General features: G+C 70.7%; 214 protein-coding genes, 3 pseudogenes and 3 riboswitches (1 of these 220 only partly in view). Of the genes and pseudogenes, 83 read left to right on the forward strand and 134 right to left on the reverse strand.

Annotated elements, in window-relative coordinates; translation table 11 throughout:
• A partial coding sequence (locus P3G67_RS05520) for a CBS domain-containing protein (RefSeq protein ID WP_276092453.1) occupies nucleotides 1-598 on the reverse strand: 598 nt, incomplete at its 3' end.
• Between the two features lie 220 nt (nucleotides 599-818).
• Between P3G67_RS05520 and P3G67_RS05525 the strand changes: the two genes are divergently transcribed.
• Genes P3G67_RS05525 through P3G67_RS05550 form a run of 6 tightly spaced genes read left to right on the forward strand, consistent with a single transcriptional unit; the run spans nucleotide 819 to nucleotide 8135 of the window.
• On the forward strand, nucleotides 819-1964 hold the full coding sequence (locus tag P3G67_RS05525; protein ID WP_276092454.1) for a 4Fe-4S dicluster domain-containing protein: 1146 nt from the start codon (nucleotides 819-821) through the stop codon (nucleotides 1962-1964).
• On the forward strand, nucleotides 1961-2419 hold the full coding sequence (locus P3G67_RS05530) for a Crp/Fnr family transcriptional regulator (RefSeq protein ID WP_276092455.1): 459 nt from the start codon (nucleotides 1961-1963) through the stop codon (nucleotides 2417-2419). Before P3G67_RS05525 ends, P3G67_RS05530 begins: the two co-directional genes overlap by 4 nt.
• A 23-nt stretch (nucleotides 2420-2442) precedes the next feature.
• On the forward strand, nucleotides 2443-3249 hold the full coding sequence (locus P3G67_RS05535) for an FAD/NAD(P)-binding protein (protein WP_276092456.1): 807 nt from the start codon (nucleotides 2443-2445) through the stop codon (nucleotides 3247-3249).
• Between the two features lies 1 nt (nucleotide 3250).
• A complete protein-coding gene (locus P3G67_RS05540; protein ID WP_276092457.1) occupies nucleotides 3251-4039 on the forward strand; it encodes an NADH-quinone oxidoreductase subunit B family protein in 789 nt (262 codons plus the stop codon).
• A complete protein-coding gene (locus P3G67_RS05545) occupies nucleotides 4036-5397 on the forward strand; it encodes a Ni/Fe hydrogenase subunit alpha (protein WP_276092458.1) in 1362 nt (453 codons plus the stop codon). Before P3G67_RS05540 ends, P3G67_RS05545 begins: the two co-directional genes overlap by 4 nt.
• Nucleotides 5398-5435: 38 nt before the next feature.
• Nucleotides 5436-8135, forward strand: coding sequence for a cation-translocating P-type ATPase (locus tag P3G67_RS05550; protein WP_276092459.1), 2700 nt, complete (start codon nucleotides 5436-5438; stop codon nucleotides 8133-8135).
• 3 nt (nucleotides 8136-8138) lie between these two features.
• Here P3G67_RS05550 and P3G67_RS05555 read toward each other — a convergent pair whose 3' ends face one another.
• The 4 genes from P3G67_RS05555 to P3G67_RS05570 all read right to left on the reverse strand — a co-directional run bounded on the left by P3G67_RS05555 (nucleotide 8139) and on the right by P3G67_RS05570 (nucleotide 14199).
• On the reverse strand, nucleotides 8139-10832 hold the full coding sequence (locus tag P3G67_RS05555) for a bifunctional acetate--CoA ligase family protein/GNAT family N-acetyltransferase (protein WP_276092460.1): 2694 nt from the start codon (nucleotides 10830-10832) through the stop codon (nucleotides 8139-8141).
• A 20-nt stretch (nucleotides 10833-10852) separates the two neighbouring features.
• Nucleotides 10853-10990: an Hsp20 family protein gene (locus P3G67_RS05560; protein WP_276092461.1), complete on the reverse strand. Its 138-nt coding sequence runs from the start codon at nucleotides 10988-10990 to the stop codon at nucleotides 10853-10855.
• An 80-nt stretch (nucleotides 10991-11070) separates the two neighbouring features.
• Nucleotides 11071-13470, reverse strand: a complete 2400-nt coding sequence (locus P3G67_RS05565; RefSeq protein ID WP_276092462.1) for a glycoside hydrolase family 65 protein — start codon at nucleotides 13468-13470, stop codon at nucleotides 11071-11073.
• Between the two features lie 45 nt (nucleotides 13471-13515).
• Nucleotides 13516-14199: a helix-turn-helix domain-containing protein gene (locus tag P3G67_RS05570; protein ID WP_276092463.1), complete on the reverse strand. Its 684-nt coding sequence runs from the start codon at nucleotides 14197-14199 to the stop codon at nucleotides 13516-13518.
• A gap of 413 nt (nucleotides 14200-14612) precedes the next feature.
• Here P3G67_RS05570 and P3G67_RS05575 point away from each other — a divergent pair, with 413 nt between their 5' ends.
• The 5 genes from P3G67_RS05575 to P3G67_RS05595 all read left to right on the forward strand — a co-directional run bounded on the left by P3G67_RS05575 (nucleotide 14613) and on the right by P3G67_RS05595 (nucleotide 19831).
• Nucleotides 14613-15296: a pyridoxamine 5'-phosphate oxidase family protein gene (locus tag P3G67_RS05575; protein ID WP_276092464.1), complete on the forward strand. Its 684-nt coding sequence runs from the start codon at nucleotides 14613-14615 to the stop codon at nucleotides 15294-15296.
• Between the two features lie 819 nt (nucleotides 15297-16115).
• Nucleotides 16116-16799 (forward strand): hypothetical protein, encoded by a 684-nt coding sequence (locus tag P3G67_RS05580; protein ID WP_276092465.1) that lies wholly within the window; start codon nucleotides 16116-16118, stop codon nucleotides 16797-16799.
• 285 nt (nucleotides 16800-17084) lie between these two features.
• Nucleotides 17085-17828 (forward strand): IPT/TIG domain-containing protein, encoded by a 744-nt coding sequence (locus P3G67_RS05585; protein WP_276092466.1) that lies wholly within the window; start codon nucleotides 17085-17087, stop codon nucleotides 17826-17828.
• 564 nt (nucleotides 17829-18392) lie between these two features.
• Nucleotides 18393-18860, forward strand: coding sequence for a peptidase inhibitor family I36 protein (locus P3G67_RS05590; protein ID WP_276092467.1), 468 nt, complete (start codon nucleotides 18393-18395; stop codon nucleotides 18858-18860).
• Nucleotides 18845-19831, forward strand: a complete 987-nt coding sequence (locus tag P3G67_RS05595; RefSeq protein ID WP_276092468.1) for a hypothetical protein — start codon at nucleotides 18845-18847, stop codon at nucleotides 19829-19831. Before P3G67_RS05590 ends, P3G67_RS05595 begins: the two co-directional genes overlap by 16 nt.
• 44 nt (nucleotides 19832-19875) lie before the next feature.
• On the opposite strand, the gene P3G67_RS05600 is transcribed toward P3G67_RS05595, so the two are convergent.
• Nucleotides 19876-20181, reverse strand: a complete 306-nt coding sequence (locus P3G67_RS05600) for a hypothetical protein (protein ID WP_276092469.1) — start codon at nucleotides 20179-20181, stop codon at nucleotides 19876-19878.
• A 471-nt stretch (nucleotides 20182-20652) separates the two neighbouring features.
• On the opposite strand from P3G67_RS05600, the gene P3G67_RS05605 reads away from it, so the two are divergent.
• From P3G67_RS05605 to P3G67_RS05630, 6 genes are all read left to right on the forward strand, one after another.
• The gene (locus P3G67_RS05605; RefSeq protein ID WP_276092470.1) at nucleotides 20653-21519 is read left to right on the forward strand and encodes an IPT/TIG domain-containing protein; all 867 of its coding nucleotides are present in this window, start codon (nucleotides 20653-20655) and stop codon (nucleotides 21517-21519) included.
• A gap of 784 nt (nucleotides 21520-22303) precedes the next feature.
• Nucleotides 22304-22513, forward strand: a complete 210-nt coding sequence (locus P3G67_RS05610; protein ID WP_269854730.1) for a DUF5988 family protein — start codon at nucleotides 22304-22306, stop codon at nucleotides 22511-22513.
• A gap of 84 nt (nucleotides 22514-22597) precedes the next feature.
• A complete protein-coding gene (locus tag P3G67_RS05615) occupies nucleotides 22598-23941 on the forward strand; it encodes a beta-ketoacyl synthase N-terminal-like domain-containing protein (RefSeq protein ID WP_269854731.1) in 1344 nt (447 codons plus the stop codon).
• Nucleotides 23942-24056: 115 nt separating this feature from the next.
• The gene (locus P3G67_RS05620) at nucleotides 24057-30371 is read left to right on the forward strand and encodes a type I polyketide synthase (RefSeq protein ID WP_276092471.1); all 6315 of its coding nucleotides are present in this window, start codon (nucleotides 24057-24059) and stop codon (nucleotides 30369-30371) included.
• Nucleotides 30372-30701: 330 nt separating this feature from the next.
• Nucleotides 30702-31610, forward strand: a complete 909-nt coding sequence (locus P3G67_RS05625) for a hypothetical protein (protein ID WP_276092472.1) — start codon at nucleotides 30702-30704, stop codon at nucleotides 31608-31610.
• 219 nt (nucleotides 31611-31829) lie between these two features.
• Complete coding sequence (locus tag P3G67_RS05630) at nucleotides 31830-32360, forward strand: ATP-binding protein (RefSeq protein WP_276092473.1); 531 nt, start codon at nucleotides 31830-31832, stop codon at nucleotides 32358-32360.
• Nucleotides 32361-32653: 293 nt separating this feature from the next.
• Here P3G67_RS05630 and P3G67_RS05635 read toward each other — a convergent pair.
• The 4 genes and pseudogenes from P3G67_RS05635 to P3G67_RS05650 form a co-directional block, all read right to left on the reverse strand.
• Nucleotides 32654-34000 (reverse strand): annotated as a pseudogene (locus P3G67_RS05635) (transcriptional regulator); the annotation flags it as partial.
• A gap of 675 nt (nucleotides 34001-34675) precedes the next feature.
• Nucleotides 34676-34972, reverse strand: a complete 297-nt coding sequence (locus P3G67_RS05640; protein WP_276092474.1) for a hypothetical protein — start codon at nucleotides 34970-34972, stop codon at nucleotides 34676-34678.
• 334 nt (nucleotides 34973-35306) lie between these two features.
• The gene (locus P3G67_RS05645; RefSeq protein WP_276092475.1) at nucleotides 35307-36470 is read right to left on the reverse strand and encodes an acyltransferase family protein; all 1164 of its coding nucleotides are present in this window, start codon (nucleotides 36468-36470) and stop codon (nucleotides 35307-35309) included.
• 133 nt (nucleotides 36471-36603) lie between these two features.
• A complete protein-coding gene (locus tag P3G67_RS05650) occupies nucleotides 36604-37854 on the reverse strand; it encodes a glycosyltransferase (RefSeq protein WP_276092476.1) in 1251 nt (416 codons plus the stop codon).
• Between the two features lie 384 nt (nucleotides 37855-38238).
• On the opposite strand from P3G67_RS05650, the gene P3G67_RS05655 reads away from it, so the two are divergent.
• The 10 genes from P3G67_RS05655 to P3G67_RS05700 all read left to right on the forward strand — a co-directional run bounded on the left by P3G67_RS05655 (nucleotide 38239) and on the right by P3G67_RS05700 (nucleotide 46644).
• On the forward strand, nucleotides 38239-38526 hold the full coding sequence (locus P3G67_RS05655; RefSeq protein WP_276092477.1) for a hypothetical protein: 288 nt from the start codon (nucleotides 38239-38241) through the stop codon (nucleotides 38524-38526).
• A gap of 42 nt (nucleotides 38527-38568) precedes the next feature.
• Nucleotides 38569-39027: an SRPBCC family protein gene (locus P3G67_RS05660; RefSeq protein ID WP_276092478.1), complete on the forward strand. Its 459-nt coding sequence runs from the start codon at nucleotides 38569-38571 to the stop codon at nucleotides 39025-39027.
• Nucleotides 39028-39428: 401 nt separating this feature from the next.
• A complete protein-coding gene (locus P3G67_RS05665) occupies nucleotides 39429-39656 on the forward strand; it encodes a hypothetical protein (protein ID WP_269854740.1) in 228 nt (75 codons plus the stop codon).
• 101 nt (nucleotides 39657-39757) lie between these two features.
• Nucleotides 39758-40264 (forward strand): nitroreductase family deazaflavin-dependent oxidoreductase, encoded by a 507-nt coding sequence (locus P3G67_RS05670; RefSeq protein ID WP_276092479.1) that lies wholly within the window; start codon nucleotides 39758-39760, stop codon nucleotides 40262-40264.
• A gap of 464 nt (nucleotides 40265-40728) precedes the next feature.
• Nucleotides 40729-42057, forward strand: coding sequence for a molybdopterin-dependent oxidoreductase (locus tag P3G67_RS05675; RefSeq protein ID WP_276092480.1), 1329 nt, complete (start codon nucleotides 40729-40731; stop codon nucleotides 42055-42057).
• Nucleotides 42058-42059: 2 nt separating this feature from the next.
• A complete protein-coding gene (locus P3G67_RS05680; protein ID WP_269854743.1) occupies nucleotides 42060-42563 on the forward strand; it encodes a hypothetical protein in 504 nt (167 codons plus the stop codon).
• Nucleotides 42564-42673: 110 nt separating this feature from the next.
• Nucleotides 42674-43240 (forward strand): class I SAM-dependent methyltransferase, encoded by a 567-nt coding sequence (locus tag P3G67_RS05685; protein ID WP_276092481.1) that lies wholly within the window; start codon nucleotides 42674-42676, stop codon nucleotides 43238-43240.
• A 277-nt stretch (nucleotides 43241-43517) separates the two neighbouring features.
• Nucleotides 43518-45341 carry a glycoside hydrolase family 15 protein gene (locus P3G67_RS05690; RefSeq protein ID WP_276092482.1) on the forward strand — a complete coding sequence of 608 codons (1824 nt, stop codon included), beginning with the start codon at nucleotides 43518-43520 and terminating at the stop codon, nucleotides 45339-45341.
• Nucleotides 45342-46011: 670 nt separating this feature from the next.
• Complete coding sequence (locus tag P3G67_RS05695; RefSeq protein WP_276092483.1) at nucleotides 46012-46335, forward strand: putative quinol monooxygenase; 324 nt, start codon at nucleotides 46012-46014, stop codon at nucleotides 46333-46335.
• A gap of 75 nt (nucleotides 46336-46410) precedes the next feature.
• Nucleotides 46411-46644, forward strand: coding sequence for a hypothetical protein (locus tag P3G67_RS05700; protein WP_276092484.1), 234 nt, complete (start codon nucleotides 46411-46413; stop codon nucleotides 46642-46644).
• 26 nt (nucleotides 46645-46670) lie between these two features.
• Here the strand turns inward: P3G67_RS05700 and P3G67_RS05705 are convergent, their stop codons facing one another.
• Entirely contained in the window at nucleotides 46671-47042 is a 372-nt protein-coding gene (locus tag P3G67_RS05705; RefSeq protein WP_276092485.1) for a hypothetical protein, read from the reverse strand.
• A 154-nt stretch (nucleotides 47043-47196) separates the two neighbouring features.
• Between P3G67_RS05705 and P3G67_RS05710 the strand changes: the two genes are divergently transcribed.
• Together P3G67_RS05710 and P3G67_RS05715 are read left to right on the forward strand one after the other, a co-directional pair.
• Nucleotides 47197-49185, forward strand: a complete 1989-nt coding sequence (locus P3G67_RS05710; protein ID WP_276092486.1) for an aconitate hydratase — start codon at nucleotides 47197-47199, stop codon at nucleotides 49183-49185.
• The gene (locus P3G67_RS05715) at nucleotides 49175-50194 is read left to right on the forward strand and encodes a zinc-dependent alcohol dehydrogenase family protein (RefSeq protein WP_276092487.1); all 1020 of its coding nucleotides are present in this window, start codon (nucleotides 49175-49177) and stop codon (nucleotides 50192-50194) included. Before P3G67_RS05710 ends, P3G67_RS05715 begins: the two co-directional genes overlap by 11 nt.
• Before the next feature lie 3 nt (nucleotides 50195-50197).
• Here the strand turns inward: P3G67_RS05715 and thrS are convergent, their stop codons facing one another.
• Nucleotides 50198-51469 carry a threonine--tRNA ligase gene (gene thrS / locus P3G67_RS05720; protein WP_276092488.1) on the reverse strand — a complete coding sequence of 424 codons (1272 nt, stop codon included), beginning with the start codon at nucleotides 51467-51469 and terminating at the stop codon, nucleotides 50198-50200.
• A gap of 242 nt (nucleotides 51470-51711) precedes the next feature.
• Here thrS and P3G67_RS05725 point away from each other — a divergent pair, with 242 nt between their 5' ends.
• Entirely contained in the window at nucleotides 51712-52098 is a 387-nt protein-coding gene (locus tag P3G67_RS05725) for a VOC family protein (RefSeq protein ID WP_276092489.1), read from the forward strand.
• A gap of 48 nt (nucleotides 52099-52146) precedes the next feature.
• On the opposite strand, the gene P3G67_RS05730 is transcribed toward P3G67_RS05725, so the two are convergent.
• Nucleotides 52147-53013: a DUF4142 domain-containing protein gene (locus P3G67_RS05730; RefSeq protein ID WP_276092490.1), complete on the reverse strand. Its 867-nt coding sequence runs from the start codon at nucleotides 53011-53013 to the stop codon at nucleotides 52147-52149.
• Between the two features lie 241 nt (nucleotides 53014-53254).
• Here P3G67_RS05730 and P3G67_RS05735 point away from each other — a divergent pair, with 241 nt between their 5' ends.
• The gene (locus P3G67_RS05735) at nucleotides 53255-53584 is read left to right on the forward strand and encodes a DUF3040 domain-containing protein (RefSeq protein ID WP_276092491.1); all 330 of its coding nucleotides are present in this window, start codon (nucleotides 53255-53257) and stop codon (nucleotides 53582-53584) included.
• A 10-nt stretch (nucleotides 53585-53594) separates the two neighbouring features.
• Here the strand turns inward: P3G67_RS05735 and P3G67_RS05740 are convergent, their stop codons facing one another.
• From P3G67_RS05740 to P3G67_RS05760, 5 genes are all read right to left on the reverse strand, one after another.
• Nucleotides 53595-54239: a LysE family translocator gene (locus P3G67_RS05740; RefSeq protein ID WP_276092492.1), complete on the reverse strand. Its 645-nt coding sequence runs from the start codon at nucleotides 54237-54239 to the stop codon at nucleotides 53595-53597.
• A 103-nt stretch (nucleotides 54240-54342) separates the two neighbouring features.
• Nucleotides 54343-54816, reverse strand: a complete 474-nt coding sequence (locus tag P3G67_RS05745) for a group III truncated hemoglobin (RefSeq protein ID WP_276092493.1) — start codon at nucleotides 54814-54816, stop codon at nucleotides 54343-54345.
• Between the two features lie 70 nt (nucleotides 54817-54886).
• Nucleotides 54887-55207 (reverse strand): nuclear transport factor 2 family protein, encoded by a 321-nt coding sequence (locus P3G67_RS05750; RefSeq protein WP_269854756.1) that lies wholly within the window; start codon nucleotides 55205-55207, stop codon nucleotides 54887-54889.
• A 65-nt stretch (nucleotides 55208-55272) separates the two neighbouring features.
• Nucleotides 55273-55725, reverse strand: a complete 453-nt coding sequence (locus P3G67_RS05755; protein WP_269854757.1) for a Crp/Fnr family transcriptional regulator — start codon at nucleotides 55723-55725, stop codon at nucleotides 55273-55275.
• Nucleotides 55726-56177: 452 nt separating this feature from the next.
• Nucleotides 56178-56657, reverse strand: coding sequence for an RrF2 family transcriptional regulator (locus P3G67_RS05760; RefSeq protein ID WP_276092494.1), 480 nt, complete (start codon nucleotides 56655-56657; stop codon nucleotides 56178-56180).
• A 113-nt stretch (nucleotides 56658-56770) separates the two neighbouring features.
• On the opposite strand from P3G67_RS05760, the gene P3G67_RS05765 reads away from it, so the two are divergent.
• The 3 genes from P3G67_RS05765 to P3G67_RS05775 are packed head-to-tail and all read left to right on the forward strand — an operon-like array spanning nucleotide 56771 to nucleotide 58364.
• Nucleotides 56771-57505 carry a VIT1/CCC1 transporter family protein gene (locus P3G67_RS05765; RefSeq protein ID WP_276092495.1) on the forward strand — a complete coding sequence of 245 codons (735 nt, stop codon included), beginning with the start codon at nucleotides 56771-56773 and terminating at the stop codon, nucleotides 57503-57505.
• A 42-nt stretch (nucleotides 57506-57547) separates the two neighbouring features.
• A complete protein-coding gene (locus P3G67_RS05770) occupies nucleotides 57548-58216 on the forward strand; it encodes a thiaminase II/PqqC family protein (RefSeq protein ID WP_276092496.1) in 669 nt (222 codons plus the stop codon).
• Nucleotides 58206-58364, forward strand: coding sequence for a hypothetical protein (locus tag P3G67_RS05775; RefSeq protein WP_276092497.1), 159 nt, complete (start codon nucleotides 58206-58208; stop codon nucleotides 58362-58364). Before P3G67_RS05770 ends, P3G67_RS05775 begins: the two co-directional genes overlap by 11 nt.
• A gap of 30 nt (nucleotides 58365-58394) precedes the next feature.
• On the opposite strand, the gene P3G67_RS05780 is transcribed toward P3G67_RS05775, so the two are convergent.
• Nucleotides 58395-58667, reverse strand: coding sequence for a hypothetical protein (locus tag P3G67_RS05780; RefSeq protein ID WP_269854761.1), 273 nt, complete (start codon nucleotides 58665-58667; stop codon nucleotides 58395-58397).
• Between the two features lie 84 nt (nucleotides 58668-58751).
• Nucleotides 58752-59639: an alpha/beta hydrolase gene (locus P3G67_RS05785; protein ID WP_276092498.1), complete on the reverse strand. Its 888-nt coding sequence runs from the start codon at nucleotides 59637-59639 to the stop codon at nucleotides 58752-58754.
• A 147-nt stretch (nucleotides 59640-59786) separates the two neighbouring features.
• Between P3G67_RS05785 and P3G67_RS05790 the strand changes: the two genes are divergently transcribed.
• Together P3G67_RS05790 and P3G67_RS05795 are read left to right on the forward strand one after the other, a co-directional pair.
• Nucleotides 59787-60791 carry an aldo/keto reductase family protein gene (locus tag P3G67_RS05790; protein WP_276092499.1) on the forward strand — a complete coding sequence of 335 codons (1005 nt, stop codon included), beginning with the start codon at nucleotides 59787-59789 and terminating at the stop codon, nucleotides 60789-60791.
• Between the two features lie 152 nt (nucleotides 60792-60943).
• On the forward strand, nucleotides 60944-61675 hold the full coding sequence (locus P3G67_RS05795; RefSeq protein WP_276092500.1) for a VOC family protein: 732 nt from the start codon (nucleotides 60944-60946) through the stop codon (nucleotides 61673-61675).
• A gap of 5 nt (nucleotides 61676-61680) precedes the next feature.
• On the opposite strand, the gene P3G67_RS05800 is transcribed toward P3G67_RS05795, so the two are convergent.
• The 3 genes from P3G67_RS05800 to P3G67_RS05810 form a co-directional block, all read right to left on the reverse strand.
• On the reverse strand, nucleotides 61681-62445 hold the full coding sequence (locus P3G67_RS05800; RefSeq protein ID WP_276092501.1) for a bestrophin-like domain: 765 nt from the start codon (nucleotides 62443-62445) through the stop codon (nucleotides 61681-61683).
• A 67-nt stretch (nucleotides 62446-62512) separates the two neighbouring features.
• On the reverse strand, nucleotides 62513-63274 hold the full coding sequence (locus P3G67_RS05805; RefSeq protein ID WP_276092502.1) for a hypothetical protein: 762 nt from the start codon (nucleotides 63272-63274) through the stop codon (nucleotides 62513-62515).
• Nucleotides 63275-63598: 324 nt separating this feature from the next.
• Nucleotides 63599-64471: a chitosanase gene (locus P3G67_RS05810; RefSeq protein WP_276092503.1), complete on the reverse strand. Its 873-nt coding sequence runs from the start codon at nucleotides 64469-64471 to the stop codon at nucleotides 63599-63601.
• A 170-nt stretch (nucleotides 64472-64641) separates the two neighbouring features.
• Here P3G67_RS05810 and P3G67_RS05815 point away from each other — a divergent pair, with 170 nt between their 5' ends.
• A complete protein-coding gene (locus P3G67_RS05815) occupies nucleotides 64642-65154 on the forward strand; it encodes a DinB family protein (protein ID WP_276092806.1) in 513 nt (170 codons plus the stop codon).
• Nucleotides 65155-65164: 10 nt separating this feature from the next.
• On the opposite strand, the gene P3G67_RS05820 is transcribed toward P3G67_RS05815, so the two are convergent.
• Nucleotides 65165-65464 (reverse strand): hypothetical protein, encoded by a 300-nt coding sequence (locus P3G67_RS05820; protein WP_276092504.1) that lies wholly within the window; start codon nucleotides 65462-65464, stop codon nucleotides 65165-65167.
• Between the two features lie 264 nt (nucleotides 65465-65728).
• Here P3G67_RS05820 and P3G67_RS05825 point away from each other — a divergent pair, with 264 nt between their 5' ends.
• Entirely contained in the window at nucleotides 65729-66148 is a 420-nt protein-coding gene (locus P3G67_RS05825) for a hypothetical protein (RefSeq protein WP_276092505.1), read from the forward strand.
• Between the two features lie 202 nt (nucleotides 66149-66350).
• Here the strand turns inward: P3G67_RS05825 and P3G67_RS05830 are convergent, their stop codons facing one another.
• Nucleotides 66351-66725, reverse strand: a complete 375-nt coding sequence (locus P3G67_RS05830; RefSeq protein WP_269854770.1) for an RNA-binding S4 domain-containing protein — start codon at nucleotides 66723-66725, stop codon at nucleotides 66351-66353.
• Between the two features lie 48 nt (nucleotides 66726-66773).
• Here P3G67_RS05830 and P3G67_RS05835 point away from each other — a divergent pair, with 48 nt between their 5' ends.
• From P3G67_RS05835 to P3G67_RS05845, 3 genes are read left to right on the forward strand one after another with little or no spacing between them, the layout of a single operon-like run.
• A complete protein-coding gene (locus P3G67_RS05835; protein WP_276092506.1) occupies nucleotides 66774-67121 on the forward strand; it encodes a hypothetical protein in 348 nt (115 codons plus the stop codon).
• 45 nt (nucleotides 67122-67166) lie between these two features.
• Nucleotides 67167-67811: a TetR/AcrR family transcriptional regulator gene (locus P3G67_RS05840; protein ID WP_276092507.1), complete on the forward strand. Its 645-nt coding sequence runs from the start codon at nucleotides 67167-67169 to the stop codon at nucleotides 67809-67811.
• Nucleotides 67808-68704: a VC0807 family protein gene (locus P3G67_RS05845; RefSeq protein ID WP_276092508.1), complete on the forward strand. Its 897-nt coding sequence runs from the start codon at nucleotides 67808-67810 to the stop codon at nucleotides 68702-68704. The genes P3G67_RS05840 and P3G67_RS05845 overlap by 4 nt, the downstream gene beginning before the upstream one ends.
• Before the next feature lie 142 nt (nucleotides 68705-68846).
• On the opposite strand, the gene hpnH is transcribed toward P3G67_RS05845, so the two are convergent.
• A complete protein-coding gene (gene hpnH, locus P3G67_RS05850; RefSeq protein WP_276092509.1) occupies nucleotides 68847-69851 on the reverse strand; it encodes an adenosyl-hopene transferase HpnH in 1005 nt (334 codons plus the stop codon).
• Between the two features lie 112 nt (nucleotides 69852-69963).
• Here hpnH and P3G67_RS05855 point away from each other — a divergent pair, with 112 nt between their 5' ends.
• Complete coding sequence (locus P3G67_RS05855; RefSeq protein WP_269854775.1) at nucleotides 69964-70614, forward strand: TetR/AcrR family transcriptional regulator; 651 nt, start codon at nucleotides 69964-69966, stop codon at nucleotides 70612-70614.
• Here the strand turns inward: P3G67_RS05855 and P3G67_RS05860 are convergent.
• The gene (locus P3G67_RS05860) at nucleotides 70611-71360 is read right to left on the reverse strand and encodes a (2Fe-2S)-binding protein (protein ID WP_276092510.1); all 750 of its coding nucleotides are present in this window, start codon (nucleotides 71358-71360) and stop codon (nucleotides 70611-70613) included. The two genes, P3G67_RS05855 and P3G67_RS05860, sit on opposite strands and share 4 nt — an antisense overlap.
• A 339-nt stretch (nucleotides 71361-71699) precedes the next feature.
• Between P3G67_RS05860 and P3G67_RS05865 the strand changes: the two genes are divergently transcribed.
• Nucleotides 71700-72323, forward strand: coding sequence for an acetate uptake transporter (locus tag P3G67_RS05865; RefSeq protein ID WP_276092511.1), 624 nt, complete (start codon nucleotides 71700-71702; stop codon nucleotides 72321-72323).
• Here the strand turns inward: P3G67_RS05865 and P3G67_RS05870 are convergent.
• On the reverse strand, nucleotides 72271-72531 hold the full coding sequence (locus tag P3G67_RS05870; RefSeq protein ID WP_276092512.1) for a hypothetical protein: 261 nt from the start codon (nucleotides 72529-72531) through the stop codon (nucleotides 72271-72273). The two genes, P3G67_RS05865 and P3G67_RS05870, sit on opposite strands and share 53 nt — an antisense overlap.
• A gap of 477 nt (nucleotides 72532-73008) precedes the next feature.
• Between P3G67_RS05870 and P3G67_RS05875 the strand changes: the two genes are divergently transcribed.
• Entirely contained in the window at nucleotides 73009-73245 is a 237-nt protein-coding gene (locus tag P3G67_RS05875; protein WP_276092513.1) for a chaplin, read from the forward strand.
• A 112-nt stretch (nucleotides 73246-73357) separates the two neighbouring features.
• Here the strand turns inward: P3G67_RS05875 and P3G67_RS05880 are convergent, their stop codons facing one another.
• Nucleotides 73358-74806, reverse strand: coding sequence for a dihydrolipoyl dehydrogenase family protein (locus tag P3G67_RS05880; RefSeq protein WP_276092514.1), 1449 nt, complete (start codon nucleotides 74804-74806; stop codon nucleotides 73358-73360).
• A gap of 182 nt (nucleotides 74807-74988) precedes the next feature.
• Here P3G67_RS05880 and P3G67_RS05885 point away from each other — a divergent pair, with 182 nt between their 5' ends.
• Complete coding sequence (locus P3G67_RS05885) at nucleotides 74989-75594, forward strand: histidine phosphatase family protein (protein ID WP_276092515.1); 606 nt, start codon at nucleotides 74989-74991, stop codon at nucleotides 75592-75594.
• A gap of 42 nt (nucleotides 75595-75636) precedes the next feature.
• Here P3G67_RS05885 and ligD read toward each other — a convergent pair whose 3' ends face one another.
• The 3 genes from ligD to P3G67_RS05900 are packed head-to-tail and all read right to left on the reverse strand — an operon-like array spanning nucleotide 75637 to nucleotide 78696.
• The gene (gene ligD / locus P3G67_RS05890) at nucleotides 75637-76536 is read right to left on the reverse strand and encodes a non-homologous end-joining DNA ligase (RefSeq protein WP_276092516.1); all 900 of its coding nucleotides are present in this window, start codon (nucleotides 76534-76536) and stop codon (nucleotides 75637-75639) included.
• A gap of 1 nt (nucleotide 76537) precedes the next feature.
• Nucleotides 76538-77929, reverse strand: a complete 1392-nt coding sequence (locus P3G67_RS05895; protein ID WP_276092517.1) for an NADP-dependent succinic semialdehyde dehydrogenase — start codon at nucleotides 77927-77929, stop codon at nucleotides 76538-76540.
• A 53-nt stretch (nucleotides 77930-77982) separates the two neighbouring features.
• Nucleotides 77983-78696 carry a YoaK family protein gene (locus P3G67_RS05900; RefSeq protein WP_276092518.1) on the reverse strand — a complete coding sequence of 238 codons (714 nt, stop codon included), beginning with the start codon at nucleotides 78694-78696 and terminating at the stop codon, nucleotides 77983-77985.
• Between the two features lie 645 nt (nucleotides 78697-79341).
• Here P3G67_RS05900 and P3G67_RS05905 point away from each other — a divergent pair.
• Nucleotides 79342-80478 (forward strand): baeRF3 domain-containing protein, encoded by a 1137-nt coding sequence (locus P3G67_RS05905; protein ID WP_276092519.1) that lies wholly within the window; start codon nucleotides 79342-79344, stop codon nucleotides 80476-80478.
• Nucleotides 80479-80656: 178 nt separating this feature from the next.
• Nucleotides 80657-81547, forward strand: a complete 891-nt coding sequence (locus P3G67_RS05910) for a trypsin-like serine peptidase (RefSeq protein WP_276092520.1) — start codon at nucleotides 80657-80659, stop codon at nucleotides 81545-81547.
• Here P3G67_RS05910 and lysX read toward each other — a convergent pair.
• Complete coding sequence (lysX, locus tag P3G67_RS05915) at nucleotides 81544-84834, reverse strand: bifunctional lysylphosphatidylglycerol synthetase/lysine--tRNA ligase LysX (RefSeq protein ID WP_391858206.1); 3291 nt, start codon at nucleotides 84832-84834, stop codon at nucleotides 81544-81546. The two genes, P3G67_RS05910 and lysX, sit on opposite strands and share 4 nt — an antisense overlap.
• 238 nt (nucleotides 84835-85072) lie before the next feature.
• The gene (locus P3G67_RS05920; protein ID WP_276092521.1) at nucleotides 85073-86047 is read right to left on the reverse strand and encodes a TauD/TfdA family dioxygenase; all 975 of its coding nucleotides are present in this window, start codon (nucleotides 86045-86047) and stop codon (nucleotides 85073-85075) included.
• A gap of 281 nt (nucleotides 86048-86328) precedes the next feature.
• On the opposite strand from P3G67_RS05920, the gene P3G67_RS05925 reads away from it, so the two are divergent.
• Complete coding sequence (locus P3G67_RS05925) at nucleotides 86329-87720, forward strand: glutamate decarboxylase (RefSeq protein WP_276092522.1); 1392 nt, start codon at nucleotides 86329-86331, stop codon at nucleotides 87718-87720.
• Nucleotides 87721-87739: 19 nt separating this feature from the next.
• Here the strand turns inward: P3G67_RS05925 and P3G67_RS05930 are convergent, their stop codons facing one another.
• Complete coding sequence (locus tag P3G67_RS05930; RefSeq protein ID WP_276092523.1) at nucleotides 87740-89197, reverse strand: aldehyde dehydrogenase family protein; 1458 nt, start codon at nucleotides 89195-89197, stop codon at nucleotides 87740-87742.
• A gap of 98 nt (nucleotides 89198-89295) precedes the next feature.
• Complete coding sequence (locus tag P3G67_RS05935) at nucleotides 89296-90162, reverse strand: helix-turn-helix domain-containing protein (protein WP_269854790.1); 867 nt, start codon at nucleotides 90160-90162, stop codon at nucleotides 89296-89298.
• A 224-nt stretch (nucleotides 90163-90386) separates the two neighbouring features.
• Between P3G67_RS05935 and P3G67_RS05940 the strand changes: the two genes are divergently transcribed.
• Nucleotides 90387-90878: an ATP-binding protein gene (locus P3G67_RS05940; RefSeq protein ID WP_276092525.1), complete on the forward strand. Its 492-nt coding sequence runs from the start codon at nucleotides 90387-90389 to the stop codon at nucleotides 90876-90878.
• A 94-nt stretch (nucleotides 90879-90972) separates the two neighbouring features.
• Here the strand turns inward: P3G67_RS05940 and P3G67_RS05945 are convergent, their stop codons facing one another.
• Nucleotides 90973-91197, reverse strand: a complete 225-nt coding sequence (locus P3G67_RS05945) for a DUF397 domain-containing protein (protein WP_276092808.1) — start codon at nucleotides 91195-91197, stop codon at nucleotides 90973-90975.
• Between the two features lie 168 nt (nucleotides 91198-91365).
• Here P3G67_RS05945 and P3G67_RS05950 point away from each other — a divergent pair, with 168 nt between their 5' ends.
• The gene (locus P3G67_RS05950) at nucleotides 91366-91626 is read left to right on the forward strand and encodes a hypothetical protein (RefSeq protein WP_276092526.1); all 261 of its coding nucleotides are present in this window, start codon (nucleotides 91366-91368) and stop codon (nucleotides 91624-91626) included.
• On the opposite strand, the gene P3G67_RS05955 is transcribed toward P3G67_RS05950, so the two are convergent.
• Together P3G67_RS05955 and P3G67_RS05960 are read right to left on the reverse strand one after the other, a co-directional pair.
• On the reverse strand, nucleotides 91627-92628 hold the full coding sequence (locus P3G67_RS05955) for a GNAT family N-acetyltransferase (protein ID WP_276092527.1): 1002 nt from the start codon (nucleotides 92626-92628) through the stop codon (nucleotides 91627-91629). It lies immediately after the preceding gene.
• A gap of 14 nt (nucleotides 92629-92642) precedes the next feature.
• Nucleotides 92643-93164 carry a GNAT family N-acetyltransferase gene (locus P3G67_RS05960; protein ID WP_276092528.1) on the reverse strand — a complete coding sequence of 174 codons (522 nt, stop codon included), beginning with the start codon at nucleotides 93162-93164 and terminating at the stop codon, nucleotides 92643-92645.
• Nucleotides 93165-93239: 75 nt separating this feature from the next.
• Here P3G67_RS05960 and P3G67_RS05965 point away from each other — a divergent pair, with 75 nt between their 5' ends.
• Nucleotides 93240-94037, forward strand: coding sequence for an exodeoxyribonuclease III (locus tag P3G67_RS05965; RefSeq protein ID WP_276092529.1), 798 nt, complete (start codon nucleotides 93240-93242; stop codon nucleotides 94035-94037).
• Nucleotides 94038-94052: 15 nt separating this feature from the next.
• On the opposite strand, the gene P3G67_RS05970 is transcribed toward P3G67_RS05965, so the two are convergent.
• Complete coding sequence (locus P3G67_RS05970) at nucleotides 94053-94472, reverse strand: ankyrin repeat domain-containing protein (protein ID WP_276092530.1); 420 nt, start codon at nucleotides 94470-94472, stop codon at nucleotides 94053-94055.
• A 345-nt stretch (nucleotides 94473-94817) separates the two neighbouring features.
• On the opposite strand from P3G67_RS05970, the gene P3G67_RS05975 reads away from it, so the two are divergent.
• Together P3G67_RS05975 and P3G67_RS05980 are read left to right on the forward strand one after the other, a co-directional pair.
• Entirely contained in the window at nucleotides 94818-95012 is a 195-nt protein-coding gene (locus P3G67_RS05975) for a hypothetical protein (protein ID WP_269854797.1), read from the forward strand.
• Nucleotides 95013-95097: 85 nt separating this feature from the next.
• Nucleotides 95098-96633, forward strand: a complete 1536-nt coding sequence (locus P3G67_RS05980; protein ID WP_276092531.1) for a hypothetical protein — start codon at nucleotides 95098-95100, stop codon at nucleotides 96631-96633.
• A gap of 43 nt (nucleotides 96634-96676) precedes the next feature.
• Here the strand turns inward: P3G67_RS05980 and yczR are convergent, their stop codons facing one another.
• Nucleotides 96677-98176 (reverse strand): MocR-like transcription factor YczR, encoded by a 1500-nt coding sequence (gene yczR, locus P3G67_RS05985; protein ID WP_276092532.1) that lies wholly within the window; start codon nucleotides 98174-98176, stop codon nucleotides 96677-96679.
• 99 nt (nucleotides 98177-98275) lie between these two features.
• Here yczR and yczE point away from each other — a divergent pair, with 99 nt between their 5' ends.
• The 4 genes from yczE (at nucleotide 98276) to P3G67_RS06005 (ending at nucleotide 101869) form a co-directional block, all read left to right on the forward strand.
• Nucleotides 98276-98950, forward strand: a complete 675-nt coding sequence (gene yczE / locus P3G67_RS05990) for a membrane protein YczE (RefSeq protein WP_276092533.1) — start codon at nucleotides 98276-98278, stop codon at nucleotides 98948-98950.
• Nucleotides 98951-98968: 18 nt separating this feature from the next.
• The gene (locus tag P3G67_RS05995; protein ID WP_276092534.1) at nucleotides 98969-99748 is read left to right on the forward strand and encodes a glycerophosphodiester phosphodiesterase; all 780 of its coding nucleotides are present in this window, start codon (nucleotides 98969-98971) and stop codon (nucleotides 99746-99748) included.
• Nucleotides 99749-99820: 72 nt separating this feature from the next.
• Nucleotides 99821-101200, forward strand: a complete 1380-nt coding sequence (locus tag P3G67_RS06000; protein ID WP_276092535.1) for an MFS transporter — start codon at nucleotides 99821-99823, stop codon at nucleotides 101198-101200.
• A gap of 294 nt (nucleotides 101201-101494) precedes the next feature.
• Entirely contained in the window at nucleotides 101495-101869 is a 375-nt protein-coding gene (locus P3G67_RS06005; protein ID WP_255925068.1) for an RNA polymerase-binding protein RbpA, read from the forward strand.
• Between the two features lie 75 nt (nucleotides 101870-101944).
• Here the strand turns inward: P3G67_RS06005 and fxsA are convergent, their stop codons facing one another.
• The 5 genes from fxsA to P3G67_RS06030 form a co-directional block, all read right to left on the reverse strand.
• Nucleotides 101945-102520 (reverse strand): FxsA family membrane protein, encoded by a 576-nt coding sequence (fxsA, locus tag P3G67_RS06010; RefSeq protein ID WP_276092536.1) that lies wholly within the window; start codon nucleotides 102518-102520, stop codon nucleotides 101945-101947.
• Nucleotides 102521-102769: 249 nt separating this feature from the next.
• Nucleotides 102770-103555: a polyprenol monophosphomannose synthase gene (locus tag P3G67_RS06015; protein ID WP_269854804.1), complete on the reverse strand. Its 786-nt coding sequence runs from the start codon at nucleotides 103553-103555 to the stop codon at nucleotides 102770-102772.
• On the reverse strand, nucleotides 103555-105216 hold the full coding sequence (gene lnt / locus P3G67_RS06020; RefSeq protein ID WP_391858207.1) for an apolipoprotein N-acyltransferase: 1662 nt from the start codon (nucleotides 105214-105216) through the stop codon (nucleotides 103555-103557). The genes P3G67_RS06015 and lnt overlap by 1 nt, the downstream gene beginning before the upstream one ends.
• A 672-nt stretch (nucleotides 105217-105888) precedes the next feature.
• Complete coding sequence (locus P3G67_RS06025; protein WP_276092537.1) at nucleotides 105889-107523, reverse strand: amidohydrolase; 1635 nt, start codon at nucleotides 107521-107523, stop codon at nucleotides 105889-105891.
• A 47-nt stretch (nucleotides 107524-107570) separates the two neighbouring features.
• Nucleotides 107571-108011 (reverse strand): Lrp/AsnC family transcriptional regulator, encoded by a 441-nt coding sequence (locus P3G67_RS06030; RefSeq protein ID WP_255925064.1) that lies wholly within the window; start codon nucleotides 108009-108011, stop codon nucleotides 107571-107573.
• 213 nt (nucleotides 108012-108224) lie between these two features.
• Between P3G67_RS06030 and P3G67_RS06035 the strand changes: the two genes are divergently transcribed.
• Nucleotides 108225-108620 (forward strand): hypothetical protein, encoded by a 396-nt coding sequence (locus P3G67_RS06035; RefSeq protein WP_276092538.1) that lies wholly within the window; start codon nucleotides 108225-108227, stop codon nucleotides 108618-108620.
• Nucleotides 108621-108710: 90 nt separating this feature from the next.
• Here P3G67_RS06035 and P3G67_RS06040 read toward each other — a convergent pair whose 3' ends face one another.
• Nucleotides 108711-109883, reverse strand: coding sequence for an acyl-CoA dehydrogenase family protein (locus tag P3G67_RS06040; protein WP_276092539.1), 1173 nt, complete (start codon nucleotides 109881-109883; stop codon nucleotides 108711-108713).
• Between the two features lie 403 nt (nucleotides 109884-110286).
• On the opposite strand from P3G67_RS06040, the gene P3G67_RS06045 reads away from it, so the two are divergent.
• Nucleotides 110287-110967 (forward strand): hypothetical protein, encoded by a 681-nt coding sequence (locus P3G67_RS06045; protein ID WP_276092540.1) that lies wholly within the window; start codon nucleotides 110287-110289, stop codon nucleotides 110965-110967.
• A 68-nt stretch (nucleotides 110968-111035) separates the two neighbouring features.
• On the opposite strand, the gene P3G67_RS06050 is transcribed toward P3G67_RS06045, so the two are convergent.
• Together P3G67_RS06050 and P3G67_RS06055 are read right to left on the reverse strand one after the other, a co-directional pair.
• On the reverse strand, nucleotides 111036-111623 hold the full coding sequence (locus tag P3G67_RS06050; protein WP_276092541.1) for a nuclear transport factor 2 family protein: 588 nt from the start codon (nucleotides 111621-111623) through the stop codon (nucleotides 111036-111038).
• Nucleotides 111624-111681: 58 nt separating this feature from the next.
• A complete protein-coding gene (locus tag P3G67_RS06055; RefSeq protein WP_276092542.1) occupies nucleotides 111682-112056 on the reverse strand; it encodes a cupin domain-containing protein in 375 nt (124 codons plus the stop codon).
• Between the two features lie 54 nt (nucleotides 112057-112110).
• Between P3G67_RS06055 and P3G67_RS06060 the strand changes: the two genes are divergently transcribed.
• Complete coding sequence (locus tag P3G67_RS06060; protein ID WP_276092543.1) at nucleotides 112111-112521, forward strand: MarR family winged helix-turn-helix transcriptional regulator; 411 nt, start codon at nucleotides 112111-112113, stop codon at nucleotides 112519-112521.
• 227 nt (nucleotides 112522-112748) lie between these two features.
• Here P3G67_RS06060 and P3G67_RS06065 read toward each other — a convergent pair whose 3' ends face one another.
• The gene (locus tag P3G67_RS06065; RefSeq protein WP_276092544.1) at nucleotides 112749-113480 is read right to left on the reverse strand and encodes an SDR family NAD(P)-dependent oxidoreductase; all 732 of its coding nucleotides are present in this window, start codon (nucleotides 113478-113480) and stop codon (nucleotides 112749-112751) included.
• Between the two features lie 92 nt (nucleotides 113481-113572).
• Nucleotides 113573-115027: an MFS transporter gene (locus tag P3G67_RS06070; RefSeq protein ID WP_276092545.1), complete on the reverse strand. Its 1455-nt coding sequence runs from the start codon at nucleotides 115025-115027 to the stop codon at nucleotides 113573-113575.
• Between the two features lie 85 nt (nucleotides 115028-115112).
• Here P3G67_RS06070 and P3G67_RS06075 point away from each other — a divergent pair, with 85 nt between their 5' ends.
• Nucleotides 115113-115847, forward strand: a complete 735-nt coding sequence (locus P3G67_RS06075) for a TetR/AcrR family transcriptional regulator (RefSeq protein WP_276092546.1) — start codon at nucleotides 115113-115115, stop codon at nucleotides 115845-115847.
• A 49-nt stretch (nucleotides 115848-115896) separates the two neighbouring features.
• On the opposite strand, the gene P3G67_RS06080 is transcribed toward P3G67_RS06075, so the two are convergent.
• Complete coding sequence (locus P3G67_RS06080; protein WP_276092547.1) at nucleotides 115897-116136, reverse strand: hypothetical protein; 240 nt, start codon at nucleotides 116134-116136, stop codon at nucleotides 115897-115899.
• Nucleotides 116137-116488: 352 nt separating this feature from the next.
• Here P3G67_RS06080 and P3G67_RS06085 point away from each other — a divergent pair, with 352 nt between their 5' ends.
• Nucleotides 116489-116680, forward strand: a complete 192-nt coding sequence (locus P3G67_RS06085) for a DUF2795 domain-containing protein (protein WP_276092548.1) — start codon at nucleotides 116489-116491, stop codon at nucleotides 116678-116680.
• A gap of 77 nt (nucleotides 116681-116757) precedes the next feature.
• Nucleotides 116758-116961: pseudogene (locus tag P3G67_RS06090) on the forward strand (glycosyltransferase family 2 protein); the annotation flags it as partial.
• Between the two features lie 111 nt (nucleotides 116962-117072).
• On the opposite strand, the gene P3G67_RS06095 reads toward P3G67_RS06090, so the two are convergent.
• Entirely contained in the window at nucleotides 117073-118200 is a 1128-nt protein-coding gene (locus tag P3G67_RS06095; RefSeq protein ID WP_276092549.1) for a HoxN/HupN/NixA family nickel/cobalt transporter, read from the reverse strand.
• Between the two features lie 33 nt (nucleotides 118201-118233).
• A riboswitch (cobalamin riboswitch) is annotated at nucleotides 118234-118443 on the reverse strand.
• Nucleotides 118444-118923: 480 nt separating this feature from the next.
• A riboswitch (cobalamin riboswitch) is annotated at nucleotides 118924-119142 on the forward strand.
• Between P3G67_RS06095 and P3G67_RS06100 the strand changes: the two are divergent.
• The 6 genes and pseudogenes from P3G67_RS06100 to meaB all read left to right on the forward strand — a co-directional run.
• Nucleotides 119135-119785 (forward strand): annotated as a pseudogene (locus tag P3G67_RS06100) (5-methyltetrahydropteroyltriglutamate--homocysteine S-methyltransferase); the annotation flags it as partial. (Overlaps the previous riboswitch by 8 nt.)
• 41 nt (nucleotides 119786-119826) lie before the next feature.
• On the forward strand, nucleotides 119827-120009 hold the full coding sequence (locus tag P3G67_RS06105; protein WP_276092550.1) for a hypothetical protein: 183 nt from the start codon (nucleotides 119827-119829) through the stop codon (nucleotides 120007-120009).
• Between the two features lie 230 nt (nucleotides 120010-120239).
• Nucleotides 120240-120806: a GNAT family N-acetyltransferase gene (locus P3G67_RS06110; protein ID WP_276092551.1), complete on the forward strand. Its 567-nt coding sequence runs from the start codon at nucleotides 120240-120242 to the stop codon at nucleotides 120804-120806.
• 114 nt (nucleotides 120807-120920) lie between these two features.
• On the forward strand, nucleotides 120921-122732 hold the full coding sequence (locus tag P3G67_RS06115; RefSeq protein WP_276092552.1) for a methylmalonyl-CoA mutase family protein: 1812 nt from the start codon (nucleotides 120921-120923) through the stop codon (nucleotides 122730-122732).
• Entirely contained in the window at nucleotides 122732-124909 is a 2178-nt protein-coding gene (gene scpA, locus P3G67_RS06120) for a methylmalonyl-CoA mutase (protein WP_276092553.1), read from the forward strand. Before P3G67_RS06115 ends, scpA begins: the two co-directional genes overlap by 1 nt.
• A gap of 12 nt (nucleotides 124910-124921) precedes the next feature.
• On the forward strand, nucleotides 124922-125914 hold the full coding sequence (meaB, locus tag P3G67_RS06125) for a methylmalonyl Co-A mutase-associated GTPase MeaB (RefSeq protein ID WP_269854844.1): 993 nt from the start codon (nucleotides 124922-124924) through the stop codon (nucleotides 125912-125914).
• Nucleotides 125915-126062: 148 nt separating this feature from the next.
• Here the strand turns inward: meaB and P3G67_RS06130 are convergent, their stop codons facing one another.
• From P3G67_RS06130 to P3G67_RS06160, 7 genes are all read right to left on the reverse strand, one after another.
• Nucleotides 126063-126308 carry a transcriptional repressor gene (locus tag P3G67_RS06130; RefSeq protein ID WP_276092554.1) on the reverse strand — a complete coding sequence of 82 codons (246 nt, stop codon included), beginning with the start codon at nucleotides 126306-126308 and terminating at the stop codon, nucleotides 126063-126065.
• Nucleotides 126309-126378: 70 nt separating this feature from the next.
• A complete protein-coding gene (locus P3G67_RS06135; protein ID WP_276092555.1) occupies nucleotides 126379-127209 on the reverse strand; it encodes a metal ABC transporter permease in 831 nt (276 codons plus the stop codon).
• A gap of 7 nt (nucleotides 127210-127216) precedes the next feature.
• Nucleotides 127217-128143, reverse strand: a complete 927-nt coding sequence (locus P3G67_RS06140) for a metal ABC transporter permease (RefSeq protein WP_276092556.1) — start codon at nucleotides 128141-128143, stop codon at nucleotides 127217-127219.
• Between the two features lie 7 nt (nucleotides 128144-128150).
• Nucleotides 128151-129002 (reverse strand): metal ABC transporter ATP-binding protein, encoded by an 852-nt coding sequence (locus P3G67_RS06145; RefSeq protein ID WP_276092557.1) that lies wholly within the window; start codon nucleotides 129000-129002, stop codon nucleotides 128151-128153.
• Nucleotides 129002-129967 (reverse strand): metal ABC transporter solute-binding protein, Zn/Mn family, encoded by a 966-nt coding sequence (locus tag P3G67_RS06150; RefSeq protein WP_276092558.1) that lies wholly within the window; start codon nucleotides 129965-129967, stop codon nucleotides 129002-129004. Before P3G67_RS06150 ends, P3G67_RS06145 begins: the two co-directional genes overlap by 1 nt.
• Before the next feature lie 485 nt (nucleotides 129968-130452).
• Nucleotides 130453-131826 (reverse strand): C39 family peptidase, encoded by a 1374-nt coding sequence (locus tag P3G67_RS06155; RefSeq protein ID WP_276092559.1) that lies wholly within the window; start codon nucleotides 131824-131826, stop codon nucleotides 130453-130455.
• A gap of 88 nt (nucleotides 131827-131914) precedes the next feature.
• Complete coding sequence (locus P3G67_RS06160; protein WP_276092560.1) at nucleotides 131915-133054, reverse strand: M24 family metallopeptidase; 1140 nt, start codon at nucleotides 133052-133054, stop codon at nucleotides 131915-131917.
• Nucleotides 133055-133125: 71 nt separating this feature from the next.
• Between P3G67_RS06160 and P3G67_RS06165 the strand changes: the two genes are divergently transcribed.
• Both P3G67_RS06165 and P3G67_RS06170 read left to right on the forward strand, forming a co-directional pair.
• Nucleotides 133126-133728, forward strand: a complete 603-nt coding sequence (locus P3G67_RS06165; protein WP_276092561.1) for a uridine kinase family protein — start codon at nucleotides 133126-133128, stop codon at nucleotides 133726-133728.
• 494 nt (nucleotides 133729-134222) lie between these two features.
• A complete protein-coding gene (locus tag P3G67_RS06170; RefSeq protein WP_276092562.1) occupies nucleotides 134223-136106 on the forward strand; it encodes an AAA family ATPase in 1884 nt (627 codons plus the stop codon).
• A gap of 66 nt (nucleotides 136107-136172) precedes the next feature.
• On the opposite strand, the gene P3G67_RS06175 is transcribed toward P3G67_RS06170, so the two are convergent.
• From P3G67_RS06175 to P3G67_RS06225, 11 genes are all read right to left on the reverse strand, one after another.
• Nucleotides 136173-137270 (reverse strand): hemolysin family protein, encoded by a 1098-nt coding sequence (locus P3G67_RS06175; protein ID WP_276092563.1) that lies wholly within the window; start codon nucleotides 137268-137270, stop codon nucleotides 136173-136175.
• A complete protein-coding gene (locus P3G67_RS06180; protein ID WP_276092564.1) occupies nucleotides 137267-138595 on the reverse strand; it encodes a hemolysin family protein in 1329 nt (442 codons plus the stop codon). Before P3G67_RS06180 ends, P3G67_RS06175 begins: the two co-directional genes overlap by 4 nt.
• A 215-nt stretch (nucleotides 138596-138810) precedes the next feature.
• Nucleotides 138811-139272 carry a PH domain-containing protein gene (locus P3G67_RS06185; RefSeq protein ID WP_276092565.1) on the reverse strand — a complete coding sequence of 154 codons (462 nt, stop codon included), beginning with the start codon at nucleotides 139270-139272 and terminating at the stop codon, nucleotides 138811-138813.
• A gap of 35 nt (nucleotides 139273-139307) precedes the next feature.
• The gene (gene hisG, locus P3G67_RS06190) at nucleotides 139308-140156 is read right to left on the reverse strand and encodes an ATP phosphoribosyltransferase (protein ID WP_269854858.1); all 849 of its coding nucleotides are present in this window, start codon (nucleotides 140154-140156) and stop codon (nucleotides 139308-139310) included.
• Between the two features lie 50 nt (nucleotides 140157-140206).
• On the reverse strand, nucleotides 140207-140479 hold the full coding sequence (locus tag P3G67_RS06195; RefSeq protein WP_276092566.1) for a phosphoribosyl-ATP diphosphatase: 273 nt from the start codon (nucleotides 140477-140479) through the stop codon (nucleotides 140207-140209).
• 138 nt (nucleotides 140480-140617) lie between these two features.
• Nucleotides 140618-141103, reverse strand: a complete 486-nt coding sequence (gene ribH, locus P3G67_RS06200; RefSeq protein WP_269854860.1) for a 6,7-dimethyl-8-ribityllumazine synthase — start codon at nucleotides 141101-141103, stop codon at nucleotides 140618-140620.
• Between the two features lie 56 nt (nucleotides 141104-141159).
• Entirely contained in the window at nucleotides 141160-142449 is a 1290-nt protein-coding gene (locus tag P3G67_RS06205; RefSeq protein WP_276092567.1) for a bifunctional 3,4-dihydroxy-2-butanone-4-phosphate synthase/GTP cyclohydrolase II, read from the reverse strand.
• Nucleotides 142450-142540: 91 nt separating this feature from the next.
• On the reverse strand, nucleotides 142541-143191 hold the full coding sequence (locus P3G67_RS06210) for a nicotinamide mononucleotide transporter family protein (protein WP_269854862.1): 651 nt from the start codon (nucleotides 143189-143191) through the stop codon (nucleotides 142541-142543).
• Nucleotides 143188-143796 carry a riboflavin synthase gene (locus tag P3G67_RS06215; RefSeq protein ID WP_276092568.1) on the reverse strand — a complete coding sequence of 203 codons (609 nt, stop codon included), beginning with the start codon at nucleotides 143794-143796 and terminating at the stop codon, nucleotides 143188-143190. The genes P3G67_RS06210 and P3G67_RS06215 overlap by 4 nt, the downstream gene beginning before the upstream one ends.
• The gene (ribD, locus tag P3G67_RS06220; RefSeq protein ID WP_391858216.1) at nucleotides 143797-144945 is read right to left on the reverse strand and encodes a bifunctional diaminohydroxyphosphoribosylaminopyrimidine deaminase/5-amino-6-(5-phosphoribosylamino)uracil reductase RibD; all 1149 of its coding nucleotides are present in this window, start codon (nucleotides 144943-144945) and stop codon (nucleotides 143797-143799) included. It abuts the gene before it with no gap.
• A 192-nt stretch (nucleotides 144946-145137) separates the two neighbouring features.
• Nucleotides 145138-145268, reverse strand: a riboswitch (FMN riboswitch).
• A 147-nt stretch (nucleotides 145269-145415) separates the two neighbouring features.
• Entirely contained in the window at nucleotides 145416-145598 is a 183-nt protein-coding gene (locus P3G67_RS06225; protein ID WP_276092570.1) for a hypothetical protein, read from the reverse strand.
• Between the two features lie 132 nt (nucleotides 145599-145730).
• Between P3G67_RS06225 and P3G67_RS06230 the strand changes: the two genes are divergently transcribed.
• Complete coding sequence (locus P3G67_RS06230; protein ID WP_276092571.1) at nucleotides 145731-146624, forward strand: DUF2797 domain-containing protein; 894 nt, start codon at nucleotides 145731-145733, stop codon at nucleotides 146622-146624.
• Nucleotides 146625-146652: 28 nt separating this feature from the next.
• Here P3G67_RS06230 and P3G67_RS06235 read toward each other — a convergent pair whose 3' ends face one another.
• From P3G67_RS06235 to P3G67_RS06245, 3 genes are all read right to left on the reverse strand, one after another.
• The gene (locus P3G67_RS06235; RefSeq protein ID WP_276092572.1) at nucleotides 146653-148038 is read right to left on the reverse strand and encodes a uracil-xanthine permease family protein; all 1386 of its coding nucleotides are present in this window, start codon (nucleotides 148036-148038) and stop codon (nucleotides 146653-146655) included.
• A gap of 65 nt (nucleotides 148039-148103) precedes the next feature.
• A complete protein-coding gene (locus P3G67_RS06240; protein WP_276092573.1) occupies nucleotides 148104-148952 on the reverse strand; it encodes a helix-turn-helix transcriptional regulator in 849 nt (282 codons plus the stop codon).
• A gap of 80 nt (nucleotides 148953-149032) precedes the next feature.
• Nucleotides 149033-149368, reverse strand: a complete 336-nt coding sequence (locus tag P3G67_RS06245; protein ID WP_276092574.1) for an L-rhamnose mutarotase — start codon at nucleotides 149366-149368, stop codon at nucleotides 149033-149035.
• Nucleotides 149369-149489: 121 nt separating this feature from the next.
• Here P3G67_RS06245 and P3G67_RS06250 point away from each other — a divergent pair, with 121 nt between their 5' ends.
• Nucleotides 149490-150182 carry a DUF5995 family protein gene (locus P3G67_RS06250; protein ID WP_276092575.1) on the forward strand — a complete coding sequence of 231 codons (693 nt, stop codon included), beginning with the start codon at nucleotides 149490-149492 and terminating at the stop codon, nucleotides 150180-150182.
• 41 nt (nucleotides 150183-150223) lie between these two features.
• Here the strand turns inward: P3G67_RS06250 and P3G67_RS06255 are convergent, their stop codons facing one another.
• The 3 genes from P3G67_RS06255 to P3G67_RS06265 all read right to left on the reverse strand — a co-directional run bounded on the left by P3G67_RS06255 (nucleotide 150224) and on the right by P3G67_RS06265 (nucleotide 153911).
• Nucleotides 150224-151921, reverse strand: a complete 1698-nt coding sequence (locus P3G67_RS06255) for a flavin monoamine oxidase family protein (RefSeq protein WP_276092576.1) — start codon at nucleotides 151919-151921, stop codon at nucleotides 150224-150226.
• Nucleotides 151922-151980: 59 nt separating this feature from the next.
• Entirely contained in the window at nucleotides 151981-152781 is an 801-nt protein-coding gene (locus tag P3G67_RS06260; RefSeq protein WP_276092577.1) for a carbon-nitrogen hydrolase family protein, read from the reverse strand.
• A gap of 227 nt (nucleotides 152782-153008) precedes the next feature.
• Nucleotides 153009-153911 (reverse strand): LysR family transcriptional regulator, encoded by a 903-nt coding sequence (locus P3G67_RS06265; RefSeq protein WP_276092578.1) that lies wholly within the window; start codon nucleotides 153909-153911, stop codon nucleotides 153009-153011.
• A 95-nt stretch (nucleotides 153912-154006) separates the two neighbouring features.
• On the opposite strand from P3G67_RS06265, the gene P3G67_RS06270 reads away from it, so the two are divergent.
• Nucleotides 154007-155518, forward strand: a complete 1512-nt coding sequence (locus tag P3G67_RS06270) for an MFS transporter (RefSeq protein WP_276092579.1) — start codon at nucleotides 154007-154009, stop codon at nucleotides 155516-155518.
• Here the strand turns inward: P3G67_RS06270 and P3G67_RS06275 are convergent.
• The 3 genes from P3G67_RS06275 to P3G67_RS06285 all read right to left on the reverse strand — a co-directional run bounded on the left by P3G67_RS06275 (nucleotide 155494) and on the right by P3G67_RS06285 (nucleotide 159255).
• The gene (locus P3G67_RS06275) at nucleotides 155494-155949 is read right to left on the reverse strand and encodes an Lrp/AsnC family transcriptional regulator (RefSeq protein WP_269854875.1); all 456 of its coding nucleotides are present in this window, start codon (nucleotides 155947-155949) and stop codon (nucleotides 155494-155496) included. The two genes, P3G67_RS06270 and P3G67_RS06275, sit on opposite strands and share 25 nt — an antisense overlap.
• 11 nt (nucleotides 155950-155960) lie before the next feature.
• Nucleotides 155961-157367: an amino acid permease gene (locus P3G67_RS06280; protein ID WP_276092810.1), complete on the reverse strand. Its 1407-nt coding sequence runs from the start codon at nucleotides 157365-157367 to the stop codon at nucleotides 155961-155963.
• A gap of 439 nt (nucleotides 157368-157806) precedes the next feature.
• Nucleotides 157807-159255: a GuaB1 family IMP dehydrogenase-related protein gene (locus P3G67_RS06285; protein ID WP_276092580.1), complete on the reverse strand. Its 1449-nt coding sequence runs from the start codon at nucleotides 159253-159255 to the stop codon at nucleotides 157807-157809.
• A 240-nt stretch (nucleotides 159256-159495) separates the two neighbouring features.
• Here P3G67_RS06285 and htpX point away from each other — a divergent pair, with 240 nt between their 5' ends.
• Together htpX and pspAB are read left to right on the forward strand one after the other, a co-directional pair.
• A complete protein-coding gene (gene htpX, locus P3G67_RS06290) occupies nucleotides 159496-160398 on the forward strand; it encodes a zinc metalloprotease HtpX (protein WP_269854877.1) in 903 nt (300 codons plus the stop codon).
• Between the two features lie 56 nt (nucleotides 160399-160454).
• Nucleotides 160455-161036: a PspA-associated protein PspAB gene (gene pspAB, locus P3G67_RS06295; RefSeq protein WP_276092581.1), complete on the forward strand. Its 582-nt coding sequence runs from the start codon at nucleotides 160455-160457 to the stop codon at nucleotides 161034-161036.
• Here pspAB and P3G67_RS06300 read toward each other — a convergent pair.
• The 7 genes from P3G67_RS06300 to def all read right to left on the reverse strand — a co-directional run bounded on the left by P3G67_RS06300 (nucleotide 160996) and on the right by def (nucleotide 167156).
• The gene (locus P3G67_RS06300) at nucleotides 160996-161454 is read right to left on the reverse strand and encodes a barstar family protein (protein ID WP_276092582.1); all 459 of its coding nucleotides are present in this window, start codon (nucleotides 161452-161454) and stop codon (nucleotides 160996-160998) included. The genes pspAB and P3G67_RS06300 overlap by 41 nt on opposite strands.
• Nucleotides 161451-161849 (reverse strand): ribonuclease domain-containing protein, encoded by a 399-nt coding sequence (locus tag P3G67_RS06305; protein ID WP_276092583.1) that lies wholly within the window; start codon nucleotides 161847-161849, stop codon nucleotides 161451-161453. Before P3G67_RS06305 ends, P3G67_RS06300 begins: the two co-directional genes overlap by 4 nt.
• A 179-nt stretch (nucleotides 161850-162028) precedes the next feature.
• Nucleotides 162029-163066 (reverse strand): sugar-binding transcriptional regulator, encoded by a 1038-nt coding sequence (locus P3G67_RS06310; protein WP_276092584.1) that lies wholly within the window; start codon nucleotides 163064-163066, stop codon nucleotides 162029-162031.
• A gap of 174 nt (nucleotides 163067-163240) precedes the next feature.
• Nucleotides 163241-163927, reverse strand: a complete 687-nt coding sequence (rpe, locus tag P3G67_RS06315) for a ribulose-phosphate 3-epimerase (RefSeq protein WP_269854882.1) — start codon at nucleotides 163925-163927, stop codon at nucleotides 163241-163243.
• 70 nt (nucleotides 163928-163997) lie between these two features.
• Nucleotides 163998-165425, reverse strand: coding sequence for an RsmB/NOP family class I SAM-dependent RNA methyltransferase (locus P3G67_RS06320; RefSeq protein WP_276092585.1), 1428 nt, complete (start codon nucleotides 165423-165425; stop codon nucleotides 163998-164000).
• Between the two features lie 192 nt (nucleotides 165426-165617).
• On the reverse strand, nucleotides 165618-166568 hold the full coding sequence (gene fmt / locus P3G67_RS06325) for a methionyl-tRNA formyltransferase (protein ID WP_276092586.1): 951 nt from the start codon (nucleotides 166566-166568) through the stop codon (nucleotides 165618-165620).
• 42 nt (nucleotides 166569-166610) lie between these two features.
• Nucleotides 166611-167156 carry a peptide deformylase gene (gene def / locus P3G67_RS06330; protein ID WP_276092587.1) on the reverse strand — a complete coding sequence of 182 codons (546 nt, stop codon included), beginning with the start codon at nucleotides 167154-167156 and terminating at the stop codon, nucleotides 166611-166613.
• A 240-nt stretch (nucleotides 167157-167396) separates the two neighbouring features.
• On the opposite strand from def, the gene P3G67_RS06335 reads away from it, so the two are divergent.
• Nucleotides 167397-167900: a hypothetical protein gene (locus P3G67_RS06335; RefSeq protein WP_269854886.1), complete on the forward strand. Its 504-nt coding sequence runs from the start codon at nucleotides 167397-167399 to the stop codon at nucleotides 167898-167900.
• 70 nt (nucleotides 167901-167970) lie between these two features.
• Here the strand turns inward: P3G67_RS06335 and P3G67_RS06340 are convergent, their stop codons facing one another.
• The 14 genes from P3G67_RS06340 to pyrR form a co-directional block, all read right to left on the reverse strand.
• Nucleotides 167971-170106, reverse strand: a complete 2136-nt coding sequence (locus tag P3G67_RS06340) for a primosomal protein N' (RefSeq protein ID WP_276092588.1) — start codon at nucleotides 170104-170106, stop codon at nucleotides 167971-167973.
• 100 nt (nucleotides 170107-170206) lie between these two features.
• Complete coding sequence (gene metK / locus P3G67_RS06345) at nucleotides 170207-171415, reverse strand: methionine adenosyltransferase (RefSeq protein WP_269854888.1); 1209 nt, start codon at nucleotides 171413-171415, stop codon at nucleotides 170207-170209.
• Between the two features lie 285 nt (nucleotides 171416-171700).
• Nucleotides 171701-172903, reverse strand: coding sequence for a bifunctional phosphopantothenoylcysteine decarboxylase/phosphopantothenate--cysteine ligase CoaBC (gene coaBC / locus P3G67_RS06350; RefSeq protein ID WP_276092589.1), 1203 nt, complete (start codon nucleotides 172901-172903; stop codon nucleotides 171701-171703).
• A 136-nt stretch (nucleotides 172904-173039) separates the two neighbouring features.
• Entirely contained in the window at nucleotides 173040-173312 is a 273-nt protein-coding gene (gene rpoZ / locus P3G67_RS06355) for a DNA-directed RNA polymerase subunit omega (RefSeq protein ID WP_255929886.1), read from the reverse strand.
• Nucleotides 173313-173388: 76 nt separating this feature from the next.
• Nucleotides 173389-173985 (reverse strand): guanylate kinase, encoded by a 597-nt coding sequence (gmk, locus tag P3G67_RS06360; protein ID WP_269854890.1) that lies wholly within the window; start codon nucleotides 173983-173985, stop codon nucleotides 173389-173391.
• 49 nt (nucleotides 173986-174034) lie between these two features.
• On the reverse strand, nucleotides 174035-174358 hold the full coding sequence (locus tag P3G67_RS06365) for an integration host factor (protein WP_255929890.1): 324 nt from the start codon (nucleotides 174356-174358) through the stop codon (nucleotides 174035-174037).
• A gap of 262 nt (nucleotides 174359-174620) precedes the next feature.
• Entirely contained in the window at nucleotides 174621-175469 is an 849-nt protein-coding gene (pyrF, locus tag P3G67_RS06370; RefSeq protein WP_269854891.1) for an orotidine-5'-phosphate decarboxylase, read from the reverse strand.
• A 103-nt stretch (nucleotides 175470-175572) separates the two neighbouring features.
• Nucleotides 175573-176679 (reverse strand): quinone-dependent dihydroorotate dehydrogenase, encoded by a 1107-nt coding sequence (locus P3G67_RS06375; protein WP_276092590.1) that lies wholly within the window; start codon nucleotides 176677-176679, stop codon nucleotides 175573-175575.
• Between the two features lie 139 nt (nucleotides 176680-176818).
• Nucleotides 176819-180130 carry a carbamoyl-phosphate synthase large subunit gene (gene carB / locus P3G67_RS06380; protein WP_276092591.1) on the reverse strand — a complete coding sequence of 1104 codons (3312 nt, stop codon included), beginning with the start codon at nucleotides 180128-180130 and terminating at the stop codon, nucleotides 176819-176821.
• The gene (carA, locus tag P3G67_RS06385; protein WP_269854894.1) at nucleotides 180123-181262 is read right to left on the reverse strand and encodes a glutamine-hydrolyzing carbamoyl-phosphate synthase small subunit; all 1140 of its coding nucleotides are present in this window, start codon (nucleotides 181260-181262) and stop codon (nucleotides 180123-180125) included. Before carA ends, carB begins: the two co-directional genes overlap by 8 nt.
• Nucleotides 181259-181825 (reverse strand): PH-like domain-containing protein, encoded by a 567-nt coding sequence (locus P3G67_RS06390; protein ID WP_276092592.1) that lies wholly within the window; start codon nucleotides 181823-181825, stop codon nucleotides 181259-181261. Before P3G67_RS06390 ends, carA begins: the two co-directional genes overlap by 4 nt.
• Entirely contained in the window at nucleotides 181822-183123 is a 1302-nt protein-coding gene (locus tag P3G67_RS06395; protein WP_276092593.1) for a dihydroorotase, read from the reverse strand. The genes P3G67_RS06390 and P3G67_RS06395 overlap by 4 nt, the downstream gene beginning before the upstream one ends.
• Entirely contained in the window at nucleotides 183120-184136 is a 1017-nt protein-coding gene (locus P3G67_RS06400) for an aspartate carbamoyltransferase catalytic subunit (protein WP_269854897.1), read from the reverse strand. The genes P3G67_RS06395 and P3G67_RS06400 overlap by 4 nt, the downstream gene beginning before the upstream one ends.
• Before the next feature lie 84 nt (nucleotides 184137-184220).
• Nucleotides 184221-184790 (reverse strand): bifunctional pyr operon transcriptional regulator/uracil phosphoribosyltransferase PyrR, encoded by a 570-nt coding sequence (gene pyrR / locus P3G67_RS06405; protein WP_269854898.1) that lies wholly within the window; start codon nucleotides 184788-184790, stop codon nucleotides 184221-184223.
• A 187-nt stretch (nucleotides 184791-184977) separates the two neighbouring features.
• On the opposite strand from pyrR, the gene bldD reads away from it, so the two are divergent.
• Nucleotides 184978-185478 (forward strand): transcriptional regulator BldD, encoded by a 501-nt coding sequence (gene bldD / locus P3G67_RS06410; RefSeq protein WP_255929900.1) that lies wholly within the window; start codon nucleotides 184978-184980, stop codon nucleotides 185476-185478.
• Nucleotides 185479-185584: 106 nt separating this feature from the next.
• On the opposite strand, the gene nusB is transcribed toward bldD, so the two are convergent.
• The 14 genes from nusB to P3G67_RS06480 form a co-directional block, all read right to left on the reverse strand.
• The gene (nusB, locus tag P3G67_RS06415; RefSeq protein WP_269854899.1) at nucleotides 185585-186013 is read right to left on the reverse strand and encodes a transcription antitermination factor NusB; all 429 of its coding nucleotides are present in this window, start codon (nucleotides 186011-186013) and stop codon (nucleotides 185585-185587) included.
• Nucleotides 186014-186015: 2 nt separating this feature from the next.
• Complete coding sequence (gene efp, locus P3G67_RS06420; RefSeq protein WP_269854900.1) at nucleotides 186016-186582, reverse strand: elongation factor P; 567 nt, start codon at nucleotides 186580-186582, stop codon at nucleotides 186016-186018.
• Nucleotides 186583-186631: 49 nt separating this feature from the next.
• The gene (locus P3G67_RS06425; RefSeq protein ID WP_276092594.1) at nucleotides 186632-187738 is read right to left on the reverse strand and encodes an aminopeptidase P family protein; all 1107 of its coding nucleotides are present in this window, start codon (nucleotides 187736-187738) and stop codon (nucleotides 186632-186634) included.
• Between the two features lie 395 nt (nucleotides 187739-188133).
• On the reverse strand, nucleotides 188134-188910 hold the full coding sequence (locus P3G67_RS06430; protein WP_276092595.1) for an AAA family ATPase: 777 nt from the start codon (nucleotides 188908-188910) through the stop codon (nucleotides 188134-188136).
• 147 nt (nucleotides 188911-189057) lie between these two features.
• Nucleotides 189058-189498 (reverse strand): type II 3-dehydroquinate dehydratase, encoded by a 441-nt coding sequence (aroQ, locus tag P3G67_RS06435; protein ID WP_276092596.1) that lies wholly within the window; start codon nucleotides 189496-189498, stop codon nucleotides 189058-189060.
• Nucleotides 189495-190586 carry a 3-dehydroquinate synthase gene (aroB, locus tag P3G67_RS06440; protein ID WP_276092597.1) on the reverse strand — a complete coding sequence of 364 codons (1092 nt, stop codon included), beginning with the start codon at nucleotides 190584-190586 and terminating at the stop codon, nucleotides 189495-189497. Before aroB ends, aroQ begins: the two co-directional genes overlap by 4 nt.
• Entirely contained in the window at nucleotides 190583-191128 is a 546-nt protein-coding gene (locus P3G67_RS06445) for a shikimate kinase (protein WP_276092811.1), read from the reverse strand. Before P3G67_RS06445 ends, aroB begins: the two co-directional genes overlap by 4 nt.
• Nucleotides 191129-191130: 2 nt before the next feature.
• Nucleotides 191131-192315 carry a chorismate synthase gene (aroC, locus tag P3G67_RS06450; RefSeq protein ID WP_276092598.1) on the reverse strand — a complete coding sequence of 395 codons (1185 nt, stop codon included), beginning with the start codon at nucleotides 192313-192315 and terminating at the stop codon, nucleotides 191131-191133.
• A gap of 115 nt (nucleotides 192316-192430) precedes the next feature.
• Entirely contained in the window at nucleotides 192431-193285 is an 855-nt protein-coding gene (locus P3G67_RS06455; RefSeq protein WP_276092599.1) for a shikimate dehydrogenase, read from the reverse strand.
• A complete protein-coding gene (gene mltG, locus P3G67_RS06460; RefSeq protein ID WP_276092600.1) occupies nucleotides 193285-194922 on the reverse strand; it encodes an endolytic transglycosylase MltG in 1638 nt (545 codons plus the stop codon). Before mltG ends, P3G67_RS06455 begins: the two co-directional genes overlap by 1 nt.
• 94 nt (nucleotides 194923-195016) lie before the next feature.
• Nucleotides 195017-195481: a Holliday junction resolvase RuvX gene (ruvX, locus tag P3G67_RS06465; RefSeq protein ID WP_269854908.1), complete on the reverse strand. Its 465-nt coding sequence runs from the start codon at nucleotides 195479-195481 to the stop codon at nucleotides 195017-195019.
• Between the two features lie 26 nt (nucleotides 195482-195507).
• Nucleotides 195508-198177, reverse strand: coding sequence for an alanine--tRNA ligase (gene alaS, locus P3G67_RS06470; protein WP_276092601.1), 2670 nt, complete (start codon nucleotides 198175-198177; stop codon nucleotides 195508-195510).
• Nucleotides 198177-198503, reverse strand: coding sequence for a DUF6167 family protein (locus P3G67_RS06475; RefSeq protein WP_269854910.1), 327 nt, complete (start codon nucleotides 198501-198503; stop codon nucleotides 198177-198179). Before P3G67_RS06475 ends, alaS begins: the two co-directional genes overlap by 1 nt.
• 6 nt (nucleotides 198504-198509) lie before the next feature.
• Nucleotides 198510-198974: a DUF948 domain-containing protein gene (locus P3G67_RS06480; RefSeq protein WP_276092602.1), complete on the reverse strand. Its 465-nt coding sequence runs from the start codon at nucleotides 198972-198974 to the stop codon at nucleotides 198510-198512.
• A gap of 281 nt (nucleotides 198975-199255) precedes the next feature.
• Between P3G67_RS06480 and P3G67_RS06485 the strand changes: the two genes are divergently transcribed.
• Complete coding sequence (locus P3G67_RS06485) at nucleotides 199256-201250, forward strand: ATP-binding protein (RefSeq protein ID WP_276092603.1); 1995 nt, start codon at nucleotides 199256-199258, stop codon at nucleotides 201248-201250.
• Nucleotides 201251-201499: 249 nt separating this feature from the next.
• Here the strand turns inward: P3G67_RS06485 and rpsD are convergent, their stop codons facing one another.
• Nucleotides 201500-202111, reverse strand: a complete 612-nt coding sequence (rpsD, locus tag P3G67_RS06490) for a 30S ribosomal protein S4 (protein WP_276092604.1) — start codon at nucleotides 202109-202111, stop codon at nucleotides 201500-201502.
• A 160-nt stretch (nucleotides 202112-202271) separates the two neighbouring features.
• On the opposite strand from rpsD, the gene P3G67_RS06495 reads away from it, so the two are divergent.
• Entirely contained in the window at nucleotides 202272-202982 is a 711-nt protein-coding gene (locus tag P3G67_RS06495; RefSeq protein ID WP_276092812.1) for a DUF2470 domain-containing protein, read from the forward strand.
• A gap of 10 nt (nucleotides 202983-202992) precedes the next feature.
• Complete coding sequence (locus P3G67_RS06500; protein WP_269854914.1) at nucleotides 202993-203292, forward strand: YciI family protein; 300 nt, start codon at nucleotides 202993-202995, stop codon at nucleotides 203290-203292.
• A gap of 10 nt (nucleotides 203293-203302) precedes the next feature.
• Here P3G67_RS06500 and P3G67_RS06505 read toward each other — a convergent pair whose 3' ends face one another.
• The 4 genes from P3G67_RS06505 to P3G67_RS06520 form a co-directional block, all read right to left on the reverse strand.
• The gene (locus P3G67_RS06505) at nucleotides 203303-204652 is read right to left on the reverse strand and encodes a replication-associated recombination protein A (RefSeq protein ID WP_276092605.1); all 1350 of its coding nucleotides are present in this window, start codon (nucleotides 204650-204652) and stop codon (nucleotides 203303-203305) included.
• Between the two features lie 46 nt (nucleotides 204653-204698).
• On the reverse strand, nucleotides 204699-205337 hold the full coding sequence (locus P3G67_RS06510; RefSeq protein ID WP_276092606.1) for a vitamin K epoxide reductase family protein: 639 nt from the start codon (nucleotides 205335-205337) through the stop codon (nucleotides 204699-204701).
• 204 nt (nucleotides 205338-205541) lie between these two features.
• Nucleotides 205542-206819 (reverse strand): histidine--tRNA ligase, encoded by a 1278-nt coding sequence (gene hisS, locus P3G67_RS06515; RefSeq protein WP_276092607.1) that lies wholly within the window; start codon nucleotides 206817-206819, stop codon nucleotides 205542-205544.
• Between the two features lie 11 nt (nucleotides 206820-206830).
• Nucleotides 206831-207541 (reverse strand): MBL fold metallo-hydrolase, encoded by a 711-nt coding sequence (locus P3G67_RS06520; protein WP_269854918.1) that lies wholly within the window; start codon nucleotides 207539-207541, stop codon nucleotides 206831-206833.
• Nucleotides 207542-207722: 181 nt separating this feature from the next.
• On the opposite strand from P3G67_RS06520, the gene P3G67_RS06525 reads away from it, so the two are divergent.
• Both P3G67_RS06525 and P3G67_RS06530 read left to right on the forward strand, forming a co-directional pair.
• Nucleotides 207723-208547, forward strand: coding sequence for a peptidylprolyl isomerase (locus tag P3G67_RS06525; protein ID WP_276092608.1), 825 nt, complete (start codon nucleotides 207723-207725; stop codon nucleotides 208545-208547).
• A gap of 262 nt (nucleotides 208548-208809) precedes the next feature.
• Nucleotides 208810-210039: a DUF349 domain-containing protein gene (locus P3G67_RS06530; RefSeq protein ID WP_276092609.1), complete on the forward strand. Its 1230-nt coding sequence runs from the start codon at nucleotides 208810-208812 to the stop codon at nucleotides 210037-210039.
• A gap of 89 nt (nucleotides 210040-210128) precedes the next feature.
• On the opposite strand, the gene P3G67_RS06535 is transcribed toward P3G67_RS06530, so the two are convergent.
• The 14 genes from P3G67_RS06535 to P3G67_RS06600 form a co-directional block, all read right to left on the reverse strand.
• On the reverse strand, nucleotides 210129-212591 hold the full coding sequence (locus P3G67_RS06535) for a RelA/SpoT family protein (protein WP_276092610.1): 2463 nt from the start codon (nucleotides 212589-212591) through the stop codon (nucleotides 210129-210131).
• 139 nt (nucleotides 212592-212730) lie between these two features.
• Nucleotides 212731-213291: an adenine phosphoribosyltransferase gene (locus tag P3G67_RS06540; protein ID WP_276092611.1), complete on the reverse strand. Its 561-nt coding sequence runs from the start codon at nucleotides 213289-213291 to the stop codon at nucleotides 212731-212733.
• A gap of 16 nt (nucleotides 213292-213307) precedes the next feature.
• The gene (gene secF / locus P3G67_RS06545; protein WP_276092612.1) at nucleotides 213308-214438 is read right to left on the reverse strand and encodes a protein translocase subunit SecF; all 1131 of its coding nucleotides are present in this window, start codon (nucleotides 214436-214438) and stop codon (nucleotides 213308-213310) included.
• Nucleotides 214438-216216: a protein translocase subunit SecD gene (gene secD / locus P3G67_RS06550; protein ID WP_276092613.1), complete on the reverse strand. Its 1779-nt coding sequence runs from the start codon at nucleotides 216214-216216 to the stop codon at nucleotides 214438-214440. Before secD ends, secF begins: the two co-directional genes overlap by 1 nt.
• A 126-nt stretch (nucleotides 216217-216342) precedes the next feature.
• Entirely contained in the window at nucleotides 216343-216831 is a 489-nt protein-coding gene (yajC, locus tag P3G67_RS06555) for a preprotein translocase subunit YajC (protein ID WP_276092614.1), read from the reverse strand.
• A gap of 173 nt (nucleotides 216832-217004) precedes the next feature.
• The gene (gene ruvB, locus P3G67_RS06560; RefSeq protein WP_269854926.1) at nucleotides 217005-218069 is read right to left on the reverse strand and encodes a Holliday junction branch migration DNA helicase RuvB; all 1065 of its coding nucleotides are present in this window, start codon (nucleotides 218067-218069) and stop codon (nucleotides 217005-217007) included.
• 47 nt (nucleotides 218070-218116) lie between these two features.
• A complete protein-coding gene (ruvA, locus tag P3G67_RS06565) occupies nucleotides 218117-218731 on the reverse strand; it encodes a Holliday junction branch migration protein RuvA (RefSeq protein WP_276092615.1) in 615 nt (204 codons plus the stop codon).
• A complete protein-coding gene (gene ruvC / locus P3G67_RS06570) occupies nucleotides 218728-219264 on the reverse strand; it encodes a crossover junction endodeoxyribonuclease RuvC (RefSeq protein WP_269854928.1) in 537 nt (178 codons plus the stop codon). The genes ruvA and ruvC overlap by 4 nt, the downstream gene beginning before the upstream one ends.
• A gap of 111 nt (nucleotides 219265-219375) precedes the next feature.
• Nucleotides 219376-220128, reverse strand: coding sequence for a YebC/PmpR family DNA-binding transcriptional regulator (locus tag P3G67_RS06575; protein ID WP_269854929.1), 753 nt, complete (start codon nucleotides 220126-220128; stop codon nucleotides 219376-219378).
• Between the two features lie 74 nt (nucleotides 220129-220202).
• Nucleotides 220203-220799 (reverse strand): pyridoxal 5'-phosphate synthase glutaminase subunit PdxT, encoded by a 597-nt coding sequence (pdxT, locus tag P3G67_RS06580; protein ID WP_269854930.1) that lies wholly within the window; start codon nucleotides 220797-220799, stop codon nucleotides 220203-220205.
• A gap of 132 nt (nucleotides 220800-220931) precedes the next feature.
• Nucleotides 220932-221846: a pyridoxal 5'-phosphate synthase lyase subunit PdxS gene (gene pdxS, locus P3G67_RS06585; RefSeq protein ID WP_269854931.1), complete on the reverse strand. Its 915-nt coding sequence runs from the start codon at nucleotides 221844-221846 to the stop codon at nucleotides 220932-220934.
• A gap of 210 nt (nucleotides 221847-222056) precedes the next feature.
• Entirely contained in the window at nucleotides 222057-222605 is a 549-nt protein-coding gene (locus P3G67_RS06590; RefSeq protein ID WP_269854932.1) for a hypothetical protein, read from the reverse strand.
• 192 nt (nucleotides 222606-222797) lie between these two features.
• The gene (locus P3G67_RS06595) at nucleotides 222798-223949 is read right to left on the reverse strand and encodes a glycosyltransferase family 4 protein (protein ID WP_276092616.1); all 1152 of its coding nucleotides are present in this window, start codon (nucleotides 223947-223949) and stop codon (nucleotides 222798-222800) included.
• On the reverse strand, nucleotides 223946-224727 hold the 3' portion of the coding sequence (locus P3G67_RS06600) for a phosphatidylinositol mannoside acyltransferase (protein WP_276092617.1). Its footprint extends 157 nt past the window's final position; only the last 782 of its 939 coding nucleotides appear in the window; the start codon falls outside the window, past its right edge — the gene reads right to left on this strand; the stop codon is at nucleotides 223946-223948. The genes P3G67_RS06595 and P3G67_RS06600 overlap by 4 nt, the downstream gene beginning before the upstream one ends.

Below are 224727 nucleotides of genomic sequence, written 5' to 3' on the forward strand. Positions count from 1 at the left end.
CACGCGTCAGGCGGACCGCGATGGGCACGAGCGAGGCGTCCGGCACCTGGCCGCGCAGGGTAGCGACGCCCTGGTCAACGGTGACGTCGACCGGAGGCGAGCCGCCAGGGAAGAGCAGCCCGACGATATCTCGACGGATCTCCTCCTCGATGTCCTCGTCACCGCGCATGAAGACCTTCAGCAGGTCACCACGGCTGACCACACCCGCCAGATGGCCTTCGGCGTCGATCACCGGCAGGCGTTTGACGTGCGCGTGCGCCATGGCCCGTGCCGCCTGCGCGAGCGTGGCGTCGGCGTGGACGGTCACCGCGGGGGTCGTCATCAACTGCTCAGCGGTCGTCGCGCCCGCCTTCGCAAGATCCCCCAGGCGCTGCAACTGCTCGATCCGGGCCGGGTCGCTGTCACGGAACTCCTCCTTGGGCAACAGATCGGCCTCCGAGACGACACCGATCACGCGCCCCTCGCCTTCGAGGACGGGCAGCGCGCTGACCTTCCACTGCTGCATGGTCTGGACGATCTCCTTGAAGGACGCGTCCCGACCCACAGCGACGACGGTATGTGTCATCACGTCACTGACAATGTGCGGGCTGTGCGGCATGGCGGCCTCTTCTCCGCGTACGACGCGACTTCCTACTGCCAGCGTCCGCCCACACCGCCCGAACCGGGATGGGCCGGAGGTCCCGGGATGCCTCCCGGCCCGCACTGACGACCGTACGAAGGAACGACAGGGCCACTCGGACCACACCCCGGAAGTCGGCCCCCGCCCGGCGGCCGCAGTCCACACATACTGGCCGAACGGGACAACCAGGAGGTCGGTGATGGCAGACGACGGCGCCGCGGTGATCGACAAGGTGGGGCTGAACACGCTGATCACCGCCCTGGCCAGGCGTGGTCGCACGGTCATCGGACCGACCGTCCGCGACGGAGCGATCGTTCTGGCCGAGCTCTCCAGCGGCGACGAACTCCCCTACGGCTGGGGCGTCGAACTGGAAGCGGGTCACTACCGGTTGCGGGAGCGAGCGGATGGCGCCGCCTTCGCGCACAGCGCGGGCCCGCAGTCCTGGAAGACCTTCCTGCACCCGCCACGGGAGCGGCAGTGGACCGCCGCTCGCACCGCCGACGGCGATTTGGAGTTCAACGAGGACCGGACACCGCCGCCCGCCTACGCCTTCCTCGGGGTGCGCCCTTGCGACCTGCGCGCCATCGCGGTGCAGGACCGGGTGCTGACCGCCGGGCCGCACGCCGACGCCCGGTACCGGGGGCGCCGCAGGCGGGCCTTCCTGGTCGCCGTGGAGTGCACGGAACCGGGCGCCACCTGCTTCTGCGTGTCCATGGGGACCGGCCCCGCCGTGGGCCCCGGCTACGACCTGGCGCTGACCGAGGTGCTCGACGACAACGGACACCGCTTCCTGATCCGCGCCGGTACCCAAGAGGGCGAGTCCGTACTGGCCGAACTGCCGCGACGCCCCGCCGACCCGGCCACCCGAACCGCGGCCCGTGAGCGGGTCGCCGAGGCGGCCGACCACATGGGCCGCACGATGCCGCCGGTCAACCTGCAAACGCTGATGCGCGACACACTGAACGCCGAGCGCTGGAACGACGTCACCGCACGATGCCTCACCTGCGGCAACTGCACGATGGTGTGCCCCACCTGCTTCTGTACCAGCACCGAGGACATCACCGACCTCACCGGTGACCACGCCGAGCGGTGGCGCCGCTGGGAGTCCTGCTACGACATTGACTTCACGCATCTGGCAGGCGCCGGCTCGGTCCGTAGCTCGCCGCGCAGCCGCTACCGGCAGTGGCTCACCCACAAGATCGGCACCTGGCACGACCAGTTCGGCAGCTCCGGATGCGTCGGCTGCGGCCGGTGCATCGTGTGGTGCCCGACCGGCATCGACATCACCGAGGAAGCGCATGCACTCAACGCGGAGCGGGCGGCGGCAACGGGGCAGCCGCGATGACGGACTTCCTCGGCTCCCTACCGCCCACCCTGCGTGGCTGGTTGCTCGGCTTCGCGCACGACGCCTCCTTCTCGGGCGACACCCGTCTGTTCGAGGAAGGCGGTGCGGCCGACCGCTTCTGGCTCGTGCGCACCGGGCTGATCGCGCTTGACGTGCACATCCCGGGGCGGGGCGCGGTCGTGGTCGAGACGATCGGTGACGGTGAACTGCTCGGCTGGTCCTGGCTGTTCGAGCCGTACCAATGGCACCTGGGCGCGCTGACCCGTACCGCCGTGGAGGCTTACGAGTTCGACGCTCCGCAGGTGCGCGCCGCGATGGACGAGGACCCGGCGGCCGGGCTGGCCCTGTTCCGCGCCATCGGCGACCAGGTGATCGGGCGGCGGCTCAAATCCGCCCGCACCCGGCTGCTCGACCTGTACGGACCACGATCCTTCGAGAGCGGCCCGGCCCGATGACGGTTCTCGCTCCGCATGCGTCCGTGGCGACGGTGCCCGTTCCGTACCGGGTGGTGGAGTGCTCGGCGGAGTCGGCGGACACCGCCACGATCGCTCTGGAGCCCGTGGGTTCGCCGCTTCCGGCCTTCGCACCGGGCCAGTACGCGATGGTCTATGCCTTCGGGGTCGGTGACATTCCGCTGTCGGTGTGTGGAATCGACGGGCACCGCCTCACCCACACCGTCCGTTCCGTCGGCGCGACCTCCGCGGCGCTGCGGTCGCTGCGGCCGGGTACCAGGGTGGGGGTGCGCGGCCCGTTCGGTACCGCATGGGACCTGGACGCCGCGTCCGGGCGGGACCTGCTGGTGGTGGCCGGCGGCATCGGTCTGGCGCCGCTGCGTCCCCTGGTACACGACGCGCTCGCCGCGCCGCAGCGCTATGGACGGCTGAACGTCCTGATCGGAGCGCGCACGCCCGGCGATCTGCTCTACACCGAGGAGTCGCGCCGATGGCGGGACGCCGCACGGACCTTGGTGACCGTCGACCGGCCCGACGCCACCTGGACCGGGGATGTGGGTGTGGTAACCGCGCTGCTCGACCGGGCGGCCTTCGATCCAGCCAACTCGGTGGCCTTCGTCTGCGGACCCGAAGTGATGATCCGGGCCACCGCCCGCGAGTTGGTCCACCGCGCGGTGGATCCGGACCGGATCCGGGTCTCCCTGGAACGCACCATGCACTGTGCGACCGGCCACTGTGGCCACTGCCAGCTCGGCCCGCTGCTGCTCTGCCGCGACGGCCCCGTCGTCACCTGGACTCACGCCCAAACACTTCTTTTCGTAAGGGAGTTGTGACATGTCGGCCGAAGGCGGTCGGCGGCCGAAGCTCGCCGTGTGGAAGTTCGCCTCCTGCGACGGCTGTCAGCTCACCCTGCTGGACTGCGAGGACGAACTGCTCGGCATCGCCGAGGAGACGGAGATCTCCTACTTCCTCGAGGCGTCCAGCGCCGCCGGTCCAGGCCCCTACGACCTGTCGCTGGTCGAGGGCTCGGTCACCACCCGGCAGGACGCCGAGCGGATCCAGCACATCCGCTCCGCCTCCCGACGACTGGTGACCATCGGCGCCTGCGCCACCGCCGGAGGCGTGCAGGCGCTGCGCAACTACGCCGATGTCGCCGAGTTCCGCACCGCCGTCTACGCCCGACCCGAGTACATCACCACGCTCGCCACCTCCACACCGATCAGCGCGCACGTCCCCGTGGACCTGGAACTGCGCGGCTGCCCCATCGACCGGGGCCAGTTGGTGGAAGTCATCACCGCGTTCCTCGCCGGGCGCAAGCCGGATGTTCCGGAACACAGCGTCTGCTTCGAGTGCAAGCTGCGCGGCACGCCCTGCGTGATCGTGGCGCACGGCACGCCCTGCCTCGGTCCTGTCACACACGCCGGATGCGGCGCGCTGTGCCCCGCGTACGGGCGGGGCTGCTACGGCTGCTTCGGCCCGTCCAACTCCACCAACTTTCCCGCGTTCATTCCGCTGTTGCGCCGTGACGGGATGGACACCCTCGACGTAGTACGGGTTTTGCGCACGTTCAACACCGCCTCCCCGGAGTTCGACGCCGCCTCGCGCGAGGAGACCCAACGGTGAAGACAAGGGAGTTGAAGCTCGGCGCCCTGGCCCGCGTCGAGGGAGAGGGCACGCTGCACCTACGCCTGCACGACGGTGAGGTCACCGAGGCCCGGCTGAGGATCTACGAACCGCCGCGCTTCTTCGAGGCGTTCCTGCGCGGCCGTGCCCACACCGAACCCCCGGACATCACTTCCAGAGTGTGCGGGATCTGCCCGGTGGCCTACCAGCTCAGCGCCTGCCGCGCCGTGGAGGACGCCTGCGGGGCCGTGGTCGACGGCCAGTTGGCGGCACTGCGGCGGCTGCTGTACTGCGGCGAGTGGATCGAGAGCCAGACCCTGCACATCCACCTGCTGCACGCGCCCGACTTCTTCGACTGCGACAGCGTCATCGAACTGGCCAGGGTCCAGCGCGCCGCCGTAGAACGCGGCCTACGGCTCAAACAGGCCGGAAACGCCATCATCGAGTTGCTGGGCGGCCGCTCGATCCACCCCATCAACATCCGCGTCGGCGGCTTCCACCGCGTCCCCGCCAAAACCGAACTCCGCCCGCTCGCCGAGCGGTTGCGCCGGGAACGGGACGCCGCGGTGGAGCTGGTGCGCTGGGTGTCGGGGTTCGACTTCCCTGACGCGGGGTGCGATCACGAACTGCTCGCCCTGGCCGAACCCGGCACCTACGCCATCGAGTCCGGCACCCCAACCGCCATGGACGCTCCGAGCGCGGCCGGGCTCCCGGCCGACACCGACCGCGCACTACCGACCCGGACCTTCGACGTCCACGACTTCGGCGACCACGTCGTCGAACGCCAGGTGCCTTACTCCACCGCACTCCATTCCGTACTGGACGGACGCCGCCACCTGACCGGCTCACTGGCCCGCTACGCCATCAGCGGCCGGTGGCTCACCCCCATCGCCCTGGAAGCCGCAAGGGACGCCGGGCTCGGTGACCCCCAACAGGGCACGGTGTGCCGCAATCCGTTCCGCAGCATCATCGTCCGAGCCGTCGAGGTGCTGTACGCCATCGACGAGGCACTGCGCATCATCGACACCTACGAGCCCCCGGCTCACCCCGCCGTGGCGGTCCCGCCACGAGCCGCCACCGGTCACGGGGCGACGGAAGCACCACGCGGTCTGCTGTACCACCGCTACACCCTGGACGCGCGGGGCACCGTCACCGACGCCAACCTCGTCCCGCCCACCGCCCAGAACCAGGGCGCGATCGAGGAGGACCTGCGCCGCACGGTACGGCACCTGTTGCGCACCGGTGAGCCCACCGACGCCGAGCTGACCGCCCTGTGCGAACGGGTCATCCGCAACCACGACCCGTGCATCTCCTGCTCGGCCCACTTCCTCGACCTCAGGGTTCGCCGGGGGGCTTGATGAGGAGTCAGCACGAGACGTGGGTACGGCCCCCTGGGGTGAACCCCGAAGAGGCGGCTGACCTCCTGCTGCGGGACCTGAGCAGTTCGTCCGCCGGGCTGTCGAGCATCGAGGCCCAGCGACGGTTGTCGCAGTATGGGCCCAACGCGTTGCGGCGACGCCGCGGGGTGCGTTGGCCGGTCGAGTTGGCGCGCCAGTTCACCCACCCCTTGGCACTGCTGCTGTGGCTGGCCGCCGCGCTGCTGGTCATCGTCGGTTCGCTGGTCGTCGCGGCGGCGGTCGTGCTGATCATCGTGCTCAACGCGGCCTTCGCGTTCATCCAGGAAGTCCACGCCGAGCGCGCGGTGGAGGCACTCGCCGAGTACATCCCGCAACGGGCCAAAGTCCTGCGAGACGGTGAGCCACGGGAGGTCGACGCGGCCGAACTGGTACCGGGTGACATCGCGATCATCGAGGAGGGGGATCGCATCGCGGCGGACATCCGCCTGCTCGCTGGTGCCATCGAAGCCGACATGTCGACGTTGACCGGGGAGTCGGTTCCCACGTTGCGTTCGGCTTCCATCCTGGACGTGGACGTCCCGGTTCTCAGGGCGCACGACCTGGTCTTCAGTGGCACGAACTGCACCGGCGGCGAAGCGCGTGGTGTCGTCTTCGCCACGGGGATGAGCACCGAACTCGGACGGATCGCGGCGCTGTCGGAGCGGGTCAAGCAGGAGCCGAGTCCGCTGGAACGCCAGGTCCGGCGGGTGGCCTGGCTGATCGCCGCAGTCTCGGTGGCGCTGGCGCTGGCGTTCATCCCCGTGGCCACCTTCGGTGTGCATCTGTCCTTGATCAACTCGCTGGTCTTCGCGGCTGGTCTGCTCGCCGGAATGGTGCCCGAGGGCCTGCTGCCGGTGATCACCTTGGCGCTGGCGGTGGCCGTCCGGGCGCTCGCCTCCCGGGGCGCGCTGGTGAAGCGGCTGAGCGCTGTGGAGACGCTCGGGTCGACCGATGTCATCTGTACGGACAAGACGGGCACGCTCACCGAGAACCGGATGCGGCCGATCGCAGTGTGGACCGCGTCCGGCGTTCACGACCTGGAAGCCGACTCGGGCACCACTGCGGCGGGTGAACTCCTGCCCACCCTGGCCCGCATCGCGTCGGCCTGCAACAACGCGCGGTTGACACCCGGTGAGGAGCCGAGTGGCGATCCGACCGAAGTGGCCGTCCTTCTCGCGGCCCGTGCGCTGGGAGCCGAGACGGACGCGGCCCATCGAGAGGGCAAGAGACGTTGGCAGTTCCATTTCGATCCCGAACTGAAGCTGATGTCCACCATCGACCGGGACGGCGATCGACTCGTGGTCCACACGAAAGGAGCGCCGGAGGCACTGCTTCCGCACTGCACGACGCTTCTTGGCCCCCAGGGGCGCCCAGTGCCGCTGGACGCCGCCCACCACGACCTGATCACCGCGCAGGTGAACGCTTTCGCCACCAACGGCCTACGAGTCCTCGCCCTGGCCGAGCGCCCGCTGCCCGCTGGAATCAGGCCGCCGCACCGGCGTGCGGACGCCGAGCACGAACTGTGCTTCGTCGGACTGATCGCCATGCTCGATCCCCCGCGTCCCGAGGTGGCCGAGGCCGTGGCGCGCTGCCGCACGGCGGGTATCCGCGTCATCGTCATCACCGGCGACCACCCGCTCACCGCCGCCGCGATCGCCCGCCGGGTGGGCATCAGCGGTGACAGTCCCACCACCGTCAGCGGCGAACAACTCGACCGCCTGACCGAGCCGGAACTGGCCCGACTACTGTCCAGCGAACCGGACATCATCTTCGCCCGCGCGTCTCCCGAGACGAAGCTGCGCATCGCCGACGCCCTGCGCGGCCAAGGACACGTGGTGGCGATGACCGGCGACGGAGTCAACGACGCCCCGGCGCTGCGCCGCGCGGACATCGGCGTCGCGATGGGACGCACCGGCACCGACGTCGCCCGGGAGGCGTCCACCATGGTGCTCACCGATGACAACTTCGCCTCGATCGTCGTAGCGGTGCGGGCCGGGCGGCGGATCTATGACAACGTCCGCAAGTTCATCATCTACATCTTCGCCCACGCGACACCCGAGGTCACACCGTTCCTGGTCTTCGCGCTCGGCGGCGGACTCGTTCCCCTGCCGTTGACGATCCTTCAGCTGCTCGCCTTCGATGTGGGCAGCGAGACCGCGCCCGCCCTCGCCCTGAGCCGGGATCCCGCCGAACCCGGCCTCATGCACCGCCCGCCACGCCCCCGCTCCGAAGGGGTGATCCGCGGTCCGATGCTGGTGCGCGCCTGGCTCTTCCTGGGGGTCATGGTCAGCGCACTGCAGATGGCCGGGTACTTCTACGTACTGTCCTCGGCCGGCTGGCACCCGGGAGCTCCCGTCGGCGAAGGCACACCCCTGCACCACGCCTATCGGCAGGCGACGACAATGACGTTCCTGGGCATGATCGCCGGTCAGATCGGTACGGCGTTCGCCGTCCGCACCCAGCGCGCCTCGCTCCGCTCGGTCGGCGTGTTGTCCAACCGCTACCTGCTGTGGGGCATCGCGGCCGAACTGTTCCTGGCGGCCGTGTTCGTCTACGCCCCACCGTTCCAGAGCCTGCTGGGCACCGCCGCCCTCCCGGTGGGCGACCTGCTCTTGCTGGTGCCCTACCCGTTCGTGGTCTGGGGCGCCGACGAGGCGCGTCGCTATCTGGTCCGTCGGCGCACCGCGCGGCACGGCTGAGGCTCAGCGCAGCCGACGCAGATACGGGTCCTGCGCGCGGCGGGGCAGCAACCGGACGCGGGCGTCGAGCGTCAGGACGCCGTCGGGACGGGCGACCACGGGGTTGAGGTCGGCCTCGGCGAGTTCGGGCAGATCGCACGCCATCCGCGACAGTCGCGACAAGAGCTGCTCCAGCCCCTCCAAGTCGACCGGCCCGCCCCCCCGTTGACCGAACAGCAACGGCGCACAGCGTGGCATACGGATCAGCGCGTGGACGTCACGGTCCGTCAGCGGCGCGAGCCTGGCCGCATGGTCAGCGAGCACATCGGTGACCGTACCGCCGAGACCGAACAGCACCAGCGGGCCGAACACCGCGTCCTGCACGATCCCTGCCACCAGTTCCACACCCCGCGGTGCCATCGGCTGCACCACCACACCGGTCATCACGTCCCCGAAGCGCGCCACGAGGCTGGCATGGGCTCGGCGTACAGCGACCTCGCCTGCCAGGTCGAGAGCGATCGCACCCTGGTCGCTCTTGTGCATCAGGCCTGGCCAGTGGGCCTTGAGCGCCACAAGTCCGTCGCGACCGGCCAGAAGCGCGGCGGCCCTGACCGCCTCCTCCTCGCTCTCCGCCCAACTCCAGGGCGACTGCCGAATGCAGTAGTACGAAAGGAGTTCAGCGCACTGGCGCGGATGCAGCCAGCCGCCCTCCGGGCGCTGCGCGAGGTAGGCGTCCACCAGCGACGTCGCACCCTCGCAATCGATGCCAGGCAGTTCCGGAATCGTCCCCGGTGGCTCGGCAAGCCACGCGGCACGGGTCACCGCGTGTGCGAGCGCTCGGGCCGCGGATGTGGCGTCGGCGTAAGCGGGCACCGCCCCGCCGCCCTCGGCACGCAGCAGGCGGACGGTTTCCGCCTGGTCGAGCAGAACCGCTGCCACCGGCCGGGAGCGGCGCCCGTTCAGGGCCAGGCGGGGATCATCACCAGTCGCTCTGACCAGCGCCGTGGGCACCAGCACGACCATCACCGCGTCGACACGGCCGTGGGTGGTGAGCCGGTCCACACAGGACCGCAGTGCGGAGGCACCCACAACCGCCGTGGCGTCGACCGGGTTCCCGGCGCAGGCTCCTTCGGGCAGATCGGCCAGGAGGCCGGCGGCCAAATTGGCGGGGAGTTCGGGGAGCGTCAACCCGGCCTCGACGCAGGCATCTGCGGCGAGCACTCCCGCACCGGCCGCGTTGGTCACCACGGCCACCGAGCCACCGGTGGGCAGCGGTTGGGAGTGCAACAGGGCCGCGGTGTCCAGGAGTTCGGCGATGGTGCGGGTAGCGGTGATCCCTGCCTGTGAGAACAGCGCACCCCGCGTCATGGTGGGCGTGGCCGCCGCGGCCGTGTGCGCGGCGGCGGCCCGGCGGCCAGCGGCGGAACGCCCGGCGTCCACGGTGAGCACCGGCATGCGCCGGGCCACCCGGCGTGCCGTACGGGAGAAGGCGCGCGGATTGCCGAAGGACTCCAGGTGCAGCAGGGCCAGTTCGGTGTGGCGGTCGCCCTCCCACCAGCACAGCAGGTCGTTGCTGGAGACGTCCAGCTTGTCGCCGAGCGAGACGAAGGAGGAGACTCCGATGCCGAGCCGCGACAGCCCGTCGAGCAGCGCCATGCCGACCCCGCCCGACTGCACGCCGACCCCGGCACTGCCCGGCAGTGGTGGGTGAGCGGCGAATGTCGCGTCCAACGCCACTGCTTCTTCTGTGTTGGCCAGGCCAAGGCAGTTCGGCCCCACCAGCCGCATGCCGTAGCGGCGGCAGACCTTCAGCAGTGCCGACGCTCCCTCGGCGTCGAACCCCGAGGCCAACACCACCAGCGCGCGGACGCCCCTACGGCCGCACTGCTCGGCGACGTCCGCCACGGCACCCGCGGGCACCGCGATCACCGCCAGGTCGGGTGGGTGTGGCAGGTCGCTCACGGACGGGTAGGCGGGCGTGCGAGCGATGGCGTGCGCATGCGGATTCACCGCGCAGACGCGCCCGTTGAACCGTCCGTGGCGGATGTTGCGCAGCACCGCCCGGCCGACCGAGGTGGTTTTGGTGCCCGCCCCGACGACGACCACGGAACGTGGTCTCAGCAGCGGTGACAGGCTCGCGCGGTCCGCGCTCGCCGCACGAAGGTCGAGGGCCGACAGATACGTCTCGTCCTCGTCCAGCCGTATGCTGCACCGCACTTCGGGCCCCTCGAAGTGCCGGGACACGCGCAGCCCAAGGTCCGCGAAGACCTTCAGCACCGCGGCGTTGTGGGCGAGCGCGTCAGCGGTGAACGTCGTGATCCCGGCCTCGCGGGCGGCGTGCACCAGGTGTTCCAGCAGCAGTGTGCCCACACCCCGGTGGTGCCAGGCGTCCGCGACCGCCACGGAGATCTCGGCGCTCGTCGAACCGGCGCGCGGATCGTCCGCCTCGTACTCCGCGATGCCCACCACCGCGTCGTCGACGACAGCGAGCAGCCCCTGATAACCGGGTTTGTCACAGTGAGCGACGCGCTCGGCCGCCTGCTCCGCCGGGCGGCGGCTCACGTCGAAGAACCGGAACCGAAGGTTCTCGTCGGACATGCACTCGTACAGCGCCCGCACGCCGTCACGGTCGCCGGTGCGTACCGGTCGGATCCGTACAGTCGTGCCATCGGCAAGCAGCGCATGTACGCCGTCTGCGGCGAGTGCCGAAGCCGTCATGTTGGTGCGCTCGATTCGTGTCAGGTTTCCGCCTTACCAGGTTGGGAGATCTCGATGTGCCGTGGCTTGGCGGCCTGAGCCTTGGGAATGGTCACCATCAGCAACCCTTCGCTCAAGGTGGCCTCGATTGCCGTATGGGCAGCGTCATCGCGGTTCACCTCCGCGAACCGATGGCGTTCGGGCGATTCCCATGCTGCTCGCCTTGCCCCCACCGGGCCAGTCGTACGGCCATACCGCCCTAGACCAGGTCCAGCCATCGGGCGTGACCAGGCGCGACGCTGACCTCCCGATGTGGGAGGACGACGCGGATCGGCTGTTCTTCGGAGGACGGGACGCTGATGCGCAGTTGTCCGGGCCGCATGTGCAGAGCCACGCCCCAGTGCCCTCGGTAGCGGATGGAGAAGCTGAACTCCGACAGTTCGGGCACCGGGGCGGGGTCCAGCCACAGCGCGTCCTCCCGGGTTTCCAGACCGGTCAGGCCGCGCTGCACGAGATCCAACGTCCCGGCCATGGCACCCAGGTGAATGCCTTCAGCCGTGGTTCCCCCCTGGAGATCGGTCACGTCTTCGGCGAGCGCGTCCTGCAGGTACTGCCACGCTCCGGCGCGCCGGGTCCGGGTGAGCACCCAGCCGTGCACGAGCTCGCTCAGCGTGGAGCCGTGGCTGGTGCGGCGCAGGTAGTAGTCGACGGTCTTCCGCCAGGTGTCGTCGTCCACGTCGTAGCCCAGCAACCGGAACAGACGCGAGAGCTCGCCAGGCGAGAACAGGTAGCCGAGCATGAGAACGTCGGCCTGTTTGGATGCCTTGTACCGGTTGGTCGTGTCGCCCTCGCCCTCCAGGATCCGGTCCAGACGCTGGATGCCGCCATAGCGGTCGCGGTACTTCTGCCAGTCCAACTCCACGAGCTCCGCGTAGCCGTCGAACTGGCTGACCACCCCTTGGTGGAAGGGCACACGCAGTTTCCGGGACACCTCCTCCCAGCGGTCCAGCTCCTCAGTGCCCAGGGCGATGCGCTCGAAGAGTTCCTGGCGGCGGGGCACCGGCAGGGTGCGCGCCAGATCGAGGGCGCGGTGCAGCACCCAGGCGGCGGTGACGTTGGTGTACGCGTTGTCGTCGAGGCCAGGCTTGGTGGCGTCCGGGTAGGCGTCGTGGTACTCGTCGGGACCGACTACGCCGCGGATCCGGTACCGCCCGCTTCCAGCGTCGAGCTCGGCGGCGCTGGCCCAGAAGCGAGCGATCTGAAGCAGTATCTCGGCCCCCTTGGTGTGCAGGAACTCGGTGTCGCCGCTGGCCTGGCAGTACTGCCACACGTTGTAGGCCACGGCCGAGCCGACGTGGTGCTGGAGCCGGGAGTGGTCGGGCAGCCAGCGACCGGAACGCGGGTTGAGGTGCAGCGTCTGCGCCTCCTCCCGGCCGTCGCTGCCGCACTGCCAGGGGAACATCGCACCGTCTCGCCCGGCCTCGCGGGCCGCGCGGCAGGCCTGGGGCAGCCTTCGGTGGCGGTACACGAGCAGTGCTCGGGAGACTTCGGGAAAGTGCAGGTTCAGGAAGGGCAGTACGAACAACTCGTCCCAGAAGACATGGCCGCGGTACGCCTCGCCGTGCAGTCCCCGTGCGGGCACGCCGACGTCGAGTTCCGCGGTGTGCGGCGAGAGCGTCTGGAGCACATGGAACAGGTGCAGGCGCAGGATCCGCCCCGCCTCCCCCCGCACCCGCAGCTCCGCCCGCTGCCAGAGGTGCTCCCACGCCGCGTGGTGTGCAGCGAGCAGCTCCGGGAACGCCATCGCGGTGCCGGCGCGGTCCAGGGCGGCGTGCAGCGGGTCGCTGATCGCCGTGTCCCGCGAGGTGTGCAGGGCGACGGTCTTGTCGACGTACACCGCTTTGGCTCGCCTGACCGGCACGACGAGCAGCTGTGTGACGCTCCGGGGCCGCAGCTCGGCGCGTGGTCGTACGGCCGAGCGCGTGCCCGTCGTGGCACGGGTACGCGCGGCCATGGCAATGGCGATGTCCGACGTGGACGTACGGCAGTGCAGCCACACCGTCTCGGGATCGACGGCACCCGTCCGCCAGTCAGTCAGGTGGTGGCCTTCGAAGTCGCGGTAGCGGGCGACGCCCGCGTTGGTGACGTCTCCGTCGATGGCGGACTCGACATCGAGTTCACCCGCCCAGTTCTGCGCGGTGAAGCGGGTGCGCAGGGCAGCCAGATGGGGGTCTGCCATGTGGACCAGGCGCTGCTGGTCGACGGCCAGGCCACGGCCTTGGTCGTCGACGAAGAGCATGTGCCGGGTGAGCACGCCGCGGCGCAGGTCGAGGCTCTGCCGGTACTCCCGCAGGTAGCCGTCGTCGGCGTGGAACCACCCACCGCTCCCGGCGTCCGTGGCGTGGATCCGGAACCGTAGCGGCAGCCAGTTGGGGAGGTTCACCAGGTCCTCGTTCTCGACCTGTCGTCCGGCGACGGTCGAGACCAGCCGGTTGTAGCAGCCCGCGGCATACGTCCCGGGGTAGTGTGCCGGTCCCATCGAGGACTCGCTGGCGGCGCCGCGAGTGGCGAAGTAGCCGTTGCCCAGGGTGCACAACGCTTCCCGCAGCCGTTCCTGGGCCGGGTCGTACCCCTCGTACTCCCAGGCCCAGTCAGACATGCCCGGCCTTCCGACCCGGCGCGTCAGGCGCGCCCGCCGATGCCATCAGCCCACCTGGATCAGGCGGCCGGTGATGTGTTCCGGTTCGACGCGGATCCAGGTGTCGCGGTCGCCGCCCGCCCAGGGCTTGCTGTGTGCTTCCGCGACCAGCCGTGCGATGGTCGCGGGGTCGGTGACCCGCTGGGCCATCCCGACGACCAGCACGCTCCATCCCTGACTCAGCGCCTCGTCGATGTGGTCCACCTCGAAGGCGACCTTGGTTCCGGACGCCGACGCGGGCGCGGTGCCCGGCGCCGTTCTGAACACCACCGCGTCATCGATGACGGAGTAGTTCACGGGGATGATGGCCGGTCCCGCCTCGGTCGTCACGGAGACCCGCCCCACGCCATGGGTGGCGAGCCGGGCACGGCACTGCGCCTCGTCCAACGCCACCAGCTCAGGGTGGTACGCGGCCTCGCCGAGCCCCGGCGGCAGGTCAGCGTCGCCACCACACAGCTCCATCACGGTGGTCTCCAACGCCCCGGCGACCCGCAGCAACAACCCGACGTCGGGCAGAGCTGGATGCTCCTCGACGTACCTGATGTACCCCGCCGCCGCACCGGCCCGAGCGGCCACCTCGTCCCGCGTCAACCCCAGCTCCTGACGCCGCGCAGCCACCCGACGCCCGAAGTCACTGCGCTCCGGCCCGCCGGTCCGGGGTTCCTTGCCGGATGGTTCCTGCTCTGACATGGCGGTTCACTTTCTCCGCTCGGGTCTCCACACACCGAGTGGGCGGCACTCCTGTCGGGACCACCGGTGACTGCGCTGCTGACGTGGCCTGACCTCAGGATGGGATGGGTCGCCCGGATGCGCCACCGCGGGCCCGGGGGGCGTTCAGCGGCGGCAGCCCATGCGGTCGCGCGGCCTCGCGCCGGCGTGAGCAGGGAAGCCGCGGGAGGATCGAATCCTTCCCTGACGTCCCGCGTTCCGGACCGTAACCCCGAAGCGCTGGCCGTGGGCCCGCGGGTCTGAGACCTCTCAGGCGGTCGTTCAGCGCTGGCGGGATGCCGCTGGCTCTGATCCCCTGGAAGGGGAGTAGCCAGGCGGCGTCGGCGACGCCTACCGGTGCGGACACCAACGGGCAGACATGCGGAGGAACGAGCGTGCACGGCGAAGGAATGCCGCCAAAGGACTCAGCCAGCGCCTCGTCCCAGGGCGACACCATGGCCACCCGCGCCTCCGTGCGTCGTCGGCAGCTCGGGATGACGCAGGAGGAGCTGGCCCGCCGGGCCGGCATGTCCGTCGCCTATCTGCGCCAGCTCGAGAGGTCCAGCGACGACTTCGACACCGCCGCCCTCATGCGGCTGGCGGCCGCCTTGGAGATGCCCTACGAGGAGCTGATGGCGGGCCGCCGCGACGCAGCGCCTGGTCAGCAACCCGCGGCGGCTCATCCCGTGCTCATACGGCTGTCCGAACGCGAGTGCTGGGAGCGACTCGGCACACACGGCATCGGCCGCCTGGGGCTCTCGTCAGACACCGGTCCCGTGGTGCTCCCGGTCAACTTCCTGGTGGACGCCCACACCATCGTCTACCGCACCGACCCGGAGGGTGCGGCCGCGGTGTCCGCCGGAGACCAACTCGCCTTCGAAACCGACCACCTTGACGAGCAGTCGAGGAACGGATGGAGCGTACTTGTGACCGGCACAGCAGACCACGTCACCGACCCCGACGTCGTGCGCACTCTGGCTGACCGGCCAGGGGCCCAGCCCTGGGCAGGGGGCCGACGCGACCTGTGGATCCGCATCACACCCAGCGAGGTGACGGGTCGGACCATCGGGACGGTGTGACGCCACGACCAGGCCGCGTGCCATCGCCGTCGGGGATGACTGCTGAGGTCGGCACACCGCGAAATGGGGACGGCGCTCGACCACGCACCCACGCCGATACCGCCGTCACCGCTCCGTCTTGCAGCAGCCCTCAGCCGTTCTTCACTCGCCTCATCAGGCACCTCCGGTTCTGGATCAACTGACCGCTGGTCGCCCGACCCTGAACCGGACACAGCTGGTCGTTCGCCGTTGTCCGCCCGCACCAGGGCCACCAGCATGGGGCGAGAGATTAGCCGGGGCGTTGCCAGTCGATCGCCTGGACCGCCGTGCTCAACCACTGCGGGCGGGGATGGTTGCGGGCCCCACAGGCCGCGTAGCCAGCTCGATGTCCTGGTGACGGTGACCGCGAGCCTCTTCGTCGAGAAACCGAGCCACAACTGGTGGATGGCGACCACCCCCCGTCAGCCTCGCCTCCCCGCGCGACTGGATGTACGGCCAGGGTGAGGGGCTCGTCGGCCCTGAGGGTGACAGGTTGAACCCTGGGTGTTCTGGCGGCCGACCCGGCCGTACGCCCCTCCATTCGGGTGACTTGGCGTCAACGTTATTGCAGGCCCGCTCACTCTGATGGATTACTGAGTATGTCTAATCCGGTGGGCTGCCCATCCTCTCCGGGGGAGTGGCAAGCGGCCTATTCGTTTACCCGGCCACGGCTCTTGTGGTGGCGGCGGCTGATGTGCCGCGTGGGCTCCCTTGGCTGAGGACGACGTGGATCGACCAGCCATTGCTGTTCGTTGGTGCTGGTTGGTGTGGTGGCTCGCAACCTCACGCAGGGAGCGTGTCATGCCAACTGCCCGCAAGCTATGGTCCGTCATGGGTGTCGGTGCCCTATCTGCGGCGCTGGCCGCGGCCCCGACCACCGCACACGCCCAGGTCCCGGTGTTGTGCAGCGAGACCGCGTTGGTGAACGCGATCAACGGGGCGAACGCGAACGGCGGAGACACCCTGCTCCTGACTCCGGGCTGCACGTACACGCTGACCAGCGCGCACGGCAGCGCGTCGGACGGGCCGGTGGGACTGCCGCCGATCACCACCCCGATCACCATGCTGGGGATGGGAACCAACATCACCCGCGACCCGTCCGCCTCCGCCTTCCGGATCCTGGAGGTCGACGGGACCGCCAATGTGCCGGGGACCAAGGGCCAGCTCAACATGACCGGGATCACCATCAGCGGCGGCAACGCCGTGGCTCCCTTCCCCGGCGGAGGCATCGCCGACCGAGGCGGTGCGGTGTCCCTGACGGCGGGCAGCGTCACCGGCAACACCGCCATCGCCGGTGGCGGCATCTACGTCGACAACGGCAGCGTCACCCTGATGACCAGCAGCGTCACCGGCAACACCGCCACCAACTCCGGCGGCGGCATCTACGTCAACTCCGGCGCGGTGAACTTGCTGGTCAGCAAAGTCAACGGCAACACCCCGGACAACTGCGCCCCATTGGGCAGTGTGCCCGGCTGCACCGGCTGACCGGCTCGATCAGAGTCCGCAACCGGCGTCGCCCCTACAGGAGGCTCTCCCCGCGGCGACGGTGCACGGCAGCCGGCGGGTAGCCACTGCCCAATGTGTCCCACTGAAGGTGAAGTTATCGGTGGGCAGGTGGGCGCGATGGGCATCGTGATGCGGCTCACCGGCGGCGGCCATACGTAACGAGGCTCGGTGCCCTGGGATCCCAGGGCCGTCTTCAGCTCGTCGCGTCTCGCTCATCCACGTCAGTCCAGCGTCACTCACGCACGTCACACGAAGGAGGCAGTCATGCCCATCTCCCCGAACCAGGGTTCCACCGGTGGCGGGACCGTGGTCACCATCACCGGCACCAATCTCAGCGGTGCCACCGCCGTGCACTTCGGATCCAAACTCGGTACCATCACCGCCAACACGGCCACCTCGATCACCGTGACCTCACCTTCCGGTACCGGCACGGTCCCGGTGACGGTCACCACCCCCGGCGGCACCAGCAACCCGGTGTCGTTCTTCTACGTCGGCGCGCCGTTCAAGTCCAGCATCACTCCCGTCTCCGGTGTCACCGCCGGCGGCAACACCGTCACCATCAACGGCACCGGCCTGTCCACGGCCACCGCGGTGCACTTCGGCACCGCCGCCGCGACCCCGACCGTGGTCAACGACAGCCAACTGACCGTCACGGTGCCCGCGGGCACGGCGGCTGGCCCGGTGGGCGTCAGCGTCACCACCGCTGGCGGCACCAACAACGGCCTGTCGTACACCTACGTCGACGTGCCCACCATCACCTCGGTGGCCCCAGCCTCCGGTCCGACGTCCGGGGGAACCGCGGTTACCATCACCGGCACGAACCTGACCACCACCCAGTCGGTCACCTTCGCGGGCGCGCCCGCGCCGTTCTCCGTCATCAGCGACACCACCCTCTCCGCGGTCACCCCGCCGGGAACCGCCGGTGCCGCGAACGTTGTCGTCACCACCAACGCGGGCAGCGTCACCGACACCGGCGGCTTCACCTACACCGCCGGGCCCGGCATCTAACCCGCCGCCCAAGCCGCTGACGGCCTGGTCCCTCGCGACCAGCCGCACGGACCGCCCACCTGGGCAGGGTGTCGTCCCACGCCCCTGCCCAGGTGGGCCCCACTGCACGCCGTGACGAGGCTCGGTCGGCCTTCCCACCGGCCAGTCGGCCGGGGCTCTCCAGGAGCGTCTTGCCGACGGTCGGGCTGGCTTGCGGCTTTCCGGTGCGTGATCTCGCGGACACCTCAACTCCTGCGCGCCCGAGGAGTAACCAGGCTGGGACGGGGCGCGTCGACAGACCCCGAGCACCGACCCGGGCACCGACTGGCAGGCCGCCACCGCAGCCGAAGCGGGATCGGTCGACTACCTGCCCGGATGGAGAAACTTCCCGGCGGTGGCCGACCCCCAGAACGGCTCCGGTGACGTGGACGTTGCAGCAGCAGCAGCCCACCGCTGGTGGGATGGCCAGTTTCCCGGTGTGCGCACCGACACGAATGAGGCAGCATCGGCGTGTCACAGCACGCGCCTGATCGCACTACCGAAAGCCCTGCGATCCCTTCGAGGTTTCCGAAAGGAACGAGCGCTATGCGAAAGAGACAAGTAGCCGGGACCGTGGCGGCCCTGGCAGCGGCCGTCTCCCTGGGCTGCGGCGCCACTGCCGAAGCCTCCGCAGCTACGGCGGCACCGCGAGGCGGCACGACGTCGCTCACTCCCCAGATCAACACCTGCCCGGTGAGCAGTGGCTACGCCTGTTTCTGGGTGGATTCGTACCGGGGCGGCGCGATGGGCAAGGTGTCCGGCAACAACTCCAACTACATGAACCTGTCGAACAGTTCCGGCTGCACCGCGTATCCGGGCACGTGGAACGACTGCATCAGCTCCATCGAGAACCAAGGCACCCAGTGCACGGTCTATTTCTGGACTGACGCGGGATACACCGGCCGCTACCACAGCCTGTCCATCGGCGACCGGGTGGATGACTTCGCCACCGGCTACAACGACCCGTCGTTCAACGACAGCATCAGCTCCAACCACTGGTGCACACCCAGTTGATCAGCAAGGCCGCCGCGGCATTCCTGACCGGATGTGCCCTGGTAGCGGGAGCGGTCGGCTGCACAGCGGCCACGCAGTCGACCGGCCCCGCTCCTGAGCCCGCCGGGGTGTCCACCACGATGACGGACCTGGCCACCAGATCAGGCCGCTGGCCGACGGGGGCGGCACAACTACAGGCGGCCTTCGACCAGTTGGACAGGGAATGCCTGAGCAGAGCGGGGTTCCGCCTTCCCTCCACCCCGAAGGTGTCGTTGCCGGTGCCCGAGAACGAGGCCGCTGCCATCGACCTCGACGGGCGTAAGCAGCACGGCTACGGAATATCGACCCCCGGCGATAGCTCCGCGGCCACCGCGAACCCGAACGCCTACGTCTCCTCGCTGCCCTCCAGGGACCAGAAGCGCTTCAACGACGTGCAGTTCGGGCCGGGGGCACCGAGAACCGCGGTCGCGCTGTACGGAACCGGCAGGGCCGCCGTGCCCACGGCCGGATGTGTCGCACGTGCCCGGCGGGCACTGGCCGGTGATGTGCAGGCGTGGGCGGCGATCTCATACGTGCCCCAGCAGCTCGACGACCAGCTCAGTCGCAAGGCCTCGCGGGACGCCAGTTACCAGGCCGCACTCGCCCGGTGGCGCGTCTGTATGGCGAAGGGGGGCTACCCGTATGCCAGTCCAGAGGCCGCCGTGACCCGTCTGCGGCGGGAGCACGAACAGGGAGCGAGCGGTTCCGGCTTCCGGCATCTGGAGATCGCGGTAGCCGTCGCCGACGGGGAGTGCGCGAGCCGCACCCACCTGCCTTCGATACTGCTGCGAGCCCGTCGGCAGCTGACAGCCCAGCTCCCTGCCGGCAATCTGTCCTTCCTCCGCTCGGTCACCGAGAGCTGGGAATCAGCCGTGGCCCGGGCCCGCTCAGTCTTGAGCGATACGGCCCTACATGACCACGCCGCTGGCTCCGCAAGTCCTCCAGCACGGTGATGGACATAGGGCTGTCGCCCCGCTGACCTGGGGATGTTTGCAGGTCAGCGGGCGGGCCCGGTCGTCGTACAGTGATGGCCAGACTTGTAACCCGATGTGGCGCCGACGACACGAAAGCGTTCCTCGGGCTTGCCGTAGCGCAGTCCCATCAACCTCTTCGGGACCGCGGCCGCCGAGCACCGGCCCCGCGGCACCGCGGCCGGTGTGTCCACGTTGTGGCCGCAGTCGGAGAACGAGCCGAGCCTCGTCGGGGTGTTGAACGCGTCCGCGAAGACGAGGTGCCAGCTGGGCGAGTACGGTCGCGCTGACGCCGTGCGCTGGGCGAGCAAGGCGGCCAGGAGCGGTCCCATCACGGCAAGTAGACGCTTTTTCAATGCAGTTCACCTCCGACAAGGGGTGGCTGCTGCTCGCATCGGGGAGTGTTCCCGAGTGGCACGAGGTGGTGTCCGGAGCACACGGTGCTGAGGTGACAAGCAGATGTGCGACCGGTAGTCAGGGCGCCGGGGGCGGACGCTCCCGCTGTTCGGGTGAACCGGCGTCGGCTTCCTTGTCCGGGATCAACTTCTTATGGGCTAATGGGATCAACCCGGCCGGTTGACCGCCCATCTCCTCCCGGCCGTTACGGGTTCGATCCGGTCCCCTCCGCATTGCGCGGGGGCCCGACGACCACTGGTTCCCCTTCGGCCACCGGCCATGTCCGCCGATGCTCCACGAAGTCAGGAGCGTCGCAGCGGCACCGGTTCACCGCCACCGCGAGCAAGCACCCGAACGGTGTGCGGCGGCCGACCGTTCCACCTTCCACCTCAACGAGGAGGACACCCATGTCCATCCCGACCCACATCCCGACATCGGTGGTGCCATACGGCATCCAGGCGCCCGGGGCGGCCTCCCTGCTTCCCGGCCTTCTGGCCGCGCCGAGTATCGGCTTGATCGTCCCGACGTCCGGGCCCACCACCGGTGGCAATCCCGTCCTGATCCTCGGTTCGGGTCTCGCCAACGCCGTGTCGGTCACCTTCGGCGGCACGCCGGCCACCATCCTCTTCCAGGACCCGATCGGGCTGGTGATCATCGCTCTCGCCCCGGCCCACGCCGCGGGGACCGTACCGGTCGTCGTCACAACCGCGTCCGGTCCGAGCGCGCCCGCCATGTACACCTACCTGGGCGCGCAGCCTCCCGTCGTGTTCTCCCTGAACCCGACAAGCGGCCCGGCCACCGGCGGCACCGGGTTCACCATCATCGGCGCCAACCTCAGCGGAGCGAAGGTCGCGTTCAACGGGAACGCCGCCACAGGTGTCACGGTCGACCCCACCGGTACCGTGCTGACCGGCGTCACCCCGGCGGGTACGGTCGGCAACGCCACCGTGACCGTCACCACCCCGGCCGGTTCCGTCAATGTGCCCGGCGGCTTCACCTACACCGCCGCGGTGGCGCCGGTAGTGACGGGTATCGTCCCGCCCAGCGGTTCGATCGCAGGCGGGACCGCGTTCGTCATCACCGGAACCAACCTGTCCGGCACGACCTCGGTCACCTTCAACGGCAACCCGGCCACCGGAATCGTTGTGAACGGTGCCGGCACCGCGGTGTTCGGGCTCACGCCCGCCGGTGTGGTCGGCAACGCCACCGTGACGGTCACCACCCCGGTCGGCTCCGCCGTGGTGCCCGGCGGCTTCACCTACACCTCCCCGTGACGCCCTGTCACCGATGACGTCAGCCCCCGCCGGTCCTCCGGCGGGGGCTGACGCCTCAGGGGACATTTCCGCGAGCAGGCGGCCTCGTGCTGCGAAATCCCTTGTATAGCATGGGAGTTGGCGATGGTAATTCCAACCTGCCGACATATGGCGGGGCTCACTACCGTGGTGCACACGGTAGTGCACGAAATCACCCCATGACATGCGCTCTTCCATTAGGGTGACTTCATCCCAAGCCCATTGCCGACGGATTCAACGCGGTGAATTAATAGTCACATCCAAACCGGTGGGCCGCCCATCCTCCCCGGGGGGCGTGGCACCCGACTCAACCGCCGACCCGACCTGGAGCCTGGCGGCGGGACAAGCCGCGGTGCCGCGATGGGCACCCTCGGTGGAGGAATTGGATCCATCAGCCGGTGCCGCTTCGTCGGCACCGGCTGATGCGCCAGACCGTGAAATCGAGCGGTCGAGGCGTCCAAGAACGAAGCGGCCCCGACGGTACTGCCGCACTTGGTGCCTTGCTCAGCACAAGCCCCTGTCCGGACGAGGCATCCCTCTCCTCGTCCGGACAGGTTCCACATACCGATCCCGCCAATCTCAGCCCAGTTGACGGTGACTGCCTCCGTCGCACCGAACTACTTTCACCACGAAGACGCCATGGGCAACCCACACCGATCCCCACGCGACCTTTCGGGTCGACCACCGGAGCGGGTAACGTTTTTAACAGCCAATTCGGAGTCGGCAAAAGAGGGGACTCGCCACCTGATCCACCGAGAGGCGCATCATGTCTCGAAACAAATACGTGGTGCTCGTCGGCGGCCCACCCGGGACTCCACGGGTGTGGACGGCCCCGGCCCCAGAGGATCAGAGCCAGGTCAAGGTGCCCCACGGCAACGGGTACGAGCACTTCGAATTCACCGAGGAATACGCGGAAGTGGCTGGCGAGCAGGTCCCGGTGTATCGATGGCGCTGCCGCACGTTCATTGCGGAGTAGCGGCAGTGCACGTGTCAACGACGACATAGGTCGAATTAGCAGAGGAACCACGAAGATGCTGCCTCTCTGCCTCAGGAGCACGACATGATTACGCCAAGCGGTTCGGCGGTTACCGCCAAGGGCGGCCCCAGAGCACGGAACGCGATGGTCACTGGCATGGGCTTCTGCCTGCCCGGCCACCTTGAACCCGTCTTCACCGCCGGACAGGTGTGGGACGTCGCCGCCCACGGACTTTCCTGCCTGGTGCGGGACGAGATCTACTACGGCTCGGTGAACCTGTCCCCCGCGATGTTCGACGAACGCCTGCCCGGAATCCCGTCGTTCTTCTCCCGCCACTACACCTCAGCGCACCGCTTCGGCCTCGTCTCCCTCGCAGAGGCGTGTGCCGACGCCGAACTCGACTTCCGCGCGGGCGACTTGAGCAACGCGGCCATCCTGGTCGGACGCGGCGGTGTGGACGCCAACATCGAAAGCTACCTCTCGGTTCAGCGGGCCGATCCGGAGAAGACCACGGCCATGGAGGCGATGGAACTCTTCGTCGCCGCCGAACAGGCGGTGACCCCGTCCGACGTCGCACTGGTGCAGGGAGCCATGACGCGCTCCAACGGCCCCGCCTTCACGGTGTCGTGCGGCTGCGCCTCCTCCGCCGTGCAGGTCGGGAACGCCCAGCGGCTCATCGCCAACGGCGAGGTCGACATCGCGGTGGTGACCGGAGTCGACGTCTTCAACATCGGCCTGATCCAGAACATCCAACGCCTTCTGCGGGGCGCGCAACAGACCTACGAGTCGATCCGTTCGGATGGCATGCCGGAATTCGTGCCGTCCTTCGACGCCCTCATGCGGCCGTACGACCGACGCGCCGAATGCATCAACCACGGCGAGGGATCCGCGACGTTGGTCCTGGAAAGCCGGGAACACGCGGAGCGGCGCGGCGCCCGGGTCTACGGCCAGGTCCTCGCGACCGCCATGAGCCGGGACGGCCTGGCGAACCCGTTGGCGTCCGACGACTCGGGCACCGAGTTGGTGGCGGCGGTGCGCAGGTGCCTAGGGAACCGGTGGCACATCGAGCAGGTTCCGTACGTCCACGGCGGCAGCGACGGCAACCCGGTGGTGACGGCCTTCGAGACCAACACCGTCAGGGAGTTGTACGGCCCCGGGTCCTCGGTCCTGATGACTTCTCAGGAGGGCTGCTTCGGCCACAACGGGGCTCCCGCGGGCTGCCTTGGTGTCGCGCTGACCCTGCTGATGATGGAGCAGGGCCAAGTGTGTCCCACCGCCAACTGCGAACAGCCCGCGGACGGCCTCACGTTCGATCCGGTACCGGGCATGCGCACCCGGCCGCTCGACTTCGACTACGCGCTGACCTTCAACTACCAGGTCGGCGGCGTCAAGAACGTGATTTTGCTGGGCAGTCCGGACGCCGCCTAGCCGCCGCGGAACCCATCTGAGGGCCGGTGCCGCGCACAGCGGCCCGCCCCGCGTGACCGTTTCCGGCCCCGCTGGACCGGCACAACGCAGCACCGAACCAAGTACGGAGTCCCCGATGAGCCAGCACATGCCCACGCCCAGCGAACCATCAGAGCGCATCGCCGTTGTCGGCCTCGGTTGTCGGCTTCCGGGCGAAGTCCACTCGCCCACCGCGTTGTGGCGTCTGCTGGCCGAGGGGCGTCAGGCCGTCGGAGCACCACCACGCGAGCGTCAGGACCTGTGGCCGGAGTGGACCGGTCAGGCCACGGGGCTTTCCCGAGGCGGCTTCCTGCGCGACGTGGCGAACTTCGACGCCGAGTTCTTCGGTGTGTCGGGGCGCGAGGCGGATGTACTCGATCCACAGCACAGGCTGCTGCTGGAGGTCACCTGGGAGGCACTGGAGCACGCAGGTTTGGTCCCGGACCGGCTCGACGGCACGTCCACGGGGGTTTTCGCCGGGCTCAGTTACAACGACTACATGGATCGTCTCGCCGGACATCCCCTGGAACTCGAAGGCTCGATCCTGACCAACGGGCACTGTGTCGCCGCCGGGCGGATCTCCTACCTGCTCGGACTGCGCGGCCCCTGCGTCGCGTTGGACACGGCCTGCTCGTCCTCGCTGGTCGCCGTCCACCTGGCCTGCCAGGCGCTGCGCGCCGGCGAATGCGACCTGGCCCTGGCCGGAGGCGTCACCCTCATCATCGGTTCCAGGACCACGCTGTCGTTCACCAGGATGGGCATGCTGTCGTCCTCCGGGCGCTGCCACACCTTCGACGCCGCGGCCGACGGATTCGTTCGCGGTGAGGGATGCGGCATCGCGGTGCTGAAACGCCTCAGCGACGCGGTCCGGGACCGCGACCGCATCCTGGCTGTGGTACGCGGATCCGCGGTCAACCAGGACGGTCGATCCGATGGCCTGGCCGCCCCCTCGGCCGCCGCCCAGGAGGCCCTGTTCGGCGAGGCGCTCGCCAGGGCCGGAGTCCAGCCAGGCGACGTGGGAATGATCGAGACGCACGGCACGGGCACCCCGGTCGGAGACCCGACGGAGTTCGCCAGCCTGGCGCGGGTGTACGGCAGCGGCTCGGACCGGTGCGCCCTGACATCGGTCAAGACCAACGTGGGTCATTTGGAACCGGCCGCCGGCATCACCGGTCTGATCAAGGCCGTGCTCTGCCTGCGCCGCGGCCTGATCCCGCCCAACGTGCACTTCAATCGATGGAATCCGGCCATCAACGCGGAGGGAACGCGTTTCTTCGTGCCCGCCGAACTGACCCGGTGGCCCGTGCGCAACCCGCCGCGGCTGGCCGCGGTGTCCTCCTTCGGGTTCTCCGGAACCAACGCGCACGTGGTGCTTGAACAGGCATCCAACACACCAGCGCACCGACGGGTGCCGCATCCGCGGCAGGCGCCGCAGTCACCACCGGATGTCTTCGTGGTCCCGGCGGGATCCGCCGCCGTGCTGCCGGTCGCGGCGCGGCGACTCGCCAACTGGCTTGAGGACGACGGCGCCCTCGTGCCACTGCGTGACATCGCCCATACGCTCGCCGTGCGTCGCAGCGCGGGGCGTGGACGGCTCGGCGTGGTCGCCACCCATCGCCGTGAACTCCTCCACGGGCTGCGGGCGTTCGCGGTCGGACGGGAGCATCCAGGCGTGTTCGCGGGGGCAGTGGGTGCCGCGGTCTCCCGTCGGCCCGTGTGGGTCTTCTCCGGACAGGGCTCACAGTGGCCGGGCATGGGACGCGGCCTGCTGGAAGGCGAACCGGCGTTCGCCGCGGCGTTGGCGGAGGCCGACGCACTGATCGCCGCTGAGTCCGGCTTCTCCGTCCTCGACGCCGTCCGCCTCGGCGGGCCGGTGACCGGCTGCGGCCGGGTGCAGCCGGTGCTGTTCGCCCTACAGACGGCGCTCGCGGCCCTCTGGCGCGCCCATGGCGTCCAACCGGCCGGGGTCATCGGCCATTCCATGGGCGAGGTGGCGGCCGCCGTGGTGGCCGGTGCGCTCTCCCTGGCGGACGGCGCACGCGTGATCTGCCGACGGTCCGAGTTGCTGACCCGGATCGCCGGAGCCGGTGCCATGGCTACGGTCGGGCAGGCGGCCGACGCGGTGGAGGCGGAGCTGGCGGCCGTCGGTTCGGTGGCGGTGGCGGTCCACGCCGCACCCGACTCCACCGTCGTGGCGGGCGACGCCAAGGAGGTGGAGCGGCTGGTCGCGCACTGGGAAGGGCGAGGTGTTCCGGCGTCCTTGATCGCTGTCGACGTCGCCTCCCACTCCCCCCAGGTGGAACCGCTCCTCGATGACCTCAGGTCCGGGTGCGCGGATCTGACGCCGCACCGCCCGGAGATCCCCTTCTACTCCACCGTGCTCGACGATCCGCGAAGTCTTCCCGCCTTCGACGCCGAGTACTGGTGCGCGAACCTGCGACGACCGGTGCGGTTCGCCGCGGCCGTGGCCGCCGCCGCGGCCGACCGCCACCAGGTGTTCGTGGAGATCGCCCCGCACCCCGTGGTCACCCACTCCGTCAGCCGCAACCTGGCCGGCCTGGTCGAGAACCCGGTGGTGCTGCCGACGTTGCGCCGCGGCGAGTACGAACCCGCCACCTTCCGGAACCAGTTGGCGGCGCTGCACTGCGCAGGGGTCGAGGTGGACTGGTCGGTGCTGTACGGGGACGGCAACCTCGTCGACGTACCCACCATGACCTTCGACCGAAAGCCCCACTGGGTCGAAACACCCCCAGCCCGAGCCGAGTTGGGGACGGACCAGGGGGGAAGTCCACTACCCGGCCGCCACACGGAGGTGCCAGGGAAGCCGGTCCGCCACTGCTGGCACGGCGACGCGGGTACGGCACCGCTGCCGTGGCTGGCGGACCACCGGGTCCACGGCACACCCGTCTTCCCCGGTGCCGCCTACTACGCCGTCACGCTGAGCGCCGCCTGCGAAGCGTTCGGCGAGCCCCCGGAGAAGGTCGAGGTCACTGACCTGCGGTTCCACGAACTGCTGCGACTCGGAGAGCGGACCCCGATCAGCACCACCGTCACCATGGCCGCCCCGGACCGGGCGGCGTGCGAGGTGTTCGGACACGGTGACAGCGGAGAGTGGACGCTGCTGGCCACCGCGACGCTGCGCCGACTGTACACACCGGCCCAGCCGCACGCGGCGTCCACGGTCACGCTGGCCATGCGCCACCCGGTCTCGCTCGATCCCGCCGAGTTCTACCGGGGTCTGCGCACCCGCGGTCTGGAGCACGGTCCCGCGTTCAGCGGTATCAAGGAGCTGCGGGGTTCGCGTCGCGGCGAGAGCTTCTGGGCCCGCGTGCACGTTCCGGAAGCGGCTCGGACACCGGACCCCTCGCTGCGGATCCACCCGGTGCTCGTCGACCAGTGCGCACAAGTCGTCGTGGCGAAACTGACCCAGGAGGACGGCGACCGCGGGCTGGTCCTGCCGGTCCGCATGCAGGCGGCGCGACTGCTCGGTGACCCCGCCGAAGCGGCCTACTGCCACGCCCGCCTGGTGGACGCGACGAGGGACGCCCTCGTCGGACAAGTACGTCTGCTCGACGAGGCGGGCAAGCCCGTGTTGGCCATCGACGGTCTGCTCTTCACCCGCCGGGCCGCGCAGGAGAACGCCGAGGTCGACCGGTGGTTCCTGGAGGTCGGCTGGAACAGGGCCGAGCGCCGCGCGTCAACTCCGGCGAAGCGGCCGGGGAACTGGCTGGTCATCGGTGAGGCGGACGGCGGCGCGGACGGGCTGGCGGCCGCCTTACGGACTGCCGGGGCGCAGGCCGAGGTCTGTGACGCCGCCTTGGACGACGCGGAGCTCGACTCCGTCCGGGACTCCTTCGCCCGCCGACTGGCGACCCTGCCCACCCCGCCCCGGGGCGTGCTGGTGGTGTGCGCGGAACAGCCGAGCGCGGACCCCGAAGTATCACTACAGCGCACCCGAAGACTGCTCGGCATCGCCCAGGCGGTCACCACCAACTCGATGGAGGCCCCGCGGCTGTTCGTGGTCACCCGCGGCGCCCGCCCCGTGGCGGCCGGGGAGACGACGGACCTCGGGCCGAGCGCCTTGCGCGGTGTGGTGCGCGTCCTGGCACTTGAGCACCCGGACGTGCGGGCGACCTGGGTGGACGCGGACCCGGATGACCCCGAGTGGGCGGCCGTGACCGACGAACTCCTCGCGGACGGCGACGAGGACGAGGTCGCGCTGCGCGGCGGCCATCGTTACGTGGCCCAACTGGCGAGCGCCCCACTGACGAGTGCCGAGCGGAAGAAGGCCGCGGCCTGCACGGTCCACCACGGTGTGGACGGGTTCCGGCTGCGTGTCGGACGCCCCGGTGACCTGGACAGTCTGGAACTCGCGGCGACGGGACGGCGTCCGCCGGGTAGTGGCGAGGTCGAAGTGCGGGTGATGGCCGCGGGGTTGAACTTCCGCGATGTCCTCACCGCCATGGACCTGCTGCCGGGTGACGAGGACATCCGCTACCGGATCGGCTTCGAATGCGCGGGGGTGGTCACCGCGGTCGGACGGGGCGTCGACCATGTGCGAGTGGGTGACCGGGTACTCACCGTCGACCTGCGGGGCGGCGCCTTCGGTTCCTTCGTCACCGTTCCCGCGGTCGCGGTGGCGCGCATTCCCGGCAGGCTCGACCCGATCGCCGCGGCCGGGCTGCCGATCGCGTTCCTCACCGCCTGGTACGCCCTGCGCCACGTCGGTCGCCTCGCCCAGGGAGAACGGGTGCTGATCCACTCGGCCACCGGGGGAACCGGCCTCGCCGCGATCGCCGTCGCTCGACTGCTCGGCGCCGAAGTGCTGGCCACCGCGGGCAGCGAGGAGAAGCGGCGACATCTGCACGCCATGGGCATCCCCCACGTGATGGACTCCCGGACGCTCGACTTCTGCGCCGCGGTGCGCGAGGCCACCGGTGGTGAGGGCGTGGACGTCGTGCTCAACTCCCTGTCAGGAGCCGCCATCCAGGCGGGACTTGAGTGCCTGCGTCCGTTCGGCCGCTTCATCGAGTTGGGGGTGCGCGACATCATCGCCGACACCCCGCTGGGCCTGAAGCCGTTCCGCCACAACATCACCATGCGCGCCGTCGACCTGATCGGACTGCAAAGAAGTCGGCCCAAGGTGTTCGCCAAGGTGCTGCGTGAGGTTCTGGCCGAGTTCGCAGGCGGCAAACTCAAACCGCTGTACTGCACGGCGTTTCCGCTCTCCGAAGCCACCGACGCGTTCCGGCTCATGGCCGGCGCCGGCCATGTCGGCAAGTTGCTGCTGACGGTTCCCGACAGCGGCGAAACGACCGCCGTGCTGCCCGACGGGCCGCTGACCGTGCGGCCGGGCGGGTCGTACATCGTCACCGGCGGTCTGCGTGGGCTGGGGCTGGAGACCGCTCGCTGGCTGGCGGAGCAGGGCGCCGCCCACCTCGTCCTCAACGGCCGCACCCCTCCCTCACCCGCCGCGTCGCAGGTGCTCGGCGAGTTGGCCGCGCGAGGTACCAAGGTCACGGTCACGCTGGGCGACATCGCCGTGCCCGGCACCGCCGAGCGCCTGGTGGCCGCCGCTCGTGCCGACGATCTGCGGCTGCGGGGTGTGGCGCACTGTGCCATGGTCCTCCACGACGCCTCGGTCGCCAACATCCGCGACGAGCAGTTGCGTCAGGTGTGGGCGCCGAAGGTGACCGGTGCCTGGCACCTCCATCGGGCCACGGCGGGGCACACCCTCGACTGGTTCGCCGTGTTCTCCTCGATGGCCTCGCTGCTCGGCAATCCCGGCCAGGGCGCCTACGCGGCCGCAAACTCCTGGCTGGACGGGTTCGCAGCCTGGCGTTCATCCCGTGGAATGCCCACTCTGGCCGTCAACTGGGGGCCGTGGGGCGAAACGGGCGTGGCCACCGATTTCGCGGCCCGCGGCTACCGGACGATCCCCACCGAAAAGGGCCTACAAGCCCTGCACGCCCTCCTGGCACACCGGCGGGTGCAAACCGGAGTGATTCCGGGAGAACCGAGCACATGGGTACCCGGCGCCGGGCGCGGTTCGGCCTTCTTCCGCCTCGTCCTGCCGGGCGAGGAGCAAACGGCCGTGGCTCCGGGGGAGTCCAGTGACATCCGGGCGCGGCTGACCGCAATGCCCGCCGGGCTGGCTCGCCGTACGGCACTGGAGACCTTCCTTTCCGACCACATCCGAGCCGTTCTGAGGTTGGGCGACAATGCCGTCGATCCGCAGACGCCGCTGAAGGCACTCGGTTTCGATTCACTCCTCGCCATGGAACTGAGGGTGCGTCTCGAATCCGCCTTCGGCGTGAAGCTGGCGAGCAACTTCGTCTGGCAGCACCCCACACTCGCAGCGCTCGCGGACGGCCTGGCCCAGCACATGGGCCTGGAGCTGGCCGGCAAGTAGTGCGAAACGACGATCACCTGGCCCGGATAGTGCGCGCAGGCGCACTATCCGGGCCGCCGCGTCCCAGGAAAAGGGGCATCCGAATACCATGAACGGTATTCTTCACTTAATACTCCTTGACTCCTGAAAAGCTCCTCTTTATCCACCTTGCCCACCCTGCGACTTCCGGGATAATCGGCCACTTGGTTCAATTAAGGAAAGCGGGACGGACGGCCCAAGAGGCCCTCACCTCGGTTTCCAGAAGACACCACAAGGCGTTCTCCGACGAATTCGGGAACAGAGGCACAAGAGTCTCGCAGAGCCACGCACAGCGTGCGTACAGGAGAGGTCATGAATCCTCGCAGGAAATTCCAGTTGATCGGCCTGGCGTCAGCGGGCATGGTCGCGTCGGCGCTCATGACGGCCACCCCGGCGGCGGCGCAGCCGGTACTCGTCCCGTGTTCGGCAACGGCGCTGCAGGCCGCGATCACGGCCGCGAACACAGCGGGCAGCGGTGAACTACTACTGACCCCCGGCTGCACCTATTCCATCACCACCCCGGTCACAGGCGAGGACGGCCTGCCGCAGATCACCGGCGACATCCGCGTCGTCGGCTCAGGTGACACCATCACCCGCGCCCCGTCGGCAACCGCCACCTTCCGTCTTCTTGATGTCGCCTCAGGCGGCAAACTCACCCTCGGCGGCCTCACCGTGAGCGGCGGCAACCCCACCGGCGACGGCGGCGGCATCAGCAACGCGGGCATCCTCACACTCAACGCCGTCCAGGTCACGAAGAACTCCACCGGCGGCAACGGCGGCGGCGTCGCCAACACCGGCACACTCAACACCTTCGCCACCCGGATCACCGACAACACGGCGACCACCGGGGGCGGCGGCATCTTCAACGGTTCCTCCGCGACCGCCGCGCTGCGGGCGAGCAGCTTGGACGACAACACCACCACCGGCGCGAACTCGCAGGGCGGAGGCATCCTCAACCACGGCGGCAGCGTCACCGGCGACCTGTCGAGCCTCGGTTCCAACTCGGCCACCGGCGCGGGCTCATCCGGTGGAGGCATCGCCACCGTCGGCGGAACGGTGAGACTGACCCTGGACGCGGTGACGGACAACCACGCCACCACCGCTCCCGGCGGCATCCTGAACAACGGCGGCACGGTGTCCCTGGTGCTCACGGGTGTCTTCGACAACACCCCGACCAACTGCGCCGGTAGCCCATCACCGGTGCCCGGCTGCTTCCACTGACATCCCGGAGGTGCTTCTCCGGCGGGCCCGGGCGTGGAAGGCGTCGCCCCGGCCCGACCGGAGGAGCCGTACCGCCAAGTGAACGGCGATACGGAGCAGGCGTGTCACCAACCCCCACATGAAGTCGCACCAGGAGTTACTGCGACCCTTCAGGGGTGACCGGCCCCAGAGGTAGCAGGCGGCTTCTTTTCCGACCCCCAACTCACGGGAGAAGTCACCATGTTGCCGACGACCACGCGCGCCAACGAGATCGAGCTCACCGTCCGGCAGATCAACGAGTGGCCCGACACGGAGGAGGCGTTGGCCCGGCTCGGCCGACGTCCGACAGGAGCCCCCCTCGTAATCTCCACACCACCGCTGGACCGGGCGGTCCCAGTCTGCCGAAGACTCGCCTTGTACTGGATGGACACGGCGCGGATCGATGACGAGGACGCGCGGTACACCATTCAGCTGGTGCTCTCGGAACTGCTTACCAACGCCGTCCGGCACACGGAGAGTTCACACATCACCTGCCGCTTGTGGAAAGCGGGCGGTGTGCTCTACGTGGAGGTGCGTGATCAGGGCGGGACGTGGTCCAGTCGGCCGGACAGCCGCACCGAGGGCGCCAGGGACCACGGCCGCGGACTGACTCTGGTCGCCGGGGCCTCCCGCGGCTGGGGCAGGCGGTTCGCCGCGGACGGCAGCTGCTCCGTCTGGGCGGCGGTACCCGTACCGCCAAGCCGTCACCAGGAGTTCGGCCAGGAAACCTGAAAAGCAGTCCCCGCGCGGAGAACGGTGCGCGCGGGCAGGGACAGCCGACGGTCAGGACTGTTCAGGTCGCCATCCCCCCTCTACGCGACCGGAACGACCTGGCCGTCGGCGCGCTGCCGCACGCAGCCTCTCTCCCTCCTCCCGCCGACGGCGTCCCGTAGGCGGCGTTCAGGTCACGGCCTGACGTCCCACGGCCCTTGGCGCTGACTGGGCACGCGGCCCTGCTCTTCGCAAGGGGTCAGGCATCCGTTCACCGGGCATGCCTCCAGTGAACGTCCCTCAAGCCACTCCTCGAACTCCCTGACGGCCGGCACGAGTCTGTATGGGTCAAGCTGCCGTCGGAACTCGCCCAGGTACGCGGTGCCGATGGTGGAGCGCAACCCGCACAGCAGATCGACGGCGCGCGTCGCGGTCTCGCAGGCCCGTTCCACGTCCCGGGTCGTCAGCTGCGCGCCGGCAAGGAGCAATATGTCGATGACACGCCGCCGTACGCGCGTGTCCGGATGTCCGGCCAGCGCCTCCTCGGCCCACCGGGCGGCGAGTTCCGGCTGCTCCAGATCGCGGTGGCAGTGCGCCAACTCATCAGCCAGATAGGCCCTGTCGAAGTGACTGATCCATTCCGGATCCTCCTGCGCGTTGCCGCGCTCCAGGGCCTCCATCGCCTTGTCCGCTGTCGCCTGGCACGACCGTACGTCCCTGAGCAACGCGTGCCCCCGCGCCTCGGCCGCGTAGAACATCGCTTCCGAGGTGGGTGTGACATGGCCACGCGCACCCTCCTGAGCCACCCGCGCCAACTGCACGACCTCCCGGGGGCTGCCGAGGGCCCCGGCGAGATGGCTCATCCCGGACGCCAGCACATAGCCGCCGTAGCCTCGGCGGCCCGCGGCCTGCGCCAGCCGTAGCGCCTGGATGTAGTAGCGCTGGGCCAGTCCAGGGCGGCCGGTGTCGACAGCCATGTACCCCGCGAGCTCGGTCAACCGGGCTGTGGCCGTCATGAGTTGCCGCCCGATCTCCTCTCCGTACGAGCCCGTGAGGAGCATGGACACGACGCTGTCGAGGTAGTGCACGACGATCGGGCGCACATGTCCGCTGCCGAACCGGTGGTCGAGCTCCACCACGTACTCCGTCGCCTTCCGGACCGCCGCCACATCCGCGGCGACCACCCGCACCCCACCGCACCTCGCGACGGCCGTGTCCGGCTCGGTGATCAGCCAGTCCCGACTCGGCTCGACCAACGCCGAGACCGGACGCGTCCCCCCGCTCACGAGGCTGCGGCCTCCCGCGTCGTTGCGCCAGAGGTCACACACTTGCTCGACCGCGCCGGGCACGGTGGGCGCGAAGTGCAAACCAACCTCGGACGCCGGGTTCTTGCCGCCTGCCATGCCGATCTCCTCGGCCGACAGCGTTCGTCCGAGCTTGCGCCCCAGGGCCTCGGCGATGATCTCGGGGACCCGACCGCGTGGCTGCTGACCACGCACCCATCGACCGACGGACGTCTTGTCATACCGCAGATCGAGTCCGTGCTCGGCCCCGCACAGGTTGACGCGTCGTGCCAAGCCGGCGTTGGAGACTCCCGCTTCCTGAATGAGGGCCTGCAGCCGTTCATTCGGCTGGCGCGCAAGGATCGATCGGGCCGACATCGTCGTTTCCCCTTCAATTAAAATCTCCATCCGCGGTCCCCTCAATTGCGTGCACTCCGACACACACCGCATCCCCGGGTTGATTATGGGGGCATATGCCGAGAGAACATACCAAGAGGCTCAAGACTTTACTTAACCGTCCGCGCGAATGGGTGTCAGGTGGTGGGCAGCATATGCGTTGCCGCCGCCTTCACCACCCCGTACATCAACGCGCCCCGAAACCACCCTTGCGCAATCCTGCCCATAGGTTCGAGGTGTAAGCGATCGAGCGCAGCGCGACTACCACATCTGCCCGGCAGAGGTTTCGTCAGGCATCACGGCGAACGGGACCCGTGCAGGTCGCCTCAGCATGGCGACTGGAAGGACGCCCCCGGCGCCCCGGATACGAACCGCCGGATAAACATTGCGCCCGTTGTAAGCGGGCTCCTTTCGGAAAATACCACCCACGCCGTGGCTCCACCCCTGAAATCCGCAGATTCACCAACCGGCGCTCGCCCGCACGCCTTTACCAGCACTAGCACCTTGTTGCGAGTCCCGTTACACCGGCCGCAAGGCCGGTCACACCCGCGTCCGCGCGAATTCACTCCACCGCGACGGCTGGCGCAAGAGCCTGACACACCAGCACCGCCCGCGTCACGCGGCGCACTGGGGGCGACCACCCGTTTCCCCTTCCCGTCAGCTGCCCAACGAGTCTCCCACTTCGCGGCCATGGAGGGTTCGGTCGAGGTAACGCCGCCGGGCCGACTCGGCGATCCGGTTGACCTTGCGGGAGAAACCCGCACGGACCTTCTGCAGATCGCCGGCGAGCAGCAGCCCTTCCGCGACGCCCTGGTCGGCGGACTGCTTCAGACACGCGAAGACCGAATCCCTCAACTGCCGGACCGCCGCCCTCACCTCGGCCTTCTCGGCCGCGGTGCATTCCGCCTCGATGAGCAGGTCGACCTGTGCGGGTGTCAACTGTTCCAGCCGCATGGACCTCTCCTTGTCGAGCCAAGCTGATACACGACCAGTTGCCGTCTGGCTTCTTACGCTCCGCCAAGCCATTCCGCTCGGCAGGAGCCGAGGATCACTCAATGTATCCACATGAACACGCTTGGCGATGCATGGTGACAGGTGCGCGGTACCGGCGCTCGGTGCACGACCAGCGCGCGAGCGAAACGCGCCCCCCACCGGATCCCCAAACACCTCCCCCCGCCACCTGGTGAGGTGTGCCCGCCTGAGCGCGGGTGACGCCGCTGGCGGGGCGGTGCGGTGCGGTGCGGCCACCAAGCAACGCCCGTCGGCCACCGGGAGTTATGTTGTACGTTCACTTGTTCGAGGGCTCCCTCGTATGACAGCGGCGCGCAGTAGCGAACTGACGCATGCACGGCCGCTCCACCGTCACGTAGAGCAGCCAGGACGCAAGCGGGACGAGGGGCAGGGCGACGACAACCGCGGCGCCACGACTCCATCCGCGATCGGTCAGGCATACGAACGCCGCGGTCAGCACCAGCGCGTGAACGAGATACATGGCGTATGAGATCTCGCCGAGGAACACCACTGGTCGGGCGCGTAGCAGCGACGGCTTGCCTTCGAGGTCGAGCCGCGCCGTCGCGTGGACCAGGAGGGCGAGCGGCACCACGTTCACCGCCGCGTACATGAAGGTGTGGGAGAGGTGGTCGCCACTGAAGACGACCATGCCCACCGCGCTGAGCCCGGCCGGCACGGCACCGACCCGGGGAAGCCGACCGCCAGTCATGGAGAGACGGGCCACCATCATGCCAAGGAGGAACTCCGGTAGACGCGTGACGGGCAGTACGTACAGGAACCAGTAGCCGGGGAAGAAGGCACCCGCGGGGTTGATGACGAACCCGCAGAGCACCGGCCAGGTCCAGACGACCGCGATCGCCATGGCCGAGCCGATCAGCAACCCACGCCGCGACAGCCGCTCCACCCTCGGCAGAAGCACGGGGAAGAGCAGGTAGAAGAACATCTCGGCGGCCAGTGACCACGACACGGGGTTTCCGGCGAACACGAAACGACTGCTGGGAATCCAGGTGTTCACCAGCAAGAGGTTGGCGACCAAGGCCGCTGCTCCGGCGCCGCTGATGGCGGCCACGCCACCAGCGCCCACCAGCACCGCCACCGCGACGCACCAGGTGAACACATGGTTGGGCAGGATCTTGGCAGCGCGTCGCCGCCAGAAAGTCCACGCGGTGTCGGTCGGACGCGCTGAGTGGGTGAGCAAGTAGCCGCTCAGGATGAAGAAGAGCGACACAGAGCTCATGCTCACCCATACTTCGGGACCGAACGTGCCGACAAGGTGCGGACTGACCAGCAGTCTGGCGTGGGTGTAGACCACTGCGCCCGCGGCGGCGAACCGCAGACCGGTCAGCGAGGGCAGGCGTGCGGAAGCGGGGCGTGCGGTGGTCTTCGCGGTCCGCTGCGTGCGCGGTTGCGAAGGTGGCTCGAATGGTCTGCCCGGGTTCATGCCGAGGCTTCCTTTCCAACTCTGTTCTCGGCGCACGGCCCGCGGCGGACGCGCACCGCTCGGCGCCCGGACAGCCACAACGGAGACCGCTGCCTTGGCCGCTGAGCGTCGTGGGCCCGCGATGCGTCGGCCGTCAAGCCGACCTGGCGAGGTTGTCGATCGCCTCGATCACCGGAGCGGCACCGTCCTCATCCGCCAGTCGGCAGGACACCGCTCTTGCCTTGCGCAGGTGTTCGGGGTCGCGAACGGCCATCGTGATGGCGTTGGCGAGCCGTTCCTCCGAGAGTGCGCAGAAGGGCACCACCGAGGGGCTGACGCCCAGGGCGACGAGACGCGCCGCCCAGAAGTGCATGTCGAACAGGAAGGGCACGGGCACGGCAGGAACCCCCGCTCGCAGCCCCGCAGAAGTGGTACCGGCGCCCGCGTGGTGCACGACCGCGGCGGTACGGGGGAACAACCACTCGTGCGACACCTCTCCGATGGAGAGGATGTCACCGTCGGCCGTCGCTTCCATCCCCGCCCAGCCCCTCTGAACCACTCCTCGCACACCGGCGCGGCGCAACGCGGAGACGACCACCGTGCCGAGCCGTTCGCCGTGGCTCGGAGCGTTGCTGCCGAAGCCGACATAGACCGGAGGTGGCCCGGCGCCGAGGAAGTCGACCAGTTGTGGAGGCGGCTGCCACTGCCGCGGCGACGCGGGCCACCAGTATCCGGACAGCTCCAGGCCTGGGCGCCAGTCCGGCGGCCTCGGAACCACATGTCGGCTGAACCCGTGCCAGATGGGCCAACGCCGCAGGATTTCGCGGCGGATTCCCGCGCCGCGGCCGGGCAGGCCGAGTTCCGTGCGTAAGCGCTGGACCTCCGGGGCGTACAAGCGCATGGCCAGGGACATCATCACATCGCCCGCGGCCCGGTTCCCCCGCGCACCCAGCGACCTGAGACTGACGCCGACCGGGGGGAAGGAGGCCGTGGGCATGAGCGGCACCACGAAGACCCCCAGGCTCGGCAGACCCAGCCCCTCCGCCACGACCCGGCCCAGGGGCGCCACTCCCTGGCTGACCAGAAGCACGTCAGCGCCCTGGCGGGCCGCATCCAGCACACCTTGCCCGCAGTCCCTGAGCAGGGAGGGGATGAGCCGGGCCACCGCCAGCCTCGGCGGAAGGCCGGTGGCCGACTGTTCGACACGAACCCCCATCGTCGAGGCCGCCCCCCAGGGGTCGCCCGGAAAACGCCGGTACTCCAGTCCGCAGGAGCGGATCAGGTCCTCGAATCCCTTGTGGGTGGCTATCGCCACCTGGTGACCCGCCTGCCGTAACCTGAGCCCCAAACCCGTGTACGGCGCGACATCACCCATGGTGCCGGTCGCGATGATCAGTATCTGCACGGCTTTCTCCGACTTCTGGCGCACGGAGTTGGTGCTCGGTGCTCGTATCCGTGTCACCGACGGCGTCACGACACCGAATCCGCTCAAACCCACGGCCGACGCGCTGACACCACCGTCGCCATCCACCTCGCTGGACGTAAATCGTCCGAACGGGTGGTCGGGGCCGAACGCCGCAGCTGACCGGAGTGATGCACGGGCGAGCAGGCTGCGCTCCCCGCCTCAACACACACCCGCGCCCCACCGACACACCTGCTGAATCCGCGTAACTCCGCTGCCACTCCCGGTACTTCCACGCACCGGTGCCCCTCGACGGTGACCGCCCATACGGTCGGTGATGGGTGGGCCACGCAACGGAAGTGGCCCTGACGCACGGAAGGAACCGCCATGCGACGCATCGCTACCGCCCTCGGAGCCGTTGTCACCGCCGGAACGCTCGCCCTCGCCATTCCAGGCTCCGCCTACGCGGCCACCGGAAACCTCGTTATCAACGGCGTCGGCCACAACAACCCCAGCGGCTGCTTCGCGACTGGAACCCTCGCATCGCTGATCGTCAACCAGACAGACGGGATCGCCTATGTCTACTCGGACCTGAACTGCTCAGGAGACGTGCAGGAGATCATCCAACCCGGCGGAACCGCGCTCGCCTTCGGATCCAGTGTCTACATCGGGTGAACCGGCCGGTCCGTGACGAGCCGAAGTCAGTAGAGTTCCTCCGTGGGCACTACTCGGTTGAACCGCCGCCTTCGGGCCCCGCGTGCAGTCGTCTACCGTGCGCTGCTCAGTGCGGAAGCCGTCCAGCAGTGGATGGTGCCCGACTCGATGACGAGCCACGTCCACTCGTTCGACGCGCGTGAGGGCGGCGCCTTCCGGATCTCGCTGACCTACGACGTGCCCACGACCGTGGGAAAGACGAGTGCTCGGACCGACACGTTTCACGGCCGGTTCGTCAAGCTGGTGCCCGACACCGCGGTCGTTCAAGTGCTGGAGTTCGAGACCGACGACCCAGCCATGAGGGGTGAGATGACGATCACCTACACGCTGGCGGACGCTGGCGACGGCACCGACTTGACCGGTGTGCACGAGAACCTCCCTCCGGGAATGTCACCGGCTGACAACGAACTGGGCTGGAGCATGTCGATCGACAAGCTCGCCAAGCTCGTTGAGAAGCGCTGACGCGCGCCTCAGGTGCGGCCGGTCCCACAACCGGCCGCACCGAACGAGGCGTAGGACAACGGGACTTGGGATGACTGCGCCACCGAAACTTTCCTGCCGACCTCCGTCCCGCGGGCCGTGGCGGTGAGCGGAAGGGCGCCCTGCGCGGATGTCGGTACACCCACCCGGAAGTGTCCAGAAGCCGTCCTGGGGTGGACGGACCGCGAAATCGCCGACAGGCACTGACAGCGGACCAAGCGACCTGGGCACCCGTGGTGCGGGCCCGCGGAGACCGCCAGTGAAGGGGATCGGCTCAGCCGCGCGAACAGCACACGTTTTGCCTTGTGCCAATTTTGCCTATGGCAATAATGGGCTTATGCGATGGACGTCATGTGGGGCTCGAAACCGCCGGAGGGGGACGCATGGATGTCGAGAAGGGAGTTGACCTCGTCGAGTTCATCTGCCCGAAGTGTGGCCACCAGTGGGAGCGGCAGTACGACGTCCGTCACTGCGAGACACCGAGCGGGGAGGTGCGGGAGTACTTCCAGATCGGGGGCTTCTGGGTGCTACCGCCCTACACGCCGGCTGGCGCACCCCAATGCGTCAAGTGCGGGTGGCGGGTCGTCGGGCGCTGGCTGGGGCGCCGCTGAAGCCCGCTCATGTCGCGCGGCTGCTTTGGGGGATCCGAAGTGTCCGCTATGGGTTCGGACCGTCGGAGGCTGTCGTGGCCCCGGTGAAGAAGGGGAGTTCCATGCCTCGTAAGTCGAAGGACCTTCCGTCACCGGCCGGGCTGCGGCGGCATGTGGTGCGCGCCCCGATCCACCTCTACCGATGGCGTCTGGGGTGGCTGCTCGGAAGGCGCTTCCTGCTCCTCACGCACACCGGGCGGACGACGGGACAGCTTCGCCAGGTCGTCCTCGAAGTCGCCGGGTACGACCCGCGATCCGACACTTACCTGGTGGCCTCGGGCTTCGGCGTCCGCGCCCAGTGGTACCGCAACATCTGCCGGAATCCGGCCGTCACCATCCAGGTGGGACGCCGCCGCACCCCTGCCGTCGCCTCTCCGCTCACCTCCGAGGCATCCGGCCGCGCCATGGCCGACTACGCCAGCCAACATCCCCGCATCGCCGCCAAGTTGATGCGGATCTGCGGCCTGGAAGTCAACGGCACCAAAGACGACTTCTACCTCGCAGGGCGCGACCACGTCCCCTTCGTCAGGCTGACCCCGACTTCCACACGAACAGCCGCCGACAGTTGAGGCACCCGCATGCACGTCCGCCGGCCGCATGGCATCGGCTACCCACACCTCAGGCGCGAGCGGATGACGAACGAGACCGCTTCTCTGGTCAGCGTGGTGCGGCCGGGCTTCCTGGGGGCGCTGTGCCGTGCGCTGGGGCATGGCACCCCACCATCATGAGGCCGGCGTGCGGGAATCCGGGGAACTGTGCGGAGCGCCGGTTCGACCGTTCGGCTGGCGACGGACGCCCGCATGCATGGCAGACACGGAGAGCCGACCCATCTGTGCCAGTTTGTAGCGACGATGTGACAGGCGGTTACGGAGCGGTGGGGTTCGAGCCACCCCTTTGAGAGTCGGCTCGGGGACAGAGGAGGTGGCCGATGGACAGTGGCGGACGGCCGTCGGCCCCGGGCTCCGGCGGGCCGCGGCGCCCGAGGTCGGATGAGGACCACACGCCGGGGCGCGTTGAGCGTGTTCGCGATGCCATGGCGGCGCGGGCCGCCACGGGGGCCGCTGGTGCCCGGGCCCTGGTGCGGCGGCTCAAGCAGACTCCCCCGCCCCCGGGGCCGTTCCGCCCCGGCTTCTGGCGCAGTCCCATCCGCGGGCCCTGGCTGACGTCCGTGTTCGGCCTGGTGCTGCTGATCGGCATCCCGCTGCTGTTCGTCACCGGGATGCTCTCCTACGCCGCCTACAACCCGGGACTCGACCGCATCAACGACCAGACGCCGGACAAGGGCCTGCTGGGCTTCTACCTGTTCGACTGGCCCACGCATCCGTACTGGCTGTACCGGCTGACCCAGGGCGTGCACGTGACGCTCGGTGTGGTGCTCGTGCCCGTGTTGCTGGCCAAGTTGTGGTCGGTGATCCCGAAGCTGTTCGAGTGGCTGCCGGTCCGCACCGTCGCCCACGGGCTGGAGCGGTTGTCCCTGCTGATGCTGGTCGGCGGGGTGATCTTCGAGTTCGTCACCGGCATCCTCAACATCCAGCTGTACTACGTCTTTCCCGGCTCCTTCTACACCCTGCACTTCTACGGCGCCTGGGTGTTCATCGCCGCCTTCGTCGTCCACGTATGCCTCAGGCTCGGCCGGATGAGCCGCGCCCTGCGCTCCCGCGGCCTGGCCGCTGAACTGCGCACCGACCTCGCTCACACCCGGCCCGAGCCCCCCGACCCCGACGGCCTGGTGCCGCAGGCTCCCGCGCCGCCGACGATGACCCGGCGCGGCGCGCTGACCATGGTGGGCGGCGGATCGCTGCTCCTCCTGGTGGTCACCGCGGGACAGAGCATCGGCGGCTGGGCGCGCAACACCGCTCTTCTCGCGCCGCACAACCGCGCCCCAGGCAGCGGCCCGAACGGCTTCCAGATCAACAAGACCGCCGCGGCCGTCGGCGTCAATCCGGCACACCTCGGTCCGAGTTGGCGGCTGGAGCTACGAGGTAGTCGGCCGCCGTTGGTCTTCACGCGCGAGCAACTCCTGGCGATGCCCCAGCATGCCGCCGCACTGCCGATCGCCTGCGTGGAGGGATGGTCCACCCCCGACCAGCACTGGAGCGGCCTTCGGCTGACCGATCTCGCCGCCCTTGCGGGCCTCCCGGACGCCGGAAGCGTCCTGGTGGAGTCCGTCCAACCACCCGGCCCCTACGCCTCGGTGGTGCTACGGGGCAACCAGATCCACGACCCGCGATCACTGCTCGCCCTGCACGTCAACGGCGCGGACCTCTCCATCGACCACGGCTACCCAGCCCGCATCATCGTCCCAGCCAACCCCGGCGTGAACAACACCAAATGGGTGCACCGGCTCACCTTCAGGACCTGACCATGACCCGCTTCGTCCGCTGGTACGGCTCCAGCCCTCTCCACCTTCTCGTCCTGATCGCCTCGTTCGCCCTCACCGGCTACGCCGTGGTGCGCCTGTTCGCCGTCCGCCCACTCGACGTCGCGATCTGGTTCGTCGGCGCGGCCATCCTCCACGACCTGATCCTGCTGCCCCTGTACTCCCTGGCCGACCTGTCGGCCCACACCGTTCTCCGGCACCAGGCCACCCCCGAACCGCAGGTGCCGTGGATCAACTACCTGCGCGTGCCCACCTTCCTCTCCGGCGTGCTCCTGCTCGTCTGGTTCCCCCTCATCTTCGACCTGTCGATCCCCTACCCCGGTGCCGCACGGCTGCCCGAAGGGGTCTACCTCGGCCGGTGGTTGGCCATCACCGCCGTGCTCTTCGCCGCCTCCGCACTGGCCTTCGCCCTCAAGCTCCGCCGCGTCCGGCGGGCCGCGCGCGCCGCCGAGGAACGACCCGCACCGGGTCAAGACGCCGCACCATGACGTCCGACGAGGACCCATCGCCCTGCCCCGGTGCAGACCCCTACGCACAGGCCCTGCGAACCGGCCACGGACCGATGTACCTGCGGCTGGCGGACGGCCATCGGACCCGGATGCCGGTGCACCGCTGGTACGCGCAACCCACCGCAGCCGACGAATCCGTGCTCAGTCGCTGCGCCGGCCCCGTTCTCGACGTCGGCTGCGGACCGGGCCGACTGTGCAGAGCACTCCTGAGTCGCGGAATCTTCGCGCTGGGTGTCGATGTGGCTCCCCGCGTGGTGGCGCATACCACCGCCCTCGGCGGGATCGCGCTGTGCCGATCGGTGTTCGACCGGCTACCGGCCGAGGGAGGCTGGCAGACCATCCTGCTCATCGACGGCAACATCGGCATCGACGGCGACCCGCGCGCCCTGCTGCGCCGGTGTGTCCAGCTCGTCGCCCCGACGGGTGTCCTCCTCGTCGAGGTCGACCGTCACGACGTCGAGGAACTCTGCACCGCGTGGTTCGAGGACGTCCACGGCCACAGAGGGCCGCCGTTTCGCTGGGCGCGCCTGGGAGCACCAGCGCTTCACAGGATCGCCAAGGACCTTGCCCTCAGCGTCACCGACCAGTGGAGATGTCGCCACCGATGCTTCCTCGCCCTCCGCCACCAGGCCTCAACTTCGGGACGTCGTTGCTGAGGGAGGCTGATCACGCGGTGGCGAGGAGACACGACGTACGCCGACCAGACGCCAGGTGCAGGGCGCGGTATCAGGTCGTGCCACCCATACGGGGCAATCACCGGCAGCCGGGACGTGCGACCCCCCGATCGTGCTGGTTGGGTGGGGGAATCCGCTGTGCAGAGAGGCTGGGATCAAATGACACCCGTCAGGCACCCGGACAGGCCTGCGGCACAGGCGACTTCTCACGTCGTCCCAGCTGGGCCGCGCCCGGCCCGAGGTGGACGGGCTGCGACGTATGAGTGCGCGACCGATCGGTGACCACGCTCTGTTGTCCGACTGCCGCTCGGCCGCGTTGGTCACCTCCGACGGCTCGGTGGACTGGCTGTGCCTGCCGCGATTCGACAGCCCGGCGATCTTCGCTCGACTCCTCGACGAGGACGCCGGCCACTGGTCCATCCGCCCTACCGGCCCGTGCGAGATCAGCCGCCGCTACGTTGAAGACACCCTTGTTCTGGAGACGACCTTCCGCACGACCGCGGGTACGGCGGTCCTGCACGATGCCCTTGCCCTGGGACGGCGCGAACGCGGGCACGCGCTCGGGACCGCTTCCCCCGGAACGCTCCTGCGGCAGATCACCTGTACCGAAGGGCGGGTGAACATCGAGATCGCCTACGCGCCGCGCCCGGAGTTCGGACTCGTCCACCCACTCCTGTCAGCCGTGCGAGGCGGGCTCGCGGCGTACGGGGGCGCCCATGTTCTGCTGTTGTCGGGCCCCGTCGAGTTGCGGGTGAGCGGCTCCACAGCGCACGGCCGAATCCCGCTCTCGGCGGGGCACCGCCTCGGATTCGCCCTGCACGTCGGATCGGCGTGGGAAAAGGAGCCGGTGGGCTGGCGGGCGGGGCGGATCCGGCGCCGCATGTCCGACACCATCGAAGGCTGGCGCTCCTGGTCGAAGCTCCACCGCCGCTACGTCGGCCCCTGGCAGGACGAGGTGGGTCACAGCGGGCGTGTGCTGCGAGCCCTGACCTTCGCCCCCACCGGGGCCATCGTCGCCGCGGCCACCACCTCCCTGCCCGAGAGAACGGGCGGGATGCGCAACTGGGACTACCGCTACACCTGGGTCCGCGACGCGAGCTTCACCGTTCAGGCGCTTGCCACGGCCGCCTGCGAGAAGGAGAAGGACCGGTTCTTCGGCTTCCTCGCCCGGGCCGCGGCAACCCAACTCGACCGCGGCGTCGACCTGCAGATCATGTACGGCATCGGCGGGGAACGCGATCTGAGCGAGCGGCCTCTGCCTCACCTGACCGGCTGGCGCGACAGCGGCCCCGTCCGGATCGGCAATGACGCCTGGCGCCAACGCCAACTCGACGTCTACGGCGAACTCCTCGACGCCGCTCACCAGACCCTGCCGCCCGATGAGCCTCTCGACCCAGCCACCCGCACCTTCCTGGTCCAGGCGGCCGAGACAGCCGCTCAGCGGTGGGCCCAACCGGACCAGGGCATCTGGGAGAGACGCGGACCCAGCAGGCACTTCCTCCATTCGAAACTGATGTGCTGGGTCGCCCTCGACCGCGCCATCGCCATGGCCTCCATCCTCCAGGCCGACGAACGCCTGCCCCACTGGCAGCACGAGCGCGACCAGATCCGCCAAGCCATCGAACAACGCGGTTGGAACCCCGCCTTGGGCGCCTTCACTCAGGCATTCGACAGTGACGACCTCGACGCCTCCGCGCTGATGCTGCCCATCGTCGGCTTCCTGCCGCCGCACGACCCCCGCGTCCAGTCCACCGTGCTGGCCATCGCCACCCAACTGGCCGACCGCAACGGCCTGGTCCGCCGCTACCTCACCGACGAGCTGCAGGAAGAAGAAGGCACCTTCCTGCTGTGCACCTTCTGGCTCGCCCAAGCCCTCGCCCTCACCGGCCACACCACCCGTGCACGACGCGCCTTCCAAGCCGCCCTCACACACGCCAACGACCTGGGCCTGCTGGCCGAGGAGACCGACTCCACCACAGCAGAGGCCCTCGGCAACTTCCCCCAGGCCTTCAGCCACATCGGACTCATCAACGCCGCTCGCGCCATTCGCGATGCCGAACGACGGGAAGTTCACGCCCAGTAGGCGAACAACCCGTCTCACAGCCCAGGCCCACGGCATCATCGCCGCCGACTTCCCCACCTCGGCACCGTCTCACCCAAGCGCCTGTACGCCCTGATCTTCATCCCTCGCCGCCGCAACGCTGCTTGCATCTTCAACCCACGCCCGACATCGCGGAGTGCCTTCCGGGCGGCACCGTGAAGCAGCCGACATCTCCCATCCCTGCCACCTCTTCAGCCGAGTTACGCAATAGCGCTCCCGCAGGGCAGTTGAGCGACAGAGCGGGTGGCAGTTTGCCCGAGCACCCGAGCAGGAGGTGAGGTCTGCCACCTGAGTTCGCCAGCAGCAGACGTCCACGACTGGAGACTGGGCGGTCCCCCCATGCCAGCGTACGGGCGTTGGAACCCGGTGGCCGGGCTCATCAATCAAGATCACCGTGGACCAGTACGGTCACCTGACCCAGGACGGCTGCGAGCGCTGCAGGCAGGTCGTCCATGCGGCCCTCAGGAAGCACCTGGCAGGAGGAGCCCAGAGCACATGAACGGTGCTGACTTGGTGCTGACCTCGTAGGACGAGAGGCGCGACTGGCGGTCGTGCAGGTGGCCGATCCCCCGGGCTCACGCCAGTGAGTCCGGGGGCCCGCCGACACGTACGGTAGCGGAACACCATCCGTTCCATTGGGTAACATCCCGATATGTCCACGCCTACAATCGGCCGTTTCGTCACCATGCGCGCGCAACCCGGCAAGGGGGGCGAGTTGGCTGACGTCCTGTCGAAAGTCGCGTCGGTGCTGGAGGCGGCACCGGGCTGCCAGATGTATGTGATCTGCCAGGACAAGGGCGACGTGGACGTGGTGCGGGTCGTTGAGATGTGGGCCGATCAGGAGAGTGTGAACGCCGCTTTGGCCGCTGTGACGCCGGAGCGGGAGTTCACCGTCGAGGACGTGCTGAACAAGCTCGCCGGGCGGCCGGAGGTCGTGGAGTTCACCCCGTTGAGCGGGCCGGGGTTGCCGTCGTAGGGCGACGCACCAGTGACCCGTCGCGGACTTTTCCGTTCTTTCGGGCAGAAGCCTTCAGCGAGGAGAGGAAGTCCCATGGTCAGGGTCAGCAACGTTCATCGGTCAGCGGCCGCCGCCGTGCTCGGCGCCGGTCTGGTGTTGACCGCCGTAGGCACCGCGTCGGCGGCCGGGCCGCTGGGCACCGGAGTGACGGGCCAGCGCCACTGCGGTGGCCTGCCGCTGGCCCAGCAGGCGCTCAGCGACAGCATCGTGTCCCGGGACTCGCTGACCGGCCTGTGCGACGCCTTCCACACCAACGGCGCGGGCTGACCGCGCACCGAGTGCCGCCGCTCCGCTCAGTGCCCGAAGATGTGCAGCCCGTGCCGATGCCGTGGCTTGCCCGTCGTGGTACCGGCCTCAGCGGCGGTCGGCTCGCCCTGTGTGTCGCGGGCGGTCGTCACATCGGGCTCCCGCACCGCCCGGCGGGCACGCCGCCTGCGGCGCCGAACCCGCATCCACAGCGCACCGCCGGTCATCATCGCCAGGCCGAAGCAGAACACCAGGGCCAGCGCCAGGCCCGCCAGGAACGTCTCCAAGGCGTTGAGCGTCGCGACATGCTGGCCGAACAGGGTCACGCTGTAACCGGGCCCACCTGAGAAGTTCTCCACGATCGCCAGTGCTACGAAGGCGGCGGTCGCTCCCACCAGCAACATTCCCAACACAAGCATCACGGTCACCTCGATCCGTACGTTCTGCCCCTAGGCATACCCGTTCCACGCCGTCCGATACGGCCCGTCCCGCACGTGCGGGACGGGCCGGTACGCGCCAGGCTGGACAAGGGGGTACGCCCGGTGGATCCCCCACTCGACAGGGAGGGAACTCATGGAGACGCCCGCGAAGGGGACCGTCGCCCACCAGCTGATCACCGCCCACCTGGTGTCCGGGCGGATGGAACCGGGCGAGGAGATCGCGCTGCGGGTCGACCAGACCCTCACCCAGGACGCGACCGGCACCCTGGTGATGCAGGAGCTGGAGGCGCTTGACCTGGACCGGGTACGCACCGAGGTCAGCGTGCAGTACGTCGACCACAACCTGCTCCAGGCCGACCAACGCAACGCGGAGGACCACGACTTCCTGCGGTCGGCGGCGCGCCGGTTCGGCGTCTGGTACTCCAAGCCGGGCAACGGGGTGTCGCACCCCACCCACATGCAGCGCTTCGGGGTCCCGGGCAAGACCCTGATCGGCTCCGACTCCCACACCTGCGCGGGCGGTTCCCTGGGCATGCTGGCGATCGGCACGGGCGGTCTGGAGGTCGCGCTGGCCATGGCGGGCCGCCCGCTGTACGTGACCATGCCGCGGATCTGGGGCGTACGGCTGACCGGTGAACTGCCGCCGTGGGTGAGCGCCAAGGACGTCATCCTGGAGATGCTGCGCCGCCACGGGGTGCGCGGCGGGGTCAACCGCGTGCTGGAGTACCACGGTCCCGGTCTGGCGTCCCTCACCGCGATGGACCGGCATGTCATCGCCAACATGGGCGCCGAACTCGGCGCCACGGCAAGCGTGTTCCCGTCGGACCAGGCGGTACGCGACTTCCTGCGGGCGGAGGGGCGCGAGGACGACTTCAGCGAGATCAGCGCGGAGCCCGGCGCGCGTTATGACCTGGAGGACGAGATCGACCTCAGCGCTCTTGTGCCGCTGATCGCCAAACCCACCTCGCCGGGGAACGTGGTGCCGGTCCGGGAGGTGGCGGGTGAGTCGATCAGCCAGGCGGTCATCGGCTCCTCGGCCAATCCGGGGCTACGGGACTTCGCGATGGCCGCGGCGATGGTCCGGGGACGGCAGACCGCGCCGGGTGTGAGTTTCGACGTCAACCCGACCTCGCGGGAGATCCTCCAGGACCTGACCCGCTCGGGCGCGACGTTCGATCTGATCGCGGCGGGCGCCAGGATCCACCAGGCGGGCTGCCTGGGCTGCATCGGCATGGGCCAGGCACCGGCCGCCGGGCGCAACTCGCTGCGTACCTTCCCGCGCAACTTTCCCGGCCGTTCCGGCACGGAGGAGGACGCGGTGTGGCTGTGCTCCCCGGAGACCGCGGCGGCCTCGGCGCTCACCGGGGTGATCACCGACCCGCGCGACTGGGCCGAGGACCGCGGAATCGGCTACCGGGCACCCGAGCTGCCGCAACGCGCCTCGGTCAACCCCGCGATGCTGGAGCCGCCGCTACCGCCGAACGAGGCGGCACGGGTCAAGCTGGAGCGCGGGCCGAACATCTCCGCGCTGCCGGACTTCGATCCGCTGCCGGACACCATCGAGGGGCCGGTACTGCTGAAGGCGGGCGACAACGTGTCGACCGACGAGATCTCCCCCGCCGGTGCCAAGGCGCTGCCGTACCGCTCCAACATCCCCAAGCTCGCGCGGTTCACCCTCACCCGGATCGATCCGGAGTACCCGCAGCGCGCCGCTGACACCCGGGAGGACGGCGGCCATCTGATCGTGGCCGGTGAGAACTACGGCCAGGGCTCGTCCCGTGAGCACGCCGCGATCACCCCGCGCTACCTGGGGCTACGAGCCGTCGTCGCCAAGTCCTTCGCGCGGATCCACTGGCAGAACCTGGCCAACTTCGGAGTGCTGGCCCTGGAGTTCGACGATCCGGCGGACTACGACCGTGTCCGGCCGGGTGATCGGCTGCGGCTGACCGGTCTGCACGCCGCGCTCGCCGCGGACGCGGAGCCGAGGCTGCGTATTCGCAACACCACCCGCGACGAGGAGTACGGCGTACACCACCACCTCTCGCCCCGCCGGAGGAAGGCGGTGCTCGCGGGCGGCGCCATCCCCGCTCTGGCACGGGAGGAGGCGGCCGATGACGCATGAGACCGTGACGCTGGCGTGGGTGGTGGAAACCCCGGGCCCCATGGCGAGCGCGCCGTTGCGCCGGGTGCGACGTGAGGTCCCGCCGCCGGGAGACGAGGAGTTGCTGATCGAGGTGCACGCGTGCGGTGTGTGCCGGACCGACCTGCATCTGGCCGAGGGCGATCTGCCGCCGCGCCGCCCGCGGTGCACCCCCGGCCATGAGATCGTCGGCCGGGTGCTGGCCGCCGGTACCGCCGTACGCGACTTCCGGCCCGGTGACCGGGTGGGCGCCGCCTGGCTGGCCGGCACCTGCGGCGTCTGCCCGTACTGCCGCTCCGGACGCGAGAACCTGTGTCCCGAGTCCCGTTACACCGGTTGGGACATCCACGGCGGATACGCGGGGCACACCGTGGTGGACGCGCGATACGTCTACCCGCTGCCCGAGGGCTGGCCGGAGGACGAACTGGCGCCCCTGCTGTGCGCGGGCATCATCGGCTACCGCGCACTACTGCGCGCCGAGCTGCCGCCGGGTGGCCGCCTCGGCCTGTACGGGTACGGCGCCTCCGCGCATCTGACCGCACAACTCGCCGTGGCCCAGGGCGCCACCGTGCACGTCCTCACCCGTGGCGAGGACGCCCAGCGGCTCGCCCTGGAACTCGGTGCCGCGTCGGCGGGCCCGGCGACCGCGAGCCCGCCGGAACCACTGGACGCGGCGATCCTGTTCGCACCGGCCGGTGAACTGGTGCCGGTCGCGCTGACCGCGCTCGACCGGGGCGGCACGCTGTCCATCGCGGGCATCCACCTGTCGGACATCCCGTCGCTGAACTACGCGCGGCACCTGTTCCAGGAGCGGACCGTCCGCTCCGTCACCGCCAACACCCGTGCGGACGGCCGGGCCTACCTCGCGGAGGCGGCCCGGGTCCGGCCGCGTGTGCACGTCCAGCGGTACGGCATGGCGCAGGCCGACCGGGCGCTGACCGACCTGGCCACCGGCAAGGTCAACGGGGTGGCCGTACTGCTGCCTGACTGAACATCACTCCTCCCACAGTTCAAGGGAGTTGCGGCCGACCAGTGCGGCGATCCGGTCCACCGCCTCGGACACCGGCAGCGGATCGATCCGGCGGCCGTCACGCAGCCGTAGCGCCACCCGCTCGTCGACGGCCTCCTTCGGGCCGATCACGGCCTGGTAAGGCACCAGTCGCGCGGCGCGCACCCGGGCGCTGAGCGAACCGCGATCCGGCGCGGCACACTCCGCGCGCAGGCCCTGTTCGACGCACCGCCGTACCAGCGCCTGGGCGTCGGGCAGTTCGTCGTCGGATACCGGGAGCACCACCACCTGGACCGGCGCCAGCCAGCCGGGGAACGCGCCGCCATGGGTGTCGATCAGATGGGCCACCGCCCGCTCCACGCTGCCGATGATGCTGCGGTGCACCATCACCGGGCGGTGCGCCGCCCCGTCGGGCCCGATGTAGTGCAGGTCGAACTGGCGCGGCTGGTACAGGTCCACCTGAACGGTGGACAGGGTCGACTCACGGCCGCTCCCGTCGGCGATCTGCACATCGATCTTCGGCCCGTAGAAGGCTGCCTCGCCCTCCTCGGCCTCGTACGGCGCCCCGATGGCGTCGAGCACCTCGGTGAGCAGGGCTCCGGCGCGCCGCCACATCGCCGGATCCGACACGTACTTGCCCCCGGGACCGGGCAGCGAGAGGCGGTACCTGGCGGCGCGGATGCCCATGACCCGGTAGGCGCGGTCGATGAGTTCGAGCGCCGCCCGCGCCTCGTCGGCGGCCTGTTCCAGGGTGCAGAAGACATGGGCGTCGTTGAGCTGGATCGCCCGCACCCGGGTGAGCCCACCCAGGACACCGGACAGTTCAGAGCGGAACATTCCGCCCAATTCGGCAATCCGTAGCGGCAGTTCGCGGTAGCTGTGCTCGCGGGAGCGGTAGATCAGGGCATGGTGCGGGCACAGGCTGGGGCGCAGTACGAACTGCTCACCGCCGAGTTCCATCGCGGGGAACATGTCGTCGCGGTAGTGCGCCCAGTGCCCGGAGATCTCGTACAGCTCGCGCTTGGCCAGTACGGGCGAGTGGACGTGGCGGTAGCCCGCTCGCCGTTCCGCCTCCCGGATGTACTCCTCCAGGGCGTGCCGCACCGCGGCGCCGTTCGGCAGCCAGTACGGCAGCCCGGCGCCGATCAGCGGGTCGGAGTCGAAAAGGTCCAGCTCGCGGCCGAGCTTGCGGTGGTCGTGCATGGCGGTCTCCTCGGTACTGCCAGAGCGAGTGACCGCGACGAAGCCCCGGGGCACTCGCCCCGGGGCTTCTTGGCAGGTGTCAGCGCGCCGGGACTGGGTCCGGCGTCGTCGTCACAGCGGCGCGCTTCATGATCACAGGGTATCTCCTGTGGCGGGGGTGGGCGATGGTTTTTCCTGGAGCGCGGCACCTGCCCAAGAGGGTGCCCCGGCTTCGCCCGGTGGGGGTGCCGGGCGGGCGCGGAGTGGGCCTACCCTTTTCTTAGGGCTTCAGCCACCCATGCTTGGAGGCTTTCGCCATGACGATCCAGCTCAACCACACCATCGTCGCGGCGCACGACAAGGAGGCGTCGGCGCGGTTCCTGGCTTCCGTGCTCGGTCTCGAAGTCGGTGCGCCCTACGGGCCGTTCGTGCCCGTGACGGCGGCGAACGGTGTCACGTTGGACTTCGCGGACAGCGGTACGGAACCGATCACTCCGCAGCACTACGCGTTCCTGGTGTCGGACGACGAGTTCGACACGATCTTCGAACGCATCAAGCAGGCGGGCATCACGTACTACGCCGATCCCCGCCACGCCGAGAAGGGCCGCATCAACCACCGCGACGGTGGCCGGGGGGCGTACTTCGACGATCCGGACGGGCACAATCTGGAGATCCTCACCCGCCCCCACGGCGACGGCGGCTGAGCCCGAAGGGCGTTCAACTCCCCGTGGCCCGCATCGCACTTGCCGCGGTCAGCGGGACAGGTCGCGGTGCCATCTGCGGGTGGCCCACGCCGAGGCGGCGATCACCAGCAGCGAACCCACCACGAGCACCGAGACGTGCGTGGCGCTCCATCTGCCGTGCGGCGACTTCCAAACACCCGACGCCGTCTGCTGGGGGCCGCCCGAGGCGCCCAGCGGATGGCAGTTGCGTTCCATCGCCAGGTGGTGAACCACCAGCGGGCGGGCGGATTGGGCGGCGGCGACGACCTTGGAATGGTCGCCCGGCCCACCGGAGGCGATCTCCTGGTCGATCAGTCTGAGGGTGTCGGTGTGCGCCGCCGACCGGGCGCGCAGCCACTGGGTGTCGTAGCCGGATGTGCCCGCGCTCCTGCCGATCCGGGCGAGCTGGTCGTTCTCGGCCGGGGTGGGACTGGGCGGAAGTGCGATCTTGAGCTGTCCGCTGAGCGTGCTGACCGCCTTGTCCATCGCGCCGCGGTCACGCACGAGTGCGGCGCCGACCCGCATCACGCAAGCCGCCGCCGCGTGGGGCACGGCGTCCCGACCCGCGTTGACCTCGGCGAGGTCCCCCTGGTGCAGCGCGCCGAGGAAGGCGGCGTCACCGGGACCGACGGTGGGCGTCCCGCTGTCCGACGGGCTGGCGCTGCCGCCGGAAGGACTGGCGCTGCCCGACGCGCTCGGGTTGTCCGAGGCGCCGGGACTGTTCGACGGGCTGGGGGCGCTGGACGCGGCGGGGCTGTTCGACGGCGCGGGACCGGCCGCGGCGCTGGGCGCGCCCGGTGCGGCGCTCGGATCCTCCGCGGCGGCGGAACCAGCGAGTCCGGCCGCCATCACCAGTCCGGCCGCCGCCACGCAGACCCATGCCCGGCTACGTACCATCACGCCCTCCGTTCCTCTCCTGTGCGCACCGGTCGGCGCCGTGGGAGCCACATACGTCCCCGGTCACACGGCCCCCGACACGGACCGGCCTACGGATGGCGCAACGGTCGTGGTCACCGGGCACCCGGCCCCGGATCCGGAACAGATCAACTGTGAAACTCCAGCGCTCACGGGCGCTGCTGCGGCTACCGTAGAAGGTGGGAAGAAAAGGCCTTCGGGAGCGGTCACGGAGGTGTCGGCGATGGACGGACATCGACTCTCCGACGAGGAGCGCCGGGCTCTGGAGCAGATCGAGACGATGCTGCGGCAGGACGACGGCCTGGATCGCCGACTGCGGACGATGCGCCTGCGGCGGCTCCCGAACGCCACCGGCTGGCTGCGTCGGTGGCGGCCGCTGCTGGTGGTCCTGGTGACGGTGGCGTCCACGGCGCTGATGGTGATGGCGGTCGCCTCGCTGGCTCCCGCGGTGATCGCGGCCGTCGCCGCGACCTGGCTGCTCACCGTCGTGCTCACCGTGGACATGGTGCGAGACCGGCGCCGGGGGCGACGCGACCGGCCGCCGCAGAACTGACCGTGGCCCGTCAGGCCGGTGTGGGGTTGGAGTTGTCCACCGCCAGCCGGACCGCGAGCGCACCGAGCACCGTGCCCATCAGGTAGCGCTGGACCCGCAGCCATGTCGGACGCCGGGCGAGGAAGCGCGCGATGGTGCCCGCGGCAAGGACGATGGCGCAGTTGACCGCCAGGCTGACCACCACCTGGATGCCACCGAAGACGAAGCCCTGGACCATCACATGGCCCTCCTGCGGCTCGATGAACTGCGGTATGAGCGAGAGGTACATCACCGCGATCTTCGGGTTGAGAAGACTGGTCATCAGGCCCATGGCGAAAAGCCGTCGGGTGGAGTCCGGCGCCAACTCGCTCGGCGTGAACACCGATTGTCCGCCGGGCCGCAGGGCCTGCCAGGCGAGGTACGCCAGATATCCGGCACCCGCCAGCTTCACGGTGACGTACAGCGCGGGCACCACGACGAACACCATCGACAAGCCGAGGTTTGCGGCGCCCAGGTAGCACAGGAAGCCGACGCCGACCCCGGCAAGGGAGACCAGACCGGCCTTACGTCCCTGGGTGAGGCTTCGCGAGACCAGATACATCATGTTCGGTCCCGGGGTGAGCACCATGCCGAGGGCCACCGCCGAGACACCGAGAACCGAGCCCGTTGTGATCATGCGTCAAGCCTGACGCCTGCCCACGGTACAGCACCAGCGAGAGTTTCTAGCAGAATTGATTTAGCATCACTAAACAGTTCAGAATGCAGAGGCCCAACTCGGGCTAGTGTGAGTGTGGTTGGTGTACGACGGGAAGGCGCGGCGCCGAAGCGCCGAGTACCTCTTGGGGAGTTGACCGCTGGCCTTCCAGGCGGCCGTGCATCGCGGTGGCGATCCGCGCCGCCTGGGCCTTGGCCCGTTCCGCCACGGGACCGGACCATCGCGCGTCGACGGCACGGTTCCACAGCAGCAGCCAGCGGGTGAAGTGCCCTTGGTTCAGCGGGTGTTCACCGTGCACACGCTGGTGCGCGCGGAGCAGTCCGCCCCGGTAGGCACCGTGGCCGAACAACTGCCCCGCCCAGAAGTCGGCGATTACCGGTAGATGCGCGGGGACGTCGGCGCCGACCCCCTCGAACACCGGGGCCAGTACGTCATCCGTGAGGACGGCACGGTAGAAGTCGTCCAGCAGCGCGAGCACATCACCGCGGTCGCCCAGATCCCGGCGGCCCGCCGGAGGGACCGGGCGCGGCCCTGCCATCACATCCACCACCACAGATATCGGGAGTCCCCCACTCTAACGGCGCACGGGAGGCATACCGGCTGGTAGCTCAGGCCTGTCCGGTATCGAACCGGCTGATCTTCCCGTCGGTGACGGTGAACCGCCACGCCGTGCGCATCTCGCCCCAGGTGTCGTTGCGGAAGCTGGCGACCAGGGACAGTCCGTCGGCTGACTGCGACTCCACGTTCATGCGGCCGTTGGAGGAGAAGATCTCCCTGTCCGTCCACTGCTGCAGGTCGCGGTCGGAACCGTCGTCGGACATGGTCGCATCGTCTGTCAGCGTCTGGAAGAAGGCCTGCTGGTCGCCGGAGTTGATGGCGTCCACCAGTGCGCGGACCGCCGGGTTGGAAAGCTCGCTGGCGCGGATCACGGGTGTCGTTCCCTTCGTGTGCGGTACTCGACGCAATCAGCCGAACGGGTGAATCGGGTCTCTGGTCACCAGGAGCCGCCACGCTGCGTCTGCAGGTCCATCAGCTTCGAGCGGGCGATCTGGAGCCGGTGGGCGAGGACCTCTGCCACGGCCCGTACCAGGGCGTAGCCCAGCACGGGATCCTCCTCGCACAGCGCGCGCACCCGCGCCCCGTCGAACTCATAGGCGCGCACCGGGCTCAGCGCCTCCGCACCGAAGTCCCAGGTGTAGGGCGGGAACATCCATGACCAGCCGAGCAGGTCGCCGGGGCCCAGGGTGGCGACGGTGGCCGGGCGCCGCCCCGGTATTCGCAGGTCGAGGGTGACCGCGCCGGATCGGATGACCCAGAACCGGTCAGCGGTGCCCTGTTCCTCGAAGATCCGGGAGTCCTGGTCGAAGGAGACCTCTTTGGCCAGTTCCATCAGGCGGTCACGGTGCACCGCCGGAAGGGCCCTGAGCAGGCGCGTCGCAGCAGTCATGGCCGTAGGCCTCCTCGCCACCGGGCGGGATCCGGTAGCTCCATTGCACCCGCAATCACCCCCCACGGCATCCCGAGGCCCCGGCACAGCGGCTCCGCTGCCGGGACGCCCCGGAGCCACGGCACCGCAGCCGGATCGCACGGGGACCGCCAGCGGCTCACACGCTCCGGCGCCGGTTGTCCCGGCCCTGACGGGGACGCCCTGACGTGGGTTTTTCCGCGACGATCGCACGCCGGACCCGCGATCATCTCCCGCCCCGACGGCGAGCAGCCCGGACCACGCACACCGGCGGTCCCAACCCCACCGCAACGACCAGAAGCCACCAGCCCCCGCGCGGCAGCGCAACCGCACCCCACACAACCAAAGCAGCCCCGCGCGGCAGCGCAACCGCAGTCCCGACCGCGCCCCCCCTCGGCCGCGCCGGAAGGCCGACCTGACCGCGTAAGCGGCGTTCAGCCGCTTACGCGCTCGTACCAGCTCCGCGCCCGTTCCGCCGCCACCGGGGGCGACGCCGCCATGATGTCGGCCAGTGTCTGCCCGGCCAGCTCCCGCCGCCAGGCCAGTTCCGCCCGCCGCATGGCCGTGGCCACCCCGCACGGCGCGCGGAACTCCCGCACCGGAAGCTCCGCGCCATCTCCTCGCTGCCGGATCTCGGTGCAGCGGAACGCGTCGTCAGGGCCCTCGATCGCGGCGACCACGTCCATCAACGTGATCTTCTCCGGCGGCCTGGCCAACCGGAACCCGCCGCGGACGCCGGGCGTGGAGGTGAGGATGCCCGCACGGACCAGTGCCTGCAGCCGCTTGTTGAGATACGCCTGGGGCAGGTCGAACCGCGCCGCGAGCTTCGCCGTCGACACCGGATCCTGTCCGCCGAGCCAGGCCAGTGTCAGACAGCAGTGCAGCCCCCACTCGACTCCTTCACCCATCCGCATAACCAGGACACTACACCTCTAGTTTCCACGGACGGGAAGCCCGATCGGCGACGTACCACCGAGGCCTCCCGGAATACCGCTTGGTGACGGCCGGTCAGTGAGATGCTCACCAGGTGAACAAGGACAATTCACCCGGCGAGCCGAGTGCCGGACATCACGAACCGCACACCGGCGGCCTGGGCACCCGGCTCAACTGGCTGCGCGCGGCGGTGCTCGGCGCCAATGACGGCGTGGTGTCCATCGCCGGGCTGGTGGTCGGCGTGGCCGGGGCGACCACGTCCCGGCAGACACTGCTGGCCGCCGGACTGGCCGGACTGCTGGCGGGCTCGCTGTCGATGGCGACGGGCGAGTACGTTTCGGTGAGCACACAGCGCGACTCGGAGAAGGCCGCGCTGGCCCTGGAGCGCGAGGAGCTGGCCACCGCCCCACAGGCCGAACTGGAGGAGCTGACCGGCCTGTTGGCGGGGCGCGGCATCAGCCCCGACCTCGCCCGCGAGGTGGCGGAACAACTCACCGAACGCGACGCGCTGGGCGCGCACGCGCGGGTCGAACTGGGCATCGATCCCGAGGAGTTGACCAACCCATGGCACGCGGCCTGGGCCAGCTTCGCGGCGTTCACCTGCGGTGCGCTGCTTCCGCTGCTGGCGATCGTGCTGCCCCCGGCGTCGGTGCGCCTGGCCGTCACGGTGGTCGCGGTGCTGTGCGCGCTCGTACTGTGCGGTTGGGCCAGCGCCCGGCTCGGCAACGCCCCGGCCCGGCAGGCCGTACTGCGCAACGCCGCGGGCGGAGCGGTGGCGATGGCCGTTACCTACACGGCGGGCACCCTGCTCGGCGCGGCCGGGGCGTGACCGCACGGCGAATCTCCCCAACTCGGAAGAAAGGGTGGAAAAGTGACCCGTACCGCACAGGAGGTCCTCGCGGCTGCCGTCCGCGAACTGGCCCCTGGCACCGGCGCCAACCGGCTGGTCCCCCGTATCGCCGCCGGGCAGGCGCCGGTCGAGACGCTGGCGGCGTTCGCGATGGAACAGCACCACGTCATCCCCAGCGACCGCCGCAGCTTCCTGCATCTGACCGAGCGCTGCGCCGCCGATCCGGCCGCCGCCACCTTCTTCACCAGCCTCGCGCACGGGGAGAACATCGCGCTCGACAGGCTCGGCGCGCTCGCCGACGCCCTCGGTCTTGACGACGAGTCCGTGGACGGCTACCAGCCGAAGCCGGGCTGCCAGGCGTACCCGGCGTACGCGGCGTGGCTCGCGCTGAACGCCGAGCCGGTGGACGTGGTGATCGCGCTGACCGCCAACTTCGCCGCGTGGGGCGGCTACTGCCGGACGATGGGCCGGGCGCTGCGCGAGCGGTACGGCTTCGGCGACGAGGCATGTGGTTTCTTCGACTTCTTCGCGGAACCCGCGTCGCAACTCGAACAGCAGGCGCTGGCCGCGGTACAGGCCGGGCTGGACGCCGGTCGCGTCACTCCGCTGGCACACCGCTACGGACGGCTGCTCCAGGCGTACGAGTTGATGTTCTGGAACACCCTTGCCGAACAGGGCAATGAGCGGTGAGCAGCGCGTCGCCACCGTGCCCACGGCCCTGGTCTCGCCGCTGGCGCCGCTGAGCGCGCACGACGGCTTCACGGTCATCCCCGGTCAGGACGACGCGCTGCCGCTCACCGTCGCCGCCTGTGTCGAGGCGATGGTCCCGGACGACTGAGCCCTCCAGGCCGTCCGGTTGGCGGGCGGGTCAACCGGACGGCCGGGATCCGGCACCGATGGCGGCGACCACGATGGTGTGCAGTGCCCCGATGCCCTCCGGCGGGACAGGGAAGGGGCTGCCGGCGAGCGTGTGCCACTCCGACGAGCCGGCCTCGCGCAAGGTCACCTGGGCGCGTTTGGCGGGCAGCTCCGTGGTGGCGACGGTCAGGGTGCCGGTGAGGATGACGCCCTCGCGGGTCATCGCGCCGCTCGGCCCCGCGGTGACCTCGTCGACCAACCGCGTCGGCTCGCCACCGCTCACGCGGCGCCCGCCACGGTTCCGCATCGGAAAGTGGTCATGGGCTCAGTGGTAGTGGAGCGGATCTTGGGACGGCTTCATTCACCGTTACGAGGGCGCGTCACCCTGCCGCTCGGCGAGCCGTCGGGCGAGCAGCCGCGCCGGTTCGCCCAGCACGATGGTGTAGTGGTTGCAGCCAGGCAGCAGTTCGGTGCGCAGCGACGCGACGCGGTCGCGCCACCGTGCCACCAGACCGGTCGGCAGCAGTCCCGGCGCCCGGTCGAACATGCCCAGCGGTGCGTACACCAACAGCGCCGGAAGCGACAGCCGTTCGAGGTCCGCGGCGACACGGGCTGACGAGGTCAGCAGGTCCCGGCCGTCCGCGCGGACCGCGTCCACGCTCACTCGTGAGCGCCATGAACCGTCCGCTCCCGTGAGGTCGGCGCGCACATACGCCTCGATGTCCTCGTTCCAGTAGGGCCCGAGCGCGGGATGGGCGCGGAAGAGGTCGAGATGTGCCGCCGCACTGTCGAACGTGCGGCCAAGGCGGCCCAGCATCGGGCCGAGCGTCGCGTCGAGCACGCGGTCGGGATCGGCGCCCGGCGGCGTCGGCAGCGGCAGACCGCCGTCCACCAGCAGCAGCCGGTCGAAGAGTTCCGGCCACGCCGCCGCGGCCCGTAGGGCGACGTACGCGCCCATCGAGTGGCCGACCAGCGTCAACTTGTCTTCCACACCGAGGAGTTCGGCCGCCCGCCGCACGTCGTCCGCGTGCCGACCGAGGCCGTACGGTCCGGGTAGCCCGGCGCTGCCGCCCCGGCCGCGCAGGTCGAGGGCGAACAGGCTGTACTCCTCGGGCAGTTGGCGGGCCACGGCCCGGAACGCCATGGCCGACCCGGTGATGCCGTGCACGGCGAGCACCAGCCGCGGTCCGGTGCCGAACCGCAGGGCGCGCAGGCTTCCGTCGCCAACCGGGATGTGCAGTTCTGCGGTCGCCATGACTCCTCCCACGGAATACCTACCCGGTCGACGCGGCTGTGTCGCGCGTTCGTACGCGGACGGCCGGTGGTACGGAAGGCGGCGGTCACGCGACGCGGACAAGTCGGTGGCCCGCGTCCACGGGCGGCACAGCTAGATTCGGCTTTCATGGAACACCGTCATCTCGGCCGCAGCGGCCTGCTGATCAGCGAGATCGCCTACGGCAACTGGCTCACCCATGGTTCCCAGGTCGAGGAGGACACCGCGACCGACTGTGTCCACGCCGCACTCGACGCCGGCATCACCACGTTCGACACCGCGGACGTGTACGCCGCCACCCGCGCGGAGACCGTGCTGGGTCGCGCGCTGAAGGGCGAACGGCGCGAGGGACTGGAGATCTTCACCAAGGTCTACTGGCCCACCGGCCCCGGCCCGAACGACCGCGGGCTGTGCCGCAAACACCTCTTGGAGTCCATCGACAACTCGCTGCGCAGGCTCCAGACCGACTACGTCGACCTCTACCAGGCGCACCGCTTCGACCGGTTCACGCCTTTGGAGGAGACCATGGAGGCCTTCGCGGACATCGTCCACCAGGGCAAGGCGCACTACATCGGCGTGTCGGAGTGGACCGCCGACCAGATCCGCAGGGCGCACGCGCTCGCCCGGGAACTGCGGATTCCGCTGGTGTCCAGCCAGCCGCAGTACTCCATGCTGTGGCGCGTGATCGAGCCCGAGGTGATTCCGGCCTGCGCGGAGCTGGGTATCGGCCAGATCGTCTGGTCGCCGATCGCCCAGGGCGTGCTCACCGGGAAGTACCAGCCCGGCCAGCGGCCACCGCAGGGCTCGCGGGCCACGGACGACAAGGGCGGTGCCGACTTCATCAGCCGGTTCCTGCGCGACGAGGTGCTGGAGCGGGTGCAGGCGCTGCGGCCGCTGGCGGCCGAGGCCGGGCTCTCGCTGGCGCAGCTCGCGGTCGCCTGGGTGCTGCAGAACCCGAACGTGTCCGCCGCGATCGTCGGTGCGTCGCGCCCTGAACAGGTCGGCGAGAACGCCAAGGCGTCGGGTGTCCGGCTGGAGCCGGAGCTGATGGCGCGGATCAACGAGGCCGTGGCCCCCGTCGCGGTCACCGACCCGGCCATCACCTATGCGCAGACTCCGACGCAACGGCCCTGAACACGCCCCGCGCACGGCGAGCGGCGACAGATCGCCGGGCATAAGCTGAGTGCGGTCCGCGAGGGCCGGTTGGTGTTGCTTGCCCGGCGGGAGTCGACGTGACCATTATGCGGAAAGGCTGTGTTTACGGCGCTCCGTGCTGGGTCGGTCTGATGGCCCGCGACCTGGGCACGGCCACCGGCTTCTACGGGCCGCTGTTCGGCTGGCGCTTCGAGCCGGGGCCCGAGCGCTGGGGGCCGTACCTTCGGGTGTACTCCGGCGGGTGGGAGGTCGCCGGAATCGGCGAGGTGGCCAAGCGCTGGGAGCTGCCGGTCACCTGGACCACGTACTTCGGCACCGAGGACGCCAACGCCACCGCCGCCGCGATCAGGGAGCGCGGCGGCACGGTGGCGGTGGGCCCGCTGGAGTTCGACGCCGGGCGGCTGGCGCTGGCCTCCGATCCGGCGGGCGCCTCCTTCGGCATCTGGGAGGGCAGGGCCAGCTCCCGCACCCGGGAGCGGCCGATCGCCTCTCCCGTGTGGATCGAGCTGCGCACCCGGGACGCCTTCGAATCGGCCCTCTTCTACGGCCAGGTGTTCGGCTGGGACCAGGAGGACCCCAAGCGCTACGAGGTGCGCTACGAGCACGACCGGGTGGTGCTGCGGGTGGACGGGCACAGCGTGGCGGCGCTGTCCGGCGGCGGTACGGAGGCCGCCATGGACCCCCGCGTCCGCCCCCGCTGGCACGTCTACTTCTCGGTGGCCGACGTCGACGCGACGGTCGAGAAGGCCGTGAAGCTCGGCGGCGAGGTGACCGGCGAGCCCCAGGACTCGGCGTACGGCCGGGTCGCCGGAGTACGCGACGTCGAGGGCGGACTGTTCTCGGTGATCAGCCAGCACCACTGACGCGATCAGCCGGTTGAGCCTGGGAAGTACCGGGTGAACGCCTCCGCGTTGACGCCCAGCGCGCCGCCGAACGGCATGTCGAGCTGGTGGATCAGCACGATCAGGAAGACGATGAACCCGGACAGGCCCATCACCATCACCAGATGACTGGCCCGGCGCTGTACCCCGAACAGGAACATGAAGCCCACGGTCAGTACCCCGCCGATGAACAGTCCCGCCCACAGCACGCTCGACAACCGGTTCTGCGCGTCCGCCTCCCGACCACGGCGCGCCTCATCCAGGACCGACAACTGGGCCATCGCCTCCTGCCCGGCGTTCTGCTGGGCGGCACCGGTGGGTTGCGCCGTCTCATAGGTGTCCCGCAGCCGGTTGAGCAGTTGCCAGCCCGACGGGTCGAGCGGCTGGCGCCGGATCATCTCGGACCATTCACCGCTGGTCACCTGGTGGGCGTAGGAGACGGCCGTGCTCCTGGCCTGCTGTTCCGCGGCGGGCGGTAGGGCGTCGGCGAGCAGATAGACCTGGTGCAGGGCGCCCGCCTCGGTCTGTACGTGTTCCTCGGCGCTGGAGTGGGTGTCCCACACCGACACCAGCGCGAGCCCGAGCACCAGCGCGTAGATCACCCCGATCATCATCGAGATGTACTCGGCGAGCGCCTCCCGGGGCTCCTCGTCCGCCTTCGGCGGGAAGACACGGTGCTTGACCACCACACAGGCCACCGCCACCAGGCCGCCACCGAGGACGACACCCAGGGTGCTGAGCAGAGCGAACAACGGAAACCTCCTCAACTGCCGTGCCCGGCAACGGAGTTGCCGGTGGACGACGCCATCGCTTCCCCGGTCACCGACCGCGTGAGCCGGAGCGCGCTCCGGCCGCGACCCCGGCCACCACGGCCGGGAGCAGCACCAGGAAGAGCGCTCCGACGGTGGACAGCCCGGCCGGTGCGGCGACCTGTCCGTCCGGCACGTGGCGCAGCCACGCCACCGGACGCGGTACGGCCGCTCTCACCACCGGCGAGGGGGGCGCGCTGGCAAGTGGCGGTGCGGGCACCGCCGGTGGGCTGGGCGCGACCTGCGGCCGTGGTGCGGGTGGATTGGGCTGCGGCGGTGCGGGCTGAGGCGGTGCGGGCAGCGGTGGGGCGGGCACACCGCAGCTGTGGTTGGCCATCCCGGTGAGCCGACGCAGCACCGGCGCGTTGCCGGCGGTGCGTACGGTGGCGACGCTGCCCGAGACGTCGACGGAGCGCAGCGGGGCGCAGGCGGCGGCGCGCACGGACGCCTCGCAGGACCTCGGGCCCATGTCGGGCAGCACCAGGCCCAGCCCGTGCGGGCAGCGCAACGGGCGGCGTATGCCGGGCAGGCCCGACGGCCAGAAGTGCCGGGCGGTGAACCGGCCGAAGCCCGGCAGCCCCGGCGGAGGTCGCACTCCCCAGCCGGACGGCACGGCTCCCCGTGCTCCCGGGACCGGTGGGCCCGGCCAGCCCATGGCGCACCCGACGCCCCCGCACACCAACACCAGCGCGCCGCCGAGCAGTACCGCCGCCAAGTGGCGCAGCCAGCCCCAGCGGAGCCGGCCGGGTGGACCCGCACCCCACGCGAACATGAGCCTCCCCCTCCCGTCGCGTGCTTCCCCCGGCGAGCCGGGTCGTATCGCGCCCCCCTTGGTCGCGATACGACCCGGCTCGCCCCGCGATCAGCTTGTCCACCGCGGCCGTCAACCAGGCAGACACGCCGAGCGAATTCACGCGATAGACGGGCGTAGGCCCCCACGAGGTTTGGCCCGCCGCACGGCACCAAGCCACGGGCCTCGCGGGACGAGCGGTGCTAGGTCGTGTCCAGATGGGCCGGTGCAAAACCCGCGGTGTCCGGCGCTGGGGACACCCCCAGCGGGGCCTCGCAGGGCCCGTGCTGACCCACCGCACACGTCTTAGTGGTCGATGGAGTAGCTGTCGCCGTACACCTTCCAGTGCAGCGGCGGGTCCAGGTTCAGGTTGCCGTTGCGCAGGAAGACCCGCTGCTCGGTGTCGACCCGGCTGGTGTCGCTGTGCGCCTCCTCTGACTTCATGGCGACCTTGCGCGCGTCGAGGTAGGCGTTGAGGTACGTGGTCTCGTTGCCTCCCTGTGCGGGCGTCTTCGCGTTGCGCATCGCCGTCTTGCGGATCCAGCCGAAGCTGTACTTGTCGTTGCCGGGGCCGTGCATCACGATCGCGTCGTAGTAGATGAACTGGCCTAGCGTGCCCAGCCCGTCCGCCTTCGCCTGGGAGACGGCGGGGTTGAAGTAGACGCGGTCGCGCTCGTTGTTCTGGGCCTGTTGGAAGACCGGATCGGCGGCGGCCTTCTTCCAGTCCTTGGTGAAGTTCGGGTCGAGGCCCGCGTGTGAGTCCGTTCCGTTGACCTTGCGCAGCGCGGACAGGTACTTGGCCAGCACGTTGCCCGGCTCGGTGCGGGTGTACGCGGTGACCAGTTCGAGCATGTCACCGGTGCCCGAGCAGAATCCGATGATGCCCGCCGTGTATCCGCGGCCGTCGCCTATGTCCTCGATGTACTTGTACTGGGCCTTCCAGTCCAGCGTGGAGTTCTCGGCGCTGGAGACCAGCTCCATCGCGATCTCCTTCTTGCGCGGGTCGTTCAGCCCGGCCCCTGACGCCTTCTCGGCTCCGGCCCGACTGACCGTCGGGGTCGGTTCGGTGGCGTTTCCGGCGGCGGCCACGGCCAGCGGGGTGGCCGTGGCGGCGAGCACACCGGCGGAGACCAGCAGGGTCACGCGCTTGCGGGAGCGTGCCGCGCGGTGATGGCGCATATGTCTCTCCGTCCCATGGGATCCATTAGGAAAGTTTCCTAACTTACCCCGGGCATTGAAGCACCATCACCAGCGGTCGCCAAGTCCCCGGGGAACGCGTGGAGTTGATGCGAGCCGATGGCGGCTCGCCGCCGGCGTTGTCAGACCCCGGTGACAGGATGGCGCCCATGATGTCGACACCGGAACGCCCCATCCCGCCACTCAACGCCGATGAGCGCACCACGCTGGACAGTTGGCTCGACTTCCACCGGACCACCCTCGCCATGAAGTGCCGCGCCCTGGACGAGACCCAGTTGCGGGAGATGTCGGCGCCGCCCTCGTCTATGTCGTTGCTGGGAATCGTCCAGCATATGGCCGAGGTTGAGCGGAACTGGTTCCGTCGGATCCTGGCCGGTGAGGACGTCTCACCGATCTTCGGCGAGCGGAGTGACGAGGAGGGGCCGGACGGCGGCTTCGAGGTGGCCGAGGACGCCACGTCCCAGGAGGCGTTCACCCTGTGGGAGGGGGAGGTCGCCAAGGCCCGGGAGATCGCGGCGGCCCGCTCACTTCAGGACACCGGCACGCTGCTCGGCAGGGAGGTGAGCCTGCGCTGGATCTACGTGCACATGATCGAGGAGTACGCCCGGCACAACGGTCACGCCGATCTGATCCGCGAACGGATCGACGGGGCGACCGGAGTGTGACCGCGCCCCGTCAAAGCCTGGGCAGCACCGCGTGGTCACACCGTCCCACCACAGGCGCCAGGGCGCGTCGCCGGGGACCGCTCGGCCAAGGCGGCTGTTCGGCCAACGCCGCCCACTCCCTGTCGTGCTGACCCGGCACGCTGCGCCCGGCGCGCACCCAGCCGCGCGCCAGCGCCTCGTAGATCGGCGCCTCGGCGGCCAGGGCGTCAGCGGAGGCCGCCGGGCGCGGAATCGATTCTTCGTACCGCGGTCGCTCGTGCCATACGGAGAAGCCACCGAGGAGGCCCCAGTGCGTTGTCACGGTCGTCATATACCGACAACGCCGAACTTCGGCGGGCGGTCACAACGCGCGAGAGGCGTTCACCCGGGGACGGGACACGACCTCACGCCAGTTCGACGCCCACCCGGCCGCCGGACCCTCCGATCCGGCTCTGAGTTGGCTGTTGCAAGACAGTGACAAAGCACCTACAACGCATTCGTGTGATGGAACGTCTTTTCTGATGAGACCACGCCAATGGCACTTACCTCGCCTTCGGCGCAAAGAATGATGTTCCACTTCGAAAGGGACAGATCCATGATCGTCACCAAGCGGCACTCCCTGCGCATCGCCGCCATCGGCGCCCTCAGCGCGGCTTCCGTCGCCCTGGCGGGCACCGCGATGGCGGCCACCCCGGCCGCGCACACCGCGCCTTCCGCCGCCGCACACCAGGCCGTCGCCGCCAAGGCCAGCATCACCGCCAAGCCGTCGGTTTCGTCGGTCCACGCGTGGCAGCTGTTCCGGGTGACCGGCAAGACCACCGGCCTCAAGGCGGGCAGCAAGGTGACGCTCCAGCAGAAGCAGCACGGCAAGTGGGTCACGCTGCCCGCCTCCGCGCCCGTCTCGCGCAACGGCTCCTACTCGCTGGGCGTCAAGCTCGGCCTGAAGGGCAAGAACGACCTGCGCATCGTCAGCGGCAACACGGCCTCCGCGGTCTTCAACGTGACCGTCCGCTAGGCCGCCGCGACGGGATGAACGACCACGACGGCGTGGTCCGGCAGTGCGACAACCGCAACCCACGGAGGCCCAACAGCCCCGCGGTTGCGGTTGGTTCGGCACCGCCGGGCCACGCCGTCGAGCTTCTCACCCCGCGGCGACATAGGAGTTGCCGCCGCAGCGGGCGCCTTCCGCCCACCAGTTGACTCCGTCCCGGCGCTATTCATCGCCCGCGTAGGCGTTCGAGGTCGCGACGCTCGCGCTTGGTCGGCCGCCCGGCGCCACGGTCGCGCTGACCGACCGCCACCAACTCCTCACGCGGAGGAGGAGGCGGGCTGTTGTCGATGAAGCACTCCGCGGCGACCGCCGCCCCCACCCGCTTGCGCACCACGCGCGTGACGACCACGATCCGTTCCCGCCCGGCATGGTGCAGCCGCACCTCGTCCCCCGAGCGCACCGCATAGGCGGGCTTGACGCGTTCGCCGTTCACCCGGACGTGGCCGCCACGACACGCCGCGGCGGCGAGCGAACGCGTCTTGGTGAGCCGTACCGACCAGATCCAGCTGTCGACCCGTACGGTCCCCTCGTCTGAAGCCATGCCATGACTCTACGGCGAAACATAATCGAACAGAGGTACTATTCTGATGTGGCTTCCTTCCCCTTCCCCGACGACCTCCGCACCCTGCAACGCCAGCTCCACGCCGTACGGAACGAGCTGACCGCCCTGCACGCGCACCTGCCGCCCCGCCCCGCGGGCACCGAGGCGTTCGTCGACGAGGACGGATTCGAACATCCGGCGACGCCCGCCTGGACCGACGAGGAGCGGCAGACGGTGGACGCGCTGTGGGCCCGGCAACGGGAGCTGGCCCACGCGGTGACGGTCCACCCCTTCTGGTCGACCCTCGGCGCCGACCAGATCGCGGCCCGCGCGGCACTCAAGCACCTGGACGGCACGGCCGAGAGCGACGACGCCGTCGAGACCCCGAAGTGCTGAGCCCGCCCGCGTTTGGGCGTTACTCAGCCAAGGAATCAGTTACTCATGCGAGTAACAAGGGGGAACACCGGGGACACCTCGGAACCAGCACAGCGCTCACTCGCCGCCTCCGCACGACGGTCGCAGATCGTGGCGGCGGCGATCGAGACCATCGCCGAACTCGGTTACGCCCAGGCCTCGTTCGCCCGGATCGCAGAGCGAGCCGGAATCTCCAGCACACGGTTGATCTCGTACCACTTCGGCACCAAGGACGAACTGATGGACGAGATCGTCGTCGAGATCGCACAAAGCGCGGACCGGATGATCGCCGAGCGGGTGGCGGAGCAGACCACGGCCGCGGGCGCGCTGCACGCCCGCATCAAGGCGCAGTTGCACTGGATCGCGCGCTATCCGGCGCATGTTCAGGCGCTGTACGAGATCTCGATGAACGCCCGCGGAAGTGATGGTTCACTGCGCTACGGCATGGCGGCCTCGGCGCGTGCCAATGTCGACGCCCTGGAGCCGATCCTGCGCGAAGGGCAACGCAGCGGCGAGTTCCGGGCGTTCGACACCCAGTTGATGGCGCTCACCATCAAGTCGGCGATCGACGCGGCGATCGTACGGATGTGGCAGCCGCCGCGGCTGAGCGTCGAGGAGTGCGTCCAGGAGATCACCACCATCGCCGCGCTCGCCACCCGGCGGTCGTCATGAGCGCGCCCGCCGGTAGGGCGGTGCTGACCATGGTGGTCGACATCGCGCTTCCGCTGGTGGTGTTCTACGGGCTGCGCGCCGCTGGCGTCAGCACCTACGCGGCGCTGGTGGCCGCGGCGGTCGCTCCGCTGGCCAGCGCGGCGGTGCAGTTGCTCCGGGACCGCCGACTCGACGGCATGGCCGTCTTCATAGCGACGACCATGCTGCTGGGCCTTGCCGCCTCGCTGGTGACCGGGGGCACCCGGTTCATGCTGGCCAAGGACGGCTGGGTGACCGCGGTCGGCGGGCTGTGGTTCCTGGCCTCGGTGAAGGTCGCCCGTCAGCCGCTGGTCTACCACGGCGCGCGGCCACTGCTTGAGGGCCGGTTCCGCTCCGACGGCACCCCCTGGGAGGTGCTGTGGGAGCGGGAGCCCGCGTTCCGCCGCATCTGGCGGGTGTCCACCGTGATCTGGTCGGTGGCGATGCTGGCGGACGCCGCCATTCGGGTGACCATGGCGTACACGCTGCCGGTCGACACAGTGCCCGCGTTGGGCGGCGCGCTGTGGCCGGTCACCCTGCTGCTGCTCCAGCTGGTGAACGGGGCGTACTACGAGGTCGCGGGCCTGTGGCGGATCACCGGCGGCCTGGTACGCGAGGGCGGACGGGCGGACGGGTCGCCCGACATGCATACTCGGGCACGTCGTGCCAGCCTGGGGAGCACCCAGGGATCCACAGGAGGTGCGGACATGGGCGTCACGGATGACTTCAAGCGCAAGGCCAAGGAGATGGCGGAGAAGGCCAGGGCGCAGCGCGAAGCCCAGCGCGCCGAGAAGGCCGGGGAGAGCGCCGCGCAGCCCCAGGAGGACATGCCCAACAAGACGCAGGACCTCAGGGACAAGCCCGAAGACAAGTAACACCCGACGGATCGGATGAACGAGGGGCTCGCCGCCTGGCGGGTCCCTCGTCCGCGTACGGCACCCTGCCGGTCGGCGGCCGCCTCGCCGGGCGCGACCTGCGGCCCCTGATCGCGCCCGACAAGATCTGGACGAGCCGGACTCAGCCCGAGGTGATCGCCCGCAGCGACTCCTTGAGCGAGCCCATGGTGGCCAGTACAGCGGTGGGCTCGTATCCGCAGTGCGCCATGCAGTTGTCGCAGCGCGGGTCCTTGCCCCGCCCGTACCTGTCCCAGTCGGTGGCGTCCAGCAGCTCCTGGTACGTCGCCGCGTAGCCGTCCGCCATCAGGTAGCAGGGCTTCTGCCAGCCGAACAGCGAGTACGAGGGAATCGCCCACGGCGTGCACTCGAAGTCGGTACGGCCCTCAAGGAAGTCCAGGTACAGCTCGGAGTGGTTGAGCCGCCACTTGCGGCGCCTGCCGTCGGCGAACGCCTTCCGGAACAGCTGCCGCGTCTGCTCGACGCCGAGGAAGCGGTCCTGGTCGGGCGCCTTCTCGTAGGCGTAACCGGGCGAGAGCTCCATCCGGTCCACCTTCAGTTCGTCGTTGAGGTACTCCATCACCTCGATGACGTCCTGCGGGCTGTCGTTGTTGAAGAACGTGGAGTTGGTGTAGACCGCGAAACCGGCCGCCTTGGCCTGCCGGATCGCCTCCACGGCCTGGTCGAAGACGCCGTCCTTGCTCACCGACTCGTCATGCCGCTCGCGCAGGCCGTCGACATGCACCATCCACGCGAAGTTGCGGTGCGGGGCGAACTTGTGCAGGTGCTTGGGCAGCAGTACGGCGTTGGTGCACAGCACAACGAACTTGCCGCGCTTGAGCAGCTCGCGGGTCATCAGGTCGATGTGCGGATGCATCAGCGGCTCGCCACCGGCCAGCGAGACCATGGGCGCGCCGCACTCCTCCACCGCGCCGATCACCTGGGCGACCGGCATGCGCTGCTTGAGCACACCCGCCGGGTGCTGGATCTTGCCGCAGCCGTTGCACTTCAGGTTGCAGGCGAAAAGCGGTTCCACCTCCACGATGAGCGGGAACTTCTCACGCCGCAGCAGCTTCTGCTTGAGCAGGTAACTGCCCATCTTGACGGTGAGGTTGAGCGGGAGTGCCATGATCCATGTCTCCGTTCCCGAGCCCTCTACTGCTGACCCTGAGCCGGGACCGGCGATGCGCAGGAGCCCGGCCCCCTTCCAACATACAGTCTGTATGGAACAGGATGTCCGTATGAAAGGCCCCCGATTTTCCGCAGGCCGCGGCAGCCGCCGGGCGGAACACGTCAGCGACACCCGGCGCGCCCTGGTGGAGGCGGCCAGGCGGCTGTTCGCCGAGCGCGGCTACGCCGCCACCGGAACAGAGGACATCGTCGGCGCGGCGCGGGTCACCCGAGGCGCGCTCTACCACCACTTCCGGGACAAGGCGGACCTGTTCCGCGCCGTGATGGCGGAGTGCGCGCAGGAGATGGCCGAGCGGCTGGTCGAACAGGAGACCCGCAGGGCCGAACGGGAGCCGGGGGACGCCTGGCAGCTGCTGCGCACCGGGTTCCAGTCCTTCCTGGACGCCTGCACCGACCCCGACTTCCAGCGGATCGTGCTGATCGAGGGGCCCGCGGTGCTGGGGCACAGCGCCTGGGACGCCCTGGTCGAGGAGCACGGCTACCTGCTGCTGGCGGAGGCGCTGACCGAGGCCATCCGGGACAACCAGATCGAGGAGCTGCCGCTGGCCCCGCTGACCAGGATGCTGGCCGCGCTGATCTCCGAGGCCAGCCTCTACATCGCCCGCGCGGAGGACCATGGGCGCGCCCGCCAGGAGGCCGGCCTGGTGCTCGACCGGCTACTGGCCGGGCTCTCCGCCCCGACGGTGACCAGCGGGGCCTAGCGCCGCCTCCGAAGTACGCAGTCGCCGCACAGGCCGCCGCCCGGGACCCGGTAGTACAGGCAGCAGCTGCGGCGGCTGAAGACGGGATCCGGGTCGCCGGGCGGCGTCCGCAGCGTTCCGGTGCCCTGTAGCGGCGGGGCGGCGAGCACTCGTTCCGCCAGGTCGAGGGCGTGACGGGCCTGGTCGGGACGACCGTGCGCGCGGCACCACCCGTGCAGTACGCGCACGGAACCGGCCAGCGCCGAGCCCGCGTTCCCCCACAGCAGCCTCGGCGACACCGGGCACAGGGCGCGGATCGCCGTGTGCAGCGGCGCCAGGTGGCCCTCGGCCACCGCCGTCGCCAGCCGCCGCGCCGCATCGGCGCCTCCGGTCGGGGACGGCAGCGGGTCCGGCAGCCACAGGTCGTGCGGTGCCATACGGTCCGGCTGCCACCACAGGCGCTGCGCGGTCAGCGGCGGAATCCGGCCGCACAGCGCCGCCGAGCCGAGCGCCAGCGACCACAGCCGGGCGGCCAGCCCCTGGAAGACCAGCGAGGCGGCGACCCTCGGCTCATCGGTGCCCAGCCGCTCGGCCACCGCGGCCAACCGCTCCCCCAGCGGCGCCCCCGGGCCCCGCCCGGCGTAGAAGTCGGCGAGCGGCCGGTACCCCTCGCCGCCCGGCCCACCCGGCGTCGCCCCGGTCCGTACGCCGAAGAACGGGCCGACAGCGGCGACTTGGCGCAGGTCGTCGTCGGGCGTCGGCGTCACGTTGTGTGTCCTTCGTGCGGGAGCGGCGGGCACTGGATCGTAACGCCGCACCCGCCACGCTGAGCCGGAAGGCCAACCGCACGCCGCTAGGAGGCCATTGCCCTTCAAAACGCCAACACGGGAGCGCGTTACGGGAGTCACGCGCCGGTTGTACGCGCCAATGACTGGCGCGCGGGGTGAACCCGGCCGATGAGAGGGGTGAAGTCAGCATGACACGGGCATCCTGGAGGCGCGTCCTCCGGTCGACGGCGCACACAGCTGGTTCACGCAGGACGGAACCCTCGCATCCACGGCATCCCGGCCCGCCCGGCCGCCTCGTCGAGAGCAAGGAGTACGACCATGGTCGAAGCCAACCCCAACCTCACCACCCAACTCGATCAACCCCGGCAGGCCTCAGTCGACTCGATCGCCGATCCCGGTCCGCTCGGACTGGCCGGGTTCGCCAGCACGACCTTCGTCCTCAGCTGCTTCAACGCCAACCTGGTCGACGCGAGCCTGTCGGCCGCCGTCCTCCCGCTGGCCCTCTTCTACGGCGGCCTGGCCCAACTCCTCGCGGGCATGTGGGAGTTCCGCAAGGGCAACACCTTCGGCGCGACGGCGTTCAGCTCCTTCGGCGCCTTCTGGCTGTCCTTCGCGGGGTACGTCAGGTTCGTGGCACCGCACCTTCCGTTGGCCGGCGCCCACCAGGCGACCGGCCTGTACCTGCTGGTCTGGGCCGTATTCACGGTGTACATGACGGTGGCGGCGTTGAGGACGAGCGGCGCGGTACTGGGCGTCTTCGCCTTCCTGTCGCTGACGTTCATCGCGCTGTCGGCGGGCGAGTTCGCGCAGTCGACCGTGACCACCAAGGTGGGTGGTTGGCTCGGGCTGGTCACCGCGGTGCTCGCCTGGTACGCGTCGTTCGCGGCGGTCACCAACGAGACCTGGCGGCGTCCCGCGCTTCCGACCTGGCCGCGGGCCTGAGCCCGCCGACGCCGCCTCCCGCTGCCCGGCCGGTCCGCTCAACACCTGCCGGGCAGTCGGCGTGCCGTCGTGGCACGAGCAGCAGCAAGGTGGCCCGCGCCTCGCGCCGCCGTACAGCGCGTCGGGCGAAGGTGGCGGTGATGGCCAGCAGCGAGACCGTCGCGGCGTAGACGACCGCGGCCGCCGCGGACAGGAGCCCGAGATTCATCGGGCACGCACCCTTCTTCCCCCCATCCGACCCAGGCCCCGGCCGGTTGATGGTCATGGGTCCCGCGGTTTCGTTCGCAGATGAGGACTCAGTGCGCCGGGTTGGGCTCCCCCACTCCCAGGCTACCCGTAACGAGCTGGCGGCACACGGTTGTTGGGCACACGGGGCGAGGGCTTGCGGGGCGTGAACGGGCATGCGCGCCGCCGGTGGACGGCCAGCGGACCGTCGGACCAGCGCACTGACAGCCCGTCAAGGAGCAGGTCCGCACGCCGTCGACGACCTCGTCGTACGCCACGGGGGCGGACCGGCGCGCCAACGACGAGCGGCCCACCACACCCCCGGTGACAAGGCCCGGACGCGCCCACGGGCGGGCAGAGCGGGGCGACACGCCCCCACTCCGGTGAATACGGAGGAATGGGACACCCCAGCCGGTGTGATTGTCCCATCGGTTTTCCATCAAACGCCTCGGGAGAGACCATGCGTGTTCGTAGTGCCGTCATCGCCGCCGCCCTGGCCCTGACCGGCGCCGTGGCCACCGCCACCACCGCCGTTGCCGACTCAAGCGCCACCGGCAGTGCCGTCGGGTCGCCCGGAGTCATCTCCGGCGACGTGATCCAGGTTCCCGTCAACCTGCCGATCAACCTGTGCGGGAACACCATCAACGTCATCGGAATCCTCAACCCGGCGGCGGGCAACGTCTGCGCGAGCAGCTGACGATAAGCTGATCGCTCGCGCTTCCGAGTCCTCAGAGAACCTCATTCACCGGCACGGACGGCACACCATCAACGTGCCGTCCGCGTCCGGCTGCCGGGACGCCCAACGCGCCTCAAGTCCCCGCCGTGGAGCGGTACTTCTCCAGTAGCCGCAGCCACACCTCGCTGATGGTCGGGTAGGAGGGCACCGCGTGCCAGAGGCGGTCCATGGGGACCTCGCCCACCACCGCCACCGTGGCCGAGTGCAGGAGTTCCCCGACGCCGTAGCCGACGAACGTGACGCCGAGCAGATGATCTCGGTCCAGGTCCACGACCATGCGCGCCCGGCCCCGGTAGCCGTCCGCGTACAGGCCCGCGCCGGCGACCTTGCTCATGTCGTAGTCCACGGTGCGGATCCGGCGGCCGGCCCGTTCGGCCTGCTCCGCGGTCCAGCCGACGGAGGCGGCCTCCGGGTCGGTGAAGACCACCTGCGGTACCGCGTCGATGTCGGCGGTGGCGGCGTGGCTGCCCCAGCGGGCGGTGTCCACCGGCTGGCCGCCGGCCCGCGCACCGATCGCCGCGCCCGCGATCCGCGCCTGGTACTTGCCCTGATGAGTCAGCAGCGCACGGTGGTTGACGTCTCCGGCCGCGTACAGCCAGCCGTCCGGCACATCGGTGACCCGGCAGGTGTCGTCAACAGTCAGCCACTGTCCGGGAGTCAAACCCACTGTTTCCAGGCCGAGATCCTCGGTGCGCGGCGCCCTCCCGGTGGCGAACAGCACCTCGTCGACGACGAGTTCACCGCCGTCCGCCAGCGTGATGGTCACCGGTCCCGACGGATCCGGCCGCCGCACCTCGGACACCTGGGCTCCGGTACGGATCTCCACCCCGGCGTCGGTGAGCCCCTCGGCCACCAGTTCACCGGCGAACGACTCCATCCGCGCCAGCAGCCCCGATCCGCGCACCAGCATGGTCACCCGCGAACCCAGCGCCTGCCACGCCGCGGCCATCTCCGCGGCGACCACACCGCCGCCCACCACCGCCAGCCGCCCCGGTGCCTGTCGTGCGCTGGTCGCCTCCCGGCTGGTCCACGGCTTGGCCTCGGCCAGCCCCGGCAGGTCGGGCACCGCGGCCCGGCTGCCGGTGCACACCCCGACCGCGTGCCGGGCGGTGAGGGTGCGGCGGCCGCCGCCCGGCACGTCGACCGTCACCCGTCGCTCCCCGGCCAGCCGCCCGTGGCCGCGCACCAGGTCGATACCCTCCTTCGCCACCCAGGCGGCCTGCCCGTCGTCCTTCCAGTACGAGGCGTACTCGTCGCGGTGGGCGAGCACCGCCGCCACGTCCAGCGGACCCTTCACCGCCTGCCGCGCGCCCGGTGACCTGCGGGCCTCGGCGAGCGCGGTCGGTGGACGCAGCAGGGCCTTGCTGGGCATGCACGCCCAGTACGAGCACTCGCCGCCCACCAGTTCGCTCTCCACCAAGGCGACGGTCAGGCCGGCGGACCGGGCGTAGTCGGCGAGGTTCTCCCCGGTGGGTCCGGCGCCGAGTACGACGACGTCGTACTCCTCGGTCTCGGTGGTCACGATCCGGCCTCCCGCTCTGCGTGGCTCGTACGGTGCACTTGCCCCATCCTGTGGCCATCGGCGGTCGCCCGCCCGTGCCCCCGTCCACCCGGGTGACCGGCCGCCTTCGATGATCGGCGAAGATGGCCGGTAGGGGAAGACCAAGGCCGACGACGCACGCAGGCCACGACGTAAGGACGCACATGGGCGAGCTGATCCTCATCCGGCACGGCGAGACCGAATGGAGCCGGGCGTCGAAGCACACCAGCTGGACGGATCTGCCGCTCACCGCGCGCGGCGAGGAGCAGGCCGGCTCGCTCGTACCGCTGCTGGCCGACCGCCGGATCGCCGTCACGTTCTGCAGCCCGATGGCGCGTGCGCTACGCACCGCGGAACTCGCCGGGCTGGGCGATCCGGTGATCGAGCCCGACATGCGGGAGTGGGACTACGGCGGCTACGAGGGCATCACCACCGAGGAGATCCACCGCACCCGGCCCGGCTGGGACCTGTGGACCGACGGGGTGGCGCCCGGCCCCGCGCAGCATCCCGGTGAGTCTCCGGCGCAGGTTGGCGAGCGCGCCGACCGGGTGCTCAAGGCGGTGGACGCGGCGCTGGCGGAGGCGGCGGGCGGCGGGGACGTGGCGCTGGTGGCGCATGCGCACTTCCTGCGGGTGCTCACCGCCCGGCGGCTCGGTCTTTCGGCGTCCGGCGGAGCGCTGTTCCGGCTGGACACCGCCACGGTGAGCCGCCTGGGCAGCGAACACGACCGTCCGGTGATCACGGCCTGGAACGTGGCGCCGCAGCGCTGAGCCTGCTGATGACGGGTTCGCCGAGAACCCCCCCTCGGTTTCTCACATCCGCTGCCACGCCGCGCGCAGCGAGCGGCCGCGGCGTAGGACGTCGCGCCAGGGATCCTCGGTGAGGCGTTCGGCGATGTTGGTCAATGTCCAGCGGCGGGGGTGGAGTTCGGGGTCGTCCAGTTCGGAGCCGTCGATGGGCGTGGCGACCGGTGCGCCGGGCAGTGCGCGGACGGTGTACGGGGCGACCGCGGTCTGGGCGTAGCCGTTGCGCTGGATGTCCAGGTAGAGGCGTTCGCCGCGGTCCTGTTTGCGTGGGGCGGTGGTGAGTTGGTCGGGGTGGCGACTCGCGAGGGTGTCCGCGACGCGCCGGGCGAAGTCCCGGACCTCGTCGACGTCCGTTCTGCGGTCCAGCGGCACGATGACGTGCAGTCCGCGCGATCCGGTGGTCATCAGCGCGGCGGGCAGCCGCAGTTCGTCCAGCAGGGCGCACAGTTGCCGGGCCGCCTCGCGGACCGGGGCGAAGTCCTCGCCCGGCGGGTCGAGGTCGAAGACCAGGCGGTCCGGGCAGCGCGGGCGGTCGGCCTTGGCGAGGAAGCGGTGCAGGGTGAGGCAGGCCTGGTCGGCGAGGTAGACCAGGGTGGCGGTGTCGTCGCACAGGACGTGGGTGACGGTGCCGTTCTGCTTCGGCAGTTCGGCCCGCCGGATCCAGTCGGGGTAGTAGTCGGGCACGTCCTTCTGCATGAACCGGCCGCCGTTGATGCCGTCCGGATGCCGCTCCAGCATCAGCGGACGACCGCGCAGTTGCGGCAGCATCCGTGGGGCCACGGTGCGGTAGTGCTCCACGAGGTCGGCCTTGGTGAGGCCGTCGTCGGGGAACAGCACCTTGTCCGGGCGGCTCACCTCGACGGTGCGGCGTCCGGCGCGCACGGCGAGTTTCGGCTTCGCCGCCACGTCAGGCGCCGTACCAGACGGTGGTGACGTTGCAGAACTCGTGCATTCCGTGGCCTGACAGCTCGCGTCCGTAACCGGAGCGCTTCACTCCGCCGAATGGCATCGCGGGGTGCGAGGCGGTCATGCCGTTGAAGTAGACGCCGCCCGCCTCCAAGTCCCTGATGAAACGCCGCTGTTCTGCTTCGTCGTCGGTCCAAACATTGGAACTGAGGCCGAACGGTATGTCGTTGGCCAGTTCCACCGCCGCGTCCAGGTCGTCGGCCGGGTACAGCGTGGCCACGGGCCCGAAGGCCTCCTCGCGGTGGATGCGCATGGTCGGGGTGATTCCGGTGAGCACGGTGGGCTCGTAGAACCAGCCCACGCGGTGGTGCGGCGGGCGCCGGGCGCCGCACAGTGCGGTGGCGCCCTGCCCGACGGCGTCGTTGACGAGTTCCTCCAGGTCGGCGCGGCCCCGCTCGGTGGACAGCGGTCCGACGTCGGTGCTCTCCAGCATCGGGTCGCCGACGGTGAGCGCCGCCATGGCCGCGGTGAAGCGTTCGACGAACCCCTCGTACACGTCGGAGTGCACGATGAAGCGCTTGGCGGCGATGCAGGACTGACCGTTGTTCTGCACCCGGGCGGTGACCGCGGTGCGGACCGCCCGGTCCAGGTCGGCGGAGGGCATCACGATGTACGGGTCGCTGCCGCCGAGTTCCAGCACGGTCTTCTTGACCTCGTCACCGGCGATCGCGGCCACCGACCGTCCGGCGGGTTCGCTTCCGGTGAGCGTGGCGGCGGCGATCCGGGGGTCGCGAAGGATCTTCTCGATGGCGTCCGCGCCGACCAGCAGCGTCTGGAAGCACCCTTCGGGAAAACCCGCGCGATAGAAGAGGTCACCGAGGTACAAGGCGGTCTGCGGCACGTTGGACGCGTGCTTGAGCAGCCCGACGTTGCCCGCCATCAGTCCGGGCGCGGCGAAGCGGATCACCTGCCACAACGGGAAGTTCCAGGGCATGACCGCGAGCACCACACCGAGCGGCCGGTAGCGGACGTACGCGGCGCGCGCGCCGGAGTCCTCGATGTCGGCGGCGGAGGGGCGTTCGTCGGCGAGCAGCCGTTCGCCGTTCTCCGCGTACCAGCGCAGCGCCTTGACGCACTTGGCGGCCTCGGCTCGGGCGGCGACCAGGGTCTTGCCCATCTCGGTCGTCATGGTGTGGGCGATCTCGTCCTGCTCGTGCTCCAGCAAGTCGGCGGTCGCACGCAGCAGTTCGGCCCTGGTGACCAGGTCGGTGGTGCGGTAGTCACGGAAGGCTGCGGTCGCGCGGGCCAGCCGCTGCTCGATCTCGTCCGGACCCTGCGCCTCGAAGGTCTTCAGGGTCTGCCCCGTCGCCGGGTTGACGGTTGCGATGGCCATGGCGGTTTCCTCCTCGGACGGTGCCAATGGTCGCGTGCCCGCTAGCTACGGGTTTACCCCTTGTGCTCCGGGACCGTCTTCCTGGCCGGTCGGGGCGGGCGGTACGTCGCTCCCAGCACCGCCGCCAGGACCAGTACCGGGGCGGGCACCGCCGCCCAGGCCGGGGCCCAGTGGTGCAGCACGGCGGCCACCGCGGCGCCCGCCACCAGCGCGGCCAGCCGTACCGGCACCCACCGGTCCGCCGCGCCGACCGCGGCACCGGCCCCGCTGGCGACGTACGTGGCGAGTGTGCCGGTGAAGTACGTGGAGGGCCGCGCTGCGCGCCCCGCGACGAGCATCGCGGCGGACTGGCCGCCCATCGCCACGGCGGCCACGCAGAGCAGCACCTGGCGCATCAGCCCGCCGGGCGCTCCGCCGCTGCCCGCCCACAAGGTGGCGTACGCCGCCAGCACCGCGGTCTCCCCGGCCAGGCAGAACAGTGCCTGCGCCGGCCACCCCGGCCGTGCGCCGGGGGCGGCGCCGCGGCAGATCAGCGCGCCGGCCCGGGTGCCCGCGACGAACCCGGCCAGCGCCACCAGCGGCGCCGCCAGATCGGCCGGGCGGCCGGAGGCGAAGGCGATGCCGAGCAGCACCAGGTTGCCGGTCATCACCCCGGCGAAGACATGGCCGAGCACGGTGAACGCCAGCGCGTCCACCGCCCCGGAGGCCGCTGCCAGCAGCACCAGGGCGATGTGTTCCGCGGTGCGGGGACCGCGCTGGCCGGGCAACGCCGACTGCTACCGCAGCGGCCCGGGGTCCGGCACCGGGCTGGGCGCCGGGCCTGGTGTGGGGCCGGGCGGCGGAGACGGTGGCACAGGTTCCGGTTCGGGGCCCGGCACGGGCTCGGGCGGCGGCGTCGGGATGGGGTTCGGCGAGGGGCCCGGCGGAACCGGGCCGGGCACGGGCCCGGGACCGGGCGGCGGAGTCGGCGAGGGGGGCGCGGGGTCCGGGCGCGGAGTGGGGTCCTTTTCGAACCTCGGGACGCTCATGGACCGCACGGCGTCAGGAGGCTGCGCGGCCCGCACGGCCGATGGCCTCGGATGCCGCACGTTCGGGCCGGAAGGGGTGGGCAGGGGCTGCCGTGCGGTGTGCTGCTTCATGACGTCCTCCAGCGCCTCGCGGGTGCTACTCGCCCCGCTTCTGCCCGGGATGCGCCCGAGTACCCCTCACACCCTGGGCACAGCCGGGCGCGGCGCGCGCGCAGGCGTAGCCCGTCGGGGGGACGGCGGGACCGGGGCGCCGAGTCGCACTCGGCGGCCATTGCGCGGAGGATGGAAGGACGCCGCCAGCGGGCGCACGCCGCCCGTGCGCTGCCAGGCCATCGACGGGCTGAGCGCGACGAGCCTCAGATCGACGAGCTTAGGGAGAATCCGATGGACGTCTCCTGGGTCACCCCCTCGATCCTCGCGGAACTTCGCCGTCCACGGGAGTACCCCGCCGTCTCCCTGGTACTGCCCGTCCACCGGGCGCAGCCGGAGAAGGCACAGGATCCGATCCGGCTGCGCAATCTGGTGGCAAGGGCCCGCAAGCAGGCCGAGGACGATCCTGAAGTCACCCACTCCCGCCGCATCGATCTGCAAAAGCACCTGGACGCCGCGATCGAGGAGTTGGAGTGGGAGCGTGAGCAGATGTCCGGCGAGGGGCTGGTGCTGCATGTGGCGCCGGGCGAGCACCACACCTGGCTGCTGCCGCAACCGGTGACCGAGCAGGTCGTGTTCGGCACCACCTTCCTCACCCGCAACCTGGTGGCGGCCACCTCCATGCTGGAGCCGTACTGGGCGCTGGTGCTGGCCGAGAAACCGTCCCGGCTGTGGGACGGCTCGCCGCTGTGGCTGCGTGAGGTGACGGAGGGCCGCTTCCCCATCGCCGCGCAGGGCCAGGAGGGAGAGGCGCCGCTCAAGGGCGGCATCGGGGTGCGGCCGAGCCCGCTCAGGGAGGAGCGGCTGCGCCGGTTCTTCGAGGCGGTGGACGAGGCGCTGGGCCAGGTGCTCAACGGCAGGCGCAGGCCGGTGTTCCTGGTCGGCATGCAGTCGCACCTGCACCGGATGCGCGAGGTGACCCGGCATCGCGACGTCCTCGCCGACCCCGAGACGGACACGGACGCGGCCGGGTTCGAGAAGGCGTCCGCCGCGGAGCTGGCGGCGGTGCTGCGGACGGCGTGGGAACGAGCCCACGCCAGGCGGGTACAGGCCGCACTGGAGGCGTTGGACGCCGCCCGCGGGGAGAAGCGGTACGCGGGCGGCCTGGAGGAGGCCTGGAACCTGGTGAGCGAGGGCCGGGGCAGGCACCTCGTGGTCGACGAGACGTACCGCGTGGCCGCGCGGGTCGATGGGGAACATGTCGAGGTCATCGGAGCTGATGGTGAGATCCGGCCGGACGCCAGGGGGACGGTCGTCCAGGACGCGGTGGACGAACTGGTGGAGCGGCAGTTGGAGCACAGCGGGGAAGTGACGTTCGTGCCGTCTGGGGCCATTGACGGCACGGGACTCGCTCTCAGCCTGCGGTACTGATTCCCTCCCGCCCACCGCACCCGTTCGCCGTCAACCTCCGGGTGGCCCGCCGACGCCGGTTTCCGCCCCCGCGGGGCGGGGGGACAGGAAATTCGACCTCCACCGTACGAGTGACTCCTGGAGTGTCCAGCACTGACCGCGCCGTACACCGTCGGATCATCTGCCTTAACCAGAGGTCATGGGAGGGCCAGCGGTGGAGCGGATCGGCACGGCTGCGGCAGCACGCGCGGGTGGCGTCGTACTCGCCTGCCTGGCCACGGCCATCCTGTCGTCCGCCGCCGTCGGCGGCCCCGCCGCCCACCCCTCGGCCACGGCGCACCGCTCCCCCGCGCACACGCCGCACCGCCCGCGCCGCACCCCGGCTCCGGCGAGCCGGGTGGCGGCGCTGCGGGCGGCCAGCCCCACGCCGACGACCACCTTCCCGCCCGACTACCGGGTGGGCGCGGTCTTCTCGCTCACCGGCCAGCCGCACCACTACTGCACCGGCAGCGTGGTGGACAGCCCGCACCGCGACCTGGTGATCACCGCGGCGCACTGTGTGCACGGCGGCGCGGGCAGCGGCTACCGTTCGGGCCTCGGTTTCGCGCCCGGCTACCGGGACGGCCGCAGCCCGGCCGGGCTGTGGCGGGTCCGCAGCGCCCTGGTGGCGCCGGAGTGGGCCGACTCCACCGACAGCTCGGCCGATGTGGCGTTCCTGGTGATCGATCCGCTCGACGGGCGCAACATCCAGGACGTGGTGGGCGGCAACCGGCTGAGCACCGGGCGGGACAGCGGCCCGATCCGGCTCGTGGGGTATCCGCGCAACGCCAACGACGCGATCTCCTGCGACGGCACGGCGCGCCCGGCGACCCGCCGGGGGGTGGACCAGCTGCGGGTCGTCTGCCCCGGGTTCACCTCGGGCACCAGCGGCAGCCCCTGGCTGGCCAACGCCGACCGGTCGGGCGGCGGTTCGGTGGTGGGAGTGATCGGCGGCTACCGCAACGGCGGCTCGACACCGGACGTGTCGTACAGCAGCGTCTTCGGCGAGCGGGTGCACGACCTGTACGAGCAGGCCGAGGCGCTGGGTTAGCGGCGCCGTACCAGCGGGAACGGCAGTGTCTCACGGATGGTCAGGCCCGTCAGGAACATCACCAGCCGGTCAACTCCGATGCCCAGGCCGCCGGTTGGCGGCATCGCGTACTCCAGGGCGGTCAGGAAGTCGTCGTCCACCTCCATCGCCTCCAGGTCGCCCCCGGCGGCCTTCAGTGACTGCTCGGTGAGTCGTCTGCGCTGCTCCACCGGGTTGATCAACTCCGAGTAGGCGGTGCCCAGTTCGGTGCCGAAGGCGACCAGGTCCCAGCGCTCGGCGAGCCGTGGATCGGTGCGGTGCTGGCGGGTGAGGGGGGAGACATCGGTCGGGAAGTCGGTGTAGAAGGTGGGCAGCGTGGTGCGCTCCTCGACCAGTCGCTCGTACATCTCCAGCACCAGATCGCCATGGCTCGTGCCGGGCGCGTACGGCACCCCGGCCCGGTCGCACAGCCGCATCAGCGCGAGGGTGTCGGCATCCGGGCCGACCCGTTCGCCCAGCGCCTCGGAGATCGCCTCGTAGACCGGCTTGACCGGCCAGTAGCCGGAGATGTCGTACTCGGTGACCGTGCCGTCGGCGGCGGTCCTGCGGGCGATCTGCGCGCCGTTGGCGGCGACGGCGGCGGACTGCACCAGTTCCCGGGTGAGGTCCAGCATCACCCGGTAGTCGGCGAACGCCTGGTACGCCTCCAGCATGGTGAACTCGGGGTTGTGCTTGTACGAGGTGCCCTCGTTGCGGAAGGTGCGGCCCATCTCGAAGACCTTCTCCACACCGCCCACGCACAGCCGCTTGAGGTAGAGCTCGGGTGCGATCCGCAGGTACAGGTCGAGGCCGTAGGCGTTGATGTGGGTGGTGAACGGCCGGGCGTTGGCGCCGCCGTGGATCTGCTGCAGCATCGGGGTCTCCACCTCCAGGAAGCCCCGGTCCAGCAGGCCCTGGCGCAGCGCCTGGACGGCGGCACTGCGGGCCCGTACGACCTCGCGGGCCTCGGGGCGGATGACCAGGTCCACATAGCGCTGGCGCACCCGGGCCTCAGGGTCGGTCAGGCCCCGGCGCTTGTCCGGAAGCGGACGCAGGCACTTGGCGGTGAGCCGCCAGGAGGTGGCGAAGACCGACAGTTCGCCCTTCTCGCTGGTCCCGACCTCGCCGCGCACCTCGATGTGGTCACCGAGGTCGGTGTCGCCGGTGAACCGGGTCAGCTCCTCCGCTCCCAAGTCGGCCCGGGTGAGGGCGACTTGCAGATCCCCCGACCAGTCCCGGAGCACCGCGAACACCACACCGCCGAAGTCGCGCCGCATCATCAGCCGACCGGTGACGGCGACCCGCTCGCCGGTACGGGTCCCCGGCGGCAGGTCGGGGTGGGCGGCCCGGACCTCGGCGAGGGTGTGGGTCCTGGCCGCGTCCACCGGATACGGCTCGACGCCTCGCGCCATCAGCCGGTCCAGCTTGTGGCGGCGCACCCGGACCTGTTCCGGCAGCGCCGCCAGCTCGTCGGCGGCCAGGGCGGCCGTCTCGTCGGGTGCGCCGTGGGCGAGTTCGGTGAGCGGCGGCAGCGGCTCGGCGCTGACGGGCGGGCGTACCCCCTTGTGCCAGCCGAAGCGCGGGAAGTCCACGAACCCCTCGGCGATCCCGGCGGCCAGCCCGATCCGGGCCACCTGGCGCCCTTCGGCGAAGCACAGGAACCGCGGATACCAGTCCGGCTTGTACTTCACGTTCGACCGGTACAGCGCCTCCAGCTGCCACCACTTGGAGAAGAACAGCAGCATCCTGCGCCACAGCCGCAGCACCGGGCCCGCGCCGATGCGCGCGCCCTGTTCGAAGACCGCGCGGAACACCGCGAAGTTCAGCGACACCCGTTTGATGCCCAGCCGCGGTGCCCGCTCGGCGATCTCGGTGACCAGGAACTCCATGACCCCGTTGGGCGCGTTGCGGTCCCGGCGCATCACATCCAGCGAGATGCCGTCCGAGCCCCAGGGCACGAAGGACAGCAGCGCCACGGTCTGCCCCTCGGTGTCGACCGCCTCGGCGAGCAGGCAGTCGGCGTCCGCCGGGTCGCCGAGGCGGCCGAGCGCCATCGAGAAGCCGCGCTCGACCTCGGTGTCCCGCCAGGCGTCGGCCAGCGCGATGACCCGCTCCATCTCCTGCGGCGCCAGGTCGCCGTGGCGGCGGATCCGGCAGGTCATCCCGGTGCGGCGGACCCGGTTCACCGCCTGCCGGGTGACCCGCATGTCGCGTCCGGCCAGGTCGAAGCGGGCGGTCTCCAGCACCGCCTCGTCGCCGAGTTGCAGTGCGTTCAGCCCGGCGCGCGCGTAGGCCTTGGCGCCCTCCTCGCTGGCGCCCATGACGGCCGGGACCCAGGCGTACTTACGGGCCAGGCCCAGCCATGCCTCGACGGCCGCGTCCCACGCCCCGTGGTCGCCCACCGGGTCCGAACTGGCCAGGCAGACGCCCGCCTCGACCCGGTAGGTGACCGCGGCGCCGCCGCTGGGCGCGAAGACCACCGCCTTGTCCCGGCGGGTGGCGAAGTAGCCGAGCGAGTCATGGGCACCGTGGCGGGCGAGCAGCGCGCGGAGGCGGGCCTCCTCGTCACCGTGCAGCGTGGCCTGCGCCCGTTGCGAACGGAACAGCACGGCCGCCGCGTTGAGCAGGGCCAGGGCGCCGAACAGCCCGAGCAGGAAGCTCACCGCCATCGGGGGGTGCTGGGGGAAGTGGCGCCCGCTGATCAGTCCGCCGAAGACCCGGTTGGCGGCCCACGGCAGCCGCTGCGCGGCGGGCAGTCCGCCGTGGAAGAGTTCCACCAGGCCCCAGCCGAGCAGCACCGCGACGGCCAGCCCCAGGGCCAGTACGCCCAGTGCCCGCCAGAAGGCTCCGCGCCGCACCCGGGCCGCGAACTGTTTGCGGGACAGCAGCAGCGCGGCCATGATCAGGCCGGTGATCACCAGGGAGACGGCGGCGTCCACCGGGCCGACGAGGTCGATGGTGAGGATCTCCGCGAGCAGCACCAGGCCGGTGTAGAAGGTGACCACCCACCACGCGACCCGCTTGCGGGCGAGCAGCGCACCGGCGAGCAGCAGCAGGAAGACCGCGTAGGCGAGGTTGGGCGAGGCCGGGACGATCCAGTCGTCGATCAGCTCCAGCACCGGCGACAGCAGCCAGCGCACCGGGCTGACCAGCGCGGACAGTGCGCAGGCGATGCCGAGCAGACCGAAGAACCCGCCGGCCCAGGCGGGCACCCGCATCGCCACGCGTCGCAGCGGGCCGGGCCGGGTCTTGCGCTCACCGCCGCTCATGGCCCTCCTTATGGTGGGGGTCCGGGAGGCAACCCCCGGATCCGGCCGGACCCGGCGCTGTCGGTCCGGACACAGGTCACCACCACCGTCACGGTAGCGACGTGCGGGCCGCTTCGCACAGCACACTCGATGCGGCATTTCGCCGGTTTCGTGACACTAGCCTGTCCGGGCGCGCGAGGCGGGCAGCGGAAGGCGGCCGTCGGCATCCGTGCCGACGGCCGCCCGACAACCGCACCGCCTACTGCCCTCCGCGGCTTTGCGCGTAGCAGCGCCGCAGCCAGCGCGCCGTCCCCTGTGCGGCAGGCTGGAACGGGACTCGGCGGTGCAGCACTCGGCGGTTGTCGAAGATGTGGAAGTCCCCCGCACCGATCAGTACCGCGACGCCGTCCAACTCGCCCAGCCGCCGCTCGAATTGGGTCAGTGCCCGGGTGGCGCGCAGCGTCAGGCCGGTGATCCGGCCCGGCCCGTACCGTACGGCGTCGTGGCCGTCCGGCAGCGTCCACAGCAGCGGCACGCCCTCGCGGGCCATCGGGCCGCCGTCGGCACTGGCCGCGTAGGACTCCGGGGCGGTCACCAGGAACTCGGGAAGCCGTAGGTCGTCGACGACCCACTGGGGCAGGGTGGCGAGCACCTCGGCGAGCGGGAGCAGGTCGGTGGGAACCTCCTCCTCGTTGCGCATCCCGTAGAACGAGAGGTAGTGCGGGATCGCTATCGACGCCTCGGCGCCCTCGGTGTGGTCGAGGATCGAGTCGTCGGTGTGCCAGTCGAGCGGTGCGGAGTAGCCCCAGGAGGTGAGTGCCCGCCCTGAGCCGGGCCGTGGCGCGACGTTCCGGATGAGGCGTCCCTCGTTCTCCCAGCGGTAGGCCACCGGCGTCAGGCCGAGCAGATGGAGCAGCCCGAAGTGGACCAGGTTGGGAACGGTGAGGGTGGATTCATCGCTGAATCCGTTGCCCGGCGTCGGAATCCATTCCTCCGTTTCCGGCAGGTTGGACACCGTCAGCCAGGGAGACGGTTCCCGGCGCCACGCCTTCAACTGTTCCAGTACGGCGGCGGGCAGATGATTCCGCAGGTGCTTGGCGCCCGTCTCGGTGTAGGCGCGCGGGTCGGAATCCGGGGTGACGCCTCCGAGGCCAGGGTGCGCACGCAGATCCGCGGAAAGCGACACCTTTACGGCGTCGGTGACGCGGACCGCTTCCCGGGGAACGTCATGCATGCCGTCAAAATCTCCTTAACCGAGGCTTTTTGAGCGAAGTCCAGGGAAATTCAGCAACCCCATTGACGTTACCCCTCGGCCTTCGGCGGCAAATGCCCTTCATGATTCCTTGAGGAAGATCTGAGCTTGCCGCCGGAAGGTCCGGGCGGGCCGCGCCCTACCGCCGTACGCCGTACCAGCGAGGCGTCCGAACGGTCCAGAAGGGACGCCGCCCGGCATTGCGAACGGATGACCGGCAGCCGCCCCGGGCAGGATGGAACCCACCGTCAGGAGGTTGTGCCATGCCACTGCACCGCGTCGACCAAGCGCGGCAATACGCACCCGACGACCTGTACGCGCTGCCCGGAGCGTTCGAACCGCTCCCGCGCTACCGCATCCCCGACGGCACCATGCCGGCCCGGGCGGCGTACCAGTTGATCAACGACGAACTGCTGCTGGACGGCAACTCCCGGCAGAACCTCGCCACGTTCTGCACGACCTGGACGGAGCCCGAGGTCCGGGACATCATGTCCGAGACCCTGGACAAGAACCTGGTCGACAAGGACGAGTACCCGCAGACGGCGGAGCTCGAGTCGCGGTGTGTGCACGTCCTGGCCGATCTGTGGCACGCGCCGGACGGTACGTCCGCGGTGGGCTGTTCCACCACTGGTTCCAGCGAGGCGGCCATGCTGGCGGGCCTGGCGATGCAGCGCCGCTGGCGGGCGAAGCGGCGGGCCGCCGGGCAGCCCACCGAGCGGCCCAACCTGGTGTGCGGCCCGGTGCAGGTGTGCTGGGAGAAGTTCGGCCGCTACTTCGACGTGGAGCTGCGGCAGATCCCGCTGCTGCCGGACAGCCTCACCATGCGGCCGGAGCAACTCGCCCAGTACTGCGACGAGAACACCATCGGCGTGGTGACCACCCTCGGCGTCACCTTCAACGGGAAGTACGAGCCGGTCGCCGAAATCACCCGCGCGCTGGACGAGTTGGCGCGGCGCACCAGCCTGGACATCCCGGTGCACGTGGACGCGGCGAGCGGCGGCTTCGTCGCTCCGTTCCTGCAGCCCGACCTGGAGTGGGACTTCCGGCTGGACCGGGTGAAGTCCATCAACGCCTCGGGCCACAAGTTCGGCCTCTCACCGCTCGGCGTCGGCTGGGCGGTCTGGCGGGACGCCGAGTACCTGCCGGAGGAACTGATCTTCCACATCGACTACCTGGGCGGCAACATGCCGACCTTCGCCCTCAACTTCAGCCGCCCCGGCGGGGAGGTGATCGCCCAGTACTACAACCTGGTGCGGCTGGGACGCGAGGGCTACACCGCGGTACAGGGCGCCTGCGCCCAGGTCGCCACCCGGCTCGCCGACGCCGTCGCGGAACTGGGGCCGTTCACCGTGCTGCACGACGGCAGATCCGGGCTGCCGGTGGCGTGCTGGACGCTGACCCAGCCGCCGCGCCCGGGCAGTGACGACTGGACGCTGTACGACCTGTCGGAGCGGCTGCGGCTGCGCGGCTGGCAGGTGCCGACCTATCCGCTGCCCGCCGACCGGCAGGACGTCGTCGTACAACGCGTGGTGGTACGGCACGGGGTCAGCCGTGACCTCGCCGAACTGCTCATCAGCGATCTGAAGGGGGCGCTCGCCGACATCCGGCGCCGCCACCTGTCCGGCGCCGAGGAGCAGCCGGGCTTCCACCACTGAGTCGCCGAACGGGAGGGCCTCAGAACGGGAAGGCGCTGCGCCGGTGTTGGACGCCGATCCACTTGAGCGTGGTGAACGCCTCGATGGTGGACTCGCCGTTGAGCCGTCCCACGCCCGAGGCCTTCTCCCCGCCGAAGGCGACGATCGGCTCGTCCGCGATGGTCCCGTCGTTGACGTGGATCATGCCGGTGTCGATCCGCTGCGCCACCCGCACGCCGCGTTCGACATCGCCGGTGTGCACGGCGCCGCTGAGCCCGAACGGTGTGTCGTTGGCGATCCGCACCGCCTCGTCCTCGCCGTCGAACGGGATGACCAGCACCACCGGGCCGAAGATCTCCGTCGACAGGATGGGCGCGTCCGCGGGCACCCCGGTCAGCACGGAGGGCTCCATCAGCGTGCCCTCGGTGCGACCGCGCAGCAGGGCGGTGGCGCCGCCGTCGATGGCCTGGATGATCTGCGCCTCGATGGCATCAGCCTGGTTGGGGTTGATCAGCGGGCCGATGTGCGTGGCCGGATCCTTGGGGTCTCCCACCCGCAGGCCGCGGATCCGGGCGACGAACCGCTCGGTGAACTCCTTCTCCACCGAGCGGTCCACCAGCACCCGGTTGGCCGCCATACACACCTGACCCTGGTGGGCGAAGCGGCTGAAGACCGCGGCGTCCACCGCGTAGTCGAGGTCGGCGTCGTCCAGCACGATCAGCGCGCTGTTGCCGCCGAGTTCCAGCACGGTGCGCTTGAAGTGGCCCGCGGCGACCTGGGCGACATGCCGGCCGACCTTGTCGGATCCGGTGAAGGAGATGACCTTCGGCACGGGGTGCTCGATGAGCGCGTCACCGATCTCGGCGATGTCGGTGACCACGACGTTCAGCAGCCCCGGTGGAAGCCCGGCCTCCTCAAGGATCCTGGCGATCAGCGTGCCGCCGACGATCGGGGTGTTCTGGTGCGGCTTGAGTACCACGCCGTTGCCCAACGCGAGGGCCGGGGCAACCGACTTCAGGGACAGGAACAGCGGGAAGTTGAACGGGCTGATGATTCCGACGACGCCGACCGGCAGCCGGTAGAGCCGGTTCTCCTTGCCGTCCACCGGTGACGGCAGGATCCGCCCCTCGGGGCGCAGGGACAGGTGCATCGCCTCGCGGAACATGTCCTTGGTCAGGGCGAGTTCGAATCCGGCCTTGACCCGGGTGCCGCCGAGTTCATCGATGATGATCTCGGTGATCTCGTGCTCACGGTCCTCAACGATCCGCAAGGCCCGCTCGAAGACCAGACGCCGGGTGTAGGGATTGACCTGGGCCCACTCCTTCTGCGCGCGTTCGGCGGCGCGGTAGGCCTGGTCGACCTCGGCGACGGTGGCCACGGTGATGGACGCGATCTTCTCCCCGTTGTACGGGTTGAAGTCGATGATCTCCCAGGAGCCGCTGCCGGGCTTCCACTGCCCGTCGATGTACTGGAGCGCCAGCTCGGACGAATAGGACATGCCATCCCTTTCACGCGGACCTGGTGGACACACCCATTGATCTGATGCGGCCTCATGGTACTGATGTGCCAAGGAAGTTGTGGATCACGGTGGGTGTATCAGGTGTCCCGCAGGATGGTCCGCAACAGGTCCCGGGTGCCCGCCTGGGTGAGCCCCTCGGTACGCAGCCGGTCCATCAGCCGGGCGTACTGCGCCACTTCGTCGCGCTTGTCGAGGTAGAGCGCGCTGGTGAGCTGTTCCAGGTACACCACGTCGGGCAGATCGCTCTCCGGGAAGCGCAACATGGTGAACGCCCCGCACTCCGCCGCGTGGCCGCCGAACTCGAACGGCACGACGTGCAGCGAGACATCGGGGTGGTCGCTGAGTTCGAGCAGCCGCCGCATCTGCCCGCGCATCACCTCGGGCCCGCCGAAGGGCCTGCGCAGCGCGGCCTCGTCCTGCACGACGACCAGGTGTGGCGAACGCTCTCCGGTGAGGATCTTCTGGCGGCGCATCCGCAGGTCGACGCGGCGCTCGACCTCGTCGTCGCAGGCGTTCGGCTGGCCGAGGCGGACTACCGCGCGGGCGTACTCGTCGGTCTGCAACAGACCGTGTATGAACTGCACTTCAAAAGTGAGGATGTGGGACGCGGACTCCTCCAGGCCCACATATGTCTGGAACCAGCCGGGCAGCACATCACCATAGGAGTGCCACCAGCCCGCGACGTTGGCCTCCCTGGCCAGCGCGAGCAGCGCCTCGCGGTCGGTCTGACCGGTCACCCCGTAGAGCGTGAGCAGGTCGGCGACATCGCGTTCCTTGAAGCTCACCCGCCCCAGTTCCATGCGGCTGATCTTGGACTCGGACGCCCGGATCGAGTACCCGGCGTCCTCCCGGGTGACGCCCTTCGACTCCCGCAATCGGCGCAGTTGGGAGCCGAGAAGGATCCGGCGGACCACCGATCCACTCCCCGGCTGATCTGTCGTCATGTGGTTAGCCTCTCCATCCATGGATCAGGCGAAGTCTGTCACCTCCCGGCCGCGGCGGACTCCGCTTCCCGCCAGCTGTAACCGAACGGTGCACATGAGTCTGCCCGTGCATATGCCAACCCGGCATCTGCACGTGCATCCGCTCTTGCATACTGCCTGCCGGTTGTGGACGATGTGAACCGTGCACTTGTCGACCAGGCCCACAACAGCCCGAGGTGTCGGTCATGGGAAGTGACGGCTCGGTGGCGCTCGCGCCCTTATGGGACGTGGTGCTCCCGTCCGAGAGACTGGCGTCGTCGGCCTGCGAGCTGACCGCCGCCTACGAATCGGTGCGGGAGGCGCGGCACTTCACGTACACCACGCTGCGCCGATGGGAGCTGTGCGAACTGGTGGACAACGTCGCGCTGGTGGCATCGGAACTCGTCACCAACGCGCTGCGGCACGGCGTCGGGACGGACACGGGGCCGCACCCGACGGCCGCGCAGACTTCACCGCCCCCCGTGGTCCGGCTCGGCCTCGCGCGCTGGACCTCGCGGGTGGTGGTTTCGGTACGCGATCCCAGCAGCCAGGGGCCGGTGCCCAGGGCCCCCGACTTCACCGCGGAGTCGGGCCGGGGGCTGCATCTGATCGCGTCGTGCTGTGAAACCTGGGGGTGGCATCCCCTCACGGGTGCGGGGAAGGTCGTCTGGGCTCTCTTCCCGGCCCCGTCCAACTAACTGATTCCGCTTTGCTTCGGGCTCCGGTTCCGCTTCGGCCCGGCCGCGTGGCTTCGCTTCCGCCCGCGGCCGCGCTTTTGCGGAATACGGGATTCTACGGAGCGCCCTGGACCAGATGGTCGAACTCCCCGTCCTTCACCCCGAGAAGCAACGCCTCGATCTCCGCTCTCGTGTATATCAGTGCGGGGCCCTCGGGAAAACGGGAGTTGCGTACCGCGACATCGCCACCAGGCAGCGCGGCCAACTCGACGCACGTCCCCTGGGAGTTGCTGTGCCGGCTTTTCTGCCAGACGGCGCCCTGGAGTTCACTCGCTGCCATGCCGTTGTATGTGCGGCGCACGGATACCTCCTGGGACGTGCGGTTCTCACCGGCGGGAATGATAGCGCGCTGCACATGCAGAAGCCCGTGCAGTTGACTGTGCGACAACTCTCAGTAGTGCCACGGAATTCGGATGCCGGCAACTCCCTGTATGCGCCACGATGCGGTATGGAATGGACAACCACCAGTGATGTGAAGGCGTTCGACGCGGCCGCCGGGGACTTCCCGCGCTCCCGGCCCGCCCAGCACACGGCGCAGCTGACTGTCTGCGCCCGGCCGCGCCAGCGGGGACCGCGTGTGGTCGACGACGGCGATCCGGAGTTCGGCCGGAGGACCGGCACAGTGGCCCGCAGCGAACGCCCTCTACCGGCTGGGCGAGTTGGCGCCGTCCGCAGCGGGGACTTCAGCGAGGGGCGCTTCGAGCCATGATCAACTGCCAGGTGCCATACGGGAGTCGATCACCCGGCACAGCCGGTAGGCGACCGGGGTGAAGCCGAGGGCCGGCCAGTGTCCCGCCGAAAGCGGGGAGGCAGTCGGCCAGTTGGCCGCCATATGGCGGTATCCGCGGTCGTACGCCCAGGCCAGCGCGGTGGCCAGCAGCACCCGGCTGACCCCCTCGCCACGCGTGTCCGGCTCGACGTACGCCTCGGCCAGCTCGACCGCCGACTCGGGGGTGAAGGGGCCCGGGCGGGCCGGGGTGAGCACCACCATCCCGGCCTCCTCACCGCGGCGAACAGCGAGCCAGGCCGCGCTGTCCGGCTCGGCGAGCGCCTCGGCGTAGCGGGTGCGCAGCCGGTCGAGCGCCTCCTGGGGCTGCGGCTGGAACACCGCCGCGTGCCGCCGGTGTTCGGCCGACGCGGCGGCCATCCGCCCTATCGGCCCGAGATCCGCGGCGCCGGCCCGGCGGATGGACAGCCCGTCCACCCCGCGCGGCTGACGGCCGCTGGCCCGCACCGGCAGCAGCCCGCGCATCCGCTCAAGGCCGAAGCCGAGCCGGAACCAGGCCATCGCCACGGTGTCGTCGGCGGGCAGGTCGACGTGGTGCACCAGCCGGCCGCCCGCCACGAACCGTTCGGCGACCGCCGCGTACAGCGCGCGCAGCGCCTCGGGCTCCCGGCCCGGGTGCAGTGCGTGCCCGCCGTGGGCGACCAGCGCGGAGTGCGGATGCCGGTGCTCGTCCGGCCGGTCGTCGCCGTCCTGCTGGTCCGGGGCGAGGATGAGGTAGCCACCGAGCCTGCCCCGCCCGCCACGCGCCGCCACCGCCTCGGTGCCCGGTCCGGCGAGCAGCTTGGCCAGCGACTCCTCACCGTCGTAGGGGTTTTCGGGCGCCGGATATCCGCGTGGCCGGCGGGCCCGGGTGTACCAGCGGTCGAGGAGGGCGGCGGACTCCGGGATGTGCTCGGCCGTCATCGGCGCGATGGCGAAGGTCATGGTGCGACCGGACGCTAACGGGCCTCGGACCGCTCCGGCAAGGCCCCTACACCGGTCAGCGGACGGCCCAGGTGCACGCTGAGCGGCGCGTCCCGGTACACCCCGAACTTCGCCACCGGTGTGTATCCGCACGAGGTGTACAGGGATATCGCCTCGGGCTGCAGCTCTCCGGTCTCCAGCACCATCCGCCGCCGTCCGGCCGTGGCCGCGCTGGTCTCCAACTCGGCCAGTACCCGGCGGGCCAGCCCCCGGCCGCGGGCTTCCGGAACCACGAACATCCGCTTCAGCTCGGCGTCCCCGTCCTCGTGGCCGTCCGGGGAGGCGTCCTTGGCGCGCCAGCCGCCGGTGGCCACGGGATCGCCGTCGAGGTAGCAGACCAGGAACAGCCCGTTCGGCGGATCGAAGTGCGCCGGGTCCATCGGCGTGGCGTCCGGCTCGCCGTATCGCAGCACGTACTCCTGCTGCACCCGCTCGGTCAGCGCCACCGCGTCCGGGTGGTCGTAGCGCACGGTGCGTATCTCCGCTCGTATGTCCACCCGGGCATGGTACGGGGACCGAAACGACCGTCGAGTAGGCTGGCGCGGCGTTTGTCCGCGACCCAGGAGCATGCTTTGTTCACCATCACCACCGTGAACGTCAACGGGCTGCGCGCCGCGGCCAAGAAGGGGTTCGGCCCCTGGCTGGCGGCGACCGGCGCCGATGTGGTGTGTCTCCAGGAGGTGCGCGCCGAGCTCGCTCAGTTGCCCGCCGAGGTGCGCGAGCCGGACGGCTGGCACACCGTCCACGCCGCCTCCTCGGTCAAGGGCCGGTCGGGCGTCTCGGTGTACTCGCGACAGGAACCGGAACGGGTGCGGGTGGGCTTTGGCTCGGCCGAGTTCGACACCTCGGGGCGCTATGTCGAGGTGGATCTGCCCGGCGTGACGGTGGCCAGCCTGTATCTGCCGTCCGGCGAGGTGGGCACCGAGCGGCAGGCGGAGAAGGAACGCTTCATGAAGGAGTTTTTCGCCCATCTGGTCGACCTGCGCGCCAGCGCCGCCGCCGCGGGGCGCGAGGTACTGGTGTGCGGTGACTGGAACATCGCGCACCGCGAGGCGGACCTGAAGAACTGGAAGGCGAACACCAAGAACTCCGGCTTCCTCCCGGAGGAGCGCGCCTGGCTGTCCCGGGTCTTCGACGAGGCGGGTTACGTGGACGTGGTGCGCTCACTGCATCCGGACGTCACCGGCCCGTACTCGTGGTGGTCGTACCGCGGCAAGGCGTTCGACAACGACGCCGGGTGGCGGATCGACTACGTCGTCGCCACCCCCGGCATCGCGGCGCGGGCCGACTCCGCGACGGTGGAGCGGGCCGCGGACTACACGCTGCGCTGGTCGGACCACGCGCCGGTGACGGTCACCTTCCGGGTCTGACCCCGGCCGCGGCGGTCAGCGGCCTTCGAAGAGGGCGACCAGCTCGTCCTTGCCGAACATCCGGGCGGTCTCAAGCGCGGTCGGTGTGCCCGCGTTGGGGTCGGCGCCCGCCTCGAACAGTTCCCGCACCACCTCGTCCTCGCCCTTGAAGACCGCTCCGGCCAGCGGGGTCTGCCCCCGGTCGTTGGGGCGGTCGGGGTCGGCGCCCCGGGCGAGCAGCGCGGCGACCGCCTTCGGATGGCCGTGGTAGGCGGCGAGCATCACCAGGGTGTCGCCCTTGTCGTTGGACAGATTCGCCGGAACACCCGCGTCCACATAGGCGGCCAGGGTGTCGGTGGCGCCCTGTCGGGCCAGGTCGAAGACCTTGGCCGCGAGCTGGATGACCTCGGGGTCGTGCGCGGGCTCGGTCCCGTTCTCGGGCGTGGGGTGCGTCATCTCTACCGGCTCCTGGGTCGCTTGTCACGGTACGGAGGGGCGATTCCATGCCGCCTCACCATATGCATGGTGACTCCGCCGCACCCCGAGCGGGGCGGCGAGCCTGCGCTCGGCCGCAGTTGAGGTCACATCACCCGCACGGGCGGCTTTTGCGTCGCCGTACCCGGCGGGGACATGGTCCACCGCGAACCCGGAAATGCTGGCGACGGGCGCGGCTTTCCACAGAAGGGGCCATAGCGGTGAAAAAACAAATAAGTCACCCGAACGGCATCTTTAAGCGATTATTACTTTTTGTAATCCTGGAAGAACTCATGGTGACCGCCCCCACCCCACTGGAGAAACCCCATGATCCTCACCATGTCGGGCGTCCTACTGCTCGGTGTCATCGTCTTCCTGTTCTTCCGCAAGGACGGACTGAAGGTGTCCCACGCCCTCGTCTGCGCACTCTTCGGTTTCTATCTCGCGAGCTCCGCGATCGCGCCGAGCATCAAGGCGGGCGGGGCGAGCCTCGCCAGCCTCATCGGAGGGATCAAGATCTAGCCGGACCGCACCGGTCGCCCGGAGCGGTTCTGCCCCGCTCCGGGCGCGCCGCCCACCCACCCCTTCGGCCCGCTTTGGAGTCCATGTGGCCCGGCGCCCCCTCCCCGGCATCCTGAGCAACCGGCCCGCCTGGGACCGTGGCCGCGACCTCGCACGGTTCGCCGCCGACAACGCCACAGACGTCCTGCACCCCATCATCACGATCACCCGAGGGCTGCGCCGCCAGGCCGCCTGGCTGCACCGCTGGTGGTCCACCGCCCCCAGGGACCGCAGGAACACCACGCTGTTCGTCTCCGCCGCCGCGCTGTTCGTCGTGGCGCTGCTGCCGTACGGTCCGGTCCTGGTCGGCGTGGGGCTGATGGGCTCCGCCGCGTGGCTCGGCCGGGACCGCGTCCGGGCTCCGGAGGGTCCCAGCGAGGCCGAGCGCGTCAGGCTGCGGTGCCTCTACGAGGCGCTCGTGCCGTACCTGAGCGCCGAGGGCGATCCCCGGCCGCTCTACCGGCACGAGGGCGACTGGCGGCACGCCTTCGTGGCGTACCAGTTCGCGCAGGGACGGCTGGTCGCGCTGCGGCTGCGCTACCCGGCGTACTTCACCGACGGCGAGCCCGAATCGCGGGCGCGCATCGAGCAGTTGCTGCACGCGAAGGCCGGGCGCGGGCGGGAGTACCGGTTCGACTGGAACGAGGAGGAGAACCACCTCACCCTGACCGCGCTGCCGCCGCTGCCCACCACCATCGTCGCCCAGCGGTTCGTCACCGCGCCCGGTGAGACGGTGCTCGGCTTCACCGACGCGGACTCCGCGAGCCGCACCATCCCGGTACGGGTCGACGACACGGTACGGGACGCGCCACCGGTGGTCTGGCGGACCGGGCCGCGCTCGACCGAACCCCATCTGCTGGCGGTCGGCCGCCCCGGCAGCGGGGTGACCACCCTGCTGCGGTCCATCGCCCTCCAGGCCCTGCACCACGGTGACCTGCTGGCCATCGACGGCGGCGGCACCGGCGAGTACCTGTTCCTGTCCGGGCGGCCGGGGGTGCTCGCGGTGGAGAGCGGGCTGGCGGGGGCGCTCGCCACGCTGGAGTGGGCGGCACACGAGACGGAACGGCGGCTGATCGCGGTCAGCCGGGCCCGGCAGGCCGGGCGGCCCGCGCCACGGGACACCCGGCGACCGCTGTGGATCATCGTGGACCGGCCGAGCGGACTGTCCCAACTCGCCCATGCGGAAGGGCGCACGGATCCGCTGCGGCTGCTGGAGGTGCCGCTGCGGCACGGCCGCGCGGCGGGCGTCGCGGTCGCCCTCGGCGAGCAGGCGGAGGCGCTGGACTTCGGCGAGCTGCGGCACGTCAACGCCCGGGTGGTGCTCGGCGCCCTGCCCGCCGCGCAGATCCGGGACGTGCTCGGCGCGCTGCCGTGCACCACACCCGCGGCGCACGTGCCGGCCGGGCGCGGGTACGCCCGGCTCGGCGACGGCCCGGTACAGCGACTTCAGGTTCCGGCCACGCCGGATCCGTACGACGAGGACACCCCCGACGCCCACCGGCAGTTGGTGCTGGCGCTGCTTCCCACCGCCCATCCGCAGCCCGTCTCCATGGCCAAGTCCCCCGAAACCGGGGGCGGTTGAGTCGAGCGGATGTCTTCTAGGGGCAGGCCCCCCGACGCCCGGCTCACGCCACCAGGGATCCGGCGGTCTGCAGGTCGATCGGCCCCCCGGACCGCACCGCCTCCGCGGCGGCGGCCAGGCGGGAGACCGCCTCGTCCGCCACCGGGGCGGCAGCCGAGAACGGCAGGCGGATGTAACCCTCGAACGCGCCGTCCACGCCGAAGCGCGGGCCGGACGGCACCCGCACCCCGTACTGCTCCCCCGTCACGGCGAGCCGGGAGCCGGACACGTCACCGGTGCGCACCCACATGGTCAGACCGCCCGCCGGGACCTCGAACTCCCAGTCAGGGGTGCGCCTGCGCAGCGCGTCCACCAGCGCGTCGCGGTTGGCCCGGGCGAGCGCGCGGCGCAGCGCCACCGCCTCCGCCCAGCCCTCGCCGCGCATCAGCCACACCACCGCGAGTTGCTCGACGACCGGTGAGCCGAGGTCCAGGTAGGCCCGGGCGGCCACCATCCGCCGCACCAGTTCGGGCGCCGCCCGTACCCAGCCGATGCGCAGCCCCGCCCAGAACGCCTTGCTCGCCGAGCCCACCGTCACCACCGTGCCGCCGCCCCGGTCGTAGGCGGCGAGCGGGCGCGGCATGCCGCCCTCGGGGTCGATGGACAGCTCCGCCATCGTCTCGTCGGCGACCAGCGCCACACCCGCCGCACGCGCCGTCTCGACCAGTTCGCGGCGCTGGTCGTCACCGACCAGCGCACCGGTGGGGTTGTGGAAGTCCGGGATCACGTAGGCCATGGACGGCGCGACGTCCCGCATGACCCGCCGCCAGGCCCCCAGGTCCCAGCCCGCCAGTCCGTTCGCCATCGCCACCGGGACCAGGCGGGCGCCGTTCTCCCGGAACAGTTGCAGGACGTTGGCGTAGCTGGGCGCCTCCACCGCGATCCGTTCCCCGCGCCCGGCGAACAGCCGGGCGGCGGCGGCCACCGCGCCCATCCCACCGGTGGTCACCATGATCTGCTCGGGCATGGTCGGCACACCGCGCTCGGTGTAGCGGTTGGCGATCGCCTCGCGCAGCGCGGGGATTCCGGCCGGGTAGTCGCCGTGGGTGGCGGCGTAGGCGGGCAGTTCGGCGAGCGCGCCCTGGATGCCCCGGGTGAGCCAGGGCTCCGGTGCCGGAAGCGCCGCGCAGCCGAGGTCGATCACCGAGGCGGCGGTCTCCGGCGGCAGCGGCTCCAGGCCTCCCGCGGGCACCGGGCGGCCGTCCGGTACGGCGGTCCAACTCCCCGCGCCCCGGCGGGACTTGACGAACCCGTCGGCGCGCAGTGCCTCGTACGCGGCGGCCACCGTGGTACGGCTGACGCCGAGCGCCACCGCCAGCTCCCGTTCGGCGGGCAGCCGTGCCGCGACCGGCACCCGGCCTTCGAGCACCAGCAGCCGTACGCCGTCCGCGAGCCCCCGGTACGCCGGGACCTTGCGGCCGTCACCGCGTCCGCCCCGCTCACTGTGCGGAGCCAGCAGCCGCGCCAGTTGTGCGGCACTCACCGCGGCAGTCCACTGCGCCATCAGGACCAGTCCACCTTCCCTGGATTGGCCGTGGAATTGGACCATGGCCGTACTTCAGAGTGACACGGAGCCAGCCACTTCACCAGGGGGGTGTCCGCTTTGCTGGTTTCCCGTCCGCGTTTTCCCCGCAGGGGTTCACGCATCGGCCGTCGTCTCGTCCACCTCTATGTCGGACTCGTGCTGTACGGCGCGAGCGACGCCCTGCTGGTCCGCGCCGGACTCGGCCTCGACCCATGGGACGTGCTGCACCAGGGCGTCACCCGGCACACCGGGCTGAGCATCGGCACCGTTTCGATCATCGCCGGGGCGCTGGTACTGCTGCTGTGGTGGCCGCTTCGGCAACTGCCCGGTCTGGGCACGGTCTCCAACGTCTTCCTGGTCGGACTCTCGCTGGACGCGACGCTGCGCCTGGTGCCCGTACCGCACTCGCTGACCGTGCGGGTACCGCTGCTGGCCGCGGCGATCGTGCTGAACGCCATCGCCACCGGCCTGTACATCTCGGCCCGCTTCGGTCCTGGACCGCGCGACGGGCTGATGACCGGACTGCACCGGCGCACCGGCCGCTCCATCCGGCTGGTGCGTACCGCGATCGAGGTCGCGGTGCTGGTGTCGGGCTTCCTGCTCGGCGGTTCGGTGGGCGTCGGCACGGTCGCGTACGCGCTGGCGATCGGCCCGCTGGCCCAGGTGTTCCTCGGTGTCTTCGCGCTGCCCGGGACGGGCGAGGGCACGGTGGTGGCCCGGGACGCGCAGGCACCGGCCAGGGCGTGTGCGTAGCGCGCGATACTGCGTGGTGTGAGCGCACCCCGTCACCCCTTCCTCGACCAGCCGGGACCACTCGCCTTCGCCCATCGCGGCGGTACGGCGGACGGCCTGGAGAACACCCTGACCGCCTTCCGGCGTGCGGTCGACCTCGGCTACCGCTATCTGGAGACCGACGTGCACGCAACGGCCGACGGCCAGCTCGTCGCCTTCCATGACGCGACGTTGGACCGGGTCACCGACGGCCGCGGGGCGATAGCCGATCTGCCGTGGCGGGAGGTGCGTGCCGCCCAGGTGGCGGGCAAGGAGCCGGTTCCGCTGTTCCACGAGTTGCTGGACGCCTTTCCCGAGGCCCGGTTCAACGTGGATGTGAAGGCCGCCGCGGCGATCGAACCACTGGTACGGGCCATCGAGCGGGCCGACGCCTGGCACCGGGTCTGCGTGGGCTCCTTCTCCCAGGCCAGGGTGGACCGGGTGCGCGCGCTCGCCGGTCCACGGCTGGCGACCTCGCTCGGCGTCCGGGGCGTCGCCGCGCTGCGGCTGCTGAGCTTCGGCGGACGGCTGCCCGCGCCAGCCGCCGTGAACGCCGCGGCGTGCGTCCAGGTACCGGAGTGCCAGTCGGGCCTGCGCGTGGTGGACCGGCGGTTCCTGCGCGCCGCCCACCGCAGGGGTCTTCAGGTGCACGTGTGGACCGTGAACGACCGCGAGCGGATGGGCATGCTCCTCGACCTCGGTGTGGATGGCATCATGACCGACCAGATCGAGACGCTGCGCGCCGTGCTGGCCGAGCGGGGGGCCTGGCCGCAGGGCTGAGCCCCCACACGGTCTGGGACAACGGCCGGTACCCCGGGGTCGGGGACCACGGGGGACGACAAGGGGACAGCGTTGGGCGGGCAGGACAGACGGGACGCGACCACGACCGCGACGGCACCGGCCGTCGGCCGTTCGCCGCGGGAGCGGCGGCGCGAGCAACGGGGTTGGTACTTCTACGACTTCGCGATCACGGTCTTCTCCACCAGTGTGCTGACCGTCTTCCTCGGTCCGTATCTGACCGAAATCGCCAAGGCCGCGGCCGACGCGCAGGGCTATGTGCATCCGCTGGGCGTGCCGGTCCGCGCGGGCTCGTTCTTCTCGTACACCGTCTCGGCGGCGGTGCTGCTGTCGGTGTTCGTGATGCCGCTGGCGGCGGCGGTCGCGGACCGTACCGGGCGCAAGAAGCCGGTGCTGGCGCTGTTCGCCTACCTGGGCGCGGGCGCCACCACCGGCTTCTTCCTCCCGGCCGGGAACCGCTATCTGCTGGGCGGGGCGCTGCTGATCGTGGCCGTGGTCAGCTACGGGGCCTCGATCGTGGTCTACAACTCGTTCCTGCCGCAGATCGCCGAGCCCGACGAGCGGGACACGGTCTCCTCACGCGGCTGGGCCGCGGGCTACGTGGCCGGTTCGATCGTGCTGGTGGCGAATCTGGCGCTGTTCTTGAACCATGACTCCTTCGGCGTCTCCCAGGGCATGGCGGTGCGGATCTGCATGGCCTCGGCCGGGCTGTGGTGGGCGGTGTTCGCCGTCGTACCGCTGCGGCGGCTGCGGGACCGGCCGCTGGTGGCCGCGGAGTCGGGGGCGGCGCTAGGCCAGGGGTGGCGGCAACTGATCTCGACGGCACGTGAGTTGCGTCACTACCCGCTGACGCTGGCCTTCCTGCTGGCCTACCTCGTCTACAACGACGGCGTGCAGACGGTGATTTCGCAGGCCTCGCTGTACGGGTCCCAGCAACTGGGGCTCAGCCAGACCACATTGATCGCGGCGGTGCTGCTGGTCCAGGTGCTGGCGGTGGCGGGCGCGCTGCTGATGGGGCGGCTGGCCCGGCGTTACGGGGCGAAGCGGACCCTGCTGTGCGCGCTGGTCGCCTGGACCGCGACCGTGACCGCCGGGTTCTTCCTGCCAGCGGGGCGTCCGGCCTGGTTCTTCGTGCTGGCCTGCGCGATCGGGATGGTGATGGGCGGCAGCCAGGCGCTGTCCCGGTCGCTGTTCTCGCATCTGATCCCGGAGGGCAAGGAGGCCGAGTACTTCGCCGTGTACCAGATGAGCGACCGGGGCACGAGCTGGCTGGGCCCGCTGCTGTTCGGCCTGGCGTTCCAGCTGACCGGGGACTACCGCTACGCCATCATCTCGCTGGTGGTGTTCTTCGCGGTGGGCTTCGTGCTGCTCGCGCGGGTGCCGGTACGGCGCGCGGTGGCCGCGGTGGGCCGTTCGGCGCCTGGCCTGATTTAGCTCCTGGGGCGGAAGGGGAGTAGTGTACGCGGTTGACCAGCCGGATGGACCGTTACTGCGCGCTGAGGATGCAAAAACGACGGGTGATATCTCCTGTCAGATGTGACAAAACGGGCGGCGGCGGGTACAACAAAGGGCGGCACGAACAGGCGGTGCTGCGCGATTAGCGCCTCCAGTGAGGGCGACGACGGGCAGATGTCCGAATCGGGAATCTTCACCGCCGACCGGACGTTGACCGGATGACGACGACAGCGACACCTGTCCTGTGGGCGACAAGCCCGGGAGGCACGATTCATGAGTGAGCGAGCTCTCCGCGGCACGCGACTCGGGGCGACCAGCTACGAGACCGACCGCGGCATCGATCTGGCCCCGCGCCAGACGGTGGAGTACGCATGTCAGAACGGACATCGCTTTGAGATGCCGTTCTCAATGGAGGCCGAGATTCCTCCGGAGTGGGAGTGCCGCGCCTGCGGTGCCCAGGCGCTTTTGGTGGATGGAGAGGGCCCCGAGGAGAAGAAGACCAAGCCCGCGCGTACGCACTGGGACATGCTCATGGAGCGCCGTACCCGTGAGGAACTCGAAGAGGTGCTGGCCGAACGGCTGGCCGTGCTTCGTTCCGGCGGCATGAACATCGCGGTGCATCCGCGCGACAACCGCAAGTCCGCCTGACCAGGCGTACAGCGACACACGGCCCGGGCGGCGGCACACATTGCGTGTGCCGCCGCCCGGGCCGTCTGCGTACGGTTACGGGGTCAGCGGCGGCCGGGAGGCGTCCTTCCCGGGCTCCGGCGACCGCGAGCCGCCGTCGCTGATCACCTCGCCCTGCACCACCTTGCCGTCCGGCCAGCGCATCCGCATCCGCTCCCCCGCGCCACGTGCCTGCTGGAAGGTGTCGCCGAGCGACCCGGGGGCGGACCGCCGAAGCGCCCTGCCCGCGACCTCGGCCAGCGCCTTGCGGGTGGGTGGGAACAGGCAGAGCAGCCCGGCCGCGTCCGACAGGAAGCCCGGGACCATGATCAGCAGGCCGCCGAGCATCTCCATCCCGGCGCCGTCCGAGTTCACCTCGGGGCCGCCGGAGCGCAGCGCCCCGGTCAGGCCCTGCCAGGCACGCCGCCCGGCCCGCTTGACCGCGTAACCGCCGACCAGGAATCCGGCGAGCAGCAGGAGCAGCACCATGCCGCCACCGATCGCTCCGGCCACCACGGTGAGCAGCCAGATCTCCAGTACCGCCCAGACCGCCACCGCGAGCGGGACGAGCGGCCGGGGACGGGAGCGGGTGGGCCGCGACGGACGGGACGGGTCAGGTGCGCCGAAGGTCATACCCCCAATTGTGCCTGGCACCGCCGGATTGCTTTCGGCGGTGCCATCTCGGGCCCTGGGGGCCGAAGCCGCGGTGGGGTGGCCGGGTTGCGCCGACGGGATACCACCGGAGCGCACCGCGGGGTGCTCGCCGTCACGGCGGAAACGACGATCCGCCGCGCCGACGAGCGACCACAACGTTCGAGACCGGCGGTCTCGAACCCACCGCAGCCCGGCGAACCCCGTCCACCTGGCGCTACGCGCCGCCGCTCACTTGCGGCCGCGGACCCGGTTCAGCCGGGAGCTGACGCCCCAGGTGGTGACCCGCCACAGGGCCTCCACGACGATGTTGCGGCTCATCTTGCTGTCGCCGCGCTCGCGTTCCACGAAGGTGATCGGCACCTCTACCACCTGGAAGCCCTTCTGGACCGCGCGCCAGGCCAGGTCGACCTGGAAGCAGTAGCCCGCCGAGGCCACCTCGTCCATGCCCAGGCCCTCCAGGGTCTCCTTGCGGAAGGCCCGGTAGCCGCCGGTCACGTCCCGGATCGGGACGCCCAGCATCAGACGCGAGTAGGTGCTGCCGCCGCGCGAGAGGAACTCGCGGGACTTGGGCCAGTTCACCACCCGGCCGCCCGGGACCCAGCGGGAGCCCAGCACCAGGTCGGCGTTCTGCAGCGCGGTCAGCAGCCGCGGCAGTTCCTCGGGCTGGTGGGAGCCGTCGGCGTCCATCTCCACCAGCACGCCGTAGCCGTTGTCGATGCCCCAGCGGAAGCCCGCCAGATAGGCGGCGCCGAGTCCTTCCTTGCCCTTGCGGTGCAGCACTTTGACGTGGTCGTCCTCGGAGGCGAGCTCGTCGGCGATCTTGCCGGTGCCGTCCGGGCTGTTGTCATCAGCGATCAACAGGTGCGCCTCGGGCACGGACTCCCGCACCCGGGCGACGATCGGCTTGATGTTCTCGGCTTCGTTGTAGGTCGGGATGATGACCAGTACCGTGCCGAGCGGGCCGAACTGCCGCCCCTGGGCGCCGCCTTGGGTGACGCCGTCGCCGTTGTTCACTACTTCCCCTTATCCTCCATACGTCCCCGCCTGCCAGGCCAGATCGCGGCGGCGCAGGACAGGACGCCCACCATAGCGAGAGTCCACTCGGGTACCGCGCCGATCCTGTCGGCAACGGTGGTTCCATCGCGTAGCGGGAGGTTCACATTGAGCACCTCCCGGGTGAATTCCTTGCTTCGCTGCTTGACGGTGCCGTTGGGTTCAACTAGCGCGCTGATTCCGCTGGTTGCCGCCGCGACCACCGCCCGGCCGTGCTCGACGGCCCGCAGCCGGTACATCGCGAGCTGCTGCTCGGGTTGACCGGTTCGCCCGTAGGTGGCGTTGTTGGTCTGTACGACAAGGGCGCGCGCGCCCGCGTTCACCGTGTCCCGGACGATCCCGTCGTAGGCGACCTCGAAGCAGATCACGTCGCCGAGCCGGGCGCCGCCCATCGTCATCACGCCGGTGTGCTTGCCGGGGTAGAAGTCGCGCGGGATCTCGTCCAGCCGGTGGATGACCTTGGTCAGCTCCTTGCGGAACGGCACGTACTCGCCGAACGGCACCGGGTGCTGCTTGGTGTACGAGGCGCCGGGGCCGGTGGTCGGCGACCACAGGATGCCCTCGTTCTGCACGTGGTCCGCGTCCGGCCCGTCGACCAGGGCGCCGACCAGCACCGGCACGCCGATCGCCCGTACCGCCCCGGTGATCGCGTCGTACGCCTGCGGGTAGCTGAACGGGTCCAGGTCGGAGGAGTTCTCCGGCCAGATCACCAGGTCCGGCTTGGGCGCGCGGCCCGCCTTGATGTCGCGGGCGAGTTGCAGGGTGGCGTTGACGTGGTTGTTGAGGATCATCATCGGGCGGCCGAGGAAGTGCATCCCCGGCTGGGCCACGTTGCCCTGGACCACGGCGACCTTCAGCTGCCCGTCGGCGTTGGTCGGCACCGGTACCGCGTAGCCGCAGACGCCCACCAACAGGGCCAGCACGGCGGCGCCGAGCCCGGTGAGCGCCTGCCGGCCCCGGCCGCGCGAGCGCCACCCGGCGAGCACGGCGGCGGCCAGCAGCCCGCCGCACAGCGCGACGACGAAGGTGACCAGCGGGGCGCCGCCGAGCGCGGCGAACGGGGTGAACGGCGAGCCCGCGTTGGCGAACGCCAGCCGCCCCCACGGGAAGCCGCCGAACGGCACCCGGTCCCTGACCAGTTCCTCCGCGACCCACAGGCAGCCGACCCACAGCGGCCGGCAGCGCAGCCGCGAGGTCAGCGCGAGTCCCGCGCCCAGCGGTACGAAGAAGGCGGCCTCGATGGCGGACAGTCCGATGACCGCGTCCCAGCCGACCACGTGCAGCCACTGCAGCAGCCAGACGAAGAACGGAAACCCGAAGGCGAACCCGGTCCACGCCGCCTGGCGGGCGGTACGGCGGTGGGTGAGCAGGGTGAGCGCGGCGACCGCGGCGATCGACAGCGGCCACAGGTCGTAGGGCGGGAAGGCGGCGGTGAGCGCCAGTCCGCCGGCCACCGCGAGGGCGGTGCGCCGCCAGTCCGCGCGGGCGGCCCGGACCAGCCGTCGCATCCGCCCCGGCCGGTGCCCCGGTTCCGTCCGGATGCCGGGTTCGGGCGCGCCGAGGGTACCGTCCACGGGTCGAGCGGTGGCGGTGTCGGGTCGCGGTGGCACGGTCGCGGCCATTCCTCTTCTGCGTAGGGGCGACGTCCGTTGCTGGCGGAAGCCGGGGCGCTTCCGGGGACGCTGAGTCGCGATGGTCGTGCAGTGACCGTACAACGACTGAGCGCCCGCCGTCGCCGCCGGGGCGCAAAGCCTTGGGAAGGGGAGGTTTTGCCGACCCTTTCCGCGCCAAATGGAACGCTCCGCTCCGCGTTTCCGTGCGGGTCGCGGGCGGCGGATTCCGCGGGCGGCCGCGGTGGACTGCGGATGGGGACCGGAACGCCCTTCGGGCCGACCTGGGAACCGCTGGCTGCGGATCGACCGAGAGCCGTTGTCTACTGGACGTCCGGGCCCCACCCGGGTCGCACCTGCCGCCCGGGCGGCACCCTTCCCCCCTGGCCCGCCCGCGAGCGGTGAGGGGCCGCGTTCCGTGCCGCGGGCGCTGGACCTGGCTCCCAGCGGCGGAGCGCCCGTGCGGCGCGCCACCCCATGGCCCAGCGGCGGTAGACGGAAGACACGGAGGATCCCGGTCGGTCGTCCTGGTGGACTCGGCCGAACCTACTCGCCCGCGACCGCAGCCTGTCAACACCCGTGTGACCTGCGGCAATTCGGCAAATCAGCAGGTCAATGCGGGATCGTCGGCCGGGCCGCGACAGGCCGAGTGGGCATCGTTCGGCGGTACGGCCGGGACGGGTGTCACTCGTTCGGCCGCTCGAAGACCGTCCGTCCACCGACCACCGTGCGCACGCAGCGCGGCAGCGGCTCGCCCGGAGTGAGATCGGGCAGGCCAGGGGTGCCGGAGCGGGGGTCGGTCGACCAGTTCGCCACCCGCTCGTCGGGTGCCTGCACCACCAGCTCACCCGCCCGCCAGACCGCGTAGTCGGCCGGTGCGCCCGGCACCAGGACCCCGGCGTCGTCCCGCCGGGCGGCCCGCCAGCCGCCACGGGTGTGCGCGGTGAAGGCGGCGCGCACCGAGACCCGGTGCTCGGGCGTGCGGTGGAAGGCGGCGGCGCGCACCGTCCCCCACGGGTCGAGCGGGGTGACCGGGCTGTCCGAGCCCAGCGCCAGCGGCACCCCGGCCCTGAGCATCGCCGCGTACGGGTTGAGGGTGCGCGCCCGCTCGGCGCCGAGCCGGGCGGCGTACATCCCTTCCGCACCGCCCCAGGTCGCGTCGAAGGCGGGCTGCACGGAGGCGACCAGGCCGAGGTCGGCGAAAGCCGCGATGGTGTCCTGGTCCAGCATCTCGGCGTGCTCCACCCGGTGCCGGGCCGCCCGCACCCGGTCGATGCCCAGCCGCTCGGCGGCGGCCCGCACACCGGCGATCACGGCGGTGATCGCGGCGTCGCCGATGGCGTGGAACCCGGCCTGCATCCCGGCCTCGGTGCAGGCGCCCACGTGCTGGGCGATCTGCTCCGCGGTCAGATACGCGCTGCCGGTGGTGTGGTCGGCGTCGGCGTACGGCTGGTGCAGGCAGGCGGTGTGCGAGCCCAGCGCCCCGTCCGCGAACAGGTCACCCGCCGCGCCCAGCGCGCCGAGGTCACGCACCCGGTCCAGCACGCCGTCGGTGCCGGACAGCGCCGCCTCCGCCCAGTAGGCCAGTACCCGCGGTCCGGGCTCCTCGGCGGCCAGCCGCAGCAGTGCGGTCAGATCGTCCTCGCCGCTGATCTGCGGTCCCGCGCACTCGTGCAGCGCGCCGATGCCCAGCGAGGCGGCCTCGCGCAGCGCGGCCCGCTGGGCGGCGCCGCGCTGCTCGGGCGCGATGGCGTCCTGTGCGGCGCGGCGCACCGCGTGGTGGGCGTCCCGGGTCAGCGGCCCCTCGGGGTGGTAGCCGGTCAGCTTCTCGACGTCCGGGACCAGGTCGAGCATCGCGGTGGTGACCACGGCGGAGTGCATGTCCGCGCGGGTCAGGTACAGCGGACGGCCACCGGTGGCGGCGTCGAGTTCGACGCGGGTCGGGGTGCGCGACCCGGGCCAGCGGGCGGCGTCCCAGCCGTGGCCGAGCAGTACCCGGTGCCCGGGGTGCTCGGCCGCGTAGCCGGTGACCCGGGCCAGCGTGTCGCCGAGGTCGCGGGCGCCGGACAGGTCCAGGCCGGTCAGCGCCAGACCGGTGGCCGTGGCGTGCACATGGGCGTCGGTGAACGCCGGGGTGACGAGCGCGCCGTCAAGCGGCACGACCTCGTCCACCGAGTCGGCGAAGCCGTCGGCCGCGCCTTCCGAACCGATCCAGGCGACGGTGCCGCCCTCCACGACCATGGCGGTGGCGAAGGGATCGGCGGGGCTGTACACGGTGCCGCCGCGCAGCAGCACGGTGCCCGGGGTGCGCTCGTTCATGGTCACCAGTCTGGCGCCCGCGCTGCGCGCGCCTGCGCCAGGGTGGCTCACAGATGCGGCGGCCGGGCCTCGTACGGGGTGGACAGCACGACGGTGGTACGGGTCGACACGCCCGCCAGGCTGCGGATCCGGGCCAGCAGGTGCTCCAGGGCGCCGGGGGTGGCGACGCGCACCTTGAGGATGTAGTTCTCCTCACCGGCGACGCTGTGGCACGCCTCGATCTCCGGTACGTCGGCGAGCCGGTCCGCGATGTCGTCGGGCGCGCTGGGGTCGAACGGCGCCACCGAGATGAACGCGGTCAGCGGCAGGCCGACCGCTTCCGGGTCTACGATCGCCGCGTAGCCGCGGATCACCCCCCGTTGCTCCAGTCGCCGTACCCGTTGGTGCACCGCCGAGGTGGACAGGCCGGTGGCCCTGCCCAGGTCGGTGTAGCTCATCCGCCCGTCGGCGACGAGCAATTCCACGATCTGCCGGTCCAACTCCTCCACGACCGATCAACCTACTGCCACCACGCCGCTCAGGCACAACGAGCGTTACCCATGCGCCCCGTGCGCCCCCTCGTGTGATTAACGCCACAGCCCGTGCCACCGGTCGTCCCTGGCGTTGCGATTATCGACCGGGGGTGACGGGAAATGCTCAGCTCAGGTCGTGGCCACGGGCCGGGCCGTCCCACCAGAAGGTGTCACAGGGGGAGATCCATCATGCGTGCAGGCAAGCGGCAACCGGTGCTCGACGAGGACTTCGCCGGGGACGTCACGCAGGACGTCGACGGCGGTGCGGAAGACGACGTCACGGAGGCGTTCGGGGACGGGGACGAGGAGATCTACGGGATTTTCCGGGTGCAGTGCCCGGAGTGCGGCCGCCCCATCGCGCTGCTCGCGGACGAGGAGGTGCTGCCGGAGCACGCTTTGTGCCCGACCCCGTGGAACCCCTTCGGGCTCACGGTGTGCGCGGGTTCCGGCAGCGCCGTCGAGGACGCGGCGCCGGTCGACGACGACGGGGCGGACGAGCAGGACGTGGCGTCGCTGCTCACCCTCCCCGAGGGGCTTGACTGGCGGACCCAGCCGTTCTCGCACGCGAACCGGCCCCGGCGATAACGGAGTTGGGGTGGTCCGAGGGCTGCCGTCCTCGGACCACCCCAAGCCCGTGGGCTTGCGGCTCCGGGCAGGATCCCGCCGGAAGGGCGCCTAGCGGCTTTCCGGCCCCGCCAAGTGGCGTGCGATGACCATGCGTTGGATCTGGTTGGTGCCCTCGACGATCTGCAGCACCTTCGCCTCGCGCATGTAGCGCTCGGCGGGGAAGTCGGCCGTATAGCCGTATCCGCCGAGGAGTTGGACCGCGTCGGTGGTCACCCGCATCGCGGTGTCCGTGCAGTACAGCTTGGCCATCGCCGCCTGCTTGCCGAACGACCGGCCGGCGTCCCGCAGCCGGGCGGCGGTCAGGTAGAGCGCCCGGCCCGCCTCGATGCCGGTCGCCATGTCGGCGAGCATGAACCGCAGGCCCTGGAAGTCCACCAGCGGGCGCCCGAACTGCTGACGCTCCGCGGTGAAGGCCAGCGCCTCGTCAAGGGCGGCCTGTGCGACGCCGATGGCGCAGGCCGCGATGCCCAGGCGGCCGGAGTCCAGGGCGGACAGGGCGATGGTGAAGCCCTGGCCCTCCTCGCCGATCCGCCGGGCGTCCGGCACCCTTACGCCGTCGAAGTGCAGCTGGGCGGTGGGCGAGCCCTTGAGCCCCATCTTCCGCTCCGGCGCGGCGGCGCTGAGCCCCTCCGCGTCGCCTGGCACCAGGAACGCGGTGATGCCCCGCGGACCCTCGCCACCGGTGCGGGCCAGCACGGTGTAGAAGTCGGCCACCCCGCCGTGGGTGATCCATGCCTTCGTGCCGTTGATCACCCACTCGCCACCGTCGCGCACCGCACGGGTGCGCAGGCTCGCGGCATCGGAGCCGGAGGCCGGTTCGGAGAGGCAGTACGCGCCGAGCAGTGAGCCGCCGAGCATCGCCGGGAGGTGTTCGCCGCGCTGCTCCTTGGTGCCGAACTGGGCGACGGCATGGCAGGCCAGGGTGTGCACGCTGGTGCCGAGGCCCACGGTGAGCCGGGCCGCCGCGAGTTCCTCGAGCACCTGGAGGTACACCTCGTACGGCTGCTCACCGCCGCCGTACTCCTCCCGGTACGGCAGGCCGAGCAGACCGGCGGCACCGATGGTGGCGAAGGTGTCGCGGGGGAAGCTTCCCGCGTCCTCCTCCTCGGCGGCCCGGGGCCGGATCTCCCGCGCGGCGAGCTCGCGGGTGAGTCCGAGAAGATCGCGGGCCTCCTCGGTGGGCAGTTGTCGTTCGACCGGCTGCGGGCCGTCGTTTGGCATGGCGGCGCTCCTCCCTGTCGGGCGGGTCGGCGGCGGACGCAGGGGGGTGGCCGACGCCGCCGCGATGGATTACCCAATGCCGATGATCGCCCACCGGGTTACGGTCGTGGCTGATCAGCGGCCTGTGGCGGTTGGAGTATGCCCGATCAGGGGCCGTCCGTCACGGGGTGTGGACCACGCCCCACGGCTCTCCGCCCCGGTGACTTCCCAGCTGGCGGGCACCGCGACGGGATCCACCCACTATCTGATAAACCGTCAGTTAACTGCGGGGGGCGGCTCCGGCGTACGATGGCCCGCCGTTACCGGTACGGGGGCGCGGCGTCGCACCGGCCGGTTCCGGACAACAGCCGGCGGGCAGTCTTGGAACGGTCCGATCCGCCCGGCCGGGAGGGGAAAAGTCACCGTGCCCACCACCATCCGCCGCACGCTGCTGGTCCTGGCATCGGCGCTGCTGCTCGCGTCCTGTTCCGGCTCGAAGGGGTCAACCGGCCAGCAGGACAACGGCAACAAGGGCGCGCCGCCGTCCGCTGCGGCCCCGTCCGGCGCCAGTGGCTCGATCCCGCAGGGTCCGGGCCCACAGCCCGCCTACCGAGTACAGCCACAGCCCGCCCCGGGGTCCTGCCACTTCCGCTACGAGCACAACCAGCCGCTGCCCGACCCGTCCTGCACGCCGGGCGCGCTCAACCCCAAGGTCACCCAGGCGACTTTGGCCTCCACCATCTGCCGCTCCGGCTACACCTCCGGCATCCGGCCACCGGTGAGCATCACCGGCCGCGAGAAGGAGGCCAACGCCAAGTCCTACGGCTACACCCAGTCGCTGCGCGACGCGGAGTACGACCACCTGGTCAGTCTGGAACTCGGCGGTGACCCGAACGACGCCCGCAACCTGTGGGTCGAGCCCCCGTCCCCGGGCCACACTCCCGGCTCCGGCCCCAACAACGACAAGGACAAGGTCGAGGCCCGACTGCACAGCGCCGTCTGCAAGAACCAGGTAACCCTGTCCGCCGCCCAACAGGCGATCGCCCACGACTGGACGACGGCGGAGCAGGTCCTGGGCATCACGAAGAGCGGCCAGCGGAAGTAGCGCCCGCGGCAAGCGGGTTGACGCTCCTGACACACCGGTCGGCTTGGCGCCCAGCCATGGCTGGCGGCTCAGCCCTTGGGATCGAGCCAGTCGAAAAGCGACCGGTAGAGCCGCTGGACCGGTGCGGGGCGGTCGTCGCCGTAAAGGTCGTCGGCGACGGGGTAGCCCCTGGCGTTGAGCAGGTGGGTGAGCATCCGGTAGGAGGGCCGCGTCCCGGCCAGGGTGTCCGGGTCGATCTCCAGGTGTGTTCCCGGCACGCTGGGGACCAGGCTGTCCCGCTCGTAGACGGGGTCCAGGGAGATGATCAGCCAGCGGCCCGTACGCCGCTCGGCGCGGTACAGGAGCCGTGCGTGTGAGGTGAGGTCCGCCTCGACGCCGTTGAGTTCGCCACGCATGTGGATGGCGGCGGCGACCTCCACCACGGCCTTCGCGCCGAGAACGTCCACGACGGGCGGGCCGAGGGTGTGGGTCGCGCTGTCACCGCGGGCGGCCATCTCCCGCGAGGCGGCCACGAAGTCGGCGCCGCTGCCGCGAAACCAGCTGAGGCGGATGGCCGCGTCAGCCGCCAGGCACTCCCCCATCCGCGACCACCAGCCCCGATCGCGGCTTCGGCGCTCGCGCAGGATCAGCTGTGACACCTCGGTGACGTCATCCATGAGCGGACCTTTCTGCTGGACGGAGGCGCGGCGGCGCGCCTGCCGTGGAGGATTTGGCTCACTGTGCCCAGGGCGGCGGGAAGGTGGTGCCGCCGACGGTCGCCTTCATACCGGCCGATGTGACCGCCGTGACCGCCGCCGGGGCCTGCGTTGAGGCGTTGCGCAGCCGCAGGACGGAGCGGGCGGGGACGATGACGGCATCGCCCGGCCCGGCGAGCACCTCCTCGCCCGCGACGCTGGCCGACACCTCGCCGTCGAGGACGACGAACACCTCTTCTCGGTCCATGTGGTGCGGTTCGCTTTGTGCGCCCGGCGCCAACTCCAGTGACCAGACGGCCAGTTCGGTGCTGCCCCGGGAGGGCACGGCCAGCGGACGGAAGGTGAAGCCGTCGCGGTCGAAGACCGGCGCACCGGCGAGGGTGGACAGGGGCATGACGCTCCTCCAGGGGATATAGTCAACCTGCTTGACCACTTCGCCTACCGGGCGATGACCGACCACTTCCACAGCCGCCTGGCCGAACTCGGACGCGAACCGCTACGTCCCGCGCACGGCTACACCTTCCGCTACCTCGCCGCCCACCCGGGCGCCACCACCGTCGACCTCGCCGCCCATCTGGGTATCACCAAGCAGGCCGCCTCCAAGGCCGTCGCCGAGCTCCAGGACTGGGGCTACGTGCAACGCCAACCCCACCCCCTCGACAAACGGGCACAGTCGCTCACCCTCACCGAACGCGGCCACGACTACGTGCACCTGGCCGACCGACTGTGGGCGGAGGTGGAACAGCGGTTCGCCGACATCATCGGCCCCGACCGCCTCGCCGCACTCGACCAGGACCTGCGCGCCTACATCGACCACGTCTACGGCGACCAGCCCGTCCCGTTCCGCCCGGTGTGGTGAGCGCACCGGCAAAGTCGCACATGTTCCTTGATGGTTGCAGGACAACCCCGCATCATCCGCCAATGAACGGACGTCGGCGAGCCACCGCATTCGAGGGTGTCGCAGGTACGCGCCAGCTCCGCTGCAACGCCGACCAGATCATCGGCTTCGTGACGGCAGGTCGCCCTTCGCGACGCCCCGCAGAAAGCGTCGAGTCGTGGCAGGATCGCAAGGTTTCGGGGTCGCCGTCAGGTCAGTGGCCTTCTGTCATGGAGGAGTTGGCCGGTGGGCCCGTCCTCGTCCAGGGTCGCTGCCCACACGACACCGCGTGCGCTTTCACTGGCGGGACGTGCGTCGTCTTCGTCGCCGCGTTCGGGGTGGGTGGCGGTCTCGCCCGGGTCGACGGCGTTGACGAGGATGGGCGTGTCCTTCAGGGCCCGAGCCAGCACGGTGGTCAGGACGTTGAGCGTGTGTTTGGCGAAGGAGTGGGCCGGTGCGCGCAGGCTGGCGCCGAGGTCGAGCCCGGTGGCGATCTGCTGGGCGGAGATGCTGGAGACGTTGACGATGCGGGCGGCGGGGGCGGCTTTCAGCAGAGGCAGCAGCGACTGGACCAGACGCCAGGGGCCGACCACGTCGACCTCCAGCGCGGAGCGCACGGCGTCGGGGTCGGCGTCCAGCGCGGACAGCACGGTGAAGTCGACGGCGTCGGATGCGTTGTTGACCAGGGCGTCCAGGTGGCCGAAGGTCCGGGCGAGGTAGTCGGCGGCCTCGTCCATGCTGGCCGCATCGGTGAGGTCGAGGCGAAGGGCTGTCGCCTGGTGTTTTTCCTGGCGCAGTTGTGCGGCCAGGGATTCGGCGCGGGAGACGTCGCGCGCGGTGAGGATCACGTGGTAGCCGAGCTCGGCGAGTTGGCGGGCGACCGCGAAGCCGAGGCCTAGTGGGCGGCTGGTGCCGGTGATGAGCGCGGTCTTCGTCGTCATGCCGTTTTCCTTACGTTGCAGGAAGGGCCTTGCCCGGTGCTGTTGGTCCGCCCGGCCCAGGGCAGGGAGAACTCCACTCCCGGAGCCCGGGTTCACCCTTGGGCCTGCTGTGAGTGCTTGGGCAGGAGCCCGACGAGCAGCAGGGTCAGGAAGTACAGGCCGGCGCAGATGGCGAGGATCAGTTGTGCGGCGGCGAAGTAGGAGTGTGTGGAAGGGTGTCCCACGCGGGCGAAGAACGCGGTGCCCAGAGCGGCGACGCCGATGGCGTTGGCGAACTGCTGGACGGCGTTGAGCATGCCCGCGCCGGTGCCGACTTCCTCGGCGGTGGCGTCGCCGAGGATGAAGTCGAACAGCGGGATGAACACCAGGCCCGCGCCGAAACCGGTCAGGAACAGCGACGGTGTCAGCTTCCACACCGTGATGCCGGTGCCCCAGTGGGCGGTGGACCACCACAGGGCGAGCAGGCCGATGACGGCGATGGACAGCCCGATGTGCAGGGCGGCACGCCCCAGCTTCCCCGCGAGCGTTCCGCCGCCGAACAGAACGGCGACGGCGGTGCCCAGGGCCCAGGGAATCAGCGTCAGGCCGGTGCGCAGCGGCGTCCAACCCATGCCGAGTTGCAGTAGCAGGTTGACGACCAGGACGAACGCGCTCAGCGCGCCGTAGAACCCGGCGACGATCATCAGGCCGACCACGAAGCTGCGCTTGCGGAACAGGGACGGTGCGATGACCGGATGGCTGCTGCGGCGCTCGGAGACGACGAACAGCGCGAGCATCACGACCGAGCCGGCCATCATGGTGTAGGTCCAGGCCGGCCAGTCGAGTTCGCGCCCCTGGATGAGCGGGATGATCAGCAGGGTGGAGCCGGCGGTGAGCAGGCCCACACCGGTCAGGTCGAGGCGGGCGCCGGGATCCTCGCCGCCACGGCGGGGCAGCACGCGCCAGCCGAGCGCGAGGGCGATGACGCCGAAGGGCACGTTGATCAGGAAGATCGAGCGCCACTGGCTGCCGAACAGGTCCAGGTGCAGCAGCCAGCCGGCGAGGATCGGCCCGCCGACCGTGGCCAGGCCCATGATCGGGCCGAACGGCATCAGCGCCTTGCGCAGGAGTTCAGGCGGGAAGACGATCTTCACCAGCGCCATGCCCTGCGGTATCAGCACGGATCCGAACAGGCCCTGCAGCAGTCGCGCGACGATCAGGAAGGCGGGGCTGAGGGCGAGTCCGCAGGCCAGCGAGGTGAGGGTGAACCCGGCCATACCTATCAGGAACAGTCGGCGGCGGCCGATCAGATCGCCGAGTCGGCCCGAGGTGATCAGACCGAGCGCGAAGGCCGCGGTGTAGGCGGACAGCACCCACTGCAGGGTCATCGGCCCGCCACCGAGGTCGGCCCGGATGGACGGCCCGGCGAGGTTGGCGACGCTGGAGTCGATGAGATCCATGATCTCGCCGAGGAAGACGACAACAAGCACGAGCCACGCGGCACGCAGCGGCAGCACGGCGTTGACGCCGCCGGGCGAGGAGCACTGTTCGGTATACACGAACGGCATTCGACTACTGGAACGATGCTCGTGTCAAGCCGAACAGCGTTCGCCAAATATGGAACGAAGTTCGTTCATCCGGTATGCTCCGAACATGCCACCGACACCTCAGCAACGGCGCGCAGCGCGGCACCATCAGCCCGTTCCCGATGCGAGTGCGCCGCCGGCGCGAGGTCGGCGAGCGAAGCCGATCACCGTGGACGCCGTCGTCGACGCGGCCCTCGACATCGTGGCGCGCGACGGTTACGAGGCCCTGACCATGCGCCGCGTGGCAGCCGCTTTGGACACCGGGCCGGCATCGCTGTACGCCCACGTCGTCAACAAGGACGACCTGGACGAGCTGCTCATCGGCCGTCTGTGCGCCGAGATCGACCTGCCCGAGCCGGACCCCGCCGCCTGGCGGGAGCAGATCACCAGCGTCTGCACCCAGATGCGCGACCAGTACCTGCGCTACCCCGGCATCTCCCGGGCCGCGCTCGCTGCCGCCCCCACCAACGAGGACACGCTGCGCCTCGCCGAAGGCATGCTCGGCATCCTGCTCGCCGGAGGCGTCGCCCCGCAGACCGCCGCCTGGGGTATCGACTCCCTGACGCTCTACGTCAACGCCTACACCCTTGAGCTCTCCCTGCTAAGCCGCTCCGGCAACGAGTGGGTCGTCAGCCGGGACGAACTGCTGAGCCGGTTCTCCAACCTGCCCGACACCTTCCCGCAGACCAAGCGCTATGCCGCCGAACTCACCACAGGAACCGACCACGAACGCTTCGACTTCACCATCGACCTGATGCTCGACGGTCTCGCGTCCCACCGAGGCCAGGCGCAGGCAACCTGACTCGTCCCTGGGGTTCCGCGGTCCGCGCTCTCTCTGGCACGGCGAGGAGTCAGAGTCGCGCGCCGTCCTCCCCACGTTGCTGATAGATGGTCTCCGCGTGGCGCCGCAGGACCTCGGCCCACTGACCGGGGTCACGCGCGATCGAGATGCCGCCCGCCAGCACGTAGAGCTGCCGTTCGTTCAGGGGTTGCTGCGTGTTGGTCGCCGGGTCGACCAGGTTGGCGAGGTTGGTGAGCACTCGCGCGATGTGATCGGCGTCCTGCCCATCGAGTTGCACGTTTTCGGCCATGGCCGGGAGCGTAGCGACCGGAAGACAGACAGCGACTCGAACTCCCCCTGGGCCTTGGGCCGTGTGGATTACGAGATCGACCGGGAGGCGGCACGGCCGCCGGGCGGGGCGGTGTGCCGGATGCCGCCCGAGGAGGAGTAGCCGGCCACCCTGCGGCTTCCACAGCCAGCGCGCGGGCTGCCACCTACCAAACCGTCGGTACCCGCACGACGTGCACTCACCGAGGCGGCCGGGTCAGACATACGGGTTGCAATCAGGAAAACGAGTGAAACAAATCGAATAGTCCGCTTTGCTGACGGCGCCGCAAGGGTGCCGGAAGCATCGACGTTCTTCGACGACATCGGAGGTAGGCATGGCACGCCTGAGCCCCGTCGATCTGCAGAAGGCTCTATCGGGAGCCGACTACCCGACCGACCGCGACAAGTTGATGGAGCGCGCCAAGCGTAACCACGCCCCCAAGGAGGTCACGGAGGAGCTCTCCCACCTGCAGAAGAAGACCTACGAGAACCCCGCCGAGGTGAGCAAGGCCGTATTCGGCGAGTAGTGCCCACCGACGTACCGTCGCGAACGCCGGGCGGGTCCGACGCAGAGGGCAAAGTCGGACCCGCTCGGGACGACCGCACGGACGGCACCGCCGAGGCGGTCGCCGAACGACATCCCGATATGGCACTGCTGCGACCAGGCAGGAACCTCGGTGCCTGCGGACGCAACCTCATCGCCCGCCAGGTGGAAACGCCCTGTCTGGCTTTCTGTGACGATGACACCTGGTGGGAGCCGGGTTCGCTCACGACGGCGGCCGACCTTCTCGAAACCCATCCACGTGTCCGGTAGCCCTCCGGGAGGCGGGAGACGAAGTCGTGGGCGTTGGCGGCGCGTGCGGCGGCCTCGTTCCTGGCCCGCTAGCGGAGCGAGCCCGCTGAGGGACCGTCCGCAGGATCAGTTCGGTTCCGCGGCCTTGGGCTTCCAGCGGTGTTCGACCTTGGCCAGCCGCCAGTAGGTCAGTGCGCAGGCCCAGACCACCACGAACAGGCCGACGATGATGAAGCCCACGTTGTTCAGGTCGATGCCGGAGATCCAGTTGGTGACCGCGTCGTCCAGGTTGAGCTGGTCGTGCAGCACGCCGACCAGTTCGATGGTGCCGATGAGGAAGGCGACCGCGATGGACAGGCCGGTGATGGTGAGGTTGTAGTAGACCTTGCGCACCGGGTTGGAGAAGGCCCAGTGGTAGGCGAAGTTCATGAAGGTGCCGTCAAGGGTGTCGAACAGGCTCATTCCGGCGGCGAACAGCAGCGGCAGGCACAAGATCGCGTACCAGGGCAGTCCGGCGGCGGCGCCGGAGCCCGCCATCACCATCAACGTCACCTCGGTGGCGGTGTCGAAGCCGATGCCGAACAGCAGGCCCACCGGGTACATCTGGCCGGGACGGGTGATGGACTTGGTGAGCCGTCCCAGGATGCGGTTCATGAAGCCGCGCGAATCCAGGTGCTTCTCCAGTTCGTGCTCGTCGAACTGGCCCGCCCGCATGGCCTTGAAGACCCGGTAGATGCCAGCCAGGGAGAGCAGGTTGAGGGCGGCGATCAGATAGAGGAAGCCCCCGGAGACGCTGGTGCTGACCACGCCGAGCGTCTGGCGGGTACTGGAGTTGTCATTGGTCAAGGTGGTGGCGAAACGCGCTCCGGCCGCGATACCGCCGGCGAGCAGGACCACGATGGTGGAGTGGCCGAGGGCGAACCAGAACCCGACCGAGATGGGGCGCTTGCCGTCGGCCATCAACTTGCGGGTGGTGTTGTCGATGGCCGCGATGTGGTCGGCGTCGAAGGCGTGCCGCATGCCCAGGGTGTACGCGGTGACGCCCAGACCGAGGCCGAAGACCTGCTTGCCGACGGTGTAGTGGTGTGGCGCGACCATCGCCACCAGGATCGCGAAGGCGACGACGTGCAGTGCGGCTATCACCGCCAGCAGACCGCCGGTGCGTATCCAGTCCTTGCGTTCCCAGCGGATCACCGGCGTGGCCGGAATCACCACTTCTGCGGCGGCTGTCGGGGAGTTTTCGGACAGGGTCATCTCAGGGAGCCTCTCCAGCACCTCGTGGACGGGGACTTGTGCGGTGCCGTGGCCGGTCTCCTGGCTGACGGGTCGAACGCCGACGCACCCGACCTTCCCAGCGACCCGAAAGTCACCAGTGGCGACCGCCTGGCGGCGGAGGTGCGTCAACTCCCCAATCACAGTGGCGAGGGCCGCTCCGGACTTCAGCCCTTGTCAGGGCTGTCACCGGTCTTCCCGAGCACCACGGCGGGACCACGGTAGAGGTCCGGCCATTGTGGCTACAAGTCTGCGAAGGTACGCAGGTGTCTTGGTTGCCAAGGGGAAACGCGGCGAGAATGGCCGCATGCACCTGGTTCCGCCGGACCGCGCGCACCAACGCGCCACTGACGAACCACCGGCATCCGGGACACCGCGGTCTCCCAGGCACTGAGGCTGCTCCGCGCATCCGGCGCAGTCCAAACCGACAAGGACGGCCGCATCGTCCGTTACAGCCTGCGCGCCCCCGAGATCGCACGCCTCCTCGATGCCATTGGGCCACGCCCACCCCATGGGGCCGCTGAAGCTGGCCGACCTGATCGGGCTCGACACGTCGCCTCGATCGCCGAGTCGTTCCAGAGGAGTAAGCGGGAGGCGCGAGGGCGGCGCTTCCCGCCCTCCGCTCATTTCAAGCTCCGCGACCGCGTGTTTCAGCTCACCATCCGAATGATGGACGTGCCCCACCCGGTCATTGGACGGCCCCTTAGGCTGGCCGGTGCAGCTGGTTCGCCCCGTCCGCCAGGCGGGATGCGTCGTAAGAGGGAACCCGGTGGGAATCCGGGACTGCCCCGCAGCGGTGAGCGGGAACGACCGCCGTCATACGCACTGGGCCCATCCGGGCCTGGGAAGCGACGGCCAGTAGGTGTCCTCCTCGGTGAGGACGTGCCCGCGAGTCCGAAGACCTGCCAACTGCCCCTACTGGAAGGACCGCGTCACCGCTGCCGACCTCCGCGCCACCGCGGCCGAACTTCGCCGCGCGAACTGGCAGGAGCTGGTCGGAACCGGTATCCACGAGGTGCCGACCGGCGACTTCTCGTACTACGACCACGTCCTGGACACCACCGTCATGGTCGGTGCGATCCCCGAACGCCATCGCGCCGCCGTCGAATCGGACGCCATGGACGGCTACTTCGCGATGGCCCGCGGCACCCAGGACGTGGCGCCGCTGGAGATGACCAAGTGGTACGACACCAACTACCACTATCTCGTCCCGGAGTTGGGACCGGACACGGTCTTCACTGCCGACTCGGGCAAGCAGGTCGCGGAGTTCAAGGAGGCTCTCGCTCTGGGTCTGACGCCGCGGCCCGTCATCGTCGGCCCCGTCACCTACCTCCTGCTCGCCCAGCCCGCGCCCGGCGTGGCAGCTGACTTCGATCCGCTGACGCTGCTGGACCGGCTGCTGCCGGTGTACGCCGAGATCCTCGCCGACCTGCGGGCCGCGGGCGCCCAGTGGATGCAGTTCGACGAGCCCGCCCTGGTCCAGGACCGCACCCCAGCCGAACTGAACGCCGCCCAGCGCGCTTACCGCACCCTCGACACACTCGCCGACCGGCCCAAGCTGCTGGTCGTGAGGCAGGGCCCGGCGTGTACGACATCCACTCCCCACGCGTGCCGAGCGCACAGGAGGCCGCGGCCCTACTGCGCACCGCGCTGAAGGCGATCCCCGCCGAACGGCTGTGGGTCAACCCCGACTGCGGGTTGAAGTCCCGCGGTTGGCCGGAGACCTGTGACTCGCTGGAGAGCCTGGTCACCACGGCCCGCACGGTTCGCGCTGAGCTGCTCCCGTCCTGAGCCTGCCGATCACGAAGGGCCGGGACGCCTCGCGCGTCCCGGCCCCGGCTGGCGGGCGACTGACCATCGCCCCGGACCGGCGCACGTACGTGCCGTATCCGGTGGCCGGCACGGCACCGGGTCAGCCGCCCGCGCAGCCACGTCGCCGTCGGACGCCTCTTCTGTGGGCCTCTCGGGCACGCCGAACCACCCCTCTCTCCGGGGAGATCCGCCCCGGGTCCGTCGAGAACATGGACGCCAACCCCACCGTCTACCCCGGTGAGTCGGCGCTCGCGATCGTCGAGGAGTTCGTGCATCTGCGGCGTCTGTCAACGCAGGGCCACTCCACGCGGCACGTCGAACAGCAAATCGGTGGCTTGCGCGACCGGCTTGCCCACGACGTCCGCAAACCGGGATTCCTGGCGGTCACAGCGAGCATCGGCAGTCGGCTGTGCGGCTTCGGTACGGCCGTGCGGTCGGTGGACCCCGTTCCCACGCATCCCGCGCCGGACGCCTGGCGTTCGCACCAGCCGCTGGCGGACGCGATGCAGATCACGGACCTGACGGTTGCACCCGTGGCCCGAGGCAGAGGTGTCGGCACGAGGCTGCTGGACGTCCTGCTGCTGCCCGCGCTGGACGACCGGGCCTGGGTGGCCGCCGATCCGGGCGACCGGGCCACGATGACCTTCTTCCGCTGTCGTGGCTGGCGGCAGATCCTCTTCCCCTCTCCCGGCAAGCCAACCGACGGGCGTACGCAGGTCGTCTTTCTCGCTCCGTGCCATCCAGCGCTCACCGATGCGTCAACCGCTTGGTGCTGAGGGCCGGGCGCCAACTCCCACCACGTGCGCGGTCGCACGTCACACACTTGAAGAGAACAAGGTCACAATCGCGCCCTCTGCCGCTCGTCTGTCGACCTGCCCTAGCATCCGGGCATGACGGTCCTGCCTGACGACGGGCTCTCCCTGGCAGCCGAGTTTCCTGACGCGACACACGAGCAGTGGCAGCACCTGGTAGCGGGTGTTCTACGCAAGTCGGGCAAGGAAGTCTCGGACGCCGAGGCGGAGCACGCCCTGTCCACCGCGCTGGAGGACGGGCTGCGCACCCTGCCCCTGTACAGCGCGCGCGACACCGCGCCCGACCCCGGTCTGCCCGGCTTCGCGCCCTTCGTGCGCGGCGGCCGGGCCGAGGGGAACACGGTCGGCGGCTGGGACGTGCGCCAGCAGCACACGGTCGTGGACGCTGGCTCAGTTCTGACCGACCTGGAGAACGGCGTCACTTCCCTGTGGCTGGTCGTCGGCGAGTCCACCGGCATCCCCGTCCCGTCGCTCGACCGCGCCCTCGACGGCGTCTACCTCGACCTGGCACCCGTCGTCCTGGACGCGGGTGCCGAAGTCGAGCCAGCCGCACGGCGGTTGCTGCGACTGTACGAGGAACGGGGCGTCGCGGCGGACGCGGCACGCGGCAACCTGGGCGCCGACCCGCTGGGCCACGAGGCCCGCACCGGAGGCTCGTATGACTTCGCGCCCGTGGCCGAGTTGGCCCAGCTGTGCGCCGCGCGGTATCCGGGGCTGAGGGCGCTGACCGTGGACGCCCTGCCGTACCACGAGGCAGGGGGTTCGGCGGCGCAGGAGCTGGGCTGCTCCCTGGCGACGGGTGTCGCCTATCTGCGCGGGCTGACCGCAGCCGGGTTGGATGTCGAGCAGGCCTGTGCCCAACTGGAGTTCCGGTACGCCGCGACCGCCGACCAGTTCCTGACCGTCGCCAAGTTGCGCGCGGCGCGTCGGCTGTGGGCTCGGGTGGCCGAGGTCTGCGGAGCACCGCGGGCGGGCGCGCAGCTCCAGCACGCGGTGACCTCGCCGGTGATGATGACGCGCCGCGACCCGTGGGTGAACATGCTGCGCACCACGGTCGCGACACTTGCCGCGGGCGTGGGGGGCGCCGACGCGGTGACCGTGCTGCCCTTCGACCACGCGCTCGGTCTACCGGACGCCTTCGCACGTCGCATCGCCCGCAACACCTCCACCATCCTCATCGAGGAGTCGCACCTGTCCCGGGTGATCGACCCGGCGGGCGGCTCCTGGTACGTGGAGCGGCTGACCGACGAAGTCGCCCACGCGGCCTGGGAGTTCTTCCAGGAGATCGAGCGGTCGGGCGGTCAGGCGGCCGCCCTGCGCTCCGGCATGGTCCGCGAACGGCTGGCCGCTACCTGGTCCGTGCGCAGCGCGAAGCTCGCCAAGCGGCGTGAACCGGTCACCGGGGTCAGCGAGTTCCCGTACCTGGCCGAGAAGCCGGTCGTCCGTGCTCCCGCGCCCGAGCCACCGTCCGGGGGCCTGCCCCGCGTGCGGCGGGACGGGGCGTTCGAGGCGCTGCGTGCCCGTTCCGACGCCCATCTGGCCGCGACGGGGGCCCGGCCCCGTGTCCATCTGACCGCTCTCGGGCCGGCCGCCGCGCACACCGCGCGGCTCACCTTCGCCGCCAACCTCTTCCAGGCGGGCGGCATCGAGCCCGTCACCGAGGAGACGTTCGAGGAGAGCGGGGCGCGGGAGGTCTGCCTGTGCTCCAGCGACGCGGTGTACGAGGAGCAGGCCGAGGCCACCGCACAGGCGCTGCGGGCGGCGGGCGCGCGGCACGTGTTCGTCGCGGGCCGTCCCGGAACGTACGCGGGCGTGGACGCCTACGTCTTCGCCGGCTGCGACGCCGTCGCCGTACTCTCCGCCACGCTCGACCGCATGGGAGTGTCCTGATGTCCATCCCCGACTTCTCGGCGATCGAGCTGGGGAACCCGGCCGCCGACGGCAGCCCCGACGAGTGGCGTACGTCGGTGAAGAAGGCGGCCGACGGTGCCGATCTGCTCTGGGAGACGCCCGAGGGCATCGCGGTCAGGCCGCTCTACACCGGGCAGGACCTGGAGGGCCTGGACTTCCTGGGCACCTACCCGGGCATCGCGCCCTACCTGCGCGGCCCGTACCCGACGATGTACGTCAACCAGCCCTGGACGATCCGCCAGTACGCGGGCTTCTCCACCGCCGAGGAGTCCAACGCCTTCTACCGGCGCAATCTGGCGGCCGGTCAGAAGGGCCTGTCGGTCGCCTTCGACCTGCCCACGCACCGCGGTTACGACAGCGACCACCCGCGGGTGACCGGTGACGTCGGCATGGCGGGCGTGGCGATCGACTCGATCTACGACATGCGGCAGTTGTTCGACGGCATCCCGCTGGACCGGATGACGGTGTCGATGACGATGAACGGCGCGGTGCTGCCGGTGCTCGCGCTGTACATCGTGGCGGCGGAGGAACAGGGCGTAGCGCCCGAGAAGTTGGCCGGGACCATCCAGAACGACATCCTCAAGGAGTTCATGGTCCGCAACACCTACATCTATCCGCCGAAGCCGTCGATGCGGATCATCTCCGACATCTTCGCGTTCACCTCGCAGCGGATGCCCCGCTACAACTCCATCTCCATCTCCGGCTACCACATCCAGGAGGCGGGTGCGACGGCCGACCTGGAGCTGGCCTACACCCTCGCCGACGGCGTGGAGTACATCCGGGCCGGGCGGGACGCGGGCCTGGACGTGGACGCGTTCGCGCCCCGGCTGTCGTTCTTCTGGGCGATCGGCATGAACTTCTTCATGGAGATCGCCAAGCTGCGCGCGGCCCGGCTGCTGTGGGCCAAGCTGGTCAAGCAGTTCGAGCCGAAGAACACCAAGTCGCTCTCGTTGCGCACTCATTCACAGACCTCCGGCTGGTCGCTGACCGCTCAGGACGTGTTCAACAACGTCACGCGCACCTGCGTGGAGGCGATGGCGGCGACCCAGGGCCACACCCAGTCGCTGCACACCAACGCCCTCGACGAGGCGCTCGCGCTGCCCACCGACTTCTCCGCCCGTATCGCCCGCAACACCCAGCTGCTGATCCAGCAGGAGTCCGGCACGACGCGCGTGATCGACCCCTGGGGCGGCAGCGCGTACGTGGAACGGCTGACGTACGACCTCGCCCGCCGGGCCTGGCAGCACATCCAGGAGGTCGAGCGGGCGGGCGGCATGGCGCAGGCCATCGACGCGGGCATCCCCAAACTGCGCGTCGAGGAGGCCGCGGCCCGCACCCAGGCCCGCATCGACTCCGGGCGGCAGCCGGTGATCGGCGTGAACAAGTACCGGGTGGACTCCGACGAGCAGATCGAGGTGCTCAAGGTCGACAACTCCTCCGTGCGCGCCCAGCAGATCGCCAAGTTGCGGCGACTACGCGAGGAACGGGACGAGACCGCCTGCCAGGACGCGCTGGACGCCCTGACCCGGGCGGCCGACGGCGAGGGGAACCTGCTGGAGCTGGCGGTGCGCGCGGCCCGGGCGAAGGCGACCGTCGGAGAGATCTCGTACGCCCTGGAGAAGGTGTACGGACGGCACGCGGGCCAGATCCGTACGATCTCGGGCGTGTACCGCAACGAAGCAGGCGAGTCCCCGTCCGTGGACCGTACCCGTGGTCTCGTCGACGCCTTCGCCGAGGCCGAGGGCCGCCGACCGCGCATCCTGGTCGCCAAGATGGGCCAGGACGGCCACGACCGCGGGCAGAAGGTGATCGCCACCGCCTTCGCCGACCTCGGCTTCGACGTGGACGTCGGCCCGCTGTTCCAGACCCCGGCCGAGGTGGCCCGCCAGGCCGTCGAGGCGGACGTGCACATCGTCGGGGTGTCATCGCTGGCCGCCGGACACCTCACCCTCGTACCGGCGCTACGCGAACAGCTCGCCGAGGAGGGGCGCGAGGACATCATGATCGTGGTCGGCGGAGTGATCCCGCCGCAGGACGTGCCGACGCTGCTGGAGATGGGTGCGACGGCCGTGTTCCCGCCCGGCACGGTGATCCCGGACGCCGCCCACGACCTGGTCTCCCGGCTGGCGGTCGACCTCGGGCACAGCGACCTGTGAGGCCGTGAGCCCATGGCCATCGACCTCGACACGTACGTCAAGGGCGTCCTCGACGGCAAGCGGGCGGTCGTCGCCCGCGCGATCACCCTCGTCGAATCCACCCGCCCCCAACACCGGGCACTGGCCCAGGAGTTGCTGACCGAGCTGCTGCCGCACAGCGGGAAGGCCCGGCGGATCGGGGTCAGCGGTGTACCGGGCGTGGGCAAGTCCACGTTCATCGACGCCTTCGGCACGCTGCTGACCGGGCTCGGACACCGGGTGGCCGTGCTGGCCGTCGACCCGTCCTCCACCAGGACCGGCGGCTCGATCCTCGGCGACAAGACTCGGATGGAGCGCCTGGCCGTCGACCCGGCGGCCTTCGTCCGGCCCTCCCCCACCGCCGGCACGCTCGGCGGTGTCGCCAAGGCCACCCGCGAGTCGATCGTGGTGATGGAGGCCGCCGGCTACGACGTGGTGCTGGTGGAGACGGTCGGCGTCGGCCAGTCCGAGACGGCCGTCGCGAACATGGTCGACTCCTTCCTTCTGCTCACCCTGGCCCGCACCGGAGACCAGTTGCAGGGCATCAAGAAGGGCGTTCTGGAGCTGGCCGACGTGATCGCCGTCAACAAGGCGGACGGTCCGCACGAACGCGACGCCCGCACGGCGGCGCGTGAACTGGCCGGTGCGCTGCGGCTGATGCACGGCAAGGATGCCTTCTGGACACCGCCGGTGCTCAGTTGCAGCGCACGGGAGTCGACCGGTCTGGACACCGTCTGGGAGCGGCTGGAGCAACACCGCACGCTGCTGGACTCCAACGGCCGCCTCACTGCCCGGCGCCGCGACCAGCAGGTCGACTGGACCTGGACCATGGTCCGCGACGAACTACTGGGCCGCCTGCACGCCGACCCGGCGGTCCGCTCCCTCGCACCCGCCCTGGAGCAGCAGGTCAGAAACGGTGAGCTGACGGCCACACTAGCCGCAGAACGCATCCTGGACGCCTTCACACCGTCAAGGCTGCGCGACTGATGAAACGTTTCCCGTACCACAACCTGTGGGCGAGGCGGCTGGTGTCGCGCCGACGCGAAGGCGGGTCCGCAGGTGGCCGGATGCGGTCCCATAGGACTGGCCGCCTGCGACGCCTACCGTCGGCCACCAGGTACCTGTGTCGCGTACCTCAGTGAGTCTGTGGTTGCCGCTGAGCGCAGTGCGGACAGATGCCGGTGAGCGCGGTCAGCGTGCGGTACACCGTGGACAGCCCGACAGGCGATCCACCGGACAGCAGACGTTTGTGCAGGGCCTGGGCGCTGACGAAGTCCCCCGCCGCGACCAAGTCGGCCAGTACGACCGCGCGTTGCGGCGTCGGGCGTCCGATCGCCGCCACTTCCTGGGATGGCTCGCTGTGAGGTCGGTTCCTTGACATCACCGGGCCTTCCCTAAGCCCTCCGCGGGATCTGCGGTGCGAGTGGGCGAACTGGGCGGGGGCTGGGCGGTCATGCCGCGCTTTCACCGGCAAGCGGTGTCCGGGGTCTGCTGTATGCGTTGCGGATCCAGCGTGCCCCGTGGGCCAGGAGGTAGCCAGCGAAGGCGAAGGCGGTCACGAAGAAGCCGACGGGCCAGTTCGTTTGGTAGGCCGCGGCGATCGATGCCCAGGCGGTCAGTAGCGCGATCACCACCGACAGGACGACGGCGTGCAGCGGTCGGTCGGTGAGGCAGCGGGCCGTGGCCGCGGGGCCGACCATCAGGCTGAACATCAGCAGAGCGCCGACAACAGGTACGGCCGTGGTGGTGGCCAGGGCGACCACGACGAGGAAGGCAATGTCGATGCGGTGGTTGCGGATGCCACGTGCGGCGGCCAGCTCGGGTGCCACCGAGGTGAGCAGCAGCGGCCGATAGAGCACGGCGATCGCGCCCAGGCACAGCGCGCCGAGCAGCGCGGTCAGACCGATCTCGTTGCCACTGACCCCCAGTACCTCTCCGAACAGCAACGAGTAGATCTCGGGGGCGTATTCGGTGCTCCAGCTGAGGAACAGCGAACCCGCACCTAGCATCATCACCAACGCCAGGGCGGTCACCACGTCATGACGGCCGCGGCGGCCGAGCATGCCGATGCCGAGCGAGGCTCCGAGCGCGAACGCCCCAATCCCGAAGATGGTGTTGAGGCCGAGCAGGCTGGCGCCAGCGGCCCCCGCGAAGGCGGCCTCCGGCACGGCGTGGGCGACGAACGCCGATCCACGCAGGACGACGAAGAATCCGACGACGGGGGCGACCACAGCCACGATGGTCGCCACAACCCAGGCGTTGAGCATGTAGTCCGCGAACACCTCAGCCCTACCTCACCGTTGACAGGGGTTGCCCCGTGACCGGTGCCCCGGCACGGCGTTGTCGGACGCGTACCGTCCGAAGGCGGCTGCCGAGGTCGGTGAGCAGGTAGACGGTGAAGAGCACGGCCACCACGCAGAAGCTCACCGGCCACCCCTTACCAGCTGGCGGCCACCGGTAGCTGTCGTAGGCCAGGACGATGCCGACCCACGTCGATACCATCCCGATGACGCCGGCCAACACCATCGCCACGGCTGGGCGCTTGGTCAGTCGTAGCGCGGTCTCGGCGGGTCCGATCAGCAGTGCGGAGCTGAGGATCGTGCCCACCGTCACCGAGGAGAGTGCCGCCGACAGTGCCAGGATCAAGAGGAACGCGACGCCCAACGTTCGCACCGGGATGCCGCGGGCCGCCGCCAGCTCCGAGCTGACCGAACTGAGCAACAGCGGACGGTACAGCAGAGCGAGGAGCACCAGGCAGGCGATGCCGAGCAGGATCATGGCCGGCAGGGTGATGCCGTTGAGCGCGAACAGGGAACCGAACAAGATGGTGATGGTCACCCCTGTCGTGCTGTTGGCGATCGTCTCGAAGTAGAGGAACAGGGCTGACAGGCCGAGCGCGGTGCTCAGCACCAGCCCGGTCGCCACGTCCCGGCCGCTGCGTCGCTGTGCGCCGACCAGTTCCATTGCTCCGGCGACGATGAAGCCGCTGGTGACGAAACCCCACAGGGGTGTGATGCCGACCAGGAACGCGGCGGAGCCGCCAAGGGTGCCCAAGGCGCTCAACGCGTGCCCGGCAAAGGACTGTCCGCGCAGCACGGTGACCACGCCCACCGCTCCCGAGACGAGTGCGACGACCGCCCCGGCGAGGACCGCCGTGCGCACCGGCTCGCTGTGGCCGAAGCCCGGGGCGAAGAGGGCGTGCAAGATGCCTTCCATCACAACCTCACCGCCCCTCCACAGACGCGTCGGCGGCGGGGGCTCCTGACTGCCGGGGAATCGCGTCGAGCCAGACGTGCGAACCGGAGACGACCAGGACCCGTCCGTCGGCCCGAAGGACGTTGACCTGGTGGCCGTACAGCTTGCTCAGCACCTCGGTACGCACCACCTCGTCGGTCGTCCCGACCGCCACCCGGCCACCGGCCACATAGACGACTCGGTCCATCACGGGAAGCAGCGGGTTCATGTCGTGTGCGGAGAGCAGGACCGCGATGCGCTGCTGCTCCGCGATGCGGGCGAGGAGATCGACGATCTCCTGGCCGCTGCGGATGTCGAGATTGGCCAACGGCTCGTCCATCAAGAGCAGTTGCGGGCGGCTGATGAGCGCGTGGGCGATCAGTACGCGCTGCAGCTCGCCGCCGGAGAGGTTGCCGACCCGGGCGTCGGCGAACGCCGTGGCGTCGACGGCATCGAGCATCTCCTCGACGCGTTGCCGGCGTTGCCGGGACGGAGTGCGCGGTCCGACCTTCTCGCCGTCCAGCCCGAGGGCGACCAGGTCGCTGGCGCGCAGCGGGGCATCGGGGTCGATCAGCACTTTCTGCGGGACGTAGCCGACCGAACGGTTACGCCGCGCGAGCGGGCGGCCGTTGACCAGGACTGTGCCTTCCGCGGGTGCCAGCAGTCCCATGACGACCCGCAGGATCGTAGTCTTGCCGGCACCGTTGGAGCCGATCAGGCCGGTGAACTCCCCTGGCGCGAGTGAGAATCCCACTTCGTCGAGGATCTGCCTTCCTCCCCGCCACACGCTGACGCCCTCAAGGGCGAGGACGTCACCGCGGCGCATCTCGTCGCCGGTCATCACAGGGTCGGCGCCGACTTGCCGTTGGCCACGGCGTTCCTCAACGCGGAGACCTCGGCGTTCATCCAGGACTGGTAGGTGTAGCCGGGCGTCGGCATGGTCTCGTAGACCCCGACGACGGGGATGTTGTTCTGCTTGGCCAGCGTCATCAGCGACTGCGTCAGGGAATCGGTGACCTGCTGGTTGTAGACGAAGACCTTCGCCTTGTGCTGGATGAACAGCGCCTTCTCGGTGGCGACGTCCTGCGGTGAGGGGTCGGTGCCGTTCATCACGTCGGCCTGGAACGCCCAGGGGGTCAGGTTCTTGAACCCGAGCGCGTCGAGCAGGTAGTCGGCCACCGGCTCGGTGGTCGCCACCGCAGCGCCGGGAGCGGATGCCTTGAGTTGCGAGATCGCCTGGTTCCACGGCTGGAGTGAGTTGTCGAACTTGGCGGCGTTCGCGTCGAAGTCGGCCTTGTGCGACGGGTCCATGGCCGACAGGTCCGCGGCGATGGCCTTCGCCACCGCGGGCATCGTCGTCGGCTTGAACCACAGATGCGGGTTCGGCGTGGAGTCCGGCAGGCCGAGCAGCTTCTGCACGTCGATCACCTGACGGTGGGAGTTGCTCGATGCCTGCTCTATCTTGCCCATGAAGTCGTCGTAGCCCACTCCGTTCTGGACGATGAGCTGGGCGGAGCTGACGGTGTGCGCGACCTTGGGGTTCGCCTCGAAGGTGTGCGGGTCCGTGTTCGGGTTGCTCATGATCCCGGTCACCGACACGTACTGACCGCCGATCTGGCTGACGGCATCGGCGTACTCGTTCTCCGCCGCCACCACCTGGATCGTCTTACCGGTGCTGGCGGCGCCGGTCTTCGACGAAGAGGACGAGCACGCGGTGGCCGTCACGGCTGTCAGGGCCACCACGGCGGCGATGAGCCCGGTGCGTATGGACGACCGGGCGGGACGGGAGGCGGGGGCGGCAGACATGCGGGGGCTCCTTCGAACGATGCCGACAGACGGCCGCGCAGCGGCACGCTCCATCGGTGCGGTGATGCCGACAACAGTAGGTGATAATGATTTTCATATCCACTAAGGAAGAAAATCATGGCCCCTGAATCGGACACACCTGCGCTGCACGCGCTGGTGGAGGCGAAGCCGGCCCTGTGTTGGTCGCCCGAGCAGATCGCGGCGGGCCGCGCCGTCAGTTCCCCGGCGGCGCTTCGATGCCGATCTCGTACGGGGCGATCTACCTACCGCTCTACGACCCGCGCCGCCGCCAGGCCGTCGACCGCAGTCCCACGCCACTCGCCTGCCGAACTCCTTCCCCGCCCCATCCACGAGGTGTCCCGTTGGATGTGGGCACGAATCCATCAAGGTCACGGTAGACCGATACGGCCACCAGACCCACCTGACCCAGGGCGGCAGCGACCGCTGCCGCCAGGTCGTCGAGACGGCCTTCGGTCAGCAACTGTTCAGCGGACACCCACGCTGGCCAGCGCAGCCCTCTGACCAGGTGTGATGTCGGTAGGCCAGTAGACGTAAGCCACGCCTCCCGAACCGCCCACCACCTGGCCTTTCGCGTTGTAGCGCTTCGTCCTCAGCCAGATGTTCTCGAACTGGCGCCGCTTGTAGACGCGCCGGACCGCAGCGTCGTCAGCGCTGAACGGGTCGTTGGCGATCACGTCGCCGGTCGGGGTGAAACCGACCACGCACATCAGGTGGCCCGCCGTGCCGTAACCGGCGCCGTCGAGTTCCGAGGCGAGGAAGGACTGGGACGTTATCACCGGGATGCCGTGCCGGATCAGCCGTTCCACGTCGTTCAGGGAGCGCAGCCGGGTGATCACCGCCTCCATCTCGTGGTAGCTCGCGGCGTACGCCGCGTTGAACGGCCAGTTGCCGCAGCCCTGGTACTGCCAGTCGTAGGTGTACCGGGCCGCCTGGTCGACCTGCGGGTCGGCGAACGACGGGTTGACCCAGGCCAGTTGGGCGGGGGTGGGTCTGCGCCCCCAGTACTCGACCACCATCTGCGAGGAGGTCGGGCTGCACCATGCCTCGCCGCCGTTGTTGTACTCGGGGTACTGGCCCTTGTGGACCTCCTGTGAGTAGCGCGGCACCCGCAGTTCGTGCCCCGCGCCCTCCCCCGGTTTCGACGCGGGCACCGTGAAGCGGTCCGGTACGGCGGAGGCCATGGCGCCGATCCGCCAGACGATCGGGGTCAGTTGGGTACCCGGCCTGCGGTAGAGGGTCAGCCGCAGCCGGTACGAGGCCAGCCGCAGCCCGCCGGCCGGATTGTCGATGGCGAAGGTGTCGGTGGAGATGCCGCTTTTGCCGTCGTCCTGGCCGTCCACCGAGGTGCGCTTGATGTCGGTGTCCCCGGACGCCCAGCGGCCCATCACGTACCAGGGCGTCGTACCGCCGTCGCTGTAGGTGCCGCTCAACTCGGCCTGGAGCCAGGTGCCTTGCGGGGTGTGCGCGTTCCACGAGGCGACCAGCTCGGTGGCGCCGAACGGCAGGGTGCGCGGCGGGGAGGTCCAGGTGGCGTACTCCCAGGTGCTGGTGGTCTTGGTGTGCGGGTCGGTGTACTCGACGGTGCCGACCGGACGGTCCAGCACGATGCCTGGGCGGCGGCCGGGCAGCGCCCTGGTGCCCCGCCCGGATCCGCAGCGCCAGTCGGTGTACGAGGTCCAGGAGTGGTAGTCCACGGGCGCCGCCTCCGGGCCGGGTGCGGGGGTGGCCGCCGGTCCCTCGGTACCGCGCGGCTCGGCGGACGCATGCGTCGCGGCGCTGGCGGTGGTGGCGGCCAGCGCGGTGACCAGGACGGCGCGGCGGGATGTCGGTCTTCTCATGTGGCGGAACCCCCTTGTCGTTGACGCGTCGGGTCGGTTCTGTCGGACAACTGTCGTACCGGGTGGGGAGGTTGGCCAGCCCCCGCTGTCAGGTGGGCAGTACGACCAGCTCCCGGCCGGTGACGTTGAGCCGTTCGCCGCCGGTCTCGGTGACCACGGCGATGTCCTCGATACGGGCACCGAAGCGGCCCGGCAGATAGATGCCCGGTTCGATGGAGAAGGCCATTCCGGGCTCAAGCGGCCGGTCGCTGCTCGCCACGATGTACGGCTCCTCGTGGGTCTCCAGGCCGATGCCGTGCCCGGTGCGGTGCAGGAAGTGCTCGCCGTATCCGGCGTCCTCGATGATGTCCCGGCCGATCGCGTCGAGTTCCCGCGCGGTGAGCCCGGGCCGTACCGCTTCGGTCTGCGCCTGCTGGGCGCGGCGCAGTACCGCGTACAACTCCCGGAAATCCGGGTCCGGTTCACCGACCGCGTAGGTGCGGGTGGAGTCCGAGCAGTAGCCGTCGGCCGTGGTGCCGCCGATGTCCACGACCACCGGGTCGCCGGCCCTGATCACCCGGTCGGAGACCTCGTGGTGCGGGCTGGCGCCGTTCGGTCCGGCGGCCACGATGACGAAGTCGCAGGTGGCATGGCCCGCCTCGATGATCGCGTCGGCGATGTCCCGGGCCACCTCGCGCTCGGTGCGGCCCGGCCGCAGCCACTCCCCGATCCTGCGGTGCACCCGGTCGATCGCCGCCCCGGCCCGGCGCAGTGCGGCCACCTCGGCCGGGCTCTTGCGCATCCGCAGCTCCCGTAGCACCACACCGGCCAGGCTCTGCTCCGCGTCAGGCAGCGCGGCCCGGAACGCCAGCACCTTCTCCGCCCACATGTGGTCGTCCACCGCGACCCGCGTGGTCCGAGCGGGCAGCCGGTCGGCGACCAGCGCGTAGGGGTCGTCGGTCTCCGCCCAGCCGATGATCTCGACGCCGAGGCCACCGACCGGCGAGGCCTCGGCGGCCGCCTTCTCCAGCGCGGGAACCACCAGCACCGGCTCACCCTGCGCCGGGCACACCAGGCAGGTGAGCCGCTCCAGCGGCAGTGCGTGGTATCCGGTCAGATACCGCAGATCCGGCCCGGGCGAGATCAGCAGCGCGTCCAGTCCGGCCGCGGCGGCGGCCCGGCAGGCTGTGGTGAGCCGGTCGGCCGGGTAGAGGTCCGCGGTGGCGGAGGCATCGTGGGAGTCAGTCACGGCCTTACCGTAAACGCCGCCCGCGCGGGGCGCATCGGGCCCGCGGAAGGACGCGCCGTAGGCTGATCGCGATGGACCAACACCACGCCCGCTCCGCCACGCTGGCCCGGCTCGCCGCCCGGCTGCGTGCTCTGCCGCCGTCCTGCGGCCCGGTGCGGCTGGTCGCGGTGGACGGGCACGCGGGCTCCGGCAAGAGCACCTTCGCCGCCCGGCTGTCCGAGGCACTCGACGGGGCGCCCGTGGTGCATCTGGACGATCTCGCCACCCACGAGGAGTTCTTCGGCTGGACCGGGCGGCTGCGCGAGCAGGTGCTGGAGCCGCTGGGCCGGGGGGTTGCGGCGCGGTACGCGGTGTACGACTGGACCGCGTCCCGGTTTGCCACCTTCGCCCGGGTGCCGTGTGCGCCCGTGGTGCTGATCGAAGGCGTGGGGGCGGGGCGACTGGAGGTACGCCCGTTTCTGGCGGGACTGGTGTGGATGGAGTTTCCCCGGAACCACTCCTGGGAGCGCGGCCGGCATCGCGACGGCCCGGAGCTCCACGGCTTCTGGCAGGGCTGGACGCGGGCCGAGGCCGATCACTTCGCGGCCGATCCGTCTCGTCCTTTCGCCGATCTGCTGGTACTGCAGAGGTCGGATGGATACGAGGTACTACCGGGACCGATGTGCCGATCCTGAACGGCCTTGCTCCTTACGTACGGTGACAGCGCGCGGCCGGTGAGCTGCGAAGGCGAAATGTCTGGCACTAAGTGTCCGATGGCGGCTTGACCTGGGGGGCGTACAGGACTTACGTTCTGAATGCGCGGTCGGCAGCCGACCGCCCGATGACACGAAGCCCCCGGTTGTTCCCCCGTGACCGGGGGCTTCGTCCTGTGCGGGCTAAGCGGAATGCCCTGTTTGTCGGGAACGTTCTCACCCTGTGTCACGGTCGGCCCAGCGCCTTTGGGCGACGGCCGGTTCGCCATGTGTAACCTGAGAGTGCGGTGCGCCGCTCTCTACCCCACGCAACACCGCAGGTACGATGCCGAAGGGGGCGACAGGCCGTCGCGGTCGGTCCGCTCCCACGCCAACTTCCTTGGCGGTTAGGCCCGTTCGACTGCAACACAGTTCGACAGGACCGTTCGCAGGAGTGGCGTTGGCAGGCCACGGGGGGCACGGTTGTGGGGGACCTGATGGACTTCGGTACTGAGCGCTCCGGCGCCCCCGCCGATCTGGCGTGGCTGCGCGCCGTCGACGCCTGCACGGTGGGAGCGTACGCGCAGGCCGAGGAGGAGTTCCGGGCTGCGGTACGGCTCGATCCGGGCATGGCCGACGCCTGGCTGGGACTGCACGCGCTGCGCGCCGACACCTCCACCGCCCTGCTGCGGATGTACCGGCACCGGGACCGGTTCGGCGAGCAGCGCAAACGCCACAGCCGCTCGCTCAACTCCTGGTACTGGCTGGGCTGGTGGGTGCAACCGGTGCTGGAGTCACCGCGCGACCTGCTGCTGGCCCACGCCTCGCACTGGCTGGACGGCCGACATGTGGCCGACCTGGACCGGGCGTTGGCGGAGTGCCCACCGGTGGACACCGATTCGCAGGTCCGCTTCCTGCACGCCTGCCGGGCGTACCTGGTCAAGGACTGGGAGCAGTTGGTCCGGCACACCGAGCCACTGCTGGACGATCCCATACTGGGCATAGAGGCGGGCCTGTTCGGCGGCATGGCCCGGGTACGACTGGAGATGTGCGGGCAGGCGGAGCCGCTGCTGGCCGCCGCGCTGATGCGCTGCCGCAGCGAACTGCCGCAGCGTAAGGAACTGCGCTACTGGCTGGCCCGCGCCTACGAGGGCACCGGCCGCTCCGCCGCCGCGCTGCCGCTGTACCGGGCGGTTCACCGGGTGGACCCCACCTTCATGGACACCGCCGCCCGACTGGCGGCGATCACCGAGGCCGAGGACGGTCTGGACGAGGCCCAGGACCTGGCCACCGTGACACTCGCCGGAGTCGGCCAGTTCGGCCCGGACGGCTCGCCCGACGGCGAGCAGGGCCCGCTCCCCGACCCGGACCCCGGCCGCGCGTCCGACGGCCCTCCGGCGTCCCCCTCCCCCGCTCCCGCCCCGGGGGACGACGACGCGGTACGGGAGAAGGTGGTGCTGCCGGTGGCCCCGATACCGCCGGAGATACCGATGGGCACCCCCGATCCGGTACTACTCGCCAACGCGCTGGCCGAGTTGGAGCGGATGGTCGGTCTGGAACCGGTCAAGCGGCAGGTCAAGGCATTGTCCGCGCAGCTGCGGATGGCCCGGCTACGGGCCGGGCAGGGGCTTCCGGTGCAGCCGCCGAAGCGGCACTTCGTCTTCTCCGGCCCCTCGGGCACCGGCAAGACCACGGTGGCCCGCATTCTCGGCCGGGTCTTCTTCGCCCTCGGACTGCTCGGCGGCGACCACCTGGTGGAGGCCCAACGGGCCGACCTGGTCGGCGAGTTCCTGGGTCAGACGGCGGTCAAGGCCAATGAACTGATCGACTCCGCGCTGGGCGGCGTACTGTTCGTGGACGAGGCGTACAGCCTGTCCAACTCCGGTTACAGCAAGGGCGACGCGTACGGCGAGGAAGCGTTGCAGGTGCTGCTGAAGCGGGCCGAGGACAACCGCGACCGGCTGGTGGTGATCCTCGCCGGGTACCCCGAGGGGATGGACCGGCTGCTCGCCGCCAATCCCGGCCTGAGTTCCCGCTTCACCACCCGGGTGGACTTCCCCAGCTACCGGCCGCTCGAACTGACGAAGATCGGCGAGGTGCTGGCCGCCGAGGGCGGTGACCGCTGGGACGAGGAGGCCCTGGACGAACTGCGCAGCATCGCCGGTCACGTGGTGGCCCAGGACTGGATCGACGAGCTGGGCAACGGGCGCTTCCTGCGCACCCTGTACGAGAAGAGTTGCGCGTACCGCGACTTACGCCTGTCCATGTACGACGGCACGCCGACTCGCGTGGACCTGTCCACGCTTCGACTCCCCGACCTCATGCAGGCGTACGGTGAGGTCCTCTCGGGCCGAGGCCCGGGCCGACCACCGCTGGACTGAGGGCCTTTCACGGGACTGCGGCCCCCTGACCCCCGCTGTGGGTCAGGGGGCCGCAGTCCCCGGGCGTCAGCCCGCCATCGCGGACGGCCGCGGTGACGGTGCGGCCTCGGGGCGCCGGGGCTCGGCGACGATCCGGTGGGCGGGGTCTCGAACCTCGCCGACCAGCATCTCCAGCACGTCCTCCAGCGCCACCAGCCCCAGCGTGCGGCCGTCGGCGTCAGTGACGGCCGCCAGGTGGGACGCCGCGCGCCGCATGGCGGTAAGCGCGTCGTCCAACGGGAGTTCGGCCCGCAGCGTCGTCATCGGACGCCACAGCCTACGCGGCACCGGGCGGTCGCCCTCGTCCGTCTCCTGAAGCTCCAGCACGTCCTTGACGTGCAGATAGCCCAGGAACGCCCCATCAGCCCCGGCCACCGGGAAGCGCGAGTAGCCGGTACGGACGGTGAGTTGCTCGACCTCGTACGGTGTGACCTGCGGCCCCACCGTCACCAGTGCGGACGGCTGCAGCAGTACGTCGGTGACCGGTCGGGTGCCCAACTCCAGGGCGTCCTCAAGGCGTTCCAGGTCACCGGGGTCGAGCAGTCCGGCCTGCCGGGAGTCCGCCAGCAGATAGCTGAGCTGCTCACTGGTGAAGGCCGCCTCGATCTCGTCGCGCGGCTCCACCCGGAACAGCTTCAGCACCAGCCGCGCGCAGGCCCCCAGCACCACGATCACCGGACGGAACAACCGCGCGAAGGCGACCAGTCCGGGGCCCAGCCACAGCGCCGTCTTCTCCGGCGCGGCCATCGCCAGGTTCTTCGGCACCAACTCACCGATGACGAGGTGGAAGAAGACCACGAAGGCGAGCGCGACGACATAGCCGATCGGATGCACCAGCCCCTCGGGCACCCGTAGCGCGGCGAACACCGGCTCCAGCAGTGCCGCGACGGTCGGCTCCGCCACCGCGCCGAGGGTCAACGAGCAGACGGTGACGCCGAACTGCGCGGCGGCCATCATCTGCGGCAGGTTCTCCAGCCCGTGCAGCACGGTACGGGCCCGCCGCTGCCGCTCCGCGAGCGGCTCCACCTGGCTGCGCCGCACCGAGACCATGGCGAACTCGGCGCCCACGAAGAACCCGTTGCCGAGTACCAGCAGTAGCGCGAACAGCAGTTGCAGGAAGCTCATCGCCCCTCCTCCTGCCCGTCACCGGTGCGCACCAGTCGTATCCGCTCGGCCCGGTGGTGCACCACCTCACGCACCCGCAGCTCCCAGCCGGGCAGCCGGGCGATGTCGCCGGGGCGCGGAATACGGCCCAGCAGATCGGCGACCAGTCCGGCCACCGTCTCGTACGGCCCCTGCGGCACTGCCAGCCCGATCCTGGCCAGCACGTCGGCCCGGCAGCTGCCGTCCGCGTCCCAGGCGGGGTGGCCGTCCTGGGCCGTGGCCTGGGCCAGCTCGGGAGTGTCGGCACCCTCGTGGTCGTGCTCGTCACGCACCTCGCCGACCAGTTCCTCCACGATGTCCTCCAGCGTCACCACACCCGCCGTGCCGCCGTACTCGTCGACCACCACCGCCATCGGCTGCTCGTTGCGCAGCCGCTCCAGCAGCGGCTGGACCGGCAGTGTCTCCGGGACCAGCAGCGGCGGCACCGCGATCCGGCCCACGGGCGTGACGGCCCGCAGCGGGGCGGGGACGGCGAGGGCGGCCTTGAGGTGGACCACACCGACCACCTCGTCCAGCCGCTCCCGGTAGACCGGGAAGCGGGACAGGCCGGTGGCCCGGGTGAGGTTGAGCACGTCGGCAGCGGTCGTGGTGTCCTCCAGCGCGCTGACCTTGACCCGTGCGGTCATCACCGACTGGGCGGTCAGCTCACCGAGGTTGATGGTGCGCACGAACAGGTCGGCGGTGTCCTCCTCTATGGCACCGGCCCGCGCCGAGTGTCGGGCCAGCGACACCAGTTCGGTGGGGGTTCGGGCGGACGCCAGCTCGTCTGCCGGCTCCACGCCCAGGGCACGCACCAGCCGGTTGGCCGCCGAGTTGAGCGCCTGGATGACGGGCCGGAAGGCCCGGGAGAAGGCCCGCTGCGGACCGGCCACCATCCGGGCCACCTGCAGCGGCCGGGAGACGGCCCAGTTCTTGGGCACCAGCTCGCCGATGACCATCTGCACCGCCGAGGCGGCGATCATGCCGAGCACCACGCCCACCCCGGGCGCCACCGCGCCCGGCAGCCCGATCGCGGTGAGCGGGCCGGTGAGCAGCCGGGCCAGCGCGGGCTCGGCGAGCATGCCGACCACCAGCGAGGTGATGGTGATGCCCAGCTGGGTGCCGGAGAGCTGGAAGGAGAGCTTGCGCAGGGCCGCGACCACGCTGCGGGCCCGTCGGTCCCCGCCCGCCGCGGCCCGCTCGGCCTCCGGCCGTTCCACGGTGACCAGGCCGAACTCGGCGGCCACGAAGAATCCGTTGGCGAGGATCAGGAGAAGTGCCGCACCGAGCAGCAGGAGGGAACTCATGCCGCCACCACCACGCATGAAGCGTTCACAGCGGAGGCGGCGCAGGTACTACAGGACGATTCGTCCATCGCCGGTTAGATGTCACTCCTTGGATCGTTCCGGTCTCCCCCGCGGCGTAGCGGGGTGGGCGCACACGCGCCATGTACCTCAAGAGTAGTCAAGCGGCGGCGCCCAGGGGGAGGCCCGCCCACGCCATCAGGGCGTTATGTCCGGTTTCACCGGTGGTCGCGACCGCCCGTGCCGTACCCGTCGACCAGCGCCCGCAGCTGTCGGGCGTGCCGTAGCGCCTGCTCCCTGGCCATCCCCGGCTGGATGCCCATGGCGGCCAGGCTGGTGCCGTCGGCGAGGTCGAGGTAGACCCAGGGATCACCCGCACGCAGGTTGACCCGCAGCACTTCGGCCCATTCCAGGCGGCGCTTGGTGGTGAGGTTGACGACGGTCACCCCGCCCCGGTCCGCGACCACCTTGGGGCGGCTGAGCAGCACCAGCAGCGCGAAGATCAGCAGCCCGGTGCTGATCATGGTGGACCGGTCGGTCACCGTCCACGGATCCGGCATCGCCAGGGCGACCACGGTGAACGTGACCAGCATCACACTGCCGACCGACAGCAGCACCGCCCGGGTCCTGGTGGGCCGGAAGGTCACCGGCAGCTCGGGCAGCGGGTCGGAAGCGGGCATCTCGGCGGGCTTCCCGGTACGGGACGAGGCGGCGGTCACAGGCGGCAGGCGTGGATGCCGGTGGTGAGGATGGCCCGGGCCCCCAGCTCGTACAGGTCGTCCATGATCCGCTGGGCCTCGCGGGACGGCACCATGGAGCGGACCGCTACCCAGCCCTCGTGGTGCAGCGGGGAGATCGTCGGCGACTCCAGGCCCGGCGTGAGGGCGACCGCCGCCTCGACCTTCTCGGCACGGATGTCGTAGTCCATCATCACGTACCGCCGGGCCACCAGGACGCCCTGCATACGGCGGAGGAACTGCTGGACCTTGGGGTCCTCGGTGGACGCGCCGGTGCGGCGGATGACCACCGCCTCGGACTCCAGGATCGGCTCGCCGATGATCTCCAGGCCCGCGTTGCGCAGCGTGGTGCCGGTCTCCACGACATCCGCGATGATCTCGGCGACGCCCAGCTGGATGGCGGTCTCCACCGCGCCGTCGAGGTGGACCACTGAGGCGTCCACGCCGTTGTCGGCGAGGTGCTTCTCGACCAGTCCGGCGAAGGAGGTGGCGATCGTCATGCCGCCGAACTCCTTGACGCTGTTGGCGGTGCCCGGACGAGTGGCGTACCGGAAGGTGGAGGCGGCGAAGCCGAGCTGCATGATCTCCTCGGCCTGCGCACCGGAGTCCAGCAGCAGGTCGCGGCCGGTGATGCCGATGTCGAGGCGGCCGGAGCCGACGTACACGGCGATGTCCCGCGGGCGAAGGAAGAAGAACTCGACCTGGTTCTCCGCGTCCACCAGCACCAGTTCCCTGCGGTCCTTGCGCTGCCGGTAGCCGGCCTCATGCAGCATCGCCGACGCAGGCTCGGACAGAGAACCCTTGTTGGGGACGGCGATGCGCAGCATGGGAACGGCTTCCTTCGGTGAGTGCGGGTGGCGTACGGAGGGAAGGTGGCTCACAGGTGAGCGTATACGTCGTCCAGGGAGATTCCCCGGGCGACCATCATCACCTGAAGGTGGTACAGCAGCTGCGAGATCTCTTCGGCGGTGCGGTCGGCGCCCTCGTGCTCGGCGGCCATCCACACCTCAGCGGCTTCCTCGACCACCTTCTTGCCGATGGTGTGCACGCCCGCCTGCACCAGTTCGGCGGTACGGGACGTGCTCGGGTCGCCGCTGGCGGCCTTCCGCTGGAGCTCGGCGAAGAGTTCCTCGAATGTCTTCTTGGCCATGGTGGTCACACTCTACGTGACGGCCCGCCCGTCACCCGCCACCACCCTCAAACGAGGGCGCGTACACGCCCCCTGCGACATCCACCCGTCACCCGCCACCACCCTCAAACGAGGGCGCCGCGCGCCCTTCCGTCGCTGCTAGCGCCAGGGCTCGGAGACCGACCGCAAGGTCGCCGCCGTGGCGATCGCGGCGGTGACCGCCTCATGTCCCTTGTCCTCGGCGGAGCCAGGCAGTCCGGCCCGGTCCAGCGCCTGCGCCTCGGTGTCACAGGTCAACACGCCGAAGCCGATCGGCACTCCGGTGTCCACCGAGACCTGAGTGAGCCCGGCCGTCACTCCCTGGCACACGTAGTCGAAGTGCGGGGTGCCGCCACGGATCACCACGCCGAGGGCCACCACCGCGTCATAGCCGCGACCGGCCAACACCTTGGCCACGACCGGGAGTTCGAAGCTGCCGGGTACCCGCAGCAGGGTCGGCTCGTCGATGCCCAGTTCGTGCAGCGCCCGTAGCGCACCGTCGACCAGACCGTCCATCACCTGCTGGTGCCACTGCGCCGCGACCACGGCCACCCGCAGGTCACCGCAGTTCTTAACGCTCAGCTCTGGGGCGCCCTTACCGCTCACGTCTCTCCTTAGGTGGGGTCCGAGGGACAGTGCCCCCGGGGAAAACTAAACGCCGGTCACTGGTTTCCGCATGCGCCGGTCGGCGCTGCGGCGTCGAGCCACGGCAGTTCATGGCCCATCCGGTCGCGCTTGGTGCGCAGGTACCGCAGATTGTGCTCCCCGGCCTGCACCGGCATCGGCTCCCGGCCGGTGACGCGCAGACCGTGCGCGGTCAACGCCGCCACCTTCTGCGGGTTGTTGGTCATCAGCCGCAGCGACCGCACACCGAGGTCGGCGAGGATCTGGGCACCCGCGGCGTAGTCGCGGGAGTCGGCGGGCAGTCCCAGTTCCAGGTTGGCGTCCAGCGTGTCGCGGCCGCGCTCCTGAAGCTCGTAGGCGCGCAGCTTGTGCAGCAGGCCGATGCCGCGGCCCTCGTGCCCGCGCAGATAGACCACCACGCCGCGGCCCTCGACGGCCACCTTCCGCATCGACTCCTCCAGCTGCGGCCCGCAGTCGCAGCGCAGCGAGTGGAAGACGTCGCCGGTCAGGCATTCGGAGTGCATCCGCACCAGCACGTCCTCGCCCTGACCGACCTCGCCGTACACCAGCGCGATGTGCTCGACACCGTCGGCGGTGCTGCGGTAGCCGTAGGCGCGGAAGTCGCCGAACTCGGTGGGCAGCGCGGTCGTCGCCTCACGGCGCACGGTGGGCTCGCTGGCCCGGCGGTAGGTGATCAGGTCCGCGATGGAGATGATCGCCAGCCCGTGCTTGCGGGCGAACGGCACCAGCTCGGGCAGCCGGGCCATGCTGCCGTCCTCGTTGGCGATCTCGCAGATCGCGGCGGCCGGGCGCAGCCCCGCCAGCCGGGCGAGGTCGACGCCCGCCTCGGTGTGCCCGTCCCGGGTGAGCACGCCGCCGGAGCGGGCGCGCAGCGGGAAGATGTGTCCGGGGCGCACGAAGTCGGTGGCCGCGCTGCCGGGGGCGGCGAGCATCCGCAGGGTGGTGGCGCGGTCGGCGGCGGAGATGCCGGTGCTGGTGCCGTGCTCGGGGGCTGCGTCCACGGAGACGGTGAAGGCGGTGCGCATCGACTCGGTGTTCTGCTGCACCATCTGCGGCAGGTCGAGGCGCTCCAGGTCGGGGGCCTCCAGTGGGGCGCAGATCAGGCCGCGGCACTCGGTCATCATGAAGGCGACGAGTTCGGGCGTGGCGAGCTCCGCGGCGAAGACCAGGTCGCCCTCGTTCTCCCGGTCCTCGTCGTCGACCACCACGACCGGGCGTCCGGCCGCGATGTCGGCGATCGCCCGCTCGACGGGGTCCAGGGCGAAAGTGTCGCCGTCGGCGTCGTACCAGCTCTGCAACGCGGTCATGCTCGGCCCCTTGTGTTCGCTTCTCCGCCCTCGCGGCGCGAAGGTGCGGCTTTCACTGTTGTCTGCGGCCCGGCGGCCGCGAGTGCGACGCTCACGCGACTCCTTCCAGAACGGTCCCGGTGTTCGGAAGCACCCGGGTGCGCAGCCACCAGGCGCGCATGCCCGCGATCACGAGAATGAAGTAGACGCCGTAGACGAGGGCGGAGAAGACCAGCCCGCTGCTGAACGCCAGCGGCACACCGACCAGGTCCACCGCGAGCCAGGCGAACCAGAACTCGACCCAGCCGCGGGCCTGCGCCACCATCGCGGCGAGGGTGCCGACGAATATGTACGCGTCCGGCCAGGGGTTCCAGGACAGCGCCGGGTAGGCCGTGAACAGCCCGCCGACGAGCAGCGTGCCGAGCGCCAACCCGGCCAGCAGCAGGCCGCGTTCCCGCCAGGTGGCGAAGCGCACCGCGACATCGCCCTCGGTGCGCAGCCCCCGCTGCCACCGGCCCCAGCCCCACAACGCCACGACGATGACCACGAGTTGCTTGCCGATACCACCGCTGAGGTGCGCGGTGGCGTACGCGACGACCAGGACCAGCCCGGAGAGCAGCTGTGCGGGCCAGCTCCACACCGAGCGGCGCCAGCCGAGCGCGAGCGCGGCCAGGCCGAGCACGTTGCCGATCATGTCGGACCAGATGACGTGCTGTCCCAGTACGGAGAACGCCTGGCCGGACAGCCAGTGCAGGGCGCTCACTTGGCCACGTCCCCGGTACGGTCGCCCAGCAGCCGCTCGACGTACTTGGCGAGCACGTCCACCTCAAGGTTGACCGGGTCGCCGGGCTGCTTGATGCCGAGCGTGGTCAGCGCGAGGGTGGTCGGGATCAGGCTGACGGTGAAGTGGTCGTCGGCCGCCTCGACCACGGTGAGGCTGATGCCGTCCACCGTGATCGAGCCCTTCTCCACCACGTACCGCGAAAGGGCCTTCGGCAGCGAGACCTTGACGATCTCCCAGTGCTCGGCGGGGGTGCGCTCCACGATGGTCCCGGTGCCGTCGACATGCCCCTGGACGAGGTGGCCGCCGAGCCGCCCGCCGAGCGCCATCGGCCGCTCAAGGTTGACCCGGGAGCCGGTGCGCAGCGCGCCCAGGCTGGAGCGGTGCAACGTTTCGGCCATCACATCGGCGGTGAAGGCGCCGTCCGCGGTCTCCACGACCGTGAGGCAGACGCCGTTGACCGCGATCGAGTCGCCGTGCTTGGCGTCTTCGGTGACTACCGGGCCGCGCAGGGTGAAGCGGGACGCGTCACCCAGGTCCGCCACGGCGACGACCTCGCCCAGTTCTTCGACGATTCCGGTGAACACTCAGTTCTCCTCGGCAGCTTCGGCATCGGGGTGGGCCCGCAGGGCCCTCGATGAGGGGTGGTGGTCGGGCGACGGGTGGGACCGAACCAGGTGGTCGGGTGACGGGTAGGCGGTGATGCGGATGTCGGGGCCGATGGGTTGCAGGTCGGCCACATCGAGCCGCAACGCCCGTTCGATGGTGGGGATTCCGGCGTCGGCGAGGGCGGCGGGCCCGGCGCCGAGCAGTGCGGGTGCGAGGTAGCCGATGACCTTGTCCACCACCCCGGCGGCCAGGAAGGCCCCGGCGAGGGTGGGTCCGCCCTCCAGCAGCACGGACCGAACGTCGCGCTGGTACAACGCGCTGAGCAGGGCGTGCGGGTCGAGACCGCGGCCGTCGGCGGCGCGCGGCAGGCGGAGCACCTCTGCCTTGAGGTGGTCGGTGTCGGCGTCCTGGGCGACCGCCACCACGGTGGGCGCGGCCGAGTCCAGTACGCGTGCGTCGGGGCTGATGGTGGCTTCGGTGTCCACCACGACCCGCAGCGGCTGGGTGATGTCACCGTCGACGCCGCGCACCGCGAGCTGCGGGTCGTCGGCGCGCAGGGTGCCGGAGCCGACCAGCACCGCGTCGGACTCGGCGCGCAGGCGGTGCACCTCGGCCCTGGCCTGGGGTGCGGTGATCCAGCGGCTGGTGCCGTCGGCGGCGGCGCTGCGGCCGTCCAGCGTGGCGGCGTACTTCCAGGTCACGAAGGGACGCTGGCGGGGGGTGGCGGTCAGCCATGCCTCGTTGCCGCGGGCCGCGGCGTCGGCGAGCAGTCCGCCCTCCACGTCGATGCCCGCGGCGCGCAGGGTGGCGGCGCCGCCGGTGGCGGTGGGGGTGGGGTCGGCGACGGCGTAGACGACCCGGGCGACTCCGGCGGCGATCAGCGCCTGGGCGCAGGGGCCGGTGCGGCCGGTGTGGTTGCAGGGCTCCAGGGTGACGACCGCGGTTCCGCCGTGGGCCCGCCCGGCCGCGGCGCGCAGTGCGTGCACCTCGGCGTGCGGCCCGCCGGCCCGCTGGTGCCAGCCCTCTCCGGCGACCTCGCCGTCCGGATCGAGGATGACGCAGCCGACGACCGGGTTGGGGCTGGTGGAGCCGAGCCCACGGGCGGCGAGCACAACGGCCCGCTGCATCGCGAGGGCTTCAACTGCGGTGGCCACCGGGTCCTCCTGCCTCTTCGGGCGGACTCCGGGGCTCAGTCGGGACGCGTACGGGCGAGAACGCCTCGTACGGGCAAATACACCGGGCCACACCGTGGTCGGCAATGCGCCGCCGCGAGTACGAACGCTGGCGGGGCCGCCGAAGACGGCGTACCGGTGGATCCCGCGCGCACTGCCTCCCATCCGGACTTTAACCGTCGGTCCAGGAATTTCACCTGGTCAACCGGCCGCTGGTTGCGGACGGGTCGCGGACTGTAACCGCCGGTTCGGACTTTCACCGACCCCGGAGTGCGCTTTGTCACTGGTACAGCTTCAGTCTGCCACGGCTGATCGGGAACTATGCGGGCGAGGCCCTGTGGCTTGAGTCACAGGATGGATGCGGAACGTGAAGGTCCGATTCGCTGGGCCGAAGCGACCCCACGGCGGCCCGGCTCGCCGGTCGCTCAGCCCGTGACCGGATCGGGCTGTTCCGGTGCGGGGCGCAGCGCGTTGACATCGCCGCCGGGTGGGGTGCGCAGCCTGGACAGCGCGGCGCGCACGGCCCGGTCTCCCACGTCGGCGGCGTCCACGAACAAGGCGGTTGGAGCGTAGAGCCATTGCCGCCGCGCGGGCAGTGGTGCGGACATGACGAGAGCACGACGGCTTGGGGACGGCCGGGCGCAGATCGGCACTGACAGACTGGTTGACGTGCGGACATCCCCCGCCGAGCCGCTGACCGGGGGCCCACCGCGCGAGCACTGCCTGCGACGGGAGCGTTGATGAGCGAATGGCGCTGCACCGGGATGTCGTGGCGCGCCACGGGTCCGGTGCTGGGCTGGTCCTCGGCGACCGCCGGTGAGCGCGAACGGCCGCTGGTGCTGGGCGAGTCGCTCGCCTTCGCCGCTGGTGGGGACCGCCGCTGCAGCGGTGTGCGGCGAGCCGGGCGGCGCCTCAGGTGCCCGTGGCAGGCCACGGTGCCCGACGGCGCCGTCTGCGGGCAGTGCCCGGACTGCTCGGCCGTCGACCGCTCCTCCTCGGTCGCCGCCGACACCGCCTTCGACGACCGGCGCCCGTTCCGCCTGTACCTGGCGTGGTTCGGCCCCGGCCTGCTGAAGCTCGGCATCACCGCCGCCGAACGGGGCCACAACCGGCTACGTGAACAGGGCGCCCTCGCCCACACCTGGCTCGGCCAGGGTCCCCTGGCCGCCGCCCGCCGCGCGGAGGCGTCCCTCGGCCCGGCCCTGGGCATACCCGACCGCGTCCGCCACGCCACCAAACTCGCCGCCCGTATGGCCGCGTCTGACCCCGCCGACCGGACGCGGGAGATGGCGACCGCCCATGAGTGCGCGGTCTCCTGCGCGGCCTGGCCGGAGACCCTGCACGACCTCCCGCTGGGGATCACCGACCACACCCCCGCCTACGGCCTGGACCTGGCCTCCCCACCGCTCCCCCACGCGGAGATCAGCCACCTCTCCCCCGGCAGCACCGTGGCGGGCGCCCTGACCTCGCTGGTGGGCACGGACGCGTATCTCAGCACCGGATCAGGGCTGTTCACACTCGACCTGCGCCTGCTCTCCGGCTGGCCCCTCACGTCCGCGTCCCCCACCGACCGCACCACCGCGCCGACCCGGCCGCTCGGACCGCGCGAAGGAGACCAGGACGCCTTGTTCTGAGGGCACTTCGCGGCGCCGCGGTAGCCGCTCATTCCGGCTTTGTCGTCGTCCGGTCGTAGTCGCTCGTGCCGGCGTCGAGGAGGGGCATCCGGCGTTGGGCGGCGGCGCGGGAGAGCCAGCGCAGGGCGTGGTAGCCGGTGAGGACGATGAGCGTGCCCAGGGCGATGCCGTTGAGCTCGAAGTGGTTGGTGATCTTGAGCGAGACACCGCCGATGGCGATGATGACTCCGGAGGCGGCCGGGACGAGGTTCAGCGGAACGGCGAAGTCCACCTTGTTGCGGACCCAGATCTGGGCGCCCAGCAGGCCGATCATGCCGTAGAGGATCACCGTGATCCCGCCCAGCACGCCGCCGGGGATCGCCGCCACCATGGCGCCGAACTTCGGGCAGAGGCCGAAGAGCAGAGCGAAGGCCGCCGCCGCGGAGTAGGCGGCGGTGGAGTAGACCCGGGTCGCCGCCATGACCCCGATGTTCTCCGCGTAGGTGGTGGTCGCCGGACCGCCGACGGCGGTGGAGAGCATGGTGGCCGTACCGTCCGCCGCGATGGCCATGCCCATCTTGTCCTCCAGCGGGTCCCCCGTCATCTCCCCGACCGCCTTGACGTGGCCCGCGTTCTCGGCCACCAGGGCCACCAGGACGGGAAGGGCGACGAGGATCGCCGAGGCCGAGAAGTCGGGGGCGTGGAAGTGCGGCAGACCGATCCAGTGCGCCTTGGCCACTCCGGAGAAGTCGATGCGCCAGTGGTCGGTGATCTGACCACTGCCATTGGCCGAATGGATCCTTCCGGTGGTGCGGTCGAGCACCCAGGAGAGCGCGTAGCCGAAGACCAGGCCGAGGAAGATCGCGATCCGCGACCAGAAGCCGCGCAGTACGACCAGCGCCAGCCCCGTGAACAGCATGGTCAGCAGTGCCGTCCACTGGTCCTGCGGCCAGTAGGTGCTGGCCGTGACCGGGGCCAGATTGAAGCCGATGAGCATCACGACCGCCCCGGTGACCGCTGGCGGCAGCACCGCGTGGATGACCCGGGCGCCGAGCACCTGGATGGCGATGCCGCACCCGGCCAGGCAGGCCCCCACCACCAGCATCGAGCCGGTCAGCGTCCCGGCGTTGCCGCCCTGACGCGCGATCACCGCGGACACGCCGACGAAGGAGAGCGAGGAGCCGAGGTAGCTGGGGATGCGGCCCCGCGTCATCACCAGGAACAGCACGGTCGCCACGCCGGACGCCATCAGGGCCAGGCTCGGATCGAGCCCCATCAGTACCGGGGCGACGAAGCAGGCGCCGATCATCGAGACGACGTGCTGGGCGCCCAGGGCGATCGTGCGCCCCCAACTCAGCCGCTCCCCCGGTTTGACGACCTCGCCGGGCGCCAGGTGCCTGCCATCACCATGCAGCTTCCAGCCGAAGCCGGTCATCGATCACGCTCCGTCCACTACGCTCCGGGCGACGAAGCATACGACGGCGCGGCGCGCCGGCACGGTCAGTTGGTGCTGGCGGCGAAGTCCTCGAGGCCGACCACGCGCAGCAGCCGAAGCCGCTCGTACGAGTCGCTGCCGGGGCGCGCGGTGTAGACGATCAGCCGCTGGCCGCCCTCCTCGCTGAGCAGCGCCTCGCGCGCCAACTCCAGTGCGCCGACGACCGGATGGCGCAGCCGCAGGCTGTTCCGGTGCCGTGGTGCAGGCTCGGGGTGGTCCCACAGGTCGGCGAACTCCGGGCTCGCCGTGCGCAGCCGGGCGACCAGCGCGGCGGCCCTGGCGTCCTGGTGGCGTGCCGCCAACGCCGTCCGCAACCGGGCGACATGGGCCCGGGAGTGGGCCAACAGGTCCGGCGGGGCGAGGAGTTCCCGGGCGGCGGGGTCGGTGAAGTGCCGGAGGATGATGTTCCGCCGCTCTGGCGGGAGGTTCGAGTCATCGCCGAGCAGCGCCGCCGCCAGTGCGTTGCGGGCCAGCACATCGCCGATGCCGTTCACCACCTGGGCGGGGGTGTCGGCCAGGCGGTCCAGGATCAACAGCATTCCCGGGCTGACGTGTTCGCCGGAACCACGGTCGTCCGGCGGCTCCTCCCCCGCCAACCTGAACAGATGGTCCCGTTCGCCGTCGGTCAGCCGCAGTGCCCGGGACAGCGCGGCCAGGACCCGGCGCGACGGACGAGGCGCGCGGCCCTGTTCCAGCCGGGTGTAGTAGTCGGCGGACATGTCGGCCAGCCGGGCCACCTCCTCCCGCCGCAGTCCGGGGGTCCGGCGGCGCGGCCCCGCCGCCAGCCCGACGTCCACGGGCGCGAGCCCGGCACGGCGGCGGCGCAGGAAGTCGGCGAGAGCGGTGCGGTCCACATGTTCAGGATGCGCGGCACCGAAGACCGTATCCAGGGTGTGCCGGTCCCCGTATCGGGGTTGCCGTCGACGGGCGGGCGTCAGTCCAGGTGGAAGACCTCTTCGGCGTGGACCCACAGTTCTCCCCCCGCCGCGCTGTCCAGCGGTTGCTGGCAGGGGTCGGTCAGCTGCCACCAGCGCCGGGTCTGCGGGTCGGCCGCGATACGGGCCTGGTCGGCGGCGTAGTCGTCGCCGGTGTACTCGAAGTAGGCGAACAGCAGGCCGTCGCGCAGGAAGATCGAGTAGTTGGTGATGTGCGCCGCGGTCAGGGTCTTCAGCACCGAGGGCCAGACCTCCTGGTGCAGCCTTCGGTACTCCGCCTCGTGCTCGGGACGGAGCCGGACCACCTGGGCGACGCGTCGCGGGGGCTTCGACATGGGGCCAGGATGCCCAGGCCTGCGTACCGCCGGAAGGGGGGAGGCGGCCTGTCGCCCGTTGTGGGGAACGCCGGGCGGGGCGAATCGCCCCAAGTGTCCGTTCACTGGGACGCTGACCCGCATGACTCCAAGCGGGCAACTGTCCTCGGCGGCAACCGGTGTTGACTCCGCACTGGCACGGATGCGGGCGCTGTACGAGACGCTGCCGCCGGACGACGGCGTGGCGGTGTTCAACCGGGTGTACCTGGCGGTGACCGAGGCGCTGCGCGGCCGGATCGCGGACGGCTACTTTCCCGATCCCTACGCCACGGCCGAGTTGGGTGCGGTGTTCGCGGAGCGCTATCTGGCCGCCGTCGACGCCGACGCGGCCGGGCGGCGGGCGCCCGCGTGCTGGCGGCCGCTGTTCCAGTTGCGCGGACACCGCGGGGTGCGACCGGTGCAGTTCGCGCTGGCGGGCATCAACGCCCACGTGGGCCACGACCTGCCGATGGCGGTGGTCGACGCGTGCGAGGCGCTCGGCGCGCCACCGCACGCCATCCAGCGGGACTTCGAGCGGGTCGGGCGGATGCTCGGGCTGCTTGAGGACCGGATCCGCGAGGAGTTGATGCCCGTCGGCGACGTTCGGGAGATCGGCGACGCGCTGATCCACCTCGCCGGGGCGTGGAGTCTGGACGCGGCACGGGACGCGGCGTGGGACGCCGCGCAGGTGCTGTGGCGGTTGCGTGAACTGCCGCATGTGTACGCGACGTTCACGGATCGGCTGGACGCCGGGGTCGGGCTGGTCGGCCGGTGTTTGCTGACCCCGCTCAACTAGGGGCCGCCGGGGTGGGGGCGAGCCCCCACCCCCAAGGCCCGTCAGTCCTCCGGTAGTTCCACCGGCGCGATCTCCTCGTAGACGTCGCCCGGGCCGGGGTTGGTCGGGTCCGTCTCGCCACCGAGGTGGTGCATCACGCCCCACACCGCGTTCAGGGCGGTTTGGACCGCGCCCTCGGCCCAGCCTGCGGTCCAGGAGATGTCGTCGCCCGCCAGGAAGATGCCGCGCTTGTCGGCGGGCAGCCGGTCCTGCATGAAGTGGGTGAACAGGCGACGCTGGTAGCGGTAGTGGCCCGGCAGGTTGGCCTTGAACGCCCCCATGAAATAGGGCTCGTTCTCCCAGGAGATGGTCACCGGGTTGCCGATGATGTGCTTGCGGATGTCGACCTTCGGGTAGATCTCGCCGAGCGACTTGAGCATGACCTCCATCCGCTCGTTGGCGCTGAGCGGAAGCCACTTGAGGCTGTCGTCGCACCAGGTGTACGACAGGCAGATCACCGCGGGCTTGTCCGGCCCGTCGTCCAGCAGGTACGTGCCGCGGGTCATCCGGTCGGTGAGCGTCATGCTCATCACGTCCCTGCCCGTCTCCTCGTCCTTGTCCAGCCAGAACGGCCGGTCGACGGGGACGAACAGCTTTGACGACTCCATGTAGTGGGTGCGCTCGATCGCCGTCCAGTGGTCGATCGGGAACAGCTCGTCATCGCAGGCGATCTTCGACAGCAGCATCCAGCTCTGCGCGGTGAAGACAACCGCTTTGTAGGAACGGATGTCGCCGGACGCGTCGGTGACCGTGATCCGGTTGCCCGCGGTGCGGTGCAGCCTGGTGACGGCCGGGCGCGGCTCACCGTCGTGCAGCGACTTCAGGGACGTGCCCGGCGCCCAGTACACCAGCTTGGCGGGCTCGTCCTCCCAGAGCCGCAGCGGCAGTTGCTCGCTGCCCCCGACGATGCCGCGGTGGTCGTCGTCCGCGCCGGTGTAGACGACGCGCAGGATCTCCAGGATGGAGTTGGGGAAGTCGGTGTCCCAGCCGCCGGTGCCGAAGCCCACCTGGCCGAAGATCTCACGGTGGCGGAAGGACTTGAACGCCGGGGAGTCGCAGAGGAACCCGTAGAAGGTCTGGTTGTCCAGCTTCTCCACCAGGTCCGCCCAGAGGGCGCGGATGGCGGGCACGTCGCGCTCGCGGATCGCCCGCTGCATCTCGGAGAACCGGGCGCCGTCCTCCAGGCAGGCGTTCCAGGCGTCCATCACCTGGTGGTAGACCTCGGGCAGGTCGTCGAGGGTGCGCGCGTAGTGCGACTCGCCCTTGAGGTCGACGACGGTCGACGGGGTGTCCGGGGCCAGCGGGTTGGGGAACGGCCTGGTCTCCAGGCCGACCATGTCGATGTAGTGCTGGAAGGCGGTGGAGCACGGCGGGAACCGCATCGCGCCCATCTCGGCCGTCAGGTCGTCGCAGCCGTCGAAGCGCGCGGTGCGCAGCCGCCCGCCGAGCCGGTCGGCCTCGTAGACGACCGGCTTGAGGCCCATCTTCATCAGCTCGTACGCGGCGACGATGCCGGACAGTCCGCCGCCGACGACGGCCACCTCCGTGCCGTGCTCGTGCGCCGGTATCGAGCCGAGGCCCGCCGGGTGCGCCAGGTAGTCGTCGTAGGCGTACGGGAAGTCGGGGCCGAACATGGTGATCGGCTTGGCCGCCTCCGGAACCTGCTCGTCGTGGACGGCAGTGGGCACCGTGGACGTCATCGGCGTGCTCTCCTTGGCGGGGCGGTACGAGAAGGGCGGTACGAGAGGGGAGACCGGAATCAGGCGAGCGGCCCGTACAACTCGGGGCGGCGGTCGCGCAGATACGGGTTCTGGCGGCGCGAGGCGCGCAGGCGCACCGGGTCGACGTCGGCGAAGACCAGGTCCTCGCCGGTCCCGGCGCGGGCGTGCGCCACGCCGTCGGGACCGGCCAGACAGCTGAGCCCGGCGAAGTGGAACTCGCCCTCGGCGCCCGCACGGTTCGCATAGGCCAGATACAGCTGGCTCTCGAACGCGCGCGCCGGGACGAGGGTCTGGGGTACGACCTCGAAGGGCCGCATCAGTGCGGTGGGCACCACGATCAGATCGGTACCGGCCAGCGCGTGGGCCCGCACGTTCTCCGGGAACTCGACGTCGTAGCAGATCAGCAGGCCGACGGTGAGCCCGTCGAGGGTCGCCTGGACGATCAGTTCGTCTCCGGCCGTGAAGTGCCGGGCCTCGAACTCACCGAACAGGTGCGTCTTGCGGTAGTTGGCCAGCCGGACGCCGTCCGGGCCGATGAACTGGGCGGAGTTGAAGACCCGTTCGCCGTCACGCTCGGGGTATCCGTACACGATCGCGACCCGGTGCTCGGCGGCGATCTTCGCGACGCGCTGGGCGCCGGGGCCGTCGGCGGGCTCGGCGAGGGTGGCGACGGCGTCCCCGAGAGCGTATCCGGTCAGGTACATCTCGGCGGTCGCCAGCAGCGCCGCGCCCGTGGCGGCGGCCCGCCGTGCGGCGTCGTCCAGCGCGGCAAGGCTCTCCTCGGTGGTCCGCGGCACACCGCTCGGGCCCTGGTACAACGCGATGCGCAGCGGCTTCATGGTGTCGTGGCCGTTCCGTGAAGGGGTTCGGGGGTTCCCTCGAAGGTACGGGCGCCTGCGGCGGGCTCACAAGGTCGGGTCATTGCGTTCCGACGGCGGGTTCGTTGCGTTCTGAGGGGCTTGCGTGGTGAATCGTTGCGCGGGTGCGCTCGCTGGGTTTTCGCACCTGGTCCGCCCGTGCGCTCCGCCGGTTCGTGGGGTGGTTTCCGCCGCGCCGCGGTGGGGGCCTACGCGGCGGCGACCGCGTCCCTGACCACCTGGCGGAGCCAGGCGTGGCCCGGGTCCGCGTCGTGGCGGGGGTGCCAGGCCATGCCGATGCGGACCGGCGGCAGCTCCAGCGGGACCGGGAAGGTGCGCAGCCCCAGCGCGTCCACCGCGCGGGCCGCCACACGCTCCAGGACCAGGCCCACCGCATCGCTCTCCATGATCATGAACAGCGAGGCGGCCAGCGCGGGCGCGGAGCCGACCACCCGGCGGCGCATCCCGCGGTCGGCCAGCGCGTCGTCCAGCGGGCCGTAGAACCGGCCGCGCCGGGAGACCAACAGGTGTCCGGCGTCGGCGAACTGACGCAAAGTCAGCTTGTTCTCCCGGGCCATCGGATGGCCCGGCCGTACCACCGCGACCATGCGGTCCTCGAACAGCGGCTCCACCCGTACCTCCGGCTCGCCGCGGTCGATGACGCCGATCTCAAGGTCCACCGAGCCGTCCCGCAGCGGCGGCACACCGGAGCGCTCCTCGGGCAGGAACCGCAGCTTGGAGCCAGGCGCCTCGCAGGCCACCCGGCGCAGCAGTTCGGAGCCGAACACCATCACCAGCGCGTCGAACGCCACAATGGTGAACTGCCGCTGGAAGGTGCTGGGGTCGTCGGGTGCCACCGAGGCGAAGACCGCCCGCGCCTCCTCCACCACGCGCCGCACCTCGGCGCGGATCGCCAACGCGCGCGGGGTGGGAACCATCCGCCGCCCGGCCCGCACCAGCACGGGGTCGCCGAACTGCCGCCGGATCCGGCCCAGCGTACGGCTCATCGCCGGGCCGGACAGCCCGAGCCGCTCGGCGGCCAACGTGACACTCTCCTCCTCCAGTAGCGCATCAAGCGCGACCAGCAGATTGAGATCGGCCCCGCGGTCCATTTCTCCCCTCCGAGCTGCTGGATTGCGTCTGGCGCAGCAATACCTTGCCATCATTGCACTTGAAGGCAACACTGGCGGTCCCTAGCGTCCTGAACATGTCCACAACGCTTTCCGCCACTGCTCCGGCATCCTCAACCACCAAGCCCCGCGCGGCCGTTCTGGCGATGTGCGCCTGTGTGCTGGTGACCCAGTCCCTGGTCGCGGCGATCAACCTGGCGATACCGAAGCTCTCCGCCAGCGCGCTGCATCCCAGCTCCGCGCAACTGCTGTGGATCGTCGACGCCTACGTCATCGTCTTCGCCGGTCTGCTGATCCCGGCCGGTGCGCTGGGTGACCGCTACGGCCGCAAGGGGGTGCTGCTCAGCGGCCTGGCGGTGTTCACCGTGGGCGCGGCCGGCTGCGCGCTCGCGCCGGGCGTGCCCGTGCTGCTCGCGGCACGGGCGGTGTGCGGTCTGGGCGCCGCCCTGGTGCTGCCGGGCACCATGGCGCTGCTGCTGTACGCGGTGCCGGCCGAGCGCCGGGGCGCGGCGGTGGCGAGCTGGAGCAGTGCCATCGCCGTCGGGGGTGTGCTGGGCAACGCGGGCGGCGCGCTGGTGCTGCAGTACCTGCCCTGGCAGGGCCTGTTCTGGATGTACGTACCGCTGGGCGCGGCGCTGCTGGCCTTCTCCGCGCACAGCGCGCCCCGGGTGCCCCGGCACGCCGCGGCCCTGGACCTGCCCGGCTCGGGGCTGCTGATCCTCGGCTGTGTGGCGCTGCTCTACGGCATCATCGAGGGCCCTGAGCTGGGTTGGGGTTCGACCGCCACGCTGGGCGCCTTCGCGCTGTCGGCGGTGCTGCTGGCGGTGTTCGTCCGGCACGAGCTGCGGGTGGCCGCTCCGCTGCTCGACCCACGGCTTTTCCGGCTGCCGAAGGTCCGCGCGGGGGCGCTGGGGGTGGCTGCGGCGTTCTTCGGGATGTTCGCGCTGTTCTACGTCAACGCCCAGTTCCTCCAGTACGTCAAGGGGTTCAGCGCGCTACGGGCCGGATTCGCGGTGCTGCCGCTGGCGTTCGGGATGATGCTGGTGACGCAGCGCAGCATGCGGTGGGCGGCGCGGATCGGGGCCGCCGCCACGGTGGTGACGGGACTGGTGTCCATCGCGGGCGGTCTGCTGCTGTTGTCCACCGCGAACTCCGGCACGCCGTACCCGCTGTACGCCTGCTACATGCTGGTGCTGGCGTTCGGCGCGGGCATGGCGATGCCCTCGCTGTCGCACGCCATCGTCACCTCGCTGCCGCAGCACCGGGCCGGGGTCGGCTCGGCGCTGAACACCGCGGCCCGTGAGCTGGGCACCGCGCTGGGGGTGGCGGCGGTGGGCACCGCACTGTCCACCGGGTTCGCCTCCCGGCTGCCCGCCCCGCTCGCCGGTCACGCGGACTCGACGGCGGCCACCTTCGCGGCGGCCACCCGGCTGGGGGCCCGGGGCCACACCGAGGCGGTGACCGCGTTCACCCACGCGACGGCGGACGGGTACCGGATCGTGGCGGCACTGCTGCTGGTGCTGACCGTCGCCGTCGCCGCCGGGCTGCGGCGCGGGGGCACGGCTCAGGTGGGCGAGCCCGCGCTGTAGCGGCGCAGCAGTGGAGAGAGCACCAGGACGGACTTGGTGCGCTCCACGAAGGGTTCGCCCGCGATGCGCTCCAGGACGCGCTCGAAGTGGCGGACGTCGGAGGCGTAGATCTGCACCAGGGCGTCCGCCTCGCCGGTGACGGTGGAGGCCGAGGCCACCTCCGGGTAGCGGGTGAGGCCGCGCCGGATGTCCTCGGGAGAGGTGTTGTGGCGGCAGTAGATCTCGACGAACGCCTCGGTCTCCCAGCCGAGTGCGGCCGGGTCGACCCGTACCGTGAAGCCGGTGATGGCGCCCGCCGCCAGCAGCCGGTCCACCCGGCGCTTGACGGCGGGCGCGGACAGGCCGACTTCGGCGCCGATGTCGGCGTAGGAGCGGCGGGCGTCCTCGGCGAGGGCGTGCACGATGCGTTCGTCGAGATCGTTCAGTCGCAAGGGGGGGTGGTTCACTTCTCTAGTCGGGTGGGCACTTCTCGAGCCAGTTGCGAGCGGCGCATGCCGTACGCGAAGTACAGCACGATTCCGATGATCATCCAGCCACCGAAGTACTCCCAGGTAATCGTTTCGAAGCTACCCATCATCCACAGGCACAGCAGGAAACCGATCGCCGGGGTGACCGGCGAGAAGGCCACCTTGAAGCTGCGCGGCATGTCCGGCCGCGTCCTGCGCAGCACGATGACGGCCGCGTTGACCAGGGCGAAGGCGAAGAGGGTGCCGATGCTGGTGGCGTCGGCGAGCGCCCCGAGCGGGACCACGGCGGCCAGCACACCGCAGAACAGCGAGACGAGCACGGTGTTGGCCACCGGGATGCCGGACTTCGGGCTGACCCTGGCGAACAGCTTGGGCACCAGGCCGTCCCGGGACATCGAGAACAGGATCCGGGTCTGGCCGTACATCACGGTCAGCACCACGCTGGCGATGGCGATGACGGCGCCCGCGGCCAGCAGTACGGACCAGAAGTCCTGGCCGGTGACGTCCTTCATGATCTGGGACAGCGCGGCGTCGGCGTTTCCGAACTGCTTCCACGGCATCGCGCCCACGGCCACCAGTGCGACCAGGCAGTACAGCGCGGTGACGATCAGCAGCGAGAGCATGATCGCCCGCGGCAGGTCGCGCTTGGGGTTCTTGGCCTCCTCGCCCGCGGTGGAGGCGGCGTCGAAGCCGATGTAGGAGAAGAACAGCGAGGCACCCGCCGCGCTGACGCCGCCGAGGCCGAGCGGCATGAACGGCTTGTAGTTCCCGGCCCTGATGCCGGTGAAGGCGACCGCGCAGAAGAGGATCAGCGAGGCGATCTTCACCATGACCATGATGGTGTTGGCCCGCGCGCTCTCCTTGGCGCCGCCCAGCAGGAAGCCCATGGCCAGCAGTACCACGAGCAGCGCGGGGATGTTCAGATAGCCGCCCTGGCCCGGAGGGTTGGCCATCCAGCCGGGGATGGTGAGTCCGATGGTGCCGCTGAGCAGTTCGTTGAGGTACTGCCCCCAGCCCACCGCGACCGCGGCGACCGACACGCCGTATTCGAGGATCAGACACCAGCCGCAGATCCAGGCGATCAGCTCGCCCATCGTGGCGTAGGCGTAGGAGTAGGAGGAGCCGGAGACCGGGATGGTGCCGGCCAGCTCGGCGTAGGACAGGGCGGAGAAAAGCGCGGTCAGACCGGCGATGACGAAGGAGACCACCACGGCCGGACCGGCCTTGGGCACCGCCTCGCCGAGCACCACGAAGATGCCGGTGCCCAGGGTGGCGCCGATGCTGATCATGGTGAGCTGCCACATGCTCAGCGAGCGCTTGAGCTGACCGCCCTCACCCTGGCCGCCCTCGGCGACCAGGCGTTCCACCGGCTTGCGGCGCATCACGGCGGCACCGAGGCCGGACGGCCGTCCGGCCGGAGGCGGTACGGCGTCGGTCGTCCGGGCAGGGGCTGTCGGCGTCGTGCCGGGTTCCACCACGGGGGGCTCCATCATCGTCAGCGGCTCTGAGCGGCGGCGACCCGCACGGCCGACCAGGCGAAGGGCACGCCGATGAAAGGCATGCCCTTGAGGGGGACCGCCGAGCCGGGGGTCCCCGCTGCTCCACGTATGGCCCACGACTCTAAGAGGGCGGGCGCTCCGTCCATAATGCGTGACCATTGCACATATACAAAAAAACGTTGCGCCTAACCCTTGGTAGCCGAGTGATCGTTACCCGCTCTCGGCGAATCGTTGCGCTCGGGCGTTATGCGGCAAATAAGCAAGGCCCCGTACGGCCCGCCGAGCGGCGGTCCGTACGGGGCCTGATGCCGATGTGGTGCCTCTACTGCCAGCTGGAGTGCAGCGGCTTGCCCTCGGCGTAGCCGGAGGCCGACTGCACACCGACGACCGCCTTCTGGTGGAACTCCTCCAGCGAGCCCGCGCCCGCGTAGGTGCAGGAGCTGCGGACACCCGCGATGATCGAGTCGATCAGGTCCTCGACACCCGGGCGGGCCGGGTCGAGGAACATCCGCGAGGTCGAGATGCCCTCCTCGAACAGCGCTTTGCGGGCCCGGTCGTACGCGGACTCCTCGCTGGTACGGTTGCGCACCGCGCGGGCCGACGCCATGCCGAAGCTCTCCTTGTACGGACGGCCGTCCGCCGTGTGCAGGAGGTCGCCGGGGGACTCGTAGGTTCCGGCGAACCACGAGCCGATCATCACGTTGGACGCGCCGGCGGCCAGCGCCATCGCCACGTCGCGCGGGTGCCGCACACCGCCGTCGGCCCACACGTGCTTGCCGTACTTGCGCGCCTCGGCGGCGCACTCCAGCACGGCCGAGAACTGCGGACGGCCGACACCGGTCATCATGCGGGTGGTGCACATGGCGCCCGGGCCGACACCGACCTTGATGATGTCGGCTCCGGCCTCGATCAGGTCACGGACGCCCTCGGCGGCCACGATGTTGCCGGCCACGATCGGCACCTGCGGGTCGAGCGCGCGCACCGCCTTGACGGCGGAGATCATCGACTCCTGGTGGCCGTGCGCGGTGTCGATCACCAGCGTGTCGACACCGGCGTCCAGCAGCTGCTTGGCCTTGCCCGCCACATCGCCGTTGATGCCCACGGCGGCGGCGATCCGCAGCCTGCCCTGGGCGTCGGTGGCGGGGGTGTAGAGGGTGGCGCGCAGCGCGCCCTTGCGGGTCAGGATGCCCGCCAGCTTGCCGTCCTTGTCGACCGCGGGGGCGAGCCTGCGGTGGGCTTCCTCCAGACGGTTGAACGCCTCACGCGGGTCGATGTCCGCGTCGAGGACCAGCAGGTCCTTGGACATGACCTCGGACAGCTGGGTGAAACGGTCCACCCCGGACAGGTCGGACTCGGTGACGACGCCCACCGGGCGGCCGTCCTCGACCACGACACCCGCGCCGTGCGCCCGCTTGGGCAGCAGCGCGATGGCGTCGGCGACGGTGCTGTGCGGGGCGAGCACGATCGGGGTGTCCAGCACCAGGTGGCGCTGCTTGACCCAGGAGATGACCTCGGTCACCACGTCGATCGGGATGTCCTGCGGAATGACGGCCAGACCACCGCGGCGGGCCATCGTCTCGGCCATGCGGCGGCCGGCGATCGCGGTCATGTTGGCGACCACGAGGGGGATGGTGGTTCCGGTGCCGTCCGGGGCGGACAGGTCCACACCCTGCCGGGAGCCCACGGCGGAGCGGCTGGGAACCATGAACACGTCGTCGTACGTCAGGTCGTACGGCGGCTGAGAATCGTTGAGGAAACGCACGTACTTCATTTTTGCATGCCGGAAGGGGAAACCCGGTTTGGAGGAACCTCCCGGATCCGGCAGTACCGCTTGGGGCATGATCTGAAATGACCCGCTCCGTGTGGCGTGGACCACCCGCGGCTTCGGCCGGGGGTCCGGGGGTGAGCCCCCGGGCGTACGCGGTCACAGGTGGGCGAGTGACAATCGTAGTGACGTAGTGAGGCGTCCTCCGGCCGCGCGGCCGGGCCTTGGGACCCCCGGGAGGGGAACATGAACCGCACTCGCTTCGCCCCGGATCGGGGCCTGGCCAGCCGCATGGTCATCACCATGTTCTTGATCGGCCTGCTGTACGTGGTCTTCGTCGGTGCGCTGCTGGTGCTGCTGCGAGGCGCCTGGCCGATGATCCTGATCATCGCCGGGGGCCTGTTCATCGCCCAGTTCTGGTTCAGCGACAAGATCGCCGCGTTCAGCATGGGCGCGCGCGAGGTCACGCCGGAGGAGTATCCGCAGCTGCACGGCACGGTCGACCGGCTGTGCGCCCTGGCCGACATGCCCAAGCCGCGGGTGGCGGTCGCCGAGTCCGACGTGCCCAACGCCTTCGCCACCGGGCGCAACGCCGACAACGCGGTGATCTGCGCGACCACCGGACTGCTGCGCCGGCTGGAGCCGGAGGAGCTGGAGGGCGTGCTTGCCCATGAGCTGTCGCATGTGGCGCACAAGGACGTCGCGGTGATGACCATCGCGTCCTTCCTCGGCGTACTGGCCGGGGTGATCACCCGGGTCGCGCTGTGGGGCGGCTTCCGCTCCCGTGGCAACAACCAGAACGCCGCCATCGCCGCGCTGCTCATCCCGCTGGTGAGCGCCGTGGTGTACGCGATCAGCTTCCTGCTGACCCGGATGCTCTCCCGTTACCGCGAGCTGTCCGCGGACCGCTCGGCCGCGCAGCTCACCGGTCGGCCGTCCGCGCTCGCCTCCGCGCTGACCAAGGTCACCGGCCAGATGGCCCGGATCCCCACCGAGGACCTGCGCAAGGCGGAGCCCTTCAACGCCTTCTACTTCGCCCCGGCGATCGCCTCCAAGGAGAGCCTGTCCAACCTGCTCTCCACCCACCCGACGCTTGAGCAGCGGCTGGAGCAGCTGGGGCGGATCTCCGCCGAGCTGAACCGCGGCTGAACCACCACCGCACCCGCCGGGGAGATTCCCCGTACCTTTCGAGGAGCTGACCGTCCGTGGGATTCCTTGACACCCTGCTCGGCCGCAGCAAGCCGGTGAAGCCCGATCTCGACCAGCTGTTCGGGCTACCGTCGGCCGCCGTGACGCTGACCGCGGCGGCCGGGTTCACCCCGACCGGCGAGGGGTCGGTGTGCTTCGCCGCCGTGGAGGGCGGCGCCTTCGCCCAGTTGAAGCAGGAGGTGCAGGGCCTGCTGGACGCCGGGGCCAAGCAGGACGGCGGGCTTCCGGTGGAGTTCAGCCGGGACTCCTACGGCTACACCTGGCTGCTCTCCCGGCACCCCGCGGACGATGTGACAGGTCTGGTCACCGATCTGCACGCGGTCAACTCGGTGCTGGAGAGCGGCGGTTTCGGCCCCCAGTTGCTGTGCTCGCTGGTGGGCTTCCGGGACGCCGAGGGGCGTTCGCTGGCGCTGGTCTACCTCTACAAGCGCGGCACGTTCTACCCGTTCGCGCCGCGCGGCGGCGAACGGCGGGACAACGCGCTGGAGTTGCAGGTCAAGGCGATGGTCGCGAACGACCTGCGGGTCGAAGAGGACCTCAGCCGCTGGTTCCCGGTGTGGGGTGCGCCGGGGTTGTGAACTCCGGCTCCACCAGCAGGGCCAGGAACGGGGTGTCCGTCTTCGCCCAGTAGTCGGCGGCGTCGCCGAGGACGTCGAGCGCGGTGCGCCACTCCCCCGGTGCCGCTGCCGCGTACCCCTGCCAGCCGGTGACCACCAGCACCCGGCCGTCTTCGGCGGGCAGTACGTCCCCGTCGGTCAGGCAGTCGTACAGGGCGTCCCAGTTGGCGCCGAACCACTCCGGCAGCTTCAGCGCCTCGGCGCAGCGCGCCATGAACGCGGCCTTGCCCGCGGCCCCTTGGAGGTCCAGCGGATACGCCCGGCGCCCGGTCCGCCGCACGGCGGCCAGCAGGTCGGCGATCGGGCGGTCCTGCTGCCAGTGGACTACTCCGGTGCCGGCCAGCAGAATCGGCAGCTTGTCAGGTTCCGGGGTGGTCAACGTCCCGTCACCTCCTTGAAGGTTCGGTAGTGGTCGTCGGTGTAGTACGTCTCATGGCCCGCGCCGGTGACGATCCGGCGGGCGCCGCGGTCACGCGCGCCAGGGGTGGGCACCGTGTACTCGTGGTAGTAGCCGCGGCGCTCACGCGGCAGCGCGTTCTCGTAGTTGCCGAACACCACGCCGTCCTTCGGGTACGGGAACGGGCCTCCGGCGGCGATGAGTTGCAGGGTGTGCCGTGCCTCCGGGGGCAGTTGGCTCACCGTGATCGTCGCCATGCCGTGTCCGCGCGTTCCGCTCGGGCGCGCAGCGGAGTGTTTGCCGCCGGAACAGCCCGCAAGGGCGAGGATCAGGCAGGCAAGCAGGGCGGGGAGCAGACGGAACGGACGGCGTCGCATGGGGTCGATGCTTCCACATCCCGGGTCGCGGCGGGTCGACGCGGCCGGGTCCCCGCCCCGGAAGGCCGCGGGCCCGGGGGCTTGTCCCCGGTAGAGAAGAACCACCGCGGCGGCGAGCGACCACGACGGCGTGGCCCGGCGGTGCCCAACCGAAGGCCAGTGGATCCGCCGGAGGCGGCTCACGCCTCGCCGGGGTCGGCGCGTTCCAGGGCTGGACGGGGGCCAGGGGCCTGGTGGTTGAGCAGGTGGTCCGCCGCGGCGGTGTCCGTGACGAGGCTGGTGACCAGCCCGGACCGCAGCACCGCGCCGACCGCCTGCGCCTTGCGCATGCCGCCGGCGATGGCGACGACCTCCGGCACCCGGCGCAGCCGGTCCGCGTCCACCGTGATGCAGCGCTCCCGCAGGTCCGGGCCGACCCGTCGGCCGTCCGTGTCGAACAGGTGCGAGGACATCTCGGCGGCCACGCCGAGGTCCGCGTAGTGCTTGCGCTCGGCGTCGGACAGCGCGTCGTACACCGTGGACACGCGCGGCTCCCAGGAGCCGATGGACACCACGGCGACGGTGACCTTGTCGAAGTAGCTCATGGCCGCGGCGATCCCGGTCTGCTTGCGCAGCGCGGCGGCTGTGGCCGCGTCCGGCAGCACCATGGGCGCGTACATCGGATGGGCCTCACCGCCGGAGACCGCGGCGGCCCGGCGGACCGCCTCGACCGAGCCGCGCTCCGCGGTCCCGGCGTCGTACACGCCGGTGAGCTGGACGACGGTGCACGGCGGCAGCCGGTCGAGCGCGTTGGCCATGGTGATGATGGAACGCCCCCAGGCAAGGCCCAGCACATCACCCTCGTTGACCAGCTCACCGAGCAGCCCGGCGGCCACCGCTCCGAGGTTCTCCGGGTCGGGGGCGTCACTGGCCTGGCCGTCCGGCGACTCGACCACCACCGCGTGGCGCAAGCCGTACCGGGCGCGTAGCGCGTCGGAGCGCTCGGCATCCAGTTCCGCGGGGACACGGATCTCGATGCGCACCAGATCGCGTTCGAGCGCGGACTCCAGCACGCGGGCGACCTTGAAGCGGCTGACGCCGAACTCCTCCGCGATCTGGATCTTGGACTTGCCCTCCAGGTAGAAGCGGCGGGCCATCGCCGCCGCCTGCACCATCTCGGCGGGCCCCATGCGGACGGATGAGCGGCCAGTGGTCACGTCAGCCTCCCCAGTGCTCATTTGATTGCCAACACGCTCATCTTTGCAGATGGCGAGGCGCGGCGCGCCCTCCGGCCGCCGGGACTTTGCCCGGAATCACAATCTCACCCGCAATTTACGGGAGTGAGATGAACGGAACGCGGCGCTGGGTGCCGCGACGCCCAGCGGAGTTAACGGTTCCGTTCCGGTTCGCGTTCAGTGGCCGCAGGCCCACGGCGCGCCGGCGAAAGTCGACTCGGCCCTCTCGCGCAGCGCCCGCACCGCCGCCGCCGGATCGTCCGCCCCGTACACCGCGGAGCCCGCCACGAACACGTCGGCGCCCGCCTCAGCGCACCGCTCGATGGTGGACTCGGACACCCCACCGTCCACCTGGAGCCACAGCTCAAGGCCGTGCTTGGCGATCAGCTCCCGGGTGCGGCGGATCTTCGGCAGCATGATGTCCAGGAACGCCTGGCCACCGAAGCCCGGCTCCACCGTCATCACCAGCAGCATGTCGAGTTCCGGAAGCAGGTCCTCGTAAGGCTCGATCGGCGTGGCGGGCTTGAGCGCCATGGACGCCCTGGCACCCTGGGCCCGGATCTCCCGGGCAAGCCGGACCGGCGCCGCCGCGGCCTCGACATGGAAGGTCACCGACCCCGCGCCCGCCTCCACGTACCGCGGTGCCCAGCGGTCCGGGTCCTCGATCATCAGGTGGCAGTCCAGCGGGGTGTCGGTCGCCTTGCGCAGCGATTCCACGACGGGAACACCGAGCGTGAGGTTGGGCACGAAGTGGTTGTCCATCACGTCGACATGGAGCCAGTCGGCTCCCGCCACGGCCTGCGCCTCATCGGCGAGGCGGGCGAAGTCGGCGGACAGGATGCTCGGGTTGATCTGCGCACGCATGCGCCCAGTATGGCGCCCCGTGCGCCGGGCCGCTTCGGGCGGCCCCCTCGCCCCGGCCGGTGGGGCCGGGTCAGCCGACCCGGCGCAGCAGCGCCAGGTACATCGCGTCCGTGCCGTGCAGATGCGGCCACAGCTGGATGTCCGGGCCGTCGCCGAGGTGCGGTACGCCGGGCAACAGCGGCCGGGCGTCGACCAGTTCGGCGGCCTCCGGCGCCGCACGCAGCACGTCGTCCACCACGGCCCGGGTCTCCGCCGGATGCGGTGAGCAGGTCGCGTACCCCACCACACCGCCGACCCGCACCGAACGCAGCGCTGTGCGCAGCAACTCCCGCTGGAGCGGCCCGAATCCGGCCACGTCCTCCGGGCGGCGGCGCCACCGGGCCTCCGGGCGGCGGCGCAGCGCGCCCAGCCCGGTGCACGGCACATCCATCAGCACCCGGTCGAAGGCTCCCAGCGGCCACGCCGGTCGGGTGCCGTCGGCGGTGACCACCTGGTAGGGGCCGGGGTTGCCGGCCAGTGCGCGGGCGACCAGCCGGGCGCGGTGCGGCTGCTTCTCGGCGGCCAGCAGCCCGGCGCCACGCTCCGCGGCGAGCGCGGCCAGCAGCGCCGCCTTGCCGCCGGGTCCGGCGCAGCCGTCCAGCCAGCGGCGGTCGGGGCCGTCCAGCGGGGCGTTGGCCAGCGCGAGCGCGACGAGCTGGCTGCCCTCGTCCTGGACCCCGGCGGCGCCGTCGCGCACCGCGTCCAGTGCCGCCGGGTCGCCGCCGTCGGCGAGCCGGATCGCGTACGGGGACCAGCGGCCCGGCGCGCCGTCCGCGCCGACCTCCTCGGCCAGCTCGGCGGTGCCGCACCGGCCCGGCCGGGCGACCAGGGTCACCTCGGGCCGCTCGTTGTCCGCCGCCAGCAGTTCCTCGATGTCCTCGCGTCCGCCGCCGAGCGCGTCCCACAGCGCGGAGACCACCCACCGGGGGTGGGAGTGCACCACGGCGAGGTGGTCCTCGGGGTCCTCGTCGTACGGCGGTGCCACCCGGTCCAGCCAGCCGTCGAGGTCATCCGCGGCGATCTTGCGCAGCACCGCGTTGACGAACCGCGAGCGGCCGTCCCCCACCACGGCCCTGGCCAGCTCGACGGTGGCCGAGACCGCGGCGTGCGGTGGGATGCGGGTGCCCAGCAGCTGGTGCGCGCCGAGACTCAGCACGTCCAGCACCGGCGGGTCCACCTCGCGCAACGGCCGGTCGACGCAGGCCGCGATGACGGCGTCGTACGTGCCCTGGCGGCGCAGCGTCCCGTAGACCAGCTCGGTGGCCAGCGCCGAGTCCCGGCGGTCGAAGCCCGCTCCGTCGCGCTCGGCGTCCCGCAGCAAGGCCGGGAGTACGAGGTTGGCGTACGCGTCGCGCTCGTCCACTGCGCGCAGCACGTCGTAGGCGAGCTTGCGCACCGGATCGGGCTTCGGGCGACGGTACGGTGCCTTGCCCTGCGGGCGACGGGGACGGGAGTTCATACGGGAAGGTGCTCCGGAATCCAGCGATGTACGGGCCGCCTGGGCGGCGGACCTCCCCAGCCTACGGCTTACCCGCCGAACGGGCTGGCCACAGGGGGTACCCGGGGGGCGCCCCGTCCCATGCCCAGCCGCGACGGCGAGCACCCGACGACGGCGACCGGCGGTCACGAACCGGCCGCGCCCCGGCGCCCGCTAGGCCCCGGTCCCGTCGAACCGTTCGCCGGAAGCGATCCGGACGCCGCGGGCCCAGTCCGCGGCCCGCATCCGCTTCTTGCCCTGCGGCTGCACCTCCGTCAGCTCCACGGCGTACGAGCCGGTGCCCGCGTAGACCGCGGACTTGGTCACCGCCAGCTCGCCCGGCGCGAGTTGGAGGTCCGCGCGGTCCGGCAGCGGCTTCACCGGCGCCGCGAGCTTGAGCCGCTCGCCCTGGAAGAGGGTCCACGCCCCCGGCGCGGGCGTGCACGCCCGGACCACGCGGTCCACCCGCAGCGCGGGCCCGGTCCAGTCGACGCGGGCGTCATCGACGGTGATCTTCGGGGCCAGCGTGACGCCTTCGGCGGGCTGCGGCCGTGCCTTGAGCGTGCCGTCCGCGATGCCGTCCATGGTGGCCGCCAGCAGCCCGGCGCCGGAGCGGGCCAGCCGGTCCAGCAGCGCCCCGCTGGTGTCGTCCGGGCGCACCGTCTCGGTGATCACACCGTAGACCGGGCCGGAGTCCAGCCCCTCCTCGATCTGGAAGGTGGAGGCGCCGGTCACCTCGTCGCCCGCCATCACCGCGTGCTGCACCGGCGCCGCGCCGCGCCACGCGGGCAGCAGCGAGAAGTGCAGGTTGACCCAGCCGTGCGCGGGGATGTCGAGCGCCACCCTGGGCAGCAGGGCGCCGTACGCCACGACCGGGCAGCAGTCGGGGGCGATCTCACGCAGCCGGACGAGGAAGTCCTCGTCACGCGGCCGGTTCGGCTTGAGCACCTCGATCCCGGCCTCCTGAGCGAGCTGCGCGACCGGGCTGGCCACCAGTTTGCGGCCGCGTCCCGCGGGGGCGTCGGGCCGGGTGACGACGGCGGCCACCTCGTGCCGCTCGGACGCCAGCAGCGCCTCAAGCGCGGGGACGGCGACTTCGGGGGTACCGGCGAAGACAAGCCTCATCGGGGTGCGGTGCCTTTCGGGAAGGAGCGTGGAACAGGGGACTCAGCGCGCCCGGCCGAACGTGCTGTGCGGGGAGATCCGGACCTGCGGAGCGGGTTCGCCCGCCCACTCGGCCTCCCGGATGGCCTTCATCGCCGCCTTGCGCTGCTCGGGGTCGAGCCGGTCGATGAAGATGATCCCGTCGAGGTGGTCGGTCTCGTGCTGGATGCAGCGGGCGAGCAGTCGCGTGCCCTCGACGGTGACCGGGTCGCCGTACATGTTGAAGCCCTTGGCGACCACGCCGTACGCCCTCTTGCAGTCGTACCGCAGGCCCGGCAGTGACAGACAGCCCTCCGGACCGTCCTGCTCCTCGTCGGTGAGCGTCAGGTCCGGGTTGACCAGATGGCCGAGTTCGCCGTCCACGTGATAGGTGAACACCCGCAGGGACACGCCGAGTTGGGGCGCGGCCAGACCCGCCCCCGGCGCGTCCAGCATGGTGTCACTGAGGTCCTTGACGAGGGTGCGCAGTTCCTTGTCGAAGACGGTGACCGGCTGCGCCTTCATGCGCAGCACCGGATCGCCGAAGAGATGGATCGGCATCACGGACACAGGGCGGACTCCCGTCGGCGGGGTACGGAGCGGCCTCCCAGTCTATGGCGGCCGGCGTACCGGCGGATTCAGGGGCGTACGCAGGGACATGCGCCTCTTCCGTGTCCACTCGCGCCCCCAGAGCGTGACCCGATGGGCTGCTGACGCGTTGGTCAAGACAGATTGACCGAAAACGGGCCGACACCTGACCCGTTGACAACCCGACACACTCACAGCATCGCCGGTTCGAGAGGCTTGTTCATGGCCGACCACGCAACCCACGACGCCCAGGCACGGGCCAGTCTGCACCTCCTGGTGCGGGACATCGAGCGGGTCCGCCGGCAGGTGGACGCGCTGCGTACCCTCACCGCCCAGTTGGGCAACGTCTACCGCCCGAGGCGCAGCGGACCCGCCGCCGGATTCGTCGTTTACGGCCGGGCCCCGGCACCAACCGTAAGGCTCGCACAGGAGTTGCGGGACAGCGTCGAGACCCTGGTCACCGCGGCCGTCGACTTCGACCGGTCGCTGGGTTTCTCCTGGGACGCGGTGGGCTCGGCGCTCGGGGTGACCAAACAGGCCGTGCACCGGCGCTACGGGACCCGCCGGGCCACCGCGGCGGGCGGAGAGGACGAGCGCGGTGCCGCGCCCAGCGCCACCCGCACGGTTCCGGCCGCGCGGTCGATGCCGATGGGGGCGGCGCAGCCCGGCTCCGCGCTCCGTGACGAGGCGTTCCCCGGCGCGCTGCCCGGGCCGCGCAACGGCTGACCCGCGGCGCACCGCCCCCACCGCCCCGCGACGCCGACACGCCGGGGCGGTGGCCCGCTCCCGGATGGTTTCAGCCGATGTCCGGCGGATCCATCCGCACCCGTACGGGTTCGAAATTACGGGCCATCCGCGCTACCTGCGCCGTCTTGAGCGCCGCGGCCAACGCTCCGCCGTTGCCCGGCGGCACCCGGAGCAGCACCCGCTCCCACACCTCGCCGGGCGGCGGATCGCCCATCCGCCGGGGACGGCCGGGCGGCGCGGCCGGAACCGGAACCGGTCCCAACCGGTCAGTGCCCTCCGGCAGTTGGGCGTGCTCCAGCAGATCGGTGACCGCCGCCGCGGTGCCGGTCACCGACGCCATACGGGACACCGGCGGGAAGCCGAGCTCCGCCCGCTCCGCCAGTTCCCGTACCGCGTACCCGGCTGGATCCCAGCGCACCAGCGCCTGCACCGGGCGCAAGCCGGGCTCGGCGAGCACCGCGACGGTGCCGCCCTCGGCGGCCGGGCGGACCAGCGCCGCGGCGGTCAGCCAGCGGCGCAGCGTCTCCTCACCGGCTCGCAGGTCAGGGCGGTTCAGCAGGGCCCAGCCGTCGAGGAGCAGCGCCGCCGCGTAGCCGCCCTCCGCGACCGGCTCGGCGCCCGGCGTGGAGATGACCAGCGCGGGCTGGTCCGGCACCCGGGCCAGCACCGCCTCCCGCCCTGAGGTACGCACCGGCACCGTGGGGAAGGCCCGGCCCAGCTCGTCGGCGGTGCGCCGGGCGCCGACCACCTGTGCGCGCAGCCGGTTTCCGGCGCACTCCCGGCAGTGCCACGCGGCCTCCGGCCGTCCGCACCACGCGCAGTGCAGCACCCCTGACTCGGTCAGCTCCAGGGGGCCCGCACACCGTGCGCAGCGGGCCGCTTCACGGCAGCGCTCGCAGGCCAGCCGGGGCACATAGCCCCGGCGCGGCACCTGTACCAGCACCGGACCGCGCAGCAGCGCGTCCCGGGTGACCTGCCAGGCGAGGCTGGGCAATCGGGCAGCGCGCGCGGCCGGGTCACGGGCCTGGTCCCCGTCGCCGACGGTACGCACCAGCGGGGCCGCGGCCCGCACCTGCTCACGGGGGGCGGTGAGCGGCAACGCCCAACGGCTGTCGACGAGTTGGGCCCCCTCGGCGGTGACCGAGAGCCCACCGAGCAGGAACGCGGCATGCTCGTCGGTGGCGCGCAGCAGCAGTACGTCGCGGGCGTGCGGCTGCGGTGCGTGCGGTTCCGCGTGGCTGGAGTCGCCGTCGTCCCACAGCGCGACCAGCCCGAGGTCGGTCACGGGAGCGAACATCGCGGCGCGGGTGCCGATGACGCCGCGCACCGTACCGCGGTTGACGGCCAGCCACCGCCGGTACCGCTCCTCGGGACCGCTGTCCGCGGTGAGCACGACATGGTGTCCGTCGCCCAGCAGGGCGGTGAGCGCGGTATCGACCCTGGCCACCGCCCGGCCGTCGGGCAGCACCGCGAGCGCGCCACGCCCGGAGGCCAGGGTGGCGGCGAGGGCGCGGGCGAGTTCGTCCGGCCAGTGCGGGCCGGGCAGCGCGGTCCACACCGCTCGCGGGCTGGCCCCGGTGGCGAGCGCCTCCAGGAAGCCGGGGCCGGTGGCGTACCGCGCCCAGCCGCCGGGATCGGGGCGCGCCGGCGTTCCGGGCGCCTCCGGTATCGCCCGGCCCTCCGCCCGGGCGTGCCGGGGCGGCACCGCCAGCTGCACGACATCGGCCAGCGCCCCCGCGTACCGGTCGGCCACCGAGCGGCACAGCCTCAGCAGGCCAGGTCCCAACACCGGTTCCGGAGAGAGCACTTGGGCCAGCGGCGCGAGCGGCCCCCGGTAGTCGCTCTCGGGCAGCCGGGCCACAACGAACCCGTCGTGCAACTCCCCACCTTCCCGGCGCCCCCTGACCACCCGGGCCCCGAACCGCACCCGGACCCGCACCCCCGGCTGGGCCTGCTCGTCCATCGCCTCGGGCACCGAGTAGTCGAAGAACTGGTCGAGGTGGATCAGCCCCTTGTCCACCAGCACCCGGGCCACCGGCAGGCCCGCCGCCAGCGCCGCCCCCCGCCAGCTGCGCGGCTTGGCCCGCGGCTCCTTCGCCTTGCGCACCGTCTCCCGGATCAGCGCGAGCTGCTCCCCGGGCCCGCCCTCCGGACCCCGCTCCGGGCGCTCGTTCTCGCTGCTCACGTCCTCATAACTACCAGACGGATACGACAATGCCCGCCGGGCAGCGGTGCGGCCCCGGACCGCGATGGTCCGGGGCCGCGACGTGGTTCAGGCGGCGGGCTTACAGCCCCACCGCCGCGCGGAGTTCGTCCACGCGGTTGGTGCGCTCCCAGGTGAAGTCCGGCAGCTCGCGGCCGAAGTGGCCGTAGGCGGCGGTCTGGGCGTAGATCGGGCGGAGCAGGTCGAGGTCGCGGATGATGGCGGCCGGGCGGAGGTCGAAGACCTCGGCGATGGCGTGCTCGATCTTGTCGACGTCGACCTTGGCGGTGCCGAAGGTCTCCACGAACAGGCCCACCGGCTCGGCCTTGCCGATCGCGTACGCGACCTGGACCTCGCAGCGCGAGGCGAGACCCGCGGCGACCACGTTCTTGGCGACCCAGCGCATCGCGTACGCCGCCGAGCGGTCCACCTTGGACGGGTCCTTGCCGGAGAAGGCACCGCCACCGTGGCGGGCCATGCCGCCGTAGGTGTCGATGATGATCTTGCGGCCGGTCAGGCCCGCGTCGCCCATCGGGCCGCCGATCTCGAAGCGGCCGGTGGGGTTGACCAGCAGGCGGTAGCCGTCGGTGTCCAGCTTGATGCCGGAGTCCAGCAGGGCCTTCAGCTCCGGCTCGACCACGAACTCCCGGATGTCGGGGGCCAGCAGTGAGTCGAGGTCGATGTCGGAGGCGTGCTGTGAGGAGACGACCACCGTGTCCAGGCGGAGCGCCTTGTCACCGTCGTACTCGATGGTGACCTGGGTCTTGCCGTCCGGGCGCAGGTAGGGGATGGTCCCGTTCTTGCGGACGTCGGTCAGGCGCTTGGAGAGCCGGTGCGCCAGCGTGATCGGCAGCGGCATCAGCTCGGGGGTCTCGTCGCACGCGTACCCGAACATCAGGCCCTGGTCACCGGCGCCCTGCCGGTCGAGCTCGTCGTCGTCGCCCTCGACCCGGTTCTCGTAGGCGGAGTCCACACCCTGGGCGATGTCCGGGGACTGCGCGCCAATGGACACCGACACTCCGCACGAGGCGCCGTCGAAGCCCTTCTTCGAGCTGTCGTAACCGATACCGAGGACGGTGCTGCGGACCAGGGTCGCGACATCGGCGTAGCCCTTGGTCGTCACCTCCCCGGCCACGTGCACCAGACCGGTCGTGATCAACGTCTCGACGGCGACCCGGGAGGTCGGGTCCTCCTTCAGCAGGGCGTCGAGAATCGTGTCGCTGATCTGGTCAGCGATCTTGTCGGGGTGACCCTCGGTAACCGACTCCGAGGTGAACAGGCGGCGGGACACATCGCTCCCTGGGGTTGCAGCGGCTGCTGGCTGATACGGGCGGTCCGACCGGGGCTGCGCCCGTCGGACCACCGCCAGTTTATCGGTCGTGTCGAGGAAATAGACACGGTATCCGGATCTTTGTGTCCATCGTGACCTGCGACACCCTCCCGAACGTCATGACGATACGCCCTGGCGTTCGCCGGACGGACGGATTCCGCGCAGCGTTGGCCACACCGCCGCCCCGTGTTCACACCTCGGCCCACGGCTTCGGCGTGGCGTGACCCACCGGGACCCGGCGGCGGCTCACCAACGCTGGAGCACCAGGTCCCAGACCACGTCGGCGAGCGCCTCCTTGGGGCCGTGGGGCACCAGGGTCCGGGTGCCGTCCGGGGCGAGCACCACGGCCTCGTTCTGCTCGGAGCCGAAGGTCTTGTGCTCGCCGACCTCGTTGACGACCAACAGATCGCAACCCTTACGAGTGAGTTTGGCGAGGCCGTTCGCCAGAACGTCGTCGGTCTCCGCGGCGAAGCCCACCACGATCTGCCCGGGTTGCGGGCGGGCCGCGGACAGCTCGGCGAGGATGTCCGGATTGCGCACCAGCTCAAGCGGCGCGGGCTCCTCGCCGTCCTTCTTCTTGATCTTGCCGGTGGCGTACCGGGCGGGCCGGAAGTCGGCGACGGCCGCCGCCATCACCACGGCGTCGGCGTCGGCCGCGGCCTTGAACACGGCCTCGTGCAGCTGCTGGGCGGTCTCGACGCGGACCACGTCCACCCCGGCCGGGTCGGCCAGCGCGGTGTTGGCGGCGACCAGGGTGACCCGTGCCCCACGGGCCACGGCGGTACGGGCGAGGGCGTAGCCCTGCTTGCCGGAGGAACGGTTCCCCAGGAAGCGCACCGGGTCCAGCGGCTCACGGGTGCCCCCGGCGCTGATCACCACGTGCCGACCGGCCAGGTCGGCGGCGGTCGCCGCGCCCCGGGCCAGCACCCGCTGGCAGACCTCGAAGATCTCGCCGGGCTCGGGCAGCCGCCCCTTGCCGGTGTCCACGCCGGTCAGCCGTCCGACGGCGGGCTCGACGACGATCGCGCCGCGGCCGCGCAGCGTGGCCACGTTCTGCTGGGTGGCCGGGTGCTCCCACATCTCGGTGTGCATGGCGGGCGCGAAGACCACCGGGCAGCGTGCGGTGAGCAGGGTGTTGGTCAGCAGGTCGTCGGCGAGGCCGTGGGCGGCCTTGGCGAGCATGTCGGCGGTGGCCGGGGCGACCACGACGAGGTCGGCGTGCTGGCCGATCCGTACGTGCGGGACCTCGCTCACGGTGTCCCAGACGCGGGTGGAGACCGGGTTGCCGGACAGCGCCGCCCACGTGGCCTCTCCCACGAAGTGCAGCGCGGAGTCGGTGGGCACCACGCGCACGTCGTGCCCGGACTCGGTGAACCGCCGCAGCAGCTCGCACGCCTTGTACGCGGCGATGCCGCCGCTCACCCCCAGGACGACCTGTGGCCTGCCCATACGCCTCTCCCCGCCGAGCGGTTCGGGTACCCGGGCGGATACCCGTCTCCATACTGCGTCCGCCGGGAACCCGCCCCGGCCCAGACCACGGGCCCGGCAGCTGCGCCGCCGGGCCCGTGGTCTCGATGTGTCGCTGTCAGTGGGCCGGCGTGTCGACGGCCTCGGAGGTCAGCAGACCCGCGTTGATCTCGCGCAGCGCGATCGACAGCGGCTTCTCGTGCACGTGGGTGTCCACGAGCGGGCCGACGTACTCCAGCAGGCCCTCACCGAGCTGCGAGTAGTACGCGTTGATCTGGCGGGCACGCTTGGCCGCGTAGATCACCAGGCTGTACTTCGAGTCGGTGGCTTCGAGCAGCTCGTCGATCGGCGGGTTGATGATGCCCTCGGGCGTCGCGATGGAAGAGGACACTCTCTACCTACCCCTACTTGTGGAAAGAACTTGGACCTGGGTCAGCTCAGCTCGGCTCAGCGAACCCAGAAGTGGATCAGCAGACCCGCATCAAGGCTAGCAGTTCGCGTGCCACGTCCTCGACGGAGGTGTTGACCAGGGTGACGTCGAACTCGGACTCGGCCGCCAGTTCGACCCGGGCCGCGGCCAGTCGCCGCTCGATCACCTCGGCCGACTCGGTGCCCCGGCCGGTGAGCCGACGGACCAGCTCGTCCCAGCTGGGCGGGGCGAGGAAGACCAGCCTGGCCTCCGGCATGGTCTGACGAACCTGTCGCGCACCCTGCAGATCGATCTCCAGCAGTACCGGAACACCGGCTTCGAGGTGCTCGAGCACGGCCTGCCGCGGGGTCCCGTAGCGGTTGCCCGCGAACTCCGCCCACTCCAGCAGCTCACCGTTGGCGATCAGCTTGTCGAACTCGTCGTCGTCGACGAAGTGGTACTGCACCCCGTCCCGTTCGCCCGGCCGGGGCCTGCGGGTGGTGACGGAGACCGACAGCCAGACTTCGGGGTGGACCTTGCGCAGGTAGCCGACGACCGTGCTCTTGCCGACCCCGGAGGGGCCGGAGAGCACGGTCAGCCGGGGTTGCTTGGCCGGAGGTTCGGGGGTTTCCCCCCGGGGGACCGCATCGCTCATGGAGCGATTATCCCGGTTCCCCGGCCATGCGGAAAACGACGGTTGAACGTCAGGCGCCGGTGCTGCCGAACTCACGCTCCAGAGCGGCGATCTGGTTGGAGCCGAGACCCCGCACCCGACGGCTCTCGGAGATGCCGAGCCGCTCCATGAGCTGCTTGGCGCGGACCTTGCCCACGCCGGGCAGGGACTCCAGCAGAGCGGAGACCTTCATCTTGCCGATGACATCGTTCTCCTGCCCCTGCTTGATGACCTCGTGGAGGGAGGCCCCGGAGTGCTTGAGACGATTCTTGACCTCGGCGCGCTCCCGGCGAGCCGCGGCGGCCTTCTCTAGCGCGGCAGCGCGCTGTTCAGGGGTTAGGGGCGGTAGAGCCACGCCTACGTCACCTCGGAAGTAGAACTGTCGGATACGGACCGGTGAGGAACCTAGTTGCTCCACACCTACAGAGCAACGAGCAACGCGCTTCCTTGCGTTCTCCTGTCGGAGACTAGCGGGCGAACCCGCTCCCGTCAGCGAGAACAGGCGAAAAGTCCAGGTCAGACTTGATCTCGCGGTACTTTTCGGGCATATCGGACAGAGTTCTTCTGTGCATGACTGCGTTGGGTATCCGCAAGGCCACGTTCCGCCCCCTTCGCCCTCAGTCGCCGACCACCGTCCGGACCTCGTCGGCGATCCGCTCGGCCGCCGCGCGCAGCGCCGCGGTGTCCGGTCCGTGCCGCAGGACGTCCCGGCTGACGCTCGGCAGTACGTTGCGCAGCGCCGATCCGAAGACCGCGGGCAGGTCGGCCGGGGTCGCGCCCTGCGCGCCGATGCCGGGAGCGAGCAGCGGCCCACCGGTGTCAAGGTCGATTCCTGCCTCGGCGACCGTGGCGCCCAGGGTCGCGCCGACCACCGCGCCGAACGAGCCCAGCGGCCGCTCCCCCGCGTTCTCCTCGCGCAGGTGGCCGAGAACCGTCGCGGCCACCGTGCTTCCGTCGGCCCCGGTCGCCCGCTGCACCTCGGCGCCCTCCGGGTTGGAGGTGAGCGCCAGCGCGAAGATCCCGGTGCCGCAGGCGCGGGCCAGTTCCACGGCCGGACGCAGCGACCCGAACCCCAGGTAAGGGCTGACCGTGACCGCGTCGCTGAACAGCGGGCTCGCCGGATCGAGGTAGGTGGCGGCGTACGCGGCCATGGTGGAGCCGATGTCACCGCGCTTGGCGTCCATCAGCACCAGCGCGCCGGCGGCCCGCGCGTCGGCCACCGTGCGCTCCAGCACCGCGACGCCGCGCGAGCCGAACCGCTCGAAGAACGCGGACTGCGGCTTGAGCACCGCGACCCGGTCGGCCAGCGCCTCCACCACGGTCCGGGAGAAGCGCTCCAGACCCGCCGGATCGTCGGCCAGGTCCCAGGCGGCCAGCAGGGAGGCGTGCGGGTCGATCCCCACGCACAGCGGACCACGGGTGTCCATGGCCCGCCGCAGCCGGGCGCCGAAGGGGTCGAGGGTCATGGGGCTTCTCCTTGTTCGCTTCTGCGCCGTTCGCTTCTGCGCCCGCGGGGGGACAGCGCGGGACTCGTCGTCGGATACCGGTCGTGCGCGTCGTGCGCGACGCTCACGCGTCCTTCTTGACCGCGGCGCCGACGGCGTCGGCGAGGGTGGGGTACGGGCTGGCCTTGAGCCGTTCGGCCAGCCCCTTGTGGATCGCACGGCACCAGAAGGGGCCCTGGTAGATGAAGGCGCTGTAGCCCTGGACCAGCGAGGCGCCCGCCAGGATCCGCTCCCAGGCGTCGTCCGCGGTCTCGACGCCGCCGACGCCGACCAGCGTGACCCGGTCGCCGACCCGCGCGTATAGCCTGCGCAGCACCTCCAGCGAGCGGGCCTTGAGCGGCGCCCCGGACAGTCCGCCCGCGCCGATGGCCTCGACGGCCGCCGAGTCGGTCTTCAGGCCGTCCCGGCCGATCGTGGTGTTGGTGGCGATGATGCCGTCCAGGCCGAGTTCCACCGCGAGGTCGGCGACGGCGTCGATGTCCTCGTCCGCCAGGTCGGGCGCGATCTTCACCAGCAGCGGTACGCGGCGGCCGGTGACGGTGCGGTCGGCGGCCTGGCGCACCGCGCCGAGCAGCGGGCGCAGGTGCTCGACGGCCTGGAGGTTGCGCAGGCCGGGGGTGTTGGGCGAGGAGACGTTGACCACGAGGTAGTCGGCGTACCGCGCCAGGCGCTCGGTGGACGTCACGTAGTCGGCGACGGCTTCCGCCTCGGGGACGACCTTGGTCTTGCCGATGTTGACGCCGAGCACCGGCTTGAAGACCGGCCTGCGGGCGGCCAGCCGGGCGGCGACGGCGGCCGAGCCGTCGTTGTTGAAGCCCATCCGGTTGATCAAGGCGCGGTCCTTGACCAGCCGGAACAGCCGCTTCTTGGGGTTGCCGGGCTGCGGCTGGGCGGTGACGGTGCCGATCTCGACGTGGTCGAAGCCGAGCATCGCCATTCCGTCGATGGCGGTCGCGTTCTTGTCGAACCCGGCGGCGAGGCCGAACGGCCCGTGCATCCGCTTGCCGAACACCTCGGTGCGCAGCTCCCGGTGGCGCGGCGCCAGGACGGCGGCGACGATCGTGCGCAGCACTGGGATCCGGGCCACGCCACGGATCCAGCCGAAGGCCAGGTGGTGCGCCCGCTCCGGATCGAGCCGGGTGAAGAAGAGTTTGAAGAAAACAGAGTACATGGCGGCGGGCCTTCTACGGTGGGGCAACTGCGGCCCACAGGGCCTGAGTTGGGCGCGGCCGGTAGCGGCCACGCGTGCCGGGGGCTGCGCCCACCCGTGCCGCCCGGCGGCACGGGTGCCCACAACCCCCGGGGTTCCGCTACTTCGCGCGGGCCGCGGTCAGATGTGCCGCGTGCTCCTGGAGCGACCGTACGCCGACCTCGCCGCCGCCAAGGGCGTCGATGCCCTGTACGGCCGCGGCCAGTGCCTGGACGGTGGTCAGGCACGGGACGCCGCGGGCGACGGCGGCGGTACGGATGTCGTAACCGTCGAGACGGCCGCCGGTGCCGTAGGGGGTGTTGACGATCAGGTCGACCCGGCCGTCGTGGATGAGCTGGACGATGGTGGGCTCGCCGTTAGGACCGGTGCCCTCGCTCTGCTTGCGCACCGCGGTGGCCTCGATGCCGTTGCGCCGCAGCACCTCGGCGGTACCGGACGTGGCCAGCAGTTCGAAGCCGTGGTCGACCAGGGCGCGGGCCGGGAAGATCATGGCCCGCTTGTCGCGGTTGGCGATCGAGATGAACGCCCGTCCCTTGGTGGGCAGCGCGCCGTAGGCGGCGGCCTGGGACTTGGCGTAGGCGGTGCCGAAGACCGCGTCGATGCCCATGACCTCGCCGGTGGAGCGCATCTCCGGACCGAGGATGGTGTCCACCCCGCGTCCGGTGGCGTCGCGGAACCGGCTCCACGGGAGCACGGCCTCCTTGACGGAGATGGGCGCGTCCAGCGGCAGGGTGCCGCCGTCGCCGCTGCTGGGCAGGATGCCCTCGGCGCGCAGCTCGGCGATGGTGGCGCCCAGCGAGATCCGGGCGGCGGCCTTGGCCAGCGGTACCGCGGTCGCCTTGGAGGTGAACGGGACGGTACGCGAGGCGCGCGGGTTGGCCTCCAGGACGTAGAGGATGTCCCCGGCCAGCGCGAACTGGATGTTGATCAGGCCGCGGACGCCAACCCCCTTGGCGATGGCCTCGGTTGAGGCGCGCAGCCGCTTGATGTCGTAGCCGCCCAGGGTCATCGGCGGCAGCGCGCAGGCGGAGTCGCCGGAGTGGATTCCGGCCTCCTCGATGTGCTCCATCACGCCGCCGAGGTACAGCTCGGTGCCGTCGTAGAGGGCGTCGACGTCGATCTCGATGGCGTCGTCGAGGAACCGGTCGACCAGTACCGGCCGGTCCGGGCTGATCTCGGTGGACTCCGCGATGTACGCGGACAGCCGCGCCTCGTCGTAGACGATCTCCATGCCCCGGCCGCCCAGCACATACGAGGGGCGTACCAGCACCGGGTAGCCGATCTCGTCGGCGATGGCCTTGGCCTGCTCGAAGGTGGTGGCGGTGCCGTGCTTGGGCGCGGGCAGCCCGGCTTCGGTGAGCACCCGGCCGAACGCGCCGCGGTCCTCGGCGAGATGGATCGCCTCCGGTGAGGTGCCCACGATGGGCACGCCGTTGTCCTTCAGCGCCTGCGCCAGGCCCAGCGGGGTCTGGCCGCCGAGCTGCACGACGACGCCGGCGACGGGACCCGCCTGGGTCTCGGCGTGCACGATCTCCAGCACGTCCTCCAGGGTGAGCGGCTCGAAGTACAGCCGGTCGGAGGTGTCGTAGTCGGTGGAGACCGTCTCCGGGTTGCAGTTGACCATCACGGTCTCATAGCCCGCCGCCGACAGCGCGAACGAGGCGTGCACACAGGAGTAGTCGAACTCGATGCCCTGGCCGATGCGGTTGGGCCCGGAGCCCAGGATGATCACCGCGGGCTTCTCGCGCGGTGCGACCTCGCTCTCCTCGTCGTACGACGAGTAGAAGTACGGGGTCCTGGCGGCGAACTCGGCTGCGCAGGTGTCGACCGTCTTGTAGACCGGGCGCACGCCCAGCGCGTGCCGTACCTCGCGCACGACCTCCTCGCGCAAGTCCCGGATCTCGGCGATCTGGACGTCGGAGAACCCGTACCGCTTGGCTTCGGCCAGCAGCTCGGGGTCCAGCCGGTCGGCGGCGGCCAGTTCGTCGGCGACCTCCTTGATCAGGAACAGCTGGTCGACGAACCACGGGTCGATGCGGGTGGCTTCGAAGACCTCCCGCGCGTCGGCGCCCGCCCGGATCGCCTGCATCACCGTGTTGATCCGGCCGTCGGTGGGGATCCGCGCGGCGGCCAGCAGCTTGCCCTTGTCGCCCGGGTCGCCGACGAAGGTGAACTGCGAGCCCTTCTTCTCCAGCGACCGCAGTGCCTTGTTCAGGGCCTCGGGGAAGTTGCGGCCGATCGCCATCGCCTCGCCGACCGACTTCATCGTGGTGGTCAGCGTGGCGTCGGCGGCCGGGAACTTCTCGAACGCGAACCGCGGCACCTTCACGACCACGTAGTCGAGCGTCGGCTCGAAGGACGCCGGGGTCTGCTCGGTGATGTCGTTGGGGATCTCGTCCAGCGTGTAGCCGACGGCCAGGCGGGCCGCGATCTTCGCGATCGGGAAGCCGGTGGCCTTCGACGCCAGCGCCGAGGAACGCGAGACCCGCGGGTTCATCTCGATGACGATGACCCGGCCGTCCTCCGGGTTGACCGCGAACTGGATGTTGCAGCCACCGGTGTCCACTCCGACCTCACGGATGACCGCGATACCGATGTCCCGCAGGATCTGGTACTCGCGGTCGGTCAGCGTCATCGCCGGGGCGACGGTGATCGAGTCACCGGTGTGCACACCCATCGGGTCGAAGTTCTCGATGGAGCAGACGACCACGACGTTGTCGTGTTTGTCGCGCATCAGCTCCAGCTCGTACTCCTTCCACCCCAGGATCGACTCCTCGAGGAGCACCTCGGTGGTGGGCGAGAGCGCCAGCCCCTGACCCGCGATCCGGCGCAGCTCGTCCTCGTCGTGCGCGAAACCGGAACCGGCGCCGCCCATGGTGAACGACGGGCGCACCACGACCGGGTAGCCGCCGAGCCGCTCGACCCCGGCCAGCACATCGTCCATGGTGTGGCAGATCACCGAACGGGCGGACTCACCATGCCCGATCTTGGCGTTGACCGCCTCGACCACGGCCTTGAACTGCTCGCGGTCCTCGCCCTTGTGGATCGCCTCGACGTTGGCGCCGATCAGCTCGACGCCGTACTTGTCCAGCACTCCCTGCTCGTGCAGGGAGATCGCGGTGTTCAGCGCGGTCTGGCCGCCCAGGGTGGGCAGCAGCGCGTCGGGGCGCTCCTTGGCGATGATCTTCTCGACGAACTCCGGGGTGATCGGCTCGACATAGGTGGCGTCGGCGATCTCCGGGTCGGTCATGATCGTCGCCGGGTTGGAGTTGACCAGGATGACCCGCAGGCCCTCGGACTTGAGCACCCGGCAGGCCTGGGTACCGGAGTAGTCGAACTCGGCCGCCTGGCCGATGACGATCGGGCCGGAGCCGATGACCAGGACGGACTGGATGTCGGTGCGCTTAGGCACGCTGGCCCTCCATCAGGGAGACGAAGCGGTCGAACAGGTAGGCCGCGTCGTGCGGGCCCGCCGCCGCCTCGGGGTGGTACTGGACGCTGAAGGCGGGGGTGTCGAGGCACTCCAGGCCCTCGACCACGTCGTCGTTGAGGCAGACGTGGGAGACCCGCACCCGCCCGTACGGGGTCTCGGAGTCACGGTCGAGCGGCGCGTCGACGGCGAAGCCGTGGTTGTGCGCGGTGACCTCGACCTTGCCGGTGGAACGGTCCTGCACCGGCTGGTTGATGCCCCGGTGGCCGTACTTGAGCTTGTACGTGCCGAAGCCGAGCGCCCGGCCCAGGATCTGGTTGCCGAAGCAGATGCCGAAGAACGGCGTCCCGCGCTCCAACACCCCCTGCAACACGGACATCTGGTGGTCGGCGGTGGCCGGATCGCCCGGACCGTTGGAGAAGAACACACCGTCCGGACCCGCCGCGTAGATGTCCTCCAGCGTGGCGGTGGCGGGCAGCACGTGCACCTCGATGCCGCGCTCGGCCATCCGCTGCGGGGTCATCGCCTTGATGCCCAGGTCGACCGCGGCCACGGTGAACTTCCTGGTGCCGACGGCAGGGATGACGTACGGCTCGGTGGTGGCCACCTCGGCGGCCAGGTCGGCACCCTTCATCTGCGGGGACGCCTGGACCTTGGCCAGCAGAATCGCTTCGTCAGCGATCGCCGCGCCGGAGAAGATGCCGACCCGCATCGCACCGCGCTCACGCAGGTGCCGGGTGAGCGCCCGGGTGTCGACACCGCTGATGCCGACCACGCCCTGGGCGGTCAGTTCCTCGTCGAGCGAGCGCTGGGCACGCCAGTTGGACGAGACGCGCGCCGGGTCGCGGACCACGTAGCCGGAGACCCAGATGCGCCTGGACTCCGGGTCCTCGTCGTTGACGCCGGTGTTGCCGACGTGCGGCGCGGTCATGACCACGACCTGGCGGTGGTAGGAGGGATCGGTCAGCGTCTCCTGGTAGCCGGTCATCCCGGTGGAGAACACCGCCTCACCGAAGGTCTCCCCCACCGCCCCGTAGGCACGGCCGCGGAAGGTGCGGCCGTCCTCCAGGACGAGTACGGCGGGGATGCGGGCTCCCCTGGTGGAGGTGGTCATCGTGCGCCTTCCTTGGTGGTGTTCAGGTTGCTGAGTGCGGTGACCCACTCGGGGTGCTCGGCGGGGTGCTCGGAGCGGAACCCGGAGTCGATCAGCCGGTCGCCGTGCTGCCAGGTGATCACCAGCAGTCCGCCCTCGGGGACGACCTTGCCCGCGATGCCCTTGTCCAGTCGGGCGCCGCGCAGCGCCTCGGCCGGGATGAAGAAGTCGGTGGCGGCCGGCCGGCGCACCGCCACGCCCTGCTCGGTCAGGGTCAGTTCGACGAGGCTGCGGGTGCCCAGGCCGCGGGCGGCGATCCGGTCCAGCCAGTCACCGGCGGTGGTGCTGGCGTGGTAGCGGCCGGACAGCTCCGCGAGCGGCTCACCCAGGTTGCCGGGGATCCGCGGCAGCTCGGGCAGGTCGGACTGGCGGGCGGCCCGCTTGCGCCAGGCGCGCCACATCAGCCAGTAGACGAGGGCGATCAGGGCCAGCAGCGCGACGACCCACAGCAGTCGGTCGCCGAGGTCGGTGACCTTCGCCGAGTGCTTGTCAACCGCCTGCGTTACGTACGTTGTCGCGTTCACGTGAGCTTCCCGTCCATGACCGTCGCCTTGCCCCGCAGGAAGGTGGCGGTCACCTGGCCCGGCAGCTCAAGCCCCTGGTACGGGGTGTTGCGGCTGCGGGAGGCGAAGCCGGCGGGGTTCACCACACCACGGTATGCCGGATCCACCAGCGTGAGGTTGGCGGGCTCACCGGCGGCGATCGGTCGGCCGTGACCGCCGAGGCGCCCGATGGCGGCCGGGCGGAACGACATCCGGTCGGCGACCCCGGACCAGTCCAGCAGGCCGGTGTCGACCATCGTGTGCTGGACCACGGACAGCGCGGTCTCCAGGCCCACCATGCCCATGGCGGCGGCGGCCCACTCACAGTCCTTGTCCTCGTGCGGATGCGGCGCGTGGTCGGTGGCGACGCAGTCGATGGTGCCGTCGGCCAGCGCCTCGCGCAGCGCCATGACGTCGGCCTCGGTACGCAGCGGCGGGTTGACCTTGTAGACCGGGTTGTACGAGCGCACCAGTTCGTCGGTGAGCAGCAGGTGGTGCGGGGTGACCTCGGCGGTGACGTTCCAGCCCTTGGACTTCGCCCAGCGCACCAGCTCCACCGAACCGGCGGTCGACAGATGGCAGATGTGCACCCGCGAGCCGACGTGCGCGGCGAGCAGCACGTCACGGGCGATGATCGATTCCTCGGCGACCGCGGGCCAGCCGCGCAGGCCGAGTTCGGCGGAGACGATGCCCTCGTTCATCTGGGCGCCCTCGGTGAGCCGGGGCTCCTGGGCGTGCTGGGCGATGACCCCGTCGAAGGCCTTCACGTACTCCAGGGCGCGGCGCATGATCACCGCGTCGTCCACGCACTTGCCGTCGTCGGAGAAGACCCGTACGCCCGCGGCGGAGTCGTGCATGGCACCCAATTCGGCGAGCTTCTTGCCCTCCAGGCCTACGGTGACGGCGCCGACCGGCTGTACGTCGCAGTAGCCGGACTCCCTGCCGAGCCGCCAGACCTGCTCCACCACACCGGCGGTGTCGGCGACCGGGAAGGTGTTGGCCATGGCGTGCACGGCGGTGTAGCCGCCGACGGCGGCGGCGCGGGTGCCGGTGAGGACGGTCTCGGAGTCCTCGCGGCCGGGCTCGCGCAGATGGGTGTGCAGGTCCACCAGGCCGGGGAGGAGGACCTGCCCCTGTGCGTCGATGACCGTGGCGCCTTCAGCGCTGGAGACGGTCAGGTCGCTGCCGACGGCGGTGATGGTCTCGTCGACGATGATGACGTCCTGCGGTTCGCCGCCGAGTACCCTCGCGCCGCGGATCAGGGTCTTGCCGGTCGTCACTTGTTCTCCTCGGTGCGGTTCTCGGACAGGGCGGGCTCGTTGCCGCCGAGCAGCAGGTACAGGACAGCCATCCGGACGCTGACGCCGTTGCCGACCTGTTCGACGGCGGTGCAGCGGTCGGAGTCGGCGACCTCGGCGGTGATCTCCATGCCGCGGTTCATCGGGCCCGGGTGCATCACGATGGCGTGCTCGGGCAGTGCGGCCATGCGCGTCGCGTCGAGCCCGTAGCGGCGGGCGTACTCGCGCTCGGTGGGGAAGAACGCGGCGTTCATCCGCTCGTTCTGCACCCGCAGCATCATCACCGCGTCGGACTTGGCCAGCACGGAGTCGAGGTCGTAGCTGACGTCGCAGGGCCAGGTCTCCACCCCGATCGGCAGCAGGGTGGGCGGCGCGACCAGGGTGACGTGGGCGCCCAGCGTGCCCAGCAGATGGACGTTGGAGCGGGCGACGCGGCTGTGCAGCACGTCGCCGACGATGGTGATCCGGCGCCCGGCGAGGTCGCGTCCGGTGCCGTCGCCGGGGCCGTCCTGGTGGCGGGTGGGGCCGCCGTCGGGGGCGCCGGCGAGGTGGCGGCGCATGGTGAAGGCGTCCAGCAGGGCCTGGGTGGGGTGCTCGTGGGTGCCGTCGCCCGCGTTCACCACGGAGCCGTTGATCCAGCCGGAGGTGGCCAGCCGGTGCGGGGCGCCGGAGGCGTGGTGGCGGATGACGACGGCGTCGGCGCCCATCGCCTCCAGGGTGAGCGCGGTGTCCTTCAGCGACTCGCCCTTGGAGACCGAGGAGCCCTTGGCGGAGAAGTTGATGACGTCCGCCGAGAGCCGTTTGGCGGCGGCCTCGAAGGAGATCCGGGTGCGGGTGGAGTCCTCGAAGAAGAGGTTGACCACGGTGCGCCCGCGCAGCGTGGGCAGCTTCTTGATCGGGCGGTTGGCGACGCGGGCCATCTCCTCCGCGGTGTCGAGGATCAGCAGGGCGTCGTCACGGGTGAGGTCGGCGGCCGAGATGAGGTGGCGCTTCATCGGGTTCACTCCGGAGGGTACGGATATGCGGCAGGGCTGCGAGGCGCGCGGACAGGGCGGTCCGGGCGCGGCGGCGGGTGTGCCCTATTCGTCGTGGGAGCCGGGCTTGACGCCCAGCAGAACGCAGTCCCGGCCGTCGTTCTCGGCCAGCTGGACCTTGACGGTCTCGCGCAGCGAGGTCGGCAGGTTCTTGCCGACGTAGTCGGCACGGATCGGCAGCTGGCGGTGGCCGCGGTCGACCAGTACGGCGAGCTGGACGGCGCGCGGTCGGCCGATGTCGTTGATCGCGTCGAGGGCCGCGCGGATGGTGCGGCCGGAGAACAGCACGTCGTCGACGAGGATGACCAGGCGGCCGTCGATTCCGTCGCCCGGGATCTCGGTGCGGGCGAGCGCGCGCGCCGGGCCGAGCCGCAGGTCGTCGCGGTACATGGTGATGTCGAGGGCGCCCACCGGCGTCTTGCGGCCGGTGATCTCGGCGAGCTTGTCGGCGAGCCTGCGGGCGAGGAAGACCCCGCGGGTGGGGATGCCGAGGAGCACCACGTCGTCGGCGCCCTTGGCGCGTTCGACGATCTCGTGGGCGATACGGGTGAGGACCCGTGCGATGTCCGGCGCTTCCAGGACTGGGCGCACCGGTGTGGAACGGTCGTCGACCATGGGTCGTGAGACCTCCTTCCCCGCCTCACGGGACGGGCATTAAAGGACGTCAGGGGTACGTAGTCACCGTACCAGGCCGGGCGGACGGCTCTTTTCCGGGGGTCATCCGGAACCATTCCGCTTGACGAAGCCAAATTACGCTGCGTAACCTCACAGTGAGTTACCAAGTGTCCATCCGGGGAGCCTTATGTCCAGCGATTACGCCAAACAGCTCGGAGCGAAGCTCCGAGCGATCCGCACGCAGCAGGGTCTCTCCCTCCACGGCGTCGAGGAGAAGTCCCAGGGCCGCTGGAAGGCCGTCGTCGTCGGCTCCTACGAGCGTGGCGACCGCGCGGTGACCGTGCAGCGGCTCGCCGAGCTGGCCGACTTCTACGGGGTCCCGGTGCAGGAGCTGCTGCCCGGCAGCGCCCCCGGTGGCGCCGCCGAGCCGCCGCCGAAGCTCGTGCTCGACCTGGAGCGGCTGGCCCAGGTGCCGTCCGAGAAGGCGGGCCCGCTGCAGCGGTACGCCGCGACCATCCAGAGCCAGCGCGGCGACTACAACGGCAAGGTGCTCTCGATCCGCCAGGACGACCTGCGCACCCTCGCCGTGATCTACGACCAGTCGCCCTCGGTGCTGACCGAGCAGCTGATCGGCTGGGGTGTACTGGACGCCGACGCGCGTCGGGCAGTGCAGCCAGAGGAGGGCTGAGCCCATAGGTGCCTTTGGCACCTGTGTTGCAGAAACGTCCCACTGAGCGCATCAGCGCAGAGGGCCCGGAACACCTTGTGTTCCGGGCCCTCTCGCGTTCGGTGCGTCACTGGGTGCGCAGCGTCGGCTTGAGCTCCTTCAGCCGGGCCAGCAGGCCGTTGACGAAGGACGGCGACTCGTCGGTGGAGAACTCCTTGACGAGCTGCACCGCCTCGTCCAGCACCACCGCGTCCGGGATGTCGTCCTCCCAGAGCAGCTCGTACGCGCCGAGCCGCAGCACGTTGCGATCCACCGCGGGCATCCGGTCCATGGTCCAGCCGACCGCGTAGGTGGCGATCAGCTCGTCGACCCGTGCGGCGTGGTCCTCGTAACCCTCGACGAGCCGCATCGTGTACTCGGTGACGGGCGGCTGTCGGTCGTCGGTCCGGGCGAGCCGGATCCAGTCCGCCATGACGGTCCTGGGCGCGGCACCGCGCTGGTCCGCCTCGAAGAGGATCTGGAAAGCGCGCTTGCGGGCCTTGGTACGGGCAGCCACGGTTAGCTGTTCACCCGGCCGAGGTAGTCACCAGTGCGGGTGTCCACCTTGATCTTCTCACCGGTGGTGATGAACAGCGGGACCTGGATCTCGTAGCCGGTCTCCAGCGTGGCGGGCTTGGTGCCGCCGGTGGAGCGGTCACCCTGCACACCCGGCTCGGTGTTCTGGATGGTGAGCTCGACGGCGGCCGGGAGCTCGACGTAGAGGACCGAGCCCTCGTGCGTCGCCACGACGGCCTCGAAGCCCTCGATCATGAAGTTGGCGGCGTCGCCAACGGACTTGCGATCCACGTGGATCTGGTCGTACGTGTCCATGTCCATGAAGACGAAGTACTCGCCGTCCATGTACGAGAACTGCATTCCGCGCTTGTCGACGGTGGCCGTCTCGACCTTCACGCCTGCGTTGAAGGTCTTGTCGACGACCTTGCCGGAGAGCACGTTCTTGAGCTTGGTGCGGACGAAGGCAGGGCCCTTGCCCGGCTTGACGTGCTGGAACTCAACGACGGACCAGAGCTGGTCGCCGTCGAGCTTGAGCACCATGCCGTTCTTGAGGTCGTTCGTGCTGGCCACGGTCGCGGAATCTCCTGAGAGTGCTGCATCGGAAACCAGAAAGCGCCCGCTACAAGGCGAGCAGTTCCTTGGTCGTGATGGTGAGTAGCTCGGGCCCGCCGTCCGCCGTGGGGCGTACGACGAGTGTGTCGTCGATCCGGACACCGCCCCGGTCCGGGAAGTGGACCCCCGGCTCGACGGTGACCGGCACACAAGCGTCCAGTTTACCCATGGCTGAGGGGGTGAGCCGAGGGTCCTCGTCGATTTCGAGTCCCACGCCGTGTCCGGTCCACGATCCGGCGGCCTCACCGTGGCCCGCCCGCTCCAGCACCCGGCGCGCGGCGAGGTCGATCTCCCGGCAGCTGGCGCCCGGTGCCAGGGCCTCGCGGCCGGCCCGCTGGGCGTCGAACACGACGTCGTACAGGTCGATCTGCCAGTTCGCCGGTGCGGCGCCGATGACGAAGGTACGGCCGACCTCGCAGCGGTAGCCGCGGTAGCAGGCGCCGAGGCAGACGGTCAGGAAGTCGCCCTCCTCGACCCGCCGGTCGGTGGGGCGGTGCCGGGCGGCGCCCGAGTGCGGGCCGGTGCCGACGTACGTGGGGAAAGCGGGGCCGTCCGCGCCGTGGTCGGCGAGACGACGCTCCAGCTCCAGGGCGAGGTGCCGCTCGGTGCGGCCGACCAGGATGGACTCCAGCAGCTCGCCCAGCGCCTGGTCGGTGATCTCGGCGGCGATCCGCAGGCAGGCGATCTCCTCCTCGTCCTTGACCAGCCGCAGCTGCTCCACGGCCTGGCCGAGGTCGAGCAGGCGCAGGCTCGGCGTGACGGAGGCGATGGCCCGGTGCCGGGCGACGGTCAGATGGTGCTCCTCGACCGCGAGGCTGTCGGCGCCCAGGCCCGGGGCGAGGTCGGCCGCGGCCACCGCGGGGTCGCCGTCCGGCGACGGCAGCACCACGCGCCGCAGGTCGTCCGGTGGGGTGCCCTCGCCCGGTTCCCCGTACACCCGGCGGCGGTGGACCAGCAGGTCCTCCGCGGGCGCCAGCATCAGTACGGCGTCGGACGGCGCCCAGCCGGTCAGATAGCGGATGTTGGCGGGTCGGGAGACCAGCGCCGCGGCGGATCCAGCCGCCGAGCACCGCTCCCGTAGCCGCAACCGGCGGGAAGCGTGCACCTCGGACATGTGCCGAGCGTACGCAACACTCGCTCGCAAGACCTCCGGACCGGGTCCGGACGGGTCCCTGCGGGCCGTGTCCGCGCCCCCACGCCGGGCGGCGCCGGTGGGGGTCCTGTCCGCCGTCACGGCGGGAGGAAGTCCGCCACCGCGCGCCCCGGCGGGCCGTAATCGGCTTGCGGCCGGTTCGCACCGCCCGACTACGCCGCAGGGGTTGCCCGTGTCGTGGGGGACGACTTGGCCGCCGCGGGCACGGATACGCGGACGGAAGGACCTCGGTGGGCGCAGCCCCGCCGGGGCTTGCGGCGGGATCCCGAGTGGCGGGGTCCCGAGTGGCGGGGTCCCGAGTGGCGGGGTCCCGAGTGAGGCCGGGCGGGTGGGAGAGAAACCCCGGCGGGGACCGGCTAGTGGGCGGTGAGGGAGCGGGTCACGACGCGGTCCAGGGCCTCCGCCGTCGCGGGGACGTCCAGCTGGGAGTTGTCGATGATGGGCAGACCCGACCCGTACCAGCCGGCCATGCGGCCGTGGATACGGGCCACCTCCTCGTCGGACAGACGCCGGTTGCCGGTGCGCTCGGCGTTGCGGGCCAGTACGACCTCCAGGCCCGGCAGCAGGACCACGGGCAGCAGCCCGGGTCCGACGTGCCGTTTCCAGCCACCGAGGCCGACCACCGGCCGGTCCGGGAAGACCGCGTCGTCGATGATGCAGGAGATGCCGTTGGCCAGGAAGTTACGGGCGGAGAACCCGCAGGTGCGCCGGGCCAGCCGGTACTGCGCCTCGGAGTGCTCGTTCCAGCCGGACTGCGGATCGGCGAACCCGGACCGCACCCACTCCCGAACGTCGTCCAGGCTGATGTGCGCGGTCGGCGCACCGCGGTGGTCGGCCCAGTACCGCGCGACGGTGGTCTTGCCCGCCCCCGCCGGACCGATGAGCAGCACCGCGACCGGTGCGTACGAGGGGGCCGACGGCATCGCCATGGCGGCCGGGGGCAGCGGGAAGTGCCCGGTGATGGCCGCCGGAGCCGGACCGGGCGCCACGCCCGGCGGCGCGGGCCACGGCGGAGGCACGGGCGGTTCCTGCGGGACCGGGCCGGAGCCGGGCCGTCCGTGCGGGGCCGGGGGGATCCAGCCAGCGGCACCCCCGTGAGGCGGTGGCAGCGGCACCCCCACAGCATGCTGCATCTCGGCGCACTCCGTCTCGTGCCGATCGGAACTGTGTCGGACCCCGGCGCTATGACCGGTCCGACACCGAACCGTACCGCCCCCGGCCGTAGTTGTGTGAACGACCAGGGGACGGTCAAGGTGCCCGGACAGACGTCCGGGCACCGTTCAGGCCGACAGTTCGTCGGCGAGCGCGCGCAGCGCCAACCGGTAGGAGCCGAGGCCGAATCCGGCGATGGTGCCGCTGGCCACCGCCGCGATGACCGAATTGTGGCGGAACTCCTCACGGGAGTACGGGTTGGAGATGTGCACCTCGATCAGCGGCGCGGTGCGCTGCGCCGCCGCGTCCCGCATCCCGTACGAGTAGTGGGTGAACGCCCCGGGGTTGAGAACGACCGGAATCGATCCATCGGCGGCCTCGTGCAGCCAACGGATCATCTCCCCCTCGTCGTTGGTCTCCCGGACCTCCACATCGAAGCCGAGTTCCTTGCCGAGGGCGGTGCACTCCTCGACCAGCCCGGCGTAGGAGGTCGAGCCGTACACCTCCGGCTCCCGGCTCCCCAGGCGGCCCAGGTTCGGCCCGTTCAGCACGTAGACGGGACGCGTCACCCGGCCACCTCCGCGTACGCGGCGACCAGCAGGGCCGGGTCGGGGCCCTCCAGCACGGTGGGCTTGGCCAGACCGTCCAGCACGATGAAGCGCAGCCGGTCACCGCGCGACTTCTTGTCCACCTTCATGGTCTCCAGCAGCCTGGGCCACTGGTCGCCCTTGTAGGTCAGCGGCAGACCCACCGAGGAGAGCACCGCGCGGTGCCGGTCGGCTGTGGCGTCGTCCAACCGGCCGGCCAGGCGGCCGAGTTCGGCCGCGAACACCATGCCGACGGAGACCGCCGCGCCGTGCCGCCAGCTGTACCGCTCGTTCTTCTCGATGGCGTGGGCCAGCGTATGGCCGTAGTTGAGGATCTCCCGCAGCCCCGACTCCTTCAGGTCCTGCGAGACCACGTCGGCCTTCACCCGGATCGACCGCTCGATCAACTCCGCGGTGTGCGCACCGTCCGGGGTACGGGCCCCCTGCGGATCTGCCTCGATCAGGTCGAGGATCGCCGGGTCGGCGATGAAGCCCGCCTTGATGATCTCGGCCAGACCGCTGACGTAGTCGTTGACCGGCAGCGACTCCAGACAGGCCAGATCGCACAGCACCCCGGCGGGCGGATGGAAGGCACCCACCAGGTTCTTGCCCTCGGCGGTGTTGATGCCGGTCTTGCCGCCGACCGCGGCGTCCACCATCGCCAGTACCGTGGTCGGCACCGCGACCCACCGCACTCCGCGCAGCCAGGTGGCGGCGACGAATCCGGCCAGGTCGGTGGTGGCGCCACCGCCGACCCCGACGATCACATCGGTACGGGTGAACTGGGTCTGCCCGAGCACGCTCCAGCAGTACGCGGCCACCTCGGCGGACTTGGCCTCCTCGGCGTTCGGCAGTTGGATGGCGATCGCCTCGTAACCCTGCTCCGCGAGGTCGTCGCGGACCGCCTCTCCGGTGGCGGACAGCGCCTCCGGGTGCAGCACCGCGACGCGCTTGGCCTCCCGGCCGATCAACGCGGGCAGTTCGCCCAGCAGTTGGCGGCCGACCAGCACCTCGTAGGGGGCGCTGCCCGCGGTACCGCCGACCTGGACGCGGGTGGGTGTGTCGTTCATACCTTCCTCAGCTCCAGTACGTCGAGGACCTGGTCGGCGACGTCCTGCGGGGTGCGGTCATCGGTCGCCACGACGGCCCGTGCGACCTGGGTGTACAGCGGACGGCGGCGCTCCATCAACTCCCGCCACCGCTGGCGGGGGTTGACCGCCAGCAGCGGCCGGGGCGCGTCGAGCCCCACCCGGTGCACGGCGGTCGACAGGCCCACGTCGAGGAAGACCACCGGGCGTCCCAGCAGCGCCTCCCGGGTCCCCTCGTCCATGATCGAACCGCCGCCGAGGGAGAGCACCCCCGGGTGCTCGGCGAGCGCCGCGCGGACGGCGGCCCGCTCCAGCTCCCGGAAGTACGGCTCGCCGTCCTCGACGAAGATGTCGGAGATGGCCCGGCCCTGGGCGGCCTCGATGTCGGCGTCGGTGTCCCGGTACGTGGTGCCCAGCCGTTCGGCGAGCACCCGGCCGATGGTGGACTTGCCCGCCCCGGGCGGCCCCACCAGCACGACGACTGGGCCGTGTTCCGGCTGCCCCTCGGCGACCTCGTGTGCCATGCTCACCGGATCACCAGGTTGTCGAGGTATCCGGTGACGTTGCGCCGGGTCTCGGCGACCGAGTCGCCGCCGAACTTCTCCGCCACGGCGTCCGCCAGCACCAGCGCGACCATCGCCTCGGCCACGATCCCCGCGGCGGGCACCGCGCAGACATCGGACCGCTGGTGGTGCGCCTGGGTGGGTTCACCGGTGGTGACGTCCACGGTCGCCAGCGCCCGCGGGACGGTGGCGATGGGCTTCATCGCGGCCCGTACCCGCAGGAGCTCACCGGTGGTGAGGCCGCCCTCGGTGCCGCCGGAGCGGCCGGAGGCGCGGCGGATGCCCTCCTCGGTGGGCAGGATCTCGTCGTGCGCCTTCGACCCCGGCACCCGGGCCAACTCGAAGCCGTCGCCGACCTCGACGCCCTTGATCGCCTGGATGCCCATCAGCGCGGCGGCCAGCCGGGCGTCGAGACGGCGGTCCCAGTGCACATGCGAGCCCAGGCCCACCGGTACCCCGTAGGCCAGCACCTCGACCACGCCGCCGAGGGTGTCGCCGTCCTTGTGCGCCTGGTCGATCTCGGCCACCATCGCCTCGCCGGCGGCGGAGTCCAGGCAGCGCACCGGGTCGGCGTCCAGCCGCTCGACGTCAGCGGGCTTGGGGTAGACGCCGTAGGGCGCCTTGGCCGCGCCCAACTCCACGACGTGCGAGACGATCTCGATACCGGCGGTCTCCTTCAGGTACGACCGCGCCACCGCGCCGAGCGCCACGCGGGCCGCGGTCTCCCGCGCCGAGGCCCGCTCCAGCACCGGACGGGCCTCGTCGAAGCCGTACTTCTGCATGCCCGCCAGATCGGCGTGGCCCGGACGCGGCCTGGTCAGCGGGGCGTTGCGGGCCAGCTCGGCGAGTTCGGCCGGGTCGACCGGGTCGGCCGCCATGACCTTCTCCCACTTGGGCCACTCGGTGTTGCCCACCATGATCGCCACCGGCGATCCCAGGGTGAGACCGTGCCGCACCCCGCCGAGGAAGGTGACCTCGTCCCGCTCGAACTTCATCCGGGCGCCGCGGCCGTACCCCAGCCGCCTGCGGGCCAGGGCGTCCGCCACCATCTCCGTCGTCACCGGTACCCCCGCAGGCAGCCCCTCCAGTGTCGCCACCAGGGCCGGGCCGTGCGACTCCCCCGCCGTCAACCAGCGCAACCTACTCAACGGTGTTCCCTCTCTCCTGTGCCCGCCGGAAGTCCTCGAACCGCGAACGTCCTCGGATCCGATCCTCCCACGGGACACCGACAAGCCGGGCACCAGTCCGTCGAACGGACAGCACTCAACGTGCGGCGAGCGCCGCCTCCCCGGCCGCCCGCATCGCGGCGAGCGGCGCCGGACGGCGGTCGGTCATCAGCTCGACCTGGAGCACCGCCTGGTGCACCAGCAGGTCCAGGCCGCCGACCAGCGCGCCGCCACGCGCCGACCAGGCCGCCGCCAGCGGCGTCGGCCACGGCTCGTAGAGCACGTCGAACAGCGCACCGGGCTGGTCCGGCACCTCGGCCGCGAGCGCGTCGGTGGCACCCGCGGGGGTGGTGGCGATCACCAGGGGGGCGGTGAAGGCGTCCGCCGCGGCCGACCAGTCCCGGGTGCGCACGGCCACGCCGAGCCGCTCCCCCCACTCCCGCATCTCGACGGCCCGCGCCTCGCTGCGCACGTAGGCGGTGACCTCGGCCGAGCAGATCCGGGCGAGCGCGGCCAGCGCGGAGGAGGCGGTGGCTCCGGCGCCCAGGATCGCCGCGGAGTCGACGCCGTCCACACCGCGTTCCCGCAGCGCGGCGACCATGCCGGGGATGTCGGTGTTCTCCCCGAGGCGCCGCCCGTCCGCGGTGAAGACGACGGTGTTGACAGCCTCCACGGACGCCGCCGTGTCGCTGATCTCGTCCAGCAGCGGGATCACCGCGCGCTTGAGCGGCATGGTCAGCGACAGCCCGGCCCAGGGCTTCTGGTCGTCGCCGATCGAGGCGAGGAAGCCTGGCAGCGCCGCCTCGTCCACCTCGTGCCGTTCGTACTCCCAGCCCTCCAGGCCCAGGGCCCGGTAGGCGGCGCGGTGCAGCACCGGGGAGAGCGAGTGGGCGATGGGCGATCCGAGGACCGCCGCGCGGTGGGGCCGGGCGGCCCGGGAAGGGGTTGACATCAACCGCCGTGCTCCTGCTGGTACTTGTTGAATTCCGCGACGTTCCGCTGGTGTTCGGCGTAGTCGTTGGTGAACCGGGTGTCCCCCGGCTTGACGGTCACAAAGTACAGCCAGTTGCCGTCGGCGGGGTGGAGCGCGGCGTCGATCGCCTGGTGTCCGGGGTTGTCGATCGGTCCGGGCGGCAGACCCTTGTGCAGATAGGTGTTGTACGGCGAGTCGAAGTGGGTGTCGGCGCTGGTGGTGTTCAGCGTCGAGCGGCCCTTGGCGTAGTTGATCGTCGAGTCGAAGCCGAGCGCCATGTTCTGCTGCAGGCGGTTGTAGATGACCCGGGAGACCTTTTGGAAGTCCTGCTTCTCCTGGGCCTCGGCCTGGATCAGGCTGGCGATGATGATGATCTCGTACGGGGTCCTGCCCATCTTGGCGGCCTGTGCTTCGAGGTCGTCCTTGCCGTATTCGGCCTCGGCCTGCTGGACCATCTGCTTGAGGAAGTCCACCGGTTTGGTGGACTTCCCGATGCTGTACTTGGTGGGGAACAGGAAGCCCTCGGGGTTGCCGTTGGCATAGGACGGCAGTCCGAGGTCGCCGCTCTTGGCGGCGTTCGCCGTGGTGCCGGACGGCAGGCCGAGCTTCTGGTCGATGGCCTGGTAGATCCGGGAGGCGCGCCAGCCCTCGGGGACGATCAGCGAGTTCTGGCTGCTGGGGTCGGTCATCATGGCGACCGCGGCGGCGGCCGACATCTCCTTGTGCAGGGTGTAGACACCGCCTTGGAGCGCCTTGTCGCCCACGGCCTTGGTGAAGGCCTCGACGCTCTTGACGACATCGTTCTGCTTGAGGATGTTGCCCATCTGGGCGACCGTGTCGCCGTTGGGGATCACGACCTGCACCTCGCCGATGCCGTCACCGGAGTAGTCGGGCGCCGAGGCGAAGTGCCGTTCCCAGTACCAGTACCCGCCGTAGCCGCCGCCTCCGATGAGCCCGAGGAGCACGCCGAGGGCGACCAGGACGGCGCAGCCGCTGCGCTTCTTCTTGCCCTTGCGCTGGTCGTCGTCCGGCTCGTCCTCGTCGTCATCGTCATCGCTGTCGACGAAGCGCTCGCGCTCCTCGCCGTCGGTGAGCGAGGCGCCGGTGAAGAACGGATGCCGCTCGGGCTCGTCGGCCTCCTCGTGGAACGCCGACCATTCCGCGGTCTGTTCGGGATCGGACTGCGGCGCGGGCTGCGGGGGTAGATAGCCATAGGGGTCGGCGTGCGCGGTGTCGGTGAATGCCTGGCCAGGCTGCTGAACATACGTTTCAGCAACGCCCGTGGCGTATGCGTCGTGCGTCGGCACGGCGTGCTGACCGGTCCAGTCGTACTGCTGCTGGCCGTCCCAGTGCGGCTGCTGCGGATACTGCTGGCCGCCGGAGTAGTGCGGGTCGACGTACCCGGGTTCCGCGTACTGCTGGCCGGGGTACTGCGCCTGCGGGTACTGCTGCTGCCCGGCGTAGTGCTGGGCGTCCGGGTACGGCTGCTGCGGCAACGGGTTGCCGTACTGGTCCCAACCGCCGTGCGACTGACCACGGTCCCACCCCTGGTCCCCGTAGAGGGGGTCGTCGGGGTGCCACGGTTCGGGACCGGGGCTTCGGCCGTAGTCGGTCATGCGTCTCCTGAATCGCGAGGCGGCACGTGGCCGACGCTCGTGGCGCCGCCCGTGGGGGCCCGCCTCTCCGGCGCGGAACGTTACCGTATCGCGATCAGATGACCACTTCGACGGTCTCGCCGGGCGGCCTGCCGGAGACCCGTTCGGTCTCCAACGCGCTCTGCAGGATGACCACCGCGGCGGCCTGGTCCACAACTGAGCGGCCCTTCTTGGCCTTTACCCCGGAGGCGCGCAGACCATGGGTGGCGGTGACGGTCGACATCCGCTCGTCCACCAGCCGCACCGGCACGGGTGTGATGATTTTCGCAAACTCCGTTGCGAAATCACGTGCCTTGGCGGCCGCCGGGCCCTCGCCCCCGCTGAGGGAGCGAGGCAGCCCGATGACCACCTCAAGGGGTTCGTACTCCTCGACGATGGCGGCGATGCGGCGGCGGGCCGCCTGGACGTCGCGGCCGGGGACGGTCTCCACGGGTGTGGCGATCAGCCCGTCGGGGTCGCATGAGGCGACCCCGATCCGGGCGTCCCCGACATCAACGGCGATCCGCCTGCCGCGTCGCATTGCCTGTCCTTCCGCCAGTTCCCTGCTCAGGCCTTCTCGGCGACCAGTCGGCGCACCGCCTCGACGGCCTCGCCCACGGCGTCCGGGTTGCTGCCGCCGCCCTGGGCGACGTCGTCCTTGCCGCCGCCTCCGCCGCCGAGGGTCTTGGCGGCGGTGCGCACCAACTCACCGGCCTTGACGCCGCGTTCGCGGGCCGCCTCGTTGGTGGCGATGACGGTGAGCGGGCGGCCGTTGGCCACGGTGAACAGGGCGACGACCGCCGGACGGCCGCCAGTGATCCGCTGCCGCACGTCCAGGACCAGCTTGCGCAGGTCGTCGGCGCCGGTGCCGTCCGGGACGGTACCGGTGACCAGGGCGACGCCCTTGACGTCCTCGGCGCCCTGGGCGAGCCCGGCGGCGGCCTGGAGCACCTTCTCGGCGCGGTACTTCTCGATCTCCTTCTCGGCCTCGCGCAGCTTGCTCAGCATGCCGGAGATCCTGTCGGGCAGCTCCTCCGGGCGGCCCTTGACCAGCTCGGTGAGCTGGGAGACGACGGTGTGCTCACGGGCGAGGAACTTGTAGGCGTCGGCGCCCACCAGCGCCTCGACCCGGCGCACCCCGGAGCCGATGGACGACTCGCCGAGCAGCTTGACCAGTCCGAGCTGGGCGGTGTTGTGCACATGCGTACCGCCGCACAGCTCCTTGGAGAAGTCGCCGATGGTGACCACGCGCACCCGCTCGCCGTACTTCTCACCGAACTCGGCGATGGCGCCCTGCTTCTTGGCCTCGGCCATGCTCATCACCTCGGCGGTGACATCGAGTTCACGGGCGAGGACCTCGTTGATCTTCTGCTCGACGTCGCTGAGCACCGAGCCGGGAACGGCGGCCGGCGAGCCGAAGTCGAAGCGGAAGCGGCCCGGGGAGTTCTCCGAACCGGCCTGGGCGGCGGTCGGGCCGAGGGCGTCGCGCAGCGCCTGGTGGGTGAGGTGGGTGGCGCTGTGGGCACGGGCGATCGCCCGGCGACGGGTCAGGTCGATGGTGGCGTAGGCGCCGGCGCCGACGGTCACCTCGCCGACCTGGACGACGCCCTTGTGCACCGAGACGCCCGGTACCGGCTGCTGGACGTCGCGCACCTCGATCACCGCGCCGGAGTCCAGGCGGATCCGGCCGGTGTCGGCGAGCTGGCCGCCGCCCTCGGCGTAGAACGGGGTGCGGTCCAGGACGACCTCGACCTCGTCGCCCTCGACGGCGGCGGGCGACGGGAGTCCGTCGACCAGCAGACCGACGACGGTGGCCTCGCCCTCGTAGTCGGTGTAGCCGGTGAAGACCGTGCTGCCGGAGGTGTCGGCCACCTCGCGGTAGGCGGACAGGTCGGCGTGACCGGTCTTCTTGGCCTTGGCGTCGGCCTTGGCGCGCTCCCGCTGCTCCTTCATCAGGCGGCGGAAGCCCTCCTCGTCCACGGAGAGGCCCTGCTCGGCGGCCATCTCCAGGGTGAGGTCGATCGGGAAGCCCCAGGTGTCGTGGAGCAGGAACGCCTTGTCGCCGGGGAGCACGCTGCCGCCCGCGGCCCTGGTCTCGGTGACCGCGGTGTCGAGGATGTTGGTGCCCGCCTTGAGCGTCTTGAGGAAGGCGTTCTCCTCGGCGAGGGCCACGGTCTCGATGCGCTTGCGGTCCTCGGCCAGCTCCGGGTACTGCGGGCTCATGGCCTTGATCACGGTGTCGACCAGCTCGCCGACGGTCTCATGGGTGGCGCCGAGCAGCCGCATGTTGCGGATGGCGCGGCGCATGATGCGGCGCAGCACGTAGCCGCGGCCCTCGTTGCCGGGGGTGACGCCGTCGCCGATGAGCATCACCGAGGTGCGGATGTGGTCGGCGACGACGCGCAGCGACACGTCGGAGCTGTGGGCGGCGCCGTAGTGGACGCCGGTCAGCTCGGTGGCCTTGTCGATGATCATGCGCGAGGTGTCGATCTCGTACATGTTCCGCACGCCCTGCAGGATCATCGCCAGGCGCTCCAGGCCGAGGCCGGTGTCGATGTTCTTGCTGGGCAGGTCGCCGAGGATCGGGAAGTCCTCCTTGCCGGAGCCCTCCCCGCGCTCGTACTGCATGAAGACCAGGTTCCAGATCTCCACGTACCGCTCGTCGTTGACGGCCGGGCCGCCCTCGGGGCCGAACTCCGGGCCGCGGTCGTAGTTGATCTCGGAGCACGGGCCGCAGGGGCCGGGCACGCCCATGGACCAGAAGTTGTGCTCCTTGCCCAGGCGCTGGATGCGCTCGGCGGGCACGCCGACGACGTCCCGCCAGATCTGCTCGGCCTCGTCATCGTCCTGGTAGACGGTGATCCACAGCCGCTCCGGGTCGAGCCCGTAGCCGCCGTCCTCCTGGGAGGAGGTCAGCAGCTCCCAGGCGAGCTTGATGGCGCCTTCCTTGAAGTAGTCGCCGAAGGAGAAGTTGCCGCACATCTGGAAGAAGGTGCCGTGCCGGGTGGTCTTGCCGACCTCTTCGATGTCCGGGGTGCGCACGCACTTCTGCACGCTGGTGGCGCGCGGGAACGGCGGCTTGACCTCACCGAGGAAGTACGGCTTGAACGGGACCATGCCCGCGGGGACCAGCAGCAGCGTCGGGTCGTCCGCGATGAGCGACGCGGACGGCACGACCGTGTGCCCGCGCTCCTCGAAGAAGCGCAGCCAGCGCCTGCGGATTTCTGCCGACTCCATCAGTGGCCTTCTTTCTGCTCGTACAAGGGACGCGTCTGCGGCGTGCGGGCGTCCGCCTGGTAGGCGATCTCCGGGCGTTGCCCGGGGAGTTCTGCGTGCGGGGCGTCGAGCCCCAGTAGGTTGTTCAGCTGCGATTCGCGCTCGGACATTCCGGCGCGGACGTCCTTGGCGAACCGCCGCGCCCGGCCGCCGAGTTCGATGGCCCGGTCGGCCGCGGTCGCGGCCAGGCCCTCGGGGGTCAGGCGGCGGGCGGCCCGGTGCACCTTGTTGGTCGCCCACACCCCGGCGGTGATTCCGGTGACGAACCAGAAGAGGCGGCGGAACATCTGGTATCAGCCCTTCCCTCGGGTGCGGCGCGACCCGCGGCGGCCCGCCGGGATCGCGGTGCCGACGATGACCTTGCCGCGCGCGGCGTCCGCGCGGGACCGCCTGCCGCCGCCGTCGTCCTCGCGCCCGCGCAGGCCGACGGCGCGGCGCACGCCGTAGCCGAACGCGGCGACCTTGACCAGCGGGCCGCCGAAAGTGCTGGCGACGGTGGAGGACAGCGCCGAGGCGTTGGCGGTGACCTCCTGCACGTCGGCGGTGATGTTGTCCACGCGGTCGAGCTGGGTGTGCGCGGAGCGCACCGCCTCGGTGGCCTCGCCGAGCAGCGGGACGGCCTGTTCGGTGACGTCGGCGACCAGCCGGGTCGCCTGCTTCAGCGTCTGCGCCAGCCTGGCCAGCACGACGGCGAGGAAGGACACCAGGATCGCCCAGAAGACGGCCACGATGAGACCGGCCACCTCTCCACCGGACACTGCTCCGCGCTCCTTTGGTTCACGACGGTCGGCAGCCGCTCGCAGCGGGCGGGGCGGGACGGTCCGGGAGGTCGGATGGGTTTCCGGGGTCACACCTGGCACGGTCCGCCGTGCTCGGGCGGCAGGGTACCGACCCTATCGCGCCGGGGTCGGCTGTTCGTACCGCATTCCCGCGGGGCGGGCGCGTCGTGGGTGACGGATTTCCGCCGCTGCCGGGCCTGGCGTGGCAGCGGTAGCTGGAATTGCACGCTCCGCTCTCATCCCAGTACGCTCCGTGCCCCATGCAGCACGGTGCCCCGCTCGACGGTCCCTCTTCCTTTGCTCCGCGCTCCGGGCCAGGCGGTCTGCCCGCCGAGGTGGACCGGCTGGTGGGTCGCGACGCCGAACTCGCCGCGCTGCGAGGCCGACTGGAGCGGTCCCGGCTGGTGACGGTGACGGGAACCGGCGGGGTCGGCAAGACACGGCTGGCGCTCGCCGCCGCGAACGGATCGCAGGATCGGTTCTGCGGTGGGGTGCGGCTTGTGGAGCTGTCCATGGTGCGCGACGCGCCGATGGTGGACCGCGCGGTGCTTGAGGCACTGGCGGTCACCGACCACTCCGCCCGCCCGCCGCGGTCGGTACTGGCCGAGTATCTCGCCGACCGCGAGCTGCTGCTGGTGCTGGACGGTTGCGAGTACCTGGTCGCCGAGTGCGCGGCGCTCGCCGCCGAGCTGCTGCGCCGCGCACCGGGGTTGCGGATCCTGGCCACCGGCCGCAGGCCGCTCGGCGTCCCGGGCGAGTCCGTACTGCCGCTCGGCCCGCTGGAGTTGGCCGACCGGCCGGACCGCGAGAGTGCGGCGGTACGGCTGTTCACGGAGCGGGCGGTGGCGGTCGTGCCGTCGTTCGCGGTCACCGAGGCCAACCGGGCGGCGGTCGGCGCACTGTGCCGTCGGCTGGACGGCCTGCCGCTCGCGCTGGAACTGGCCGCGGTCCGGCTGCGGACGATGTCGGTTGAGCGGATCGCGGAGCGGATCACCGACCGGTTCCAGCTGCTGGCGGGCGGGGACCGTGCCGCGCTGCCGCGCCGGCAGACGCTGCGCGCGGTGATCGGCTGGAGCCACGAGCTGTGCACCCCGACGCAGCGGCTGCTGTGGGCCCGGCTGTCGGTGTTCGCCGGGGAGTTCGACCTGGACGCGGTGGAGTACGTGTGCACCGGCTCGGGGCTGCCCGCGGACGAGGTGCGGGACACGGTGGCGGCCCTGGTCGCGCAGTCCGTGGTCATCCGGGACGAGGCGGCCGAAGGGGCGCGCTACCGGATGCTGGAGCCGGTACGGGAGTACGGCGCGGGCTGGCTGGAGGCGCTGGGCGACACCGAGCGGCTGCGGCGCCGGCACCGGGACTGGTACCTGGGTTTGGCCACCTCGTGCGAGCTGGACTGGTTCGGTCCCGGCCAGGCCGAGGTCGCGGCGCGGGTCGACCGGGACCTGCGGAATCTGCGGCTCGCCCTGGAGTTCGGCCTGGAGCGCGCCTCGGATCCGCACATCGGCCAGTACCTCGCGGGCAGCCTGTGGTTCTACTGGGTCGGCTGCGGGCGGCTGTCGGAGGGGCGGCACTGGCTGGACCGGGCGCTTCGGCGACCGGGCGGCAACGACGGGGCGCGGGCCAAGGCGCTGTGGGTGCTGGGGTACGTCGCGGCACTGCAGGGCGACACGGTGGCGGCGGTGGCCGCGCTGGACGAGTGCCGTGCGCTGGCGGAGCGCACCGGCAACGCCGCCGCGGCGGCGTACGCGGTGCACCGCACCGGGTGCGTGGCGCTGCTGTCCCACGACGTGCCGCGCGCGGCCGAGCTGTTCGGGGCCGCGCTGGCCCGGTACCGGGAGATCGGGGAGCTGAACAGCCATGTGCTTTTGGGCCAGGTGGGACTGGCCCTGGCGATGGCCCTGCGAGGCGATCTGGAGGGCGCGGTCGCACAGTGCGAGCAGGTCCGCGCGGTGTGCCTGCGGTACGGGGAGCGGTGGGCGTTGGCCTACGCGCTCTACGTACTGGGGTACGCGGCGTGGCGCGGGGGCGCGGGGGCGCGGGCCGCAAGGGAGTTGCTGTGCGAGGGGCTGGCGATCCACCACGCGCTGCGCGACCCGGTCGGCATGGTGGTGGCGCTGGAGCTGCTGGCGCAGCTCACCGACGACGGCCAGGGCGCGGCGGCCCGCGCCTGGCCCTCGCTCGGGGGGTTGCGCGGGGGCGCCCACCTGGACCTGGACACGGCGGTGTCCCGCGCGCTGAGCGCCCCCACCCGTTAGCGGGTGGATTCGGCGGTTCCGGCACCGCCGAGCCACACCGCGGGAGTTGCTCGCCGCCGCCTCGGCTCCTTTGGGGCGCTCCGCCCCCAAACCCCCGAGGGCATCGGAAAGCGCGGCCACAAGGACCTCCGCCGCGACGGCGAGCGACCCCACGGCGCGAACCGCCGGTGCCGAGCCCGCCGGAACCGTCCGGGATCCGCGTGCGGAGCTCCCCGGAGGCGTGGCGGCCCGAGTCCGGCTGACCGTAGGTCAGCGGGCGTAGTACTCGACGACCAGCTGCTCGTCGCAGATCACCGGGATCTCCCGGCGGTTCGGGTCGCGGTCCAGGCGGAAGGCCAGGGCGTCCAGGTTGACCTGCAGGTACTTGGGGGTCTCACCGTCGCCCGCCCAGCCGCCCTCGCGGGCCACCAGGAACGGGGTCTTGGCACGCGAGCGCTCCCGCACCCGCACCACGTCGTCCGGGCGGACCCGGAAGGAGGGGCGGTCCACCTTGCGACCGTTGACCTCGATGTGACCGTGCACCACCATCTGGCGGGCCTGGTAGATCGTGCGGGCCAATCCCGCCCGCAGCACGAGCGCGTCAAGACGCCGCTCCAGCTCGACGATCAGCGCGTCACCGGTCTTGCCCTCGACCTTGCGGGCGCGGTCGTAGGCGCGCCGCATCTGGGTCTCGCTGATGTCGTACTGGGCGCGCAGCCGCTGCTTCTCCAGCAGCCGCACCTTGTAGTCACTGCTCTGCTTGCGGCCGCGACCGTGCTCGCCCGGCGGGTAGGGGCGGGCCTCGAAGTACTTCACAGCCTTCGGGGTCAGCGCTATGCCGAGCGCGCGGGACTTCTTGACCTTGGGACGCGACTGGTTCACGTTCTCCAGACCTCCATGTAAGTTAGGTGAGCCTTACCTTAGCTGAGGAGATCGCATGAATCGACCCGGGAACCCCATGCCGCCCAGCGCGGAGCACACCACAGCGGTGGTCGGTGAGGAGCATGGTCAGCCGCGTCCCGAAGAGGAAGACGCGCTCACGTTGCCGACGGCAGCGGAGCGCTTGCGAACTCTCGTCGAGGGTAACTCGTCCGCCCGGCTCGTCATTCCCGGCCTGGACGGCGCCGATCCGTTCGGCATGATGCCGTCGGAGCGCACGGTGACCGAGGACGGCGACATCATCCTGTGCCTCCCGCCCGACTCCCCCGCGGTGCGCGCCGCCACGCACGCCGAGGACGACGAGCTCACCGCTGTGCTGGAGATCACGGACATCGCACCCGTCGCCGTCCGCCACCGGGTCCGCGCCCACGCCTGGGTCGCGGGCTGGCTCACCCCGATACGCGACGGCCGGCCGGGACGGCTGCGGCTTGAGTTCGGCGAGGCCGCGGTGGACGACCTGTGGGGCGCCGACCCGGTCGAACCCGAGGAGTTCGCCGGCGCCGGGGCCGATCCGTTCGCCGTCCACGAGGCCGAACTGCTCCAGCACCTGGCAACCGCGCACGGCGGCCAACTCGACTGGCTGTGCGCACTGGTCGGCGGGCGGAACGGACAGTGTGCGGCGCCGCACGGCGCGGTTCCGGTGGCGCTCGACCGGTTCGGGCTGCGGGTGCGGTTCAGCGGGGACGGCCACGCCTTCGACGCGCGCTTCGACTTCCCCGCGCCGGTGGCCGACCACGGCCAACTGCGGCGCGCCATGCACGCGTTGTTCGACACCGCCCGGGACGCCGCCGGTCACGCACCGGGCGAGGCGTAGTCTGCCGATCATGTTTGTTGTCGAACTGACCTACACCGCACCGCTGGAACGCATCGACGCCGCGCTCGCCGACCACGTCGCCTGGCTGGACAAGCAGTACGCCGACGGAACCGTCATCGCCTCCGGCCGCAAGGAGCCCCGGGACGGCGGCGTGCTGATCATGGTGGCCCCGGACCGGGCCACCGTGGAAGCGCTGGTCGCCACCGACCCGTTCGCCGTCGCGGGCGTCGCCGAGTACCGCGTCATCGAGTTCGTCGCCACCAAGACGGCACCCGCCCTGGAGCGGTACCGGCAGCAACTCCCGTCCTGAGACCGGCGGTTCACCCGCCCGACAACCGGCCCCGGACGCGGTCGAGCACATCGGCGTAGCGCGCCTCCGCCCCATAGCGGGTGGGCTCGTAGTAGCGCCGGCCGTGCACCTCGTCCGGGGCGTACTGCTGGGCGGCGATGGCCCCCGGCAGGTCATGCGGGTACTGGTAGCCCTCGCCGTGCCCGAGCTTGCTCGCGCCCTTGTAGTGGCTGTCCCGTAGGTGCGGCGGCACCGGGCCCGCGAGGCCCTTGCGCACGTCGCCGATCGCCGCGTCGATCGCCAGGTAGGCGGCGTTGGACTTCGGCGCGAGCGCCAGCGCGATGGTGGCCTGGGACAGGGTTATCCGGGCCTCCGGAAAGCCGATCATCTGCACCGCCTGCGCCGCGGCGACCGCGGTCTGCAGCGCCTGCGGGTCCGCCAGCCCGATGTCCTCGCTCGCCGAGATCATCAGCCGCCGGGCGATGAACCGCGGGTCCTCGCCCGCCTCGATCATCCGGGCCAGATAGTGCAGGGCGGCGTCCACGTCGGAGCCCCTGATGGATTTGATCAGCGCGCTGGCCACGTCGTAGTGCTGGTCACCGTCACGGTCGTACTTCACCGCGGCCCGGTCCACGGCCGCTTCCAGCGTCTCCAGGGTGATCTCGGGCTCGCCCTTGGCCAGCGCCGAGCCCGCCCCCGCCTCCAGCGCGGTCAGCGCGCGCCGGGCGTCTCCGCCCGCGATGCGCAGCAGATGCGCCTCGGAGTCCTCGGGCAGTGCGACGGCACCCGCCAGACCGCGCGGGTCCGCCAGCGCCCGGTGCAGCAGCCCGCGCAGGTCGTCGTCGGTGAGCGCTTCGAGGGTGAGCAGCAGCGAGCGGGACAGCAGCGGCGAGATCACCGAGAAGTACGGGTTCTCCGTGGTGGCGGCGATCAGCGTCACCCAGCGGTTCTCCACCGCCGGGAGCAGCGAGTCCTGCTGGGCCTTGCTGAAACGGTGGATCTCGTCCAGGAACAGCAGCGTCTCACGCCCGTACGCACCCGACTCGCGCTTGGCGCTGTCGATGACGGCGCGGACCTCCTTGACGCCCGCGGTGATCGCCGAGAGCTCCACGAACCGCCGGTTGGTGGCATGGCTGACCACGTACGCCAACGTGGTCTTGCCGGTGCCCGGCGGCCCCCACAGGATCACCGAGGCGGGACCGGCCGGGCCGCCGCTGCCCTCACCGACGAGACGGCGCAGCGGCGAGCCGGTCTTCAGCAGATGCCGCTGGCCCACCACCTCGTCGAGGGTGCGCGGACGCATCCGCACGGCGAGCGGGCTTCCGCCCGGCTCCCTCTCCTGGCGTTCCTCGGCGGCTACGGTGAACAGATCCGGTTCCACGCCAAGAAGCCTAGGACACCCCTCTGACAGTGCCTGGTCGCGCGACCTAGATCAACGTGCTCCAGTACGACCACCAGCGGGTCAGGATCAGCATGATGATCACGCCGTACCAGAGCACCGGAACCGCCCAGTGGAACTCCAGAGCCGCCGAGCGCAGCCCCCGCGGTACCGGGATGACGCGGTGCTTGATGTTGTGCACCAGCGTGTACCAGAAGGCGGCGATGGTCACCACCCAGGCCAGCGAGCACCACAGGCACAGCGAGCCGATGCTGTACAGCGACTCGTACTGCAGCCAGGTCACGAAGCCCACCCCGAACAGGGTGCCCGCCTGGAGGCCGAGCCAGAACCACGGGCGGTAGCGAGCCCCTGCCAGCACGCCCATGCCCACGCACATCATCACCGGATAGGCGACCAGGCCGATCATCGGGTTCGGGAAGCCGAACGCCGATGCCTGGGCACTCTTCATGATGTTGCCGCAGGAGATGATCGGGTTGAGGCTGCACCCGGGCACGAAGTTCGGGTTCTTCAGCAACTCGAACTTGTCGATGGTGATCACCCAGGCGGCGAGCAGTCCCAGGGCGCCGCACACCACGAGCAACACGCTGAACGCCCGGCTCGCGCCGATGAGTCCCGCCGTCTCCTGCCGTTCGTCACTGCGTGTCTCGTCAAGCGCCGATGTCGTCATGTCGCCTTCTGTCGCCGTGTGCTCGGGTCCCCGCCTCTTCCAGCGTGCCTCATTGTGCACCAGAGGTCCGCTACGCGGACCCGGACCGTCGAGTGAGCCGGACGGCCCCGGCTTGACGGTGGGGGGACCGGACGGCGCATATCCGGTCCCCCTTGTCGCTACGTACGCACCCCTCGCCTGGTTCAGCTCGCCGCCAGCCGAGCGCTAGGTGCTGGGGCTGTCCGAGAGGCGCTCGCGGACGGTGTCCACCAGCGCGTCCAGCGCGACCGCGCTCTGCTCGCCGCTCTCCAGGTCCTTCAACTGCACGGTCCCCTCGGCGAGATCACGCTCACCGGCGACCACCGCGAACCGGGCGCCGGACCGGTTGGCCGACTTCATCGCGTTCTTCAGGCCCTTGCCGCCGTACGCGAAGTCCGTCGCCACGCCCTGCCGGCGCAGTTCGGTGACGAGCGAGAACAGCGCGCGCCGCGCCTCCTCGCCGAGCGGCACCGCGAACACGTCGGTGTGCGCGGGGAGTTCGAGCTCGATGCCCTCGGCCTTCAGCGCCAGTACGGTGCGGTCCACCCCCAGCGCCCAGCCCACCGACGGCAGCGCCGGGCCGCCGATCATCTCGGACAGGCCGTCGTAGCGGCCACCGCCGCCGACCGCGGACTGCGAGCCGAGACCGTCGTGCACGAACTCGAAGGTGGTCCTGGTGTAGTAGTCCAGGCCGCGCACCAGCTTCGGGTCGTCCTCGAACGCCACGCCCGCGGCGGTCAGCAGCTCCCGTACCTGCTCGTGGTAGCTCTTGCACGCCTCACACAGGTGGTCGCGCATCATCGGGGCGCCGACCAGCTGCTTCTGCACCGCCTCGCGCTTGTCGTCCAGCACCCGCAGCGGGTTGATCTCGACCCGCCGCCGGGTCTCCTCGTCCAGGTCGAGGGCGCGCAGGAACTCCTGGAGCGCCGCACGGTAGACGGGACGGCACTCCTTGTCGCCCAGCGAGTTCAGCAGCAGCCGGAAGTTCCGCAGCCCCAGCGAGCGGTAGGCGTCGAAGGCCAGGATGATCAGCTCGGCGTCGAGCGCCGGGTCCTCCGTGCCCAGCGCCTCCGCGCCGACCTGGGAGAAGTGCCGGTAGCGGCCCTTCTGCGGGCGCTCGTAGCGGTAGTACGAGCCGGAGTACCACAGCTTGACCGGCAGGTTGCCGAGCTTGTGCAGGTTGGCCTCCAGCGCGGCGCGCAGCACCGAGGCGGTGCCCTCGGGGCGCAGCGCCAGCTCGTCGCCACCCTTGGTGGTGAGGGTGTACATCTCCTTGGTCACGATGTCGGTGGACTCACCCACACCGCGTGCGAAGAGTTCGACGGCCTCGAAGCCCGGGGTCTCGATGTAGCCGTACCCGGCCCGCTTCAGCGGTGTGGAGATCGCCTCACGTACCGCGAGGAACACGGAGGAGTCCGGCGGAATCAGGTCGTACGTGCCCTTGGGGGCGGAAAAGGTACTCAACGGAAGAGTCGTCACAATCCTCGTCGTGGAGCCGTGGTGTCGGCTCCGAGGCCGCGGGCCACCTCGCGCAGGTACGGGTTGGTGGCGCGTTCGCGGCCGATGGTGGTCTGGGGGCCGTGGCCGGACAGCACCACGGTCGAGTCGTCGAGCGGCAGGCACACACGGGCCAGCGATTCGAGGATCTCGGCGTGCGAGCCGCCAGGCAGGTCGGTGCGTCCGATGGAGCCGGCGAACAGCAGGTCGCCCGAGAACAGCACCGGCGGGATCTCCGCCGTCTCGGGCAACCGGAAGGTCACCGACCCCTTGGTATGGCCGGGCGCATGCGAGACGGTCAGCTCCAGGCCCGCCAGGGACAGCGCCGAGCCGTCGGTCAGCTCCCGTACGTCGTCGGGCTCCCCCACCGTCAGCCCGCCCATCAGCTGCTGGCCGATGGACATGCCCAGCGCCTTCTCCGGGTCGCTCATCATGTAGCGGTCCTCGGGGTGGATCCAGGCGGGCACGCCATGGGCGCCGCACACCGGAACGACGGAGGCGACATGGTCGAGATGGCCGTGGGTGAGGACGACGGCCACCGGCTTGAGCCGGTGCTTGGCGATGGTCTCCTCGACGCCGCGGGCCGCTTCATGGCCCGGGTCGATGATCACGCACTCCTCACCGGCGGCGGGGGCGACCAGGTAGCAGTTGGTCCCCCAGGCCCCGGCGGGGAACCCGGCAATGAGCACGATCGTCCTTCTGTCGTCCGCGTCGGTCTGCGCAGCAGGTTTCTGCAGACGACGAGCCTACCGGCGGCGGTACGAGACAAGCGAACCCGTATCGTCGCGGGTCTCGTGCCGGTCCCGTATCGTCACCGCAGCAGACCAAGCGGTAACGGCTAGCGCCACGGCACACCCGGGAGAAGCAGAAGTGGTCAGCAAGGATCAGCGGCGGCGCCAACTCGCCCGCGAGAAGTACCTGCGCCAGCAGCAGCGCCGCACCGAGCAGCGGGGCAGGGCACGCAAGCGCAACGCGGCGATCGCCGGTGTGGTCGCCGTAGTGGTGGCGGCCGGTGCCGCGGCATGGGCCTCCACCGGTCTCGGCGGCGACAAGAAGACCACCGCCGACGCGGCCAGTTCCGCCTCGGCCACGTCCACCAGCAAGGCGCCGGACCCGTGCGCCAAGCCCGCACCGGGCTCCCCCGGCACCAAGCAGTGGAAGTCCGAGCCGTCGATGTCCGTCGACAGCAAGGCCTCGTACGCCATGGACCTGGCCACCACCTGCGGTGACATCAAGCTGAAGCTGGACGCGGGCAACGCGCCGCACACCGTGAACTCCTTCAAGTTCCTGGCCGACCAGGGCTTCTTCGACCACACCAAGTGCCACCGGCTCACCACCAGCGGCATCTACGTGCTCCAGTGCGGCGACCCCAAGGGCACCGGCCAGGGCGGCCCCGGCTACACGCTGCCGGACGAGGACCTCAAGGACCCCGCGATCGCCAAGGGCACCTACCCGGCGGGCACGGTCGCCATGGCCAACACCGGCCAGCCGCACACCGGCGGCAGCCAGTTCTTCCTGGTCTACAAGGACAGCCCGCTGCCCGCCTCGTACACCCCCTTCGGCACCATTGACGCCGACGGCATGAAGGTGCTCCAGAAGATCGCCGCCGCGGGCGAGGACGATTCCAACAACCCCGGCGACGGAAAGCCCAACGCCACGGTGGTGATCAACAAGGCGACCGTCACGCAGTCGTGAATTCCGGTCGTGCGGGATGCGGACAGCCGGGGCGCGGTTCGCCTATGTTGGCGTTGTACAAGGTGACGGTCGCTCTCCGGAGCGGCCGCGGACCGCACAGCGGGCGCCTGCGCCGACGGCTGCCGCCCTCGCGGAATCCGAACGCGGTCGGAACCACCATCAGCAGCACGTCGGAGCGGCCAGGGCGAGGCCCGGCCGGAGGAAACTGTGGACGATGCCCGCGCACCGCTGGACGGGCCGGGCATCACGTGGAGGAGGCGCTGTGAGCAGCGACCCATGGGGACGCGTCGACGAGACGGGGACCGTGTACGTGCGGACGGCCGACGGTGAGCGGGTTGTCGGTTCGTGGCAGGCGGGCTCTCCCGACGAGGCGCTGGCCTATTTCAAGCGCAAGTACGACGGGCTCGTCGTCGAAATCGGCCTCCTCGAACGCCGGGTGCGCACCACCGACCTGTCCGCCAAGGACGCCATGACCGCGATCGAGCACCTGCGGACCACGGTGAACGAGGCGCACGCGGTGGGTGATCTGGACGCGCTCACCAAGCGTCTTGACGCCCTCGTGGAGCAGGTCGCGACGCGCCGTGAGGAGCGCAAGGCCGCCAAGGCCAAGGCGACGGACGAGGCGCGGACCGCCAAGGAGGACCTGGTCGCGGAGGCGGAGCAGCTGGCCACCAGCGAGCAGTGGCGCAACGCCGGTGAGCGGCTGCGGGCCCTGGTGGACAGCTGGAAGGGCCTGCCGCGGCTGGACCGCAAGACCGATGACGAGCTGTGGCACCGGTTCAGCCACGCCCGTTCCGTCTTCTCCAAGCGCCGCAAGGCGCACTTCGCCTCGCTCGACGCGCAGCGCGAGGAGGCACGGCAGCTCAAGGAGAAGCTCGTCCTGGAGGCGGAGGCGCTCTCCGGCTCCACCGACTGGGGCCCCACGGCGGCCCGTTACCGCGAGCTGATGTCGGACTGGAAGGCCGCGGGCCGGGCCCAGCGGGAGGCCGAGGACGAGCTGTGGAACCGCTTCCGCGGCGCCCAGGACGTCTTCTTCGCGGCCCGGGCCGAGGTGTTCGCCGAGCGCGACTCCGAGCAGCGCGAAAACCTCGCGCTGAAGGAGGAGTTGGCGATCGAGGCGGAGAAGCTGCTGCCGGTGACGGACCTGAAGGCGGCGCGGGCCGCCTTCAGATCGATCAACGAGCGGTGGGAGGCCATCGGCCATGTGCCGCGGGAGGCCCGCCCGAAGATCGAGGCCCGGATGCACGCGGTGGAGCGGGCGCTCCAGGACGCGGAGGAGGCCGAGTGGCGGCGCACCAACCCGGAGGCGCGGGCTCGCGCCGAGGGGCTGACCGGCCAGCTCCAGGCGGCCGTTGACAAGCTGCGGCAGCAGCTCGAGGCCGCTCGCGCGGCCGGGAACACCGCCAAGGCCGACAAGCTGGCCAAGGAACTGGAGGGCCGCCAGGCTCTCCTGGACCAGGCACTCAAGGGACTCCAGGAGTTCGGCGGCTAGCCCCCGCGCTGCCACACGTCGTCCTCAAACGCCGGACGAGCTTGGATCCCAAGCCCGTCCGGCGTCTCTCGTTCAGCCCGTGGGCGTCCCTACCGCGACCGGCCCGAGGTCACCCGGTACACGTCGTAGACGCCCTCTACACCCCGAACCGCCTTCAGGACATGTCCCAGATGCTTGGGGTCGCCCATTTCGAAGGTGAAACGGGAGGTCGCGACCCGGTCGCGAGAGGTCTGAACAGCCGCCGACAGGATGTTGACATGCTGGTCGGACAGCACCCGCGTCACATCGGAGAGCAACCGCGACCGGTCCAGCGCCTCGACCTGGATGGCCACCAGGAAGACCGAGGACTGGGTCGGCGCCCACTCCACCTCGATGATCCGCTCCGGCTGCTGGGACAGCGAGTCGACGTTGACGCAGTCCGCCCGGTGCACCGAGACCCCGTTGCCCCGGGTGACGAAGCCGATGATGGGGTCGCCCGGCACCGGCGTACAGCACCGGGACAGCTTGACCCACACATCCCGCTCGCCCTTGACGATCACACCGGGGTCGGCGTTCGCCCGCCGCTTCGCGCGGCTGCGCGACGGCGTGGTGACCTCGGCGATGTCCTCGGTCGCCCCCTCCTCGCCACCGAGCGCCTCAACGAGCTTCTGCACCACGGACTGCGCGGTGATGTGCCCCTCGCCGATCGCCGCGTAGAGCGCCGATATGTCGGGGTAGCGCATCTCGTGCGCCAGGGTGACCAGCGAGTCGCCGGTCAGCACCCGCTGGATCGGCAGGTTCTGCTTGCGCATCGCCCGGGCGATGGCTTCCTTGCCCTGCTCGATGGCCTCCTCGCGGCGCTCCTTGGAGAACCAGGCGCGGATCTTGTTGCGGGCCCGCGGCGACTTGACGAAGCCCAGCCAGTCCCGGGACGGCGCGGCGCCCGGCGCCTTGGAGGTGAAGACCTCGACCAGGTCGCCGTTGTCCAGCGTCGACTCCAGCGGCACCAGGCGCCCGTTGACCCGTGCGCCGATGGTGCGGTGGCCGACCTCGGTGTGCACCGCGTACGCGAAGTCCACCGGAGTGGCGCCCGCGGGCAGCGCTATGACATCGCCCTTCGGCGTGAAGACGAAGACCTCGTTGCGCGACAGGTCGAAGCGCAGCGACTCCAGGAACTCGCCCGGGTCCTCGGTCTCCTTCTGCCAGTCGAGCAACTGCCGTAGCCACGCCATGTCGTTGACGGCGTCGTCCGACTTGGCCGCCTTCGGGCTGTCGGTACGCACCTTGGAGGCACCGGCGACCGCCTCCTGCTTGTACTTCCAGTGCGCGGCGATGCCGTACTCGGCGCGGCGGTGCATGTCGAAGGTGCGGATCTGGATCTCGACCGGCTTGCCACTGGGCCCGATGACCGTCGTGTGCAACGACTGGTACATGTTGAACTTGGGCATCGCGATGTAGTCCTTGAACCGCCCGGGCACCGGGTTCCACCGCGCGTGGATGGTGCCCAGCGCCGCGTAGCAGTCGCGGACGGTGTCGACGAGGACGCGGATGCCCACCAGGTCGTAGATCTCGGCGAAGTCCCGGCCCCGCACGATCATCTTCTGGTAGACGCTGTAGTAGTGCTTCGGGCGGCCGGTGACGGTGGCCTTGATGCGGGCGGCGCGCAGGTCCTGCTGGACCTGGTCGGTGACGACCGCGAGGTACTCGTCGCGCTTGGGCGCGCGCTCGGCGACCAGCCGGACGATCTCGTCGTACATCTTGGGGTAGAGGATCGCGAAGGCGAGGTCCTCCAGCTCCCACTTGATGGTGTTCATGCCCAGCCGGTGCGCCAGCGGGGCGTAGATCTCCAGCGTCTCGCGGGCCTTCTTCTCCTGCTTCTCCCGCTTGAGGTAGCGCATGGTGCGCATGTTGTGCAGCCGGTCGGCGAGCTTGATGACCAGGACCCGCGGGTCCTTGGCCATGGCGACGACCATCTTGCGCACCGTCTCGGCCTGCGCGGCCTCGCCGAACTTGACCTTGTCCAGCTTGGTGACGCCGTCCACCAGCAGCGCGACCTGCTCCCCGAAGTCGCGGCGCAGCGTGTCCAGGCCGTACTCGGTGTCCTCGACGGTGTCGTGCAGCAGCCCTGCCATCAGCGTCGCGGGGTCCATGCCCAGTTCGGCCAGGATGGTGGTGACGGCGAGCGGGTGAGTGATGTACGGGTCGCCACTCTTGCGCTTCTGGCCGCGGTGCCAGCGCTCCGCGACCTGGTAGGCCCGCTCGATCTGCCGCAACCCGGAGGAGTCGATCTTCGGATCGTTACTGCGCACGATCCGCAGCAGCGGTTCCAGCACCGGGTTGTACGGACTGGAGCGCTGTACGCCCAGCCGGGCGAGCCGGGCCCGTACCCGGTTGGAGGAGCCGCCGGAGCGCGCCGGTGCCGTGCCCGGGACGGGCTTGGCGGTACGAGCGCCGCTGGCGTCGGAGGGCGTCCGGGCAAGGGCGCCGTCCGCAGACTTCCCCGCGGGGGTCGGCGCGGACCGCGACGTGTCGTTTCCGCCCCCGGCGGTGAGCGGCTGGGCCTCGTCTGGCAAGGGCACTCCTCAAGCGGGTCGGACTCCCATGGTATCGGTGTGTCGACCAGGACCGCGTGCGACGGCGGCCGGCAGCTCCCGGACGCGACGGAGGCGGGCTCCCCGGCCGGAAAGCCCGCCTCCGTCGCGGTGCTGAGCGTCAGACGACGATGAGCGCCTCCAGGGGCGCCCCCGCCAGGGTCGGCGCAAGCCGGCCGCGGCCATCCAGGAAACCGAGTTCCATCAGCACCGCGACGCCCGCCACCTCGGCGCCCGCGCGCCGGACGAGGTCCAGCGAGGCCTTGGCGGTACCGCCGGTGGCCAGCACGTCGTCGATGACGAGGACCCGGTCTCCCGGCCCGAAGGCATCCGAGTGGACCTCGATCTCGGCCGTTCCGTACTCCAGCTCGTACCCCTGCCGCAGGGTACTGCCGGGCAGCTTGCCCGCCTTGCGTACCGGTACGAAGCCGATCTCCGCCTTGGCCGCCGCCGGAGCGGCGAGTATGAAGCCGCGGGCTTCGAGGCCGACGACCTTGTCGGCTCCCAGGCGCACGCACAGCGCGGCCAGGGCGTCGGTAAGGGCCCCGAAGGCCGCCGGGTCAGCGAGCAGCGGGGTGATGTCCTTGAACACCACGCCCGGCTTCGGATAGTCGGGTACGTCGCGGATCCGGCTGAGCAGCAGTTCACGCAGGTTGGATCGGGCGGTGTCCGCCGTGGTCACTGGTGGGTCTCCTCGCTCAGCGGCGCTTGCCGGAAGGGCGGCCGCGGCCGCGGGAGCGTGCGGTGGGCTGACGTCGCTGACCGCCGACGGTGGCCGTGGCGGCCGCCTCGACCGGCTCGTCGTCGACGTCCGCGGGCACCGCGTCCTGCGGCTCCTCGCTCTCGCCCTTCGCCTCGGCCGCGGCGCGCTTGGCCTTGACCCGCTTGGCGAGCGCCCGCATCTCCGGGGTGCGCTCCTTGAGGGAGGCGACCAGCGGGGTGGCGATGAAGATCGAGGAGTAGGCACCGGCCGCCAGACCGACGAACAGCGCCAGCGCGATGTCGTTGAGCATGCCCGCGCCGAGCAGCCCGCCGCCGACGAACAGCAGCGCGGCGACCGGCAGCAGGGCGACCACGGTGGTGTTGATGGACCGCACCAGGGTCTGGTTGAGGCTGCGGTTGGCCAACTCGCTGTAGGTGAAGCGGGTTTGGCTGGTGATGCCCTTGGTGCTCTCCTTCAGACCGTCGAAGACCACCACGGTGTCGTAGAGCGAGTAACCGAGGATGGTCAGCAGGCCGATGACCGTACCCGGGGTCACCTCGAAGCCGACGATCGCGTACACACCGATGGTGATGGTGAGGTCATGGACCAGCGCGACCAACGCGGAGATCGCCATGCGCCACTCGAAGGCGACGGCGAGGTAGAGCACCACCAGGACCATGAAGATGACCAGGCCGAGTTCGGCCTTCTGGGAGATCTCCTGGCCCCAGCTCGGGCCGACCACCTGCGGGGAGATGGCGTTGGGGTCGACGTTCAGTTCCTTGGCGAGGTCCTGCTTGACCTTGTCCGCGGTGGTGCCGTCGATGCCGCTGACCTGGATGCGCAGTCCGCCGGTGCCGAGCTTCTGGGCGATGACGTCGTGGTGCCCGGAGATGACGTTCTGCGTCTTGGTCTGCGCGTCCCCCGTCGACACCGAGGTCTTGGGCGTGGTGAAGACCGCGCCGCCGGAGAACTCGATGCCCTTGTTCAGGCCGTTGACCGCGAGGCCGATGATCGCCACCAGGGTGATGACGATGGAGACGCCGTACCAGAGCTTGCGCTTGCCGACGAAGTCGTAGGAGACCTCGCCCCGGTGCAGGCGGTGACCGAGATTACCGAGCCGGGACATCAGGCCTCCTTGGCTTCGGGGCTGGCGGTACGGCGACCGCGGCGCAGCGGTGCCTGGACACCGAGGCTCTTGGGGTTGAGCCCGGACCAGGGGTGGCCCTGCGCGTAGAACTTGCGCCGGGCGAGGATCGTCATCAGCGGCTTGGTGAACAGGTAGACCACCACCACGTCGAGCAGGGTGGTCAGGCCGAGGGTGAACGCGAAGCCCTGGACCTTGCCGACCGAGCAGATGAACAGCACGGCCGCGGCGAGGAACGACACGAAGTCGGACACCAGGATGGTGCGCCGGGCCCGCGGCCAGGCCCGCTGGACCGCCGGGGCGAGGCTGCGGCCACCGCGTAGCTCGTCGCGGATCCGCTCGAAGTACACGATGAACGAGTCCGCCGTGATACCGATCGCGACGATGGCACCGCAGACCGCGGGCAGGTTCAGCGCGAAGCCGATCGCCGGGCCGAGCAGCGTCATGATGGCGTAGGTGAGCGCGGCGGAGACCAGCAGGCTGACCACGGCGACGAAGCTCAGACCGCGGTAGTACGCGAGCAGGTAGAGCACCACCAGCGCCAGGCCGACCGCGCCGGCGATCAGGCCGCCGTGCAGCTGCTCACCGCCGAGCTGCGGGGAGACGGTGGTGACGTCCGAGGTGTTGAAGGACAGCGGCAGCGCGCCGTAGGACAGCACGTTGGCCAGGTCCTCGGAGGACTGCTGGGTGAAGTTGCCGTAGATCTGGGCGCTGCCGCCGGTGATCGCCGAGGAGACCGAGGGCGCCGAGACGACCTGGTTGTCCAGCACGATGGCGAACTGGTTGTTCGGCGGCTGCTGCTTGGCGAGCTGACCGGTCACGTCGGCGAACTTCTTGCCGCCCGCGGAGCTGAACTCCAGCGTGACGATCCATCCCTCGCCGGACTGGGTGTCGTAGACCGACTTGGCGCCGGAGACCTGCTTACCGTCCACCTGGGCCGGGCCCAGGATGTACTTGGTCTTGCCGTCCTGGCTGCACGCGACGGTGGTGTCGGTCGGCTGGGCGCCGAGCCCGGCGTTCGCCATCTGCGTGGGCTTGGAGCAGTCCAGCGCGTTGAACTGCTTCTGCACGGCCGGGGGCACGCCTGCGGCGCCGGAGGTCGGCGGAGGCGTGCTGGCCGCGGAGGGGTTGGTCGAGGGGGTGGCCGACGGGGTCGCCTTGGGGCTGCTGGAACCGGCCGCCTTGACAGCGTCGGTGACCGCCCGGCCCTGGGTGGTGGAACTGGGCGACGGGGAGGTCGACGGCTTGGCACTGGCGCCGTTCTTGCCCGCGCCCGACGGGGAGCTGGACGGGGCGGACGACGGGCTGCCGGAGGGGCTCGGCGACGGCTTGTTCCCGGCGGCCGGGGCGTTGTTGGCCTCGGTGATCACCGTGCGGAAGTACAGCTGGGCGGTGGTGCCGACCTGCTTCTTCGCCTGATCGGCGTTGGTGCCCCGGGGGATGTCGACGATGATGTTGCGATCGCCCTGGGTCTGCACCTCCGCCTCGGAGACACCAAGACCGTTGACCCGCTTGTTGATGATGCTGACCGCGGTGTCCATGTTGGCCTTGTTGATCGCGTTGGCCTGACCCGGAGTGTTCTTCGCGGTCAGCGTGATCTCGGTGCCACCGGCGAGGTCGATGCCCAGCCGCGGGCTGGTGTGCCCGGAGATGAACATGCCTCCGGTGAGCGCGACCAGAGCCACCAGGATCACGGCCAGCGCGCGGCCGGGGTACCCCTGGGCCCCCGGCGACCTGCGCCCCTTCTTGGGTGCTGCCACCTTCTCGTTTCTCCCTGTCCAACCGTTTCCGCGTCGGCGTTGCTGTCGCGGGACGGCCACGAATGATGTGAGGACGTGCCGGACGTGCTGGACGCAGGGCCTTCAGCCTAGCCCTGAACCCGCGACTTACTTCTCGCTGTCCTTGGCGTCCTTCGCCGTGTCGGCGTCGCGCACCGCGTCCTTGGCGTCGGTGGCCTCGCCGTCGGTGGCAGCGGCCTTGTCCAGGTTGACGGGCTCCTCGTCCTGGGACTTGGCGGCGTGCTCCGGCTCGTCGGCGGGCTCGACGACCGGGGTGCCGTCAACGCCGGGGTGCTCGTCGAAGGTGAGCGGGATGTCGTTGTTGACGAGGCTGTCGTACTCCTCGTCGCTCAGCACCGCGCCGACGGCGTTCTTGGCGTACAGCGAGTGGACACCCGGAGCGACCTCCAGCAGGACGGTCGTGTCGCGGACCTCCTTGACCTTGGCGATCATGCCGCCGATGGTCCGCACACCCGTACCGGGCTGCATCTGGTTGCGCATCTCGGCAGCCTGGCGCTGCTTGTTCTTGGCCGAGCGGGTCATGAGCAGCATGACGCCGATGATCAGGATGAAGGGGAGAAGCGTGGCGATGTTCACGGCCTGGGGGTTTTCCTTCGCGCGGCCACGTGGACGCGGCCTGGTCTACGGATGGGGGTGTGGGGTGCGGATGCCGTCCTAGGAGGGCATCGGCGGAGTCTAGGCGAACCCACACCTTGGGAACAACGCCCAGCATTGCACTCAGGTTCCGCGAGCGGCGAGTCCCCGCGCCGTCACTGGCCGAACAGCCCCTGCTGGCCGGGCGGGTTCGACTGCTGCGGCGGAACCAGGCCCAGGTGGGCCCAAGCGGCGGGAGTGGCGATCCGGCCACGCGGAGTGCGCGCCAGCAACCCCTCACGTACCAGGAATGGCTCCGCCACCTCCTCCACCGTCTCCCTCTCCTCCCCCACGGCCACCGCCAGTGTCGACAGTCCCACCGGTCCACCGCCGAACAGCCGCAACAGGGCGTCCAGCACCGCGCGGTCCAGCCGGTCCAGGCCGCGCAGGTCCACCTCGTACACATCGAGTGCCTGCGCGGCGATCTCGCGGGTGATCGCGCCGTCCGCCTTGACCTGGGCGTAGTCGCGGACCCGGCGCAGCAGGCGGTTGGCGATCCGGGGGGTGCCGCGGGACCGGCCGGCGATCTCGGCGGCGCCCTCGGGGTCGATCGCCACGTCGAGCAGATCGGCGGAGCGGCGCACGACCCGCTCCAGTTCGGCGGGCCCGTAGAACTCCATGTGGCCGGTGAAGCCGAAGCGGTCGCGCAGCGGGGGCGGCAGCAGGCCCGCCCTGGTGGTGGCACCGACCAGGGTGAACGGCGGCAGCTCCAGCGGAATGGCGGTGGCGCCGGGGCCCTTGCCGACGATCACGTCGACCCGGAAGTCCTCCATCGCCATGTAGAGCATCTCTTCGGCGGGCCGGGACATCCGGTGGATCTCGTCGAGGAAGAGGACCTCGCCCTCGGTGAGCGACGACAGGATCGCGGCCAGGTCGCCCGCGTGCTGGATGGCGGGTCCCGAGGTGATCCGGATCGGGGCGCCCATCTCGGCGGCGATGATCATCGACAGGGTGGTCTTGCCGAGGCCCGGAGCGCCGGAGAGCAGTACGTGATCGGCGGTGCCGCCGCGCTGGCGGGCCGCTTTGAGCACCAGGTCGAGTTGTTCGCGGACCCGCTCCTGACCGATGAACTCGCCGAGGTCCTTGGGCCGCAGGGCGGCCTCGACGGCGCGCTCCTCACCGTCCGCGGCTGCGGCGACCAGCCGCTGGTCGGTCTCGGGTACTGGGTCGTCCCAGGTCATGGGTGGGTCTGTCCTTTGTCGGGGCGGACGTCGTTGCGGTCGGCGGGCTAGCGGGCCCGGTTGAGGGTCTTCAGAGCGGAGCGCAGCAGTGCCGAGACATTGGGCGTGCCGCCCTCGGCCTCTGCCTCGGGCGCCACCGCGGCGACCGCCTCATCGGCCTGCCGGGGCTGGTAGCCCAACCCGACCAGGGCGGCGTGGAGTTGGTCCCGCCACGATGCGGGCGCGGCGGCCGCGGGGGCCGCCACGGTGCCGCCGCCCACGGGGGCGCCGAGTCGGTCCTTGAGCTCCAGCAGCAGCCGTTGGGCGCCCTTCTTGCCGATGCCGGGCACCGCGGTGAGCGCCTTCTCGTCGTCCGTGGCGACGGCCAGCCGCAGGGCGTCGGGCGAGTGGACGGCGAGCATGGCCTGGGCCAGCCGGGGCCCAACCCCGCTTGCCGTCTGCAGGAGTTCGAAGACCTGCCGCTCGTCGTCGTCGGCGAAGCCGTAGAGGGTGAGCGAGTCCTCGCGCACCACCAGGGAGGTGGCCAGCCGGGCCGGCTCCCCCAACCGAAGCGCGGCCAGGGTGCCGGGGGTGCACTGGACCGACATCCCCACACCGCCGACCTCCACGACCGCGGTGTCCGGGGACAGGGCCGCGACCGGCCCACTGACGAAGGCGATCATGCGGTGCCTTTCGGAGTACGGAGCCGCTGGGCGGCGACGGCCTGGCGCAGCCGGTCGCTGGCCGTGCCGCGCCAGATGTGGCAGATGGCCAGGGCCAGCGCGTCGGCGGCGTCGGCGGGCTTGGGCGGTGCGTCAAGCCGTAGCAGCCGGGTGACCATGGCGCCGACCTGCGCCTTCTCGGCCCGGCCGCTGCCGGTGACGGCGGCCTTGACCTCGCTGGGGGTGTGCAGTGCGACCGGAAGGCCGCGGCGGGAGGCGCAGAGCAGGGCGACGGCGCTGGCCTGCGCGGTGCCCATCACGGTGCGGACGTTGTGCTGGCTGAACACCCGCTCCACGGCGACGAATTGCGGCCGGTGCTCGTCGAGCCAGGCCTCTATGCCGCGTTCGATGAGCACCAGGCGCTCGCCGATGTCCGCGTCGGCCGGGGTGCGGACGACGCCAACTCCCGCCATGCGCAACGGTTTTCCCGGGGCGCCGTCCACCACGCCGATACCGCAGCGGGTCAGTCCCGGGTCCACTCCGAGCACACGCACCGAGCCCCTCCCTTCACGCCGTCGATCAGCTGTTCTTCGGAGGTTATCGGGTGCCACTGACAACGAAGGGGGGCCGGTGGGGGTGTTTCCCACCGGCCCCCCTTCAGGGGCTCAGGCTTCGACCTTCTCCATGATCTCGTCCGGGACGTCGAAGTTGGCGAACACGTTCTGCACGTCGTCGCTGTCCTCAAGGGCGTCGATCAGCTTGAAGATCTTGCGCGCGCCCTCCTCGTCCAGCTCCACCTGCATGGTGGGAAGGAAGTTGGCGTCGGCGGAGTCGTAGTCGATGCCCGCCTCCTGGAGCGCCTTGCGCACCGGGACCAGGTCGGTGGCCTCGCTGATCACCTCGAAGGACTCGCCCAGGTCGTTGACCTCCTCGGCGCCCGCGTCGAGCACGGCACCGAGCACGTCGTCCTCGGTCAGCCCGTTCTTCGGGACGATCACCACGCCCTTGCGGTTGAACAGGTACGACACCGAGCCCGGGTCGGCCATCGAGCCGCCGTTGCGGGTCATCGCGACGCGCACCTCGGAGGCGGCGCGGTTGCGGTTGTCGGTGAGGCACTCGATCAGCACGGCGACACCGTTCGGGCCGTAGCCCTCGTACATGATCGTCTGGTAGTCGGCGCCGCCCGCCTCCAGGCCGGCACCGCGCTTGATCGCGCTGTCGATGTTCTTGTTCGGTACCGAACTCTTCTTGGCCTTCTGTACGGCGTCGTAAAGAGTCGGGTTGCCGTCCAGGTCGGCACCGCCCATCCGCGCCGCGACCTCGATGTTCTTGATCAGCTTCGCGAAGAGTTTGCCGCGCTTGGCATCAATCACGGCCTTCTTGTGCTTCGTCGTAGCCCATTTAGAGTGGCCGGACATCCGCCTGTCTCCTTCACGTCACCAAACTGCCAACGAACACTTGTGATCCTACCGGGATCACGCGGTCCGGCTTTTCACCCCGACTGCCGCACCATGCCCGCGAACAACGCGTGCACCCTGTGGTCTCCGGTCAGCTCCGGGTGGAAGGAGGTGGCGAGCAGGTTGCCCTGGCGGACGGCGACGATCGTCTCGTCCCGCAGCCGCGCGAGCACCTCGACCCCGGCGCCCACCGACTCGACCCATGGAGCGCGGATGAAGACGCCCTCGCAGGGGCCGCCCTCGATGCCCGCGATCTCCACGGCGGCCTCGAAGGACTCGTTCTGGCGGCCGAAGGCGTTGCGACGCACCGTCATGTCGATGCCGCCGATGGTCTCCTGGTCGTCACGGCCGTCGAGGATCTTGTCGGCGAGCATGATCATGCCCGCGCAGGAGCCGTAGGCGGGCATTCCGCCGCGTATCCGGGCGCGCAGCGGTTCCAGCAGGCCGAAGGTGACGGCCAGCTTGGACATGGTGGTGGACTCGCCGCCCGGGATCACCAGGCCGTGGACACCGTCGAGTTCCTCGGGGCGGCGCACCGGGCGGGTCTGGACACCGGCGGCCTCCAGCGCGGCGGTGTGCTCACGTACATCGCCCTGGAGGGCGAGCACGCCGACGGTGGGGGTAATGGGCACAGCGGAACCTTTCGGAGACGTTTCTCGGCCCAACGGACGGGCCACGGCCGCGCGGTGGGGATTCCGGGGCGAAGCCCCTGGAAGCTCCCAGCGCGGCCGTGGCCCGGACCATCGGTGGTTCGGGGCGGGTGGTTACCAGCCGCGGTTGGCGTAGCGCTCGGTCTCCGGGAGGGTGTCGCAGTTGATGCCGACCATGGCCTCGCCCAGGCCGCGGGAGACGTCCGCGATCACCTTCGGGTCGTCGTAGAAGGTGGTGGCCTTCACGATCGCGGCGGCGCGCTGGGCCGGGTCGCCGGACTTGAAGATGCCGGAGCCGACGAAGACGCCCTCCGCGCCGAGCTGCATCATCAGCGCGGCGTCCGCCGGGGTGGCCACGCCGCCCGCGCTGAACAGCACGACGGGCAGCTTGCCGAGCGTGGCGACCTCCTTGACCAGCTCGTACGGGGCGCGCAGCTCCTTGGCGGCGGCGTACAGCTCGTGGTTGTCCAGGCCGCGCAGCCGGGCGATGTCGCCCTTGATCTGGCGCAGGTGGCGCACCGCCTCGACCACGTTGCCGGTGCCCGCCTCGCCCTTGGAGCGGATCATGGCCGCGCCCTCGGCGATCCGGCGCAGCGCCTCGCCCAGGTTGGTCGCACCGCACACGAAGGGCGTGGTGAAGGCCCACTTGTCGCTGTGGTTGACCTCGTCGGCGGGGGTGAGGACCTCGGACTCGTCGATGTAGTCCACGCCCAGCGCCTGGAGCACCTGGGCCTCGACGAAGTGGCCGATCCGGGACTTGGCCATGACCGGGATCGACACCGCGTTGATGATGCCGTCGATCATGTCGGGGTCGGACATGCGGGCCACGCCGCCGTCCTTGCGGATGTCGGCGGGCACCCGCTCAAGCGCCATGACCGCGACGGCACCGGCGTCCTCGGCGATCTTGGCCTGCTCCGGGGTGACCACATCCATGATCACACCGCCCTTGAGCTGCTCGGCCATGCCGCGCTTGACGCGCGCGGTGCCGGTCTCGGGGCTGGCAGTGGTGCTGGCGGGCGTGGTGGACAAGATTGACCTCACTCGTTGAGATACGTGTGCGATAGGCCCATCGTAGGACCGTACGGATCGACCCTGGACCTGCCCTCAGGTCCACTTCGGCCGGACCGCCGCTACGGAACTGACAAAACCCGAGGCATCAGACCAAGAACAAGGGCCAATCGCCACCCAGTGGCCCGATTTCCACCGCTCCGCGGGCCGCGGTTGGCCTGGGAACGGCCGCTAGCGGCTCGCCCCGTCCGCGGTGAGGGCCTGCGGCGGCTCGTCGTCCATCTCGAAGGCCAGCGGGAACGGCGCGTGCCCGGCCAGCCGGAACCAGCGGACGGCGCGCTGCCGCCGTAGGGCGCGCGCGGCGCGCACCGCGTCGTTGTGGAACCGGCGGGCCATCGGGGTACGGCGTACCGCCGCGGTCAGTTCGCCCACCGCCTCCGGGCCGCCCGGTGCCTCCCGTACCGCCTGTACGGTGTCGGGCTCGGCGAAGACCGCGCGCAGCGTCTGGCTCAGGTCACTCTCCGCGACCTCGCGCTGCTCGTCCTCGGCCTGCCGGGCCGCGTGGGCGGTCTGGTACAGCACGATCGAGGCGGCCGGATCGAGGATGCCGGAGGTCGCCAACTCCTGTGCCACCGAGGCGCGGCGCAGCAGTTGCGCGTCCAACGCGGCGCGCGCCGCGTCGATGCGCGCGTGCAGGCGGTCCAACCGGCCGGCGGTCCAGCTGAGATAGATGCCCAGCAGGACCAGTGCTGCCGCGATCCAGATCAAGGTGAACGTCACGGGCTGCAAGCCTACGGGTTCGTGCGGATGGTCGGGGGTTCGCGTGGTCTCTCCACCACCCGCCCGTCCGTTCGCCGTCCCACCGGCGGGCAACGCATCGTCCCCCACCCACAACCGATGCGGCGCACCGGTACGCGAAGGTGGCAGCAAAGAAGTGGGAGGCGGGAAGAGGAACGCGAACCCCGCGGAGGGTCACAGGCGCAACCGCGCCCGCAGCCCGGTCCGTTCGTCCGGCGCCACAGAAGCCGCGCCGTCCGTCACCATCTCGTAGACCGAAAGGATCTCCGCCCCGACCGTCGACCAGTCGAACCGCCGTACGTGCCTGCTGCCCGACTCCCGCAGCTCCGCGAGCCGTTCGCGGTCGCCGATCAGCCGTACCGCCGAAGTGGCCAGCGCCTCCGCGTCCTCCACCGGGAACAACTCGCCCGCCGCTCCCCCGTCCAGCACCTGCCGGAAGGCGTCGAGATCGCTGGCCAGCACCGGCGCGCCCGCCGACATCGCCTCCACCAGGATGATGCCGAAGCTCTCACCACCGGTGTTGGGCGCCACGTACAGGTCCACGCTGCGCAGCATCCGCGCCTTGTCCTCGTCGCTGACCATGCCGAGGAACTCCACACGCTCGCGCATGGATTCGGGCAGCCCGTCGACCGCCTCCTCCTCGTCGCCGCGCCCGGCGACCAGCAGCCGGGTCTCCGGCCGGGCCGCGAGGATCTTCGGCAGCGCCCGCATCAGCGTGGGAAGTCCCTTGCGCGGCTCGTCGATCCGGCCGATGAAGCCAATCGTTTCCCCTTGCCACTGCGGCTTCGGTTCGGCCTTCGCGAAGAAGTCGACGTCGACGCCGTTGGGGATCACCACGGCATCGCCGCCGAGGTGTTCGACGAGGGTGCGCCGGGCGTACTCGCTCACCGCGATCCGCGCGCTGATCTTCTCCAGCGCCGGTTGCAGGATCGGGTATGCGGCGATCATGGCGCGCGAACGCGGGTTGGAGGTGTGGAACGTGGCCACGATCGGCCCCTGCGCCGCCCAGCAGGACAGCAGCCCCAGCGACGGCGAGGCGGGCTCGTGGATGTGGATCACGTCGAAGGCTCCGTCGTGCAGCCAGCGCCGTACCCGCGCGGCGGACAGGAAGCCGAAGTTGAGCCGGGCCACCGAGCCGTTGTACGGCACCGGCACCGCCCGCCCGGCGGAGACGACGTAGCCCGGCAGCGGGGTGTCGTCGTCGGCCGGGGCCAGCACCGAGACCCGGTGGCCGAGACCGATCAGGTGCTCGGCGAGGTCCCGGATGTGGAACTGCACGCCACCGGGGACATCCCAGGAGTACGGGCAGACGATCCCGATCCTCAAGGCCGCTCCGTTCCGGAGCCGTCGGACCGCCGAGCGGCGATGTCCGGGCGCGGTTCCAGGTCCGCGAGCCACAGCCGCTGCAGCATGTGCCAGTGCTCCGGATGCTCGGCGATGCCCTCGGCGAAGGCGTCGGCCATCCGTTGCGTCATCGCCTTCGCCTTCTCGGTCCGGGTCCCGCCCTCGGGCACCTCGATCCGGGGATGCACCTGTCCGCGCATGACCGCCGACTCGTCGTACCAGAGGGTGACCGGCAGTAGCGGCGCACCGGTCTGTACGGACAGCATCGCAGGTCCCGCGGGCATCCGGGCGGTATCGCCGAAGAACGAGACCTCGATCCCGGAGGCGGACAGATCGCGGTCGGCGACCAGGCAGACCAGTCCCCCGGCACGCAGCCGCCGGGCGAGGGCGCCGAACGCGGCGCCACCGGTGTGCGGCAGCACCTCCATGCCCAGGCCCTCGCGGTATGCGACGAACCGGTCGTAGAGCGTCTCGGGCTTGAGCCGCTCCGCGACGGTGGTGAACGGTACGCCGAGCTTGGTGGTGACCCAGGCGCCCGCCAGGTCGTAGTTGCCCATGTGCGGCAGGGCGAGGACCACGCCGTTGCCCGCGGCGAGCGCCTCTTCGAGCAGATGGATGTCCTTGACCTCGAAACCGTCCCTGATGCGCTGCCTGCTCCAGGCCGGGAGCCGGAAGGACTCCATCCAGTACCGCAGGTAGGAGCGCATTCCGGCGCGGGACAGCTCGGCCAGGCGCTCGGGGGTGGCGTCCGGGACGACCC

It is taken from the genome of Streptomyces silvisoli (genome assembly GCF_029269905.1).
GTDB lineage: Bacteria > Actinomycetota > Actinomycetes > Streptomycetales > Streptomycetaceae > Streptantibioticus_A > Streptantibioticus_A silvisoli_A.

Excerpts from the sequence above, each read along its gene's own strand:
- P3G67_RS05525 (WP_276092454.1), top strand. The coding sequence starts at position 819 with ATGGCAGACGACGGCGCCGCGGTGATCGACAAGGTGGGGCTGAACACG.
- P3G67_RS05530 (WP_276092455.1), top strand. The coding sequence starts at position 1,961 with ATGACGGACTTCCTCGGCTCCCTACCGCCCACCCTGCGTGGCTGGTTG.
- P3G67_RS05540 (WP_276092457.1), top strand. The coding sequence starts at position 3,251 with ATGTCGGCCGAAGGCGGTCGGCGGCCGAAGCTCGCCGTGTGGAAGTTC.
- P3G67_RS05555 (WP_276092460.1), bottom strand. The coding sequence starts at position 10,832 with ATGACGGCTTCGGCACTCGCCGCAGACGGCGTACATGCGCTGCTTGCC.
- P3G67_RS05565 (WP_276092462.1), bottom strand. The coding sequence starts at position 13,470 with ATGTCTGACTGGGCCTGGGAGTACGAGGGGTACGACCCGGCCCAGGAA.
- P3G67_RS05570 (WP_276092463.1), bottom strand. The coding sequence starts at position 14,199 with ATGTCAGAGCAGGAACCATCCGGCAAGGAACCCCGGACCGGCGGGCCG.
- P3G67_RS05580 (WP_276092465.1), top strand. The coding sequence starts at position 16,116 with ATGCCAACTGCCCGCAAGCTATGGTCCGTCATGGGTGTCGGTGCCCTA.
- P3G67_RS05585 (WP_276092466.1), top strand. The coding sequence starts at position 17,085 with ATGCCCATCTCCCCGAACCAGGGTTCCACCGGTGGCGGGACCGTGGTC.
- P3G67_RS05590 (WP_276092467.1), top strand. The coding sequence starts at position 18,393 with ATGCGAAAGAGACAAGTAGCCGGGACCGTGGCGGCCCTGGCAGCGGCC.
- P3G67_RS05600 (WP_276092469.1), bottom strand. The coding sequence starts at position 20,181 with ATGGGACCGCTCCTGGCCGCCTTGCTCGCCCAGCGCACGGCGTCAGCG.
- P3G67_RS05605 (WP_276092470.1), top strand. The coding sequence starts at position 20,653 with ATGTCCATCCCGACCCACATCCCGACATCGGTGGTGCCATACGGCATC.
- P3G67_RS05610 (WP_269854730.1), top strand. The coding sequence starts at position 22,304 with ATGTCTCGAAACAAATACGTGGTGCTCGTCGGCGGCCCACCCGGGACT.
- P3G67_RS05615 (WP_269854731.1), top strand. The coding sequence starts at position 22,598 with ATGATTACGCCAAGCGGTTCGGCGGTTACCGCCAAGGGCGGCCCCAGA.
- P3G67_RS05620 (WP_276092471.1), top strand. The coding sequence starts at position 24,057 with ATGAGCCAGCACATGCCCACGCCCAGCGAACCATCAGAGCGCATCGCC.
- P3G67_RS05625 (WP_276092472.1), top strand. The coding sequence starts at position 30,702 with ATGAATCCTCGCAGGAAATTCCAGTTGATCGGCCTGGCGTCAGCGGGC.
- P3G67_RS05630 (WP_276092473.1), top strand. The coding sequence starts at position 31,830 with ATGTTGCCGACGACCACGCGCGCCAACGAGATCGAGCTCACCGTCCGG.
- P3G67_RS05640 (WP_276092474.1), bottom strand. The coding sequence starts at position 34,972 with ATGCGGCTGGAACAGTTGACACCCGCACAGGTCGACCTGCTCATCGAG.
- P3G67_RS05645 (WP_276092475.1), bottom strand. The coding sequence starts at position 36,470 with ATGAACCCGGGCAGACCATTCGAGCCACCTTCGCAACCGCGCACGCAG.
- P3G67_RS05655 (WP_276092477.1), top strand. The coding sequence starts at position 38,239 with ATGCGACGCATCGCTACCGCCCTCGGAGCCGTTGTCACCGCCGGAACG.
- P3G67_RS05665 (WP_269854740.1), top strand. The coding sequence starts at position 39,429 with ATGGATGTCGAGAAGGGAGTTGACCTCGTCGAGTTCATCTGCCCGAAG.
- P3G67_RS05670 (WP_276092479.1), top strand. The coding sequence starts at position 39,758 with ATGCCTCGTAAGTCGAAGGACCTTCCGTCACCGGCCGGGCTGCGGCGG.
- P3G67_RS05675 (WP_276092480.1), top strand. The coding sequence starts at position 40,729 with ATGGCGGCGCGGGCCGCCACGGGGGCCGCTGGTGCCCGGGCCCTGGTG.
- P3G67_RS05680 (WP_269854743.1), top strand. The coding sequence starts at position 42,060 with ATGACCCGCTTCGTCCGCTGGTACGGCTCCAGCCCTCTCCACCTTCTC.
- P3G67_RS05685 (WP_276092481.1), top strand. The coding sequence starts at position 42,674 with ATGCCGGTGCACCGCTGGTACGCGCAACCCACCGCAGCCGACGAATCC.
- P3G67_RS05690 (WP_276092482.1), top strand. The coding sequence starts at position 43,518 with ATGAGTGCGCGACCGATCGGTGACCACGCTCTGTTGTCCGACTGCCGC.
- P3G67_RS05695 (WP_276092483.1), top strand. The coding sequence starts at position 46,012 with ATGTCCACGCCTACAATCGGCCGTTTCGTCACCATGCGCGCGCAACCC.
- P3G67_RS05700 (WP_276092484.1), top strand. The coding sequence starts at position 46,411 with ATGGTCAGGGTCAGCAACGTTCATCGGTCAGCGGCCGCCGCCGTGCTC.
- P3G67_RS05705 (WP_276092485.1), bottom strand. The coding sequence starts at position 47,042 with ATGCTTGTGTTGGGAATGTTGCTGGTGGGAGCGACCGCCGCCTTCGTA.
- P3G67_RS05710 (WP_276092486.1), top strand. The coding sequence starts at position 47,197 with ATGGAGACGCCCGCGAAGGGGACCGTCGCCCACCAGCTGATCACCGCC.
- P3G67_RS05715 (WP_276092487.1), top strand. The coding sequence starts at position 49,175 with ATGACGCATGAGACCGTGACGCTGGCGTGGGTGGTGGAAACCCCGGGC.
- P3G67_RS05725 (WP_276092489.1), top strand. The coding sequence starts at position 51,712 with ATGACGATCCAGCTCAACCACACCATCGTCGCGGCGCACGACAAGGAG.
- P3G67_RS05730 (WP_276092490.1), bottom strand. The coding sequence starts at position 53,013 with ATGGTACGTAGCCGGGCATGGGTCTGCGTGGCGGCGGCCGGACTGGTG.
- P3G67_RS05735 (WP_276092491.1), top strand. The coding sequence starts at position 53,255 with ATGGACGGACATCGACTCTCCGACGAGGAGCGCCGGGCTCTGGAGCAG.
- P3G67_RS05740 (WP_276092492.1), bottom strand. The coding sequence starts at position 54,239 with ATGATCACAACGGGCTCGGTTCTCGGTGTCTCGGCGGTGGCCCTCGGC.
- P3G67_RS05745 (WP_276092493.1), bottom strand. The coding sequence starts at position 54,816 with ATGGCAGGGCCGCGCCCGGTCCCTCCGGCGGGCCGCCGGGATCTGGGC.
- P3G67_RS05755 (WP_269854757.1), bottom strand. The coding sequence starts at position 55,725 with ATGACTGCTGCGACGCGCCTGCTCAGGGCCCTTCCGGCGGTGCACCGT.
- P3G67_RS05760 (WP_276092494.1), bottom strand. The coding sequence starts at position 56,657 with ATGCGGATGGGTGAAGGAGTCGAGTGGGGGCTGCACTGCTGTCTGACA.
- P3G67_RS05775 (WP_276092497.1), top strand. The coding sequence starts at position 58,206 with ATGAGCGGTGAGCAGCGCGTCGCCACCGTGCCCACGGCCCTGGTCTCG.
- P3G67_RS05785 (WP_276092498.1), bottom strand. The coding sequence starts at position 59,639 with ATGGCGACCGCAGAACTGCACATCCCGGTTGGCGACGGAAGCCTGCGC.
- P3G67_RS05790 (WP_276092499.1), top strand. The coding sequence starts at position 59,787 with ATGGAACACCGTCATCTCGGCCGCAGCGGCCTGCTGATCAGCGAGATC.
- P3G67_RS05795 (WP_276092500.1), top strand. The coding sequence starts at position 60,944 with ATGGCCCGCGACCTGGGCACGGCCACCGGCTTCTACGGGCCGCTGTTC.
- P3G67_RS05805 (WP_276092502.1), bottom strand. The coding sequence starts at position 63,274 with ATGTTCGCGTGGGGTGCGGGTCCACCCGGCCGGCTCCGCTGGGGCTGG.
- P3G67_RS05810 (WP_276092503.1), bottom strand. The coding sequence starts at position 64,471 with ATGCGCCATCACCGCGCGGCACGCTCCCGCAAGCGCGTGACCCTGCTG.
- P3G67_RS05815 (WP_276092806.1), top strand. The coding sequence starts at position 64,642 with ATGTCGACACCGGAACGCCCCATCCCGCCACTCAACGCCGATGAGCGC.
- P3G67_RS05820 (WP_276092504.1), bottom strand. The coding sequence starts at position 65,464 with ATGACGACCGTGACAACGCACTGGGGCCTCCTCGGTGGCTTCTCCGTA.
- P3G67_RS05825 (WP_276092505.1), top strand. The coding sequence starts at position 65,729 with ATGATCGTCACCAAGCGGCACTCCCTGCGCATCGCCGCCATCGGCGCC.
- P3G67_RS05830 (WP_269854770.1), bottom strand. The coding sequence starts at position 66,725 with ATGGCTTCAGACGAGGGGACCGTACGGGTCGACAGCTGGATCTGGTCG.
- P3G67_RS05840 (WP_276092507.1), top strand. The coding sequence starts at position 67,167 with ATGCGAGTAACAAGGGGGAACACCGGGGACACCTCGGAACCAGCACAG.
- P3G67_RS05845 (WP_276092508.1), top strand. The coding sequence starts at position 67,808 with ATGAGCGCGCCCGCCGGTAGGGCGGTGCTGACCATGGTGGTCGACATC.
- hpnH (WP_276092509.1), bottom strand. The coding sequence starts at position 69,851 with ATGGCACTCCCGCTCAACCTCACCGTCAAGATGGGCAGTTACCTGCTC.
- P3G67_RS05855 (WP_269854775.1), top strand. The coding sequence starts at position 69,964 with ATGAAAGGCCCCCGATTTTCCGCAGGCCGCGGCAGCCGCCGGGCGGAA.
- P3G67_RS05865 (WP_276092511.1), top strand. The coding sequence starts at position 71,700 with ATGGTCGAAGCCAACCCCAACCTCACCACCCAACTCGATCAACCCCGG.
- P3G67_RS05870 (WP_276092512.1), bottom strand. The coding sequence starts at position 72,531 with ATGAATCTCGGGCTCCTGTCCGCGGCGGCCGCGGTCGTCTACGCCGCG.
- P3G67_RS05875 (WP_276092513.1), top strand. The coding sequence starts at position 73,009 with ATGCGTGTTCGTAGTGCCGTCATCGCCGCCGCCCTGGCCCTGACCGGC.
- P3G67_RS05885 (WP_276092515.1), top strand. The coding sequence starts at position 74,989 with ATGGGCGAGCTGATCCTCATCCGGCACGGCGAGACCGAATGGAGCCGG.
- P3G67_RS05895 (WP_276092517.1), bottom strand. The coding sequence starts at position 77,929 with ATGGCCATCGCAACCGTCAACCCGGCGACGGGGCAGACCCTGAAGACC.
- P3G67_RS05905 (WP_276092519.1), top strand. The coding sequence starts at position 79,342 with ATGGACGTCTCCTGGGTCACCCCCTCGATCCTCGCGGAACTTCGCCGT.
- P3G67_RS05910 (WP_276092520.1), top strand. The coding sequence starts at position 80,657 with ATGGGAGGGCCAGCGGTGGAGCGGATCGGCACGGCTGCGGCAGCACGC.
- lysX (WP_391858206.1), bottom strand. The coding sequence starts at position 84,834 with ATGAGCGGCGGTGAGCGCAAGACCCGGCCCGGCCCGCTGCGACGCGTG.
- P3G67_RS05920 (WP_276092521.1), bottom strand. The coding sequence starts at position 86,047 with ATGCATGACGTTCCCCGGGAAGCGGTCCGCGTCACCGACGCCGTAAAG.
- P3G67_RS05925 (WP_276092522.1), top strand. The coding sequence starts at position 86,329 with ATGCCACTGCACCGCGTCGACCAAGCGCGGCAATACGCACCCGACGAC.
- P3G67_RS05930 (WP_276092523.1), bottom strand. The coding sequence starts at position 89,197 with ATGTCCTATTCGTCCGAGCTGGCGCTCCAGTACATCGACGGGCAGTGG.
- P3G67_RS05935 (WP_269854790.1), bottom strand. The coding sequence starts at position 90,162 with ATGACGACAGATCAGCCGGGGAGTGGATCGGTGGTCCGCCGGATCCTT.
- P3G67_RS05940 (WP_276092525.1), top strand. The coding sequence starts at position 90,387 with ATGGGAAGTGACGGCTCGGTGGCGCTCGCGCCCTTATGGGACGTGGTG.
- P3G67_RS05945 (WP_276092808.1), bottom strand. The coding sequence starts at position 91,197 with ATGGCAGCGAGTGAACTCCAGGGCGCCGTCTGGCAGAAAAGCCGGCAC.
- P3G67_RS05950 (WP_276092526.1), top strand. The coding sequence starts at position 91,366 with ATGGAATGGACAACCACCAGTGATGTGAAGGCGTTCGACGCGGCCGCC.
- P3G67_RS05955 (WP_276092527.1), bottom strand. The coding sequence starts at position 92,628 with ATGACCTTCGCCATCGCGCCGATGACGGCCGAGCACATCCCGGAGTCC.
- P3G67_RS05970 (WP_276092530.1), bottom strand. The coding sequence starts at position 94,472 with ATGACGCACCCCACGCCCGAGAACGGGACCGAGCCCGCGCACGACCCC.
- P3G67_RS05975 (WP_269854797.1), top strand. The coding sequence starts at position 94,818 with ATGATCCTCACCATGTCGGGCGTCCTACTGCTCGGTGTCATCGTCTTC.
- yczR (WP_276092532.1), bottom strand. The coding sequence starts at position 98,176 with ATGGCGCAGTGGACTGCCGCGGTGAGTGCCGCACAACTGGCGCGGCTG.
- P3G67_RS06005 (WP_255925068.1), top strand. The coding sequence starts at position 101,495 with ATGAGTGAGCGAGCTCTCCGCGGCACGCGACTCGGGGCGACCAGCTAC.
- fxsA (WP_276092536.1), bottom strand. The coding sequence starts at position 102,520 with ATGACCTTCGGCGCACCTGACCCGTCCCGTCCGTCGCGGCCCACCCGC.
- lnt (WP_391858207.1), bottom strand. The coding sequence starts at position 105,216 with ATGGCCGCGACCGTGCCACCGCGACCCGACACCGCCACCGCTCGACCC.
- P3G67_RS06025 (WP_276092537.1), bottom strand. The coding sequence starts at position 107,523 with ATGAACGAGCGCACCCCGGGCACCGTGCTGCTGCGCGGCGGCACCGTG.
- P3G67_RS06035 (WP_276092538.1), top strand. The coding sequence starts at position 108,225 with ATGCGTGCAGGCAAGCGGCAACCGGTGCTCGACGAGGACTTCGCCGGG.
- P3G67_RS06040 (WP_276092539.1), bottom strand. The coding sequence starts at position 109,883 with ATGCCAAACGACGGCCCGCAGCCGGTCGAACGACAACTGCCCACCGAG.
- P3G67_RS06050 (WP_276092541.1), bottom strand. The coding sequence starts at position 111,623 with ATGGATGACGTCACCGAGGTGTCACAGCTGATCCTGCGCGAGCGCCGA.
- P3G67_RS06055 (WP_276092542.1), bottom strand. The coding sequence starts at position 112,056 with ATGCCCCTGTCCACCCTCGCCGGTGCGCCGGTCTTCGACCGCGACGGC.
- P3G67_RS06060 (WP_276092543.1), top strand. The coding sequence starts at position 112,111 with ATGACCGACCACTTCCACAGCCGCCTGGCCGAACTCGGACGCGAACCG.
- P3G67_RS06065 (WP_276092544.1), bottom strand. The coding sequence starts at position 113,480 with ATGACGACGAAGACCGCGCTCATCACCGGCACCAGCCGCCCACTAGGC.
- P3G67_RS06070 (WP_276092545.1), bottom strand. The coding sequence starts at position 115,027 with ATGCCGTTCGTGTATACCGAACAGTGCTCCTCGCCCGGCGGCGTCAAC.
- P3G67_RS06075 (WP_276092546.1), top strand. The coding sequence starts at position 115,113 with ATGCCACCGACACCTCAGCAACGGCGCGCAGCGCGGCACCATCAGCCC.
- P3G67_RS06080 (WP_276092547.1), bottom strand. The coding sequence starts at position 116,136 with ATGGCCGAAAACGTGCAACTCGATGGGCAGGACGCCGATCACATCGCG.
- P3G67_RS06085 (WP_276092548.1), top strand. The coding sequence starts at position 116,489 with ATGGCACGCCTGAGCCCCGTCGATCTGCAGAAGGCTCTATCGGGAGCC.
- P3G67_RS06095 (WP_276092549.1), bottom strand. The coding sequence starts at position 118,200 with ATGACCCTGTCCGAAAACTCCCCGACAGCCGCCGCAGAAGTGGTGATT.
- P3G67_RS06110 (WP_276092551.1), top strand. The coding sequence starts at position 120,240 with ATGGACGCCAACCCCACCGTCTACCCCGGTGAGTCGGCGCTCGCGATC.
- P3G67_RS06115 (WP_276092552.1), top strand. The coding sequence starts at position 120,921 with ATGACGGTCCTGCCTGACGACGGGCTCTCCCTGGCAGCCGAGTTTCCT.
- scpA (WP_276092553.1), top strand. The coding sequence starts at position 122,732 with ATGTCCATCCCCGACTTCTCGGCGATCGAGCTGGGGAACCCGGCCGCC.
- meaB (WP_269854844.1), top strand. The coding sequence starts at position 124,922 with ATGGCCATCGACCTCGACACGTACGTCAAGGGCGTCCTCGACGGCAAG.
- P3G67_RS06130 (WP_276092554.1), bottom strand. The coding sequence starts at position 126,308 with ATGTCAAGGAACCGACCTCACAGCGAGCCATCCCAGGAAGTGGCGGCG.
- P3G67_RS06140 (WP_276092556.1), bottom strand. The coding sequence starts at position 128,143 with ATGGAAGGCATCTTGCACGCCCTCTTCGCCCCGGGCTTCGGCCACAGC.
- P3G67_RS06145 (WP_276092557.1), bottom strand. The coding sequence starts at position 129,002 with ATGACCGGCGACGAGATGCGCCGCGGTGACGTCCTCGCCCTTGAGGGC.
- P3G67_RS06150 (WP_276092558.1), bottom strand. The coding sequence starts at position 129,967 with ATGTCTGCCGCCCCCGCCTCCCGTCCCGCCCGGTCGTCCATACGCACC.
- P3G67_RS06155 (WP_276092559.1), bottom strand. The coding sequence starts at position 131,826 with ATGAGAAGACCGACATCCCGCCGCGCCGTCCTGGTCACCGCGCTGGCC.
- P3G67_RS06165 (WP_276092561.1), top strand. The coding sequence starts at position 133,126 with ATGGACCAACACCACGCCCGCTCCGCCACGCTGGCCCGGCTCGCCGCC.
- P3G67_RS06170 (WP_276092562.1), top strand. The coding sequence starts at position 134,223 with ATGGACTTCGGTACTGAGCGCTCCGGCGCCCCCGCCGATCTGGCGTGG.
- P3G67_RS06175 (WP_276092563.1), bottom strand. The coding sequence starts at position 137,270 with ATGAGCTTCCTGCAACTGCTGTTCGCGCTACTGCTGGTACTCGGCAAC.
- P3G67_RS06180 (WP_276092564.1), bottom strand. The coding sequence starts at position 138,595 with ATGAGTTCCCTCCTGCTGCTCGGTGCGGCACTTCTCCTGATCCTCGCC.
- P3G67_RS06185 (WP_276092565.1), bottom strand. The coding sequence starts at position 139,272 with ATGCCCGCTTCCGACCCGCTGCCCGAGCTGCCGGTGACCTTCCGGCCC.
- hisG (WP_269854858.1), bottom strand. The coding sequence starts at position 140,156 with ATGCTGCGCATCGCCGTCCCCAACAAGGGTTCTCTGTCCGAGCCTGCG.
- P3G67_RS06195 (WP_276092566.1), bottom strand. The coding sequence starts at position 140,479 with ATGGCCAAGAAGACATTCGAGGAACTCTTCGCCGAGCTCCAGCGGAAG.
- P3G67_RS06205 (WP_276092567.1), bottom strand. The coding sequence starts at position 142,449 with ATGACCGCGTTGCAGAGCTGGTACGACGCCGACGGCGACACTTTCGCC.
- ribD (WP_391858216.1), bottom strand. The coding sequence starts at position 144,945 with ATGCAGCGGGCCGTTGTGCTCGCCGCCCGTGGGCTCGGCTCCACCAGC.
- P3G67_RS06225 (WP_276092570.1), bottom strand. The coding sequence starts at position 145,598 with ATGTCCGCACCACTGCCCGCGCGGCGGCAATGGCTCTACGCTCCAACC.
- P3G67_RS06230 (WP_276092571.1), top strand. The coding sequence starts at position 145,731 with ATGAGCGAATGGCGCTGCACCGGGATGTCGTGGCGCGCCACGGGTCCG.
- P3G67_RS06235 (WP_276092572.1), bottom strand. The coding sequence starts at position 148,038 with ATGACCGGCTTCGGCTGGAAGCTGCATGGTGATGGCAGGCACCTGGCG.
- P3G67_RS06245 (WP_276092574.1), bottom strand. The coding sequence starts at position 149,368 with ATGTCGAAGCCCCCGCGACGCGTCGCCCAGGTGGTCCGGCTCCGTCCC.
- P3G67_RS06250 (WP_276092575.1), top strand. The coding sequence starts at position 149,490 with ATGACTCCAAGCGGGCAACTGTCCTCGGCGGCAACCGGTGTTGACTCC.
- P3G67_RS06255 (WP_276092576.1), bottom strand. The coding sequence starts at position 151,921 with ATGACGTCCACGGTGCCCACTGCCGTCCACGACGAGCAGGTTCCGGAG.
- P3G67_RS06260 (WP_276092577.1), bottom strand. The coding sequence starts at position 152,781 with ATGAAGCCGCTGCGCATCGCGTTGTACCAGGGCCCGAGCGGTGTGCCG.
- P3G67_RS06265 (WP_276092578.1), bottom strand. The coding sequence starts at position 153,911 with ATGGACCGCGGGGCCGATCTCAATCTGCTGGTCGCGCTTGATGCGCTA.
- P3G67_RS06270 (WP_276092579.1), top strand. The coding sequence starts at position 154,007 with ATGTCCACAACGCTTTCCGCCACTGCTCCGGCATCCTCAACCACCAAG.
- P3G67_RS06280 (WP_276092810.1), bottom strand. The coding sequence starts at position 157,367 with ATGCGCCGCAAGCCGGTGGAACGCCTGGTCGCCGAGGGCGGCCAGGGT.
- P3G67_RS06285 (WP_276092580.1), bottom strand. The coding sequence starts at position 159,255 with ATGAAGTACGTGCGTTTCCTCAACGATTCTCAGCCGCCGTACGACCTG.
- htpX (WP_269854877.1), top strand. The coding sequence starts at position 159,496 with ATGAACCGCACTCGCTTCGCCCCGGATCGGGGCCTGGCCAGCCGCATG.
- P3G67_RS06305 (WP_276092583.1), bottom strand. The coding sequence starts at position 161,849 with ATGCGACGCCGTCCGTTCCGTCTGCTCCCCGCCCTGCTTGCCTGCCTG.
- P3G67_RS06310 (WP_276092584.1), bottom strand. The coding sequence starts at position 163,066 with ATGAGCACTGGGGAGGCTGACGTGACCACTGGCCGCTCATCCGTCCGC.
- rpe (WP_269854882.1), bottom strand. The coding sequence starts at position 163,927 with ATGCGTGCGCAGATCAACCCGAGCATCCTGTCCGCCGACTTCGCCCGC.
- P3G67_RS06320 (WP_276092585.1), bottom strand. The coding sequence starts at position 165,425 with ATGAACTCCCGTCCCCGTCGCCCGCAGGGCAAGGCACCGTACCGTCGC.
- fmt (WP_276092586.1), bottom strand. The coding sequence starts at position 166,568 with ATGAGGCTTGTCTTCGCCGGTACCCCCGAAGTCGCCGTCCCCGCGCTT.
- P3G67_RS06335 (WP_269854886.1), top strand. The coding sequence starts at position 167,397 with ATGGCCGACCACGCAACCCACGACGCCCAGGCACGGGCCAGTCTGCAC.
- coaBC (WP_276092589.1), bottom strand. The coding sequence starts at position 172,903 with ATGGGCAGGCCACAGGTCGTCCTGGGGGTGAGCGGCGGCATCGCCGCG.
- gmk (WP_269854890.1), bottom strand. The coding sequence starts at position 173,985 with ATGAGCGATGCGGTCCCCCGGGGGGAAACCCCCGAACCTCCGGCCAAG.
- pyrF (WP_269854891.1), bottom strand. The coding sequence starts at position 175,469 with ATGACCCTCGACCCCTTCGGCGCCCGGCTGCGGCGGGCCATGGACACC.
- P3G67_RS06375 (WP_276092590.1), bottom strand. The coding sequence starts at position 176,679 with ATGTACTCTGTTTTCTTCAAACTCTTCTTCACCCGGCTCGATCCGGAG.
- carA (WP_269854894.1), bottom strand. The coding sequence starts at position 181,262 with ATGACCACCTCCACCAGGGGAGCCCGCATCCCCGCCGTACTCGTCCTG.
- P3G67_RS06400 (WP_269854897.1), bottom strand. The coding sequence starts at position 184,136 with ATGAAGCGCCACCTCATCTCGGCCGCCGACCTCACCCGTGACGACGCC.
- pyrR (WP_269854898.1), bottom strand. The coding sequence starts at position 184,790 with ATGGTCGACGACCGTTCCACACCGGTGCGCCCAGTCCTGGAAGCGCCG.
- bldD (WP_255929900.1), top strand. The coding sequence starts at position 184,978 with ATGTCCAGCGATTACGCCAAACAGCTCGGAGCGAAGCTCCGAGCGATC.
- P3G67_RS06425 (WP_276092594.1), bottom strand. The coding sequence starts at position 187,738 with ATGTCCGAGGTGCACGCTTCCCGCCGGTTGCGGCTACGGGAGCGGTGC.
- P3G67_RS06430 (WP_276092595.1), bottom strand. The coding sequence starts at position 188,910 with ATGCAGCATGCTGTGGGGGTGCCGCTGCCACCGCCTCACGGGGGTGCC.
- aroB (WP_276092597.1), bottom strand. The coding sequence starts at position 190,586 with ATGAACGACACACCCACCCGCGTCCAGGTCGGCGGTACCGCGGGCAGC.
- P3G67_RS06445 (WP_276092811.1), bottom strand. The coding sequence starts at position 191,128 with ATGGCACACGAGGTCGCCGAGGGGCAGCCGGAACACGGCCCAGTCGTC.
- P3G67_RS06455 (WP_276092599.1), bottom strand. The coding sequence starts at position 193,285 with ATGTCAACCCCTTCCCGGGCCGCCCGGCCCCACCGCGCGGCGGTCCTC.
- mltG (WP_276092600.1), bottom strand. The coding sequence starts at position 194,922 with ATGACCGACTACGGCCGAAGCCCCGGTCCCGAACCGTGGCACCCCGAC.
- ruvX (WP_269854908.1), bottom strand. The coding sequence starts at position 195,481 with ATGCGACGCGGCAGGCGGATCGCCGTTGATGTCGGGGACGCCCGGATC.
- alaS (WP_276092601.1), bottom strand. The coding sequence starts at position 198,177 with ATGGAGTCGGCAGAAATCCGCAGGCGCTGGCTGCGCTTCTTCGAGGAG.
- P3G67_RS06475 (WP_269854910.1), bottom strand. The coding sequence starts at position 198,503 with ATGTTCCGCCGCCTCTTCTGGTTCGTCACCGGAATCACCGCCGGGGTG.
- P3G67_RS06485 (WP_276092603.1), top strand. The coding sequence starts at position 199,256 with ATGCAGCACGGTGCCCCGCTCGACGGTCCCTCTTCCTTTGCTCCGCGC.
- P3G67_RS06500 (WP_269854914.1), top strand. The coding sequence starts at position 202,993 with ATGTTTGTTGTCGAACTGACCTACACCGCACCGCTGGAACGCATCGAC.
- P3G67_RS06510 (WP_276092606.1), bottom strand. The coding sequence starts at position 205,337 with ATGACGACATCGGCGCTTGACGAGACACGCAGTGACGAACGGCAGGAG.
- secF (WP_276092612.1), bottom strand. The coding sequence starts at position 214,438 with ATGTCCCGGCTCGGTAATCTCGGTCACCGCCTGCACCGGGGCGAGGTC.
- ruvB (WP_269854926.1), bottom strand. The coding sequence starts at position 218,069 with ATGACCTGGGACGACCCAGTACCCGAGACCGACCAGCGGCTGGTCGCC.
- ruvA (WP_276092615.1), bottom strand. The coding sequence starts at position 218,731 with ATGATCGCCTTCGTCAGTGGGCCGGTCGCGGCCCTGTCCCCGGACACC.
- P3G67_RS06575 (WP_269854929.1), bottom strand. The coding sequence starts at position 220,128 with ATGTCCGGCCACTCTAAATGGGCTACGACGAAGCACAAGAAGGCCGTG.